The sequence below is a fragment of the Pseudomonas sp. HOU2 genome (assembly GCF_040729435.1).
GTDB lineage: Bacteria > Pseudomonadota > Gammaproteobacteria > Pseudomonadales > Pseudomonadaceae > Aquipseudomonas.
Genome location: NZ_CP160398.1, coordinates 518,354 through 749,039 on the forward strand (window position 1 = coordinate 518,354; position 230,686 = coordinate 749,039).

Annotated in this window: 173 protein-coding genes, 3 tRNA genes, 3 rRNA genes and 2 pseudogenes (2 of these 181 cut by a window edge); 72 read left to right on the forward strand and 109 right to left on the reverse strand. The window is 61.0% G+C overall.

Going from position 1 to position 230,686, the window contains the following annotated elements:
* Positions 1 to 407, forward strand: partial view of an AraC family transcriptional regulator gene (locus ABV589_RS02245; protein WP_367084686.1) — the 3' portion only. 613 nt of this gene lie to the left of the window's left edge; 407 of the gene's 1,020 nt are visible here — the last part of the coding sequence; its start codon lies beyond the left edge, outside the window; its stop codon occupies positions 405 to 407.
* A 6-nt stretch (positions 408 to 413) separates the two neighbouring features.
* Here ABV589_RS02245 and ABV589_RS02250 read toward each other — a convergent pair whose 3' ends face one another.
* Positions 414 to 827 carry a cupin domain-containing protein gene (locus ABV589_RS02250; RefSeq protein ID WP_367084687.1) on the reverse strand — a complete coding sequence of 138 codons (414 nt, stop codon included), beginning with the start codon at positions 825 to 827 and terminating at the stop codon, positions 414 to 416.
* Between the two features lie 301 nt (positions 828 to 1,128).
* Between ABV589_RS02250 and ABV589_RS02255 the strand changes: the two genes are divergently transcribed.
* The gene (locus ABV589_RS02255) at positions 1,129 to 2,163 is read left to right on the forward strand and encodes an alpha/beta hydrolase (RefSeq protein ID WP_367084688.1); all 1,035 of its coding nucleotides are present in this window, start codon (positions 1,129 to 1,131) and stop codon (positions 2,161 to 2,163) included.
* A 25-nt stretch (positions 2,164 to 2,188) separates the two neighbouring features.
* On the opposite strand, the gene ABV589_RS02260 is transcribed toward ABV589_RS02255, so the two are convergent.
* From ABV589_RS02260 to ABV589_RS02280, 5 genes are read right to left on the reverse strand one after another with little or no spacing between them, the layout of a single operon-like run.
* On the reverse strand, positions 2,189 to 3,211 hold the full coding sequence (locus ABV589_RS02260) for a GlxA family transcriptional regulator (protein WP_367084689.1): 1,023 nt from the start codon (positions 3,209 to 3,211) through the stop codon (positions 2,189 to 2,191).
* A gap of 50 nt (positions 3,212 to 3,261) precedes the next feature.
* Positions 3,262 to 4,383: an agmatine deiminase family protein gene (locus ABV589_RS02265; RefSeq protein WP_367084690.1), complete on the reverse strand. Its 1,122-nt coding sequence runs from the start codon at positions 4,381 to 4,383 to the stop codon at positions 3,262 to 3,264.
* 47 nt (positions 4,384 to 4,430) lie between these two features.
* Complete coding sequence (locus ABV589_RS02270; protein WP_367084691.1) at positions 4,431 to 5,534, reverse strand: extracellular solute-binding protein; 1,104 nt, start codon at positions 5,532 to 5,534, stop codon at positions 4,431 to 4,433.
* A 1-nt stretch (position 5,535) separates the two neighbouring features.
* The gene (gene aguB, locus ABV589_RS02275) at positions 5,536 to 6,444 is read right to left on the reverse strand and encodes an N-carbamoylputrescine amidase (RefSeq protein ID WP_329697819.1); all 909 of its coding nucleotides are present in this window, start codon (positions 6,442 to 6,444) and stop codon (positions 5,536 to 5,538) included.
* A gap of 3 nt (positions 6,445 to 6,447) precedes the next feature.
* Positions 6,448 to 7,500 (reverse strand): agmatine deiminase family protein, encoded by a 1,053-nt coding sequence (locus ABV589_RS02280; protein ID WP_367084692.1) that lies wholly within the window; start codon positions 7,498 to 7,500, stop codon positions 6,448 to 6,450.
* A 135-nt stretch (positions 7,501 to 7,635) separates the two neighbouring features.
* On the opposite strand from ABV589_RS02280, the gene ABV589_RS02285 reads away from it, so the two are divergent.
* Positions 7,636 to 8,502 (forward strand): LysR substrate-binding domain-containing protein, encoded by an 867-nt coding sequence (locus ABV589_RS02285; RefSeq protein WP_367084693.1) that lies wholly within the window; start codon positions 7,636 to 7,638, stop codon positions 8,500 to 8,502.
* Between the two features lie 2 nt (positions 8,503 to 8,504).
* Here ABV589_RS02285 and ABV589_RS02290 read toward each other — a convergent pair whose 3' ends face one another.
* Together ABV589_RS02290 and ABV589_RS02295 are read right to left on the reverse strand one after the other, a co-directional pair.
* Positions 8,505 to 9,665, reverse strand: coding sequence for a radical SAM protein (locus ABV589_RS02290; RefSeq protein WP_367084694.1), 1,161 nt, complete (start codon positions 9,663 to 9,665; stop codon positions 8,505 to 8,507).
* A gap of 75 nt (positions 9,666 to 9,740) precedes the next feature.
* Positions 9,741 to 10,685 carry a LysR substrate-binding domain-containing protein gene (locus ABV589_RS02295; protein WP_367084695.1) on the reverse strand — a complete coding sequence of 315 codons (945 nt, stop codon included), beginning with the start codon at positions 10,683 to 10,685 and terminating at the stop codon, positions 9,741 to 9,743.
* A gap of 122 nt (positions 10,686 to 10,807) precedes the next feature.
* Between ABV589_RS02295 and ABV589_RS02300 the strand changes: the two genes are divergently transcribed.
* The 5 genes from ABV589_RS02300 (at position 10,808) to phnE (ending at position 14,713) form a co-directional block, all read left to right on the forward strand.
* Positions 10,808 to 11,200, forward strand: coding sequence for a RidA family protein (locus ABV589_RS02300; protein ID WP_367084696.1), 393 nt, complete (start codon positions 10,808 to 10,810; stop codon positions 11,198 to 11,200).
* Between the two features lie 270 nt (positions 11,201 to 11,470).
* The gene (locus tag ABV589_RS02305; protein WP_041072554.1) at positions 11,471 to 12,334 is read left to right on the forward strand and encodes a putative selenate ABC transporter substrate-binding protein; all 864 of its coding nucleotides are present in this window, start codon (positions 11,471 to 11,473) and stop codon (positions 12,332 to 12,334) included.
* Entirely contained in the window at positions 12,331 to 13,128 is a 798-nt protein-coding gene (locus tag ABV589_RS02310; RefSeq protein WP_367084697.1) for an ATP-binding cassette domain-containing protein, read from the forward strand. The genes ABV589_RS02305 and ABV589_RS02310 overlap by 4 nt, the downstream gene beginning before the upstream one ends.
* Positions 13,122 to 13,949, forward strand: a complete 828-nt coding sequence (locus ABV589_RS02315; protein ID WP_367084698.1) for an ABC transporter permease subunit — start codon at positions 13,122 to 13,124, stop codon at positions 13,947 to 13,949. Before ABV589_RS02310 ends, ABV589_RS02315 begins: the two co-directional genes overlap by 7 nt.
* The gene (gene phnE, locus ABV589_RS02320) at positions 13,946 to 14,713 is read left to right on the forward strand and encodes a phosphonate ABC transporter, permease protein PhnE (RefSeq protein ID WP_123588076.1); all 768 of its coding nucleotides are present in this window, start codon (positions 13,946 to 13,948) and stop codon (positions 14,711 to 14,713) included. The genes ABV589_RS02315 and phnE overlap by 4 nt, the downstream gene beginning before the upstream one ends.
* 10 nt (positions 14,714 to 14,723) lie before the next feature.
* Here the strand turns inward: phnE and ABV589_RS02325 are convergent, their stop codons facing one another.
* The gene (locus tag ABV589_RS02325; protein WP_367084699.1) at positions 14,724 to 15,497 is read right to left on the reverse strand and encodes an AraC family transcriptional regulator; all 774 of its coding nucleotides are present in this window, start codon (positions 15,495 to 15,497) and stop codon (positions 14,724 to 14,726) included.
* 200 nt (positions 15,498 to 15,697) lie between these two features.
* On the opposite strand from ABV589_RS02325, the gene ABV589_RS02330 reads away from it, so the two are divergent.
* The 6 genes from ABV589_RS02330 (at position 15,698) to ABV589_RS02355 (ending at position 23,209) form a co-directional block, all read left to right on the forward strand.
* The gene (locus ABV589_RS02330) at positions 15,698 to 17,326 is read left to right on the forward strand and encodes an APC family permease (RefSeq protein ID WP_367084700.1); all 1,629 of its coding nucleotides are present in this window, start codon (positions 15,698 to 15,700) and stop codon (positions 17,324 to 17,326) included.
* 22 nt (positions 17,327 to 17,348) lie between these two features.
* Positions 17,349 to 18,275, forward strand: coding sequence for a 4-hydroxyproline epimerase (locus ABV589_RS02335; protein WP_367084701.1), 927 nt, complete (start codon positions 17,349 to 17,351; stop codon positions 18,273 to 18,275).
* Between the two features lie 51 nt (positions 18,276 to 18,326).
* Positions 18,327 to 19,274, forward strand: coding sequence for a dihydrodipicolinate synthase family protein (locus ABV589_RS02340; RefSeq protein WP_367084702.1), 948 nt, complete (start codon positions 18,327 to 18,329; stop codon positions 19,272 to 19,274).
* Between the two features lie 58 nt (positions 19,275 to 19,332).
* Positions 19,333 to 20,910: an aldehyde dehydrogenase (NADP(+)) gene (locus ABV589_RS02345; protein WP_367084703.1), complete on the forward strand. Its 1,578-nt coding sequence runs from the start codon at positions 19,333 to 19,335 to the stop codon at positions 20,908 to 20,910.
* Between the two features lie 2 nt (positions 20,911 to 20,912).
* On the forward strand, positions 20,913 to 22,178 hold the full coding sequence (locus ABV589_RS02350) for an FAD-dependent oxidoreductase (protein ID WP_367084704.1): 1,266 nt from the start codon (positions 20,913 to 20,915) through the stop codon (positions 22,176 to 22,178).
* 68 nt (positions 22,179 to 22,246) lie between these two features.
* On the forward strand, positions 22,247 to 23,209 hold the full coding sequence (locus ABV589_RS02355) for a Dyp-type peroxidase (RefSeq protein ID WP_367084705.1): 963 nt from the start codon (positions 22,247 to 22,249) through the stop codon (positions 23,207 to 23,209).
* A gap of 27 nt (positions 23,210 to 23,236) precedes the next feature.
* Here the strand turns inward: ABV589_RS02355 and ABV589_RS02360 are convergent, their stop codons facing one another.
* From ABV589_RS02360 to mug, 13 genes are all read right to left on the reverse strand, one after another.
* The gene (locus ABV589_RS02360; protein WP_367084706.1) at positions 23,237 to 25,225 is read right to left on the reverse strand and encodes a U32 family peptidase; all 1,989 of its coding nucleotides are present in this window, start codon (positions 25,223 to 25,225) and stop codon (positions 23,237 to 23,239) included.
* Between the two features lie 223 nt (positions 25,226 to 25,448).
* Positions 25,449 to 25,829 (reverse strand): RidA family protein, encoded by a 381-nt coding sequence (locus tag ABV589_RS02365; protein WP_003224376.1) that lies wholly within the window; start codon positions 25,827 to 25,829, stop codon positions 25,449 to 25,451.
* 172 nt (positions 25,830 to 26,001) lie between these two features.
* Positions 26,002 to 26,076: transfer RNA gene (locus tag ABV589_RS02370), tRNA-Gln, on the reverse strand.
* 137 nt (positions 26,077 to 26,213) lie between these two features.
* On the reverse strand, positions 26,214 to 26,597 hold the full coding sequence (locus ABV589_RS02375; RefSeq protein ID WP_367084707.1) for a DUF1801 domain-containing protein: 384 nt from the start codon (positions 26,595 to 26,597) through the stop codon (positions 26,214 to 26,216).
* Positions 26,598 to 26,621: 24 nt separating this feature from the next.
* On the reverse strand, positions 26,622 to 27,017 hold the full coding sequence (locus ABV589_RS02380) for a hypothetical protein (protein WP_367084708.1): 396 nt from the start codon (positions 27,015 to 27,017) through the stop codon (positions 26,622 to 26,624).
* A 49-nt stretch (positions 27,018 to 27,066) separates the two neighbouring features.
* Positions 27,067 to 27,306, reverse strand: coding sequence for a hypothetical protein (locus tag ABV589_RS02385; protein WP_238547102.1), 240 nt, complete (start codon positions 27,304 to 27,306; stop codon positions 27,067 to 27,069).
* Complete coding sequence (locus tag ABV589_RS02390) at positions 27,306 to 32,015, reverse strand: RHS repeat-associated core domain-containing protein (protein WP_367084709.1); 4,710 nt, start codon at positions 32,013 to 32,015, stop codon at positions 27,306 to 27,308. Before ABV589_RS02390 ends, ABV589_RS02385 begins: the two co-directional genes overlap by 1 nt.
* A 124-nt stretch (positions 32,016 to 32,139) precedes the next feature.
* Positions 32,140 to 32,403, reverse strand: a complete 264-nt coding sequence (locus ABV589_RS02395) for a PAAR domain-containing protein (protein WP_007969244.1) — start codon at positions 32,401 to 32,403, stop codon at positions 32,140 to 32,142.
* A gap of 59 nt (positions 32,404 to 32,462) precedes the next feature.
* Complete coding sequence (locus ABV589_RS02400) at positions 32,463 to 32,945, reverse strand: DUF4265 domain-containing protein (protein ID WP_367084710.1); 483 nt, start codon at positions 32,943 to 32,945, stop codon at positions 32,463 to 32,465.
* Positions 32,935 to 37,620 carry an RHS repeat-associated core domain-containing protein gene (locus ABV589_RS02405; RefSeq protein WP_367084711.1) on the reverse strand — a complete coding sequence of 1,562 codons (4,686 nt, stop codon included), beginning with the start codon at positions 37,618 to 37,620 and terminating at the stop codon, positions 32,935 to 32,937. Before ABV589_RS02405 ends, ABV589_RS02400 begins: the two co-directional genes overlap by 11 nt.
* The gene (gene tssI / locus ABV589_RS02410; protein ID WP_367084712.1) at positions 37,617 to 40,502 is read right to left on the reverse strand and encodes a type VI secretion system tip protein TssI/VgrG; all 2,886 of its coding nucleotides are present in this window, start codon (positions 40,500 to 40,502) and stop codon (positions 37,617 to 37,619) included. Before tssI ends, ABV589_RS02405 begins: the two co-directional genes overlap by 4 nt.
* 127 nt (positions 40,503 to 40,629) lie before the next feature.
* Complete coding sequence (locus ABV589_RS02415; RefSeq protein ID WP_027613808.1) at positions 40,630 to 41,145, reverse strand: Hcp family type VI secretion system effector; 516 nt, start codon at positions 41,143 to 41,145, stop codon at positions 40,630 to 40,632.
* A gap of 304 nt (positions 41,146 to 41,449) precedes the next feature.
* Entirely contained in the window at positions 41,450 to 41,971 is a 522-nt protein-coding gene (gene mug / locus ABV589_RS02420; protein WP_367084713.1) for a G/U mismatch-specific DNA glycosylase, read from the reverse strand.
* 87 nt (positions 41,972 to 42,058) lie between these two features.
* Between mug and ABV589_RS02425 the strand changes: the two genes are divergently transcribed.
* Positions 42,059 to 43,003, forward strand: coding sequence for a LysR family transcriptional regulator (locus ABV589_RS02425; protein WP_367084714.1), 945 nt, complete (start codon positions 42,059 to 42,061; stop codon positions 43,001 to 43,003).
* A 44-nt stretch (positions 43,004 to 43,047) separates the two neighbouring features.
* Here the strand turns inward: ABV589_RS02425 and ABV589_RS02430 are convergent, their stop codons facing one another.
* Positions 43,048 to 43,299, reverse strand: coding sequence for a DUF2790 domain-containing protein (locus tag ABV589_RS02430; protein WP_367084715.1), 252 nt, complete (start codon positions 43,297 to 43,299; stop codon positions 43,048 to 43,050).
* Between the two features lie 633 nt (positions 43,300 to 43,932).
* On the opposite strand from ABV589_RS02430, the gene ABV589_RS02435 reads away from it, so the two are divergent.
* The gene (locus tag ABV589_RS02435) at positions 43,933 to 44,661 is read left to right on the forward strand and encodes an NYN domain-containing protein (protein ID WP_115990013.1); all 729 of its coding nucleotides are present in this window, start codon (positions 43,933 to 43,935) and stop codon (positions 44,659 to 44,661) included.
* Between the two features lie 27 nt (positions 44,662 to 44,688).
* Here ABV589_RS02435 and ABV589_RS02440 read toward each other — a convergent pair whose 3' ends face one another.
* Both ABV589_RS02440 and ABV589_RS02445 read right to left on the reverse strand, forming a co-directional pair.
* A complete protein-coding gene (locus tag ABV589_RS02440) occupies positions 44,689 to 45,957 on the reverse strand; it encodes a YbiU family protein (RefSeq protein WP_115990014.1) in 1,269 nt (422 codons plus the stop codon).
* Positions 45,958 to 46,074: 117 nt separating this feature from the next.
* The gene (locus ABV589_RS02445; RefSeq protein WP_367084716.1) at positions 46,075 to 46,947 is read right to left on the reverse strand and encodes an AraC family transcriptional regulator; all 873 of its coding nucleotides are present in this window, start codon (positions 46,945 to 46,947) and stop codon (positions 46,075 to 46,077) included.
* A 460-nt stretch (positions 46,948 to 47,407) separates the two neighbouring features.
* Here ABV589_RS02445 and ABV589_RS02450 point away from each other — a divergent pair, with 460 nt between their 5' ends.
* Complete coding sequence (locus ABV589_RS02450; RefSeq protein WP_103520857.1) at positions 47,408 to 47,770, forward strand: hypothetical protein; 363 nt, start codon at positions 47,408 to 47,410, stop codon at positions 47,768 to 47,770.
* A 311-nt stretch (positions 47,771 to 48,081) separates the two neighbouring features.
* Here ABV589_RS02450 and ABV589_RS02455 read toward each other — a convergent pair whose 3' ends face one another.
* Genes ABV589_RS02455 through ABV589_RS02480 form a run of 6 tightly spaced genes read right to left on the reverse strand, consistent with a single transcriptional unit; the run spans position 48,082 to position 53,861 of the window.
* Positions 48,082 to 48,594, reverse strand: coding sequence for an N-acetyltransferase (locus ABV589_RS02455; RefSeq protein ID WP_367084717.1), 513 nt, complete (start codon positions 48,592 to 48,594; stop codon positions 48,082 to 48,084).
* A 10-nt stretch (positions 48,595 to 48,604) separates the two neighbouring features.
* Positions 48,605 to 49,867 carry a polysaccharide biosynthesis C-terminal domain-containing protein gene (locus tag ABV589_RS02460; protein WP_367084718.1) on the reverse strand — a complete coding sequence of 421 codons (1,263 nt, stop codon included), beginning with the start codon at positions 49,865 to 49,867 and terminating at the stop codon, positions 48,605 to 48,607.
* Positions 49,857 to 51,806, reverse strand: coding sequence for a nitroreductase family protein (locus ABV589_RS02465; protein ID WP_367084719.1), 1,950 nt, complete (start codon positions 51,804 to 51,806; stop codon positions 49,857 to 49,859). The genes ABV589_RS02460 and ABV589_RS02465 overlap by 11 nt, the downstream gene beginning before the upstream one ends.
* Positions 51,803 to 52,654: a hypothetical protein gene (locus ABV589_RS02470; protein ID WP_007969043.1), complete on the reverse strand. Its 852-nt coding sequence runs from the start codon at positions 52,652 to 52,654 to the stop codon at positions 51,803 to 51,805. Before ABV589_RS02470 ends, ABV589_RS02465 begins: the two co-directional genes overlap by 4 nt.
* A gap of 14 nt (positions 52,655 to 52,668) precedes the next feature.
* Positions 52,669 to 53,349, reverse strand: coding sequence for a hypothetical protein (locus ABV589_RS02475; protein ID WP_007969042.1), 681 nt, complete (start codon positions 53,347 to 53,349; stop codon positions 52,669 to 52,671).
* Between the two features lie 41 nt (positions 53,350 to 53,390).
* Positions 53,391 to 53,861, reverse strand: coding sequence for a hypothetical protein (locus tag ABV589_RS02480; protein ID WP_367084720.1), 471 nt, complete (start codon positions 53,859 to 53,861; stop codon positions 53,391 to 53,393).
* A gap of 542 nt (positions 53,862 to 54,403) precedes the next feature.
* Here ABV589_RS02480 and ABV589_RS02485 point away from each other — a divergent pair.
* Entirely contained in the window at positions 54,404 to 55,375 is a 972-nt protein-coding gene (locus ABV589_RS02485; RefSeq protein WP_367086246.1) for an AraC family transcriptional regulator, read from the forward strand.
* Positions 55,376 to 56,092: 717 nt separating this feature from the next.
* On the opposite strand, the gene ABV589_RS02490 is transcribed toward ABV589_RS02485, so the two are convergent.
* Entirely contained in the window at positions 56,093 to 58,012 is a 1,920-nt protein-coding gene (locus tag ABV589_RS02490) for a tyrosine-protein phosphatase (RefSeq protein WP_367084721.1), read from the reverse strand.
* Positions 58,013 to 58,388: 376 nt separating this feature from the next.
* Between ABV589_RS02490 and ABV589_RS02495 the strand changes: the two genes are divergently transcribed.
* Both ABV589_RS02495 and ABV589_RS02500 read left to right on the forward strand, forming a co-directional pair.
* Positions 58,389 to 58,865 (forward strand): hypothetical protein, encoded by a 477-nt coding sequence (locus ABV589_RS02495; RefSeq protein ID WP_367084722.1) that lies wholly within the window; start codon positions 58,389 to 58,391, stop codon positions 58,863 to 58,865.
* A 57-nt stretch (positions 58,866 to 58,922) separates the two neighbouring features.
* Complete coding sequence (locus tag ABV589_RS02500; RefSeq protein WP_367084723.1) at positions 58,923 to 59,444, forward strand: ATP-binding protein; 522 nt, start codon at positions 58,923 to 58,925, stop codon at positions 59,442 to 59,444.
* Positions 59,445 to 59,565: 121 nt separating this feature from the next.
* On the opposite strand, the gene ABV589_RS02505 is transcribed toward ABV589_RS02500, so the two are convergent.
* Positions 59,566 to 60,489 carry an NADP-dependent oxidoreductase gene (locus tag ABV589_RS02505; protein WP_367084724.1) on the reverse strand — a complete coding sequence of 308 codons (924 nt, stop codon included), beginning with the start codon at positions 60,487 to 60,489 and terminating at the stop codon, positions 59,566 to 59,568.
* Between the two features lie 36 nt (positions 60,490 to 60,525).
* Complete coding sequence (locus ABV589_RS02510) at positions 60,526 to 60,963, reverse strand: DoxX family protein (protein ID WP_123588109.1); 438 nt, start codon at positions 60,961 to 60,963, stop codon at positions 60,526 to 60,528.
* Positions 60,964 to 61,140: 177 nt separating this feature from the next.
* On the opposite strand from ABV589_RS02510, the gene ABV589_RS02515 reads away from it, so the two are divergent.
* A complete protein-coding gene (locus tag ABV589_RS02515) occupies positions 61,141 to 62,049 on the forward strand; it encodes a LysR family transcriptional regulator (RefSeq protein ID WP_007969033.1) in 909 nt (302 codons plus the stop codon).
* Between the two features lie 74 nt (positions 62,050 to 62,123).
* Here the strand turns inward: ABV589_RS02515 and ABV589_RS02520 are convergent, their stop codons facing one another.
* Entirely contained in the window at positions 62,124 to 62,621 is a 498-nt protein-coding gene (locus tag ABV589_RS02520) for an ATP-binding protein (protein WP_367084725.1), read from the reverse strand.
* An 88-nt stretch (positions 62,622 to 62,709) separates the two neighbouring features.
* On the opposite strand from ABV589_RS02520, the gene ABV589_RS02525 reads away from it, so the two are divergent.
* A complete protein-coding gene (locus tag ABV589_RS02525) occupies positions 62,710 to 62,991 on the forward strand; it encodes a hypothetical protein (protein ID WP_367084726.1) in 282 nt (93 codons plus the stop codon).
* A 338-nt stretch (positions 62,992 to 63,329) separates the two neighbouring features.
* Here ABV589_RS02525 and ABV589_RS02530 read toward each other — a convergent pair whose 3' ends face one another.
* Positions 63,330 to 65,534: an OsmC domain/YcaO domain-containing protein gene (locus ABV589_RS02530; protein WP_367084727.1), complete on the reverse strand. Its 2,205-nt coding sequence runs from the start codon at positions 65,532 to 65,534 to the stop codon at positions 63,330 to 63,332.
* A gap of 239 nt (positions 65,535 to 65,773) precedes the next feature.
* On the opposite strand from ABV589_RS02530, the gene proP reads away from it, so the two are divergent.
* Positions 65,774 to 67,276, forward strand: coding sequence for a glycine betaine/L-proline transporter ProP (gene proP / locus ABV589_RS02535; RefSeq protein ID WP_367084728.1), 1,503 nt, complete (start codon positions 65,774 to 65,776; stop codon positions 67,274 to 67,276).
* A 47-nt stretch (positions 67,277 to 67,323) separates the two neighbouring features.
* Here the strand turns inward: proP and ABV589_RS02540 are convergent, their stop codons facing one another.
* Positions 67,324 to 68,190 carry a LysR substrate-binding domain-containing protein gene (locus tag ABV589_RS02540; protein WP_367084729.1) on the reverse strand — a complete coding sequence of 289 codons (867 nt, stop codon included), beginning with the start codon at positions 68,188 to 68,190 and terminating at the stop codon, positions 67,324 to 67,326.
* Between the two features lie 99 nt (positions 68,191 to 68,289).
* On the opposite strand from ABV589_RS02540, the gene ABV589_RS02545 reads away from it, so the two are divergent.
* The 3 genes from ABV589_RS02545 to ABV589_RS02555 all read left to right on the forward strand — a co-directional run bounded on the left by ABV589_RS02545 (position 68,290) and on the right by ABV589_RS02555 (position 71,566).
* Positions 68,290 to 69,231: a DMT family transporter gene (locus ABV589_RS02545; protein WP_367084730.1), complete on the forward strand. Its 942-nt coding sequence runs from the start codon at positions 68,290 to 68,292 to the stop codon at positions 69,229 to 69,231.
* Positions 69,232 to 69,283: 52 nt separating this feature from the next.
* Positions 69,284 to 70,546, forward strand: coding sequence for an MFS transporter (locus ABV589_RS02550; RefSeq protein WP_367084731.1), 1,263 nt, complete (start codon positions 69,284 to 69,286; stop codon positions 70,544 to 70,546).
* Between the two features lie 90 nt (positions 70,547 to 70,636).
* On the forward strand, positions 70,637 to 71,566 hold the full coding sequence (locus ABV589_RS02555; RefSeq protein WP_367086247.1) for an alpha/beta hydrolase: 930 nt from the start codon (positions 70,637 to 70,639) through the stop codon (positions 71,564 to 71,566).
* 82 nt (positions 71,567 to 71,648) lie between these two features.
* On the opposite strand, the gene rrf is transcribed toward ABV589_RS02555, so the two are convergent.
* The 5 genes from rrf to ABV589_RS02580 form a co-directional block, all read right to left on the reverse strand.
* Positions 71,649 to 71,764, reverse strand: a 5S ribosomal RNA gene (rrf, locus tag ABV589_RS02560).
* 153 nt (positions 71,765 to 71,917) lie between these two features.
* Positions 71,918 to 74,809: ribosomal RNA gene (locus ABV589_RS02565) — 23S ribosomal RNA — on the reverse strand.
* A 247-nt stretch (positions 74,810 to 75,056) separates the two neighbouring features.
* Positions 75,057 to 75,132: transfer RNA gene (locus ABV589_RS02570), tRNA-Ala, on the reverse strand.
* 29 nt (positions 75,133 to 75,161) lie between these two features.
* Positions 75,162 to 75,238: transfer RNA gene (locus tag ABV589_RS02575), tRNA-Ile, on the reverse strand.
* A gap of 81 nt (positions 75,239 to 75,319) precedes the next feature.
* A 16S ribosomal RNA gene (locus ABV589_RS02580) occupies positions 75,320 to 76,856 on the reverse strand.
* The 16S, 23S and 5S rRNA genes sit together here with 2 tRNA genes alongside, the layout of an rRNA operon.
* A gap of 686 nt (positions 76,857 to 77,542) precedes the next feature.
* Between ABV589_RS02580 and ABV589_RS02585 the strand changes: the two genes are divergently transcribed.
* Positions 77,543 to 77,995, forward strand: a complete 453-nt coding sequence (locus tag ABV589_RS02585) for a thiol-disulfide oxidoreductase DCC family protein (protein WP_367084732.1) — start codon at positions 77,543 to 77,545, stop codon at positions 77,993 to 77,995.
* A gap of 8 nt (positions 77,996 to 78,003) precedes the next feature.
* Here the strand turns inward: ABV589_RS02585 and ABV589_RS02590 are convergent, their stop codons facing one another.
* From ABV589_RS02590 to ABV589_RS02600, 3 genes are read right to left on the reverse strand one after another with little or no spacing between them, the layout of a single operon-like run.
* Positions 78,004 to 78,495 carry a DUF2269 domain-containing protein gene (locus tag ABV589_RS02590; RefSeq protein WP_367084733.1) on the reverse strand — a complete coding sequence of 164 codons (492 nt, stop codon included), beginning with the start codon at positions 78,493 to 78,495 and terminating at the stop codon, positions 78,004 to 78,006.
* Between the two features lie 2 nt (positions 78,496 to 78,497).
* On the reverse strand, positions 78,498 to 79,613 hold the full coding sequence (locus ABV589_RS02595; protein ID WP_367084734.1) for a saccharopine dehydrogenase NADP-binding domain-containing protein: 1,116 nt from the start codon (positions 79,611 to 79,613) through the stop codon (positions 78,498 to 78,500).
* Between the two features lie 57 nt (positions 79,614 to 79,670).
* Positions 79,671 to 80,303: a LysE family translocator gene (locus ABV589_RS02600; protein ID WP_367084735.1), complete on the reverse strand. Its 633-nt coding sequence runs from the start codon at positions 80,301 to 80,303 to the stop codon at positions 79,671 to 79,673.
* A gap of 181 nt (positions 80,304 to 80,484) precedes the next feature.
* Between ABV589_RS02600 and ABV589_RS02605 the strand changes: the two genes are divergently transcribed.
* Complete coding sequence (locus ABV589_RS02605; protein WP_007966333.1) at positions 80,485 to 81,003, forward strand: DUF1993 family protein; 519 nt, start codon at positions 80,485 to 80,487, stop codon at positions 81,001 to 81,003.
* A 19-nt stretch (positions 81,004 to 81,022) separates the two neighbouring features.
* Here the strand turns inward: ABV589_RS02605 and ABV589_RS02610 are convergent, their stop codons facing one another.
* Positions 81,023 to 81,577 carry a GFA family protein gene (locus ABV589_RS02610; RefSeq protein ID WP_367084736.1) on the reverse strand — a complete coding sequence of 185 codons (555 nt, stop codon included), beginning with the start codon at positions 81,575 to 81,577 and terminating at the stop codon, positions 81,023 to 81,025.
* A gap of 60 nt (positions 81,578 to 81,637) precedes the next feature.
* Here ABV589_RS02610 and ABV589_RS02615 point away from each other — a divergent pair, with 60 nt between their 5' ends.
* Positions 81,638 to 82,198 (forward strand): fasciclin domain-containing protein, encoded by a 561-nt coding sequence (locus ABV589_RS02615; RefSeq protein ID WP_367084737.1) that lies wholly within the window; start codon positions 81,638 to 81,640, stop codon positions 82,196 to 82,198.
* A 64-nt stretch (positions 82,199 to 82,262) separates the two neighbouring features.
* On the opposite strand, the gene ABV589_RS02620 is transcribed toward ABV589_RS02615, so the two are convergent.
* Positions 82,263 to 83,495, reverse strand: a complete 1,233-nt coding sequence (locus tag ABV589_RS02620) for an NADH:flavin oxidoreductase/NADH oxidase family protein (RefSeq protein ID WP_367084738.1) — start codon at positions 83,493 to 83,495, stop codon at positions 82,263 to 82,265.
* A 74-nt stretch (positions 83,496 to 83,569) separates the two neighbouring features.
* A complete protein-coding gene (locus ABV589_RS02625) occupies positions 83,570 to 84,649 on the reverse strand; it encodes a saccharopine dehydrogenase NADP-binding domain-containing protein (RefSeq protein WP_367084739.1) in 1,080 nt (359 codons plus the stop codon).
* A 195-nt stretch (positions 84,650 to 84,844) separates the two neighbouring features.
* On the opposite strand from ABV589_RS02625, the gene ABV589_RS02630 reads away from it, so the two are divergent.
* Together ABV589_RS02630 and ABV589_RS02635 are read left to right on the forward strand one after the other, a co-directional pair.
* Complete coding sequence (locus tag ABV589_RS02630; RefSeq protein WP_367084740.1) at positions 84,845 to 85,636, forward strand: type 1 glutamine amidotransferase domain-containing protein; 792 nt, start codon at positions 84,845 to 84,847, stop codon at positions 85,634 to 85,636.
* 37 nt (positions 85,637 to 85,673) lie between these two features.
* The gene (locus tag ABV589_RS02635) at positions 85,674 to 86,678 is read left to right on the forward strand and encodes an acetoacetate decarboxylase (ADC) (protein WP_367084741.1); all 1,005 of its coding nucleotides are present in this window, start codon (positions 85,674 to 85,676) and stop codon (positions 86,676 to 86,678) included.
* A 15-nt stretch (positions 86,679 to 86,693) separates the two neighbouring features.
* On the opposite strand, the gene ABV589_RS02640 is transcribed toward ABV589_RS02635, so the two are convergent.
* Together ABV589_RS02640 and ABV589_RS02645 are read right to left on the reverse strand one after the other, a co-directional pair.
* Positions 86,694 to 87,173, reverse strand: coding sequence for a MerR family transcriptional regulator (locus ABV589_RS02640; RefSeq protein WP_367084742.1), 480 nt, complete (start codon positions 87,171 to 87,173; stop codon positions 86,694 to 86,696).
* Positions 87,174 to 87,244: 71 nt separating this feature from the next.
* Positions 87,245 to 87,940, reverse strand: a complete 696-nt coding sequence (locus tag ABV589_RS02645; protein ID WP_367084743.1) for a tRNA (adenine(22)-N(1))-methyltransferase TrmK — start codon at positions 87,938 to 87,940, stop codon at positions 87,245 to 87,247.
* A gap of 320 nt (positions 87,941 to 88,260) precedes the next feature.
* Here ABV589_RS02645 and ABV589_RS02650 point away from each other — a divergent pair.
* The 3 genes and pseudogenes from ABV589_RS02650 to ABV589_RS02660 all read left to right on the forward strand — a co-directional run.
* A pseudogene (locus ABV589_RS02650) lies at positions 88,261 to 88,401 on the forward strand (dienelactone hydrolase); the annotation flags it as partial.
* A complete protein-coding gene (locus ABV589_RS02655) occupies positions 88,398 to 89,096 on the forward strand; it encodes a phytanoyl-CoA dioxygenase family protein (RefSeq protein WP_367084744.1) in 699 nt (232 codons plus the stop codon). The pseudogene ABV589_RS02650 and the gene ABV589_RS02655, both read left to right, overlap by 4 nt.
* A gap of 46 nt (positions 89,097 to 89,142) precedes the next feature.
* Entirely contained in the window at positions 89,143 to 89,301 is a 159-nt protein-coding gene (locus tag ABV589_RS02660) for a DUF2986 domain-containing protein (RefSeq protein ID WP_367084745.1), read from the forward strand.
* 172 nt (positions 89,302 to 89,473) lie between these two features.
* Here ABV589_RS02660 and ABV589_RS02665 read toward each other — a convergent pair whose 3' ends face one another.
* Positions 89,474 to 89,926, reverse strand: a complete 453-nt coding sequence (locus tag ABV589_RS02665) for a hypothetical protein (protein WP_367084746.1) — start codon at positions 89,924 to 89,926, stop codon at positions 89,474 to 89,476.
* A 326-nt stretch (positions 89,927 to 90,252) separates the two neighbouring features.
* Here ABV589_RS02665 and ABV589_RS02670 point away from each other — a divergent pair, with 326 nt between their 5' ends.
* Positions 90,253 to 90,612, forward strand: coding sequence for a hypothetical protein (locus tag ABV589_RS02670; protein WP_367084747.1), 360 nt, complete (start codon positions 90,253 to 90,255; stop codon positions 90,610 to 90,612).
* Between the two features lie 210 nt (positions 90,613 to 90,822).
* Here ABV589_RS02670 and ABV589_RS02675 read toward each other — a convergent pair whose 3' ends face one another.
* From ABV589_RS02675 to ABV589_RS02690, 4 genes are all read right to left on the reverse strand, one after another.
* Positions 90,823 to 92,169: an ATP-binding protein gene (locus ABV589_RS02675; RefSeq protein WP_367084748.1), complete on the reverse strand. Its 1,347-nt coding sequence runs from the start codon at positions 92,167 to 92,169 to the stop codon at positions 90,823 to 90,825.
* The gene (locus tag ABV589_RS02680) at positions 92,145 to 92,810 is read right to left on the reverse strand and encodes a response regulator (protein WP_367084749.1); all 666 of its coding nucleotides are present in this window, start codon (positions 92,808 to 92,810) and stop codon (positions 92,145 to 92,147) included. Before ABV589_RS02680 ends, ABV589_RS02675 begins: the two co-directional genes overlap by 25 nt.
* Before the next feature lie 98 nt (positions 92,811 to 92,908).
* The gene (locus ABV589_RS02685; RefSeq protein WP_007966353.1) at positions 92,909 to 93,346 is read right to left on the reverse strand and encodes a hypothetical protein; all 438 of its coding nucleotides are present in this window, start codon (positions 93,344 to 93,346) and stop codon (positions 92,909 to 92,911) included.
* 28 nt (positions 93,347 to 93,374) lie between these two features.
* Positions 93,375 to 94,139 (reverse strand): hypothetical protein, encoded by a 765-nt coding sequence (locus ABV589_RS02690; protein ID WP_367084750.1) that lies wholly within the window; start codon positions 94,137 to 94,139, stop codon positions 93,375 to 93,377.
* Between the two features lie 194 nt (positions 94,140 to 94,333).
* Between ABV589_RS02690 and ABV589_RS02695 the strand changes: the two genes are divergently transcribed.
* The gene (locus ABV589_RS02695) at positions 94,334 to 96,715 is read left to right on the forward strand and encodes a DUF3772 domain-containing protein (RefSeq protein ID WP_367084751.1); all 2,382 of its coding nucleotides are present in this window, start codon (positions 94,334 to 94,336) and stop codon (positions 96,713 to 96,715) included.
* 1,375 nt (positions 96,716 to 98,090) lie between these two features.
* Here ABV589_RS02695 and ABV589_RS02700 read toward each other — a convergent pair.
* The 5 genes from ABV589_RS02700 to ABV589_RS02720 all read right to left on the reverse strand — a co-directional run bounded on the left by ABV589_RS02700 (position 98,091) and on the right by ABV589_RS02720 (position 102,539).
* A complete protein-coding gene (locus ABV589_RS02700) occupies positions 98,091 to 98,855 on the reverse strand; it encodes an ABC transporter permease (RefSeq protein WP_367084752.1) in 765 nt (254 codons plus the stop codon).
* Entirely contained in the window at positions 98,855 to 100,054 is a 1,200-nt protein-coding gene (locus tag ABV589_RS02705) for an ABC transporter substrate-binding protein (protein WP_367084753.1), read from the reverse strand. The genes ABV589_RS02700 and ABV589_RS02705 overlap by 1 nt, the downstream gene beginning before the upstream one ends.
* Positions 100,041 to 100,862 carry an ABC transporter ATP-binding protein gene (locus tag ABV589_RS02710; protein ID WP_367084754.1) on the reverse strand — a complete coding sequence of 274 codons (822 nt, stop codon included), beginning with the start codon at positions 100,860 to 100,862 and terminating at the stop codon, positions 100,041 to 100,043. The genes ABV589_RS02705 and ABV589_RS02710 overlap by 14 nt, the downstream gene beginning before the upstream one ends.
* The gene (locus ABV589_RS02715) at positions 100,859 to 101,929 is read right to left on the reverse strand and encodes an acyl-CoA dehydrogenase family protein (RefSeq protein ID WP_367086162.1); all 1,071 of its coding nucleotides are present in this window, start codon (positions 101,927 to 101,929) and stop codon (positions 100,859 to 100,861) included. The genes ABV589_RS02710 and ABV589_RS02715 overlap by 4 nt, the downstream gene beginning before the upstream one ends.
* Before the next feature lie 64 nt (positions 101,930 to 101,993).
* Positions 101,994 to 102,539, reverse strand: a complete 546-nt coding sequence (locus tag ABV589_RS02720; protein ID WP_007966370.1) for a carboxymuconolactone decarboxylase family protein — start codon at positions 102,537 to 102,539, stop codon at positions 101,994 to 101,996.
* Positions 102,540 to 102,642: 103 nt separating this feature from the next.
* Here ABV589_RS02720 and ABV589_RS02725 point away from each other — a divergent pair, with 103 nt between their 5' ends.
* The 3 genes and pseudogenes from ABV589_RS02725 to ABV589_RS02735 all read left to right on the forward strand — a co-directional run bounded on the left by ABV589_RS02725 (position 102,643) and on the right by ABV589_RS02735 (position 104,496).
* Positions 102,643 to 103,554, forward strand: a complete 912-nt coding sequence (locus ABV589_RS02725) for an AraC family transcriptional regulator (RefSeq protein WP_367084755.1) — start codon at positions 102,643 to 102,645, stop codon at positions 103,552 to 103,554.
* Positions 103,555 to 103,565: 11 nt separating this feature from the next.
* Positions 103,566 to 103,691 (forward strand): annotated as a pseudogene (locus ABV589_RS02730) (DUF4381 domain-containing protein); the annotation flags it as partial.
* Between the two features lie 343 nt (positions 103,692 to 104,034).
* The gene (locus tag ABV589_RS02735) at positions 104,035 to 104,496 is read left to right on the forward strand and encodes a DUF3574 domain-containing protein (RefSeq protein ID WP_367084756.1); all 462 of its coding nucleotides are present in this window, start codon (positions 104,035 to 104,037) and stop codon (positions 104,494 to 104,496) included.
* Here the strand turns inward: ABV589_RS02735 and ABV589_RS02740 are convergent.
* The 11 genes from ABV589_RS02740 to ABV589_RS02790 all read right to left on the reverse strand — a co-directional run bounded on the left by ABV589_RS02740 (position 104,493) and on the right by ABV589_RS02790 (position 117,620).
* Positions 104,493 to 105,857 (reverse strand): APC family permease, encoded by a 1,365-nt coding sequence (locus ABV589_RS02740; protein WP_367084757.1) that lies wholly within the window; start codon positions 105,855 to 105,857, stop codon positions 104,493 to 104,495. The genes ABV589_RS02735 and ABV589_RS02740 overlap by 4 nt on opposite strands.
* A 41-nt stretch (positions 105,858 to 105,898) precedes the next feature.
* Positions 105,899 to 108,286 (reverse strand): TonB-dependent receptor, encoded by a 2,388-nt coding sequence (locus ABV589_RS02745; RefSeq protein WP_367084758.1) that lies wholly within the window; start codon positions 108,284 to 108,286, stop codon positions 105,899 to 105,901.
* Positions 108,287 to 108,716: 430 nt separating this feature from the next.
* A complete protein-coding gene (locus ABV589_RS02750; protein WP_367084759.1) occupies positions 108,717 to 109,382 on the reverse strand; it encodes a sulfite oxidase-like oxidoreductase in 666 nt (221 codons plus the stop codon).
* Positions 109,383 to 109,450: 68 nt separating this feature from the next.
* Positions 109,451 to 110,506, reverse strand: coding sequence for a substrate-binding domain-containing protein (locus tag ABV589_RS02755; RefSeq protein ID WP_027614163.1), 1,056 nt, complete (start codon positions 110,504 to 110,506; stop codon positions 109,451 to 109,453).
* A gap of 31 nt (positions 110,507 to 110,537) precedes the next feature.
* A complete protein-coding gene (locus ABV589_RS02760) occupies positions 110,538 to 111,563 on the reverse strand; it encodes an ABC transporter permease (RefSeq protein WP_367084760.1) in 1,026 nt (341 codons plus the stop codon).
* Positions 111,556 to 113,106, reverse strand: a complete 1,551-nt coding sequence (locus ABV589_RS02765) for a sugar ABC transporter ATP-binding protein (RefSeq protein ID WP_367084761.1) — start codon at positions 113,104 to 113,106, stop codon at positions 111,556 to 111,558. Before ABV589_RS02765 ends, ABV589_RS02760 begins: the two co-directional genes overlap by 8 nt.
* 8 nt (positions 113,107 to 113,114) lie before the next feature.
* Complete coding sequence (locus ABV589_RS02770) at positions 113,115 to 113,786, reverse strand: methionine ABC transporter permease (protein WP_367084762.1); 672 nt, start codon at positions 113,784 to 113,786, stop codon at positions 113,115 to 113,117.
* Complete coding sequence (locus ABV589_RS02775; RefSeq protein ID WP_367084763.1) at positions 113,783 to 114,583, reverse strand: methionine ABC transporter ATP-binding protein; 801 nt, start codon at positions 114,581 to 114,583, stop codon at positions 113,783 to 113,785. Before ABV589_RS02775 ends, ABV589_RS02770 begins: the two co-directional genes overlap by 4 nt.
* A complete protein-coding gene (locus ABV589_RS02780; RefSeq protein WP_367084764.1) occupies positions 114,580 to 115,389 on the reverse strand; it encodes a MetQ/NlpA family ABC transporter substrate-binding protein in 810 nt (269 codons plus the stop codon). Before ABV589_RS02780 ends, ABV589_RS02775 begins: the two co-directional genes overlap by 4 nt.
* A gap of 27 nt (positions 115,390 to 115,416) precedes the next feature.
* Complete coding sequence (locus ABV589_RS02785; RefSeq protein WP_367084765.1) at positions 115,417 to 116,469, reverse strand: isopenicillin N synthase family oxygenase; 1,053 nt, start codon at positions 116,467 to 116,469, stop codon at positions 115,417 to 115,419.
* A 215-nt stretch (positions 116,470 to 116,684) separates the two neighbouring features.
* On the reverse strand, positions 116,685 to 117,620 hold the full coding sequence (locus tag ABV589_RS02790) for a Gfo/Idh/MocA family oxidoreductase (protein ID WP_367084766.1): 936 nt from the start codon (positions 117,618 to 117,620) through the stop codon (positions 116,685 to 116,687).
* A 129-nt stretch (positions 117,621 to 117,749) separates the two neighbouring features.
* Between ABV589_RS02790 and ABV589_RS02795 the strand changes: the two genes are divergently transcribed.
* Positions 117,750 to 118,007 (forward strand): hypothetical protein, encoded by a 258-nt coding sequence (locus ABV589_RS02795; RefSeq protein ID WP_367086163.1) that lies wholly within the window; start codon positions 117,750 to 117,752, stop codon positions 118,005 to 118,007.
* Between the two features lie 166 nt (positions 118,008 to 118,173).
* Here the strand turns inward: ABV589_RS02795 and ycaC are convergent, their stop codons facing one another.
* A complete protein-coding gene (ycaC, locus tag ABV589_RS02800) occupies positions 118,174 to 118,806 on the reverse strand; it encodes an isochorismate family cysteine hydrolase YcaC (protein WP_007966399.1) in 633 nt (210 codons plus the stop codon).
* A 317-nt stretch (positions 118,807 to 119,123) separates the two neighbouring features.
* On the opposite strand from ycaC, the gene ABV589_RS02805 reads away from it, so the two are divergent.
* Positions 119,124 to 119,882, forward strand: coding sequence for a helix-turn-helix transcriptional regulator (locus tag ABV589_RS02805; RefSeq protein ID WP_367084767.1), 759 nt, complete (start codon positions 119,124 to 119,126; stop codon positions 119,880 to 119,882).
* A gap of 61 nt (positions 119,883 to 119,943) precedes the next feature.
* On the opposite strand, the gene ABV589_RS02810 is transcribed toward ABV589_RS02805, so the two are convergent.
* From ABV589_RS02810 to ABV589_RS02840, 7 genes are all read right to left on the reverse strand, one after another.
* On the reverse strand, positions 119,944 to 120,072 hold the full coding sequence (locus tag ABV589_RS02810) for a hypothetical protein (RefSeq protein WP_367084768.1): 129 nt from the start codon (positions 120,070 to 120,072) through the stop codon (positions 119,944 to 119,946).
* 182 nt (positions 120,073 to 120,254) lie between these two features.
* Positions 120,255 to 120,626 carry a hypothetical protein gene (locus ABV589_RS02815; RefSeq protein ID WP_367086164.1) on the reverse strand — a complete coding sequence of 124 codons (372 nt, stop codon included), beginning with the start codon at positions 120,624 to 120,626 and terminating at the stop codon, positions 120,255 to 120,257.
* Positions 120,627 to 121,280: 654 nt separating this feature from the next.
* Positions 121,281 to 123,239 (reverse strand): MacB family efflux pump subunit, encoded by a 1,959-nt coding sequence (locus ABV589_RS02820; protein WP_367084769.1) that lies wholly within the window; start codon positions 123,237 to 123,239, stop codon positions 121,281 to 121,283.
* A gap of 2 nt (positions 123,240 to 123,241) precedes the next feature.
* On the reverse strand, positions 123,242 to 124,390 hold the full coding sequence (gene macA, locus ABV589_RS02825; protein ID WP_096797354.1) for a macrolide transporter subunit MacA: 1,149 nt from the start codon (positions 124,388 to 124,390) through the stop codon (positions 123,242 to 123,244).
* A gap of 66 nt (positions 124,391 to 124,456) precedes the next feature.
* Complete coding sequence (locus ABV589_RS02830) at positions 124,457 to 142,300, reverse strand: non-ribosomal peptide synthase/polyketide synthase (RefSeq protein WP_367084770.1); 17,844 nt, start codon at positions 142,298 to 142,300, stop codon at positions 124,457 to 124,459.
* Positions 142,297 to 155,316: an amino acid adenylation domain-containing protein gene (locus ABV589_RS02835; protein WP_367084771.1), complete on the reverse strand. Its 13,020-nt coding sequence runs from the start codon at positions 155,314 to 155,316 to the stop codon at positions 142,297 to 142,299. The genes ABV589_RS02830 and ABV589_RS02835 overlap by 4 nt, the downstream gene beginning before the upstream one ends.
* Before the next feature lie 244 nt (positions 155,317 to 155,560).
* Complete coding sequence (locus tag ABV589_RS02840; RefSeq protein ID WP_367084772.1) at positions 155,561 to 161,974, reverse strand: amino acid adenylation domain-containing protein; 6,414 nt, start codon at positions 161,972 to 161,974, stop codon at positions 155,561 to 155,563.
* Between the two features lie 487 nt (positions 161,975 to 162,461).
* Between ABV589_RS02840 and ABV589_RS02845 the strand changes: the two genes are divergently transcribed.
* The 4 genes from ABV589_RS02845 to ABV589_RS02860 all read left to right on the forward strand — a co-directional run bounded on the left by ABV589_RS02845 (position 162,462) and on the right by ABV589_RS02860 (position 165,988).
* Positions 162,462 to 163,256, forward strand: a complete 795-nt coding sequence (locus ABV589_RS02845; RefSeq protein WP_367084773.1) for a helix-turn-helix transcriptional regulator — start codon at positions 162,462 to 162,464, stop codon at positions 163,254 to 163,256.
* A gap of 84 nt (positions 163,257 to 163,340) precedes the next feature.
* On the forward strand, positions 163,341 to 164,747 hold the full coding sequence (locus ABV589_RS02850) for an efflux transporter outer membrane subunit (protein WP_367084774.1): 1,407 nt from the start codon (positions 163,341 to 163,343) through the stop codon (positions 164,745 to 164,747).
* A gap of 156 nt (positions 164,748 to 164,903) precedes the next feature.
* A complete protein-coding gene (locus ABV589_RS02855; RefSeq protein ID WP_003224200.1) occupies positions 164,904 to 165,509 on the forward strand; it encodes an SCO family protein in 606 nt (201 codons plus the stop codon).
* On the forward strand, positions 165,509 to 165,988 hold the full coding sequence (locus tag ABV589_RS02860) for a copper chaperone PCu(A)C (protein ID WP_007965820.1): 480 nt from the start codon (positions 165,509 to 165,511) through the stop codon (positions 165,986 to 165,988). Before ABV589_RS02855 ends, ABV589_RS02860 begins: the two co-directional genes overlap by 1 nt.
* A gap of 110 nt (positions 165,989 to 166,098) precedes the next feature.
* Here the strand turns inward: ABV589_RS02860 and ABV589_RS02865 are convergent, their stop codons facing one another.
* Entirely contained in the window at positions 166,099 to 166,653 is a 555-nt protein-coding gene (locus tag ABV589_RS02865) for a hypothetical protein (RefSeq protein ID WP_367084775.1), read from the reverse strand.
* Positions 166,654 to 166,933: 280 nt separating this feature from the next.
* Between ABV589_RS02865 and ABV589_RS02870 the strand changes: the two genes are divergently transcribed.
* Both ABV589_RS02870 and ABV589_RS02875 read left to right on the forward strand, forming a co-directional pair.
* A complete protein-coding gene (locus ABV589_RS02870) occupies positions 166,934 to 167,308 on the forward strand; it encodes a hypothetical protein (protein WP_007965824.1) in 375 nt (124 codons plus the stop codon).
* On the forward strand, positions 167,305 to 167,502 hold the full coding sequence (locus ABV589_RS02875) for a helix-turn-helix transcriptional regulator (RefSeq protein ID WP_007965825.1): 198 nt from the start codon (positions 167,305 to 167,307) through the stop codon (positions 167,500 to 167,502). The genes ABV589_RS02870 and ABV589_RS02875 overlap by 4 nt, the downstream gene beginning before the upstream one ends.
* Before the next feature lie 39 nt (positions 167,503 to 167,541).
* On the opposite strand, the gene ABV589_RS02880 is transcribed toward ABV589_RS02875, so the two are convergent.
* Entirely contained in the window at positions 167,542 to 168,558 is a 1,017-nt protein-coding gene (locus ABV589_RS02880; protein WP_367084776.1) for an ABC transporter substrate-binding protein, read from the reverse strand.
* 310 nt (positions 168,559 to 168,868) lie between these two features.
* Here ABV589_RS02880 and ABV589_RS02885 point away from each other — a divergent pair, with 310 nt between their 5' ends.
* Entirely contained in the window at positions 168,869 to 171,100 is a 2,232-nt protein-coding gene (locus ABV589_RS02885) for an LTA synthase family protein (protein WP_367084777.1), read from the forward strand.
* Between the two features lie 112 nt (positions 171,101 to 171,212).
* On the opposite strand, the gene ABV589_RS02890 is transcribed toward ABV589_RS02885, so the two are convergent.
* On the reverse strand, positions 171,213 to 173,249 hold the full coding sequence (locus tag ABV589_RS02890; protein ID WP_367084778.1) for a TonB-dependent receptor: 2,037 nt from the start codon (positions 173,247 to 173,249) through the stop codon (positions 171,213 to 171,215).
* Between the two features lie 334 nt (positions 173,250 to 173,583).
* On the opposite strand from ABV589_RS02890, the gene katG reads away from it, so the two are divergent.
* Positions 173,584 to 175,854 carry a catalase/peroxidase HPI gene (gene katG / locus ABV589_RS02895; RefSeq protein ID WP_367084779.1) on the forward strand — a complete coding sequence of 757 codons (2,271 nt, stop codon included), beginning with the start codon at positions 173,584 to 173,586 and terminating at the stop codon, positions 175,852 to 175,854.
* Positions 175,855 to 175,981: 127 nt separating this feature from the next.
* On the opposite strand, the gene pepN is transcribed toward katG, so the two are convergent.
* The 6 genes from pepN to ABV589_RS02925 are packed head-to-tail and all read right to left on the reverse strand — an operon-like array spanning position 175,982 to position 182,498.
* Positions 175,982 to 178,639, reverse strand: a complete 2,658-nt coding sequence (pepN, locus tag ABV589_RS02900) for an aminopeptidase N (protein WP_367084780.1) — start codon at positions 178,637 to 178,639, stop codon at positions 175,982 to 175,984.
* Between the two features lie 10 nt (positions 178,640 to 178,649).
* On the reverse strand, positions 178,650 to 179,480 hold the full coding sequence (locus ABV589_RS02905; protein WP_367084781.1) for a DUF2797 domain-containing protein: 831 nt from the start codon (positions 179,478 to 179,480) through the stop codon (positions 178,650 to 178,652).
* Positions 179,477 to 179,737: a DUF1315 family protein gene (locus ABV589_RS02910; protein WP_007919229.1), complete on the reverse strand. Its 261-nt coding sequence runs from the start codon at positions 179,735 to 179,737 to the stop codon at positions 179,477 to 179,479. The genes ABV589_RS02905 and ABV589_RS02910 overlap by 4 nt, the downstream gene beginning before the upstream one ends.
* A gap of 33 nt (positions 179,738 to 179,770) precedes the next feature.
* Entirely contained in the window at positions 179,771 to 180,640 is an 870-nt protein-coding gene (locus ABV589_RS02915) for a rhomboid family intramembrane serine protease (RefSeq protein ID WP_367084782.1), read from the reverse strand.
* A complete protein-coding gene (locus tag ABV589_RS02920; protein WP_097087910.1) occupies positions 180,637 to 181,608 on the reverse strand; it encodes a metallophosphoesterase in 972 nt (323 codons plus the stop codon). The genes ABV589_RS02915 and ABV589_RS02920 overlap by 4 nt, the downstream gene beginning before the upstream one ends.
* Positions 181,608 to 182,498, reverse strand: coding sequence for an NAD(+) kinase (locus ABV589_RS02925; protein ID WP_003224174.1), 891 nt, complete (start codon positions 182,496 to 182,498; stop codon positions 181,608 to 181,610). The genes ABV589_RS02920 and ABV589_RS02925 overlap by 1 nt, the downstream gene beginning before the upstream one ends.
* Positions 182,499 to 182,613: 115 nt before the next feature.
* Here ABV589_RS02925 and ABV589_RS02930 point away from each other — a divergent pair, with 115 nt between their 5' ends.
* Positions 182,614 to 183,564 carry a DUF1853 family protein gene (locus ABV589_RS02930; RefSeq protein ID WP_367084784.1) on the forward strand — a complete coding sequence of 317 codons (951 nt, stop codon included), beginning with the start codon at positions 182,614 to 182,616 and terminating at the stop codon, positions 183,562 to 183,564.
* 131 nt (positions 183,565 to 183,695) lie between these two features.
* Here ABV589_RS02930 and ABV589_RS02935 read toward each other — a convergent pair whose 3' ends face one another.
* Together ABV589_RS02935 and ABV589_RS02940 are read right to left on the reverse strand one after the other, a co-directional pair.
* Positions 183,696 to 184,979, reverse strand: a complete 1,284-nt coding sequence (locus tag ABV589_RS02935) for an arsenic transporter (protein ID WP_367084785.1) — start codon at positions 184,977 to 184,979, stop codon at positions 183,696 to 183,698.
* A 185-nt stretch (positions 184,980 to 185,164) separates the two neighbouring features.
* Positions 185,165 to 185,722 (reverse strand): NAD(P)H-dependent oxidoreductase, encoded by a 558-nt coding sequence (locus ABV589_RS02940; RefSeq protein WP_367084786.1) that lies wholly within the window; start codon positions 185,720 to 185,722, stop codon positions 185,165 to 185,167.
* A 183-nt stretch (positions 185,723 to 185,905) separates the two neighbouring features.
* On the opposite strand from ABV589_RS02940, the gene ABV589_RS02945 reads away from it, so the two are divergent.
* Together ABV589_RS02945 and ABV589_RS02950 are read left to right on the forward strand one after the other, a co-directional pair.
* Entirely contained in the window at positions 185,906 to 186,136 is a 231-nt protein-coding gene (locus ABV589_RS02945; RefSeq protein WP_007965845.1) for a hypothetical protein, read from the forward strand.
* Between the two features lie 85 nt (positions 186,137 to 186,221).
* Positions 186,222 to 187,115 (forward strand): LysR substrate-binding domain-containing protein, encoded by an 894-nt coding sequence (locus tag ABV589_RS02950; protein WP_367084787.1) that lies wholly within the window; start codon positions 186,222 to 186,224, stop codon positions 187,113 to 187,115.
* On the opposite strand, the gene ABV589_RS02955 is transcribed toward ABV589_RS02950, so the two are convergent.
* The 5 genes from ABV589_RS02955 to ABV589_RS02975 form a co-directional block, all read right to left on the reverse strand.
* Positions 187,081 to 187,695, reverse strand: a complete 615-nt coding sequence (locus tag ABV589_RS02955; RefSeq protein WP_367084789.1) for a GNAT family N-acetyltransferase — start codon at positions 187,693 to 187,695, stop codon at positions 187,081 to 187,083. The two genes, ABV589_RS02950 and ABV589_RS02955, sit on opposite strands and share 35 nt — an antisense overlap.
* A 14-nt stretch (positions 187,696 to 187,709) precedes the next feature.
* Positions 187,710 to 189,965, reverse strand: a complete 2,256-nt coding sequence (locus ABV589_RS02960) for an Orn/Lys/Arg decarboxylase N-terminal domain-containing protein (protein ID WP_367084790.1) — start codon at positions 189,963 to 189,965, stop codon at positions 187,710 to 187,712.
* Between the two features lie 242 nt (positions 189,966 to 190,207).
* Positions 190,208 to 190,966: a DNA polymerase III subunit epsilon gene (dnaQ, locus tag ABV589_RS02965; RefSeq protein ID WP_027613146.1), complete on the reverse strand. Its 759-nt coding sequence runs from the start codon at positions 190,964 to 190,966 to the stop codon at positions 190,208 to 190,210.
* Positions 190,967 to 191,149: 183 nt separating this feature from the next.
* Positions 191,150 to 191,611 (reverse strand): ribonuclease HI, encoded by a 462-nt coding sequence (rnhA, locus tag ABV589_RS02970; protein ID WP_003224162.1) that lies wholly within the window; start codon positions 191,609 to 191,611, stop codon positions 191,150 to 191,152.
* A 91-nt stretch (positions 191,612 to 191,702) separates the two neighbouring features.
* Positions 191,703 to 192,461: a methyltransferase domain-containing protein gene (locus tag ABV589_RS02975; RefSeq protein ID WP_003224159.1), complete on the reverse strand. Its 759-nt coding sequence runs from the start codon at positions 192,459 to 192,461 to the stop codon at positions 191,703 to 191,705.
* Between the two features lie 66 nt (positions 192,462 to 192,527).
* Between ABV589_RS02975 and gloB the strand changes: the two genes are divergently transcribed.
* From gloB to fabI, 8 genes are all read left to right on the forward strand, one after another.
* Positions 192,528 to 193,295, forward strand: a complete 768-nt coding sequence (gene gloB / locus ABV589_RS02980; RefSeq protein WP_367084791.1) for a hydroxyacylglutathione hydrolase — start codon at positions 192,528 to 192,530, stop codon at positions 193,293 to 193,295.
* Positions 193,296 to 193,394: 99 nt separating this feature from the next.
* Positions 193,395 to 194,861 carry a LysM peptidoglycan-binding domain-containing protein gene (locus ABV589_RS02985; RefSeq protein WP_367084792.1) on the forward strand — a complete coding sequence of 489 codons (1,467 nt, stop codon included), beginning with the start codon at positions 193,395 to 193,397 and terminating at the stop codon, positions 194,859 to 194,861.
* Positions 194,862 to 195,205: 344 nt separating this feature from the next.
* The gene (locus ABV589_RS02990; RefSeq protein WP_367084793.1) at positions 195,206 to 197,038 is read left to right on the forward strand and encodes an extracellular solute-binding protein; all 1,833 of its coding nucleotides are present in this window, start codon (positions 195,206 to 195,208) and stop codon (positions 197,036 to 197,038) included.
* The gene (locus ABV589_RS02995) at positions 197,035 to 198,876 is read left to right on the forward strand and encodes an extracellular solute-binding protein (protein ID WP_367084794.1); all 1,842 of its coding nucleotides are present in this window, start codon (positions 197,035 to 197,037) and stop codon (positions 198,874 to 198,876) included. The genes ABV589_RS02990 and ABV589_RS02995 overlap by 4 nt, the downstream gene beginning before the upstream one ends.
* Before the next feature lie 4 nt (positions 198,877 to 198,880).
* A complete protein-coding gene (locus ABV589_RS03000; protein WP_003224148.1) occupies positions 198,881 to 199,954 on the forward strand; it encodes a microcin C ABC transporter permease YejB in 1,074 nt (357 codons plus the stop codon).
* A 1-nt stretch (position 199,955) separates the two neighbouring features.
* Positions 199,956 to 200,975, forward strand: a complete 1,020-nt coding sequence (locus ABV589_RS03005; protein WP_367084795.1) for an ABC transporter permease — start codon at positions 199,956 to 199,958, stop codon at positions 200,973 to 200,975.
* 1 nt (position 200,976) lies between these two features.
* On the forward strand, positions 200,977 to 202,587 hold the full coding sequence (locus ABV589_RS03010) for an ABC transporter ATP-binding protein (RefSeq protein WP_367084796.1): 1,611 nt from the start codon (positions 200,977 to 200,979) through the stop codon (positions 202,585 to 202,587).
* Positions 202,588 to 202,606: 19 nt separating this feature from the next.
* A complete protein-coding gene (fabI, locus tag ABV589_RS03015; RefSeq protein ID WP_003202751.1) occupies positions 202,607 to 203,401 on the forward strand; it encodes an enoyl-ACP reductase FabI in 795 nt (264 codons plus the stop codon).
* A 141-nt stretch (positions 203,402 to 203,542) separates the two neighbouring features.
* On the opposite strand, the gene ABV589_RS03020 is transcribed toward fabI, so the two are convergent.
* A complete protein-coding gene (locus ABV589_RS03020) occupies positions 203,543 to 204,397 on the reverse strand; it encodes a LysR family transcriptional regulator (RefSeq protein WP_367084797.1) in 855 nt (284 codons plus the stop codon).
* A 110-nt stretch (positions 204,398 to 204,507) separates the two neighbouring features.
* Here ABV589_RS03020 and ABV589_RS03025 point away from each other — a divergent pair, with 110 nt between their 5' ends.
* Positions 204,508 to 204,933: a VOC family protein gene (locus ABV589_RS03025; RefSeq protein WP_367084798.1), complete on the forward strand. Its 426-nt coding sequence runs from the start codon at positions 204,508 to 204,510 to the stop codon at positions 204,931 to 204,933.
* A 255-nt stretch (positions 204,934 to 205,188) separates the two neighbouring features.
* Here the strand turns inward: ABV589_RS03025 and ABV589_RS03030 are convergent, their stop codons facing one another.
* The 4 genes from ABV589_RS03030 to ABV589_RS03045 form a co-directional block, all read right to left on the reverse strand.
* Positions 205,189 to 206,157, reverse strand: a complete 969-nt coding sequence (locus tag ABV589_RS03030) for a sensor domain-containing diguanylate cyclase (protein WP_007965311.1) — start codon at positions 206,155 to 206,157, stop codon at positions 205,189 to 205,191.
* Between the two features lie 62 nt (positions 206,158 to 206,219).
* A complete protein-coding gene (locus ABV589_RS03035) occupies positions 206,220 to 206,798 on the reverse strand; it encodes a hypothetical protein (RefSeq protein ID WP_367084799.1) in 579 nt (192 codons plus the stop codon).
* A 1-nt stretch (position 206,799) separates the two neighbouring features.
* Positions 206,800 to 208,962: a xanthine dehydrogenase family protein molybdopterin-binding subunit gene (locus ABV589_RS03040; protein WP_367084800.1), complete on the reverse strand. Its 2,163-nt coding sequence runs from the start codon at positions 208,960 to 208,962 to the stop codon at positions 206,800 to 206,802.
* A 14-nt stretch (positions 208,963 to 208,976) separates the two neighbouring features.
* Positions 208,977 to 209,432, reverse strand: coding sequence for a (2Fe-2S)-binding protein (locus ABV589_RS03045; protein WP_007965305.1), 456 nt, complete (start codon positions 209,430 to 209,432; stop codon positions 208,977 to 208,979).
* 250 nt (positions 209,433 to 209,682) lie between these two features.
* Here ABV589_RS03045 and ABV589_RS03050 point away from each other — a divergent pair, with 250 nt between their 5' ends.
* Positions 209,683 to 210,513 carry an alpha/beta hydrolase gene (locus tag ABV589_RS03050; RefSeq protein ID WP_007965303.1) on the forward strand — a complete coding sequence of 277 codons (831 nt, stop codon included), beginning with the start codon at positions 209,683 to 209,685 and terminating at the stop codon, positions 210,511 to 210,513.
* Positions 210,514 to 210,773: 260 nt separating this feature from the next.
* Here ABV589_RS03050 and ABV589_RS03055 read toward each other — a convergent pair whose 3' ends face one another.
* A complete protein-coding gene (locus ABV589_RS03055; protein WP_367084801.1) occupies positions 210,774 to 211,166 on the reverse strand; it encodes a GFA family protein in 393 nt (130 codons plus the stop codon).
* A gap of 92 nt (positions 211,167 to 211,258) precedes the next feature.
* On the opposite strand from ABV589_RS03055, the gene ABV589_RS03060 reads away from it, so the two are divergent.
* The 4 genes from ABV589_RS03060 (at position 211,259) to ABV589_RS03075 (ending at position 214,350) form a co-directional block, all read left to right on the forward strand.
* Positions 211,259 to 211,927 carry a methyltransferase domain-containing protein gene (locus ABV589_RS03060; RefSeq protein WP_367084803.1) on the forward strand — a complete coding sequence of 223 codons (669 nt, stop codon included), beginning with the start codon at positions 211,259 to 211,261 and terminating at the stop codon, positions 211,925 to 211,927.
* Between the two features lie 237 nt (positions 211,928 to 212,164).
* Entirely contained in the window at positions 212,165 to 212,668 is a 504-nt protein-coding gene (locus ABV589_RS03065) for a VOC family protein (RefSeq protein WP_007965300.1), read from the forward strand.
* Between the two features lie 35 nt (positions 212,669 to 212,703).
* Complete coding sequence (locus ABV589_RS03070) at positions 212,704 to 213,537, forward strand: AraC family transcriptional regulator (RefSeq protein WP_367084804.1); 834 nt, start codon at positions 212,704 to 212,706, stop codon at positions 213,535 to 213,537.
* A 60-nt stretch (positions 213,538 to 213,597) separates the two neighbouring features.
* The gene (locus tag ABV589_RS03075; RefSeq protein WP_367084805.1) at positions 213,598 to 214,350 is read left to right on the forward strand and encodes a type 1 glutamine amidotransferase domain-containing protein; all 753 of its coding nucleotides are present in this window, start codon (positions 213,598 to 213,600) and stop codon (positions 214,348 to 214,350) included.
* A gap of 51 nt (positions 214,351 to 214,401) precedes the next feature.
* Here the strand turns inward: ABV589_RS03075 and ABV589_RS03080 are convergent, their stop codons facing one another.
* Positions 214,402 to 214,989, reverse strand: coding sequence for a LysE family translocator (locus ABV589_RS03080; protein ID WP_007965296.1), 588 nt, complete (start codon positions 214,987 to 214,989; stop codon positions 214,402 to 214,404).
* Positions 214,990 to 215,210: 221 nt separating this feature from the next.
* Here ABV589_RS03080 and ABV589_RS03085 point away from each other — a divergent pair, with 221 nt between their 5' ends.
* Positions 215,211 to 218,906 (forward strand): hypothetical protein, encoded by a 3,696-nt coding sequence (locus tag ABV589_RS03085; protein WP_367084806.1) that lies wholly within the window; start codon positions 215,211 to 215,213, stop codon positions 218,904 to 218,906.
* Between the two features lie 65 nt (positions 218,907 to 218,971).
* On the opposite strand, the gene ABV589_RS03090 is transcribed toward ABV589_RS03085, so the two are convergent.
* Together ABV589_RS03090 and ABV589_RS03095 are read right to left on the reverse strand one after the other, a co-directional pair.
* Positions 218,972 to 221,218 (reverse strand): ATP-binding protein, encoded by a 2,247-nt coding sequence (locus ABV589_RS03090; RefSeq protein WP_367084807.1) that lies wholly within the window; start codon positions 221,216 to 221,218, stop codon positions 218,972 to 218,974.
* Entirely contained in the window at positions 221,215 to 221,829 is a 615-nt protein-coding gene (locus ABV589_RS03095; protein WP_367084808.1) for a biliverdin-producing heme oxygenase, read from the reverse strand. The genes ABV589_RS03090 and ABV589_RS03095 overlap by 4 nt, the downstream gene beginning before the upstream one ends.
* 274 nt (positions 221,830 to 222,103) lie before the next feature.
* Between ABV589_RS03095 and ABV589_RS03100 the strand changes: the two genes are divergently transcribed.
* Positions 222,104 to 222,724, forward strand: coding sequence for a LysE family translocator (locus ABV589_RS03100; RefSeq protein ID WP_367084809.1), 621 nt, complete (start codon positions 222,104 to 222,106; stop codon positions 222,722 to 222,724).
* A 3-nt stretch (positions 222,725 to 222,727) separates the two neighbouring features.
* On the opposite strand, the gene ABV589_RS03105 is transcribed toward ABV589_RS03100, so the two are convergent.
* Positions 222,728 to 223,141, reverse strand: coding sequence for a VOC family protein (locus tag ABV589_RS03105; protein WP_367084810.1), 414 nt, complete (start codon positions 223,139 to 223,141; stop codon positions 222,728 to 222,730).
* 184 nt (positions 223,142 to 223,325) lie between these two features.
* Between ABV589_RS03105 and ABV589_RS03110 the strand changes: the two genes are divergently transcribed.
* From ABV589_RS03110 to ABV589_RS03120, 3 genes are read left to right on the forward strand one after another with little or no spacing between them, the layout of a single operon-like run.
* Complete coding sequence (locus tag ABV589_RS03110; RefSeq protein ID WP_367084812.1) at positions 223,326 to 224,408, forward strand: trifunctional transcriptional activator/DNA repair protein Ada/methylated-DNA--[protein]-cysteine S-methyltransferase; 1,083 nt, start codon at positions 223,326 to 223,328, stop codon at positions 224,406 to 224,408.
* 31 nt (positions 224,409 to 224,439) lie between these two features.
* Positions 224,440 to 225,237, forward strand: a complete 798-nt coding sequence (locus ABV589_RS03115; protein ID WP_367084813.1) for an isocitrate lyase/phosphoenolpyruvate mutase family protein — start codon at positions 224,440 to 224,442, stop codon at positions 225,235 to 225,237.
* Between the two features lies 1 nt (position 225,238).
* Complete coding sequence (locus tag ABV589_RS03120) at positions 225,239 to 225,868, forward strand: DNA-3-methyladenine glycosylase (RefSeq protein WP_367084815.1); 630 nt, start codon at positions 225,239 to 225,241, stop codon at positions 225,866 to 225,868.
* A gap of 173 nt (positions 225,869 to 226,041) precedes the next feature.
* On the opposite strand, the gene ABV589_RS03125 is transcribed toward ABV589_RS03120, so the two are convergent.
* From ABV589_RS03125 to ABV589_RS03135, 3 genes are all read right to left on the reverse strand, one after another.
* A complete protein-coding gene (locus ABV589_RS03125) occupies positions 226,042 to 227,139 on the reverse strand; it encodes an extracellular solute-binding protein (RefSeq protein WP_367086165.1) in 1,098 nt (365 codons plus the stop codon).
* Between the two features lie 2 nt (positions 227,140 to 227,141).
* On the reverse strand, positions 227,142 to 228,263 hold the full coding sequence (gene aguA, locus ABV589_RS03130; RefSeq protein WP_367084817.1) for an agmatine deiminase: 1,122 nt from the start codon (positions 228,261 to 228,263) through the stop codon (positions 227,142 to 227,144).
* A gap of 99 nt (positions 228,264 to 228,362) precedes the next feature.
* A complete protein-coding gene (locus tag ABV589_RS03135; RefSeq protein ID WP_367084818.1) occupies positions 228,363 to 229,247 on the reverse strand; it encodes a LysR substrate-binding domain-containing protein in 885 nt (294 codons plus the stop codon).
* 231 nt (positions 229,248 to 229,478) lie between these two features.
* Here ABV589_RS03135 and ABV589_RS03140 point away from each other — a divergent pair, with 231 nt between their 5' ends.
* A complete protein-coding gene (locus ABV589_RS03140) occupies positions 229,479 to 229,967 on the forward strand; it encodes a GFA family protein (RefSeq protein WP_367084819.1) in 489 nt (162 codons plus the stop codon).
* Positions 229,968 to 230,091: 124 nt separating this feature from the next.
* On the opposite strand, the gene ABV589_RS03145 is transcribed toward ABV589_RS03140, so the two are convergent.
* A protein-coding gene (locus ABV589_RS03145) for an ATP-binding protein (RefSeq protein WP_367084820.1) crosses the window boundary here: on the reverse strand, positions 230,092 to 230,686 show its final stretch. 692 nt of this gene lie beyond the right edge of the window; 595 of the gene's 1,287 nt are visible here — the last part of the coding sequence; its start codon lies off the right edge, out of view; its stop codon occupies positions 230,092 to 230,094.

Genomic DNA, 230,686 nt, shown 5'->3' on the forward strand with positions numbered 1-230,686 from the left:
CGCGGATCCAGGGCGCCGACCCGCGCATGCATCGCAGCATGCTGCTGGAGGCCGACTGGCAGTTGTGTCTGACGTACCCGGCATTTTCCGTGACTGACCGCTTGCGCGCGCTGCTCACCGAACAATTGCCGACCGGCGATTTCAGCCTGAAAAGCCTGGCCCGGCAGTTGGCGATTTCGCCGCGCACCTTGCAGCGCAAACTGGCGGCTGAAGGGGAAAACTTCAATCAGGTGCTGGAAACCATGCGCATGGAACTGGCCGACCATTACCTGCGCCGGACCGAGACCAGCATCATGAACATCGCCCTGATGCTGGGTTACTCGCAGGCCAGTTCTTTCAGCCATTCCTTTCGTCAGGCCCGCGGGATTTCCCCGGTGGACTACCGCAAGTTGCTGCGCGCCAGATAAGCCCGGTCACGGCTTCAGTTCCAGCAGCGGCTGACCCTTTTTCACCACATAGGTCGCCAGTTCCACGCCTTGCTCCTGGCCAACGTTCTTCGCCACATGGGCCACGCCGGCCGGGATGAACAGTGAGTCACCGGCCTTCAGCGTGACCGCCGGCTGCCCCTCCAGTTGATACTCCAGCGTGCCGCTGAGCACGTGCGCCACCTCGACACCCGGATGCGCATGTCGCGGCGCAGCCACGCCCGGGTCGAAATCGATCCGCGCCTGCAGCACCTCGTGATCGGCGTCGCCCAGGTCCTGATGAATCAGGTCGGTACGGCTCAGACCCTGCTGCCAGCTCATGGCCTGAGCGTCCGCCGCCTGTGCCAGGCCGGTGAATGAAACCAGTGCGGCCACGGTGGCCAGAATCAGTGTGCGTTGCATGCAAATGCCCTCTCGACAGTCATGGTGTGAAGGCCTGCAGGGTGACTGCCGGGTGTAGCGGCGATGTGTCGAAAGACCCGCGTCTGGTCTCGCCGTGTATCACGCGCAACGCTGGATACACGGCCATACAAAGCACACCGGCGGTGTATCACAGTGTGTACAGGCACCCCGGCGATACATGAACTTGAATCATGGCGCTTTTTCGACATGGGCCAGATACGTCCCGGCGTTCAAATGCCTGCAAGGTTTGCCGGGCTCAGCCCGCACCTGCCCCCGACAGGATTGCCAAGGAGACTTCAGCATGAAAAACGCAGCATTCAACCGTATGAACATCCTCGCCGTGGCGCTGTTCGGCGCGCTGGCGGCGACGCAAATGCCAACGGCCGCCGCCGCACAACCGGCACCCGGCGCCCCCAACGTCAGCTATTCCGCGCCCTCGCCGTTCGGTCCGCTCAAGCATGTAAAGGCCGGACTGCTGGATGTGGCCTACGCCGAAACCGGTCCGGCGCAGGGGCCGGTAGTGATTCTGCTGCACGGCTGGCCGTACGACATTCATAGCTATGACGAGGTCGCGCCATTGCTCGCCGCCAAGGGGTATCGGGTGCTGATGCCGTATGCGCGGGGTTATGGCGACACGCATTTCCTCTCGGACCAGACACTGCGCAACGGTCAGCCTGCGGCGCTGGCCAGCGACGTGATCGACTTCATGGATGCACTGAACATCAAGCAAGCGGTGCTCGGTGGTTACGACTGGGGCGCGCGCTCGGCAGACATCGTCTCGGCGCTGTGGCCGGAGCGAGTCAAGGCATTGGTGTCAGTCAGCGGCTACCTGATCGGCAATCAGGCTGCCGGGCAGAACCCGTTGCCGCCCAAGGCCGAATTGCAGTGGTGGTATCAGTTCTACTTCGCCACCGAACGTGGCCGTGACGGCTACCGGAAAAACACCCACGACTTCGCCAGGCTGATCTGGCAACTTGCATCGCCGAAGTGGGCGTTCGATGACGCCACGTTCAACCGCAGCGCCAAGGCTCTGGAGAACCCCGATCACGTCGAGATCACCGTGTTCAACTACCGCTGGCGTCTGGGTCTGGTGCAGGGCGAACCGCGATACGCAGCGCTGGAACAGAAACTCGCCAGCGCCCCGTCGATCAGCGTGCCGACTATCACCCTTGAGGGTGACGCCAACGGCGCGCCGCACCCGGCGCCCGAGGATTACGCCAAGCGCTTCACCGGCAAGTACCAGTTCCGCCTGATCAACGGCGGCATCGGCCACAACCTGCCGCAGGAAGATCCGCAGGCGTTTGCTCAGGCGGTGATCGACGCCGATCACCTCTGAGGTCGAAGGCAGAAAACGCCTCGGTCTATTTGACCAGGCGTTTTTCCCTGGACGGTCGATAACCGAAAAACGCGCTGTAGCATTTGCTGAAATGGCTCGGCGACACGAAACCACAGGCCACCAGCACTTCCATCTGCGACAGCTCGGTGTGCTGCAGCAGGCGCCGGGCTTCGGTGATGCGCAATTCCAGGTAATAGCGCTGCGGCGTGGTGCCCAGTTGTTCCTTGAACAAACGCTCCAGCTGTCGCCGCGAGCGACCGGCATACACCGCCAGTTGTTCCAGTTCCAGCGGCTCTTCGAGGTTGGCGTCCATCAGCTTGACCACCTCGCGCAACGGTGCGCTGACGCAGAGGTTTTCATCCGGTTTGATCCGCCGATAGCGCGACTCCTCGAACGCCAGAATGTCCTCGATGCCTTCGACCAGCGCCTTGCCGTGCAGGCTCTTGATCCAGTCCAGCGCCATATGGAAAGCCCCGGACGGACTGGAAGCCGTGAGCCGGTCGCGATCGATCACATAAGGTTCGCTGCTGACCTGGGTGGCTTTGGCAATTTCCGTCAGCGCGGGGCGATGCTCCGGGTGGATCGCGCAACGATAACCATCGAGCAGTCCGGCGCGGCCGAGAAACCACGCACCGTTCCACAAACCGGCCAGACTGACCCCGCGCTCCGCCGCCGAGCGCAGCAGGTTGCTCAACTCTTCACTGGCCTTCAGCTCAGTGCGGTAGCCGCCGCACACCACCAGCAAGTCCAGATCCGGAAGACTGGCCATATCAATTCGCGCGTCCGGGCGAATCACCAGCCCCAGATCGCTGATCACCTCACCCTCGCCCAGCCCGAACGTGCGCGAGCTGAACAGACCGGCGCGCAACAGGTTGGCAGTGATGATCGTATCCAGCGCCTGGGTGAAGGCCGGCAGCGAAAAGTGTTCCAGCAACAGAAAACCCGTGCGAGTGAGGCGTGAATCTGCAGATTGCTCATTCAGATAGCGGAGATTTTTACCCTTCATGCCTCCGCTGAATTGACGTCGTTCGATCAAGGTCTGGCCCATCGGTCATGTTGTTATGCGCCGATAGTTGGCTCGATGGGCCAAAGAGTCAATCACGCTTGCGGCTGATGACTGGTCACGCAGTGAATCCCGCCACCACCGGCAGCGATCGCATCGATGTTGAGCAGCTCGACTTTGCGCTCCGGGTACAGCTTCGACAGCAGGTCATAAGCCTTTTTGTCCGCCTCCTTGTCACCGAACTCGGGGGCGATGATCGCGCCGTTGATCACGAAGTAGTTGATGTAACCGGCGGCGAAATCCGGGTTGTTCTGGTTGAACTTGCTTTTGCGCGGCTTGAGCGGTGGCGAAATCGTGTGGATCTGCAGTGGGCGACCATCCGCGTCGGTGGCTTTCCTGAGGATTTCCAGGTGCGCCAGCGTGACCTGGTGATCGTAGGATTCGGGGTCGCTGTCGAGGTTGGCAATCACCACGCCGGGCTTGATGAACCGCGCATAGAAATCAACGTGGGCGTCGGTGATGTCCTTGCCCTTGATCCCCGGCAGCCAGATGATTTTGCGCAGGCCCAGACGTTCCTTCAGTTCAGCCTCGACATCGGCCTTGCTCCAGCCTGGATTGCGGTTGCTGTTGATCCAGCTGCTCTCGGTCATGATCCCGGTGCCGTGGCCATCGACTTCGATGCCGCCGCCCTCGCCCACCAGTTCACTGCGCAGGTACGTCGCCTGTGCGTCGGCGGCCACTCGCGCAGCGATTTTCGCATCCTTGCTGTGCCGCTGCTTGTTGCCCCAACCGTTGAAATTGAAGTCCACCGCGCCAAGCCCGCCTTTGTCATCGATGACAAAATTGGCGCCGATATCGCGCATCCAGATGTCGTCGAGCGCGGCGGTCACGTAGGTGACGTTGCGGGTGCCGCAATACTCTTCGGCGAGGCTGCGTTCGCCACTGCGACACAACACCGTAACCGGCTCATAACGGGCAATGGTGCGGGCGATGCGGCCCAGTGCGGCCTGCACATCCGCAGTGAAATCTTCCCAGATTGCGTCCTGTGCGCCGAAAGCGATGAAGGCGCGTTCGTGCCTGTCACCCTCGTCGGGCATGAACCAATCCCCTGCGCTGGCCGCCAGCAGTCTGCCCGGCGCCAGGCCAAGGCCCATGACCGCGGCGCTGACACCGGTGGCAACCGATAGCTGTTTGATGAACTCACGACGTGTCGACATCTCTGGTTTTCCTGAAAAGGGCCGGCGACCGGGCGCCGGCGGTTGAATCATGGCTGAGTGGCGGTTTTGAATTTGGTCCAGGTGCGCATCCGTGCACGCATGTCGGCCTGGGGAATGTCCTTGCCCGGGATCAATCGAGCATAGGTCGCCTCGTCGAGGTAGATGTCCGGGTTGTTGCGCATTGCCGCATCGACGCTGGCCCGTGCCTTGGCGTTGGAAGTCGGGTAACCGGTGAAGTTACTGATCGCCGCCATGTTTTCCGGGCGCATCACGAAGTTGATGAACGCGTAGGCGTATTCCGGGTGTTTCGCATCGACGGGAATCGCCATGGTGTCCATCCACACCGTGGTGCCTTCACGGGGGATGCGGTACTCGAATTTTGTGGTCTTGCCAGCGCTGTCCGAGGTGCGTTGGGCTTGGGTCATATCGCCGCTGTAACCCAGCGACAGGCACAGGTTGCCGTTGACCAGATCGGTCACCGGTTGCGACTGAAATTTGCGCACGTACGGCCGCAGCTTCATCAGCACCTCACTGGCCGCTGCCAGATCCACCGGTTTCGCACTACGCGGATCGCGGCCCAGATAATTGAGCACCACTGCCAGCACTTCATCCGGCGAGTCGATCAGCGAAATCCCGCAATCGGCAAACTTCGCCGCCAGCTCCGGTTTGAACAGCATGTCCAGGCTGTTGACCGGCGCGTCGGCCATGCGTTGTTTGATCTGCGCCGCGTTGTAGGTCAGACCGATGGTGCCCCAGGTGTAGGGCACGGTGGCTTTGCTGGAATGCTCGTAGTGACCGCGCAATTTCTGCAATCCGGGTTCGATGTCGGCCATCTCCGTGAGCTTCGATGGGTCCAGCGGCATCAGGCTGCCGGCACGCATCAGGCGCTCGGCGACAGTGTCGCCGGGGAAGATCAGGTCGTAGCCGCTGCCGCCAGAGAGCATCTTCGCTTCGAGGGTTTCGCTGCCGTCCATGACGTCGTAGATCACCTTGATCCCGGTTTCGGCGGTGAAGCGGCTCAGGGTGTCTTCGGCAAAGTAATCGGCCCAGTTGTACAGCCGCAGGGTTTTGTCCTCGGCATGCAGCGCCGGGATCACGCAAGTCAGGGCCAGGCCCAGAACGCCGAGCAGTCGTTTGTGATGCGTAGCCATATCAAACCCCTTGTGCGTTCCAGCGTGCGTGAAGATTGCGACCATCCTGACTGAGCAGCGCGCCGTACATGTCCGGGCGCCGGTCACGGTAGATGCCCCAGCTCAGCCGTTCTTCGCGCATCGCATCGAGGTCGAGGCCGTGCACCAGCACGCCCGTGCTGTCGCGGTCGGCTTCGGCCAGCAACTTGCCCTTGTGATCGCTGATGAACGACGAACCGTAGAAGCTCATCTGCAGCGACGGATCGGTGCTCGCCACTTCGCGCCCGACCCGGTTGGCGGCCACCACCGGCAGCAGATTGGCGGCGGCATGGCCGCGCATGGTCATCTGCCAGTGGTCGCGGGAATCCAGTGCTGCACAGCCCGGCTCGGAACCAATGGCCGTGGGAAACAGCAGCACTTCAGCGCCCATCAACGCCAGACAACGCGCGGTCTCGGGAAACCACTGATCCCAGCAGATACCCACGCCGAGGCGACCGAACGCGGTGTCCCACACACGGAAACCGCTGTCGCCGGGGCTGAAATATTCCTTCTCCTGATAGCCAATGGCGTTGGGGATGTGGGTCTTGCGATACACCCCCGACAGACGACCATCAGCATCGGCCACGGTGAGCGAATTGAAATACGCATTGCCGGCCTGCTCGAACCAGCTCAGCGGCAGCACCACGCCCAGCTCTTTGGCCAGCGCGGCGAAGCGCTGCAGCACACGGCTGTCGCGATACTCCTCGGCCAGCGCCAGATGCTTGTGGCTCTGTTCGATGCAGAAATACGGCGTGGCGAACAGCTCCTGCAACAGGATCACCTGCGCGCCCTTCGCGGCCGCCTCACGCACCAGTTGCTCGGCTTGATCGAGGTTGCGCGGCAGATCCCAGGTGCACGGCATCTGGGTGGTGGCGATAGTCAAATGGCTCATCGCTCAACCCTCCACTGGCCAGGCGGGTTGCTGCTGGGTGATGCAATGCACCCCGCCGCCGCCATGGGCCAGATGATTGATACGCACCGGCACCACTTCGCGTCCGGGGAAGGCCTGCGCCAGCACTTTCGCCGCCGCCTCGTCGGCCTCGATGCCATAGGCCGGCATGATGATCGCGCCGTTGGCGATGTAAAAATTGGTGTACGAGGCGCAGAACACTTCGGCTTCGCTGTCCACCGCTTCACTGGCTTCGAATAGTTCGATCAGCTCGAACTTGCGCCCCTGCGCGTCGGTCGCCAGCTCCAATGCGCGGCGATTCTCCCGGGCCACTTCGGCGTACACCGAACTCTGGTCGTGGGTCGCATCCACCAGCAACACGCCGGGACGGGCGAAGGCGCAGACGCCATCGACGTGGCCGTCAGTCATGTCACCGGTGACGTAATCCGGATCGCCCGGCAGCCAGATGGTTTTCTTCACGCCAAGCAGACGGCTGAAAATCTCTTCCATTTCAGCCTTGCCAATCCCCGGGTTGCGATTGGGGTTGAGCAGCACCGATTCGGTGGTGATCAGCGTGCCTTCGCCATCGACATGGATCGCCCCGCCCTCGTTGCTCAGTGGCGTGCCGAAGCACTCCAGCCCCAGATGATTGAGCGCGCGCCGCGCCAGGCTCTCGTCCAGCTCATGCGCCGACTTGCCGCCCCAGGCGTTGAAGCGCCAGCTGACACCGGCCAGCCCTTGTTGCGGGTGGCAGACGAAGCTCGGGCCGGAGTCGCGGCACCAGCTGTCGTTGACCGCCAGCGGGATCAGTTCGATGTTCGGCCCGCACAGGGCTTTGGCGCTCGCTAGCGCCGACGGATCGACGACCATTTTCACCGGTTCGAAGCGGGCGATGGCGTTGGCGACCCGGGCGAAATCCTCTTGCACCTGCGGCAAGGTCACGCGCCAGCCCGACTCCCACAGCGCCTTGTTGTGCGGCCAGACCATCCACGTCGCCGCGTGCGTTACCCATTCGGCAGGCATCATCCAAGCGTTGTTGTTATTCTCGTTGCGCGGCATGACAAGCACCTCTCGATTAAGCCATTGTGTTCAATGGAAATTGCCGGGATTCGGCGTGAGATGAATGCTACGGCGCTGAAATCGCAGCAACAAACGATGGATTTAGCGCACAACTGATTAGAGGAACTTATCGATATGCTCAAGCACTGGCCGCCGCTCAGCTCCCTGCGCGGCTTCGAAGCGGCTGCGCGCCTCGGCAGTTTTCACAAGGCGGCCGATGAGTTGAGCCTTACTCAATCGGCGATCAGCCAGCAGATCCGCAGCCTTGAGGCGTACCTCGAACAACCGCTGTTCTTTCGTAGCGGCCGCAGCGTGTCGCTGACCGATGCCGGCCACGATCTGCTCAGCACCACCCAGGCGATGCTGCAGCAACTGGCGGTCGGCATCCGGCGTCTGGGCCAATATCAGAAACCCAATCAACTGGTGCTCAACACCACGCCAGCGTTCGCCCGGCACTGGCTGCTGCCGCGTCTGGCGGATTTTCGGCGCCAGCATCCGCAAGTCGATCTGTGGATTTTCAGCACCGACGAAGTGCCGGACATGGCCACGCAAACCATCGATCTGGCGGTGCGCGATGACATCAGCTCCCAGGCCGAATGCAGCTTCAAGGTGCTGCATGCCGACCGCCTGTTTCCGGCGTGTCATCCCGGCGTATTGGCGCAGCCCGCCACGCAACGCACGACCCTGCACGGTGAGCGGGAAATGGACTGGAGCCATTGGGCGGTGGAGGCCGGCGTCGATGTCGGGCAGCAGGATCAGGGGCTGAATTTTTCCGATCCGGGCTTGTTGCTGGACGCGGCGTGTTCAGGACTTGGGATTGCGCTGGTCAGCCAGTTGCTCAGCCGTCAGGCGCGGGACACGGGGTTGCTGCAACCGTTGGTGGAGCAAACCATTCGTGGCCCGAACTGGGCGCTGTTGACCCATCGTGACAGCGAGAATGACCCGATGGCGCGCAGCTTCACCGAGTGGCTGAGCACTCGGCTGGCAACGCCCGATCAATAATCTCAGACGACCGTGAGATAACCCGCACCGAGCCTGCCTTCCAGACGTCCGTACAGCAGGTAATGTTGATAACCACTGGTAAAGGCACCCGTGGAGATCGCGTTCTTGACGTCCTGATTCATCTGAAGATATTGCGCTTCGTCGAAATTCTCGGCACTGACTTCACCGTCGCGCCCAAGCTTGTCACTCGCGACTGGAAGGCCAATGGCGCTACGCTTGCGAAAATCGATGATGCGGTTGACTGCGTGAGCTTCCATTGCCCCCTGACTCGGGGTCATTGCGTAGTGGTGCAAGCCATTTGCTGCGCAACGATTGCACATATCGACGCAGTTTTCTTGAGTCGACTTGAGTCGAGTCAGTTGCGGCAAAGGCAGGTCCAGATACTTGCCGACCTGATATTCAGTCTGATTGAAAATACTGCAACACAGCACTGTATTTCCGTTGCAGTCCAGCACCAGCCAATCGTCCTTGAGCGAGCACGCCTTTTTAGGATAATGCCGAATCAGATTGACCAGATCGTCGTAAGGCGGCAACGCCAGCCTTTCCAGCGTTTTATGATCAACATCCGTGACAGAGACATCACGCTCGACAATCGCCAGGGTCTTCTCCAGCGGCATCATCACTGAATAACCGGTCGCGAATTTGAAACCCAGGCCTTCACTGAATTCGCGCATCAGCGCTTCTTCGTCGATGTTGTCCAGATAGCGGTGGTAGTAGACCTCGACCAGAGTATCCAGCCCCTCTCGTTGCTTGATCTCGTGCAACTTGAGCATGTTCTGTTTGACGACTTCGATGTCGCCACCCGCATGCCCTTTCTCGTAGGTTTCCTGGTAAAACCCAGAGAGAGAAATACGGAAAAACCATGGGTTGGCGAGCAACGCGACTTCCATGTTCTTGGCCAGATTCAGATTGGAACTGATACCGCAACGCAAGCCAGCGGCATTGACGATCTCGACAAACTCACCGATTCGCGGATGAATCAACGGCTCTGTCCAGTTATAAAGAAAAATCGATTTGACCCCCTCGACCCGGGCCTTCTCGACGATCTTCCTGAACATGTCGACTTGCATGGCTTTCTTGAAATTGACGTTTTCCGAGTTACCCATCGGGCACGAGGGGCAGCTCAAATTGCACGCACCCACAATATCGATGTACATATTCATGACGAATGAAACTCCTTGAGTGAATAGCGGTGCATCCAGAGCCGCCAGTGGCGGTATTCGCCGTCAAAGCGCTATTTATTTGACTGTCCTGGTTTGCGCTTCAGCAAGTTCCGGGCCATTGCCATGCAACGCCATCAACTCCATCACCCAATCGATAAAGACCCTGAGCTTTTGGCTGACATGCCGGTTCGGCGCGTATGCCACATAGAGCGGCATCGGCTCAAGTTGCCAGTCCTCGAACAGCGCCACCAACTCGCCCCGAGAATGATGTGCGTGCGCCATGTACCTGGGCAACCACAGCACACCCATGCCGGCCAGCCCTGCCGCAAGGTAGGCGTTGCCGTCATCCACGGCGAGCACGTGGCGGCCCTTGATCTGCAGGTGTTCGCTGCCGTTGTGCAAGGCGTAAGGCACCGGCTTGCCGGTGCGCGCCCAGAGAAATCCGACCACCCGATGATGCGAGTCTTCCAGCTCACGCGGGTGCTGCGGCGTACCGGCACGGGCCAGATAACTCGGCGCGGCGAAGACCCCAAGCTGAAGATCGGCAACCCGCCGCGCCATGAGTGACTGGTCGAGCAGTTCGCCGCCGCGCACCACGCAATCGACGTTCTCATCAATGATGTCGACGATCCGGTCGCTGACGCCCATATCGATCTGGATTTCCGGGTAGCGCTGGTGAAACATCGGCAGTGCCGGAATCAGAATCAGCCGTGCCAGCGGGCTCGGCACATCCACCCGCAAACGCCCCCTGGGCAGGGCCGACGCGCCGGTCAGGCTAGTTTCGGCATCGTCCATATCGGCCAACAGCCTGATCACCCGCTCGTAATAGATCGCGCCATCGGCCGTGACGTTGACCTTGCGCGTGGTGCGGTTGAGCAACTTGACCCGCAGCCGTGCTTCCAGCTGCTGGATGAGTTGGGTCACCGTAGTCTTGCTCATGTGCAAGGTCTCGGCAGCCTTGGTGAAACTGCCCGCCTCGACCACCCGGGCGAACGCCTGCATTGCATCGAAACGGTCCACTTTGCGCCCTCGGATTGTTTGGAATCTGCAAACAGTGAACGCCAAGCTTGCGCGTTTATCGCCACGGCGCAAGCCCCTACAGTCACTCCATCAACAACCACCAAACAATGATGGAGACACCCATGACCCAGCGCGACGTCGTTTTTCCGCCAGCCCGCCATGCGCTCTACGAGCGCCATCGTTATTCGCCGGCGATTCGTTCCAACGGTTTTCTGTTTGTCTCGGGGCAAGTCGGCAGCCGTGAAGATGGTTCGCCCGAGCCGGATCTGCAGAACCAGGTGCGCCTGGCGTTCAATAACCTCAATGCGATTCTCGATGCCGCCGGTTGCAGCTTTGCCGACGCGGTGGACGTCACGGTGTTCATGATCGATCCACAATCGACCTTCGAAACGATCTGGGAAGTGGTACCGGAGTTCTGGGGCAGCGCACCGTATCCGACGATTACCGCAGTCGGCGTGACCTGGCTGGCCGGGTTTCAGTTCGAGATCAAGGTGATCGCCAAAATCCCCGTGTAGGCGCTGCGGCACGCTGCAATCTTTTGATCTTCAATCGAAACGCAAAGATCGCAGCCTCGTTTCACTCGACAGCTCCTACAGGGTTTTGCGGGGTCACAGCGGCAGTGGGCTGCAGGAAATGTGGAGCAAAACATCACCGGACAAGCGCGCTGGCCTTTCACCGCACGCCTGCGTATAACCTCGCCGTTTCGTCTAACCTGATTGAGCGCCCGGTCGCGACACCTCGCGTCGTGGCGCTTAGAATGCGACGCTCATGAAACGGAGATTTCCATGCTCAAACGAACCCTGGCACTGACTGCTGGTCTGGCCCTGTCTTTTTCTGCTCTGGTGGCGCATGCCGCCGATGTGTTGCGGGTCAGCGCGATTCCTGACGAAGCCCCGACCGAATTGCTGCGCAAGTTCGAGCCGCTCGGTGCATACCTGGAGCAGCAGTTGGGCATGAAAGTGCAGTTCGTTCCCGTGGCGGACTATCCGGCGGTGGTTGAAGCGCTGGCGACCGACCGTCTCGACATGGCCTGGCTGGGCGGTTTCACTTTTGTTCAGGCACGCCTGAAGACCGACGCCACCACCCCGGTGATCCCGCTGGTGCAGCGCGAGCAGGATGCGCAGTTCACCAGCAAATTCATCACCGCCGACCCGAACGTGAAGAGCCTGGCCGACCTCAAGGGCAAGACCTTTGCCTTCGGCTCGGTGTCGTCGACGTCCGGCAGCCTGATGCCGCGTTACTTCATGCTGAAGAACGACAACATCAAGCCGGAAGCCTATTTCAGCCGCGTTGCCTACTCCGGCGCCCACGACGCCACCGTCGCCTGGGTCCAGGCCGGCAAGGTCGATGCCGGTGTCTTGAACGCCAGCGTCTGGCAGAAACTGGTGGACGCCGGCAAGGTCGATACCAGCAAGGTGCATGTGTTCGCCACCACCCCCGCTTACTTCGATTACAACTGGACCGTGCGCGGCACCCTTGACCCGGCGCTGGCGGCGAAGATCAAGAAAGCCTTCCTCGACCTCGACCCGGCCAACCCCGAGCAGAAGAAGATTCTGGATCTGCAGGCGGCCAGCCGCTTCATCGACACCAAGCCCGAAAACTACAAGGGCATCGAGGAAGCTGCTCGCGCTGCCGACCTGCTGAAATGACCCTGAGCCTTACACAAGCCCGTCTGCACCACACCAACGGGGTCGATGCGCTGCGTGGCGTCGACCTGCAGATTGGCGCCGGTGAGCAGGTGGCGATCATCGGTCCGTCCGGGGCCGGTAAATCCAGTCTGTTGAACCTGCTGGCCACCGCATTGCGCCCCAGCAGCGGTGAAATCGAGGTGCTGGGCGAACGCCCCTGGCACCTCTCCGCTCGTCAACGCCAACGCCTGCGTGCGCGCATCGGCCTGGTTCACCAAGCACCGCCGCTGCCGCCGCGCCAACGTGTAGTGACGGCGGTGCTGGCCGGTAAACTCGGGCAGTGGAGTTTGGGCAAGAGCCTGCTGAATCTGCTGCATCCCACGGACATTCCCGGCGCCCGTGCGGCCCTCGCCCGCCTGGATCTGGGCGACAAACTTTTCGCTTACTGCCAGCAATTGTCCGGTGGCCAATTGCAGCGCGTGGGCATTGCCCGGGTGCTGTATCAGGCACCGGAGATTCTGCTGGCGGACGAACCGGTGTCGGCGATGGACCCGGTGTTGGCCGGGCACACCCTGTCGATCCTCTCGCAGCATGCCCGGGCACATAACGTCACGCTGGTGGCGAGTCTGCACGCGGTGGAGCTGGCGCTGGCGCATTTTCCGCGGATCGTCGGTTTGCGCGACGGCCAGATCCTGTTCGACAGCCCTGCCGCACAGATCAGCCGCGAGATGCTTGATGCGCTGTACGCCAACGAGCAATTGCAAAGCCCGACGACGCCGAGTGCGCCGCTGATTGTGCAGATCCCGCGATGCTGAGGGCTGACTCACGCGACCCGGCCGCCGCGCCGCGATTATTGCTGACCCTGCTGGCGCTGGCCTTGCTGTGGCCGGGCATCCAGCTCAGCGAACTGGACCTGGGGGTGCTGCTGCACAGCGACAGCCAGACCGAAATGGGCCGTTTCATCTCCGGGTTCTGGCCACCGGCGCATGACCACGACTTTCTCCAGTTGCTGCTCAAGGCGACCCTGCAAACCCTGGCCATCGCCACCGCCGGCATGGCCCTGGCGCTGCTGCTGGCGGTGCCGGCCAGCCTGATTGCCAGCCGCGCGCTGTCGTTGTCTGCGGCGTCCCGCAGCGGCATTCCCAGTCGGCTCGGGCGCTTGCTGCGCTGGCCGGTGCGCGGGCTACTGATCTTCTTGCGCAGCGTGCCGGAAATCGTCTGGGCGCTGCTGTTCGTGCGTGCCGTGGGCCTCGGCCCGGCGGCCGGTGTGCTGGCGATCGCCATCACCTACAGCGGCATGCTCGGCAAGGTCTACGCGGAGATTTTCGAGTCCACCGACCAGCGTCCGGCACACGCCTTGATGCAGGCCGGTAGCGGACGGCTCGCGGCGTTCGCCTACGGGATTCTGCCGAATGTCGCGGCGGAGCTGCTGTCGTACACGGTGTATCGCTGGGAGTGCGCGATTCGGGCGTCGGTGGTGATGGGGTTTGTCGGCGCCGGTGGCCTCGGTCAGCAGATCGATCTGTCGCTGCGCATGTTCGCCAGCGGTGAAGTGGCAAGCATGTTGCTGACCTTCCTGATCCTGGTGCTCGGCGCCGACCAACTCAGCCGCCTGCTGCGTTGGAGGCTGACATGAATCGCCTGATCAATCTGTTGCTGGTGGTCGGCATTGGCGTCGCGGTCATCGCCTCGTTCGGTTACCTCGAACTCGACCTCGGTGAACTCGGCAGCGCCACCAGCCTCAAGCAGATGGGCGCCTACGCGCAGCGCTTTCTCAGCCCGGACCTGAGCGCCACGCACCTGCAGGCGATCCTCAAGGGCGCGCTGGAAACCCTCGCCATGTCGGCCCTCGGCACCCTGCTCGCGGCGGTGTTCGGCATCCTGCTCGCGCTGCCTGCCGCCGGTCGTTTCGGCTGGCCGCTGCAAAGCGCTTCGCGGCTGCTGCTCAACGGTCTGCGGGCGATTCCGGAACTGGTGTGGGCGGCGCTGATGGTGCTCGCCGCCGGCCTCGGCCCGAACGCCGGCACCCTGGCGCTGGCCCTGCACACCACCGGGGTGCTCGGCCGTTTGTTCGCCGAAGCGCTGGAAAACACCCCGCCGGAACCGGCCGAAGCGATCCGCTTGCAGGGCGGCAATCCGGTGCTCGCGTTCTGCTACGGCACCCTGCCCAACCTCGCTCCGCAATTGCTCGCGTATTGCCTGTATCGCTGGGAAAACAATATCCGCATGGCCAGTGTGCTGGGCTTCGTCGGTGCCGGTGGTTTGGGGCAGATGCTGTATGTCAGCCTCAGCCTGTTTCAGGAAGCGCAGGCGAGCACGGTGATTCTGGCGATGCTGATTCTGGTGCTGGGCGTGGATTCGCTGAGTGCGTGGAGCCGCCAGCGCTGGGTCAAGGCCTGACGGGCAAGCCTCACTGCCCCGTCGCCAACCGATACTGGCGTGGGGTGAATCCGGTCGATGCCTTGAACTGCCGGGTGAACGCGCTGTGGTCGGTATACCCGCACTGCAGCGCCACTTCGGTGATCGGCAAGTCGCCGTGCAACAGCCGATGTGCATGCTCAAGACGCACTTTCTGGATCATTTGGCGCGGCGTCAGGTGGAACACCCGCTTGCAGTAACGCTCCAGTTGCGCCACGGAAATCCCGGCGATGCGCGTCAGTTCGCTCAGGCTGACGCGCTGATTGAAATTCGCCCGGATGTACTCGTCCACCGCCGCCAGACGCTGATACGCCGGATGGGTTTCGCTGGCGGTTTGCAGGTCGACGGAAATTCCTGCCAGGCCGATGATCCGGTTGTCGCGGTCGTACAGCGGGCGCTTGTGGGTCAGGCACCAACCCGGTTCGCGGCTGCCGTACAGATGCAACTCCAGCTGGTCCTCCAGCACCAATCCCTCTTCCAGCACGCGCCGATCCTGCTCGGTGTAGCCCGGACCCAATTGCGCCGGAAACACCTCGGCGCTGGTCTTGCCCAGTAACGGTCGCAGGTCTTTCAAACCGCAGCGCTGCACCAGCGTCTGGTTGGCCATGACGTAGCGCGCCTGCAGATCCTTGATGAAGATCGCCGCGTTGGGAATCACGTCGAGCATGGGCAACAGCAGCGCCATGCTGGCGAGCAGGTCGTCGAGGCATTGCGGTCGGCTCGCTTCGTTGTGCTGGCTCAGGATCGCAAACGCGTTCTGCGGCATGACTGTCACTCCCCACTCTGCGCATTGGCTTGCGCGCAGATTGCCCGATGGCCGACAGCCTGTCGAGCCGGGCCTTTGCCGCTGGCCATTGTGCTGATTTCGTCATCGTCACCGGCAAAAAACATCAATCGCCCATCGCCTGATGAGTTCACTGTAGCGCCACTGCACGCCCCTCAAACAACCAACAAGAAGGCGACGCTATGACAGGCCAAGGCAAGTTCAAGAAACAACTTTCACTGATAGACCTCACGTTCATCGGGCTGGGCGCGATCTTCGGTTCGGGCTGGTTGTTCGCCGCCAGTCACGTGTCGGCCATCGCCGGCCCGGCGGGGATCTTTTCCTGGCTGCTCGGTGGTTTCGCCGTGTTGCTGCTGGGCATCGTCTACTGCGAATTGGGTGCCGCATTGCCGCGTGCCGGCGGTGTGGTGCGTTACCCGGTTTACTCCCACGGGCCGCTGCTCGGTTACCTGATGGGCTTCATCACGCTGATCGCGTTTTCCAGCCTGGTGGCGATCGAAGTGGTCGCCTCGCGGCAATATGCGGCAGCGTGGTTTCCCGAGTTGACCAGGGTCGGCTCCAGCGACCCGACCGTGCTTGGCTGGTTCGTGCAGTTCGGGCTGTTGTGCCTGTTTTTCCTGCTCAATTATCGCAGCGTGAAGACCTTCGCCATGGCCAACAATCTGGTCAGCGTGTTCAAGTTCATCGTGCCGCTGCTGGTGATCGGCGTGCTGTTCACCTTCTTCAAACCGGCGAATTTCGAAGTGCATGGCTTTGCACCGTTCGGCCTGTCCGGCATCGAAATGGCCGTGTCGGCCGGCGGGGTGATCTTCGCTTATCTGGGCCTGACGCCGATCATTTCCGTGGCCAGTGAAGTGAAGAACCCGCAACGCACGATTCCGATTGCGCTGATCCTGTCGGTGCTGCTGTCCACCGCGATCTACGTGCTGCTGCAAACCGCGTTCCTCGGCGGCATCCCGACCGAAATGCTCGCCAATGGCTGGGCCGGCGTCGCCAAGGAACTGGCTCTGCCGTATCGCGACATCGCGTTGGCACTGGGCGTCGGCTGGCTGGCGTATCTGGTGGTGGCCGATGCGGTGATCTCGCCCAGCGGTTGCGGCAACATCTACATGAATGCCACGCCGCGAGTGATCTACGGCTGGGCGCAAACCGGGACGTTCTTCAAGATCTTCACCCGCATCGATGAAAAATCCGGCATCCCGCGCCCGGCGCTGTGGCTGACCTTTGGCTTGTCGGTGTTCTGGACCCTGCCGTTCCCGTCGTGGGAAGCGCTGATCAACGTGGTCTCCGCCGCACTGGTATTGAGCTACGCCGTGGCCCCGGTGTCGGTGGCCGCACTGCGTCGCAATGCGCCGGACATGCCGCGTCCGTTCCGGGTCAAGGGCATGAGTGTGCTCGGGCCGCTGTCGTTCATCATCGCCGCGCTGATCGTCTACTGGTCGGGCTGGGGCACCGTGTCGTGGTTGCTTGGCCTGCAAATCCTGATGTTTGTCATCTACCTGTTGTGCGGGCGCATGGTGCCGACAGCGCACCTCAATCTGGGTCAGCAAGTGCGTTCTTCGGCGTGGCTGATCGGCTTCTACGCGGTGACCATCGTCCTCTCCAAACTCGGCAGTTTTGGCGGTGTCGGCGTGCTCAGCCATCCGTTCGATACGGTGATCGTCGCAGTCTGTGCACTGGGCATCTACTACTGGGGCGCCGCCACCGGCGTACCGGCACACCTGATTCGTCTGGAAACCGAGGACGACGAAAGCGAAGCCGCTGAATCCTCCACCCCTTCGGCCACGGGCCAGCGCCCGGCTCACGCCTGACCTTCACTCAAGGGACGAACCCATGAAACGACTGCATATCATCGATTCCCATACCGGCGGCGAACCGACGCGTCTGGTGATGAAGGGCTTCCCCGAGCTGCCCGGCAACAGCATCGCCGAAAAGCGCGATGCCCTGCGCGAAGGCCACGATCAATGGCGCCGCGCCTGTCTGCTGGAGCCGCGCGGCAACGACGTGCTGGTCGGCGCGCTGTACTGCGCGCCGGTCTCGCCGGACGCCACCTGCGGGGTGATTTTTTTCAACAACGCCGGCTACCTCGGCATGTGCGGCCACGGCACCATCGGCCTGGTCAATTCGCTGCATTACCTGGGCCGCATCGAACCGGGCGTGCACCAGATCGACACCCCGGTCGGCCCGGTCAGCGCCACCCTGCACGAGGACGGCGCGGTGACCCTGGGCAACGTTCCGGCCTGGCGCTACCGCAAACAGGTGCCGGTGGACGTGCCCGGCTACGGTCGCGTCTTCGGTGATATCGCCTGGGGCGGCAACTGGTTTTTCCTCGTCTCCGAGCACGGTCAGGACCTGCAGATGAGCAACGTCGAAGCCCTCACCGAGTACACCTGGGCGATGCTCAAGGCTCTCGAAGCCCAAGGCATCCACGGCGAGGACGGCGCGTTGATCGACCACGTCGAACTGTTTGCCGACGATGCCAATGCCGACAGCCGCAACTTCGTCATGTGCCCCGGCAAAGCCTACGACCGCTCGCCCTGCGGCACCGGCACCAGCGCCAAACTCGCCTGCCTCGCCGCCGACGGCAAACTCGCCGAAGGCCAGGTCTGGACGCAAGCGAGCATCACCGGCAGCCAGTTCGAAGGCCGCTTCGAATGGCACGGCGAGCGCGTACGCCCGTTCATTACCGGCCGCGCCTACATGACCGCCGACGCCACCCTGCTGATCGACGAGCAGGATCCTTTCGCGTGGGGCATCTGACCTGCCCCGCTTTTCTACCGATCCGAATGAATGTCCCGAGGAGCTACAACAATGAGCGATAACATCTTCACTGGCTGCATTCCCGCGCTGATGACCCCGTGCACCGCTGCACGCAAACCTGACTTCGACGCCCTGGTGGCCAAGGGCCGCGAGCTGATCGATATCGGCATGAGCGCAGTGGTTTACTGCGGCTCGATGGGTGACTGGCCGCTGCTGACCGAGGCCGAGCGTCAGGAAGGCGTGGCGCGGCTGGTGGCTGCTGGCGTACCGACCATCGTCGGCACCGGCGCGGTCAACAGCCGTGAAGCGGTGTCCCACGCCGCCCACGCCGCGAAAGTCGGCGCCCATGGCCTGATGGTGATTCCACGCGTGCTGTCCCGCGGCGCTTCGGCCACCGCACAAAAAGCCCACTTCGCCGCCATCCTCAAAGCCGCGCCCAACCTGCCGGCGGTGATCTACAACAGTCCTTACTACGGCTTCGCCACCCGCGCCGACCTGTTCTTCGAACTGCGCCGCGAGTACCCGAACCTGATCGGCTTCAAGGAGTTCGGTGGCGGCGCCGACTTGCGCTACGCCGCCGAAAACATCACCTCGCAGGACGATGCCGTGACCCTGATGGTCGGTGTCGATACGCAAGTGGTGCACGGTTTCGTCAACTGCAACGCCACCGGCGCGATCACCGGCATCGGCAACGCCCTGCCGCGCGAAGTGCTGCAATTGGTGGCGCTGAGCAAGCAAGCGGCCAAGGGCGATGCCAAGGCCCGGCGCCTGGCGCGCGAACTGGAAGCGGCGCTGGCGGTGCTGTCGTCGTTCGATGAAGGCTGTGATCTGGTGCTGTATTACAAGCACCTGATGGTGCTCAACGGCGACCGCGAATACGCCCTGCATTTCAACGAAACCGACGCCTTGAGCGATGCCCAGCGTCGTTACGCCGAGACTCAGTACGCGCTGTTCCGCCAGTGGTACAAAAACTGGTCCGCCGAACAGAACCTCGCCTGACCGCAGTCCCTGCCCCGGCGTGATGCCGGGGCTTCACCTCTTTTATCAAGGAAGCGTCATGACTCTGACAGGCCACATGTTGATCGGCGGCCAAGCCATCGCCGGCAGCCGTGAAGCGATCCGTGCGATCAATCCCGCCACCGACGCACTGCTGGAACCGGCCTATGCCGGTGGCAGCAGCGAGCATGTCGAACAGGCCTGCGCACTGGCGTGGCAAGCCTTTGATTGTTATCGCGAGACCTCCCTCGACGCTCGCGCCGAATTTCTCGAAACCATCGCCAATGAGATCGAAGCCCTTGGCGATGCGCTGATCGACCGTGCCGTGGCCGAAACCGGCCTGCCACGCGCTCGCATTCAAGGCGAACGTGGACGCACCTGCGGGCAATTGCGCACCTTTGCCCGCACCGTGCGCGCCGGCGAATGGCTGGATGTGCGGGTCGACCAATCACAACCCCAACGTCAGCCACTGCCACGTTCTGATCTGCGCCAGCGGCAGATCGCGTTGGGGCCAGTGGCCGTATTCGGCGCCAGCAACTTTCCGCTGGCGTTCTCGGTGGCGGGCGGCGACACCGCTTCGGCGCTGGCCGCCGGTTGCCCGGTGATCGTCAAGGCGCACAGCGCGCATCCCGGCACCAGTGAACTGGTGGGCCAGGCGCTGACTCGCGCGGTGGAAAAATCCGCTTTGCCTAAAGGCGTGTTTTCGCTGCTGTTCGGTTCCGGCAACGAGGTCGGCATTGCGTTGGTCAGCGATTGGCGCATCAAGGCTGTGGGCTTCACCGGATCGCGCAGTGGCGGCCTCGCCTTGAGCAAAGCCGCACAAGCGCGACCTGAACCGATTCCGGTGTATGCGGAAATGAGTTCGATCAATCCGGTGTTGTTGTTTCCCGCAGCGCTTGCCGCACGTGGTGAAGCGTTGGCGCAGGGCTTTGTCGCCTCGCTGACTCAGGGCGCCGGGCAGTTCTGCACCAATCCCGGGCTGGTCATCGCTCGCCAAGGGCCGACGCTGGACGGTTTCATTGCCGCTGCCGCCGAAGGGGTCCAGGGCACCCCGGCGCAGACCATGCTCACGCCGGGGATTTTCCGCGCCTATGCAAGCGCCGTCGCCGCGTTGGCCGAACATCCTCAGGCGCAACGCGTGGCCATCGGTCTAGCGGCTGAAGGCCCGAACCAGTGTCAGGCGCAATTGTTCGTGACCCAGGCGCAGGACTTTCTCGCTGACGCACGCCTGCAAGGTGAAATCTTTGGTGCAGCATCACTGATCGTACAGTGCGCCAACGACGATGAAATCCGTCAGGTCTGCGAGCACCTCGAAGGCCAGTTGACCGCCACCCTGCAGCTGGATGACGCCGATCTGGATCGCGCCCGGGCCTTGTTGCCGACACTGGAACGCAAGGCCGGACGTCTGCTGGTCAACGGCTGGCCGACCGGGGTCGAGGTCTGTGATGCGATGGTGCATGGCGGGCCGTTTCCGGCCACGTCGGATTCGCGCAGCACCTCGGTCGGCACGGCGGCGATCCTGCGTTTCCTGCGGCCGGTGTGTTATCAGGATTTTCCCGACAGCCTGCTGCCGCCGCCGCTGAAACAGGCGAATCCGCTGCAGTTACGGCGCTTGCTCGACGGTCAGAGGGAAGCCTGAACATGCCCGACAACCTCACAGCGGACAACGCCGATATCGCGGTGATCGGCGCCGGCATCATCGGTGTCGCCTGCGCCCTGCAACTGGCGCGTCAGGGTAAACGGGTGGTGGTCATCGACAAGCAACCGCCCGGTCATGGCGCCTCGTTCGGCAACGCCGGGCACTTGGCCACCGAGCAGGTGTTTCCGATTGCCGACGCGTCGATCCTCAAGCGTCTGCCGGCGATGCTGATGGACCCGATGGGGCCGCTGCGCCTGGACTGGAAGTACATGCCGCGCGCTGTGCCGTGGTTCAGCCGATTGCTGCTGAACCTGCGCCCGGCGCCGTTCCAGCGCACCGTGGCCGGCCTGCGTGCGCTCAACGAAAGCAGCCTCGACGCCTGGAAGCGCCTGCTGCACAGCATCGCCCGCCCCGACCTGCTCAAGGAGGACGGCTCGCTGCTGGTGTTCGAGCGCGCCGAGTCGCGACCCGCCATCGACGCCTTGCAGGCGCGCATGCGTCAGCAGCAGGTACCGGTGGACTTCTGGTCGGCCAGCGTCGTGCGAGAAAGCGCGCCGCAGCTCAGCGAACAGATTCAAGGCGGATTGTTCTACCCGCGCACCGGGCATTTTCTCGACCCGTATCAGGTGGTGTGTGAACTGGTGAGCGCCGCCAAAACGGCCGGTGTGCGGTTCTTCCAGCAGGAGGTTCAGAGCGGCCAGTTGCAGGCGCATGGCGTGTCGCTGCTCACCGATCGTGGGCGTTTCACCGCGCGGCAGGTGCTGATCGCCTGTGGCGCGCATTCGGCCAAGCTCACCGCGGCGCTGACCGGTAAACGCGTGCCGCTGGACACCGAGCGCGGCTATCACCTGATGCTGCCCCACGAACACGCGCGCCTGCCGTTCGCGGTCACGTCGCTGGAGCGCAAGTTCATCATGACGCCAATGACCGGCGGCCTGCGCCTGGCCGGTACGGTGGAGTTCGCCGGCCTGCAGCGCCCGCCGTTCATGGAGCGCGCCTGGCAACTGCATCGCTTGAGCAAGGGCTTGTTCCGCCATGATTTGAACGCTGAAAACGCGACGCCGTGGATGGGCTTTCGTCCGTCGCTGCCGGATTCGCTGCCGATCATCGACAAGGTCTGCGACGGCAAGGTGCTGCTCGCGTTCGGGCATCAGCATCTGGGGCTGACGCAGGCGGCGGTGACTGCTGAGATGATTGCTCAGTTGACATCTCCCTCGACCAGTTCCGGCGTGCCGACGATGGATGCTTATCGATTGGGTCGTTTCTGAGATATCGATGAAACGTTTTTGGTTTCATACTGAGCGCCGATCTTGGCCCCGCGCATATGGAACCGACTATGACTTCATCAATGGATACCCCCGAGCCGCAAGCGATCTGCAACCCGATCACCAGCAGCGCGATCTTCATCGTCGCCACGCTGCTGCCCGGCAGCGACGCCGCCAGTCAGGTGCGCGGCTGGTGCGGTGACATCGCCGCCCTCACCCGCTCGGTCGGCAAACGCGTGCCCAACGGCAACCTGTCGTGCGTCTGCGGTTTCAGCGCCAGCGCCTGGGACGCCCTGTTCGGCAGCCCGCGCCCGGCGTCGCTGCATCCATTCCGTGAGTTCGGCGTCGAGGGCCGCCGTGCCGTGGCCACCCCCGGCGACATCCTGCTGCACATCCGTGCCGATCAGATGGATCTGTGTTTCGAACTGGCGACCCAGTTGTGCAGCGCACTCAATGGCGCGATCACCGTGGTGGATGAGGTGCAGGGTTTCCGCTACTTCGACATGCGCAGCATCATCGGTTTCGTTGATGGCACCGAGAATCCGGTGGGCCGCAAGGCAGATCACTTCACCCTGATCGGCAACGAAGACCCGGCGTTCGAATCCGGAAGTTATGTGCTGGTGCAGAAGTACCTGCACAAGATGGAGGCGTGGAACGCCTTGAGCGTCGAAGCTCAGGAGAAGGTGATCGGCCGCACCAAGCTGGCCGACATCGAACTCGGTGAGGAGGTCAAGCCGAGCAACTCCCACAGCGCCCTGACCACCATTACCAAAGACGGCCAGGAGCAGAAGATCCTGCGCGACAACATGCCGTTCGGCCGCCCGGGGGCTGGCGAGTTCGGCACCTATTTCATCGGTTACGCGCGTTCGCCGGAACCGATCGAGCAGATGCTGGAGAACATGTTTGTCGGCAAACCCGTCGGCAACTACGACCGTTTGCTGGACTTCAGCACCGCAGTCACCGGGGGTCTGTTCTTTGTGCCGTCAGCCGACTTGCTCGAAGACCTCGCGGAGCGCGAGCCCGAGCAGGCGTGACACCGTAGCGCCACGCCCGCCCGTCACTCAGTGTGGCGCGCGCGGGATGGTTTTCAGCAGGTCTTCCGGGCTGATGTGGCCAACCACGCTGCCCGGTTGCGGCATGTTGAGGATGTGGCCTTTCATCTTGCCGATGATGTGCATCTCGCACGGCTTGCAGTCGAACTTCAGGGTCAGCACTTCGTCGCCGTGAATCAGCTGCATCGGCGCGACCTTGGTGCGCACACCGGTTACACCCTTGGCCTGTTTCGGACACAGGTTGAACGAGAAACGCAGGCAGTGTTTGGTGATCATCACCGGCACTTCACCGGCCTCTTCGTGCGCCTCGTAGGCCGCATCAATCAGCTTCACGCCATGACGGTGATAGAAGTCGCGGGCCTTCTGGTTATAGACGTTGGCCAGGAACGACAGGTGCGACTCCGGGTACACCGGCGGCGGCGTGGTTTCGGCCTTGCGGCTGCCACGCGGGTGCGCTGCGACACGGGCGGCAGTCAGCGCTTCGATGACTTCACGGCGCAACGCCTTGAGCTGCGAGTTCGGGATGAAGAACGCCTGCGGCGCATCGAGCTTGATGTCGGTGGCGTGGTACTGGGTGGTACCGAGCTGGCCGAGCAGATCCTGCAATTGCTCCAGCGCCTGTTCCGGCTTGTTGGCCACACCGAACGGGCCGTTCAGGGTCACGCTGGCGCTGATCCCCTCTTCACTGGTCGCAGTCACTTCCAGCTGTTCTTCACGCAGACGTGCGAACCAGCTCAATGCGATACGACGCTCGGCAGAAGTCTTCTGCAGCGCCTGTTGCCAGTTGTGGTCGAGGTTGCGATTGAGCGGATGATTCGGCCGCAGCTTGTACAGGCCTTCGGGCATTTCGTTCGGTTCGACGCGGTAGCGATAGCGCTTCTCGCCGTCCTCTTCGAACTCGCCTTTTGGCTCGGCGATGTTGGCGCGGAAACCCACGACTTCACGCTTGACCAGCACGTTGAGGCCATCGCCGTTGGACAGCGGCTCCTGAGTCACCACCTGGATGTCACGCTTGCCGACTTTCTCGACGGTGCCCACTGGCAGACCGGTGAAGGTCGGCGAGTCGAACGCGCCGATGTCGATCTTGCGATCGGTGACAAAGTAGTCGGTGCTGCCACGGTGGAAAGTCTTTTCCGGGTCCGGCAGGAAGAAGTGCGCGGTGCGGCCGCTGGAAGCGCGGGCCAGGTCCGGGCGGTCTTCGAGCACGTCATCGAGGCGCTGGCGGTAATAGGCGGTGATGTTCTTCACATAGCCCATGTCCTTGTAGCGACCTTCGATCTTGAACGAGCGCACACCGGCCTCGACCAGCGCGCGGATGTTGGCGCTCTGGTTGTTGTCCTTCATCGACAGCAGGTGTTTTTCGTAGGCGATCACCCCACCCTTTTCGTCTTTCAGGGTGTACGGCAAACGGCAGGCCTGCGAGCAGTCGCCACGGTTGGCACTGCGCCCGGTCTGCGCGTGAGAAATGTTGCATTGCCCGGAGAACGCTACGCACAGTGCGCCGTGGATGAAGAATTCGATGGCGGCATCGGTTTCGTCGGCGATGGCGCGGATTTCTTTGAGGTTCAGCTCACGGGCCAATACCAGTTGCGAGAAACCGGCCTGGTCGAGGAACTTCGCCCGCTCCAGCGTGCGGATGTCAGTCTGGGTACTGGCATGCAGCTCGATCGGCGGAATGTCCAGTTCCATCACGCCCAGATCCTGGACGATCAGCGCGTCGACACCGGCGTCGTACAACTGGTGGATCAGCTTGCGCGCCGGCTCCAGTTCGTTGTCGTGCAGGATGGTGTTGATGGTGGTGAAAATGCGCGCGTGATAACGGCGGGCAAACTCCACCAGCTCGGCGATTTCGCTCACCTCGTTGCAGGCGTTGTGGCGCGCGCCGAAGCTCGGGCCACCGATGTACACGGCGTCGGCGCCGTGCAGGATCGCCTCGCGGGCAATCGCCACGTCACGGGCGGGGCTGAGCAATTCCAGATGATGCTTGGGCAAGGACATAGTTTTTTTAGTCAGGCGGTCACGGTTAAGGCGCGCATTGTAGCCGCGAATCGACTGAGCGGCACGCCTGTGCTGCCAAGTGGCAACTGCGCCCGGCCCCGTGAACACCGCAAATCCTGTGGGAGCTGGCTTGCCAGCGATGACGATGGATCAGTCGACATTGATGTTGGCTGTGCTGACGCCATCGCTGGCAAGCCAGCTCCCACAGTTTTTTACCGCAGGATCAGGCCTTGGCGGCCATCGCGGTGACTTCCACGCGCATGCCTTCCACCGCCAGCGACGCCACGCCCACCGCGGCGCGCACCGGCCATGGTTTGGCGAAGAAGCGTTTGTAGACTTCGTTGAACGCCGCGCGATCGGCCATGTCGGTGAGGTAGATGGTGAGGTGCATCACGCGATCCATCGAGCTGCCCGCCCGCTCCAGCGCCACTTTCAGCGCCTGCAGCGTGCATTCGCTTTGCAGGGTGATGTCGCCCAGCTCCAGGCTGCCGTCGGCGCGGGTCGGGATCTGGGTCGAAACCAGAATGCCGTTGAAACCGACAACGTCGGAGGAAATCGAATCCGCATCCGGATCAGGGGTGAAGCTGAGGTCTTGATTAGCCATGAAAGTCTCTTGTCTGGAGAGATTGAGGGTCGCCGGCCAGCAACGCGCCGGGACTTTCGCGCGGGCAGTTTACATCAGTCCCCCGCTCCGGCTCAGGCAACTGTCAGCCCCAGCCACAAATCGCGCGCATAAAAAAACGCCAGCCCTTTCGGACTGGCGTTTTTTCTGAATATGGCAGGGGCGGCTGGATTCGAACCAACGCATGGCAGGATCAAAACCTGCTGCCTTACCGCTTGGCGACGCCCCTGTATCTCAAGCTCTGTAACAAGCTCTGCGAGAATGGGCCGCAATTTACCAAGCTTTTTTTGATCTGGGAAGCCCTGAGTGCAAAAAAATTTGTTTTAAAACAGCCAGTTATTTCTGAGCCGAGGCAAACGCCACGATTCACTTCGACAAATTCAGCGCAATCGCCTCGCGAATCAGCGCTTGCAAGGCCTGTTCATCGACCTTGTCACCCTCATGAAAATCAATCGCCCGGCGGGTGTTGCCCTCAAGGCTGGCGTTGAACAATCCCGCCGGATCGGCCAACGCTGCGCCCTGGGCGAAGGTCATTTTCACCGCCGCCTTGTAAGTCTCCCCGGTGCAAATGATCCCGCCCCGTGACCACACCGGAACACCGCGCCACTTCCACTCCTCCACCACCTTGGGATCAGCCTGGTGCATGACTTTGCGAATCTCGCCGAGGATGGCGCCGCGCCAATCGTCCAGTTCGGCGATTCGAGCGTCGATGAGTGCCGAGGCGTCGGTGGGTGGTATTTCGGATTTCATGGCAAGTGTTCTCTTCGATGTGGTTTACAAGCCGATTTGCTTGAGCCCCTCACGCATCCCTTGATCCGCTTGCTCGCACCATTGCTTGAGGCTCAGATCCGGCGGCAGGTTGCCTTGCAGACTCTTGTATTGACCGTCGGCCAACACTTCGCCTTTGCGACCGAGACTTTCGTTCTTGTCGCCATCAGCCTTGTCGAACGCGCCCGGCATATTCGCAACGAACGCCACCATCTTGTTGGCGTTTTCCGTGCTGTCCGCTTTCAGGTAGCCTTTGTCGACGCAATGCTTGATCAGGCCCGACATGTTGCGCCCCGTGTCGTACATGCCTTTCAGGGTAGCGGGATCTGGCGCGTCTGCGCGGGCCAGAGCGCAGAGGCCGAAAGTGGCGGTCAGTGCAAGGATCACAGCAGTGTTTTTCATGCTCATTTCCCAGATTTCCAGTGAAACTTCTCGATTCCAAACCCGCCGCTTACCAGACTTCCAGAGCTGGCGCACAAAACCCGGTAACGATATCCATCACCTCCAGAATCCGATCCTCCAACTCTTCATCGGCATCACCGCGCATTGACCCCAACAGTTCATTAACCGATATAGCCGAAAAACCCTTATCTCGATACTTCAGCAGGATTTCCCGTATCGAAAGAAGATCATCCCCCCTCCTCAATGCGCCGGACAGTTCATCGTCCAACGGTTTATCAAGCGTTTTCATCATTGTTTCTCCCAATGCTCAGCCGTCGACCCTAGTGCCTTCTGGTAATCAGAAAGTGGCATGGCCTTACTAGGCTGAATGGTTCCGTGAGTTTTTTTGTCTTGCACATAACGAAGACTTTCCGGAAGTGAAGCGGTATTCAATTTGCAGGCGCTGTCTTTGCCGGTTCCGCCGGGTAACGTGGAGGGGCGCCGATGATCCGGCAGGTTTTGCGGGGTATCCGGCGCTACGGACATCCCACCGGTATTGGGATGAACGTTCCCATCTTTATCAACTGGAATATCGACAGGACGTACCCCTAAGCCACGCGCGGTCGAGTCAGCAATGGGCTTTCCTTTTTCGTCGGTTTTCATGGCCCTATAGACATCGACCCCCGTCAGGCCCATCGGATCCACCCACCCTGTAGGGTTCGGACCATAGGTGTAGAGATTCAGACCGCCCGCATAACCGATCGGATCCTGGCTGACGAATCGCCCCACCGCCGGGTCATAGTAACGATGCCGGTTGTAATGCAGCCCGGTTTCATGATCATGGTACTGCCCTGGAAATCTTATAGGATTTCTCACATCACTTTGTCGGGCCGATTGCGATTGCTGGTCCGATATCGCCCCCCATGCCTTGTACTGAGCCGTCCAGACCAACTGCCCCTCAGAGTCGGTCAGTTCCTGAGGCGTACCCAGGTGATCGCACTGATACCAGAGCAAAACGTCAATTGGCTGAACCGTGACCTTGCGATTCCACAACGGATCGTCATCCAGGCTGTACTCTCCCTGATACTCAGGCTGATTCGTCAATGTAATCGGGGCATGTCGTATGGCCTGTGCTACAGGAATGAAACTACCGGGCTCGAAAATGTAGTGCACCGTGCGTCCGGCACCGCCATCCAGTTGCGCGGCACTGCTTTCCCAGGCAAGTCGGTTACCGTCCCAGCCGTAGAGCGTGAAGCCACAGCCGTACTCTCGCTGTATGCGTGCATGCTCGTTCCGGTTCCAGTGCGACCCCGCCTCGGGACGCCCCTTGGAATGGGCGACAGAGTTTTTGTGAAGACGACGTCCAAGAGCGTCATAGGCGAATTCAACCGACAAGCGTTGATCTTCAAATCGCACCAAACGGTCAAACAGATCCCATTGCAGGAAGCTCCGCTGATTGTTTTGCAGACGCTCGACCAGGTTGCCGCGCTCATCGTATGTGAACTGATTACCTTCGTACTCGTGTAGCAGGTTGTCTACCTGCCTCTCCTGGCGCGGAGACCGGTCCAGTGGTCGTCGAATTTCACTCGCCTTTTCATCAAGCAGATTACTGGCCGGGTCAAAGGTGAATGTTTCAACCACCTGTCGTGTCGCCGCTTCCAACAGTCGACCGAGAGGATCGTAACGGTATGAAATCGGGCCTCTTCGGGTATCGTTGATCGCAGTCAGTTGACCAGCGGCATCGTATTGATATGTCCGTTTGACAAGCGTCGCACCGTCCTCACTCCGCCCCAGCACCTGCTCCTGCTCCTGCAAACGACCGGCAGAATCCCACTTTTGCGTCTGCTGCAGGTGGTTGCCCTGATGCCGGACAATCTCACGATGAAGGTCGTCGCGCTCCAGGCCAATCAGCTCGTGCTCGTCCAGGCGTAGCCCCAACAAATGACCGCTGCCATAGGTGAGCCAGCTGACACGGTGCCCGTCCGGACGAACTGTCGCGACCCGATTGTTGAGCACATCGTACTCGTGCTGCCACACGCCAACTACCGGGGGCTGGTCCAGCCCAAGGTAATGCTGATGCTCGCGCAGCACATTGCCGGCCAGGTCGTGAAACCACTGTAAACGACTGTCTGCGTTGGCGGCTTCAATCAGGTTACCGTTGCCGTCATAAATGAAGCGCTCGCTTTGCGATTTCTCACCTTGACTGGCGCGTCGCTCAATCAGGCGTCCCATGGCATCGAAGCTCACGCAAATCACATGCTCGCCGTTGACGATATGACTCAAATGGCCCGTATCAGAATCATACCGATAGCGGGTGATACGACCATCAAAGCTCTTTTCTTCCAGCAGGCGACCTATCGGGTCGTAGAGGAAATGCGCCCGGCTCTCGTTTTCGTTGTCCAGCGCCTGCAAGCGCCCGAGACGATCCCAGCGGTAGACCAATGTATGCTCATCAGCATCGAGGCGCTCGGCTACAAGTCCAGCAGCCGTATATTTCCAGGTAGTGCAGCGGCCAAGACGATCCGTGTGCGCGAGCAACCGGGCTTCAGCGTCTCGTTCAAAATACTCCTCGGTCTTGTCCGGGTGCCTGATCCAGGCCAACTGGCCCAGTCGATACCCGTACTCGGTACTCTGGCCGGCCGCGTCGGTAAAACAGATCATCTGTCCGAGTTCGTTGTACTCCCAGGCACTGGTCTTTCCTGAGCAGTCGACATACTCGATCAGTTGACCGGCATCGTTGTAGTCGAGCTTCTTCTCATTGCCTTCGGCGTCTTTGATCGCTGTCGGCAACCCTGCCACGCTGTAGGCGAACTCCGTTACGTTACCAAGGGGATCGACTGCTTCCACAAGGTTGCCATGATCGTCATAAGCACGCTGCCACTGCCCCCCTTCTGCATCGCTGGTCTTGATCAGTTGATCCAGATCGTCGTAGGCAAAATGCAGCACGCTGTCGTCGGCACGCAAATGTTCGACGACGTTGCCACGCGCGTCGTAGATGAAGCGATCAGTTGTGCCGTCAGCATGTACGTGTCGAATCAGGTTTTTCGCTTCGTCACGGAACAACCATTCGGAACGTTCATCCGGATGGCGAATGCGGTACGTATAACCAAGAATGTCGTAGTAGTGCCAGGTTTCGTTACCGTATGCATCGGTGACATAGGTCAGGCGAATATTCTCGTCCCATTCAAGGCGCGTGTCGAAACTGCCGTCGTCCGCCCACTCGCGAACGGCCCGGGCATCAGCGCCTGTGCCCTGCCATTCCAGATTCATGCCCCGTCCGGTCCGATCGGTGTAACGACGGATCAGATGATGCTGGTACTCATAGCTCCAGGCCGCCCCGTTCTCGTCCTGAGCCTGAATCAAATCACCGACACTGTCGTAGTGATAGGCACACAGTTGACGCTGAGGAACACCGTCGCTGATCAGCCAAAGCCCCTTCACGCGACCGTGCTCATCAAGCAGGGTGCCGAGGTGATATCTGACGTCGGCCATATCACCCTGATAGGTAATCAGGTCGGACAGCACCGGCATTCCTTCGTGGCGATGCTCGTAGTGCAGCATGATTCCCGCACCGTTGCGCAAAACCACGCCGACCAGCACGAAACGTTGTCCACGACGCAGATAGGTTTCCTTGCGTTCAAACCCTCTGCACAACAGAAGCTGGTCATCGGTCACCCGTACCAGCGTCATGTTTTCAATGGCATCGTAGTGAGTCTGCCCTGTCTCGGGCAGCACATAGTCGTGGCTGCGACCATCAGCGTCATGGAACACCAGACTCCCGCCAACACAGTCAAAACGGGTAGTCAACGACGTAATCCAGCGGGCGCCCATCTCGCTGGCGTCATACGCATCCAGACGCGAACAGTAGGTGCGTGTCCACTCGAGAGGGAATGCACCAGGCAGGTTGAAGTCCGTATGGCTCAGCGATTCAGAGCCCAGGGCAAAACTGATGCTATGCACCGTGCCCGGCATGACGCCGTTTTTACATGTTTTGCAGTTATGCGTCGCTGGCGCTTGTTGGCTGCTGGCTTCAAGCCGCCCCTCTCCAGCCCTGTGCTGAGTCTTTGAAGTAGTATCCGGCTTGACGCTGGCCCCTTGACCATGTGCTCGACGCTTGCGCCAGGTCATAACAGAACCTGCCAGCATCTGCAGCAGCCAACCGATTGAATGCTGAACAGCCGGATCACCCAGCTTGTTCATTTGAGTGCGCAACTCCACACCCATAGTACGAAGCATGCCGGTATTGCTCAGCACCAAAGCCTTGGCACTGTCCGGCAACAGGTTCTTTGCCGCGCTGTTGGCAACACCTTTACCGGCAGCCTTGTAGGCGCTGAAGGCTGCGCCGAAAATATTACTGATGGCTGCCTTGGGGTCATGCAACAACTGTCCTCCGGCCGCACTCATCTTGGCACTCGCCGACTTCATGTCGCCTTTTGCATCGAGCTTGCCGTTGACGACCGTTTCCAGTCCCTTGGCGATTTCGTTGACCGCGTTCTGGCCAAGCTTGCCGCCGTTGTCGAGTATTTCAGCCAACTTCGGCTTGGCCTGCTCTACAAAGTCATCGATCGTACCGACAATGGTGGCATTCAAATGTCCGATCAGGACTTCGATCAGCGAATCGCCCAGCAGCATCTTGGCGCTGTTACGAAGTTCTTGACGCACCAGTGACAAGGTCGGACGCAAGGTCATACGCGCCGAGGCCATTGTGGGTGGCGCCGGTAAAACACCGATCAGATTGATACCCAGGCTGACCCAGTCCAGAATCTGGCGTTGCTTGCTTTTGGCAAGGACAACAATGTCTCCGAGCGCATCCACCAAGGCCATGATGTTGCCCACCACCGGCAACGCTCCGGCAACGTTCTTGACGCGCTCAAGCGTGACTACTCCACCACTGATCGATTGCAGCCAGGCATCGAATCTGGCTGCACCGCGTCCGACATCCTTCATGTCAATGGTGTTGAGCGGAACGATCGCCACTTGAGGTTCACGTACTTTCGCGACAGGCGTTTCAGTCGTCATGACTGCATCTCATCCGTAAGATAGTTCAAGACTTTAAAGAAATGATTGATGGCCTGGGCCTGCCAACACTCATGCAACAAACATCAGGTGATGCCCGGCATATGCCGATGCGGTACATGTTGATTCAACTGATCACAGCCCCTTTCGGGCCGCTTGCAATCAGCGCAGCACCACAAGCGGTTTTCATACCGTCCAGAGCGATGGGCGTGCCATCAACGGTGTAGGTGCTGCTGCCCTCTGCAATCGGGAAAACCCCTTTGCACAGTGGACAGCTGACCTTGTGACCGACTCCGGCAACAGGCTTGCCGTTGAGATCGGTCTGGGAGAAGGCTTCGAGCACCTTGCCACCGTGAGTGGTGGAGTCGCCCAAGCGAATGGCGTCTTTCATGTTGTCACTCCTTTGACTTGATCCTGGTCTCGTGACCTTGCCGTCTGCTGGCCTGTCAGTCAGCTCTGCAGCCACCAATTGAGCAGCGTTTCATCATCTTCATCATCAATGTTTTTATAGATATTGGCGTAATACCATTCGAGTCCCGTTTGCTCGCGGAACCGATCAAAAAACGCATTGATGCTGTCCATGCCATTGCTTGAGGGCACAGCCAGTGACAGGTTGCCTTCGAAAACGCCATCCAGCGTTCCACCCAGTTCATTGCCAACATCAGTTTCCAGTTGTGCAATGACGTCCTCGGGGATGTAGTCGGCGTAAATATGAATACAAAAATTTCCTCCGCGCTTCAGGACTTCAGCGTGAGTGTTTTTGTTTTTTATCGAGATGATGTCACCTCGAGCCAAATTCAACGCAAGACCAGGTGAGGACAGCAGCTGATAAGTATCCTGCTCCATCGCGATTGCAGGGAGCTCCTCGAATACAGGGCCATCGTCATCTGATACAAACACCTCAATCAGAACCGGCAATTCTTTATCGTCCATACGGCGCTCCACAACTTCCACGTTCGACACACGACATCCCTTCTTTCACGTAACCGCTGTTTCCAGCACTCAGGTTACACGATGCGCCCTCAAGATCTACGTTGACATCGGCCAGGTTGCCGCCATTCGAGGTCGCCACATTTTTATGCCCCAAATGCATGTCATCAGGATTGCTAGAGGTATGCCCGCACCGCCAGCACTTGTACACACCCACCGGTTTGCTTTTGGCAATAAGTTTTTTGCGACATGCCGCTTGTCCTTTCCGACTACCGCCGCCGACCTTGCTCGCAGCGATGTCTTTAGCGGAGGCTCCAGCACCGTCCTTCAGCGCGCGCTTGGATGGCGGTTTTCTGACCAGACCTAAAGGGTCCACCCACTGCGTCGGGTTAGGCGCGTATTGATGAAGGTTGATACCGCCCATCAGACCTATCGGGTCTTTCGAGATGAAGCGACCTACATGGGGGTCGTAGTACCTGTAGCGGTTGTAGTGCAAGCCTGTTTCGTGATCGTGGTACTGGCCCTGGAAACGAATGGGATTAGTCAGCCCGCGCTGCACTGCCGAGGCTGATGTCTGTTCTTTCACCTGCCCCCACGCTTTGTATTGAGCGCTCCAGGCGATCTCACCGTCTTGATCGGTAAGTTCCAATGGTGTGCCTAAATGGTCACACTGATACCAGGCCAGGGCATCGAAGGGTTGTGCTTCAGGCGCGTGACTCCACAGCGGATCATCTTCAAGATTGTCGCCGCCGACATATTCAGGCTGACTCAACAGATCAATCGAGGCGTGTGTGAGGGCTTGAGCCACCGGTACGAATGTGCCGGGTTCATAAACGTAATGGACGGTGCGACCTGTCCCCCCATCAATAGGGGCAGGACTGCTTTCCCAGGAAAGGTTGTCCCCGTCCCACCCGTACAAGGTCAAGCCACAGCCAAGCAAGCGCTGAATGCGCCCCTGCTCATTTTTATTCCAGTGCGAACCTGCTTCAGGACGGTTCACATAATGGGCTGTCGAGTGCTTATACAGCCGGCGACCCAAGGCATCGTAGGCGTATCTGACCGAAAGACGATCATCCTCAAAATGCACCAACCTATCGAACAGGTCCCATTGCAATCGACTGCGCTGACCATTGTGCCAACGCAACGTCTGATTGCCACGATCGTCGTACTCGTAATGAGTACCGACGTATTCACGTAAAAGATTGTCTACCAACCGACTACGTGTCGGGGCCTGATCAAGAGGCCGGCGCACTTCTGTCACCTTCTCGTCCAGCAGGTTGCTGGCAGGATCGAACGCGAAGTTTTCAACGCCGAGCCGACTTGCTGCGCTGATCAGTCGCCCGACCGGATCATAACGGTAGGCAAGCGGTCCGCGACGAGTATCGTTCAGCTCGGTCAACTGGCCGACCGCATCATAGTGGTACTGGCGTTTGAGCAACGTCGAATTGTCGTCGCTTCGACCGAGCAGTTGCTCCTGTAGCCGCCCTGCCGGATCCCACTTTTGCGTCTGGCGCAGGCGATTCCCTTGATAACGGGCGACTTCGCGATGTAAATCATCTCGCTCATAGCCGACCAGTTCGTGATCATCCAGTTTTAACGCGAGCAAATGCCCGCTGCCGTACGTCAACCAACTCACCCGATGGCCATCCGGACGAGTCGTGGCGACACACTGATTGAGGGCATCGTACTCATGCCTCCAGATGGCAACGAGTGGTGTATCCAGATCCTGATAATGCTGGTGCTCTCTGATCAGATTACCGGCCGAATCATAGAACCACAGCAACCGGCTCTGGTCGTTCGTGGCCAAAACCATGTTGCCATTACCGTCATACGCAAAGGATTCGCTTTGTGTCGCATTGCCCAGGCTCGCATGGCGTTCAACAAGCCGCCCCATTGGGTCAAACACCATCGAAATGATGCGCTCACCGCTGATGGCGCTCGCCAACCGCCCGCTCTCGGCGTCGTACTGATAGCGTGTGGCAAGGCCGTCGAAGCCTTTTTCCTCAAGCAATCTTCCGACAGGATCATAGTGAAACCGGGTGCGCTGCTCGTTTTCGTTTTCGAGTGCTATCAAACGGCCTAGCAGGTCCCAACGGTAACGAAGCGTTTGCTCGCAGGCGTCTACTCGCTCGGCAACCAGACCGGCCGCGTTATAGCTCCACGTCGTACAGCGATCCAGACCGTCAACATGAGCGAGCAGACGCCCTTCGGCATCACGCTCGAATCGCTCCTCGGTTTTATCCGGATGCGTTATCAAGGCGACATGCCCGACCTTGTACTGATACTCGGTGCTTTGCCCCGCTGCATCGGTAAAACAGATCATCTGACCGCGATCGTTGTATTCCCACTCGCTGGTCTTGCCGGAGCAATCGGTATATTTGAGAAGCTGACCGGCAACGTTGTACTCAAGCGTTTTCTCGTTGCCTATTGCATCCTTGATAGCGATCAACTGACCTGCTTTGTCATAGGCGTACTCCGTCTTGTTGCCAAGCGGATCGACCGACTCCAGCAGATTGCCGGCGTCATCGTAAGCTCGCTGCCACTGACCGCCTTCTGCATCACTTACCTTGATCAGTTGGTTGAGATCATCGTAGGCGTAGTGAGCGACACTGCCGTCGGGACTGATGTGCTCGAGCAAATTACCGCGCTCGTCATAGCTGTAGCGATCGGTGGTGCCATCTGTATGAACGTGACGAATCACGTTCTTCGCATCATCGCGAAAGAACCACTCTGAACGTTCATCGGCATAGCGAATCCGGTAGGTATAGCCCTTGATGTCGTAGTAATGCCAAGTCTCGTTGCCATAGGCATCAGTGACGTAAGTCAGACGGATGTTTTCGTCCCATTCAAGGCGAGTATCGAAACTGCCGTCATCCGCCCACTCGCGCACAGCCCTGGCGTGCGATGTGTGGCCATCCCACTGCAGATTCAAACCGCGGCCGGTGCGATCGGTATACCGAGTCAGGAGGTGATGCTGATACTGATAACTCCAGGCCGCACCGTTTTCATCCTGCGCCTGGATCAAGTCGCCATGGATGTCGTATTGGTAATGACACAATTGCCGCACAGGCGCGCCGTCACGAATCTCCCAGAGACCGGTCAAGCGTCCTTGATCATCTATCAGCGTTCCGACGTGCAAGTGGACTTGCGTGACGTCACCTTGATAGGTGATCAGATCGGATAATACGCGGGCATCCCCATGGCGATGCTCGTAATGCAGCATCAGCCCGGAACCACTGCGCATCTTCACATCCGTCAGCCAAAAGCAACGACCACGACGGACATAGGTTTCCTTGCGCTCGAAACCGAAGCAAACGAGCAGTTGATCCTCAGCGGAACGAACCAGCGTGAGATTTTCAACGGGGTCATAGTGAAAGAGGCCTGGCTTGGGCAGGGGGAAATCGATGCTACGACCATCGGCTCCGAAAAAAACCAGTCCATCGTCCTTGCAGTCGAATCGGGTCGTAAACTCTGTTACCCACCGTGCCCCTGATTCGCCATTGTCAAAAGCATCAAACCGGGAACTGTAGGTGCGCACCCACTCGACAGGAAATGGACCTGGCAGGCTGAAATCGGTATGGCTCAGTGACTCCGATCCCAACGCAAAGCTGATGCTGTTGCAAGTACCCGCACAAGCACCATTTTTTTGGCCATTGGCGTTGGCGTTCGCAGGAGCCTGATGGCTGCTGGCCTCGAGTCGCCCTTCACCTGCCTTGTTCTGAGCCTTACTGGTGGCGTTGGGTTTAACGCTGGCACTCTGTCCATGCCCACGACGCTTGCGCCACGTCACCACAGCACCGCTGAGCATTTGCAACAACCAACCAATCGTGTGACGCGTTCCCGGATCACCCAATTTGCTCAATTGGGTTTTGATCTCAGGCCCCATCGCTCTCAATGAACCGGTGTGCGTCATCACCAGTTTTTTGGCCTGATCCGGCAGAAGATTCTTCGCCGCGCTGTTGGCAACCCCCTTACCCACGGCTTTGTAGGCACTGAATGCAGCCCCAAAGATGTTACTGATCGCCGCTTTGGGGTCGCTGAGCAGTTGATTGCCCGCCGCCGTGATTTTTTGTCCAGCCGCGCGCGCATCGCCTTTTGAATCAAGCTTGCCATTTACAACGGCCTCAAGACCCTTGGCAATTTCGGTGACTGCGCTTTCGCCGAGTTTTCCTGCATCGGCGAGAATGCCCGAGAGTTTGCCTTGAGCCTGTTTCACGAAGTCATCGATCGTGCCGACGATGGTTGCGTTCAAATGCCCGACCAGCACTTCGATCATTGAATCGCCCAACAGCATCTTGACGCTGTTACGCAATTCCTGACGTACCAGAAACAAGGTCGGACGCAAACTCATACGAGCAGCCGCCATGGTCGGAGGCGCAGGTAAAACACCGATCAGGTTGATCCCCAGGCTGACCCAATCAAGCAATTCCCGCTGCTTGCTTCTGGTAAGCGTGACGATATCGCCCAGCGCATCGACCAGCGCCATGATGTTGCCGACAACCGGCAGCGACCCGGCAACTCCTTTGATTCGATCGAGCGTGACGACACCACCGCTGATGGATCGCAGCCAGGCATCAAACCGGGCAGCACCACGACCTACGTCCTGCACGTCCAGCGTGTTGAGCGGAACGATAGCGACCTGCGGCTCGCGCTTCTTGGCAACGGCTGTCTCAGTCATGAGAGCACCTCACCATTCAGCAGGCCAGGCGTCTTGAGCGATGGTTTGGGCAAGGACGGGGCCGGAAGGCCTGGCAGCTTGCCCGCCTTGCTTGCAGCACCCAATATCCCCGAAGCACTCGGCAGCGCCGCACTCGCCAGTTTCGGCAACCCGGCCGCCCCGCCCTGCACCGCCCCTTTCACCTGCTGCGCCGTCTGCATCGCGCCCATGCCGCTCTGCGCCAGCTCCTTGCCCTTCTCCAGCATGTCCCAGTTCTTGTTCGGCAGAACCTGCGCAACCATCGCCTGCACCTGGCTTGGCACGTCTTCAGTGGCTGGCGGTTTCAGCGGCCATTCCGCTTTGCCGATGTAGCTGCCCTCACTCCAGGTGTCCGCCGGATCCTTGCCGAACAACACACGCGCGGGGCCTGGGGCGGCGCCGGCGACGCTGGCGAAACCCTTGGCGTCGAGCTTGCCCTTGATGCTTTTGCCGAGGGCGTCGATGACCTCGTAGTCGCCTTCCTTGATGCCTTGGCGCCCGGCGTACTGGTTGAACAGTTCCAGATTGCCCTTGCCCGGTTTCGGCGGTTCCGGGAACACCCCGGCCAGACTTTTCGCCCCGGTGTAGGCGAAGTTCGCCGCGTGCGCGGTGTACGGGCCGGTGGTGGCGTGGGTGATGCCGCCGGCGTTGTAGGTGGTCGCGCTACCGCCGCCCTGGATCACCAGCTCGGTCTTGGCGGTGATGGTGATGCGGTCGGCATTGGCGGTGATGTTGAGTTTGGCCAGCAGGTTAATGCTGTCCTTCAAGGCCTTGACGTCGATGTCGCCGGACGCCGCGACCAGGCGCCAGCCCATACTTTGCACGAACAGGCGCATGCCACGGCTGGCACTGGCCAGCAGGCGTTTGCCGATGGAAAAACTGGTGTGCCCGGTGCTACTCAGGGCCAGGTGCTCACCGGTGGCGATATGGCTGGAGCGCGGTGTAGTCAGGGCGATACCCGCCGGGCTGGCGAGCACCAGATGCGGTTCAGTGAATTCCGGAAATTCATTGGCGGTCATGTTCGCCGGGCCACTGCCGAGCACGCCTTGATGCTGCGCGTGCAACGCCTTGGCCACGTCGTCCTGATCACCCGCTTCTTGCGCTTGAAGCTCTTTGGCCTGAGTGGCGAAACCGTCCTGCTGATCGCTCGCGGTGGCGAGGCGCTCGGCAGTTTCCGGCAAATCCTTGTGGTGTTTGGATTCGTTCGGGCGCGGCTCGGTGGTGATCAACAGACCGGCGCCGGCACGCACCGCGCCATGGCGGTCGGTACGCAGCTCGAAACCTTCGCCACGCGGCTGCCCGCCGCTCGGGCGTGGGTGGGTCAGGTAGCCGAGGTTGATCGCACTGGCGCCGTGATCACTGCGCAGCGCGATGCTGATCTCGCTGGTAGTGTCGTCGATGCGCAGTTCGTTGGCGCGGCTGCCCTTGTATTCCTTGCTCTTGACCGTGGCCAGGGTCTTGAAGTCCGGCAGCTTGTACGGCGGCAGGTTGGCGCCGTGGTACAGGCAGCCGGTGATCAGCGGCTGATCGGGATCGCCTTCGAGGAAGGTGATCAACACCTCCATGCCGACCCGCGGAATGTTGATCGCGCCAAAGGTTTCCGCGGCCCAGTTCGAGGCCACACGCATCCAGCAACTGGTCTTGTCGTCGTGCTCGCCTTCGCGATCCCAGAAGAACTGCACCTTCACCCGGCCGTACTGGTCGCAGTAAATTTCTTCGCCCTCGGGGCCGCAGACCACGGCGCTCTGAGTGCCGAGGACTTTCGGTTTCGGGTGATCGAGCGGCGGCCGGTACGGCACATCCCACGGGATCGCATTGAAGCGGTTGCGGTAGCCCTGGTGGAAATCGTCCTTGTTGTCGGTGGTGTCGCTGGTCACCGACTCTTCGAGCACTTGCGGCTGTTTGCCTTCGTGGAAGATCTCGGTCAGCAGCCACAGATCGTTCCAGGTCGGGTTGGCGTGTTCGGTGAGGGCGAGGAAATGCCCGCTGACCAGAATCGGCTGATCGCTGTTGCCTTCGGCCAGCCGGTAGTCAGTGCGATGGCGTTCCAGTGCGCGATTGGCCAGATGCTTGCCGCGCTCGCGGTCAACGAAACGCCCCGGGTAATCGTAATCTTCCAGATCCGGCTGAGCGCTGCTCTTGGCATCGCTTTCCAACTCGATCTTCGGTTTGACGAAGTCATAATCGCGCCGCGTGGTGCGGCTGGTGCGGGTCGCCAGACGCAGGCCGAAACGCTTGATCACCGGTTGATCGGCGACCAGTCCGGAGTCCTGCTGATAGGCCACCGGCGCCAGTTTTGGGAACACCGTCTGGTCATCGCCGAACATCAGCTTGTGGCCGCTGGCGGTGTGCTGGAAGTGATAGTGAATCCCCTCCTCCTCACACAGGCGCTGGACGAAATGCAGATCGCTTTCGTCGTACTGCACGCAGTAGATGCGCTCCGGGTAAATCGCGCTCAGCTGGAAGTGATAGTCGCTGGCGAGGATGCCGTGTTCTTCCAGGACCTTGCTGATGATCTGTTGCACGGTCATCTGCTGGAAAATGCGCTGGTTGACCCGATGCGCGAGGTACGACAGCTGCGGGCGCAGGGAGATTTTATAGCGGGTCAGGCGCTTGCCGGCCTCGCCCTGGGCGATGCTGTAGATCAGCCCGTGAATCCCCGTGCCGCTGGGCGACAGCTGCAGGAACGCGAGTTTGTGCAGCAGGCTTTCGAGGTTGATCGAGGCCTTCTCACTGACCAGTTCCAGCTCGAACTCGAAGGGGGTGTTGAGCGCCTCTTTCCCGGTGAACGACAGCACCTGGAAATCGCTGTCCGCGCCATCGATGGTCAGATTGAAATGAGGCTGATTGGCCGGTGAGAACATCCCTTGTTCCTCGCGCAATGCTGCGACGGGCGCCATTCCATGAAGCGTGACGCACGCAAAAAATTCTTCAGGTCAAAGCCGCCCCGGCCAGCCGCACTGGCCGGGGCGGTACAACCATCAGTCGCGATTAAACGACTGGAGCACGCCAGTCATCGGAACCCGAAGTACCGGATACTTCGTGGGTCCAAGTGATTTTGCGGTAGGTGAACTGCACTTCTTCCAGGTGGGTGAAGTGGGCGTTCGACGGGTCCTGGCAGTTGTGCATCTTGTTGTTGATGGCGACGATGATCGCGTCTTCCAGTTTGGTGGTGTAGTAGTGCTCCTGGGTACCTTGAGCCGAAGTGCGGTACCACTGGATAACGATTTCGCTCATGCGCTCGCCGGAGGTCAGAGCCGCTTGCAGCAGAGGCGAAGCCTTGTCGTAGACCTTGGTGATCACCACTGGCTTGTGCACGCGCTGACCGGTTGGCTGACCGGACTGCGGGTCACGCGGGATGATCACGTCGTGGGTGAAGGCCTGAACCATGACCTGGTCTTCGTGACCTTCCTGGAAGGTGTTGCCCACGGAATCGGCGGTGAAAGCGCCGGCAGTGATCAGACCTTGTTTTTCGCCAGTGACGGACATGTACGCTGGTGTTGCCATGGGGATGCTCTCCTTGCTCGAAAATACACAACCGACAGGCACCATTGCCTGTCCGGGTGCCTGCTCAGAGATCAAATTCCGTGCCAGCCATCATCTAGCTATTACGGATCAACGGGTTGGCGGCCACGCCTTTGCGTTTAGACGTTTAAAATTTCGATAAACAGAAAAAAGTGCGCAAGAAGTTGCGCAGTACTGTGCAACTTCTTGCGCACTTGGCTGAAAACCTTGATCCAGAGAGGTTTGAAGGGGGTTCACGGGTGAAATCCACGAAACCACTGCGCAACTTTTTGCGCAGTGGTGATGTTTAAATTTTCGGCGCCGACGACGCTACCTGCAATTGACGATAAGCCTCGACCAACTGCTGAAGATTGAACGCGAGGTTCCTCCCGCTCGGGTTCGGCAACACCCACACGTGCGCGCCGCCGAAGGTCTTCGCCTGCGGCCCCCACGCCACCAACTTCTGCCCCGACAACGCCGCATGCGCAGCCTTGCCAAGAAACGCCACAAAGCGCGGCGCATGGCGGCTGATCTTCTGCTCAAAGCCCAGGGCCGCAGCGGCGAACTCTTGCGCCGCCAATTGATCCGCCCGCGCCGTCGGCCGCTCGACCACCGCCGTCAAGCCGCAGCCAAAGTGCAGGATGCTTCGATCGTCCTCCGCTCGCACCTCATACGGCGTGAACCCGGCCAGATGCAAGGTGCGCCAGAAGCGATTGCCGCGCCCGGCAAAATGATGCCCCTGCGCCGCCGCCAGCAACCCCGGATTGATCCCGCAGAACACAACCGCAAGCCCCGGCGCCAGAATGTCTTCAAGCCCTTCACCCGCCATGCGCGTGCCCCTCGTTCGCAAACATTTGCACCACTCCCCACAGCAAACCCTAGAATGGCCATCCCAGCCACAGAGCCCACCACAACGATGGACGTTATTCAGACCCTGCGCTGCTTCGTTGCCGTCGCCCAGAGCGGCAGCTTCACCGCTGCGGCCGACGTGCTCGACACCACCACGACCAACGTCTCCAAAGCCGTCTCCAGCCTCGAAACCCGGCTGCACACGCGCCTGATCAACCGCACCACCCGCCGCCTCGCCCTGACCGAAGCCGGCGTGCGTTATTTGCAGCGCGCCGAAAAAATCCTCGATGACCTGCGCGAAGCCGATGAAGAAGCCGGCACCGCGCAGACTTTGCCGGTCGGGCGTCTGAAGATCCACGCCATGGCCGCCATTGGCAATCACTACGTGATCAACGCGATCGCCCGCTACCGCGAGATTCACCCTACGGTGATGTTCGACCTGACCCTGAGCAATCGCCTGCCCGACCTGCTCGAAGAAAGCTACGACATGTCGATCGTCCTCGCCCGCGACCTGCCGGATTCCGGCTTCGTCGCGCAACGCCTCGGCACCACCTACAGCATCCTCTGCGCCTCGCCGGCGTACCTGGCCAAACGCGGCCACCCCGCCACACCCGCCGACCTCGCCGCACACGACTGCCTGCGCATCGTCAACACGGTGATGCCCGCAGAAAACTGGGTGTTCGAAGGGCCACAAGGCATGGAAACCCAGAATATCCCCGACTCCCCTTTTCACATCAACACCGCCGACGGCATGGCCACGGCGATCAGAAATGGCATGGGCATCGGCATTCAGCCGCTGGCATCAGCCGTCGAAGGATTGGTCGGAGGAACACTGGTGCGGGTACTGCCGCAGTACCGCCTGGAGGAATACAACCTGTTCGCGATCTACCCGTCGCGCAAATTCGTCGACGCCAAAATCAAGACCTGGGTGGAGTTCCTGAAAACCGCCATCCCGCAACTGCTGGCGTCCGATGAAGACATGGCCGCGGCCAAAGAACTCGCCAACGCTTAGTACCGCAGACCTGGAGTGTCGACCCTCCAGCGCCTGCACCGACATCAACCGTTGGAACAACCGCTGCCCATCACCTGGTATTGCACGACATGCCGTGCACCGGTCGAGTCGTCATAAGTCATCTGCACCGGCACCGCGCCGCATTGATTGGCCGCTTCGGAGATCGACACGACGTGGGCGATGTCTGCTTGAGCGGCGGCGTTGTAGGCCTCGACTTGCGCGGTCTCGCCAGCTGCAAAGGCTTGAGCGCCGATACCGCCAAGGGCCAGAAGTACAGCGATTTTTACAAATTTCATGATGTTCACCGTCTCGTGGGGAACCGTGTTTGTTCACGGAGTGGAGACGATGTTAGGGGTTGCAGCGCTCGACAAAAATCGGCCGGCTGGACAAACACTGTGTCCAGAATGGTGATGAATAAGACCTGAGGACTGTGGATATCCCATTCGCGAGCAGGCTCGCACACAGGTTTCGTATCGGCCACAACATTGGTGTCCACCGCAGACCCCATGTGGGAGCGAGCCTGCTCGCGAATGGCGTCAGATCCGTCACCGAGTAACCCAAGTCTGCCGCAAGTTAAAGAACCGCCCCCGCCATCGTCGTTGTCAACCACCAACAGGCAAACCACTCATATCAGGCCGTTATCACCCCCACATTGGGGCTACAAGCGCCCGCGCATTTGCCTACAAATCTTGCGGAAGTGGCTGGCTTGTACGTGTTGCCCTTCAGCTTTATCGTTCTGCTCGTCCTTGCCCATCATCGAAAGCGATGGGCGTACAAGATTGAAAGCAAAGCTTGATCAAACCGAGAAGGAGCGGTTGACGCCCGCGTCGCCCGCTCCTAATCTGCCCCCATCCCGCCCAAGGCAGTACGCCGTCCTAACCATCCAGGACGTGCCAAACCCTTGGGCGTTTTGTTATCAGGAACAAAGCATGCCCACAGCGGTATTGGTCGATGGCGCATTTTTCATCAAGCGCTTTCGAAGGATTGAACCTCAAAATGCATTCAATGCTGAACGTGCTGCTGATCTTGTCCATCGATGGGCTACTGCCCACCTTCTTGGCAAAATCATTTCTCGCCATAACGGCCAGCCGCAAGAGCTCCAACAACGTCACAGAAGAGAGCTGTACCGAATTTTCTTCTACGACTGTCCCCCGCTAGACACCAAACAGCACAACCCGATCACCAAAAAAGCAGTGGATTTCTCGAAGTCCAGAGAAGCGGTATTTCGCAAGGAGCTACATGCCAGATTGCGCAATAAACGTAAGCTCGCCCTTCGGCTAGGGCATCTGTCGAAAGATGTGAAATGGACAATAAAGCCAGCAAAAATAGCGGAGCTGTTAAAGGGTAAAATCCTGATCGCCGACCTTACGGAAAATGACGTCAGCATTGAAACCCGACAAAAAGGCGTTGATATGCGGATAGGTCTCGATGTGGCGTCCTTATCATTCAAGCAACAGGTTGACCAAATTGTTCTCATTGCAGGTGACGCTGATTTTGTTCCTGCAGCAAAAATGGCCCGGCGAGAAGGTGTTGATTTCATACTAGACCCGATGTGGCAGAGCATCCCGGATGGTTTGATGGAACATATCGACGGTCTGCGCTCAACGTGTCCCAAGCCTGTGCTACGCAACCTTGCTCAGAGCGGTATTACTGCATAGTCGTTGTTTCAGTCGGTTTACGTGATCTCACTCCTGCCCAAGCCCCGCACGCCCCAGCGAGTTCAGCCCCTCCACAGCAAAACGCTCCTCCCACGAGCGCTCATAATCCTCACGCGGAAAATCATCCGGCGAAGCCCCCTGCTCAAACGCTCTGAACACATCCCGTGCATACCGCAGATTCTTCGGACACATCGGCGCCGCCGGCACGTACATCACGTTGCCCCAGCCCTGCTGGTTCTGCACCGGCGCGACGCTATGGATTACATCGCAATGCCACCACACTGAATCGCCGGCCTGCACATCCGGAATCGGACTCAGTCCTTCCACCAGCAATGGATGCCATTGCGCCGACACCGGCAGCACTTTGCCCGGCGCCACCCCACACAACTGGTCTTCGGGCACGTCATTGAGCAGCGGCCGCAGCAGCAGGTAGGCCATCGCCTTGGGGATGGGCAAGGCGTGCAGCACACCTTGATCGGCCTGCATGTCCGACAGCGCAGTCCAGCCCTGAAACGTGCGAAATGCCGAGCACTTGACCGTGTCCTCGTAGGCGTATTCGTCCACCTCGGTACGAAACGCCGCATCCCATGGGTCATAGGCCGCGAAGTCGTTGCTGTAGATTTTGTCGAAGACTTTCAGGTACGCCGGATGCAGCCAGCGCTCCAACGCCCCGGAATCGGTGTGCGGGCCAAGGCCTTTTGAGTGTGTGCCCGGCGGACGCCGGCGCACCCGATCCGGATACAGCGCATTGATGTCCGGGTTGAACCAGTCCTGACCGTGCGAATGAGTCTTCCACAATCGATTGAGAAACGCCTGCGCCGTACCCATCCGCTCATCCTGGCGCAGCTGCATCTGCGACGCCGACCAATAGATCGGAAAAATCTCCGGCCGCGACGCCTCCAGATTGCCGAAAAACTGATCGACCGGCCCGCGATACAACGCATCGAATCGGTTCGTGTCGAGGTAATCCAGCAAGCCCTGGTCCCACTGCAGCACCTGCTCGCGGGGGAAGTGGTTGCGGATCACCACGCAACCCCGACGCTTGATCAAGGCCAAACGCTCGGCAGTCACTTTACCGGCGGCGATCTCAGCGAACTCCAGCACCGGCCAACCGGAACCCGTCTGCGCCTCCTGCGCTTTGATCGACGCAATTTCGCCGGCAATAAACTCACTGACCTCGGCGAACAGCCCCTGCACATCGCCGACCTGCGCGCGCAAGGTGCGTTTCATTTTGACGATACTGTCGCGGTAATTGTCCGGAAGCGTTGCGCTCTCGAATGCCTGGTATTTGCTCATCGTGGGACCTGCAGACCTTGTTGTGGGTGCAGGTAATGGGACCATTCCGAGGGTGGCGACGGCAGCCTGATTTGCCGCGTTGAGTAATACGATTGTGGCGTTTTGGCCGCGCGCTGCTTACAGAAAGTGATGACCGTGCTGACGCCGAAACTCCGAAGGCGTCAGCCCCTTCAGCGCCTTGAACTGACGATTGAACAGCGCCAGCGACGAATAACCCACTTCCTCGGCAATCAGCGAAACCGTCGAATGCCCCTGCATCAACAGCGCACAGGCATGTCCGACTCTTAGCCGTACGATGTAGTCCAGCGCCGTGCAGCGCGTATGCCGACGAAACATGCGATGGAATGCCGACACACTGACGCACGCCATCTCGGCCAACGCTGGAATGCTGATGGCTTCGGCGTAGTGTCCATGCACGTAATCCAGAACCCGATGGATGCGCGGGTCTTCAACAATCTGAGTGCCAGCCTGCGAGTCCGAGGCAGAGAGAATTCGCCTGGCATCGACGTCCCGCGTCAGTTTGCTCAACACGGTCAACAGCGCGATCAAACGCTCGGCCGGCTCCTGCTCGACCATCGCCTCGATCAGCGGCCTAGTCTTCCGCGACGTCGCCGCACTGAAACTCAACGCCTGCCGCGCCGCCGCGAGCAATTGCCGTAGCGAACCCAACTCCGGAAACAGCGCCACCAGCGACTCCGCCCACGCCGCGGAAAACCAGATCACCAGCGCCACATGCGGTTGCCCGGCATCGACCCGCTCCGCCGACGACCAGCTGTGCGGCACGTTCGGCCCGACCAGAATCAGATCGCCGTCATCGTAAGGCGCGACGTCATTGCCGATATAGCGATGGCCACGGCTGTTCAACGTCAGCGTCAGCTCGTACTCGGGATGGTGATGCCATTCAAACGGAATCGCGTCTGGCAAACGGCGGTTCAGCAGCGTCCACGAGGCAGTGGCTTCGGTGGGGATTTTTTCGAAACTGGGTTTCATGGTGAACGATTCTGCTCTGTGGTGTGGGTGGCACGCCACGATCGTATCACCGCGATCGAAATGCTCAAGCCGCGAATCGGTCAATTGCCCGCTAGTGTTTAAGGTTTTGTCAGAGACGTTTAAAGACACCCGGTGTTACGTCATCCCGGGCTACAACGCCTTGCGCCATTGCCTACGACTACGCCAGAATCCGCCGGCTTGTGCGCCCAGGGTGCGGGTTCTATCGTGGGTCGGTCGCTGAAAAGCAGCGATCGGGTTTGGTAGCCCGGTTTCACACATGGCGCAAAACGTCACCTTACGCAGATGCCTTCTGGCGCCTGTCTTAATGGTGGCCATGCGCAGGGCGCTTTCGAGCGCGCCGGTTTTTCCATGTGTGCCGGTCTACCAACCTTCGTAATGGCCACCACCCTCGTTTGGTAGCGAATGTGATGGTTCCCTTAGCCACATATGGAGCGTCACCATGTTCAAGGTCACACCGAACCCACCCGAAACCGAAACGGTCTCCCCCTACGAATCCCCCGATTCCCGAAAACTCAGCGAAGCCGCCGAACGCGCCCTCGACCACTACCTGAACCCCGCCAGCCAGATCATGGCCACGCCCTACACACCCAACGCCATGTTCCTCGCCAACCCCAAAATCGCGACTGAGGAATTGCTGGCGAACGCCAGTGAATCACTGGGTTCAGCGACGGTGATGTTGGGCGATGTGGCCGCGCTGGTGGAAGGGCCGATTCGCAAGACGCTGCTGGGCATTGCGCAGGTGGTGATGCTGGGGGAACTGGCGGTGAATCAGGCGCTGGATAATGTTGTGCCGACGGCATAACGAACGCTCCCTCCTTGGCGCTCTATTGTGAGGATCAAGGAGGGAGCTGTAAGAAATCGGCATGCAATGATTCGTCACAAACCAGCGATCCGGTGGGCTGAGAACAATCCTGTGGACATCAAACGGCCGTTTTCCGCCTTCGCGACGGGCCCCTGGCACCGTGTGTTCCTTTTTGATTTCCACATTTTTAATGCCGTGTTGCGCAATGGTTTAACGAAACTCTTCGTCAATTCGTTTTTTGTTGCCGCGTTGGTACGTCAATTGCGCACGGCACATCCGCAACGCGCTATCCGAACAGCTCCAGCAATGCGTCAGGCAATGACTCTCTGCAGTTTCAACTCAACCAGTTCAGCCCCGCCGCGCTCGATGAGCTGGGTCTTGATGGGGTCTTTGCGAAAGCCGGACTGGCGGTAAAAAATCACGGCCGATTCATTTCTTTCCAAGACCCAGAGCACAATCCTTGATCGTCCGGCGCTCTGCTGCTGCACCGTTGTATGGCTGAGTAACTGACGGCCGATGCCTTTACCTGTGTGATGCGGTGCAATGTAGAACGCATGTATTTCGGCGATGTTCGGGTTGCTCGGATCTTCGCGATCGGGCCCGGTCGCGATCCAGCCCAAGACGTCCCCTGCGTCATCGGTCCAGACTTGTATGTCCAGTTCTGCGCTGGCGATCTGGCGTTCCCAGTGAGCCAGCCGCGACTCGACCGTGATCCGCTCAAGATAGGCCTCGGGAATGATGTCGCGGTAGGTACTCTTCCAGGACGCCCAGTGAATCCGGGCGATCTGAACGGCGTCCTCGGGGGTGGCACGGCGGATGCTCATTTCGTGTCTCCTAGACGATGTGCAACTGACGGGCCCTGAGGTACTGGGCGACGTTTGCGAGCGCGATGACAGCGGCAGTGGAAACAGCTGCCCCCAGCACGCCGAACTCAGGGACCAGCCACAGGTTACCGGCGATATTCAACACGACTGCGATCATCATGCTGCTGGCGAAGAACGCAATCTCGCCTTTCATGTAAAGCGAAGTGGCCACGGGGCCAGTCGCTGCATTCACCAGTTGAGCGACGGCGAGAATAATCAGGCATCCGGCCAGATCCGGGTCGCTCGTGTTTCCAGCCAGGGCGCCGATAATTTCGCCCGGGAACAGGGACACGATCAGGAAGAACGGCAGTGACCAGATCAATACACGTTTCTGCACGCTGCGGAAGGTAATGCGCGCGGCCCTGTAATCATTGTTCTGATAGTGCTTGACGATGACTGGCGCATAGATTGCGTTTCCAGCCGAGATTGCCATGGTCATCACTGCCACGACCACACTGATGATCCCGTAGACGGCGATCACCCCTTCTGCGACGTAGTGGCCCATGATGATGATGTCGGTGTTCAGCAGCACGACGTTCGACAGGCCTGCGGACATCAGCCACCAGTTGTGTGAGCGCTTTTCCGCTGGTGGTGCCTGATTAGCGTCGAGCCCCGGGCCGGCAGCCGTAGTGGCGATCCCCGCCAGCACGGCCAGGCCGATCAGCGCTGACAGGCTGTAAATGACGAACAGGCTGTCAACGCTGTCCAGTGTGCCGGCGAATATGAAACACAGGATGGTCAGTAGAGGCAGGACGATTCCCAGTGCATATTGCTCGACGACGACCTTGCCGAGCCCGTCAAGTACCGCCTTTGCCAAGGCTGCCAGCGATCGCAGAAAGATCAGCAAGGGCAAAAAGGCAAAGTGGTACGCCGGTTCTTTCAGAACGCCGAGCAGAATCAGCACATAAAGCACCGCCCCGGTCAGGACTGTGATGACACATGCATCGCCGACAGATTTTCGCAGTGCCCGCAACGCTGTTGCTCGATGCCCGTTGGCGAAAATTTTGGTCAGCAGGACCGGCCAGCCGAAAGTGGTAAAGATGATGCAGATGGAGATGACCGCATTGGCCGACGTGATGTGTCCAAAATAGTCGGCACCGACGCGCCTGATCATGTAGGCGCCGAAGAGCAGCGACATCGCCAGCGTAGCGAACTGCACAAGTGTCGAGTGGTTGATGTTTCTCAGCAGACGCCGCTGATCGCTGTAGGCCAAAGATCCATTTTCAGTCTTCACGTTTGACAGCTCCTGCCCCGTGCCCGATGGCTGCGAAGTAATTGATAGTATGCAGCGAGTCGAGCTGGCTGATCGTCGCGGCCTCGCCATCGTTTGATACAGGGGTCACGAATATACCCAACCCCAGCAATGCACACTGGATGCAAAGTTTCTGCGCGGCGATACCCAGTACCATCAAGGCGTTGAAATAACCTTCCGCAGTCAGATCCCGTACCGAGATGGAAAGCCAAAGCACGTTCGATGCCTGAATGATCGGGCTTTGACCGATGACCGCACTTTCCAGCGCCGCGGCGGCAACCGACGCCTGGGCAACGAAACTCGCTGACGCCTTATTCCACTTTTCCCCCTCGAAATGACCGTAGGCATGCCTTTTCAGATGAAACAGCTCCAGCGAGGCGTGGCTCTGCAGCAGTTCCAGGCAAGGCGCCAGTACTTGGCTCAAGTGCTCTGCCGAAATAGTGTCAGCGGTAAAGGATCGGGTGGTTTTTCGATGGCGCGAAAGCGCCCGCCAGAGGGTGCCAGGGTGTTCAGGTCTGGGGGGTGCGAGAAGCGTGAGGTTTTGTTGGCTTGATGCGTGAATCTTGGTCGACCGGTATTCCAGGTAGAGCAAGAGGTTTTGGTACCAGCCGTGAGCGATCCAGTGAGCGGCCTCGGCATAGAGCGCCTTGACGCGTTCCTGCTCGAGCAGCAGTCCCGACTCGACAAGGACTCTGATCAGCTCGTCTGGAACGCCAAGACTGGCGCTGATAGCGCCCGGCGTCGAGGGACGGTCACCGCGTCGGGATACCTGGGCATAGCTCAATATGCGCAGCATATCGTCACTCAGCGTGAGGCGCGTGCTTTGCGGGTAGGCAATCGTGCCGGTCAGCTCCGCCCCCGTGAACGATCCCCACAGAAAAGGATTGGTCCGGTATTCGGTATCTCGCTCTACGCGCGGCACCTTTTGAGGGGCACAAGACGTCGGTTGCTCGATCCCGACAGCCGATCCGTCGCCGGCCCCTCGACAGATGTCCAGGGCACACAGCGCGATGTCCTGAAGGTCCAGGACCTGCAGAACGGCTTGTGGGATATCCCGCCCCTTCAGCGTCCAGCCAAACGCTACGCTCAGTTGGTTGAGCGTTTCCATGCAGTGCCCGGCATCCAGAAGTACGGCGCGAAAACTTCTGCTTTCACGGTAGCGCCACATTGGTCGCTCTACGTGAGCGGTAATGATGAGCGCTAACTGCTCGCTATCGTCGGCCGACCGATAAGGGCCTTTCCAAAACAATTGATTGGAAGGTGCGTCGAAATAATAGAGCCCGTCCGCGATGTCACGCTTGCCATACACCATCACCCACGCTTCGGTCGGATGGCGTGCGCCGCCCGAGGGGCTGGCCTTGCGCAGCCAAGGCCCGAAATCTCCACCCTCGATTTGACCTACAGCGAGGAACGTACCCGACAGAATATTGCTGAGTAATTGCAGCTCGTCTTCTACCTCATCGAGGTCCATTCGGGGCGGTGCAAGCAAGAAGGTTTCAGAACGCTGGTCGCGTTGCGTATAGACCGATGGCGGCGTCTGGATCTTGCCATATTCGGCCATTTGTTCTCGATCTTTCCTGAAGCGCTCTACCGAGGCGTAGTTATGGAAGCGGTAGTCGTGGACAAACTCATGGTAATGATCGAGAAACCATCGGCCCTCAGTGCGTATCCGGCGGTGCTGGTCTTCGGTAAGCAGCCCCTTCTCCACCAGGTTTGCAACATCCGCCGGATCCACGCCGGACGGCGTACCTGCACGCTTCAGAATCTGCAGCAGTCTGGGGTAAACATCTTTGCCGACGGCCCCGTAAAGTGCAGTGGTATCCGGGTTTATGACCGTCCAGCGGCTATTGCCCTGGCTGTTCGGGGAAACCAGTTTGGTCTGCAGTATGTAAAGCGAGGGATTAGTAAAAAACGCAGTCATGCGAACATCCTGTTGACGCTGCTGAAAATGGTTTCGCGGGTCAGTGCAAAGCTTTCATAACCACCATGATGTATCTGACTCAGTTGCACGTTGGCCGCCAATGCTTTCGCGCACGACAAGGCAGCACTGGGCGAACTGCCGAATTGCAACTGATGCCTGAGCAATATCTGGGTCGCAATCTTCGGGTCGCTGATCGGCTGAACGTGGGGTATCGACAGCCCCTGAATGTGCACGAGTTCGAAAGCCAGTCGCGGGGTCGCGACACTGGCCGTGACCAGCCACGGGTTGTCGGCATAGCGCAGTACGCTTTTGCGCGCGACGCGCTGTTCATCGATTTCATAACCATGCGGTTGGCGCAACAAGGCCTGAATACTCAGGTCATGAGCGTCAATCACACAGGTTTCATCGGTGAGCAATGACCAGCCCTGCTCCTTGCACAAGGCCAGCGAGTTGGTGCTTTTACCTGCCCCCTTGTTGCCAAGCAGGATGATTGCGCCGTACCGGGGAACTTCGACAGCCGCCGCATGGAAAGCGAAGTAACGACCGTCAATCACGTCCAGGTTGAATGGAACGAGCGGCGGCGCAGTACTGGACCATGCCGAGAACGATGTCGCCCCTTCGCGGATGGAAACCTCCGTCAAAGCATGATCCGACGAGGGAGCCGTGCGCGTCAGATAGCGCCTTCTCTCCGGGCTCAGCCATGGAATACGAATGTCGTACTTAGGCTTGACCCGAGCGTCGACGACGACGTGCTTTTCCAGCACATCGAGAAGAAAGGCGTACATTTCGGCGCTGTCGGTGAGCAGTCGATAATGTTCGTTGAACAGCTTATAAATAATGCCTTGCATGAGGATCGCCCGAATCAGCCTTCGATGAGTTTGAACTGTCGTTCAACATGTGCGGCGCTGGCATAGGCCAACGTCAAATTCATTCTCATACCCTCAGGGCGAGAGTTATCGAAGTTCGGCGAATGGGTTTTATGATAGTGACTGGAATCAAACAGCACAGCCCGATTGCATCGATAGGGAATAACCACTTTTCTTCGCGTACGTGTATTAACATAGTCTTCGGACTCCTTTCCCGCCGCCAAATATATATTGGCACCCTGTCCAGGGTCGCGCCGCACGTCATATAACAAAAGCCCGCCCGTTACCGGATCAAGATTGTAATGTTCCGGCGTCAACCAATACGTCAGTGTGAGCTGGCCAAAGTCGGCGTGTACATTGCCGTCGGTATTGAGCGAATATAACAGCGCCCAATAATCTATAAGTTCGACATCTTCAAGCGCATCCTGTCTTATTTGCGCAGTTATTCCGTTAACCAAAGAGATAATCAGGTCGCTTTTAGGACGAGCGTTGTGCAGATGCTTTGATAACGGATTTTTCTGACGCCACATCTGATTTGCCAAAAGCTCTGCGTGCAGTGCCTTGCAGACTTCATCTTCGAGAAAATCATCAATGACTAAATAGCGAATATCATCTGACGGATTCAGGGCAAGTTTTTTTTTGAAAGGGAAAACCGTTCCATTGCTGCGGGCATCCATTCTGCTGAATGGCCCGGGCACAACGCGCCGGGCCCGATTGACTAGTGAGCGTACTGCTCGCTCTGTGCCGGCAGCGAGCAGATCTTGCGACTGGACGTACCCGCGTCGCAGACCTCTCCGCTCTGCAACATCGCCTGTTGAACAGGTGAAAGGTCTTCGAGGAATTCGTTGCCGGAAGGAATGACGAAGGAAATACCGTAACCACCGTAATCGTTTGGCTGCTGCACCCGGAATAACTGAAGTTGCTCATAGCTGAGCAGAAAGGACTTGTTTACAGAAAGTACCTGAACAATAACACTAGGAGTTTTACTACCGCTGGCGTTGAATGCTGGCGTCGTTTCGATGAACTCGTCATCAGGAACGACAAACGTCACAACTCCGTCATTTATGCTTTTCAGGCTGGCCGGTGTAAGTTCAAACTCTTTGAGTTCATCACTGCTGATGACATAAGCATGCCCCGCCAGCGGATCCTGAATAAGTACGCTAGGGACTTCCTGATAATTGAATGACATTTTTCCGTTGTCTCCATTTCCTGGGTTTGAAAGCAATTGAAATATCACTTAGTTCATTCATGACTGTCAACGGCGCGACTTAAATCATTTTCAGCTGCCAGCCTGTATTTTCGTTATAACCAATAGCCTCGGGCGTCATTCGCACAAAGATCGGGAATTTCTGCGCACCCGACAAGTAACTAGTCAGTACAAGCTCAGCAGTGCAGCAGGATGAACAGTGCGATAGCGGGTGGTACAACTCAGGCGTGTTCCTGACTCGTTGAACTGTAAGGTGTGGTATTAGAACGGCAATGCCTCATTTACGCACGAAGCCGTTGCACCAACAGGAATCTCATCACAGCTAACAACGACGTTCGTTATCGGAACTTACGTCTGGTGGCATTTCACGCTCTGAAGCAATAATGTCCACTGATGCCGGAAAGCGGACTGGACTCCAGCGACTCAATTTCCCGTCACAAACCTGTCACCCCCAACCTGCTAACCTCCCCTCCGTCTTCCTGATTTCCTCACCCAAGAGCCCCCAACTCAAGGTGCCCCCCAAGGTGTCCCCAACCCCACCCCACCAAAAAATCATTCTCCGCTCCGAAAACCTCCACTCCGATGACTTCGGCGCCCTCTTCTCCCGGTTCTTCGGCAATCGCTACGCTGACACCCCACCGATCCCTTCCAGCATCATCATCGGCGGCGTCTACGGCAGACACGACGGCGTCAGTTTCCGGCGCATGCATTATCACGGCGATTTCACCGTCACCTTCCCCGACCCGCAGGACGAGATAACGTTCGTGATTCCCACGGCGGGCAAGATTGTGTTCAACCACCGTACCGAGTCCGTCGGCGTGGCGCAGGTGGGGTTGGCGATTGATAAGGCGGATATCCGTTCGATGCGGTTTCTCGACAATCATGCGCAGCACGGAATTTCGGTGAATCGGGGGCAGTTGACTGAGCGGTTGGCGGCGTTGTTGGGGCGGCCGATTGTGCAGAAGATTGTGTTTGAGCCGGTGGTGGATCTGCACTCGGCGGCGTTTGGCGGGATCAAGGCGTTGATTGATCTGGCGACAGGGACGGAGTTTGATCTGTTGCTCAATAGCGGCACGCTGATGCCGTCGCGGTTGCGCGAGATGTTGATTGATGCGGTGCTGGAGGCGTGGCCGCACAATTTTACCGAGGCGTTGCGTCAGCCGGCGCCGAGGGTGGCGCCGCGGCATGTGAAGTTGGCGATGGAGTTTATTCAGGCGCATCCGGAGCAACTGGTGAGCGGCGTGGAGCTGGCGCGGTTGAGCAATGTCAGTCAGCGCGCATTGCAGGATGGGTTTCGGCGGTTTGTCGGGATGTCGATTGTCGCGTATCAGCGTCAGGTGCGGCTGGAGCGCGCTTTCGAGGCGCTGGGACAGCGGCATTCGGCGTCGGTGACGGAGGTGGCGTTGCGCTTTGGCTTCAGTAATGTCGGGCGGTTTTGTCAGTATTTTCAGCAGGCGTATGGGGTGAGTCCGGCGCAGTTGAGGGGGCGGGGTTGATTGGTTTATCGGCGGGGATGCTGGTGGGTCAGTTGATGATGATGTTGGCTGACATGGCGCCTTCGCGAGCAAGCTCGCTCCCACAGGGTTAGTTGGTGGACTCAGGATTGGCGGCTGGTCGGTGACACGGCTGATGTGCTGGACTCAGGTTTGGCGGCTGGCCGGGATCTGAATGTGGGAGCGGGCTTGCTCGCGAATGCGGTGGATCAGCCAAGGTGATGGTGACTGACATGGCCTCTTCGCGAGCAAGCCCGCTCCCACAGGGTTAGTTGGTGGACTCAAGACTGGTGCTGGTCGGTGCCATGGGGTTATGTGGCGGACTCAGGTTTGGCGGCTGGCCGGGATCTGAATGTGGGAGCGGGCTTGCTCGCGAATGCGGTGGGTCAGGCGAGTTGATGGTGGCTGACATGGCGCCTTCGCGAGCAAGCCCGCTCCCACAGGGTTAGTTGGTGGACTCAAGACTGGCGCTGGTCGGTGACACGGCTGATGTGCTGGACTCAGGTTTGGCGGCTGGCCGGGATCTGAATGTGGGAGCGGGCTTGCTCGCGAATGCGGTAGATCAGCCAAGGTGATGTTGACTGACATGGCCTCTTCGCGAGCAAGCCCGCTCCCACAGGAATATGCAGTGGACTCAGGATTGGCATCTGGCCGTTCCAACGGGTTTGGTGGGACTTTTTGCATTCTGGTCATCCTTGACCTTGCGCTGTCATCCCTGCTTTAGAACGCGTAACTGGCCTTGAGACTGCCGCTGAAACCGCGGCTGTCACCGCCGCCGCTGGCGCCGAATTCTGCGCCGATGCTGACGGCGCCGAGGCTGGCCATCAGGTTGACGCCGCCGCTGAACTGGTCGCGGTTGTCGAAGGCGGCGCGTTGTTCGATGTCGAGGCCCAGCAGGTGGCCGTTGCTGTTGACGTCGTTGTTGCCCAACGTGCGTTCGTAGCCGACTTGCACACTCGGCACCAGTTGCCAGGCGCCCATTGCTACCGGGGCGAAGGCCACGTTGAGGTTGGCGACGGCGCTGCGGCGGGTGGCGGTATTGTCGTCGACGTCGAGTGCCAGTTCGCTGCCCTTCTCTTGGAAGCCTTTGAGGTCGAGGTGGCTGACGCGCACGCCGAGACTCGGTTCGAAGATCATGCCGTTGACCGGTGCGCGGTAACCCAGCGCCAGGGTGGCGCCGGTGAGGTTGCCGTGGGTGTCGCCTTTGGCCGTGCCGAGGCCGCCGCCGAGGTCGCGTTTGCTGTCGTAATCGACGTAGCCGGCGCTGGCGTTGGCGTCGATGAACAGGCCGCGTTCCAGGCTGGTGAAGCCGTAGCGTGCGCCGAGGCTGAAGAAGGTGAAATCTGTATCGGCCTCGCCGCCCGCGCCGCCGACGGTGCCTTTGCTGTAGCCGAAGCCGCCGCGTGCGCTGAGTTGTTCGGAGAAGCGCTGGGTGATGCCGATCATCAGGCCCTGGCTGTGTTCGTTGCTGCTTTCGGCGTGGGATGAGCCGTCGGTGCCGAGGTAACCGGCGAGCGCGGTGGTCCACAAACGGTAATGGCCGACTTTCAGATCGGAGCCGCTGGCGTACGGTGCGGCGGCTTGTTCGATCAACGCGTTCTGCCGCAACAAGTAACTGGCGGCGTCGGCGTGAACCTGGCCGCCGACCTGGGATTCGACACCGCCGAGGGTGCCGGCGTCGATCGCCGATTGCAGGTAATAGTTGTAGGCGCTGTAGGTGCCGGACAGGCTGGTGTTCTGCAACTCGCGGAGCAATTCGGCACCGGCAGCAGCGTTGCCGATCAATCCGGCCTGACCCGGAAGGCTGTTGTACTCGACCAGTTTGCCGCGCAGCACGTAGATGGTTTCCTGCGACAGGCCGAGGCCTTGTTTGAGGTAGTTGTCCATGCTGCCGTATTCGGCGGTGACTTCATCGAGCCCGGCCTGCAGATAGCTTGCCTGCACGCCGAGCAACGGCGCGTAGACCGAGGCCATGCCTGCCGGCATTGCTTTAAGAGTCGCGGCGACGCGGGCGGCGGTGTAGTCGTTGGTCGCCAGGTAGTTGGCCATGATGGTCGCGTTATCGACCCCGGCGATGCTCTGCAGCACGGCGGCGGTCCAGCCGGTACGGTCCTTGCCGGCGGTGCAGTGGAACAGTTGCGCACCGTCGGTGCTGGCCAGTTCGTTGAACAGCTTGCCGAACTGGCCGCGCATCCCCGCATCGCTGACGAAGGCACGGTTGGTCTGTTCCATCATGGCGATGGCGTCGGCCGCGCTTTTGAACGACACGGTGGTGATGTTCGCGCCGGAGGTGGTGCTGCCGATGATGTCGATGTTCTGGTATGTCGCGCCGCTCAGCATCGTGTCGGGTGTGCCGGCGATTTCGCTCGGGGTGCGCAGGTCGTAGACGGCTTTGATGCCGAGGCTGTTGAGGGTCGCCAGATCCGCTGCCGACGGCGTGATCGCGTTGGAGCGGTAAAACACGCCGCCGCGCATGGTGCCGTCGTGGGCCGTGGAATACGCGGTGGTGAGGCCGGCGACATCACGGAAGTTGTCGATACTTTGCAGGCGCGGCGTGTCGAGCGCGACAGGCTCGGCGGCGTGGGCAGCGGCGATGGACAGGCTCAGAACGGACAGCGAACACACAAGACGTTGAAACACAGTGCAGCCTCATTGGAATTAGCTTTGGGCTGGCTACTATCTGCAAGCAACTGATACCAAATATGACAGAACGACTGCGCAAGGAAATGGCTGCGCGATCGGGCCGTGGACTGCGTTTTTTGTCCGTCAGGGATCAGTTTGTTTCGCAAATTCCGGGAGCAACAGATAACCCTGTGGGAGCTGGCTTGCCAGCGATGGCGGTGGATCAGTGGGAAGGATGGAGACTGACACGGCCCCATCGCTGGCAAGCCAGCTCCCACAGTTGTTTGTGTTGGCCACAGGAATGATGTCTGCCGGTGATGAATGTGGAGTTTTCGGTTGAAGGCGATTCCGTCCATAATCCCTCCCCCAAATGGACTGAAACAGGAAATCGGAAATGGACACCGCTCAATGGCTCGGTTTGTTCGAGCGCGCCTTTCAAGGCATGGAGAAGAATCTTGAGCAAGTGCTGCAACTCAACAGTTGCCGCGAGCATTGGATTCAAGCCCAGATCAGTCTGCAAGCCTGGTTCGAAGATGAGACCGAGATCTGGACGGATCTGCCGATAGGCGACCGACGCAAGGCAGACCTGTACTCATTGGACGACAACGGTGCTCCGAGGATGGTCGCCGAAATCAAATGCTTGGGCGATGTCTCGCAGGCCAAGTGCCTGGAGGGCGATTGGTCGGTGCGGGCCGATGTTGATCGGTTGCGCTCTTTCGAGTGCCCTACCCGCCTGTTCGTCCTGGTCATCGCCAAAGGCGAGCGCGAAACCAATACCGGGCGCCGTCTTCGCGAAGATGAGTGGGTGGATGGCCGGACATGCGTCCCTGTGGATCTGCAATTTGCCCTGGTTCGGATGTGGGCGTTGTAAGTCAGCTCTTCATCCACTTCTGAACGCGACATGGGCCACTGCGAACAAGGACTGCCAATGCTAATTGTCTTCAGCGGCCTGCCGGGAACCGGCAAGACCACGATCGCCAGATCACTCGCGATCCGGCTGGATGCGACCTGTCTGCGGATCGACACGATCGAACAAGCCATCCGCAACACCGGGGTTCTGGCCGATGATGTGGGTACCAGCGGTTACCGGGTCGCCAACGAACTGGCTGTGAACAACCTGCGCCCTGGCCACAGTGTCGTGGTTGATTGCGTGAACCCCGTCGAGGAAAGCCGGCAAGCGTGGGCCGACATCGCGGCTCGCTCGGGTGTGCCGTTGCTCAACATTGAAGTGATTTGCTCGGATCGACGTGAGCATCGTCGTCGGGTCGAGCAGCGAAAATCAGACATCATGGGGCTGACGCCACCGAGTTGGTTTTCTGTTGTGAATCACGAATATGAGGCCTGGACGCAGCCGATTCTGTGTCTCGACACCGCGAATGTCAGCGTGGATCAGGCGGTGGAGATCGTCGTGCGCCAACTGACTGATCAACACCCGAGCGTTTTGCCCTGATGCGGGCAAAGTGCCGATTTTGCTGATGGCGTGCTGAGGTCGGGTCGACCATTTGACCCGACTTCAGTATTTGCCCGATGAAGAGCAAGCAGGTCTCTAAGGTGCAATCGTGAGCGGCGAACTACTTCGTAGGATCGAGGACCAACCGGCCGTGACCACGGCGGCTCAGGCTTTTCTCGAGCGCACGTTGCGCCTCGCTCAGCGGGAACACTTCGACGTCGACCGTGAGGTGGCCGCGATCGAACAGTTCGGCGATCAACGACAACTGCGCACCGTCGGAGCGGGTGGCGAAGTTGATCGGGGTTACGCCGTAGTCATTGGCCAGCGTGATGCTCGGCGCGCTGACCGGCGAAATCAGTAAGCCTCCGCGTTTCAACACGCGGAACGAACGGTTCTGGGTGTCGCCGCCGACCAGATCGAGCACTACGTCGACCTCGGATACCACATCCTCGAACGCCTGGCTGGTGTAGTCGATGACGTAGTCAGCACCAAGCTGCTTGAGGTACGCGTGGTTGCTGGCCGAGGCGGTGGCAATGACCTCGGCGCCCAGGTACTTGGCAATCTGCACCGCCATGCTGCCCACGCCACCGGCGGCGGCGTGGATCAGCACTTTCTGCCGCCGCTGCACGCCAGCATGCTCGGTCAACGCTTGCCACGCGGTGAGCGCGGTGGCCGGAACGGCACCAGCCTGCAAGGCGCTGAGGGATTGCGGTTTCAGCGCCAGTTTGCTCACCGGGGCCACGGCTTTGCTCGCATAGCCACCGACGATGTTGATGAAGCCGAACACTTCATCACCGAGCTTGAATTGGGTCACACCGGGCCCAGTGGCGATTACTTTGCCGGACACTTCAACGCCCGGGGTGAACGGCAGTGGCAGCGGAATGAACGCTTTCATCGCGCCGGACAGCACCTTCCAGTCGATCGGGTTGACCCCTGCCCCGGCGACCTCGATCAACACTTCACCTTCGCCGGCCACACGGTCGGCGATGTCTTCCAGTTGCAACACTTCGGGGTTGCCGTATTCGTACACACGGATGGCTTTCATGAGAGACCTCGATCGATTGGAGTGGGTAGCGCGTGATCAGTGACGACGAGCGTCAAGGCTGAAACGACCGGCGCCGAACGCGACCACTTGCAGAAGGCCACCGGCCATGGCGATGTTCTTGAAGAAGTGGATGAACTGATTCTGATCGCCCAAGGCGTTGTGGAACGCCAGCGCAGTGACCACGCTGAACACGGCCAGCACAGCGGCGACGGTTCGGGTGCGGTAGCCGGCGATCAGTGCCAGGCCGCCACCGATTTCTACGATGATTGCCAGCGCCAGCGCCACTTGCGGCAGCGGCAGACCGACCGAGCCGATGTAGCCGATCATCATCGCCGGCGCCGCCAGTTTGGAAAAACCGGAGAGGATGAAAATCGCGCTGAGCAGAATGCGGCCGATCAACGAGGCCGAGGCCTGGGTGACGTCATTGCGGGTTTGTTCAGTAGCGGTTGGAGCAATGTTTGCGGTAGTGGTCATGACGGTATTTCCTTCAAAGGTGCGGCGATCCGAGATGAATCGTCCAAGTGAGGAAATGGTGCGCCTGGCCCGCTAATCTGAATAGCCGACTAATTTCGATCATTACGTTCTAGAAAATAGACAAGCTGACGCAGCTCAGCGACAATGCCAGTTCGCTGATGATGACGAGGTACAGCCATGATTTCTGACCCGGGCACGCCGACGCTGGATCAACTGCGGGTGTTTCTGACGGTGGTGGAATTGGGCAGTTTCGCCGCTGCTGCGAGGAAGCTGCACCGCGCAACGTCGGTGATCAGCTATTCGATGGCCAACCTGGAATTGCAGCTGGGGGTAACGCTGTTCGATCGCCAGACCACGCGCAAACCACAACTCACCGAGGCCGGCCGCACCGTACTGGCCGAGGCGCGCACCATCGCCAACGGCGTGCATGGCTTGCGCGCCAAGGTCAAAGGCCTGTTGCAGGGGCTGGAAGCCGAGGTGCATGTGGTGCTGGACGTGATGCTGCCGCCGCAGCGGGTGGTGGATGCGTTGAAGTCGTTTCGCGAGGCATTTCCCACCGTCGCTCTGCATTTGCACATGGAGGCGCTGGGGGCGGTGACTGAGCGGGTGATCAATCGTGGCGCGATCATTGGCGTCAGTGGGCCAATGAACGAAGGCATCGATGCGATCGAGCGTATCGGTGCCGGCAATGTCGAGTTGATTCCGGTGGCGGCACCGAATCATCCGTTGGCTTCGGGTGAAGCGAACACACCGGGCGCCGGACGTGAACTGACGCAACTGGTGTTGTCCGACCGCTCGCAACTGACCAAGGATCGCGACTTCGCCGTCCTCAGCAACCGCACCTGGCGCCTGGCGGATCTGGGTGCCAAACACATGCTGCTGCGCGAAGGGATTGGCTGGGGGAACATGCCGTTGCCGATGGTCGAGGAAGATTTGCAGTCCGGCCGACTGGTACAGCTGAACCTGCCGGAGTACCAAAGCGGCATCTACCCGTTCGACGTCATCTACCGCACCGACCTGCCACCGGGACCGGCGGCGCGGTGGTTGATCGAGCGGTTTGTGCAGCAGAGTGTGCGGGGTGCCTGACATGGCCCCATCGCGAGCAGGCTCACTCCTACAGGGTCATGCAGCAGGTTGGCAGACTGAGATCATTGTGGGAACTAGCCCTGTTGCCGATTGCGGTGCATGACAATCTCCAGCCCCTCGCCCACGTCCGGCGCCTGAAAGTGGCGCGTGATCAAATCAAACTCCGCATCCGACGCCGCGAACTCATGCTCCGCCAGCGCGTTGCGTGCATGCAGCCAGACGCGGCAGGTGTCGTCATCCACTTCGAGATAGTGCAGGCAGTGCGGCACTCGCGCGCTATCTGCCAGCCCTCGCAGCCACTGCCGATCCGCCACGGTATTGGCCGGAAAATCCAGCACCACACTCACCCCGGCCGCGAGCACATCAATCACCAACGGCCCCAGCACCCCGCGAATCTGCCGCGCACATCGAACGTAATCCGCCACGGATTTGATCTGTTCCGGATACAGCCGCGACAGCCACTGATCCTCACTGAGCACCAGCGCGCGGTGCTCCTCAGCCAGTGATTGGGCCAGTGTCGATTTGCCCGAGGCGATCTTGCCGCACATCAGGTGTAGTGTGGGTGCACGCATTGGGGACGCTTCCTTATGTCGATTGCTGGATAATGCCCAACGCCTGTCAGCGAGGCAATCGAGGCGCATGACCCAACGAGGAACCCAGATGACCACAATCACCGCACGCCAATGCTCGTCCTGGGTGCTACTGACCCTGCTCGCCACCGCCATGGCGCTGACGGCCGGCTGTTCAAGCAAGCGCTACGCCACCAACGGCTCGAACTGCTACGCCAAAGCCGTGCCCAGTTCCGGCGAAGGTGGCTTGGCTTGGGGGGACACCTTGAGCATGGCGCGCAAGAAGTCGATGAATAACTGCATGCGTTATGCGAGCCGCTCCGGAGGCACGCCGAACACCTGTCAGGTGGTGCAGGCGCAGTGCAAGCGCTGAGAGCGCCGAAAGTGATGTTGGCTGACACGGCCCAATCGCTGGCAAGCCAGCTCCCACAGGGTTGTTGGGTGGACCCAGGATTGGCGGCGGCCAGAGATCCAGTGTGGGAGCCAGCCTGCTGGCGAATGCGATCTGTCAGCCAGGACGATGGCGACTGACACGCGCTCTTCGCGAGCCGGCTTGCTTCCACATGAGGTTGTGTCACCAGAATACTTATTTGTGGCCAGGGGATTCATCCCCGATGGACTGCGTAGCAGGCCCGCTTCTCTATTGGTTGAAGAAGCCGGGCTCGCTTTGCACGCCATCGGGGATGAATCCCCTCACTACAGGCTTACCAATCAGCGATTCAAACCCGCCGCATTGGCGCGCGCCGCGTGCAGCTTCTTGTAGCTGTCGATCAGACGCAGGTGACGATCCAGCCCTTCGAGTTTCATGCTGGTCGGTGTCAGACCGTAGAAACGCACACTGCCGTTGACCGAGCCGATCGCCGCGTCCATGCGCTCGTCACCGAACATGCGGCGGAAGTTGGCCTCGTAATCGGCCAGCTCCAGATCCTCATCCAGCTCCATTTCCAGGCACACGTTTACCGCCTGATAGAACAAGCCGCGCTCGACGGTGTTGTCGTTGTATTGCAGGAAGGCTTCGACCAGATCCTTGGCCTGTTCGAATTTCTGCAGGGCGAGGTAGATCAGCAGGCGCAGTTCCAGAATGGTCAGTTTGCCCCACGGCGTGTTGTCGTCGAACTCGATGCCGATCAGCGTGGTGATGTCGGTGTAATCATCCAGCTCGCTGTTTTCCAGGCCTTGAGCGAGGTTGCGCAGGCCGACCTTGCTCAGGCTGTGCAGGTTGAGGATGTCGGCGCGGAATTGCAGGGCCTTGTTGGTGTTGTCCCAGATCAGGTCGTCCACCGGATAGATTTCCGAGTAGTCCGGCACCAGAATCCGGCAGGCGTTGGCGCCGAGGTCGTCGTAGACCGCCATGTAGGCTTCTTTGCCCATGTCTTCGAGGATGCCGAACAGCGTTGCGGCTTCTTCGGTGTTGGAGTTTTCGCCCTGCCCGGAGAAGTCCCATTCGACGAATTCAAAATCAGACTTGGCACTGAAGAAGCGCCACGACACCACACCGCTGGAGTCGATGAAGTGCTCGACGAAGTTGTTCGGTTCGGTCACTGCCTGGCCCGAGAAAGTCGGCTGCGGCAGATCGTTCAAGCCTTCGAAACTGCGGCCTTGCAGCAGTTCGGTCAGGCTGCGTTCCAGCGCCACTTCCAGGCTCGGGTGCGCGCCGAACGAGGCGAACACGCCGCCGGTGCGCGGGTTCATCAGGGTCACGCACATCACCGGGAATTCACCACCCAGCGACGCGTCCTTGACCAGCACCGGGAAGCCCTGCTCTTCCAGCCCTTTGATCCCGGCGAGAATGCTCGGGTACTTCTCCAGTACTTCCTGCGGCACATCGGGCAAGGCCATTTCGCCTTCGAGGATTTCGCGTTTGACCGCGCGCTCGAAGATCTCCGACAGGCACTGCACCTGGGCTTCGGCCAAGGTGTTGCCGGCGCTCATGCCGTTGCTCAGGAACAGGTTTTCGATCAGGTTCGACGGGAAGTACACCACCTCGCCATCCGACTGGCGCACGAACGGCAGCGAGCAGATGCCACGCTGGGTGTTGCCGGAGTTGGTGTCGAACAGGTGCGAACCTTTGAGCTCGCCGTCGCGGTTGTAAATGTCCAGGCAGTACTGGTCGAGAATCTCTGCGGGCAGCTCGTCTTTCGGGCCCGGTTTGAACCAGCGCTCATTCGGGTAATGCACGAACTCGGCGGTGGCGATGTCCTCGCCCCAGAACTGGTCGTTGTAGAAGAAGTTGCAATTCAAGCGCTCGATGAACTCGCCGAGTGCCGAGGCCAGCGCGCCCTCTTTGGTCGCGCCCTTGCCGTTGGTGAAGCACATTGGCGAGTGTGCATCGCGGATGTGCAACGACCAGACGTTAGGCACGATGTTGCGCCACGAAGCGATTTCGATCTTCATCCCCAGATCGGCGAGGATCCCCGACATGTTGGCGATGGTCTGCTCCAGCGGCAGATCCTTACCCGCGATGTATGTTCCCGCTTCAGAGGTCGAATGCGGCATCAGCAGCGCTTGCGCATCGGCGTCGAGGTTCTCGACTTCCTCGATCACAAACTCGGGACCGGTCTGCACGACCTTCTTCACCGTGCAGCGATCGATCGAACGCAGGATACCCAGACGATCTTTCTCGGAAATGTCCGCCGGCAGTTCGACCTGGATCTTGAAGATCTGGTTGTAACGGTTTTCCGGGTCGACGATGTTGTTCTGCGACAGGCGAATATTCTCGGTCGGGATATTGCGCGTTTCGCAGTACAGCTTCACGAAGTAAGCCGCGCACAAGGCCGACGACGCCAGGAAGTAGTCGAACGGCCCCGGTGCCGAGCCATCGCCCTTGTAGCGAATGGGCTGATCGGCGATCACCGTGAAGTCGTCGAACTTGGCTTCAAGTCGAAGGTTGTCGAGAAAGTTGACCTTGATTTCCATGCGGGTTTACCAGAGAGCAGAAACGAATTGGCGGCCATTATCCGGGTTTTCAGCCTGACGTCTTGTGCTTTTGCGTAATCGCCGCTGGGTGGGAGCCGCTGCTTGCGCGGTGCATCTGCATGGGCAAACTACAAAAATGCCCTGAGCAGTGAATTTTTTCGTGTCTTCTTGTATCTGACGGAAAGAAGCCATGCCAGCAAAACAATGGCATCGAATCCGTTCAGCTATGAGTGACCCGCATGAAATCAAGGAAAAACAAGGTCAATCCCATCGGATTGAAAGACATCACGATTGTCGACGATGCCAAGATGCGCAAGGCGATCACCGCCGCCGCACTGGGCAACGCCATGGAATGGTTCGACTTCGGGGTGTACGGCTTCGTCGCCTATGCACTGGGCAAGATCTTCTTCCCCGGCGCCGATCCTGGCGTGCAAATGATTGCTGCCCTGGCGACCTTCTCGGTGCCGTTCCTGATCCGTCCCTTGGGCGGACTGTTCTTCGGTGCACTGGGCGACAAGTACGGGCGACAGAAAGTGCTGGCCGCGACCATCGTGATCATGTCGCTGAGTACCTTCGCCATCGGCCTGATACCGTCCTACGAGTCGATCGGCATCTGGGCGCCGATCCTGTTGTTGCTGGCGAAAATGGCCCAGGGTTTCTCGGTCGGCGGTGAGTACACCGGCGCCTCGATCTTCGTCGCCGAATACGCGCCCGATCGCAAGCGCGGATTCCTCGGCAGTTGGCTGGACTTCGGCTCGATTGCCGGCTTCGTCCTCGGCGCTGGTGTGGTGGTGCTGATCTCGGCGATCATCGGCGAAGAGAAATTCCTCGAATGGGGCTGGCGCCTGCCGTTCTTCCTCGCCCTGCCGCTGGGCATGATCGGCCTTTATCTGCGCCATGCGCTGGAAGAAACCCCGGCGTTTCAACAGCATGTCGAGAAGCTCGAAGAAGGCGATCGCGAAGGTCTGGCCGGCGGCCCGAAAGTCTCGTTCAAGGAAGTCGCGACCAAACACTGGCGCAGCCTGATGACCTGTATCGGTGTGGTGGCGGTGACCAACGTCACCTATTACATGCTGTTGACCTACATGCCGAGCTATCTGTCGCACAACCTGCACTACAGCGAAAACCGTGGCGTGCTGATCATCATCGCGATCATGGTCGGCATGCTGTTTGTGCAACCGGCGATTGGTTTTATCAGCGACAAGATCGGCCGCAAGCCCTTCATTGTGGTCGGCAGCATCGGTCTGTTTCTGCTGGCGATTCCGGCGTTCATGCTGATCAACAGCGGCAAGATCGGCCTGATCTTCTCCGGCCTGCTGATCCTCGCGGTGTTGCTCAACTTCTTCATCGGCGTCATGGCTTCGACCCTGCCGGCGATGTTCCCCACGCACATCCGCTACAGTGCACTGGCCGCGGCGTTCAACGTCTCGGTGCTGATCGCCGGCCTGACCCCGACCGCCGTGGCCTGGCTGGTAGAAAGCACCAATAACCTGTACATGCCGGCCTACTACCTGATGGTGATAGCCGTGGTCGGCCTGATCACCGGCGTGACCATGAAAGAGACCGCCAACAAACCGCTGCGCGGTGCCGCACCGGCGGCGTCGGACCTGGAAGAAGCCAAGGAGCTGCTCAAAGAGCACCACGACAACATCGAGCAGAAAATCGAAGACATCGACGCCGAAATTGCCGAGCTGGAAGCCAAGCGCAAGGAGTTGGTGCAGCAGCATCCGCGCATCAACTGATGTAAGACTGACGGCGGCCCTGCCCGGGGCTGCCGTCGATCAACACGTCACAACACGAAGCCGTCACCGATCAATCGCACCAAAACCTCCCCCGCCTCACTCAATTCACCCGGTGCCCGCATCAGGCGCAACTCGTGCAGCGGCAACTCGGGTAACCCCTCCTCACTGCTCAGCACCCGCATGCCGGGTCGCACTTGCGCACGATCAACAATGCCCATCGCCAGTCCGGCCTCGATGGCTGTTTCCAGCGCGCTGGCACCGGCGCTGACAATCACCGCGCGCCACCGTCGACCCTGCTCGCTCAATGCATCCACGGCAACGCTACGATACGGGCAACCCTTGCCGTGCAAGGCCAGCGGTACCGGCCGGGTGAGATCCTGCGTGTAGTTGTGCGCGGCGACCCACACTGGCTGGGTCAGGCCCAGCATCCTTGCGCAACGCGTCGATGGCGGCGCATCGGCGACGACCACCAGCAACGCCAGATCCAGCTGCCCGCGCTCCAGACGCGTACTCAAACGGCCGCTGGCACCCGTTTCGACTTCCAGCTCGATGTGCGGAAAATCTGCCGACAGGTGCGGCAACGTACAGCCCAGTACCGCGCCGGCATACTCCTCGGAAATCCCTAGGCGAACCCGCCCACTGGCCAGCGGCGTGCTGAAACTCGCCAGCAATTGATCGTGATGGCGCAACAGTTCGGCGCTCTGCAGGGCGAAGCGTCGACCCAGCGGCGTGAGATTGACAGTCTGGTTATCGCGCTCCAGCAATCGCCCGCCCGCCAGCGCTTCCAGACGCCGCACATGCAGGCTGACTGCCGACGGGCTCTTGTTGAGGAAACTCGCGGCGGCGAGAAATTGCCCGAAGCGCACGATCGCCTGAAAGGTGCGCAACAGTTCGATATCAAGGGCTTCGGCCATGCTTGAGAATTCCTGCATCAGTGGTGCGAATCGTATCGTTTGAATGCATCATCGGTTGATTCATATCATCGAACTCAGCCCTCTGTCAGGTGCCATTCGATGAACGTCATGCCGATTCGATTTTCACTGCTGAATTTTTGCTTGCTGATGGCGATGGTGGTCAGCTGGAGTTCCGGATTCATCGGTTATCGCTACATCGCCGATCAGGGCAGCGTGTACCTGGCCTCGTTGTGGCGATTTATGCTGGCGGCGTTGTTGTTGCTGCCCTTCGCCTGGGCTGGCTTGCGTGGTTTGCGCGGCAAGGATGTGCGGCATCAGGCACTGCTGGGACTGTTTGCTATTGGTGGCTACATCGGACCGATTGCTGCCTCGATTCAACTTGGCGTCACGCCGGGCACCGCGTCACTGTTTGCCAATCTGTTGCCGCTGACCATTGTATTGTTGGCGGGCAGCGTCCCGGGCCAGCGCACGCGCGGCTGGCAATGGCTGGGTTTGGCGTTGTGTGTGATCGGCATGCTGCTGGCCAGCGCCGCGAGTGTCGAATGGGCCAATGCGACGCTGTGGGTCTACAGCTTGCCATTGCTGGCGGTGCTGTCGCTGGCGGCTGCCACCTTGTTTGAAAAAGCCCGCGCCGGCGTGGCAATGCCGGTCACTACAGCGCTGTTCATTCAGGTGTGTGCCGTGGTGCCGCTGTTTGCGTTGCTGGCCGGTGTCGAGGGTGAATTGTGCCCGCCCATCAGTACGGATTTCGCCAGTGGCGTGCTGTGGCTGGTGATTTTCTCGACCTTCGGCGGCTATGGGTTTTACTGGCTTTGCCTGCAGCGTTTCAGCATGCAACGCATCAGTTGCGCACTGTTTCTGACGCCACCCGTGACGCTGCTGTGGGCGTGGCTGCAGTTCGACGATCCGCTGAGTGTCAGCGCCCTGTTCGGTATTGGCTTGACCTTTTTCGGGTTGCCATTGCTCGGGAGAACGTCGAGCGATTCGAGCCTCGCGCCTGCACCCTGCACGAAACTAAATCCGCGGGCGACTAGTCACTGACTTAGCGGAGGTTGAGGCATTTCGCCAAACCTCGTTTATTGAAGATGCCAGCGTGGTCACTCATAACGATCGTCGCAACAACCTCTCGCTGGACAGCCTGAATTTCTTCCTCGCCGATGTGCGCGACGGACTCGGGCCGTATCTGGCGATTTATCTGTTGGCGGTTCACCACTGGGAGCCGGCCAGCATCGGGTTGGTGATGACCCTGGCCGGCATCGCCGCCCTTGTCACCCAGACACCCGCCGGCGCCCTGGTCGACAACACCCGTAGTAAGCGGGCAGCGATCGCAGTTGCCGCGCTGCTGGTAACCGGCAGTTGCGTGGTGTTGCCGTTCGTTACCTCCTTCAGCCTGGTGGCGATCACCCAAGCGCTGAGCGCCGCGGCAGCGTCGGTGTTCGCCCCGGCCATTTCGGCGATCACCCTCGGCATCACCGGCCCACGAGCCTTCACCCGACGCACCGGACGCAACGAAACCTTCAACCACGCCGGCAACGCCTGCGCGGCGTTGCTGGCCGGTGGTTTCGCCTACCTGTTCGGCCCTGTGGCGGTGTTCTATCTGATGGCGGTCATGGCGCTGTGCAGTGTAATCGCCGTGAGCTTCGTCGATGCCAACGCGATCAACCATGATCTGGCGCGGGGACTTGACCCCAGCGACGCCGCACATGCCAAGGCACCTTCGGGATTCGCGGTGCTGCTGACAAACAAGGCGCTGCTGATGTTCGCCATCTGCTGCGCCCTCTTCCACCTCGCCAACGCGGCGATGCTGCCATTGGTGAGCCAGAAACTGGCGCAGGTCAACTTGCAGATGGCGACGCCGTTGACCTCGGCCTGCATTGTCGCCGCGCAACTGGTCATGGTGCCGGTCGCCTTGCTGGTCGGGGCCAAAGCCGATGTGTGGGGACGCAAGCCGCTGCTGCTCGCAGGCTTCCTGATTTTGCCATTGCGTGGCGTGCTCTACACCTTGTCTGCTGATCCTTACTGGCTGGTTGCGGTACAAATGCTCGACGGCGTCGGCGCGGGAATCTTCGGCGCGCTGTTCCCGGTGGTAGTGAAAGACCTGACGCTGGGCACAGGCCACTTCAACATCAGCCTCGGCGCTCTTTCGACGGTGTTCGGCCTGGGCGCGGCATTGAGCAGTAGTGTCGCGGGCATTGTGTTGCAGGAGGCCGGTTACAACGCGGCTTTTCTGACCCTGGCGGTGATTGCCGGGGTGGCGTTTGTGCTGTTGTGGTTGGCGGTGCCGGAAACATTACAGCGCGTGGGGAATGATGCACATGTTCCTGACCGCGCGGCGCCCTTCACCTCTCCGCCGTAACGGTATGTATCTTTAAGGGGGGATTGCTGATGAGGGAGAAAGGATTTGGCTGATAACACGCTTGAATTCAGCGAAAGTGATCTGGCGCAGATGCAGCGCTTCAACCGCAAACTCGCCTGGCTGCCGCGGTTTCGCATCCGCAATCGGCTGACTCCGCGTTTGATCCAGGCATTGCTGCGCTTCAGTCAGATTGTCGGCACGGACAAACCGCTCAAATATGACCTGCTTGCGCAAAACACTGTGGTCTATTCGCAAGGTGCTTCAGTGCCCGTCCGAATCATCCGACCGCAAGGGAAGGCTCAAGGTGTGGTGCTTGATTACCACGGTGGCGGCTGGGTGATCGGCAATGCGCAGATGAACGACGACCTCAATATCGCCATGGTCAAGGCATGCAACGTGGCAGTGGTATCGGTTGACTATCGATTGGCAGTCAATACGCCTATTGAGGATGTCATGCAGGATTGTCTGTGCGCCGCACGCTGGCTGCTAAGCGACGATTGCACGGAGTTCGTCGGCCTGCCAGTGATCGTTGTCGGCGAATCGGCGGGCGCGCACCTGGCCGTTGCCACGCTGTTGTCGCTCAAGCAATCAGCCGATTTGCTGCAGCGGGTCAGCGGCGCCCTGCTTTATTACGGCGTCTACGATCTTGCGGGCACCCCGAGCGTGCACTCAGCCGCTGCTGAAACGCTGGTGTTAGACGGCCCGGGCATGGCCGAGGCGTTGCAGCTGCTGACTCCAGGCTTGAGCGATAACGAGCGCCGGCGGGCGCCACTGTCTCCGCTGTACGGCGACTTGAGCGGATTGCCACCGGCGTTGATGTTCACCGGTGAACTGGATCCGCTACGCGATGACACGCTGGAACTGGCTCAGCGCTGGCAACAATCAGCACCTGCTGAAGTACATCTATTGCCCTCGTCCGCCCATGGCTTTATCCATTTTCCGACCATCATGGCTAGCCGTGTTCTGGCCTACAGCCGGGCGTGGCTTTCGCGTCAGATCGAGGCAAAAACAAGCAGTTAGTGCTTGAGCTGGCATGCAAAGCACTTTCCTACGGGCAAAACAAAACCCCAACTGCTTTCGCAATTGGGGTTTCGGAATTTAATCTTGACGATGACCTACTCTCACATGGGGAAACCCCACACTACCATCGGCGATGCATCGTTTCACTTCTGAGTTCTGGATGGGATCAGGTGGTTCCAACGCTCTATGGTCGTCAAGAAATTCGGGTACTGACTCGTGACCGGCTGGCCTCGCTTCAGCAAATCGGGTATGTGATACAGGTGTTTGTGAGCAGCGCGAACTTTCGGTTCATTGCGTCTTCACACACCGCAATCTGGTCTCTTTCGAGCATGCAGATTGCTTGGGTGTTATATGGTCAAGCCTCACGGGCAATTAGTATTGGTTAGCTCAACGCCTCACAGCGCTTACACACCCAACCTATCAACGTCGTAGTCTTCGACGGCCCTTCAGGGAACTCAAGGTTCCAGTGAGATCTCATCTTGAGGCAAGTTTCCCGCTTAGATGCTTTCAGCGGTTATCTTTCCCGAACATAGCTACCCGGCAATGCCACTGGCGTGACAACCGGAACACCAGAGGTTCGTCCACTCCGGTCCTCTCGTACTAGGAGCAGCCCCTCTCAAATCTCAAACGTCCACGGCAGATAGGGACCGAACTGTCTCACGACGTTCTAAACCCAGCTCGCGTACCACTTTAAATGGCGAACAGCCATACCCTTGGGACCGGCTTCAGCCCCAGGATGTGATGAGCCGACATCGAGGTGCCAAACACCGCCGTCGATATGAACTCTTGGGCGGTATCAGCCTGTTATCCCCGGAGTACCTTTTATCCGTTGAGCGATGGCCCTTCCATACAGAACCACCGGATCACTAAGACCTACTTTCGTACCTGCTCGACGTGTCTGTCTCGCAGTCAAGCGCGCTTTTGCCTTTATACTCTACGACCGATTTCCGACCGGTCTGAGCGCACCTTCGTACTCCTCCGTTACTCTTTAGGAGGAGACCGCCCCAGTCAAACTACCCACCATACACTGTCCTCGATCCGGATAACGGACCTGAGTTAGAACCTCAAAGTTGCCAGGGTGGTATTTCAAGGATGGCTCCACGCGAACTGGCGTCCACGCTTCAAAGCCTCCCACCTATCCTACACAAGCAAATTCAAAGTCCAGTGCAAAGCTATAGTAAAGGTTCACGGGGTCTTTCCGTCTAGCCGCGGATACACTGCATCTTCACAGCGATTTCAATTTCACTGAGTCTCGGGTGGAGACAGCGCCGCCATCGTTACGCCATTCGTGCAGGTCGGAACTTACCCGACAAGGAATTTCGCTACCTTAGGACCGTTATAGTTACGGCCGCCGTTTACCGGGGCTTCGATCAAGAGCTTCGCGTTAGCTAACCCCATCAATTAACCTTCCGGCACCGGGCAGGCGTCACACCCTATACGTCCACTTTCGTGTTTGCAGAGTGCTGTGTTTTTAATAAACAGTCGCAGCGGCCTGGTATCTTCGACCGGCATGAGCTTACGGAGCAAGTCCTTCACCCTCACCGGCGCACCTTCTCCCGAAGTTACGGTGCCATTTTGCCTAGTTCCTTCACCCGAGTTCTCTCAAGCGCCTTGGTATTCTCTACCCAACCACCTGTGTCGGTTTGGGGTACGGTTCCTGGTTATCTGAAGCTTAGAAGCTTTTCTTGGAAGCATGGCATCAACCACTTCGTCACCCAAAGGGTAACTCGTCATCAGCTCTCGGCCTTAAGATCCCGGATTTACCTAAGATCTCAGCCTACCACCTTAAACTTGGACAACCAACGCCAAGCTGGCCTAGCCTTCTCCGTCCCTCCATCGCAATAACCAGAAGTACAGGAATATTAACCTGTTTTCCATCGACTACGCTTTTCAGCCTCGCCTTAGGGACCGACTAACCCTGCGTCGATTAACGTTGCGCAGGAAACCTTGGTCTTTCGGCGTGGGTGTTTTTCACACCCATTGTCGTTACTCATGTCAGCATTCGCACTTCTGATACCTCCAGCAAGCTTCTCAACTCACCTTCACAGGCTTACAGAACGCTCCTCTACCGCATCACTTGCGTGATACCCGTAGCTTCGGTGTATGGTTTGAGCCCCGTTACATCTTCCGCGCAGGCCGACTCGACTAGTGAGCTATTACGCTTTCTTTAAAGGGTGGCTGCTTCTAAGCCAACCTCCTAGCTGTCTAAGCCTTCCCACATCGTTTCCCACTTAACCATAACTTTGGGACCTTAGCTGACGGTCTGGGTTGTTTCCCTTTTCACGACGGACGTTAGCACCCGCCGTGTGTCTCCCATGCTCGGCACTTGTAGGTATTCGGAGTTTGCATCGGTTTGGTAAGTCGGGATGACCCCCTAGCCGAAACAGTGCTCTACCCCCTACAGTGATACATGAGGCGCTACCTAAATAGCTTTCGAGGAGAACCAGCTATCTCCGAGCTTGATTAGCCTTTCACTCCGATCCACAGGTCATCCGCTAACTTTTCAACGGTAGTCGGTTCGGTCCTCCAGTCAGTGTTACCTAACCTTCAACCTGCCCATGGATAGATCGCCCGGTTTCGGGTCTATTCCCAGCGACTAGACGCCCTATTAAGACTCGCTTTCGCTACGCCTCCCCTATTCGGTTAAGCTCGCCACTGAAAATAAGTCGCTGACCCATTATACAAAAGGTACGCAGTCACCCAACAAAGTGGGCTCCCACTGCTTGTACGCATACGGTTTCAGGATCTATTTCACTCCCCTCTCCGGGGTTCTTTTCGCCTTTCCCTCACGGTACTAGTTCACTATCGGTCAGTCAGTAGTATTTAGCCTTGGAGGATGGTCCCCCCATATTCAGACAAAGTTTCTCGTGCTCCGTCCTACTCGATTTCATGACTAAGAGACTTTCGCGTACAGGGCTATCACCCACTATGGCCGCACTTTCCAGAGCGTTCCGCTAATCTCAAAGCCACTTAAGGGCTAGTCCCCGTTCGCTCGCCACTACTAAGGGAATCTCGGTTGATTTCTTTTCCTCAGGGTACTTAGATGTTTCAGTTCCCCTGGTTCGCCTCTTGCACCTATGTATTCAGTACAAGATAACCATCTTATGATGGCTGGGTTCCCCCATTCAGACATCTCCGGATCAAAGTCTGTTTGCCGACTCCCCGAAGCTTTTCGCAGGCTACCACGTCTTTCATCGCCTCTGACTGCCAAGGCATCCACCGTATGCGCTTCTTCACTTGACCATATAACCCCAAGCAATCTGGTTATACTGTGAAGACGACATTCGCCGAAAATTCGCAAAACTCTTAAGAGTCACTCACAAATTTTACCTTAGCCTGATCCGTTACCAGTGAAAGTAACGTTCAGTCTATCTTTCTATCACATACCCAAATTTTTAAAGAACGATCTAATCAAAAGACTAGAAATCAGCATTCACCATCACAGCGATGGAATGCTCATTTCTAAGCTTTCAAACTTCAGAAGCAGTGGTGGTGGAGCCAAGCGGGATCGAACCGCTGACCTCCTGCGTGCAAGGCAGGCGCTCTCCCAGCTGAGCTATGGCCCCGTATTTCTACAGGTTTCCCACACAAAAATTGGTGGGTCTGGGCAGATTCGAACTGCCGACCTCACCCTTATCAGGGGTGCGCTCTAACCAACTGAGCTACAGACCCAATTTCGGGCTGCTTCTATCGTCTTCTTCAATGAATCAAGCAATTCGTGTGGGAACTTATGGAGCAGCTGATGTCGTCGATTAAGGAGGTGATCCAGCCGCAGGTTCCCCTACGGCTACCTTGTTACGACTTCACCCCAGTCATGAATCACACCGTGGTAACCGTCCTCCCGAAGGTTAGACTAGCTACTTCTGGTGCAACCCACTCCCATGGTGTGACGGGCGGTGTGTACAAGGCCCGGGAACGTATTCACCGCGACATTCTGATTCGCGATTACTAGCGATTCCGACTTCACGCAGTCGAGTTGCAGACTGCGATCCGGACTACGATCGGTTTTGTGGGATTAGCTCCACCTCGCGGCTTGGCAACCCTCTGTACCGACCATTGTAGCACGTGTGTAGCCCAGGCCGTAAGGGCCATGATGACTTGACGTCATCCCCACCTTCCTCCGGTTTGTCACCGGCAGTCTCCTTAGAGTGCCCACCATAACGTGCTGGTAACTAAGGACAAGGGTTGCGCTCGTTACGGGACTTAACCCAACATCTCACGACACGAGCTGACGACAGCCATGCAGCACCTGTCTCAATGCTCCCGAAGGCACCAATCCATCTCTGGAAAGTTCATTGGATGTCAAGGCCTGGTAAGGTTCTTCGCGTTGCTTCGAATTAAACCACATGCTCCACCGCTTGTGCGGGCCCCCGTCAATTCATTTGAGTTTTAACCTTGCGGCCGTACTCCCCAGGCGGTCAACTTAATGCGTTAGCTGCGCCACTAAGAGCTCAAGGCTCCCAACGGCTAGTTGACATCGTTTACGGCGTGGACTACCAGGGTATCTAATCCTGTTTGCTCCCCACGCTTTCGCACCTCAGTGTCAGTATCAGTCCAGGTGGTCGCCTTCGCCACTGGTGTTCCTTCCTATATCTACGCATTTCACCGCTACACAGGAAATTCCACCACCCTCTACCATACTCTAGCTTGCCAGTTTTGGATGCAGTTCCCAGGTTGAGCCCGGGGATTTCACATCCAACTTAACAAACCACCTACGCGCGCTTTACGCCCAGTAATTCCGATTAACGCTTGCACCCTCTGTATTACCGCGGCTGCTGGCACAGAGTTAGCCGGTGCTTATTCTGTCGGTAACGTCAAAATTGCAGAGTATTAATCTACAACCCTTCCTCCCAACTTAAAGTGCTTTACAATCCGAAGACCTTCTTCACACACGCGGCATGGCTGGATCAGGCTTTCGCCCATTGTCCAATATTCCCCACTGCTGCCTCCCGTAGGAGTCTGGACCGTGTCTCAGTTCCAGTGTGACTGATCATCCTCTCAGACCAGTTACGGATCGTCGCCTTGGTGAGCCATTACCTCACCAACTAGCTAATCCGACCTAGGCTCATCTGATAGCGCAAGGCCCGAAGGTCCCCTGCTTTCTCCCGTAGGACGTATGCGGTATTAGCGTTCCTTTCGAAACGTTGTCCCCCACTACCAGGCAGATTCCTAGGCATTACTCACCCGTCCGCCGCTGAATCAAGGAGCAAGCTCCTTTCATCCGCTCGACTTGCATGTGTTAGGCCTGCCGCCAGCGTTCAATCTGAGCCATGATCAAACTCTTCAGTTCAAACATCTTTGGGTTTTTAAGAAACCCTAAACTTGGCTCAGCAATCGTTGGTTACATCTTTGATTTCTCGCGGAGTAACTTGTGATGCTGATAATCTTGTTGACTATCAGTCTGACTCCACAAGCACCCACACGAATTGCTTGATTCAGTTGTTAAAGAGCGGCTGGTTAAGATCTTTCGTCTCAACCGAGGCGCGCATTCTACAGCAGCCTCATTTGCTGTCAAGTGATTATTTTCAGAAGTTTTCGAAGATTTCTTCAACAACTTCAACCACTTGCGCTTCCGATCTCTCGTTAGCGGGAGGCGAATTCTACAGCGTTACACGCTGCTGTCAACACCTCTTTTTCTCCGCTTTCGACCGAGAAGATCGAACCGTCAAAAGAGCCAAACATCTCTGCCCTTTCAACTCCTTCCAGGCTTCGATGAACTGAAGCAAGCCGCTGTCGAAAACTGCGTAACTCATTGAATATCAAGGAGTTTTCCGTTTCGACTGCGCCGGAAGTGGGGCGAATTATAGACCTCCTGAATCTGCCGTCAACCGTTAATTTCAGTTTTCTATCAATGCAGCGAAAAGGCCTGCTTATATATAGACGTAATGTCAGCGAATGCGCAGCATACTCTCCATCACCTGACAAAAATTCCGATGATGTCTCACAATGACAGTCCAACTTCCTGGATCTGCCCCCATGCCCGGCTCCCGAATACGCCCTACCCCAGCGCCCCTGCTCAATCCAGGCGAGACCGTGGTGCTGTTCGACGGCGTTTGCAAGCTGTGCAACGGCTGGGCGCGTTTTCTGATCCGCCACGACAACAAGCAACGGGTGCGCCTGGCGGCAGTGCAATCTCCAGAAGGTCAGGCATTGCTGGCATGGGCCGGTCTTCCGGTCGACGAGTTCGACACTATGGCGGTGATCCGCGACCAGCATTACTGGGTACGCTCGGATGCGTTCTTTGAAGTCATTGCACTACTGCCCGCTCGTTGGTCGCCCGTCAGGCTTCTGCGTGTTTTCCCACGAGCACTTAGAGATTGGGCCTACGACCGCGTCGCACTGAATCGCTATCGGATTTTCGGCAAGTACGACAACTGCCTGTTACCCAACCCCGATCACGAACGACGCTTTCTCAAGTCGCCGGTATGAATGCCCCGCTACAACATCAACTGCAGCCACTGCCCCGGCGTCATCTTCGTCACCATCATCAGCACGATCACGAACATCCCGAGAAACCCGCAAACGCCCATCCAGAACCACTGCCGATAAACAGCCCGGTAATCAGCATCAAGCCCAGCCCCACATTGCACCGCGTCCGCCGCCATCCCTTGCAAACGTTTCTGCAGCAACAGCACCGGCAACCAAAGCGAGCCCACTATAAAGAACAGGATCAGCGACATCAGCACCCAATCCTTGGTCAAGGGCAACCCGGAAAGCCTTGTCAGCCAATAACCCGTCGCGATCTGGATGAAGCCCGCCACCGTGGTGATCCAGGCGTCATAGCGCACGACCATTCTCGCCACATGCGCAATCACTTGCGGATTGGCCGTGCGACTGGCGGCGATCAGGTACAGATAGGAACCCATGCCGAAGCCGAAGAGGAAAATCGCAGCGATGACATGCACGTACTTCACGCTCAGATAAAGCATGCTCAACGCATCCCGCCAGAGAAAATCACGGCCAGGCCAAGATTCTGCGAATCGTTGATCGCTGCCATGTATTCGTCGACGCTGATCTCACCGACACAAGGACGGGCACCCGGTTCGGGCAAGTAACCTCGGGCGATCTTCGCGGCCAGAGCAACGGCAGCACAACTCGGGATCTCCGGCCCCCTGTCATTCAGCGCGGTCAGTTGCGCCGTCATCGACAACGGCTGGTCGTTCAAGCCGACACCTTGCACATCTATATACATCGCACTTTTGCCATCCCCGAAACGCTCAAACCATGTCCCCCAGCGATGCAACCGGGCCGCCCACACCCTGTGGTCACGCACCAGTCCTTTCCTCATCGCCAGTGCAAACAGATAATTGGCTACGCCGCCGAACTTGAGGCCCGCGCCAGCCTTGAAACTCAAAGTGTGAGCGCCAAACCGGCTGGCAAAGATGTCCATGTCCGGCACATCCACATTGGCCAGCGCGCGAGTGCCCAGGTTCTGCAGCTTGCGCAGGGTCAGGTCTTCCCAGCCCATCACTTCATGCACTTGACCATTGCGCAGTTGGCGGATCGGTTTGCCCGCATATGCCAGCACACCCTCGATCGTCGATAACCCCGGCATTTTCGCTGATGAGGAAATGCCGTGCTCGATCGAGTCGATGCGTTTGAAGTGATGGCGCTGCTCATCGATGATCGCCGAAGACAGCGTCGGCACCGAACTGCAACCACTGAGGATGGCGACACCGGCCTCTCTCGCCCGCGCATCGAGTATGCCGATGCCATTGACGAATGTCCGGCAATCCGCCAGATCGCAATAGTTGACGCCCGCCTCGATGCAACTCTCGGCCACCGCATAGGATTGCCCCTGAAACGGGCCTCCCGTGTGAACCACCATTTGAATATTCATCGCGCGCAGAGCCACGGCGAACCCGGCGCCCTTCGCATCACCACACCAGCGCTCGCAGGTCACCCCTAATTCAGCGACCTTGCGCTCCAGCTTCTGCGGATCGCGCCCCGAGATCGCCAGTTCGATGCCCGGCATATCGATCAGATGCCGACAAACGATACTGCCAAAGTTTCCATACCCGCCAACCACCAACACCCTGAGTGCCATCAACGCTTCCCTGAACGATTCATCTCAAATGGCAGATTTTGGCCGATAGCAGCCCCCCTACCGCCCCGAAAACAATGCCAACCGACAAGCCAAGCCAAAAAACACCGCCCCCAACACCTGATTCAACCGCCGTGCGATCCGTGCATTACTCGCCAGCTTGTTCCCAACCTTGCTGGCCAAAACAATCACCGCCCCATTCACCAGCAATCCGATCACATTCAGGATTGTCGCAAATACCAACATCTGCAGCACCAGCGAGCCCTTCCCTGGATCGACAAACTGCGGAAACAGCGCCAGCACAAACAGGGCCATTTTCGGATTGAGCAGATTGGTCACCAACCCTTGGCAGAAGATGCGCAACAGCGGTGTGGCTGGCAGGGTTTCGCTGGTGGCCAAAGATGATGCGGCGCTGGTGAAGGCTTTCCACGCCAGGAATGCCAGATAGGCGGCGCCGGCGAAGCGGATGATGTCGTAGGCGGCGGGCACGTTGGCGACCAGTTGCGACAATCCGAGGGCGGCTGCCAGTGCGTGGCAGTAGGTGCCGGCCTGAATGCCGGCGAGGGAGACGAAACCCGAGGCGCGGCCCTGACTCAGACTTCGGGAGGCGATCAGCAGCATGTCCGGGCCGGGGGTCAGGGCAAGCGCGAAACAGGCGCCGGCGAACAGGAGTGCTACGGAAAGGTCGATCATAAGGGCCTCGGCGTTTTTATTGTCTGGGTCGCCTTGCGGGCGAGTCGAGGCAGTTTACCGAACGGCAAAGCCCGTGACGAAGATCATGCGCAAAGTGCGATGTCGCGGCCATTTTAGATAGCGAATCGACTACCCTTCGCCACTGAGGTTTCACCTTTGAATGACTACACAGGGAATAACCATGTCGATCCATGCCGTGACCCTTCCTCGTTTCGCCCAGATGTTGCGCTCGCTGGCGGCCATCCTGTCCAAGAGCGAGGCTTTCGCCCTTGAGCGCGGCTACGACGCGCAAGTTCTGCTCGACGCACGTCTGGCGCCGGACATGCACAACCTCGCCACGCAGGTTCAATACACTTGCACTCAGGCTCAGGACGCCGTGCAGCGACTGACGCAACAACCGTTGACCAAGCTCACACCACCCGAAAACATGGCGGCGGCCAAGGCCTTGATCGACAGCACACTGGAGATGCTGGCGGCGGCGAATCCGGCGCAGATCGACGCCAGCGCGGACAAGAACATCGCCCTTGAACTGCAAAACGGCATCGCCTTCGACATGACCGGCCGCGAATACGCCGTGGACTGGGCGATGCCGCAGTTCTACTTTCACCTGATCACCGCGTACAACATCCTGCGCCACAACGGCGTGCCGCTGGGAAAGGCGGATTATGTGCAACACATGTTTGCGTATCTAAGGAAGTAAGTGCAGCGCGAGCTTCGGGTCAATCAGGATTGACCCGGAGTTCTTGCAGAAGCAACGCCAGTGACTCCACCGCACCGTGATGACTCTGCGTCGAACGCTGTGTATCCCATGACATGGCATCGTCCACACAGAAATCGCCAGCGCACTCCACGTTCAGGTCCTCATCCAGCAGGCCGAGCGGAATCCACACGTAAGGTGATCCGCGAAGCGGATTGGGCACGGTCGAGCCGCATTGTGCGCAGAAGTCATTCCTGTAGCCGCTGGGTTTGATCCAACTGTTGATAGAGTCCTGCCCTGCGTCCCAGCGAAAGTCCCGAGCGCTGACCAGCGTGGCGAGGTTGAACCCGACACCGGTTTGCTTGCGGCACAGTGAGCAGTGGCAGCGATAGAAAAAGCGCGGTTCCACTGTGAGGGAAAAGCGTACTGCAGCGCAAATACACTGCCCTGTTATCACGGATATCTCCTTTGGACGAGCGCTTGCACATCCATGCTGAAGTTTTTGCTGGCCAAAACAGCATTCTAATGCCCCGGATGAAAAACCAAAGTTTTCCGCTCTGCACTGCATCCGTTTCATCCCCTGCTCCGTATATTCAACACCCTCATTCGAAGGGTCGAAGAATCCAGGAGACGCACCATGCATACGCTCATTAAACGCCTTGCTGTCGCTTGCTTCACCCTGCTCTGCCTCGGCGCCGGATCCAGCTTTGCCACCGATACCGTGATGGTTGGCGGCGCGGCCATGTATCCGACCAAGACCATCGTCGAGAACGCAGTCAACTCCAAGGATCACACGACACTGGTCGCTGCGGTCAAGGCCGCCGGGCTGGTGGATACGCTCAACAGCAAGGGCCCGTTCACGGTCTTCGCCCCCACCAACGAAGCCTTCGCAAAACTGCCCGCTGGCACGGTCGATACATTGACCAAGCCTGAACACAAGGCGGATCTGACGAAGATCCTGACCTACCACGTCGTGGCCGGCACTCACACGGCCAAGCAGTTGATGGACGATGCCAAAATGCACGGCGGCAAAGTGATGCTGAAAACCGTCCAGGGCGAATCGCTGACCGTAATGTTGCACGACGGCAAGCTGTGGGTGCAGGACGCCAAAGGCGGCAAGGCAGCCATTACCATCGCTGACGTCATGCAATCCAATGGCGTGATTCACGTGATCGATACGGTGCTGATGCCGAATTGATTGGCTGACATTGGCGGGCTCGCGTGAGAGTTCCGCCAACGTCACGATTGAAATGACTTCCGACTCACGCCGAACGTTTTGCCACCCAACGCCGATATTGCCGAGTGCGAAACGCCATGGCGATCTGCTGCAAAATCAGCGCTCGCAACGGTGACACACTCGGATCAGGCTTTTTCGCTCGACTGAGTTTACCCAGCTGAAACTTCACCACCGCCATGTTCGCGAGGGCGGCGATAGCCTTGTTTTTCCAGGTGATCGGCGGCAATTGCGGCGCGTTGTCCTTGCCCTGCAGCCAGTCACGCGGCAGGTGGGGATCGATGGCCAATGCGGTACCGATACCGACCATGTCCACACCACTGTGCACGACGTTTTCGGCAACCGGACGACGGCGAATGCCGCCGGTGACCATCACCGGCATTTTGGCAACGGTCTGAAGGTCCCGGGCAAACTCGACGAAATAGGCCTCGCGAGCCAACGTGCGACCATCGCGCGCCTCACCCTGCATGGCCGGGACTTCGTAGCTGCCACCGGACAGTTCCACCAGATCCACGCCCAGATCGTTGAGCAGCTCAACCACTTTTTTCGCATCGTCAGCGGTGAATCCGCCGCGCTGGAAATCGGCGGAATTGAGTTTGACCGCCACCGCAAATTGCGCGGAAACCACGGCCCGGACTGCCTTGACGATCTCGACCAACAACCGCGCACGGTTCTGCAGAGAGCCGCCCCACTCGTCCGTCCTTTGGTTGGTCAGAGGCGAGAGAAACTGGCTCAACAGATAGCCGTGAGCGGCGTGGATTTCCACCCCGGTGAAGCCGGCCTGTTCACCCAGGCGTGCGGTATTGGCAAAGCGCTGGATGACGTCCTTGATCACACTGGTGGTCATGGCGTGGGGCGTGGCGAAACGCTTGGACAGTTTGCCCAGCTCCAGCGGCACCGCTGATGGCGCCCAGGTTTTCTGCCCGAGGTTGGACTGCATCTGGCGCCCCGGATGATTGATCTGCAACCAGAACTGCGCGCCGGCAGAACGGCCAATCCGCGCCCAGCGCTTGAACTTGTCGAGTTGCTGATCATCCTGCAGCACCACGCCGCCCGGCCCGGTCATGGCGCGGCCGTCGACCATCACGTTGCCGGTGATGATCAGCCCGGCACCGCCATCGGCCCACGCCTGATACAGACGCATCAGCTCTGCGGAGGGCGCCTGGTCGGCGTCCGCCATGTTTTCTTCCATGGCGGCTTTGGCGATGCGGTTCTTGATGGTCGAACCGTTGGGTAAGGTCAGGGCGTCGAACACATTCATGGGGCAGTCCTCAACTGGAGATGAGGCCACCATAAGATTGAAGTCAACTTTAAGGTCAATGACTTTTTTCAAGCTCATTCAATGTTGATTTCGCTCGACCCAGGCAAGTGCGTCACCAGATCCGCGCCCAACAACCGCGCAGGTGTGTAGGCACCGCCGGGCGGTGTTGTCTGCAACAGATAGCCGACCACCGCCAACGCAGCGTCGATCGTCAGGCTGTAAACGTTCGCGGTGTGCACGCGGGCGACTTTGCTTTCACCGCGAGCATTGCGCGCCTCGCCCCACACATAGGTGCCTTGGTCGGCACGTTTTGCCTGATCCGGGCCGGTCACGGTCTTGCCGATGCGCGCCTTGAGCAGCCGCTGCACAAACGACAGTCCCAGCAACGGACGAATCCAGTTGGCGAGCCTGGCGCCGCGAATCATCCCCGCCGAACCCGGTATGAACACCTCGATATTGGCGATGCCGGTGGTGTGCCAGGCGGTGGACACATCGCCCCAGGGGATGGTCATCGCCAGCTTCTCCCCGGCACCGAAATCGATACGCCGAACCCGATAGGCCAGCGGCACGGAAACGATCTTGCCGTCACGCCGGACCTTGCCGCCCTGCGCCAGGCCTTCGATTGAAGTCTTGGCAGTGCCGGGTGAAAAGCTCGAACGTGAATCGAAGCCCAGCGCCAGATGCGTCGCATCCGGCAGCGCGTCTTTCAGGGCGGCGGCAACGCAGTCGGTCGGAACTACATCGAAGCCGACGCCGGGGCAAATGACTGACCCCGCTGCCCGCGCCCGCTCATTCAGAGACTGCGCATGTTCGAATACGGCAATCTCGCCAGTGATGTCCAGATAGTGTGCGCTGGCTCGCAGGCAGGCTTCGATCATCGGCGCGGCGGTTGCGGAAAACGGCCCCGCGCAATGCAGAATCAAGCCGTGACCCTTGATCTGCGCCAGCAACCGCGCAGGGTCATCCAGACCGAACACCCGGGCTTCGAGACCCAGCTCCCGGGCCAACGCTTCGACCTTGTCGCGGCTACGTCCGGCCAACACCGGCCTGAGTCCACGCCTGACGGCATCGCGAGCGATCAGTTCGCCGGTATAGCCGTTGGCGCCATAAATCATCCATTTCATCGGTGTATCCGGTTGGTCTTGCTGACTCATGCGTGGCTCCTGAGTGGATTGATGATCGGCGTTATTGCCTTGCCCAATCAGCGTCAGACGCTAGCGTTAAAGTCAGGTTGAGGGTCAAGCAAAAGTCCGATGGCATCGACGCAAATTATTCGCAGCAGCGGGGGTTGACCTTAAAGTGAGGTTTAAGGTGAGCATGCGCCGACCTGCTTGCTCGATGGAGCCCGGATGATGCTCAAGACCCTTGTTTCCTCTGCCCTGCTATTGATAGGTGGTGCTTTCATGACGTTTGCAAATGCTCAGTCGGCGGCAATCAAGGATCGCCAGATTCTGGTGATCATGACCAATCACGCAAGCTATCCCTCTCGCACCGATACCACCGGGTTGTGGCTGACCGAGCTGACGCACTTCACCGATGTGGTGGAAGCCGCCGGCTACACCACCGTGTTTGCCAGCCCCAAGGGCGGCGCGGTGCCTCTGGACGAACGCAGTCTGGGCTGGTTGTACATGGACAAGGCTGCGCGGGAGCATTTGCAGTCGCCTGCGTTCCGCGCGCGACTGGCCAATACGCTGCCGATCGCCGAGGTCGATCCGTCCCGCTTCGGCGTCATCTATTTCACCGGAGGCCATGGCGTGATGTGGGACTTTCCCGACAACCCTGACCTGCGCCGTGTCGCCGAAACCATCTACAACCAGGGCGGCATCGTGTCGGCGGTGTGCCATGGCGTAGCGGGGCTGCTGGACCTGAAGGACAGCCAGGGCCAATTGATCATCAAGAACCGAAACATCACCGGTTTCTCTGACCGCGAAGAGCTGTTCTCGGGAATGAAAAGCCAAGTGCCCTTCTTCCTCGAGGACCGCTTGGTGAGCCAGGGCGCGCGCTACCGCAAGGGCTGGCTACCGTTCACTTCATTTGCCATTACCGATGGAAGGCTGGTGACCGGGCAGAACCCTCAATCGCCCAAAGCCGTAGCTGAAGCCGTGATGGCGGTGCTCAACGCCGACGAACGAACGCGCTGAATCTTTTTGTAGTGCCTACCCACCGGAGAAAGTCCGATTGAAACTCGCAAGCGCCGTTTTAACAGGATTGCTGATCACCACTTTTGCCAACGCTGCGTTGGCGGAGACACCTGAAATGCGCGACCTGACCGAGACCACCACCATCGATATTGCCGGCCATTCAGTACCCGTCGTCAAGGGTGGCCTCTATGACCGCTTTCGCTCCAATCCGCCGTTATCGGTAATTGCCGCCGAAGTCCCGGGCGTTGATTTGAGCTGGTTCAAGGGCCTCACGAAGCACAAGGTCGACATTGGCTTCGAGTCGTTTTCGCCAAACTTCTACTATCAGAACAGTCGTGTCACGGCGATCTACACGGCCGACCTCGAGCGACTCCGGGCGTTGATGCCGCGCGAAATACTGGCCACCGTGCAACCGCTGCAAGTCTGGCCAGGACGTGGCTTGATCGCGTTCACTGCGTACACCTACGAGCATTGCGATAACGACGCCTATAACGAAGTTGCCGTGTCGATCATCACCAACAAACCCGGCAGAGCCAACCTGGGACCGCTCACGTTGATTGGCCAATCGATGTCAGAAGACTTCTGGGGTTATGTGCTCAAGTTGCCGGTCAATACCGAGCTGGCGCGGGTGCGCGGAGTGGTCGGATACAACCTGCCGAAGTGGCTGACCGGGATTGATCGCAAAGAAAACGGGCAATCGGTGATCTATGAGATCAGCGACAGCCAGACCGGCAAACCGGACGTGTCCTTCACCGCGAAGAAGCTCGACAAACTGTCGCGCGATGAGGATATCGTCACCAGCAGTTTCACCAACCTCGATCACCAGGGCCAACTGGCCTATGGCTACGCGGTGTCGCGCCAGCTCAGCCACGGTTCCAGCCGGGATGCCGATGCCGCCACGCTGACGCTGGGCGACGGCAGCCTGTCGACCTACCTGCGCGACTTGAAGCTGGGGAAAATGCTCAAGTACGAATATGTCCCGGAGTTCCAGAGCGCACTTTACGCACCAAAGCCGCTCGCCACGCTGGTTGGCAATCGCTGAAAGCGGTAACGCCCGTCAGGCTCCGGCAGCCTGACGGGTGGTTCTTTTCCCGGCCGCACCGGCTGCCCGTTTGTCTGAAGCAGGCGTCCCGCCTTCTTCGCACAGCCGTTGGATCAGCCTCTGCGCATTGTCCGCACACGCCATCCCCGCAGGCTTGCCCTCGATCCCCTTGATGACCAGCAGCAGTTGCTCCTTGTTCTGCGCCAGCCGTTGCTGCAGGACTTCGATTTCTTCGACCTTTTGCTTCAAGCCACTGAGCAATTGGTCATGCTGCCAGCCACTCGCGTTCATCGGCATCAACTGACGGATCTCCTCCAGGGAGAAACCTGCCGCCTGCGCGCCGGTGATGATATGCAACACCCACTGTGTGTCGGGGGCGTAATCGCGATAGCCATTGGCTTTGCGCGCGACCGAAGTGATCAACCCGCTCGCTTCGTAGAAGCGGATACGCGAAGGCGCCAGCCCGCTGATTTTTGCCAGTTCACCAATTCTCATGTCGACTCCGCAAGCCCGTTAACCTTGAAGCTGACTTTAAACCTGAAAGCCGCCAGCGCCAACATGCCAGATCACGCCAGCAGCTCGGTAATCCACTGAACCTGCCGCGCAATGTCTTGCAGCTTCTCCTCGGGGACAGCCTGGCGCGCCTGTTTGAAGCTGTTCAGGGTCTTCTGTTTCTGCCGTAACGAGCGCTGCCATTTGGCGATGAATGCCGGGCTGCGTACTTGCATCAGCAATGGGCCAAAGTACAACTGTTCGGCGCTGTAGCTCAGCGGTGAACCGCACTCGGCGACGATGATTTCGTAGAAGAAACGGTTTTCCTGCAGCACTTCCTCGTCGAGGATGCGGTAGTCGTTGTCCATCAGCCATTGGCGCAAGGGTTGCTCGCCGCCGTTGGGTTGCAGGATCAGCCGTTCGTGCCCGCGCAGACGCGCTTTGCCGCTGTCGAGGATGTCGCGAATCGTCTCGCCGCCCATGCCGCAGAGGCTGATCGCGGTGATTTCGTCGTCCGGTTCGATCGCCGTCAGACCGCTGGCCAGACGCACGCTGATGTGCTGCTGCAGATCGTTGTCGCGCACCGTGCGCACCGCGGCATGGAACGGCGTCAGCGCCACCTCGCCGGCCACCGCCGCAACGATGGCGCCACGGCGCATCAGGGCCACCGGCAGATAGCCGTGATCCGAGCCAATATCCGCCAGCCGAGCGCCCGCCGGCACCTGCGCCGCCACCCGCTCCAGACGCATGGACAAAGTGTGTTCGTTCAACTGCCGCCCTCTTCCCCAGCCATCGCCGGCGCTGCTGGCCGGACAAGGGGCGCGACTCTAGCGGGCAACGTCGGGTAATTCAAATCCGGACGGGCGCGGTCTAGTCCGGATTCGGCCTGTCACTGCACAGGCGAGGCATCCGCTATCTTCTTTGCAACCGGCCTACTAATCTGCGCGCAGCCGTATCTCAAAACAACAAATGCACTCATGGAAGATCAACCTTGAAAACAGCTCTCGGCGCCCTGCTTCTGCTTGGCCTGTCCACCAGCGCACTCGCGGATTCGCGTCCCACCGGCTTTCACAGCACGACCCTGGCGGCGGGCGCAATCGAAGTGCTCGAGGAAGACGCACCGGGCGACGGCGTCATTTGCCGTGATGGCGACTCTGCGCGCCCACTGGAAGTGATCCAGCAGCAGGTGGTGGCGCTGATCAGCGATTTTCTGGCGACGTCGAAGCCATGATCGGGCGCGAGCAGCTTCACCGGCAAGGTTTTGCGCTGCTGCGCCGTGCGATCCCGGGGAAGTGGCTCGCCGACCTGCGCGCGGTATTCGATGCAAATGTGCAAGCATCAGAACACTGGCCGGTCCCGCGCGGTGCGGACTGGCGCCATTCGCTGCTGGATCTGGATGCAACCGTGCAAGCGGTGTGTCGCCTGCCGCAGGTACTGGCGGTGGCAGGTGAGCTGATTGGCGAACGCTTCTTCCTGTCCCAGGTCGAGGGTCGCGAACCGCTTGCCGGCGGCGGCCATCAGCAACTGCACCGCGACTTATCGATCCAGCGGCCCGGCGACATGGTCAACGCCATCGCCTTTTTCGACGACTACGGCCCCGCCAACGGCGCCACGCGCATCGTCCCGGGCAGCCACCGACCATCGCCACAACAACTCCCATTCGACCCCAACGACGAGACCGCCGTCGTGCAGCTTTCCGGTAACGCGGGGGACATTTTGCTGTTTGACGTTGATCTGCTCCACGCGGGCAGCCGCAACATGAATGGCGCACGTCGGCGCTCTATCCTGATCAACTATTGCGCGCAGGCGCTGTATACGACGCAGCTGGAAACGGCGAGCTTGCGCAGTGTGCGAATGGACACTCGTGAACTGTTTGATCCCGCAGCGCTGCAACAGACTCGCCAAAACGCTGCGAGCCGGTTTTAATGCGCGCCTGGCGGGCAGATGCCCAGCCCCTTCACCGAGAAGAAACATGAACCGTCAAAAGAAACTGCAGCAGTTGTTCAAGGAAAAGGCCAAAAAGGCCAGCGCCAAACTGGCGCCGAAAAAGCCCAAGTACATCAGCAAGGCTGACCGCGCGAAGATGGCGGCCGAAGCGGCGGCCGAGCCGGTTGAAACCAGCGAGAGCTGATCCCGCGCGCCAGGGTTCAATCACACTCGGTCGGCTGAGACAGGCAGTCGGCATGCCGAGGACCGGGGATATATTCAGGTTCTCGCATCCGGCGGCATATTCACTGGAGGTCAGCAGATGTCTGGAGCGGGTGGCGCTTTGAGTGCTGAATGGGAGCTTGCCACGGGATCGTTCATACGCGTTTTCCTCGAACGTAATAGACAGCTGCCACAACAAAGTCTCTGATGCACCCTGCCCAAACACCGATCAGCATGCACATCACCAGGTAACTGAAATATCGGTGAAAGTCCGAATAAGGTACTTTTTGCGAGGTCATCCCGACCAGTCCGAGTGTTATCAGGCTGACAAGCCAGTAACCCAGGCAGCGCAAGGCGAGATAGACAAGATCTTTCCCTCTGACTGTCGGCCCCCAGACACTGGCCGACTCACCCAACAATGCCGACCACACCAGATGAAACAGGCTTGCGTAGAAGTAGCTCACGCTCAGACGGGTTGCCACATCAACGCTGAGCCCCGGCGTAAACCAGGAATAAATACGGTTGAGGGCGTGCCCTGCCGGCTGCAATTCATTAATAAATGGATAGAGCGCAACGCCGCCTCCGAGAAAAATGATTACAAAAGCCATGCTCTTCATCCGTGTCCCTTCTGGCCATTTTCCTGGCCGGCATTTTTTTGCCGTGCCGAGCTCGTGCGCAGCAGTTTTTGCAGCGTAGACGCCCACAGCATAGTCAGCCCGGCTGCCTCTGGCGCCGTATGCGTATCTCCTACCGATCGCGCGTCCGTCATGTCCTCAAGGCGCTCGCGACAAACTGTGCCCGTAGACAGCCCGTAGCAGCGCAGAACAGTGGAAAAACGATACTGCCCTGCTAACCTCAGTTTCGGGTGGCGCGCCTGCGTACCCGGATCGCAAAGACAAATGTGCCATCCCATTCATGCAATTGCGGATCGTGAATGAAAGCTCGATGTCCCGAATGTGGCTATGTGACAAACAGCCCTCCGCCAACCCATAAGTGCCCTCAGTGCGACAATTTCTCCCATGACTGGCTTATTTACGACTGGGACAGCTTTGCTTCAATTCAGCGTCAGCATATTCGCTACAACCTGGTGATCATTGGCATAGTGCTGATCAGCCTTGTTACGACCATAAGCCTGGGACTGACCAGTGTGTTTCCGTGGATGATTGCCCTGTTCATCATCCCTGCCACGATCAGTTTGTTTTATTGTCGCAAGCGGCTTGCCAAGAAATCCGCATACAAAGGACATAAAGGCACGGCTATGTTTCCCTGGTTCTCTGGATTCGGGGGGCTCTGAACGAGCACGCAAGTCCCGCGTAGCTGCAACTCATCAGGGCGCCGACGGTCGCCATGATCGCCGTCATGACCGCAATCTTGCAGGCGAAGCGATCGCCTTGTGCATGGGCATGATGGGTGGTGTGCTCGATGTGTGCCCGTGGGGGCTGGGAACTTCGAACTCTTCAGGCATGGCTGTCGAACGTGGGTGAGCGACAAGCACTGGGCGGCCTTATGAGGACAACCACAGCGAAACACGCAAGCCACGCCGCCCCACTTCATCAACAAAACTCAAACCCACCCGAATCCCCGTGCGTTCGGCGATCGCCCTGACAATCGACAGCCCCAACCCGGACCCGGCCTCGCCGGTGCCCAGGCTGCGGTAAAACGGATCGAACACCAGCGCCTGTTCTTCGGCGCGGATGCCCGGCCCCGAGTCCTTGATTTCGATGCTCACGCCCTGCTCCGTCCGTTCGACGCTGAGGTCGACTCGTCCGCCCACCGGGGTATAGCGAATGGCGTTATCCACCAGGTTCTTGATCAGGATCAACAGGTCGAGTTCGTTGATGACGACCTGCACGTCGTCGATGCTTTCCACGCCGATATCGATGTCTTTGTTCTCTGCCAGTGGCAGCAGGTCTTCCAGCACTCGGCGAAACACGGCATGCACCGACACAGCGGACTCGGCGCGTTGCGCGATTGATTGCGCGGCGGCCAGGGCCAGCAATTGTTCGATCAGCTTGCGACTGCGCTCGATGCCCTGAGCCAGTGGCAGAAAGTTCTGCCGGGTGTCAGCCGACATGGTCGCAGCGGCCAATCGCTCAGCCTGCAACGACAGCGCGGTCATCGGCGAGCGCAGTTCATGGGCGGCATCGGCGATAAACCGTCGTTGCGCCTCCATGGCCTGCGCCACACGTTTGAGCAATCGATTGATCGCCACAACGAAGGGCCGGATCTCGCTCGGCAGGTGCTGTTCATCGATCGGATGCAGTGCCTGCTGGTCACGCTGATCGATTTCCGCCGCAAGCGTCGCGATCGGGCGAAACAGCTTGCGCACCAGATCCCCCACCACCAACAGCAGCACCGGAAACAGGATCAGAAACGGCAGCAGACTGCGCCAGGCGCTTTCCCGCGCCTCCTTGTCGCGCACGTCGGCTTCCTGCGCGACCGCGATGCGTTCGCCTGCCGAGGTGGTTCTGACCAGTACACGATAGTGTTCACCGGCAATGTTCTGCGTCGACAAACCATCGGCCAGGGTCAGGGGAAAGGGCAACGGGATGCTCGCGTCATCAGTGCCGACGGCTTTGCTGCTGTCAGCCAGGTATTGCACGGTGATCCGCGAGTCTTCGTCATCGCCAACGACCTGCGCGGCAGCGGGATAACCCAGGGTCATGTGCTGCCGATCAAACAGCAGCGCCACCTGACGCAGGCTTTCGTCCTGCATTTCGTGCGCTTCATCGAGTGCCGAGATAAACGCGAATGCACCGGCGAGCAAGGCGACGACAAGAATTGCCAGGGAAAGCGTGATGGAAAGCCGTGACTGCACCGAGTCGCTCAAACGCCCTTTGAAACCATCCATCCCATCCCCCTGACATTCCTGATGACATGGTTGCCCAGTTTGCGCCGCAGCGAATGGATCAAAAACTCCACCGCGTTGCTTTCCACTTCGTTGCCCCAACCGTAAATCCGGTCCTCAAGTTCGCTGCGCGAGAGAATCGCCCCCGGGCGAATCAACAACGCCTGCAACAGCGCAAACTCGCGGCTGGAAAGCTGCACTTCGGCGACTTGCGCGGTAGAGGCTTGCTTCGAGACCAGGTTTAACGACACCTCGCCGTTGTCCAGCAACGATTGCGCGTTACCGCCGCGCCGGCGCAATACCGCGCGCATGCGTGCCAGCAACTCGGCCATGGCGAAGGGTTTGAGCAGGAAGTCATCCGCGCCGCCATCGAGGCCGCGCAGCCGGTCATCGAGGCCATCGCGGGCGGTGATAATCAGCAATGGCACGGGGTTGTTGCGCGCACGAATGGCATCCAGCACATCGAGCCCGTCCTTGCCGGGCAGGCCGAGGTCGAGCAACACCAGGTCGTAGGTCTGGGTGTCCAGCGCCGCCAGTGCGGTGAGGCCGTTTTTCACCCAGTCGGTGGCGTAGCTCGCTTCCTTGAGCGCCGCCTCGATGGCTTCGCCAATCATCAGGTCATCTTCGACCAGCAGAATCCGCATGCAGCGCTCCGACAGAAAAAGGCGCGACGGTCATGGCCATCGCGCCTGTATTGAAGCACTTGCACCGGCGTTTGTCCGCCGCCGGTTCAGCGCTGCGATCACTGCTTGCCGTTCATCGAATCGAAAGCCTTGAGCAGGTCGTCCATGGCCGCCTTGCAGTCAGCCTGCTTCGGCGAGTTGGCGCGCAGGGCATCCAGCGCGCGGTCAATGGCCTTGTCCAGTACATGCCAGTCGGCAGCGGCACGCGGCTTGATGCCGGCTTCGGCAGAGTCCCAGGAGGTCTCCAGATCCTTGATCCGGGTCTTGGCGCCGAGCAGGTCGTTTTTCTCGACCCGCGCGCTGACGTCGGCGGCGATGTTGCGGAACTCGCTCAGGTCACCCAGCTTCGAGCCCGATTGCGGCGGCGCGCTCAAAGAGCTGGTCGGCGTGCCGGCAGCGGGCTTGTCGGCGGGTTTCGAGCAGCCGGCGAGGCTACCGAGCAGTACCAGAGACGAGATGATCGCGACGTGGCGAAAAGCCGTTTTGAAGGCGTGCATATTGATTCCTTGATGGGTATCCAAACGTTTATTGAGTGAGGGTTTTGCGATTGCCAAGGCTGATCTGCGCGACCGCCACCAACAGCACGATGACGCTGAGGAAGATCGCACTGGTCCAGGCGGCGCCCATGCCCAGGCCACCGTAGGTCTTGGCCTGAGTCAGCAAGTCACCGAGAGAGGCGCCGAACGGACGGGTGAGGATGTAGGCGAACCAGAAGGTCAGCACCACGTTGGCCCCCATCCGCCAAGCCAGCAGCGTCGCCGCAATCAGCGCACCGAATATCACCGCACCGACGGTGAAGCCCAGCCCCAGCGCTTCCGTTGCCAGGTCCCCGGCAGCAGTGCCCAGGGCGAAGGTGCACAGCACCGTGGACCAGTAGAAAAGCTCGCGTCGCGGCGTGTTGATTTCGCGGATCGACAGGTTGTCCTCCACCGTGAACCAGATCAGGAAATTCACGGCCAGCAACACCGAGAACACCGCGGTGCTGACGTACAGGCTGATGTCGAGCATGTCGGTCATGATGTCGGTGATCTGCGTGCCGACGATGCTCACCAGCACCACGGTTAACCAATAGATCCAGGGCGTATACGCGGTTTTACGCATTTGAAAGAACAGCGCGCACCCGAGTAACAGCGCCATGCCGATGCTGGTCCAGCCAGCGCCGAAACCGGCATCCACCGCAAGGAAGTCGGCGCCGGTTTCACCCACGGTCGTCGAGAGAATCTTGATCACCCAGAAGGCCAGTGTCACTTCGGGGACTTTGTTAAGCCATCCGGCTTTTGCGGGATTCATGTGTGGATCGCCTCTCCTGTCCAGCGCTGAACTTGCGCTGAGGGGAAGATACGAGCCAATACTTAGCTGAGACTGAGGGCGTACACGACGCGACCGATTCACCGTCCCGCCCTGCTCCCCGGAAATTTTCCGCCGTGCCCGGTTCGATCACCTAACCTCATAGATTGTGTGATCAACGAGAACCGGCCACTCTCATGCGCAACACATTGAAGTCTTTGTTTTTTTTCGCGCTGCTCCTGCTCGCTGCGGGCAGTTCGTTGGTGTGGGGGGCGGATTTGCCGGCGCCCTCGGCGACCACTGCTGCGCCGCTGGTGGAGGTCTCGCAAAGTGATCTGCAAGCCCTGCAACTGCGCCTCGACGGGCTGAAGCAGCAGATTTCCGCTGCCAACAACTACAACCAGCTCGAAGGTCCGCAAGATCGGGTGCAGACCTTTATTCTGGATGTCGATCGGTTGTCGGCATCGTTGTTGCCGCAGCAGGCGCAACTGGCGGTGCAACTGGGGGTGCTCGGCGCGGCGCCGGATACGCAGATTGCCGCCGAACAGGCGGAAATCGCCGCGCAAAGGGCATTGCTCAGCGAGCAGAAAAACAAGGTCGATGCCACGCTCAAAAGCCTTGCCGCGCTCAAACAAAGCGCCGCCGAGCTGATCACGCAAATCGCCGGCATCCGCCGCACACTGCTCGAAAGCGAACTGACGCTGCGCACCGACAGCATCCTGAGCCCGGCCTTCTGGTCGCCATTGGTGGCGCCGGAGCCGGACGATCGCCAGCGCCTGAAGTTTTTCATCGATCAGGTCAGCGTCACCTGGGCCACAGTCTGGGCACCGGGACAGCGCTTTTTCACCTGCGTGCTGGTGCTGCTCGCTCTGGTTTTCTGGACGCTCGGCCGCCGACTCGCCGAGCGCGGGCTGACCTGGCTGTGCATCCACCGCATGCCGGAGGGGCGCCTGCGCCGCAGCGCGCTGGCGTTCGCCTCGGCGCTGGCGACCCTTGGCACCACGGCCATCGCCCTGCATCTGCTGTTCTACGCCTGCACCCGTCACGAACCGCTGACGCCCATGCTGCAGACTTTTTCCGAGGAGTTTGAAAAAGCCGTTTACGCCTGCGTCCTGATCACCGCGCTGAGCCGCGCGTTGCTGTCGACCCAGCATCCTTCATGGCGGCTGCCGGCGATGGCCGACTCAGTGGCACTGGCGCTCCAGCCCTATCCACGGATTCTCGCCGCCACCCTGCTGGTGCTGGTGACCCTGGTGCAAGTCAGCAACGCCACCGGCATGAGCAGCCAGATCGTGATCGCCCAGCGCGGAGTGATCGCCATCGTGGTGATCGTGATTCTGGTGCCGCTGCTGTGGCGCGTCGGCAAAGTGCGCAAGGCGCTGATCAGCGCCAATGAACCGGAGACCGGCAGCACGTTTGCCGGGGCGATCTACAGCATTGCCACGGTGTGCATGTGCATATCGGCGCTAGCCTTGCTCACCGGCTACGTGTCGCTGGCCCGCTTCGTCACCTATGAATTGGTCTGGGCCTATATCGTGCTGGCCGGGTTCTATCTGCTGGTTCAAGTGGTCAAGGACGCCTGCGAATACCTGTTCTCGCCGCGCTACTCGGCCGGCAAGACCCTCAAGCAGACTCTGGGCATGGGCGACCGGCGGCTGGAGCAGATTTCGATTGTACTGTCCGGTGCCAGCCGCGCCGGGCTGTTGCTGCTGGCGGTGATCACCCTGTTCGTCGGCGGCATCGGCACCACGTTCGGGCAACTGACCAGCAACGTCATGGGCATTCTCGGTGGCGCCGGGTTGCGCAAGCTGAACATCGTCCCGGCGCATCTGATCAATGCCGTGCTGGCGTTGCTGATCGGCATCTACCTGATCCGCGCTTTGCGCCGTTGGCTCGACAATGAATTCCTGCCCAAGACCGACATGGATCCGGGCATGTGCGCGTCGTTGAGCACACTCTTTTCCAACATTGGTTATGCCACGGTCATCCTCCTGACCTTATCGTCGCTGGGCGTGCGCTGGACCAATCTGGCGTGGATCGTCAGTGCGCTCTCGGTGGGGATCGGTTTCGGTTTGCAGGAGATCGTCAAGAACTTCGTCTCCGGGCTGATCCTGCTCACCGAACGGCCGGTCAAGGTCGGCGACCTGATCAGCATCAGCGGCGTCGAAGGCGATATCCGCCGGATCAACGTGCGCGCCACGGAAATCCAGCTCAGCGACCGCTCCATCGTGATCGTGCCCAACTCGCAACTGATCTCGCAGAACCTGCGCAACGTCACCCTCGGCGGCAGCGCCCAGGGGGTGGCAAGCCTGGAGCTGATGTTCCCGCTGGACATCGACCCCGAACAGGTCAAGGAACTGCTGCTGAACACCTACCGGGAAAACGAAAACATCCTCGACAAACCGGCGTCGTACGTGCGCTTCAGCAAGCTGTCGCCCGATGGCATCACCTTGACAGTAACCGGCTACGTCGGCAGCCCACGGATCGTCGGCGGGACCAAGAGTGATCTGCTGTTCGAGATTCTCAAGCGGCTGGGGGATGCGGGGATTGCGTTGGCGAAACCCGCCGCCACGCCGTAGCAGACCAGCCCCTGTGGAAGGTGACTTGCCAGCGACGGCGGTGGGTCAGTCTGAAGTGATGGCGGCTGACACGGCCCCATCGCTGGCAAGCCAGCTCCCACAGGGGTTTGCGGTTAACGCAAATGTGCCGGCTGGCCTAAAGCATTGTAGGAGTGAGCCTGCTCGCGATGGCGGTGGTTCAGTCACAGCGGGGGGGACTGACACGCCCCCTTCGCGAGCAGGCTCACTCCTACAGGGTTCTGCGGTGGGCGCGGAGTTGGCGACTGGCCGAGATCATTGTGGGAGATTCTCAAGCGGCTGGGGGATGCGGGGATTGCGTTGGCGAAACCCGCCGCCACGCCGTAGCAGACCAGCCCCTGTGGAAGGTGACTTGCCAGCGACGGCGGTGGGTCAGTCTGAAGTGATGGCGGCTGACACGGCCCCATCGCTGGCAAGCCAGCTCCCACAGGGGTTTGCGGTTAACGCAAATGTGCCGGCTGGCCTAAAGCATTGTAGGAGTGAGCCTGCTCGCGATGGCGGTGGTTCAGTCACAGCGGGGGGGACTGACACGCCCCCTTCGCGAGCAGGCTCACTCCTACAGGGTTCTGCGGTGGGCGCGGAGTTGGCGACTGGCCGAGATCATTGTGGGAGATTCTCAAGCGGCTGGGGGATGCGGGGATTGCGTTGGCGAAACCCGCCGCCACGCCGTAGCAGACCAGCCCCTGTGGAAGGTGACTTGCCAGCGACGGCGGTGGGTCAGTCTGAAGTGATGGCGGCTGACACGGCCCCATCGCTGGCAAGCCAGCTCCCACAGGGGTTTGCGGTTAACGCAAATGTGCCGGCTGGCCTAAAGCATTGTAGGAGTGAGCCTGCTCGCGATGGCGGTGGTTCAGTCACAGCGGGGGGGACTGACACGCCCCCTTCGCGAGCAGGCTCACTCCTACAGGGTTCTGCGGTGGGCGCGGAGTTGGCGACTGGCCGAGATCATTGTGGGAGATTCTCAAGCGGCTGGGGGATGCGGGGATTGCGTTGGCGAAACCCGCCGCCACGCCGTAGCAGACCAGCCCCTGTGGAAGGTGACTTGCCAGCGACGGCGGTGGGTCAGTCTGAAGTGATGGCGGCTGACACGGCCCCATCGCTGGCAAGCCAGCTCCCACAGGGGTTTGCGGTTAACGCAAATGTGCCGGCTGGCCTAAAGCATTGTAGGAGTGAGCCTGCTCGCGATGGCGGTGGTTCAGTCACAGCGGGGGTGACTGACACGCCCCCTTCGCGAGCAGGCTCACTCCTACAGGGTTCTGCGGTGGGCGCGGAGTTGGCGACTGGCCGAGATCATTGTGGGAGCTGGCTTGCCAGCGATGGCGGTGGGTCAGTCAACGTGATGGTGGCGCGAAGAGCCTCAGGCCGGCGCCCAGCGCCGATGCAGCCAGCGCGCCAACGCATCCAGCGCAAAGCCCAGCACACCGATCAGCAGCACCATCGCCATCAGCTCCGAATACGCCAGTCGATCTCGCGTATCGAGAATGAAGTAGCCCAGCCCCGCGCTGACCCCGAGCATTTCGCACGGCACCAGCACGATCCACAGAATGCCGATCGACAGCCGCACGCCGGTCAGCACATGGCCGAGCACGCCGGGCAGAATCACTTTGCGCAGGGTTTCCCAACGGGTGGCACTGAGGCTGCGACTGAGTTGCAGCCAGCGCGGGTCGAGTTGGCGCACGCCGGCCACGGTGTTGAGCAGGATCGGCCACACCGCAGCGAAGGTCAGCAGAAAATAGATCGGCTGATCGCCAACGCCCAGCAGCATCACCACCACCGGCATCCACGACAACGGCGAGATCATCCGCAGAAACTGAAACGCCGGCGTGGTCGCCGCCTCCAGATGCCGGTAGCTGCCGATCATCAGGCCCAGCGGCACGCCGATCAGCAATGCCAGCAGCAGGCCGACCACAATCCGTTTCAGGCTGACCAGCACATGCTCGTACAGCTCCGGGCGCAACAGCAGTTCGCCGAGGCTGCCCAGGGTTGCCTCGGGTGAAAAGCGCAGCGCCAGGCTGTCATTGCCTCCGAACACGTGTACGCCCAGCCACCACAGCAGCAACAGGCACAACAGCCCTGCTACGCCCAACAAACCGTGCACGGTCGATGAAGATCGCTGACGCATCAGAGGCTGAACTCCTCGCTGCGTTCGAAGCTTTCCGGCAAGCCGAAAGTCTGCATGCCGCCCACCGCCGCGATGGCATTGCGCACGAAGCGGTCATCCACCAGATCTTTAGCGGTTTGCTGCGGATCGAGGCCGGCGAGGAAACCCTTGTCGCCCTCGATCAGCGTGTCCTTCAGACGCTTGACCAGCTCTTCGGTGTAGCTGGGAAATGGATACGGCTGAAAGTCGATGCGCTGCTCGTCCCAATGGCTGTGCTGGATCGCGCCGCTGGCCATATACTGCTCGCGGTCGCTGGTGGCCGGCGCCAACACCCGGTCGAGCACCGGTTGCGCGTGCGGCGTGTAGCGATTTTCGCCGTCCTTGGACAGCAGTTTCGCCGCCTCGGCGCGGTTGTCGCGGGTCCAGACCTGCGCCTTGACGATCGCGTTGACCACTTTCTGCGACCACTCGGGACGGTTGTTCAGATCCTGCTCATGCATGAACACCACGCAGCAGGCGTGATTGCGCCAGACGTCGCCGGTAAAGCGCTGCACGCGGCCAACCTTGAGTTCCTCAGCCAGGGCGTTGAACGGCTCGGCAACGATGTAGCCGGCGATGCGTTTGCTCGCCAGGGCGGGCGGCATGTCCGAAGGCGGCAGCACCAGCAGATTGACTTCGTTCGGCGCCAACGCGGCGCTCGCGGATTTGCTCACCGGCACCAGACCGTGATCGCGAAACAGCTGCTGCACCACCACGTTATGAATCGAATACCAGAACGGAATCGCCACCGATTGCCCGCCGAGTTGCTTGACCTCGGTGATGCCCGACGCCACGGTCAGGCCGGAGCCGCCGACGTGGTTCCACGCCACGACCTTGGCCGGTACCTTGCTGCCGTAACGCGCCCACACGGTCATCGGCGACAGCAGGTGAATCACGTTGACCTGCCCGGAAATGAACGCCTCGATCACCTGCGCCCAACTGCGCAGCAGCACCGGGCGCTCGGCCTGAATCCCTTCGGCTTCGAACAGGCCGTTGTTGTGCGCGACCAGCAACGGCGTGGCGTCGGTGATCGGCAGATAACCGATGCGCACTGGCGCGTTCGGCTCGGACGCGGCGCGGGCGTTGAGGCTGTTGAGCAACGGCAACGCGCCGCCAGCGGTCAGCAGCGCGCTGAGTTTGAGGAAGTCACGACGTGTGTGAGTGAAGTCATCCAGGCACATGGTCAATCTCCGACGTAGCGGGCACAGGTTGAATGAGGGGGTTGCGGCTCGCCCGCCGAAGGGTTTTGAGGATGTCGATGCGCAGCGCGCCCAGTTCCTCGACCAGCTCGGCACGCGGCTGAGGCAGGTCGATGCGCCACTCGCCGAGGATGTGCGCCGGGCTGTTACCCAGTAGCAGAATCCGCTCGGAGAGCAGCAGGGCTTCGTCGATGTCGTGGGTGATCAACACGGCCGCGGTGTGGTGCTCGGCGATCAATAGCAGGAGCAACTGCTGCATGTCGGCGCGGGTGATTTCATCCAGCGCGCCGAACGGTTCATCGAGCAACAGCACCTGCGGCTGACGGGCCAGACAACGGGCCAACGCGGTGCGTTGGGCCATGCCGCCGGACAATTGCGCCGGATGCTGCGAGCGCGCATGTTCGAGGCCGACCGCAGCAATCGCGTGGTCGATCCGCGCCTTGCGCTGCTCGGCCGTCAGGTGCGGCTGGCGGGCGAAGTCGAGGCCGAAGGCGACGTTCTTTTCCAGGGTCAGCCACGGCAACAGGCTCGGGTCCTGAAACGCCACCGCCACCCGTGGATGCGCGCCGGTCAGTGGCTCGCCAAGCAGGCTCACCCGGCCCTGTTGCGGCGCCTGCAAACCGGCCAGCACCCGTAGCAGGCTGGACTTGCCGACACCGCTGGGGCCAAGAATCGTCACCACTTCACCGGGCTGCAATTGCAGGTCGAAGTGTTCCAGCACGGTGTGCCAGCCCTGCTCTCGCGGGTAGCCGAGGCTGATGCCCTGCGCTTCCAGCAACGCTGCGGTCATGCCGTCGCTTCCCGTTTCTGCCGCTGCAATTCGGCGCGCAGTTGCACCAGGCTCGGGGTGACGATCGGCACGAACGCCGACTCGCGCCAGCGCCGGGCGAAACCGCTGCCGTGCTCGGTCAGGTAGGCTTTGCCACCGCTGGATTGCAGTTCCAGTTGCACGGCGTTGGCGGCGGATTCGGCCAGCGCGATGCGGATCTGGAACAACGCGCCCGGCTGGGAGAGGAAGCGCCCGTCGTGCAGGCCTTGCTTGAGCGCGTCGACGGTCTGCGCCAGTTGCTCGCGCTGCTCCTGCAACGGCTCCAGCAGGATCGAACGACCGTCCTGCAAATGCCCTTCGACCTCGGCCAGCGCCCGTCGCGCCAGACCAATCGCCATGCCGCATTGCAAGCCGAGAAACGCCGGGCGCACTGCTGGCAGAAACTTGCGCGCGTCGTCATGCAGCAGCCATTCGCGTCCGACCGCCACTTGCGTGAAATCGATCGCAGCGGTGTTGCTCGATTGCAGCCCCATCAGTTGCAGATCGGCGGAACGTTTTACGCCGGCAGCGTCATCGGCGATCGCCAGCACGAACGGTGAACCGCCCTCCTCGTGCTCGATTGCAGCCGCGACCACAAAACCGCTTTTGCGCAGATTGGTCACCCAGTGCAGGCGCCCGTTCAAGGTCCAGCCATCGGCGGAGTTGGCGGCGCGCACTTGCAGTGCCTCGATGCCGGACAGGTACTTCATCGCGTTGGACAAACCGGTGGCCCCGGCCAGTTCGCCGCTGAGCAACGCCGGCAGCAGTTTTTCCCTCAGCGCAGCGTTGGGGCTGTGCAGCAGGTATTCGATAAAGGCCCGTTGGCCCCAGAACACAAACGCCGCCGCCAATGAATGGCTGGCGACGTTCGCCAGCACTTCCACCGCATCGCTGACGTGGCCACCGCTGCCGCCCAGTACCGGGCTGATACCGACCCGCAGCACCCCGGCCTGCGCCAGTTGCGTCAAAACCTGCTGCGGATCGCCGTCGCCCGCATCCAGTGCCTGAGCGTTGTGTTCCAGCCATTGAATCAATGCCGCATTGAGCATTTGGTATTTCTCCATTTACGCAGCAGCATCAACCATAGACGACGCTGCCGGAACCGCCGACCGATTACGCGCGATACGCTGCCAGCTCAGGGTTGAGCGGCGTGTCGGCAAACACGTTGGCGAAGTTGCACAGGGTCGCCAGGCTGATGCCGAGGATCACTTCCAGGGCATTGCCTTCGGTGTAGCCGGCGGCCTTGAACTGGTTGAAGGTCTGATCGCTGACCTTGCCCCGGGTAGCAATCACCTCGCGGGCAAACGCGGCCAGGGTTTCCAGTTTTTCCACGGGCACAGTGGCTTTCTCACGCAGCGCACTGACCACTTCCGGCGGCAGTTTGGCCTTATTCAGCGCCACGGCGGTATGACCTGCGACACAGAAATCGCAACCATGGTTGGTCGCGGCAATCAGTTGCACCACTTCGCGCTCGGCCAGGCTGAGTTCGGACTTGCCATTGAGCGCCGATACCGTAACGTAGGTTTCCAGCGCGGCCGGGGCATTGGCCAGCACGGCCAACAGGTTCGGAATGAATCCGGAGTTTTTCTGCGCATTTTCCAGGAACGGTCTGGCGGCTTCGGGAGCGCTTTGCACGGTGTGTAGAGTGACGCGCGACATGGAGTGGACTCCTGCTGTTGAGTGTCCGGCCAGTCTGTTGGTTATAAAAATTTCGATCCATATTCTAAAGTAGCGATTACTTGCTCCTGAGTGTTTCCATTAGATGATTTCGTCCAGCCCCTTGGTTGATTGGTTATTAGAAAGTCTCGAACTTGATGCCAGCCTGTTTCACGTCGGCCGCTATTGCGGTGGCTGGCATGCGAGCACGCACGGACTTGCGCGCGCCAGTTTTCATCTGATCGTGCAGGGCCGCTGCTGGCTGCACATTGACGGGCAGGAGCAGTCGATAGCGTTGAACGCTGGAGATGCGGTGTTTCTGCTGCGCGATCTGAACTACCGCCTCTCCAGCGCCGAAGAGCCGGCCCTCGCCCAGACGCTGCCGCGCAGGGCCATGACCGCGCTCGACAGTCAGGCGCAGGACGGTGTCGGCCTGGTCTGCGGCTTCTTTCATTTCAAGTCGGGATTGTCATCGCTGATCATCGAAGGCTTGCCGGACTGGATCATCCTGCGCGCGGGCGATCCTTCTTCGAGCGCGGCGCGAGCCTTGTTCGAGTTGATCCTGCAAGAGTGCGAGCGCCTCCCGGCGCCTTCCTCGGCGCTGCTCGAACGCTTGAGTCATCTGCTGTTCCTGTACGTGTTGCGCCAACAGATGGCCGACAACCAGAGCCTCGGCGGCCTCGTGGCTTTGGCGCGCAATCCGCAGTTCGCGCCGTTGCTGGACCAGTTGATCGAACAGCCGCAATTGCCGTGGTCGCTGGAGAGCATGGCGGCGAGTATCGGCCTGTCGCGCTCGGCGTTTTTCAAACGCTTCAACGAACTGGCCGGGCAATCGCCGGGGCAGGTATTGCTGGCGTTGCGCATTCGGCATGCCTGCCAGTTGTTGCGGGCCAATCACACGGTGGAACAGGTTTGCGCGGCGGTGGGCTATCAGTCGATAGCTGCGTTTACCCGGGCGTTCGCCAAGTCGGTGGGGGTGCAACCGGGGGCTTATCGCAAGCAGCATGAGGGGCGCTGAGCGACGCGTTAATATGCCGTCGCTGCTGGAAAGCACCGAGAGAAACTGTGGGAGCGAGCTTGCTCGCGAAAGCGTCGGCACAGGCAAAATCTCCAGCGACTGATACACCGCTATCGCGGGCAAGCCCGCTCCCACAGTGAATGGTGTCGATCAGCGGATCTGTGTACTCCGCAAAAACCTGTGGGAGCTGGCTTGCCAGCGATGGTGTTGGTGCATCCAGCATCTTTATTGACTGAACCGGCGCTATCGCGGGCAAGCCCGGCTCCCACAGGGGAGATGTGTGGATCACGGGATTTGTGCACGCCACGAGACCTGTGGGAGCCGGGCTTGCCCGCGAAGGCGGCGGTACATTTGGCATCCTGGCTTGGTTCGTTCCTTATTCCACTAATCAACCACAAAACCATTTTTTAATCTTTTATCGCTATTAACATCGCCTTCTATAATTGCGCCCTGTACTCAACTCATAAAAAAGGATGCTCCATGCAAAGACGCCTGTTACTGGCAGCGCTATTCGTCGCTATCGCCGGTTGTGCCAGCCCGCCGCCTGCCGCCGTTCACACCCATGACCCCGCCAGTTCGACCCTGCAAGGCGATGCCACGCGTCCGGCGCAGGCGCAGTGGATTCGTACTGAGTTGTACTTTTCGGTAGGCACGGTGGATGGCAAGGAAGGCGCGGTCAGCCCGACGCGCTGGCGCGAGTTTCTCGACAAGGAAGTGACGTCGCGGTTTCCCGACGGCTTCACCGTGTTCGATGCCTATGGGCAGTGGCGTGATCATGGGGCGAAGGAGCCGGAGCGGTTGAGCACCAAGGTCATCGTGATCCTCCACGAGAACAATCCGCAGAACGCCACCAACATCGAGGCGATTCGACTGGCGTACAAACGCATTACCGGAGACCTGTCGGTACTGCGCCTTTCGCAACCGGCCGACGTTTCGTTTTAATCGCTGATCTGCCCCAGAGCTTGCCGAGGCGTCGACGCCACGCGGCTCAATCCCGCCAACAGCAGCGCGCCCACCAGCAACACGCCAATCCCCAGAAACGCGCCCCAGCCCACTACCGTCACGCTCGAATAGAGCATGTACAGGCACAGGCCAAAAAACAGCAGCGGCACCAGCGGATACAACGGCACCCGGACCGGCCTCGGCACATCGGGAAAACGCCGCCGCAGAATGATCAGCGCCAGGCTGCTGAAACTCAGAAACAACCAGTACACCGGGGTCAGGTACTCGACCATGGTGTTGAATCCGCTCTGGGTAAAACTGCCGAACAACACCAGCAACAACGCCACCGCGCCCTCGGCCAGCAACGCCTTGCGCGGCACGCCATCGTCCTCGTGCCACTCGCCGAAGCGACGCAACTGCGGCACATCGCGGGCGGCGGCGTAGGTGGTGCGGGCGCCGACCAGCAAGGTCGAGTTGATGGTGGCGATGGCCGCGATGCCGACCATCAGCAGAATCAGCAGTACACCCGGTGCGCCGAATGCACGGTTCAACAATTCCACTGCCGGTGCGTTGCTTGCCGCCAGCCCGGCGAAACCCAGACCGCGCACAAACGCCCAGTTCAGTGCCAGATAGATCGCCATCAGCAGCGTCAGCGCGCCGAGCATGGCGATAAAAATTCCGCGTCGTCCATCGCGCACTTCCGCCGACAATGTGGCCGCATCACTCCAGCCGCCGAACGCCAGAAACACAAAAATCATCGCCGCCGAAAACCCGGCCATGCCGGTGTTTTCCGGCGCAACCGAAACGCTCGCTGGTGCTGCTTCAACCCCCTGCCACACCAGCCACACCCCGGCGCTAGCGATGCTCAGAAAGCCCAGCGCCAACAAGCCGACCAACAAGGTCTGGGTGATGAAACCGATGTGCTTGCCGGTGAGATTGAGCAGCACCAGCGCGGCGATCACCCCGCCGGCAAACAGCCCCGATCCGTACCGACCGAGCGGCAGCACGGCATTGACGTAATCGGCAAACATGAACGCCGACAAGGCGATCCACCCGGTGTGCATCACCGAAAAACGCGACCAGGCGAACAGGAACCCCATGCGTTCGCCATAGGCCGTGCGCAGAAAGTGATAGTCGCCGCCCGGATGTGGAAATGCCGTGGCCATTTCGGCAAAGCACAACGCCCCGGCCATCGACGCCAGGCCGCCGAGCACCCAGACCCAATAGAAATATTCCGGCCCGACGTTCAGCGCCACGGTCGGCGCGGTCTTGAGGATGTCGGTGGTGATCACCATGCCCAGCGTGATCAGCAACGCCTGCAACACCGGCAGATGGCGCTTGGGGCCGTTCGAATGATTCATGCAGAGTCCCGCAGAAGGTCCGCCATCCATGGCGGCTCGGCTCAGAAGCCGTAGGTGGCGCTGGCGTAGTAGTACGCGCCGTTGGTGCCAATTGGCGACAGCACGTCATACGGCAGGTTGCCGCCGTAGTTGATCGCCGAGCCGGAGCGTTCCGGGTAATTGTCGGTGAGGTTGTTGCCGCCCAGGGCGACGCTGAATTTCGGGGTGAATTTGTAGGTCACCTCGGCGTCCAGTTGCCACACCGCGCCATAGGTCTGCTCCGGTTGCGAGTCACCGAAGTCGAACACTCGGGTGGTCTCGCCCTGACGAGTCAGACGCCCGAGCAGGCCCCAGTGTTCGCTGGCCCAATTGGCGCTGAACACGAAGCGATCCTTGGGCGCGGCGTCGGTCAGGGTGTTGGTTTCTTCAACGCCGACCAATGCATCGTTGCCGATGCCCAATGCCGTCAGTTGCGACGGCGTGCCTTTGGTGCTGGTGACTTTGGTGTGGTTGTAGGTGTACGCGGTGGTCAGGCCCAGTTGCCCTTCGTATAGCGGCTGATGGTAGTTGAGCACCAGTTCGGCACCGTGGGTGCTGGTGTCGGCGGCGTTGGTGAAGAAGTTGACGTCATGCACCCCGGCCACGCCGAAGTTGTCGTTGATGTATTGCTCCATGGCGTCGCTGCCGATGCGCTGCGACAGGGTGATGCGGTCCTTGACGTCGATGCGGAACACGTCAAGGGAAGCATCGAAGCGCTCGTTGAGCTGGAACGTCAGGCCGAGGCTGAAGTTTTTCGAAGTCTCCGGATCGAGCTTCTCGGCGCCCAGCGCACGGGCAATCGGGTCGTTGACCGAGAGCACGCGAATATCGGTGAGCGTGCCGCCTTCGCCGAAGTTACTGGTGGTGTTCTGGAAACCGCTTTGCGCCAGCGACGGCGCACGGAAGTTGTTCGACACCGCACCGCGCAGCGCCCACTGCTCGGTCAGTTTGTAGCGACCGCTGAGCTTGCCGGTGAGCTTGCTGCCGGCATCGTCGTAATGTTCCCAGCGAGTGGCGGCGTCGACGAAGAAGCGCTCGGTGAGATCGCCCGACAACTCGGCGTAGGTCGCAAACACGTTGCGGTCCAGGTCCGACTCTTCGCTGGGGCGCAGGCCATTGGCGCCGTCAGCGCCGGAGCCGATGTAAGAGGCCTCGTCGCCGGCGTAGGTCAGGTAGTTTTCGTAACGGTATTCACCGCCCAGCGCCAGCACGAACGAGCGTCCGCCGAGGCGCAGTTCGCGGCTGAAATCGAGGTTGGTGGTGGTCTGGCGCAGCTCGTAATCGCCAGTGTCGAACTTCGTGGGTGAGTCCGCGCCGAGGCTGACGTTGAGCGTGCGGCGGGTGGAGCCGTCGAAACGGTTGCGGCCATGGGTGACGCTGCTGTCGAAGTCCCAGTCCTCGCCAATCATGCCTTTGAAACCGGCGGTGGCAGACACATCCTTGTTATCGCCCAGCGACTGCGGCAGGTAGCCGTTGGGGTAGAACTGCGGCTGCTCGTAGGGGTAGCGATAGAACTCGGCGCCAGTGGTGTGGCGCTGGTTGTAAGTGCCGAAGCTGTAGGCTTTGCCGCCGGCCAGCGGCAGCTCGCTGTTGAACCACAGGTTGACGTCACGCGCCAGGCCGTCGCCCATCACGTAATTGCGCTGGTCGGGGGTATCGGCAAAGCCATCGAAACCGGCGCGGTTGGTCGGGTTGCGATTTTTGTACTCGGTGCCGCCACGAATGAACCCGCCCTCTTCGCCCAGGCGCGTGCCGATCTTGGCGGTGGTCACGCTGTTCTGGCCGTCGGTGGTGGTTCTGCCGATGGCGTCCTGATGGGTGTGAAACGCGCCATAGCTGGTGGACACTTCGCCGCCCTCAGGGGCGTCGTCGAGGATGATGTTGATCACCCCGGCAATCGCGTCGGAGCCGTACTGCGCCCCGGCGCCGTCGCGCAGCACTTCGATGCGTTTGATCGCGCTGATGGGGATCGAGTTGAAGTCCACCGGCGCCGTGCCGCGACCGATTTTCGACGAGTCGTTGACCACCGCTGAAGTGTGACGACGCTTGCCATTGACCAGCACCAGCACCTGGTCCGGGCTCATGCCGCGCAACTGTGCGGCGCGCACATGGTCAGCACCACCGGAGTTGGACTGCCGCGGCATGCTGAACGATGGCAACAACGTTTGCAGCGCCTGGCCCAGCTCACCGTCGGCCACGCCGGTGGACTTGAGGTCGGCGGCGGTCAACACGTCCACCGGCACTGGAGAATCGAGCACCGTGCGAGCAGTGCCACGGGTGCCGGTGACCAGCACGGTACCCAGCCGTGTGTCATCGTCAACGCGGGTGGAAGTGTCTTCGGCTTGCGCAGGAAGTTGCCAGATCGCACCGACCACCGCGATGGCCAGTAATGAACGGGAACGCTGATACATGTGACAGCTCCTTTATCGCAGCTAATACCCGGCCGTTGCCGACAATAAAGGGTCGGCAATCAATGCGCGGCAATGTCTGCTGTAGTTTTAGAAAGCAGGAAGGTGGTGAAGGCTGGTTAAACGTATTGAGTTGGTTAAGCGCAGAATCCCCAAAGTTAGTTATTTCCCCTTGAACACCGATGCTAGACGGGCCGAAGGCCTGCCGTAAAAGAACCAATAACACTTAGGTTAGATCAGGCTGATTAAATGTATTTAGTCCAACACAAGTGTTGCTGGACAAACAGTTGATGCAACTAACAAACAACGATTACAACTGCAAAAAAGATCCCTGTGGGAGCTGGCTTGCCAGCGATAGCGGTGTGTCATTCAACAGAAACAGTGACTGAATGGACGTCATCGCTGGCAAGCCAGCTCCCACAGGGTGATTGTATTAGTCGAATTCCTTTTCCAGCCAGGCATCCTCGGCAATGTCCAGGGCCTGCGCACTGAAGCGTTGCTCCGCAAACGGATCGGCGTGCAGGTGAAAGCCGTTGCGTTCCCAGAAACCGGGTTGTTCTTCGTCGACAAACTCCAGGCCGCGCAGCCATTTGGCGCTCTTCCAGAAGTAGCGCCCCGCGACCACCAGTCGCAGCGGCCAGCCGTGCTGGGCGGTCAAAGGGACGCCGGCGTAATGGGTGGCCAGCAGGCTGTCCGGGTGCAGCAGGTCGTCGAGTGACAGGTTGGTCTGGTAGTCGTGATCGGCGTGGGCCATGACGAAACGCGAAGCGGGCTGAATGTCGAAGACGCTCAGCAGATCCTGCAGATGCACCCCGCTCCACTGCGTGTCGAACTTCGACCAGCGTGTCACGCAATGAATGTCACATTGCAACTCGCGCTGCGGCAACCTTTGCAGGTCGGCAAAACTCAACTCGACGGCACGCCCGACCTTGCCGAACAGGCGCAGTGACCAGGTTGCCAACTCATACTCCGGCACCGTGCCTTCGTGGAGAATCGGGAACCGCTCGGTCAACACCTGCCCCGGCGGCAAACGTTGACCGAGCGCCGGATCAGCCTTAGGTGCGCGGCTGTTGCGCAAACGCATGGCTTTGTTGTGCATGTTCACTCCCAAGCGCGTCAGGATGCCTGCCGCGCATACAGCGCATCACCCGGTGAGAACCGCTGCATTCAATTCGCCACAGGAATCCACTCAGCCCGCGCCACATTGGCGGTATCGCCGAACGCCGGCAGCTTCTGCGCCAGGTCACGGACGTTTTTCACGTCCAGATCGAGCAACTGCTGACGGGTGATCAAGGTCGGTGGCACCAGCACCTGATGTCCCGGATTTTCGCCGGCAATCAACATCGCCAGACTGCGCACGCTGATCGCCCCCGCCACTTGCGGATTGACCGCTGCGGTCGCCGCCCAGGCGCTGTCCGGTTCTTTCATGATCTGGATGTCGGCGGTGGAAATATCGGCGCTGTAGATCTTCACCTTGCGCCCCAGCCCGGCCTCGTCGACAGCGATTTTCGCGCCTTTGGCGAACTCGTCGAACGGCGCGAAGATCACGCTGATATCCGGATTGGCCCGCAGCACCGCGCTGGCCTGATCGGCCACCGAGTTGGCAATCGGCGGGTTGAGCGTGCCGAAGCGCGCCTTTTCGATGATGCCCGGATTGGCCTGTTTCACCTGACTCCAGATCTCGTCGCGGCGCTCCATCGGCGTGAAGCCGCTGATGTACACGTAACCGGCATCGAACCGCGTGCCGTTGTCCTTCACCGCCTGATCCAGCGCCAGTCGCGCCAGTGCATGGTGATCCTGTTCGACCTGAGTCACTTGCGGACTGTTCAGATCAACGTCGAACGCCACCACCTTGATGCCTTTGGCGATCGCCCGGTCAATCGGTCCCTTGAGGGTTTCCGCCAGGCCCAGTTGCACGATGATCCCGTCGACCCCGAGGTCGATCGCCTGATCGATCATCTCGCCCTGACTCGCCGCCTGCTGCCGCGCATCGAACACCCGCAGATTGGCCCCCAGCGCCTCGGTCTGTTTCTCCACGCCGCGCAGGTACGCCTCGGGAAAGTCCCCGGAAAACAGATAACCGACCAGCGCGATCTGCACCTGACCTTTATCGAACGGCGCCGGAGCACCCGGCAATGCCTTGGCCTGAGCGCTCAAAGCCAACGCCGAGAGCACCGCGCCGGCGAGGCAATGGCGTGCGAACTGCTTGATTGAACCGTGCATACATCTTCCTTGCAGCGACAAATGAACCGGCTCAGCGCGCCCGATGCGCGAGGCCGAAGGTGAACATCAGGGCCAGCACCAGCACCAGTCCCTTGACGAAATCCTGTGCGTAATACGGCGCGTTGAGCATGGTCAGGCCATTGAGCAGCGACGCCACCAACAGTGCGCCGACCAATGTGCCGAAGGCATTGGGCTTCTTCGCCCCGAGCACGGCAAAACCGATCAGCGCCGCGCCGAGGGCATCCAGCACCAGACCATTGCCGGAGCTGACATCACCCCGGCCCAGGCGCGCCGCCAACAGCAAACCGCCGAGCGAGGCGAGCAATGCCGATAGCACATACGCGAGCAGCTTGAAACGCTGCACTGGCGCGCCTGCCAATCGCGCCGCCTGCTCGTTGCCGCCAATCGCATAAAACAATCGGCCGATGCGCGTGCGCTCGAGAAACAGCCACACCGTCAGCGCCACCAACGCAGTGATCAACACCGGAACCGGCACCACCTCCCACAAACGTCCGCGGCCGATGGCGAGAAACGCCGCGCTGAACGTGCCCTCGGTTTCCACGCCACTGGGCAAGGTCATGCCCACCGCAATCGAGCGCCCACCCGTGGGAATCAGTTGCACGCCGATCACCAGAAACATGCTGCCCAGCGTCGCGAGAATGTCCGGCACCCGCAGCTTGACGATCAGCCAGCCATTGAGCAGCCCGACCAGTGCGCCACCGGCCAGACTGATCAGCACCGCCGGCACCGCGCCCCAGCCGAGCACCACCATCACGTAACTGGCGATCATCAGGCTCATCGCTGCGACCGCGCCAATCGACAGATCAAGCCCGCCGACCGCCATGGTCAGGGTCACGCCAAGAGCCAGCAGTGCGACGATCGACACCGACTGCAAGATGCTGAACAGATTGCCGACGCGCAAAAACGCCGGTTCCGCGACACTAAAAAACACCACGATCAGCGCCAGCAGCCACAACAGGCCGTAGCGGATCAGCGCTTGCAGCAGGCGCTCGGCGGGTGCCGTAGCGGACGACAACAATGAACTCGAATCAGGCACTCGCTCTGCTCCTTGGCGTGGCGTGAAAGGGATTTTCGCTAGCGTCGCTGCCGGCCAGCGCGGCGACCAGGGTCGCGCGTTCAAGGCCGGCGCGCGGGTATTCGGCGATTACCGCGTGATCACGCACCAACAGAATGCGGTCGGCGATTTCCAGGGCTTCATCGACATCGGCGCAGATCACCAGGGTCGCGCGGCCGCCGGCACTGTCGCGCAACAACTGGCCGATCTCGCGGCGGGCGCGCACGTCGACGCCCTGAAACGGCTCGTCGAGGATCAACACCCGCCCTTCTCCGAGCAGCCAGCGGCCAAGCACGACCTTCTGTTGATTGCCGCCGGACAGCGTGCTCATCGGCACCTCGATGCCGGCGGCCTTGATTCCCAGTGCCGCGACTTGCGCCTCGACCGCTGCGGCTTCGGCGCGGTTGCGAATGAAACCGGCACGGGTGAAACGCTGTAGAAACGGTAAGGTCAGGGTGCGGCGCAGGGAGAAATCCGGCACCAACGATTGACTGGCGCGATCCTCCGCTGCGAGAAACACACCGCTGCGAATCGCTGCCCTTGGCGAACCCGGCAGCCAGTCCACGCCATCCAGTTGCAGGCTGCCGGCCACGGCTTTGCGCAAGCCGAACAGCACTTCGGCGATCTCGCTTTTGCCAGCGCCGAGCAGCCCGGTCAGCACCACTACTTCGCCTTGGTGCAGGTTGAAATCGAAGCGCCTGGAGTGCGGCAAAATCTGTAGACCTCGCGCACCCAATACTTTTTGCCCCAGGGTGCCGGGCGTGTAGACATGCCCTTCCAGCGCCTGCCCGAGCATGGCGTGCACCGCTTCCGGCAACTGCCGCGCACTGAACTCTCCGGCCAGTCGCCCATCGCGCAGGACAATGGCGCGGTCCGCCACCCGTTGCAGATCGGACAAGCGATGGGAGATGTACAGAATCGCCACGCCGCGGCTGCGCAAGATATCGATCAGATCAAACAGACGCTGCGCCTCGGCATCCGACAATGCCGCCGTCGGCTCATCGAGAATCAGCAGACGCGGCTGCAAGGCGAAGGCCCGCGCCAGCACCACCAACTGCCGTTCGGCCAGGCCCAGCTGTTCAATGGTTTGCTCCAGCGGCAACACCAGCCCCAGCCCGGCGGCGATGCTCGCGGCGCGCTCCAGCAGATGTTTGCGATTGAGCCAGAAGTCCGCGTCGGGCCTGCACAACTCATCGAGCAGCAGGTTTTCCGCCACGCTCAAACCGGGCGCAATGCCCTCGTTGATCTGCTGATGCACCGCGACAATCCCGACCCGGCGTGCTGACAGCGGCGAACTGAATTGGCGGGGCTGACCGTCGATGTAAATCTCGCCGCCATCGGCACGCTGGCTGCCGGCCAGAATCTTCACCAGCGTCGATTTACCGGCGCCGTTGGCACCGAGCAACGCCACCACTTCGGCGGGATGAATCTGCAGGCTGACGCGATCCAGCGCATGGTTCGAACCGAAGCGCTTGCTCAGTTCACGCACCTGAATCAGCGGCGCGCGGGCCACGACCACACTCATAAAATTCCTTAACGTCGATGGGCCAGCGAACGCACCAGCCGGTCGCCCAGGCTCTGCACGCCCTGCACCAGAATGACCAGCACCACCACGGTGGCGACCATCACTTCATTGTTGAAACGCTGATAGCCATATCGGATCGCCAGATCACCGAGGCCGCCACCGCCGATCACCCCGGCCATGGAAGAAAAACCGATCAGCATCACCAGCGTCAGAGTGATCCCCGCCAGCAACGCGGGCAGCGCTTCGGGCAGCAGCACTTTGAAAATCACATGACGGATATCGCCGCCCATGGCGAGGATCGCTTCGATCCGGCCCTTGTCGACTTCATCCAGGGCGTTCTCGACGATCCGCGCGAAAAACGGAAATGCGCCGATGGTGATCGGCACCACCGCAGCGGTGCTGCCCAGCGTCGTACCAACCAGCAGACGCGTCAGCGGAATCAGCGCAATCAGCATCACCACAAACGGCAGCGAACGCCCCAGATTGACCAGCGAACCCAGCGCGGCATTGAGCCGTGGCAGCGGCCACAGTCCATCGCGCCGACTGACAAACAGCGACACCCCGAGCGGCAAACCGATCAGCAGCGTGAACAGCCCCGCGAGCAAGACCATGTACAGGGTCTCGCCGGTGGCGTTGAACAGCAGTTGCAGGATTTCATCCCAATTGATCGTGCGGTTCATGACTGGGCCGCCCGCACGCCGTATTGCTTGAGGAAGCTGAGCCCGGGGATGTCGTGGCCCAGCGGCAGACCGCAGGTCGGACGCAACGAAGTGCCGAGACTCGATTGCGCATCGGCGAGCAAGCGCGGCACCGGGCCGGACTCGACCAGTCGCCCGTCGGCCATCAACGCCGCGTGATCGCAGATCGACTTGACCACGTCCAGTTCATGGGTGATCAGCACAATGGTCACACCCAGTTGCCGGTTGATATCGCGCAGCAGGTCGAGAATCGACGCGGTGGTTTCCGGGTCCAGTGCGCTAGTGGCTTCGTCCGACAGCAGATACGCAGGCTCCGCTGCCAGTGCGCGGGCAATCCCCACCCGCTGCTTTTGCCCACCGGACAACTGCGAGGGAAAGGCTTGCGCCTTGTCGCTCAGCCCCACCAGTTCCAGCAGCTCGCGCACCCGCACATGGCGCCACGGTTTGCCGACGTTGGCGATCTCCAGCGGCACGGCGATGTTGTCGAACACGGTGCGCGAATGCAGCAGATTGAAGCCCTGGAAAATCATGCCGATGCGCTGCCGCTGGCGACGCAGGTCGCTGGGCGACAGGGTCAGCAGGTCCACGCCGTCGATGAGAATTTTCCCGCTGTCCGGGCGTTCGAGCAGATTGAGACAGCGCAACAGGGTCGACTTGCCTGCGCCGCTCCGCCCGAGGATGCCGTAGATCGCGCCGTCGGGAATACTCAGCGATACCTGATCCAGTGCCGGCGCCGGCGCCGACGGGTAGGTCTTGCTCAACTGCTCGACGACGATCATGGCTTGCCATCCTCCACCGGAATCACCGACCCCTTGAAGTTATCGGTGATGTATTTCGCCACTTGCGGCGAGGTCAGGTCCTTGGCCAGTTGCGCAATGCGCGGATCGTTCTGCAGCTTCGGCGTGGTCACCAGAATGTTGGCGTACGGATTGTGTTCGGCCTTCTCCAGCCCCAGCGCATCCTGGGCCGGCACCAGTCCGGCTTCCAGCGCGTAGTTGCCGTTGATCACCGCCAGATCGACGTCGTCCAGCGCCCGAGGGATTTGCGGCGATTCGATTTCGAGGATCTTCAGCTGTTTCGGGTTCTCGGCGATGTCCTTGGGCGTGGCCTGATCGGCCGCCGGATCCTTGAAACCGGGCTTGAGTTTGATCAACCCGTTGTCCTGCAACAGGTACAGCGCACGGCTCAGGTTGGTGACGTTGTTGGGCACGGCGATGGTGCCTTTTTCCGGCACCTCGGCGAAGTTTTTGTGTCGGCGCGAATAGATGCCCAGCGGCTCGATATGCACCGTGGCGGCCACCGCGAGTTTCTGCCCCAGCGCTTGCTCCTGGGATTTCAGGTACGGCAGATGCTGGAAGTAATTGGCATCGACATCGCCATGCACCAACAGCTCGTTGGAGTTCACGCCGTTGGGAATCTCGATGACCTTGAGCTTGAGTTGCGGATCGATTGTCTGGATGTACGCGAGAATCTGCGCGTGAGGCACCGGGTCGGCCGCCACGCGCAACGGCTCCAGTGCCTGCGTGCCGAACGAAGTCACCAGCGCGCCGAGCACGGCCAGGGTCAAACCTGCTTTCTTCAACATGTGCGGAGTCCTTGAGCGAGTGATGAATCAGGCGCTGGCGGTTTTACGAGCCGGTGCGGCGGGCATCAGCGCATCGGCATAAAAGCGTCGGGCGACGTCGGGGTGCGAACGCAACCGACCTTTGAGGTAGTTCCAGCCGACATCGCGAAACAACGGATTGAGCGGATCACTCGCCGGGCCACGCGCTTCGCGCAGCAGCGCGGTGGGCAACGGATACAGCGGCACCACGGCATCGAGTTGCGCGCCGAGGAAGAAGGCGATGGACAAGCGTTCGCTGCCTGCGGGCGGCGACACCACCCGATGCACCGTGGCGCGCAGATAACCGTTGCTGGCCAGTTCCAGCAGTTCGCCAATGTTCACCACCAAGGTGTTTTCACGCGGCAGCGCATCGATCCAGCGCCCCTCCTCGACTTCCACTTGCAACCCGGCCTGCTGGTCTTGCAGGAGAAAGCTGAGGAACCCGGAATCCTTGTGCGCGCCGACGCCTTGCTGGCTCGCGCTGGCGGCCTGGCCTGGGTAGCGCATCAACTTGATGTGTTCGTTGGGCTGGTCGCCGTACAACTGATCGAACGCGTCCGCCCGCAGCGACAGCGCCTGGGCAAAGGCACGCAGCAGACGCAACGCCATACGCGTCATCGCCTGTTGCCATTCGAGCAGCAGCGGTTTTAGTTCTGGCAGCGCCGCCGGCCATTGGTTGGGTCCCTGCAACCGAGCCCACAACGGGCTGTCCGCGTCCAGCGGCAACGCTTCGCGCTCGGCGCCGAGATCGAATTGCTCACGCCAGTCGGGTTCACCACGGGTGATCTCGGAAGCAGCACGGTTGTACCCGCGAAAGTGCGGCGAATTGATCATGCCGACGGCAGTCTTTTCGTGCTCGGACAAGGCAAAGAACTGCCGGGCGTGGTCCTGCACCTGCTTGAGCAGGTGGCTGTCGATGCCATGGCCGGTGAGATAGAAAAAGCCGACGTCACGCGCGGCGTGACGCAGGTTTTCAAGAAATTCATAACGCTGTTGCGCGGTGCCTTCGAACAACGAAAGGTCCAGCGTCGGCAACGTGGTGATATCGAGGGTATGCGGCATGATTCACTCCCGTGTGAACCAAACCTGAAGAGCCTTTGATCGATTCAGCGTGTGCCGTCATGGCAATCGGGGGTCTATCGGTTTGATGCGTTTGATTCGTCGTGAGACAAAACTAAACGATCTTAAAAACCACGAACAAATACCCTTTTTGCATTAGCTTAGGCCTGACGCTCAAGTTCGCTGTCATCACGCGACAGCTCTCCCGCTTCCACTGATCAACGTGCCGGGTCATAAAACGGCTCGACTGCCACCCGGCTGCCGACAAAGAAACTGTCAGCCACCAGCCGCAGCGGCTGCAGGTCCACATCGCTGGTCCGATCGCCAATCAGTTGCTGAAAGTGTCGATACACCGCCGTGTACTCGCCCTCTTCCGATACCGCCTGACGCACGCCGTCGATGCTCAGCAGCGCCCCGCCGTTGTCCAGGCGCAGCAGCCCTTCGGCGCAGCGAATCTCGATGCTCCAGAGTTCGTCGTGACCGTGGTCGAAATCGAACTCGGCCTGCACGTCGAGCCGGTGCGCATCGGACATCTTGATGGACGCGGCAATCGGCGACTGGCAGTTGTCCGGTACGCGCAGTTCGGCGGACTCGACAAACAGTGCCTGCGCCAACAAATGGGTGACAATCGACAAGGCATTGATGCCGGGATCGAAAACGCCCAGACCACCGGGTTGCCAGATCCACGTCTGACCGGGATGCCACTTGCGCACGTCTTCCTTCCAGTCGATCTGCACGCTTTGCAGCGTGCGGCCGGCGAGCCAGTCGCGGGCGGCTTCGATACCGGGGGCGTAGCGCGAATGCCAGGCGAACAACGCACTGACACCCTGTTGCTGCGCTTGACTGATCAGGGCCAGCGCCTCGCCCAGCGTGGCGCACGGTGGTTTTTCCACCAACACATGTTTGCCGGCGGCCAGCGCCTGCTGCACCAGGGCGAATCGACCTTGCGGCGGCGTACAAAACGCAATCGCATCCACCTCGGGGCCGTTTTCCAGCAACTCGCTCAACGAGTGAAAGTTCTCCACCCCGGGGCAGGGTTTGCCCTGCGTGGCGACCGCCACCAAGCGAAATCCGGGATTGGCGTTGATCGCCGGAACATGTTGATCCTGGGCAATCTTGCCATAGCCCACCAGACCGAGACGGATCGGTTGCATCAGTGACTCCTGTTGTTGTCTTGTTGTCGTCAGCGAATGCGCAGATTAGCCGCAAATGTCTGGGAATACCCAGCTGAGTCTGATCAAAAAACCGCAGAAGCCAGCGCTCGGTTCACCGCGCCGGGTAGCGTGCGTCAATGCAGCGGCGCGACTGAAGTTCGCCTGCTCGCCAAAGCCCACAAGGTTACCGCCGACCGTGACAACCTCAGTTGCATGGCGGTGACCATCACGCGCCTGGCCGGTGATGTTGTGGAACTTGATGGTGTTGAGCAACTGCTCGTCAACCTGAAAAGAAAAGGCGTTCCGAGCAAGACAGAAATCATGGCCCTGCAAGGCCGCTACCTGCAGGAAGATGCTGCTCACTTAAGAGATTTTGCATTCAATTGAAACCCGTGGCGAGGGAGCTTGCTCCCGCTGGGCTGCGTAGCAGTCCCTCTTTTGGGGCCGCTTCGCGACCCAGCGGGAGCAAGCTCCCTCGCCACAGTCACAGTGTCGGGCTTAAGTGAACAGCATTAGCTTTTCAGGGCAGGCTTTCACTTTCACAACGCTGCAGTCACTTCTGCTGCGCGGTCAACGCCGAGTAACTGTTCATCAGGTTCCGGTAGTTCGGAATCCGCTGCGACAGCAGATTGCCCAGCCCTTCGATGTCGTTGCGCCAGTCGCGGTGCAGCTCACAGGCGACCGAGAACCAGTTCATCATTTGTGCGCCGGCCTGGGTCATGCGGCTCCACGCGGCTTGCTGGACGGTGGTGTTGAAGGTGCCGGAGGCGTCGGTGACGACGAATACATCGAAGCCTTCGGCCAGTGCCGACAGGGTCGGGAACGCGACGCAGACGTCGGTTACCACACCGGCGATGATGATCTGCTTGCGGCCGGTGGCCTTGATCGCCTTGACGAAGTCTTCGTTGTCCCAGGCGTTGATCTGGCCTGGGCGGGCGATGTACGGCGCGTCCGGGAACATTTCTTTCAGTTCCGGGACCAGCGGGCCGTTGGGGCCTTGTTCGAAACTGGTGGTGAGGATGGTCGGCAGGTTGAAGAATTTCGCCAGGTCGGCCAGCGCCAGGACGTTGTTCTTGAACTCGTTCGGCGAGAAGTCCTGAACCAGAGAAATCAGACCGGTCTGGTGGTCGACCAGCAGGACTACGGCGTCGTCTTTGTTCAGGCGGTTGTAGGTTGCAGTGCTCATGTTTGAATCCCTTTTCTTGGTTGAGGTAGTTGGCGTTGCGTTGAACATGGGCACAGATTACTGACACCACCGGAACCGATAAATCGGTTGAAAAGTGTTTCACTGTCAACTTGAAGCGGACAATCGAGCGTCCCTGAGCTCGATTGCAAGCAAAGTTCGATGGCGAAGGGTTATGAGCTAATAACACCTTCATTAAACCGTCTTTCAAACGTTGTACTAGGATAGGATCCACATCCTGACATTTGCGCCGACCAGGGAACATGCTCGACGCAGGTCAGGAATGGGACTGTTTCACCTGCAACTCATGGATGATGTTTATGAATTCACACCTGTTTCCCCATATCGGTAAAGTCATTGCGAGCACCGGCAGCCGGCACTTTCCGCGGATGCTGCATGACCTGATCCAGACTCAACTGGCGGTGGACGCCACACACATTCGCCAGATGCGCGTCGAGCCGGTGGGCCGCCCCGCCCATCGCCACCTACCGGAACCCGGCAAAGACTCGGCCCAGCAGGCTGAAACGGTATTCTGCGAACAGATTGCCGCACGCTCGAGCGAGCCGATGGACCCGCCAGCCTCGGCCAGCGCCGATGCCTCGCAGCTGCATCTGACGAGGCGCAAGGACGGCTACCGCTACGTGATTTCGGTGTATCGCAACGACCAGTCGCAACGGTTCTCGGCTCAGGAGCAGAGCTTGTTGCAGGACATTTCTCCGGTGCTGTTGCCGATGCTGGAAAAACACATTCACGCCCTGCAACCCCAGCAGGCCAACACAGAAGACCCGTCGCCCGGCGCGGACGGTGCGCAACAGGGCCTGGAAAACCTGCGACTGCGCTTCAACGAGCGTTTGCAGCAACTGGGCCTGAGCCTGTCCAATCGCGAAACCGAAGTGTGCATCGGCCTGCTCGCCGGGCGCACCGCACCGGAACTGGCCGAGCAGTTGCAGTTGAAGGTCAACACGGTGGAAAGCTACCTCAAACGCGCGGCAATCAAACTGGGGATCAGCGGCCGGCATTCGTTGATGCGCTGGATGTATTCGCCGGAGGACACCAGCCACGCCACCAGCGCAGCCTGAGTCCACAACCGAACAAAAAACCGCCGCCCTCCTCGGGCGGCGGTTTTTTTACATTGGAGGCCTAATCCTTCGGCACGACTCTATCCAGCGCTTGATTCACCGCCAACTCCCCCAGCATCACCACCTGCGCAATGCCCAGCGCCGTATTGCGGCTCGGCCCTTCCAGCGTGCCGGCGAAGTCGCTGAGCATCACCGTGGCCGAGGCCAGGGATTGGTTGGGTTTCGGGCATCAGCTGGAACTCCGATCGAGGCACTTTGAAAGGATTACTCACTGTAGGAGCTGCCGAAGGCTGCGATCTTTTGATCTTGTTTTTTTAAGGCAACGTCAAAAGATCGCAGCCTGCGGCAGCTCCTACACGGGGGACCGCGTGATTAGTTCGGGATGCGGCGGCCGTCCAGTACCCGGTTGACCATCAGTTCACTGAGCATGATCACCTGATGCAGCATCAGCACGGCCCGGCGCTGTGGGTTGTCGACGGTGTCGCCGATATCGCGGGCCATGTCGCTGGCGGCGGCCAGGGATTCACAGGCTTCGACGAGCAAGGTTTCTTCATCCACCTCGGGGTCGATGAGGAAGATTCTGTTCGCCTTGCATGACGAGGTTGAAGGGATCGGGATCTTCAGTGCGCCGGGGTTGAGGTAGAAGTTGATGGCGCGGTCGGTTGCCGCTTTTATCTTCTGCGGGTCGAGGGCCGGGTCGTACGGGATCGAGGTGTCCGGGGGGTTGGGTTTGGCTTTGAATATGGATGAAGCTCCTGCTTAGCAAAAGTAAGGAGCCGTCACTCTCGCTACCAAACGAGGGTGGCGGCCATACGCGGGTTGGTAGACCGGTCTAAGCAGGAAAACCCGGCGCTCCCGAAGGAGCCCCACGCATGGCCACCATAAAATCGAGTCCCCGAAAAGGAACTGCACACGGTGTCGCCATCACACTTAGAAACGGGCTACCAAACCCGATCACTGATTTTCAGTGACAGGGAAACGATATAGCCCGGCCCATAGCCGTGTAAGCCGGCGGATTCTGGCGTACGCGTAGGTAACGGCGCAAGGCGTTGTAGCCGTTAGGGCGTAACGGTTCGTGTACTTTAAACGTGGTTGCAGGGGTGCGTTTATGTGCGGGGTCTGCTCTGTTGCTTTGATGTTGTCTGGCAGGCCGCTTTCGCTGGCAAGCCAGCTCCCACAATTTGACCGAGAGCATTCAGTCAGGGATTGGTCGGCTTGTAGGCCGTCATCGCCAGCAGGCTGGCTCCTACAATTGGATTGGGTGCATTCAGTTGGGGACCGGTTGGCTGTCAGGCCGCCATTGCCAGCAGGGCTGGGCGAAAAACAGGGACGGGTTCGTGACCCGCCCCTTTCGATTTGTGCGCTTCAGGCACGAGCCCGGCCAGGCAGCTCTGGCAGTCAGTCCCGTGCCAACGCTTCGATCGGGTCCAGGCGCGAGGCATTACGCGCGGGGACGAAGCCGAAGACGATGCCGATCAGCGTCGAGCAGATCACTGCCGTCACCACCGAGGCCATGGAGAACACCATTTCCCATTCCTTGATGAACAGCGAAAACAGGTGACCGATGGCATACGACAACGAGATGCCGATCGCCCCGCCGAGCAGGCAGACCATCACCGCTTCCACCAGGAACTGCTGACGAATGTCCGACTGCCGTGCGCCGACCGCCATGCGAATGCCGATCTCGCGGGTACGCTCGGTGACCGACACCAGCATGATGTTCATCACGCCGATGCCACCGACCACCAGCGAAATCACCGCGATCAGCGACAGCAGCAACGCCAGCGAGCGGCTGGTTTTCTGCACGGTCTGCATCACGCTGTCGAGGTTGTTGGTGTAGAAATCCTTGATGCCGTGGCGTTGCAGCATCAATTGGGTGACGTGATTTTCCACGACTTTGCTCGACTGGCCGTCCTTGATCCGTACGCTGATGCTGTCGAGAAAGCGTTGGCCCAGGATACGCCCGGCGGCGGTTTCGTAGGGCACCCAGACGTTGAGGGTCTTGCCCGAGGCAAACAGGTTCTTGTTCTCGGCGGCCACGCCGATCACCGTGCATGGCAGGTTGCCGATCAGGATCACCTGCCCCAGCGGATCAACGCCCTCGCCGAACAACCGATGCCGGGTGTTGTAATCGATCACCACCACCTGCGCCTGGCGCCGCGCATCGCTTTCGCTGAAGGTGATGCCCGCCTCCAGTTTGATCCCGCGCACCTGAAAGTACTGGTCGCTGACGCCGTTGATCTGCGCGTCGAGGTCGATGTTGCGGTAACGCAGGAGCATGCTGCGGCCGACCACCGGGGTGGCGCTGTCGACGTAATACAGCTGATTCAGCGCGGTGACGTCAGCCGGCACCAGTGTCTCGATCGACGCGGCGCGCTTATCGCCGAAACTGCTGCCGGAATAGATGTCGATGGTGTTGCTGCCGATCGCCGAAATGTCCTTGAGCACGTAGTTTTTCGCGCCCTCGCCGATCGCCGAAATCGACACCACCGAGGTGATGCCGATGACGATCCCGAGCATGGTCAGCAAGGTGCGCATACGGTGCGAAATCAGCGCCACCCAAGCCATGTTGAAGGCTTCCTTGAACAGCCCGAGGCTGGCGACCAGACGGCGGGTCGCCGGGGGTTTCGGCGCAACGTCCTCTTCGCTCGGCAGTTGCCCGCTGTCGCGCACGTTGAGGCGGTCGCTGAGGATTTCACCGTCGCTGACTTCGATGATGCGCTCGGCGTTGGCCGCGACTTTCGGGTCGTGGGTCACCAGAATCACCGTGTGCCCGGCCGCGTGCAGCTCCAGCAGGATGCGCATCACTTCCTTGCCGCTGGCGGTGTCGAGGGCGCCGGTGGGTTCGTCGGCGAGAATCACTTCACCGCCGTTCATCAAAGCCCGGGCGATACTCACCCGTTGTTGCTGACCACCGGAGAGCTGACTCGGCCGGTGGGTCAGGTGTCCATCAAGGCCCAGTCGTGCCAGCAATTCGCGGGCGCGGGCGTGACGTTGCGGCGCGGGAATGCCGGCGTAAATCGCCGGCATCTCGACGTTGTGCATCGCGCTCAGGTGCGGCAGCAAATGATAGCGCTGGAAGATGAAACCGAAGTAATCGCGGCGCAGTTCGGCCAGCGCCTGATCGTCAAGGTCGCGGGTCTCCTGGCCGTTGATCCTGTAGCTGCCGGCAGTGGCGTAATCGAGACAGCCGAGGATGTTCATCAGGGTTGATTTGCCGGAACCGGAGGCGCCGATGATCGCCACCATTTCTCCGGCATTGATCGTCAGGTTGATGTCCTTCAACGCGAGAAATTCGCGGTCGCCAGCGGTGAAACTGCGGGTGATGCCGGTCAGTTGCAGCAATGCTTGCGTCATGCTCAAGCCCCCGCCACGGCGGGCAACGGATCACCGATCACCACCCGCTCGCCTTCGCTGAGGCCCTGATTGATCTGCACTTTGACGTTGTTGTTGATCCCGGTCTGCACGTTGCGCGACTGCGCCTGGCCCTTGGCGTCGAGCACCCGCACCGGAAAACTTCCATCAGCATTGCGCGGCCCAAGCGCGGCCACCGGCACGGTCAGCACCGATTGCGCGGTATCAAGGACGATGCGCACTTGCGCGGTCATCGAGATGCGCAAGCGATGGTCGGGATTGGGCACCTCGAACAGCGCGTTGTAGAACACCGCGGTGTTTTGTTTCGGGGTGCCGGCCGGCGGCGTTTCGAGGAAGTTTTGCGGCGCAGGCTCCGTGCCACGCAGCTTGCCGTAATAGCGTTTGTCCTCGCCGAGGATGGTGAAATACACCTGCTGCCCCGGCGCGATATGAATCACGTCGGCCTCCGACACCTGGGCCTTGATGGTCATGGTGTCCAGATCCGCCAGTTTCAGCAGGATCGGCGCCAATTGGTTAGCAATCACGGTCTGGCCTTCCTGGGTGACGATGCCGACCACGTCGCCATCGATCGGCGCAACGATCCGCGTGTACGCGAGGTTGACCTTGGCGGTGTCAATCTGGATATGCGCACTTTTGATCTGCGCATCCAGCGACAGCAGATTGGCCTGCTGCACCTCGTAATCCGATTGCGCGGTCTCGAAATCCTGACGAGATATCGACGCGTCTTCCTGCAGGTTCTGATAGCGCTGGTAAATCGCTTTGGTCTGCTTGAGCTGGGCTTGCGTGGCACGCTTCTGCGCCTGCAGGTTTTCCTCATCGACCTGCGCCTGACGCAGGGTGTTCTGCAGCACCAGCGGATCGATCTCGGCCAGCCACTGGCCCTTCTTCACCTTGTCGCCCACCTTGACCTTGAGCGACTTCAACTGTCCCGACACCTGGGCACCGACGTCCACCTGCTTGACGCCTTCCAGCAAACCGGTGGCGAGCACGGTGTTTTCGATATCCGAGCGTTCGACTGGAGCGGTCTGGTATTTCGGCGCTTCGGCCGGTGCCTGCACCGTGTACAGCACCAGACCGGCCACCGCCGCCAACGCCAACCCCATACCGACTTTGCGCAACTTCGACTTTTCCATAAATAACCACAAGTCCGTTCAGGGATGAACCCGGCCAGCGGCCGGGTCTTGATAGAACAACCACACTCAGGACAGCACTTCGCCGACCGCCAGCGCCAGACCGTCATGCCACCACGCGGCGAAACTGAAGACGTTGGGCGCCTTGAGAATCGTGAAGTGGTTGCCCGGCCCGTACCACACCGCCAGATCGCTGACCTGCCGCTGCCAGCCTGCAAGCACCGCCGCCTGTTCGCGCTGATTGCCCCACTCGTCCAGCGTCGGGTCATCGACCAGCACCAGCCGCACCGGCCCGCTGTAGGCCAGACGCGGTTGATAGACCGTGCGCAAGGCGCTGGCGAACGTGCGGGCCGGGCCGTGCATCGCATTCGGCGCCGCCCGCTCCGACAACACCCCGGCGCGCACCATGCCGTCGTGCAGCAGGCGCAATTGCGTGGTGTCGTCGGCGTTGGCGAAGGTCGCAGGATCGATGCCCAGCGACTTGCCACAGGACAATTGCAGGGTGTCGATCAGCCGTTGCAGCGCGGCAGTGGCGGTGTATGGCTTGCCCGCCGTGCCGTCACCGCCCGGCGCCTCGCTGTCGATCAACGTCAGCGAAGCCACCTCGCGCCCGGCCGCCTGCAACTGCGCCGCCATGGCATGCGCGACCCAGCCGCCGAACGAATGCCCGATCAGGTGCAGCGGCCCCTGTGGGTGAATCTGCTCAATGGCTTGCAGGTAGAACGCCGCAGCGGCTTCGACCGCGCTGTGCGGCACGCTGACGCCATCCAGCCCGCGAGGTTGCAGGCCGATGATCGGCCATTCCGGGCCGATCGCCTCGGTCAGATGAATGAACCCGGTGACACTGTCACCCGCCCCCGGCACACAGAAAATCGGCGCATGCCCCGGCTGCCCGGTCTGAATCGTCAGCAGCGGTTGATACGGTGTCGGCTTCGGCGTCACCAGGGTTTCCAGCGCCTGGGTAATCGCCTGACCGAGTGCCTGGATGTGCGGGTGCTTCATCATCGTCCGGTGATCGCCGGGGATGTCGATGCAACGCAGCAAGCCACTGTCGAAACGCTCTTCCCAGCCACGAGTCGGACTCGGCAATGACTGGCCGTCCATCAACTCCTGGGCACGGAACAGGTGGATCGGCTGGCTCGCCGGGCTGACCCGGTAATGCGCCAGCGCCAGACGATGCGCCGCTTCGCGATCAAAGTAATGCCAGGCGTCCGCCGCGCTGACCGTGGCCAGTTCCGGATCGGTCAGTTGCTGCGCCTGACAGCGCTCGAACAGCTCGGGGAAATCCAGTTGTTCGACTTGCGCTTCCAGTACTTGCACCGCTGCCAGCGCCGCCTCGCTGTCAGCACCAAGCATCAGCGAACGCCCACGGCAATGGCCGAGCAACTGACGCTTGTCGAGGCCCTCGCCGCTCCACATGGCCTTGTCCTGAGCCAACGGATTCGGTGCGTAGCTGTCGAGCATGCCGATGAATTCCACCGGCTCATCAAGGCCGAGCAATTGCTGGGCGACCTCATGCGCCAGCACCCCGCCGAACGACCAGCCTGCCAGCCGGTACGGCCCGTGCGGCTGCACCGAACGGATGATCCCGACCATGCGCTGCGCCATGCACTCCAGCGTGCGCAATTGCGCTTGCCCCAGCGGCACACCGGGCAGGCCGTAAATCGGGAACTCGCCACCGATGTGCTGGGCCAGGGTCGGGAAGTACACGTCGCGGCCGCTGAACTCATGCAGCAGGAACAGCGGCGTACCGTGCGTCCCGGCACGCACCACGACCAGCCCGTCAGGCTGACTGAGCGCCTCGCCCTGACTGAGCAGCGCGGCGGCAGACTCGATGCTCGGATGCTGGAACAGTTCGGCCAGCGACAGCGGCAGGCCGGCCCGTTGCAGCAGATTGATCAGCTTCACCGCCAGCAACGAATGCCCGCCCAGTTCGAAGAAGTTGTCGTGCCGTCCGACCTGTTCGACGCCGAGGACATCAGCCCAGATCTGCGCCAGCGCGGTTTCGACTTCACCCTGTGGCGCCACGTATGGGCGATTGATAACGGCGTCTGCCCCCGGTTCCGGCAGGGCCTTGCGGTCGATCTTGTCGTTCGGTGTCAGCGGCAAAGCGTCGAGCAGCACAAACGCACCCGGCACCATGTACTCCGGCAGACGCTCCAGCACATGCGCGCGCAAGGCCTCCAGACTCGGTTCTGCTGTACCCGAGCGCACGGTGTACCAGGCCACCAGACGCTCATCACGCACCATCACCACCGCCTCGCGAATCGCCGGATGTTCGATCAGCCGTGCCTCGATTTCCCCCGGCTCCAGACGCAGGCCACGCAGCTTGATCTGGAAGTCGTTGCGGCCGAGGAATTCCAGCTCGCCCTCGTGGTTGTAGCGCGCCAGATCGCCAGTGCGGTACAGGCGGTCCCCCGGCACAAACGGGCTGTCGATGAAGCGCTCGGCCTGCATCTCCGGCAAGCCGTGATAACCACGCGCTACGCCGACGCCGCCGATGTGCAACTCACCGCTGACACCTTGTGGCACCGGTTGACCGTACGCATCGAGCACGTACAGCCGAGTGTTGCTCAAGGCTGTACCGATTGGCACCACGTTGTCCGGCACCGGCATATGCGGTTCCAGCGTCCAGCCCGTGCTGTCCACCGTGGTTTCAGTCGGGCCATAGACGTTGTGCAACCGCACCCACGGCAGGCGATCGCGCACTTGGCGGGCCAGCGCCGCGCTGAGTTCGCCGCCACCGTTGAGCACATCGGTCAGGCTGGTGCACTGTTCGACGTCGTCCTGCTCGATGAACTGCTGCAACAGCGCCGGGACGAACTTGACCACCGTCACCTGATGCTCGCGAATGCTCTGCACCACATACGCCGAATCGCGGTTGCCGTCCGGTCGCGCCAGCACCAGTTGCATCCCGGAGCACAGTGGCCAGAAGATCTCCCACACCGAGCTGTCGAAGCTGAACGGCGCTTTTTGCAGCAGCGCGCCGTGTTCGGTCGGCGGACTGAGCTGCGACCCCCAATGCACCATGTTGCAGGCGCTGCGATGCTCGATCATCACGCCCTTCGGCAACCCGGTAGAACCCGAGGTGTAGATCATGTACGCAAGATTCGAAGCACTGAGGCCCGGCACTGGCGAATCGTGATCCGGCAGGTGCTGCCAGGTACTGCGGTCAAGGTCGATCACCGTCACGGCCGCGTCATCGAACAACCCGCGAGTCGCTGTTTGCACCAGCACCGCGGTCGGCGCGCTGTCCTTGAGCATGTACGCCAGGCGTTCCGCCGGGTAGCTCGGATCCAGCGGCACATAGGCACCACCGGCCTTGAGAATGCCGAGCAGACCAACGATCAGATCCAGCCCGCGCTCGACGCAGATCGCCACCCGCGCATCCGGCTGCACACCTTGCGCACGCAGGTGCTGAGCCAGACGATTGGCGCGCTGATTGAGCTCGCGATAGGTCAGGTTTCCCTGCTCCGATTGCAGCGCGATGGCGTCCGGTTTGCGCCGCACCTGCGCTTCAAACAGCGTGTGCAACGGCTGCTCAAGCGGACAATCAACGGCGCTGGCATTGAAGTCGACCAGCAAGCGCTGCTGCTCCTGCGGTGCCAACAAAGGCACTTGCGCCAGCACGGCCTGATCGTCGTTGACCAGCGCCGTCAGCAGTCGCTGGAAGTAGCCGACAAACCGCTGCACCGTCGACTCATCGAACAACGCCGTGGCGTAGCGCAACGAACCGCGAATGCCGTCGTGTGAATCGCCGAGGCTCAGCGACAGATCGAATTTCACAAAATGGCTGTCGCCGGCCACACCTTCCAGGGTCAGGTCGCCGAGGGTCAGGCTCGGATCGTCGTTGTTGTCCCAACTGAGCATGGTCTGGAACAACGCGCTGTGCGACAGGCTACGGACTGGTTTGCTGATGTCCACCACTTGCTCGAACGGCAGATCCTGATGCGCCTGTGCGTCCAGGGTTTGCGCCTTGACCCGTGCCAGCAGCGCCTCGCCGCTCGGCTCGCCCGACGTATCGATGCGCAGCGCCAGGGTGTTGACGAACATGCCGATCAGGCCTTCGATTTCGGCGCGGGTGCGGTTGGCCACCGGCGAGCCGATCACCACATCGTCCTGCCCGGACAAACGGCTGAGCAACATCGCCCAGGCGCTCATGATCACCATGTATGGCGTCACCGCACGACGCTGACACAAGGTTTTCAAACCGGCGCTCAACTGTTCATCGAGCAGCAGGTCGACGCGGCTGCCGGAGTAGTCCTGCTGTGGCGGTCGCGGACGGTCGGTGGGCAGGGTCAGCAAGGCCGGCGCGCCGGCCAGGGTCTGTTGCCAGTAATCGCTCTGGCGCTGCAGCACCTCGCCGCTGAGCCAGCGCCGTTGCCACACTGCGTAATCGGTGTATTGCAGCGCCAGCGGCGGCAACGGATCGTCTTCGCCACGGCTGAACGCCTGATACAGCGCCGCCAGCTCGCGGGTCAGCACGCCCATCGACCAGCCATCAGCGATGATGTGGTGCAGCGTCAGCAACAGCACATGATGGTCGTCAGCCAGACGCACCAGACGTCCGCGCAACAGCGCATCGTGCTGCAGATTGAACGAGGCGCAGGCCTGCTCCTCTATCAGGCCGCGCAAGGCATTGTCAGCCTGTGGGTGTTGACGCAGGTCTTCTACCGCCAGCAGCAAACTGCTCTCCGCCGGCAAAATCAGCACCTGCGGCTGATCGTCGATCTGGCTGAAGCGGCTGCGCAGGGTTTCGTGACGCTCAACGATGCGTGCCAGTGCCCGTTGCAGTGCATCTTCATCCAGCCGACCGCGCAGGCGCAGACCGACCGGGATGTTGTAGGCGCTGTGGTCGCCATCCATCTGCGCCAGGAACCACAGGCGTTGCTGGGCGAAGGACAACGGCAATAGCTGATCACGGGGTGCCGGCAAAATCTCCGGCAAGGTGCTGCGCCCCGCCCGGCTCAGCACCTCGGCGACCGCGGCCAGCTCAGGATTAGCGAACAGCTCGGCGAGTGTCAGCTCGACGCCCAACTGCTGGCGCACCTGCGACAGCATGCGCATCGCCAGCAACGAATGCCCGCCGAGCTCAAAGAAGTTGTCGTGACGACCGACTTGTTCGAGTTGCAGCAAACCGGCCCAGATCCGCGCCAAATGGTCTTCCAGCGCCGAAATCGGCGCGACATACACCCGACTGAGCAGCGCTGCCTGCGTCGGCGCCGGCAGCGCCTTGCGGTCGACCTTGCCGTTGTTGTTCAACGGCAGCACATCCAGTTGCACCCACGCGCTCGGCACCATGTATTCCGGCAGTCGCGCCAGCAACTGCGCGTGCAGATCGGCGCTGTCCAGGCGCCCGGCGTGCGCGGTGTAGTAGGCCACCAGACGGGTGATGTCCTGACCATCGCGGCGCGCCAGCACCACGGCCTCCTTGATCCCCTGGCAGTTGAGCAGGCGGTTTTCGATTTCGCCCAGTTCGATACGGAAACCGCGAATCTTCACCTGATCGTCGTTGCGCCCGATGCAATCGAGCTGCCCCGGGGCCAGCCAGCGTGCGAGGTCGCCGGTGCGATACAGCAGCGCGCCCGGCTGATCGCTGAACGGATCACGCAGGAACTTCTCGGCGGTCAGATCGGCGCGGTTCAGGTAACCCAGCGCCACGCCCTGCCCGCCGATGTACAACTCGCCGGTCACGCCCATCGGCATCGGTTGCTGATGCGCGTCGAGTACATACACTTGGGTGTTGGAGATCGGCGCGCCAATCGGCACGCTTTCGGCGTTTTCCGCCACTTCACGCACTTCGAAGGTGGTGGCGTAAGTGGTGGTTTCGGTCGGGCCGTAGCAATGCACGATGCGCAGCGCGGGCGCCTCGGCCAGCAGTCGACGGAACGCCGCCGGGTCGCCACGCTCACCGCCACACAACAGAATGCGCAAGCCTTTCAGCGCCTGCGGAATCAGCTGCACATACTGATTGAACAGCGCAGTGGTGACGAACAGCACCGTTGCCCCGGTTGCGCTCAACTCATGGCCGAACGCGTTTGGATCAAGCAAGGTCTGGTGATCGATCACCACCACGCGCCCGCCGTTGAGCAGCGGCCCCCAGATGTCCATGGTGCTGGCGTCGAACGCCGGATTGGAGGCGAACACCACGCGATCCTGCGGGTTGAAATCGGCATAACCGTTGTTCAGCACCAGACGGCCGATGGCGCGGTGCGGGACCATCACGCCTTTCGGCGTGCCGGTGGAGCCGGAGGTGTACATGATGTACGCCAGCGCCTGCGAGGACTGCGCCAGGTTCGGGTTGTGCGTCGGTTGGCCGCTGAGGGTCAAGCGGTCGAGGTCGATACGTGGCGCAGCGTAGTCGATGACTTCACGGCTGAGGGTCAGCAACGCCGCCGCGTGACAGTCCTCGACCATGAACGCCTGACGCTCGCTCGGGGCATTGATATCAAGCGGCACATAGGCCGCCGCGCACTTGGCAATCGCCAGTTGCGCCACCAGCAGCTCCAGCGAGCGTGGCAGCAGGATCGCCACGTGGTCGCCGGGCTGCACGCCCTGGCTGAGCAAGTGATGCGCCAGACGGTTGGCCTGAGCGTTCAGTTCAAAGTAGCTCAGCGAATGCTCGCCATGCACCGCCGCCACCGCTTTGGGATGCGCCGCTGCCTGCTGCTGGAAAATCCCGTGCACGGTCAGCGTTTGCGGGTACTCGCGCGCCGTGGCGTTGAAGTCGTAGAGCAAGCGCTGACGCTCAGACTCGGTGAGTAACGGCACCCGCTCCAGCACGGTCTGCTCATCGTTGACCATCGCCGCCAGCAGGCGCTGCAGGTAGCCGACATAACGCTCGACGGTCGCTTGATCGAACAACGCCGTGGCGTATTCCAGCGAACCGCGAATCACCCCGTTGACCTCACCCAGGGTCAGGGTCAGGTCGAATTTGGCCACCCGGCCCGGCGCGGCCACGCCTTCGAGGCGCAGATCGCCCAGCGCCAGGTTCGGCCCGACGCTGCTGTCCCAGCTCAGCGTGCTCTGGAACAACGGGCTGTGCGCCAGACTGCGCGCCGGCCGGGCGATTTCCACCACTTGCTCGAACGGCAGATCCTGATGCGCCTGCGCCTCCAGCGTGCGCGCCTTGACCCGTGCCAGCAGCGTGGCCACGCTCGGTTCACCCGAGGTGTCGATGCGCAGGGCCAGGGTGTTGACGAACATGCCGATCAGGCCTTCGATCTCGGCCCGGCTGCGGTTGGCCACCGGCGAGCCGATCACCACGTCGGACTGCCCGGACAAACGACTCAGCAACAGCGACCAGGCACTCATCAGGGTCATGAACAGGGTCACGCCGTGACGCTGACTCAAGGCTTTGAGCCCGGCACTCAGTTGCTCATCCAGGCGTACTTCGACGCTGCTGCCGGCAAAATCCTGCTGTGGCGGACGCGGACGGTCGGTGGGCAGGGTCAGCAACGCCGGCGCACCGTCGAGGGTCTGCTGCCAGTAATCGCTTTGCCGCTGCAATACTTCACCGCTGAGCCAGCGCCGTTGCCACACGGCATAGTCGCCGTATTGCAGCGCCAGTGGCGGCAACGGATCGGGCTGGCCCTGACTGAAAGCCTGATACAGCGCCATCAGTTCGCGGGTCAGTACGCCCATCGACCAGCCATCGGCGACGATGTGATGCACGGTCAGCAACAGCACATGGTGATCGTCAGCCAGGCGCACCAACCGTCCGCGAATCAGCGAATCGTTTTGCAGATCGAACGCCGTCGAGGCCTCCTGCGCGAGCAGCGCCTGCAAGGTGGCTTCAGCCTGCGGATCCTGGCGCAGGTCGGCAATCTGCAGCAGCAGATCGCTGTCGACCGGTGCAATCGTCACCTGCGCCTGATCGTCGACGCTGACGAAGCGGCTGCGCAGGGTTGCGTGGCGCGCAACGATCTGCGTCAGTGCGCGCAGCAAGGCTTCGACATCGAGCCGTCCATGCAGGCGCAGGCCAAGTGGAATGTTGTACGCCGAATTGCCGCCGTCCATTTGCGCCAGGAACCATAGACGTTGCTGGGCGAAGGACAGCGGCAGCGCTTGATCCGGCGCCGCCGCGACGATCTCTGGCAGCGTGCTGCGCCCGGCGCGGTTCAGCACCGCGGCCACCGCGCTGAGGTGCGGATCGGCAAACAACTCGCTCAGGGGCAGTTCGACGCCGAGACGCTGGCGCACTTGCGACAGCATGCGCATTGCCAGCAACGAATGCCCGCCGAGTTCGAAGAAGTGATCGTGGCGGCCGATCTGCTCGACTTGCAGGGTCTCGGCCCAGATCTGCGCCAATGCAATTTCCAGTTCACCCTGTGGCGCAACGTATTCGCGGGTGATCAACGCCGCAGCATCCGGTTCGGGCAAGGCTTTGCGATCGACCTTGCCGTTGTTGGTCAACGGCAAGGCATCGAGCTGCACCCAGGTACTCGGCACCATGTATTCCGGCAACTGCGCCTGCACATGCTCACGCAGGTCGGCGAGTTCCAGCGCGCCGTCGTGCGCGGTGTAGTAGGCCACCAGCCGCAACGGTTCCTGACCATCGCGCCGGGCGAGCACCACCGCTTCGTTGATCCCCGGATAGCCCAGCAGACGATTTTCGATCTCGCCGAGTTCGATGCGGAAACCACGGATTTTCACTTGATCGTCATTGCGCCCGATGCAATCGAGCTGCCCCGGCGCCAGCCAGCGCGCTAGGTCGCCGGTGCGATACAGCAGCGCGCCCGGTCGGTCGCTGAACGGATCACGCAGGAACTTCTCGGCGGTCAGATCGGCGCGGTTCAGATAACCCAGCGCCACGCCCTGCCCGCCAATGTACAACTCGCCGGTCACGCCCATCGGCACCGGCTGCTGATGCGCGTCGAGCACATACACCTGGGTGTTGGAGATCGGCCCGCCAATCGGCACGCTTTCGGCGTTTTCCGCCACTTCGTGCACTTCAAACGTGGTGGCGTAAGTGGTGGTTTCGGTCGGGCCGTAGCAATGCACGATGCGCAGTTGCGGCGCCTCGTCCCGCAAGCGGCGGAAGCTGGCCGGATCGCCGCGTTCACCGCCGCACAGAACCATGCGCAAGCCTTTCAGGGCCTGCGGAATCAGTTGCACGTACTGGTTGAACAGCGCGGTGGTGACAAACAGGATTGTCGCGCCGCTGGCGTTCAACTCATGGCCGAATGCGTTTGGATCCAGCAGGGTCTGGTGATCGATCACCACCACGCGCCCGCCGTTGAGCAATGGCCCCCAGATGTCCATGGTGCTGGCGTCGAACGCCGGGTTGGAGGCAAACGCCACGCGATCCTGCGGGTTGAAATCGGCGTAACCGTTGTTCAGCACCAGACGAGCGATGCCACGGTGCGGCACCATCACCCCCTTCGGCGTACCGGTGGAACCGGAGGTGTACATGATGTACGCCAGTGCTTCCGGGCTTTGCGCCAGGTTCGGATTGTGTGTCGGCTGACCGCTGAGCTCGAGCCGATCGAGGTCGATGCGCGGCGCGGCATAGTCGATGGCTTCGCTGCTGAGAGTCAGCAGCGCCACGGCGCGGCTGTCCTCGAGCATGAACGCCTGGCGCTCGCTCGGCGCGTTGATGTCCAGCGGCACATAGGCCGCCGCGCATTTGGCAATCGCCAGTTGCGCCACCAGCAGCTGCAGCGAGCGCGGCAACAGGATCGCCACATGAGCGCCCGGCTGTACGCCTTGAGCGATCAGGTAGTGGGCCAAGCGGTTGGCCCGATCATTCAAATCGGCATAACTCGACGTTTGCCCGCGATGCACGACAGCGATGGCGTGCGGATCTGCCGCCACTTGCCTTTCGAACAAGGCGTGCACGGTCAGCGCATGCGGGTATTCCCGCTCGGTGGCGTTGAACTCGACCAGCAATTGCCGACGTTCGTCTGGCGCCAGGATCGACACCTGGTCAACGCTCAGTTTCGGGGTCTGTTCCAGTGCCAGCAGCAGGTTGCTCACCGCCCGTTGCAGGTACTCGCAGATGCGTGCGGGATCAATGCCGGGGGCAGCCAGTGCGGTGAAGCCGAAACCTTCGCCGAGGTCATCGACACTCACGCTCAACTGGTAGTTGGTGTGCTCCTGGGTATTGAGCAGTTGCATGCCGTGCCACGCGTTCGCCGCCTCCGCGGAAGGCGTGCCGGCAGCGGCGCTGTGGCGATAGTTGAACAGCGTGCTGAACAACGGCGTGCCGGCGGGCATGCCACTGCAACGCTGGGCCAGTGCCAATTGCGCATGCTCATGGTGCAGCAGCGCGTTCAACTGTTGGTGGGTGGCGAGCGCGGCTTCCTGCGCCGAGCGTTGCCCGAGATCGACGCGCAGCGGCAAGGTGTTGATGAACACCCCCAGCGCGCGCTCGGCGCCCTCGCCCGCCTGAAACCGCCCCAGCAACACGGTGCCGAACACCACCGCGTCACGCCCGGAGAGTTTTCCCAGCACCTGCGCCCAGGCCAGATGCATCAGGCTCGCGGCGCTGATCCCCAGCCGTCGGGCCTTGGCCCTGACACGCCGACTCAGATCGAGGTCGAGTACCCGGCGTGCCTCTGCGGCGTGGCCCTCGGCAATGCTGTGCAGGCCGTACGGCGCGCTCGGTTCGCTGATATCACCCAGCATCTCGCGGAAGAAATCTTCGTGATGCTGATCGCTCATCGCCGACAGGGTATGCGCCACATAATTGCGATACGGCACCGGCTCGGCCAGACGCTGCGGCTGGCCGCTGAGGAACGCCTGCATTTCGTGTTGCAGCACCTCCAGCGCCACGTGGTCCATCACCAGGTGATGGAACAGCAACAACGCCACCACCCGCTGATTGGCGGCGTCCCACGCATGCACCACGCGCATCAGCGGCGCCTGATTGACGGCCATGCGGTACTGCGCGGCGTCGAAGCGGCGGCGCAATTGCTCCAGCACATCGCCGTCCGCGTCATTCAGTTCCAGCGCTTCGCAGGCCAGCGGCGCCGTGCGCCAGACCACTTGCACCGGGTCTTGCAGCCCGTCCCAGAACAGCGAAGTGCGCAGGATGTCGTGGCGCTGGATCACGTTCTGCAAGGCTTGAGTGAAGCTGGTCAGGCGTTGTTCATCGGCAAACGCAAACTGCGCCTGCAACACATACGGATCGCCCTGCGCGGCGGACAAATGGTGGAACAGGATGCCGGTCTGCAACGGCGCCAACGGATAAATATCCTGCACGTTGGCCACGCCGCCGGGGATGCTCGCGACGATGCGGTCAATGCTCGGCTGGTCGAGCGTCACCAGTGGCAGCAGCTCGGGAGTGATGCGCGTGCAGTCCGCAGTGATCAGGTTGGCCGCGACTTCGGCCTCCGGTTCACCGCCCACGGCAGCGGCCAGCGCGGCGAGTGTCGGCTGGTTGAACAGCACGCGGATGTCGGCGCTCAGGCCGGCACGACGCATTTTTGCCACCAGATTCACCGCCAGCAGCGAATGGCCACCGAGTTCGAAGAAATGATCGTGGCGCCCTACCCGCTCAACCTTGAGCAGTTCAGCCCAGAGCTGGGCGAGAGCGATTTCCACTTCACCGACCGGGGCTTCGTATTCACGGGCGGTCAACGCCGTCAGATCGGGGGCCGGCAGCGCCTTGCGGTCGAGTTTGCCGTTGGGGCTGAGCGGCAGTGCTTCGAGATGCACGAACACGGCGGGCACCATGTAGTCCGGCAGGTTTTCCAGTAGAAGGCTGCGCAGCGTTTCGATTTCCAGCGGTGCACCGGTGTAGTACGCCAGCAGACGTTTGTCCCCCGGCACGTCTTCGCGAGCCAATACGGCGGCTTCCTGCACGCCATCGATCTGGGTCAGGCGTGCCTGGATTTCACCGAGTTCGATGCGCAAACCACGGATCTTCACCTGATCGTCGTTACGGCCCAGGTATTCGATATTGCCGTCCGGCAGATAACGGGCGACGTCGCCGGTGCGGTACATCCGCCCATTGCTCTGGAACGGATCGGTGAGGAAGCGTTCGGCGTTCAACTGCGGACGATTCAGATAACCGCGCGCCACCTGCACGCCGCCGATGTACAGCTCGCCGACCACACCGTGCGGCACCGGTTGTTGCTGGGCATCGAGGATGTACATGCGGGTGTTGGCGATCGGTTTGCCGATCGGCGTGTTGTCCGGGGTACTTTCCAGCGGCCCGGCGCAGTTCCACGCGGTCACGTCCACTGCGGCTTCGGTCGGGCCGTAGAGGTTGTGCAATTCGCTGCTCGGCAGTTGCTGCTTGAAGCGTCGCACCACGCTGCCCGGCAATGCTTCGCCGCTGCACATGACTTGCCGCAGACTGCTGCAACGTCCGGTGTCGGCGTGGGCGAGAAACACGTCGAGCATCGACGGCACGAAGTGCAGCGTGGTGATCTGTTCGCGCTCGATGATTTCACTGAGGTACTGCGGATCCTTGTGCCCCTCGGGCCGGGCCATGACCAATCGGGCGCCGGTCATCAGCGGCCAGAAGAACTCCCAGACCGAGACGTCGAAGCTGAACGGGGTCTTTTGCAGCACCGTGTCAGTGGAACTCAGTTGGTAAGCGTCCTGCATCCATAGCAAGCGGTTGACGACCCCGCTGTGCTCATTGATCACGCCTTTCGGCTGGCCAGTGGAACCGGAGGTGTAAATGACGTAAGCGGTGTGCTGCGGGGTCAGTTCGGCAACTGAAAGGTTGTCGGCAGGCAGGGATTGCCATTGCGACTGATCCAGATCGATCACCGGCACGGAAGTGTCACCGAGCAACGAACGCGTGGTTCCCTGCACCAACACCGCCAACGGCGCGCTGTCCTCCAGCATGTACGCCAGACGTTCCAGCGGATACGCCGGATCCAGCGGCACATAACCGCCGCCGGCCTTGAGGATCGCCAGCAGCCCGACCACCATGTCCAGACCGCGTTCGACGCAGATCGCCACCCGCGCATCCGGGCCTACGCCCAACCCACGCAGATGCCGCGCCAGTTGATTGGCTCGGGCGTTGAGTTCGGTGTAGCTCAGTGACTTCTCACCCGCGACCACCGCGGGCGCCTGCGGCGAGCGCGCCACTTGCGCTTCAAAAAGGCCATGAATGGTTTGATCGAGGTTGTAATCGACCTCCGTGGCATTGAACTCGACCAGCAAGCGCTGCTGTTCTTCCTCCGCCAGCAGCGGCGCCTGTTCCAGCACTGCCTGATCGTTGGCGACCATCGCCTGCAACAGGCGCTGGAAGTAACCGACGAAACGCTCGACCGTGCTCTGGTCGAACAATGCTGTGGCGTATTCCAGTGATCCGCGAATGACGCCGCCGGACTCACTCAGGCTCAACGACAGGTCGAACTTGGCGAAGTGGCTCGGCTCGGCCACGCCTTCCAGCGTCAGTTCGCCGAGGGCCAGCGCAGGGCTTTCGAGGCCATCCCAACTGAGCAAGGTCTGGAACAACGGGCTGTGCGCCAGGCTGCGCACCGGCCGGGTGATTTCCACCACCTGCTCGAACGGCAGATCCTGATGCGCCTGCGCTTGCAGGGTTTGCGCCTTGACCCGCGCCAGCAGCGCTTCGACGCTCAGCTCGCCCGAGGTGTCGATGCGCAGAGCCAGGGTGTTGACGAACATGCCGATCAGGCCTTCGATCTCGGCGCGGGTGCGGTTGGCCACCGGCGAACCGATCACCACTTCCGCCTGCCCGGACAAGCGGCTGAGCAGCATTGCCCAGGCACTCATCAGCGTCATGTACAGGGTCACGCCGTGGCGCTGGCCCAAGGCTTTGAGCCCGGCGCTCAAGCGTTCGTCGAGCACGACGGCGACGCTGCTGCCGGCATAGTCCTGCTGCGCTGGGCGCGGCCGATCGGTCGGCAGCATCAGCAGCGCCGGGGCACCGGCGAGGGTCTGTTGCCAATATTCGCTCTGGCGCTGCAGCACTTCGCCGCTGAGCCAGCGCCGCTGCCACACCGCGTAGTCGGTGTATTGCAGCACCAGCGGCGGCAACGGATCCGGCTGACCGTGGCTGAACGCCTGATACAGCGCCATCAGTTCGCGGGTCAAAACACCCATCGACCAGCCGTCGGAGATGATGTGGTGCAGGGTCAGCAACAGCACATGGTGATCGTCGGCCAGGCGTACCAGTCGCCCGCGAATCAACGGATCGTCCTGCAAGTCGAACGGTCCGGAGGCTTCGCCCTGAATCAGCGCTTGCAGGGTGTCCTCGGGTTGCGGGTGCTGGCGCAGGTCTTCAATCCGCAGCAGCAGACCGGTGTCCACCGGGGCAATCAGCACTTGCGCTTCGTCGTTGAATTGCGCGAAGCGGCTGCGCAGGGTTTCGTGCCGGGCGACGATCCGCGCCAGCGCGCGTTGCAGCGCCGCGTCATCGAGACGGCCACGCAAACGCAGGGCCACGGGAATGTTGTAGGCGGTGTTGGCGCCTTCCATTTGCGCGAGGAACCACAGGCGTTGCTGGGCGAACGACAGCGGCAACGCACCGTCACGGGTGACCGGCACGATCTGCGGTTGCTCACTGCGCCCGGCCTCGTTGAGCACTGCCGCGACCGCCGCCAGTTCGGCGTTGGCAAACAGATCGCCCAGCGCCAGCTCGACGCCCAGGCGCTGGCGCACCTGCGAGACCATGCGCATCGCCAGCAACGAATGCCCGCCGAGTTCGAAAAAGTGATCCTGGCGCCCGACCCGCTCGACTTGCAGCACGTCGGCCCAGATCTGCGCCAGCGCGGTTTCCACCTCGCCTTCGGGCGCTGCGTACTCGCGAGTGAACAGCGCTGCCAGATCCGGCGCTGGCAAGGCCTTGCGGTCGACTTTGCCGTTGGCGGTCAGCGGCAGCGCGGCGAGTTTGACGAACGCCGTCGGCACCATGTATTCCGGCAACCGGCTGAGCAATTGCGCGCGCAACTCGCCCACCGGCAGCGCTTCGACCTGCGGCTGCTCGGTGAAGTACGCCACCAGTCGCGGCTGGCCGGGTTGATCTTCGCGGGCCAGCAACACCGCTTCCTGAATGCCCGGCAACTGGTTGAGGCAGGTTTCGATTTCCCCCAGTTCGATGCGCACGCCACGGATTTTCACCTGATCGTCGTTGCGCCCCAGGTACTCGATGTTGCCGTCCTCGCGCCAGCGTGCAAGGTCGCCGGTGCGATACATCCGCGCGTTCGGCGCGCGGCTGAACGGATCACGCAGAAAACGCTCGGCAGTCATGTCCGGGCGATTGAGGTAGCCACGAGCGACCCCGGCACCGCCAACATACAACTCGCCCGCCACGCCGATCGGCACCGGGCGCTGTTGTTCGTCGAGCAGGTACACCGTGGCGTTGCTCACCGGCTTGCCGATGTGCAGCGCATCGCCGCTTTGCACCAGACCTGAAGTCGCGACCACTGTGGCCTCGGTCGGGCCGTAGTTGTTGATCACGTCGAAATGCTGGTTGCGGTTGAACTGACGCAAGCGGTCGCCGCCGATCAGCAGCGTGCGCAGGGTCGGATGTTCGAGGTTCTGGCTGAAGGCGTATTCGGCCACCGGCGTCGGCAGGAAGCTCACGTCCAGCGGCTGTGCGCACCACCACGCGAGCAAGGCATCGATGTCTTCGCCGCCCTCGTGGGTCGGTGCCAGATGCAGGGTCGCGCCCGCGCACAAGGCCGGCCAGACTTCCCAGGCCATCGCGTCGAAGCCGAACCCGGCGAGACTTGAGGTGTGGCGACCGGCGCAGAGGTCGAACGCCGCGCAGTGCCAGTCCACCAGATTGCTCAGGGTGTGATGCTCGACCATCACACCCTTGGGCAGGCCGGTGGAGCCGGAGGTGTAGATCACGTAAGCCAGGTTTTCGGTACTCAGGCCGGGAACGCGCGGATTATGGGTCACGCCCTGCGCCCAGTTGCAGCGGTCGAGTTCGAGTACCGGCACGGTCAGCGTCGGCAAGCGCTCGCGCAGATTGTTTTGGGTCAGCACCGCCACCGGCGCGCTGTCGTCGAGCAGGTAATTCAAGCGCTCCGCAGGGTGTGCCGGATCAATCGGTACATAGCCGGCGCCCGTCTTGAGGATCGCCACCAGCCCGACCAGGGTGTCCAGCCCGCGGCGGGCGACGATCGCCACGCGGTCATCCGGTTTCACGCCCAGGCTGATCAGATGCTGCGCCAGGGCGTTGGCCTGACGGTTGAGTTCGGCGTAGGTCAGTTGCGCGTCGGCAAACACTGCCGCCAGCGCGTCCGGCCGTTCGGCCGCCTGCGCCTCGAAACGCTGCTGGAGGGTCTGTGCCGTCGGAAAATCCACTTGGGTGGCATTGAAGCCGAGCAGCACCTGTTCAAGCTCAGCCGCCGGCAGAATCGGCAATTGATTGACCGGTGTCTGCGGCGCCTGCTCCAGCGCGAGCACGAGGTTTTCCAGCGCGCAGTGCAGGTAGTCGCAGATGCGCTGCGGATCGGTCTGGGTGCTGGCCAGCAGGGTCAGGCTGAAGGCGTCACCGAGGTCATCGACACTCAGGGTCAGCGGATAGTTGCTGCGCTCTTCGGAGTGCAACGTGGAGATACCGTCCCACGCCGCGAGGGTTTCGGCGCTGGCAGTGGTCACGTTGTGGCTGTGACGATAATTGAGCAGTGTGCTGAACAGCGGCGTCGGCGCCACCACATTACTGCAGCGTTGAGCCAGGGCCAGCGGTGCGTGTTCGTGACGCATCAGCGTGGTCAACCGTGCGTGGGTGGCGTTGACCGCCGCGCGCACATCCTGCCCGTCGATGTTCACCCGCAAGGGCAAGGTGTTGATGAAAATCCCCAGCGCCCGATCAATCGCTTCGGCGCCTTGCATGCGGCCCATCAGCACCGTACCGAATACCACTTGCTGCTTACCGGTCAGCGCGGCCAGCACCTGCGCCCAGCCGAGATGGAACAGGCTGGCGACACTGACCCCGAGCGTCCGTGCCTGCGCCCGCAGACGCTGGCCCAATAGCGCCGCGACCGGCACGCTGAGTTCGACGATTTCGCTGCCGTCACCCTGCACGTCCTGCAGGCCGTAAGGCAGCGTCGGTTCGTCGATGTCGCTGAGCATCTCGCGGAAAAACGCCTCGTGCTCGGCTTCGCTGACACCCAGACGCGCCTGCGCCACGTAATTGCGAAACGGCACCGGGCGCCCGAGCAACTCACTTTGCCCGGTGAGGCAGGCACGCATTTCGTGGCGCACCACGTCGAGGGCCGAGTGGTCGAGCGCCATGTGATGGAACAACAGCGTGGCGATCACCCGTTGCCCGGCCTCATCCCAGGCGTGGGCCAGACGCATCAGCGGCGCCTGGGTAACGTCGAGGCGGAAATGCCGGGCGTCGAAGCGCTCGTGCAGATACGCCAGCACGTCGTCATTTGCATCAGGCAACGTCACCTCTTCCACCGGCAGTTCGGCGCGACGCCAGACCACCTGCAGCGGCGCGTCCAGACCTGCCCAATGCACAGCGGTGCGCAGAATGTCATGGCGATCGATCACGCTTTGCAGCGCTTGAGCGAACGCTTGAAAACGCTCACGGCTGGCAAAGGCGAAATGCGATTGCATGACATACGGATCACCGTCACCGCCACTGACGTGGTGATAAAGAATGCCTTCCTGCAGCGGCGCCAGCGGGTAGATGTCCTGCACGTTGGCCGCGCCGCCAGGGACTTGTGCGACGAGGTGGTCGATGGTGGTTTGGTCGAGCTCGACCAGCGTCAGCATCGCCGGGGTGATGCGCGTGGTGCCCGCAACGATGCCGTTGGCCGGCACCTCGACCTGGCCGTGCTTGCTGGCCGAGTATTGCCCGGCCTTGATCAGCTCGATCAGCGCCGGTTTGTGCTCGCGCAACAGCGCCAGCAACGCCGGGTCGTTCAACGCCTGCTTGTTGCCGTTGACCCGCAATTGGTCGTCCGCGACCGCCAGCTGAATATCTTTAGCCTTCAATGTGGCCAACAGTTCGATCACGTTCACAGGACGATCTCCATTCGTTCGGTAATTGCGGCGTAGCCGGCCAGCGTCGGATGTTCGAACAGCGACCTGACATCGGCTTCCATGCCTTCCTGACGCAGCCGGCCGATCAGACTGACCGCCAGCAGCGAGTGACCACCCAGTTCAAAGAAATGATCGTTGCGCCCTACCCGCTCAACGTTGAGCAACTCGGCCCAGAGCCGTGCGAGGGTGATTTCCACGTCGCCCACCGGGGCTTCGTATTCGCGCACCGGCAATGCCGCCTGATCCGGCACCGGCAGCGCTTTGCGGTCGAGTTTGCCGTTGGGACTCAGCGGCAGTGCATCGAGATGCACGAACACGGCGGGCACCATGTAGTCCGGCAGATTTTCCAGCAGACGGCTGCGTAGCACGTCGGTCTCCAGCCGTGCGCCGGTGTAGTACGCCACCAGACGTTTGTCCCCCGGCACGTCTTCGCGAGCCAATACGGCGGCTTCCTGCACGCCATCGATCTGGGTCAGGCGTGCCTGAATTTCGCCGAGCTCGATGCGCAGGCCACGGATCTTCACCTGATCGTCGTTGCGGCCCAGATACTCGATATTGCCGTCCGCCAGATAACGGGCGACATCGCCAGTGCGGTACATCCGCCCATTGGCCTGGAACGGATCGTCGAGGAAGCGCTCGGCGTTCAGTTCCGGGCGATTCAGATAACCCCGCGCCACTTGTACGCCTCCGATGTACAACTCGCCGACCACGCCGTGCGGCACCGGTTGTTGCTGGGCATCGAGGATGTACATGCGGGTGTTGGCGATCGGTTTGCCGATCGGCGTGTTGTCCGGAGTGCTTTCCAGCGGCCCGGCGCAGTTCCACGCGGTCACGTCCACTGCGGCTTCGGTCGGGCCGTAGAGGTTGTGCAATTGGCTGCCCGGCAGTTGCTGCTTGAAGCGCCGCACCACACTGCCCGGCAACGCTTCGCCGCTGCACATGACTTGCCGCAGACTGCTGCAACGTGCGCTGTCACCGTGGGCGAGAAACACATCGAGCATCGACGGTACAAAGTGCAGCGTGGTGATGTGCTCGCGCTCGATGATTTCGCTGAGATACAGCGGATCCTTGTGCCCCTCGGGCCGGGCCATGACCAATCGAGCGCCGGTCATCAACGGCCAGAAAAACTCCCAGACCGAGACGTCGAAGCTGAACGGGGTCTTCTGCAACACCGTGTCGGCTGCCGTCAGTTGGTAAGCGTCCTGCATCCACAGCAAACGGTTGACCACCCCGCTGTGTTCATTGATCACGCCTTTCGGTTGGCCGGTGGAGCCGGAGGTGTAAATCACGTAAGCCGTGTGCTGCGGGGTCAGTTCAACGAGCGAAAAATTGTCCGTTGGCAGCGCTTGCCAGTGCGGCTGATCCAGATCGACCACCGGCACCGAAACGTCACCGAGCAACGAACGCGTGGTTCCCTGCACCAGCACCGCCAGCGGCGCGCTGTCTTCCAGCATGTACGCCAGACGCTCCAGCGGATACGCCGGATCCAACGGCACATAACCGCCGCCGGCCTTGAGGATCGCCAGCAGCCCGACCACCATGTCCAGACCGCGCTCGACGCAGATTGCCACCCGCGCGTCCGGCCCTACGCCCAATCCGCGCAGGTGCCGCGCCAGTTGATTGGCCCGGGCGTTGAGTTCGGCGTAGCTCAGTGGCTGCTCACCCGCGACCACGGCGGGCGCCTGCGGCGAACGCTGCACCTGCGCCTCGAACAGACCGTGAATGGTCTGCTCAAGGTTGTAATCGACCTCCGTGGCATTCAGGCCAGACAGCAACTGCTGACGCTCGCTATCCGGAATCACCGGCAGGCGGTTCAAGGCCTGCTGCGGTGTCTGCTCCAGTGCCTCGACCAGTTCCGCCAACACCTGCTGCATGTAGCCACACACCCGCGCCGCACCAATGCGCGAAGGCGTCATGACGGTGAGGATAAAACCTTCGCCCAAGTCATCGACATTGAGACTCAGTGGGTAGTTGGTGCGCTCTTCGCTGGAAAGATTTTCGATGCCCTGCCAGGTAAGGCGATTGGCCTGCTGCTGTTCTGCGCTGACGCTGTGCCGGTAATTGAGCATCGCGCTGAACAGCGGTGACGGCGCCGCCACCCCGCTGCAGCGCTGGGCCAGTGCCAGTGATGCGTGCTCATGGCCGAGCAACGCGGTCAGTTGCGCATGAGTGGCACGCACCCCGGCACGCACCGAAACATCGCCCAGATCCACCCGCAACGGCAGCGTATTGATGAACATCCCCAGACCGCGATCGGCGCCGGTGCCGCCCTGCATCCGCCCCAGCAGCACGGTGCCGAACACCACGCGCTCGTGCCCCGAGGTCGCTGCCAGCACTCGGGCATAGGCCAGATGGAACAGACTGGCGACACTCACGCCCATCTGCCGCGCCTGGCTGCGCAAGCGCCGCGCCAGGGCTTCGGGCACGTTCTGCCGGACTTCTTCGATATCCTGCCCGTCGCCGCGCACCTCCAGTAGCCCGAACGGCAGCGTCGGCTCGTCGATGTCACCGAGCATCGCGCGGAAGAACGCTTCGTGTTCCTGCTCACTGACGCCCAGCCGGGTCTGCGCCACGTAGTTGCGATACGACACGGCCGGCAGCAGTGCTTCGTCGTGGCCAAAGAGGATCGCTTGCATTTCCTCCTGCACCACGGCCAGCGCCGTGTGGTCCATGGCGATGTGATGGAACAGCAGCATGGCGACCACCCGGTGGTTGGCCGGGTCCTGCGCATACACCAGGCGAATCAACGGCGCCTGACTGAGGTCGATGCGGAAATGCCGCGCGTCGAAACGCTCGTACAACTGCGCCAGAACATCACCGGCCGCCGGGTCGAGGGCCACTTCCTGCACCGGCAGCTCAGCGTCGCGCCAGACCACTTGCACCGGCGTCGCCAACCCCTCCCAGACCACTCCGGTGCGCAGAATGTCGTGACGACTCATGACCTGACGCAGCGCGGCGGCAAAGGCCTGCAAGCGTTCGAGGCTGTCGAACGCCAGGCGCGATTGCAGCAGGTACGGATCACCCTGTGCGGCGCTCAAGTGGTGATACAAAATGCCTTCCTGCAATGGCGCCAGCGGATAAATGTCCTGCACATTGGCGGCACCGCCCGGCACCGTGGCCACGATACGCTCGATGCTGGCCTGATCCAGTTGCAGCAGGGTCAGCATATCTGGCGTGATATGCGTGCAACCGAGTGGAATCAGGTTGGCCGGCACCGCGACTTCGCGACCACTGCCGACGGCGGCGGCCAGCGCGGCGAGCGTTGGCTGGCTGAACAGCACGCGCACGTCGGTGCTCAGGCCGAGCTGACGCATGCGCTCGATCAGGGTCACCGCCAGCAACGAATGCCCGCCCAGCTCAAAGAAGTTGTCGTGCCGCCCGACTTGTTCAACTTGCAGCACCTCGGCCCAGACCTGCGCCAGCGCGGTTTCCACCGGCCCTTGCGGGGCTTCGTATGCGCGACTGAGCCAGGCATCCTGATCCGGTTCGGGCAAGGCTTTGCGGTCGAGTTTGCCGTTGGCGGTCAGCGGCAGCGCGTCAAGCCGCACGTAGGCTGCCGGCAGCATTGCTTGCGGCAAACGTGCTTGCAGTTGCCCGCGCAGATCTTCGATTTCTACCGCAGTGCGCGCAGTGAACCAGGCGATCAACCGCGCCTCGCGCACCAGCACCACCGCGTCCTGCACCGCCGGATGGCTGGACAGCGCGGCTTCGATTTCACCCAGTTCCACCCGCACGCCGCGCAGTTTGACCTGATCATCGTTACGCCCCAGGTACTCGATATTGCCGTCGGCCAGCCAGCGCGCGAGGTCGCCAGTGCGGTACATGCGCGCCTGCGGTTCGTCGCTGAACGGGTCTTCGAGGAAACGTTCGGCGGTCAGCTCGGGGCGGTTCAGATAACCACGGGCCACACCCGCGCCACCGACGTACAACTCGCCCGCCACGCCAACCGGCACCGGACGCTGCTGCTCATCGAGCAGGTAGACCCTGGCGTTGCTCATCGGCCGGCCGATATGCAGCAGCTGTCCGGCATGGATCTGCCCGGAGGTCGCGACCACCGTGGCCTCGGTCGGGCCGTAGTTGTTGATGACATCAAAGGTCTGAGCGCCCGCGAACTGCCGCAACCTGTCGCCACCGATCAACAGCGTGCGCAAGGTCGGGTGCCCCAGTTCACGACTGAAGGCGTACTCGGCAATCGGCGTCGGCAGGAAGCTCACCTGCAACGGTTGTGCGCGCCACCAGTCGAGCAGGTCATCGAGGTGTTCGTTGCTGATCGACGGCGGCGGCAGGTGCAGGGTCGCGCCGACACACAGCGCCGGCCAGACCTCCCAGGCCATTGCGTCGAAACCGCAACCGGCGACGCTGGCGGTGTGGCTGCCGGCGCGCAGGTCGAACGCCTCGCAGTGCCAGTGCACAAGGTTTTCCAGGGTCGCGTGTTCGACCATCACGCCTTTCGGCTGACCGGTCGAACCGGAGGTGTAGATCACGTAGGCCAGATGCGCCGGGGTCAGCGACGGCAGTTGCGGATTGGTCTGCGGCAGGTGTTGCCAGAGGGCGTTGTCCAGATCGATCACCGGCACCCGGCCCAGCAACTCGCGGGTCGCGCCCTGCGCCAGCACCGCCACCGGATCGCTGTCCTGCAACAGGTAGGCAATGCGCTCCGCCGGGTACGCCGGGTCGATTGGCACGTAACCGGCGCCGGCCTTGAGAATCGCCAGCAGCGCCACCAGCATCTGCGGGCTGCGTTGCAGGCACACGGCAATCCGGTCGTCCGGTTGCACACCGAGGCCGAGCAAGTGATGGGCCAAGCGATTGGCCTGCTGATTGAGCTGCGTGTAGGTCAGTTGCTGCGTGCCCTGCACCACCGCCAGCGCCTGTGGCTGCTGCTCGGCCTGCACTTGCACCAGCGCCTGAATCGTTGCCCCGCGCGGGTATGCCGCCGCCGTCGGGTTGAACCCGACCAGCAAGCGCTCGTATTCCTCCACCGAAAGAATCGGCAAACGGTTGAGCGGACGTTGCGGCGCCTGTTCCAGCGCATGCACCAGATGCTCCAGCGCGGTGTGCATGTAGCCACAGATCCGTTGCGCGCCGATCTGCGCCAACGCCAGCACGGACAGGGAAAAGTCTTCGCCCAGATCGTCGACGCTGAGAGTCAGCGGATAGTTGCTGCGCTCTTCGCCACCGAGCAATTGCACGCCTTCCCAGATGCCCTGACCGTCATGCGGCTGCGCTTCGGCAGCGGTATGCCGGTAGTTGAGCAAGGCGCTGAACAGCGGCGCCCCGGACACCGCGCTGCAACGCTGGGCCAGCGCCAGTGGCGCGTGTTCATGGGCCAGCAGCGCGGTCAGCCGTGCGTGGGTAGTCTTGACCGCAGCGCGCACGCCTTCGCTGACATCCACCCGCAGCGGCAAGGTGTTGATGAACACGCCGAGGGTGCGATCCGCGCCCTCACCGCCCTGCATGCGCCCCAGCAGCACCGTGCCGAACACCACGTCGCGGCGGTTGGCAAGCACGCCCAGCACTTGCGCCCAGGCCAGGTGCATCAGGCTCGCCGGGCTGACACCCAGCTGCCGGGCCTGCTCGCGCAGACGCAGGGTCAACCCGGCCTCCACGGCTTGCTCGGCTTCCTCGATGGCGCCGCCATCGCCTTGCACGTCGTGCAGACCGAATGGCAGGGTCGGTTCGTCGATATCGCCGAGCATGTCGCGGAAGAACGCTTCGTGCTCCTGCTCGCTGGCACCCAGACGCGCCTGCGCCACGTAGTTGCGGTACGGCATCGGCGTGCCGAGGCTCTCGGCCTGATTGAACATGAACGCGCGCATTTCCTGGCCCACCACCTCCATGGCGGTGTGGTCGAGGATCAAATGCTGGAACAGGATGATCGCCACCACCCGCTGCTGCGCCGGGTCCTCGGCGTAGACGATGCGCATCAGCGGCGCCTGGCTCAGGTCAAGACGGTTGTACCGGGCGTCGAAACGCGCGTGCAACTGTTCGAGCACATCACCCTGCGCCGCATCCAGCGCCACCGCTTGCACCACCAGCCGCGCCTCGCGCCAGACCACTTGCTGCGGGCTCGCCAAGCCTTCCCAGACCACGCTGGTGCGCAGAATGTCGTGACGGGCAATGACCTTTTGCAGGTTGTCGGCAAAACCCTGCAAACGCTCAAGACTGTCGAACGCCAGCCGCGATTGCAGCAGGTACGGATCGCCCTGTTCGGCGCTCAGGTGGTGATAAAGAATGCCTTCCTGCAACGGTGCCAGCGGATAGATGTCCTGCACGTTGGCAGCCCCGCCCGGCACGGTGGCGACGATGCGCTCGATGCTGGCCTGATCGAGTTCAGTCAGGCTGAGCAGGTCCGGGGTGATGCGGGTGCAGCCCGGCGGAATGCGATTGGCCGGCACGTCGATTTCGCGCCCGCTGCCCACGGCGGCGGCCAGTGCAGCGAGGGTCGGCTGGCTGAACAGCACGCGGACATCGGCGCTGAGGCCGATCTGCCGCATGCGTTCGATCAGGCTCACCGCCAACAGCGAATGCCCGCCCAGTTCGAAGAAATTATCCTGACGCCCCACCCGCTCGACTTTCAGCACGTCGATCCAGATCTGCGCCAGCGCGGTTTCCACCGCACCTTGTGGCGCTTCATATTCGCGGCTGAGCCATGCGCCGTGCTCCGGCTCCGGCTCCGGCAAGGCCTTGCGGTCGATCTTGCCGTTGGCGGTCAACGGCAGCGCATCCAGCCGCACGTAAGCCGCCGGCAGCAGCGCATCCGGCAAGCGCGCCTGCAAATGCGTGTGCAACTGTTGAATATCGAACGCCGTGCGCTCGGTGAACCACGCAATCAGCCGCCCGTCGCGGACCAGCACCACGGCTTCCTGCAGCGCAGCGTGGCTGCCGAGCGCGGCTTCGATTTCACCCAATTCAATACGCACACCACGCAACTTGACCTGATCATCGTTGCGCCCCAGGTACTCGATGTTACCGTCGGCCAGCCAACGCGCCTGATCGCCGGTGCGGTACATGCGCGCCTGTGGCTCGTCGCTGAATGGGTCGAACAGGAAGTGCCCAGCGCTCAGCTCGGGACGATTCAGATAACCGCGCGCCACGCCGGCCCCGCCAACATACAACTCGCCCGCCACACCCACCGGCACCGGACGCTGCTCAGCGTCCAGCACATAGATTTTGGCGTTGGCAATCGGGCGGCCGATATGCAGCGGCTGATCCAGTTCGACCCGGCCCGAGGTGGCGACCACCGTGGCTTCGGTCGGGCCATAGTTGTTGATCACGTCGAAGGTTTGCGCACGATTGAACTGACGCAGGCGGTCACCGCCGATCAGCAGCGTACGCAAGGTCGGGTGCTGCAACTGCCGGCTGAACGCGTATTCGGCCACCGGCGTCGGCAGGAAGCTGACCTGCAACGGCTGCGCACACCACCAGTCGAGCAACTCGTCGAGGTGCTCGTTGCGGATCGACTGCGGCGGCAGGTGCAAGGTCGCGCCAACGCACAGCGCCGGCCAGACTTCCCAGGCCATCGCATCGAAACCGAAGCCGGCGACACTCGCGGTCTGGCTGCTGGCCTGCAAATCAAAAGCTTCAGCGTGCCAGTGCACGAGGTTTTCCAGGGTCGCATGCTCGACCATCACGCCTTTCGGTTGGCCGGTGGAGCCGGAGGTGTAGATCACGTAAGCCAGATGGTTCGGCGTCAATGCCGGCACCTGCGGATTGGTATCCGACAGGTGCTGCCAGAGGTCGTTGTCCAGATCGATGACCGGCACGCCGCCGAGCAGATCGCGAGTCGATGCCTGCGCCACGACCGCCACCGGGGCACAGTCCTGCAACAGGTAGGCGATGCGTTCCGGCGGATACGCCGGATCGACCGGCACATAACCGGCGCCGGCCTTGAGGATCGCCAGCAGCGCGACCAGCATGTCCGGGCTGCGCCGGGCACACAGGGCGACCCGGTCATCGGGCTGCACGCCAAGGCCGATCAGGTGATGCGCCAGGCGATTGGCCCGCTGATTGAGTTCGCCATAGCTCACCTGCTGCGCACCTTGCACCGCCGCCAAGGCTTCGGGATGCGCGGCCGCCCGGGCCTCGAACAAACGCTGCACGGTTTGCGCCGGCGGGTATTGGCGACCGGTGATGTTAAACCCGACCAGAACCCGCTGGCGTTCGCTCGGCGACAGCACCGAGATCTGCTGCAGCGGCGTTGCTGGCGAGTGCTCCAGAGCGGTCAGCAAATTGTGCAGCGCGGTCTGCAAGTAATCGCAGACCCGCACACCATCCACTTGCGGCACTGCCTGCACGCTCAGGCGGAAACCTGTGCCGAGGTCGTCGACGCTGACCACCAGCGGATAGTTGCTGCGCTCGCGCGAGCTGAGAATCTCGATCCCGTCCCAGGTCACGCCTGCCGGCTCCGCCGCGCTGTGACGGTAGTTGAGCAAAGTGCTGAACAGCGGCAGCGAAGCCGACACACCGCTGCAACGCTGAGCCAGCGCCAGTGAGGCCTGCTCGTGCGCCAACAGTTGCGCCAGTCGCTCATGGGTGGCGCGCACGCCTTGCTGCACCGCCGTCGCGCCAGCGCTGACCCGCAGCGGCAAGGTGTTGATGAACATGCCGAGTGCGCGGTCGGCGCCTTCGCCGCCCTGCATGCGTCCGAGCAACACGGTGCCGAACACCACCTCTTCACGCCCCGAAACCTGCGCCAGCACCTGACCCCAGGCCTGGTGCACCAGGCTGGCCGCGCTGATGCCGAGCCGCCGCGCCTGCTCGCGCAAGCGTTCGGCCACGCCGGCGTCCAGCGTCTGCTCGCTGTCGACGATGCTGCTGCCGTCGCCATGCACGTCCTGCACACCGAAGGCCACGGTCGGCTCGTCGATGTCACCGAGCATGTCGCGGAAGAACGCTTCATGCGCTTCGGCATTGGCCTGCTGTTGCGCCTGCGCCACGTAGTTACGGTACTGCACCGGCGGCGGCAGATCGGCACCGCTCGGGTACAGGCTGTCGTTCATTTCCGCCAGCAGCACTTCCAGTGCGGTGTGGTCGAGCACGATGTGGTGCAGCAACAGGATGCCGACCCAGCGCTGCTGTTCACGGTCTTCGGTGTAGGCCAGACGCATCAGCGGTGCGCGGCGCAGGTCGAGGCGGTAGTGACGCGGATCGAAACGTGCCTGCATCTGCTCCAGCACATCGCCTTCCAGCAGGTCGGCGTCGATCCGCTCCAGTGCCAGCGGCGCTTCACGCCAGACCACTTGCACTGGCTCCTCAAGCCCTTCCCAGACCACGCTGGTGCGCAGAATGTCGTGGCGTTCGATCACCGCGTTGAGGGCGCGGACAAAAGCCTTGATCTGCGCCAGACCGGCGAAGGCGAATTGCGCCTGCAACACGTATGGATCCCCGGCACTGGTCGCCAGGTGGTGGTAGAGAATCCCCGCCTGCAACGGGGCGAGGCCATAGATGTCCTGCACATTGCCGACGCCGCCGGGCACTGTGGCGACCACGCGGTCGATGGCGGCCTGATCCAGCGAGGCCAGCGGCAGCATGTCCGGGGTGATCCGCGTGCAATCGGCGGCAATCTGATTGTCCGGCACTTTGAAGACGTGACTTTGACTCAAAGTCGCCGCCAGTGCCGCCACGCTCGGCTGGCCGAACAGCACGCGCACGTCGCAGTGCAAGTCGTGCTGACGCATGCGTTCGATCAATTTCACCGCCAGCAGCGAATGGCCGCCGAGTTCGAAGAAATTGTCGTGGCGCCCGACCTGCTCGACACCGAGCAGGGTCTGCCAGATGCCGGCGATCACGGTTTCGACTTCCCCCACTGGGGCTTCGAAACCACGACGGGCGAAGGCATCGCTGTCCGGTTGTGGCAAGGCTTTGCGATCAAGCTTGCCGTTGGTGGTCAGCGGCAACGCATCAAGGCGCACAAACGCGCTCGGCACCATGTAGTCGGCCAGCGTCAGCAGCAACGCGTCGCGCAATTGCGCGGCGCTCGGCTCAGTGTCTACGGCGGCCAGCCAGTAAGCGACCAGACGCTGATCACCGGGGCTGTCTTCGCGGGCGATCACCACCGCTTCGCGCACCCCGGCGCAGGCGGCGAGGCGAGCTTCGATTTCACCGAGTTCGATGCGGAAGCCACGGATCTTCACTTGATCGTCGTTGCGCCCGAGGTATTCGAGGCTGCCATCCGTGGTCCAGCGCGCCAGGTCACCGGTCTTGTACAGACGCGCCTCGGCACGGCCGCTGAACGGGTCGGCAATAAAACGCTCGGCGGTCATGGCTTCGCGGTTGAGGTAGCCGCGGGCAACCCCGGCACCGCCAACGTACAACTCGCCGATCACGCCGGCCGGCACCGGTTCGCGCTGCGCGTCGAGCACGTACAGTTGCAGGTCGGGAATGCCCACGCCGATCGGGCTGCGCCCCACCAGCAGCGCATCAGCTGCTTCCAGTGGCCGATAGGTCACGTGCACCGTGGTTTCGGTGATGCCGTACATGTTCACCAGCCGCGTACCGGCGTTGCCGACCCGCGCGTACCACGGTTTGAGCAGGCCCGGTTCCAGCGCTTCGCCGCCGAAAATCACCTCGCGCAACGAGTGCATCAACGGGCTGCGGCTCTGCGCGGCGATCAACTGGCGGAAGGCGCTAGGGGTCTGATTGAGCACGGTCACGCCAGTGCGACAGAGCAGCGCGTAGCAGTCGTCCGGCAAGCGGCTGACAGCTTGCGGCACCAGCAACAACTGGCCGCCAAACGCCAGCGCGCCCCAGATTTCCCACACCGAGAAGTCGAAAGCGAAGGAATGGAACAACGCCCACACGTCCTGCGGGTTGAAGTTGAACCAGTCGTGGGTCGCCGAAAACAGCCGCACCACGTTGCGATGCTCGACCATCACGCCCTTGGGCAGGCCCGTGGAGCCGGAGGTGTAGATCACGTAGGCGAGATGGCTTGGAGTCAGCTCGGGAATCTGCGGATTGCTGCTGAGTTCAGCCTGCAACTGCAGGCTGTCCAGATCGATGATAGGCACGTTAAGCGCGCCAACCCGGTCCAGCGTATCGGCCTGGGTCAGCACCGCCACCGGGGCGCTGTCCTCCAGGGTGTAAGCGATGCGCTCCAGCGGATACGCCGGGTCGATCGGCACGTAACCGGCGCCGGCCTTGAGGATACCGAGCAGGCCGATGAGCATTTGCGGGCCGCGCTCGACACAGATCGCCACGCGTTGATCCGGGCGAATCCCCTGTGCCAGCAGGTGATGGGCAAGCTGATTGGCGCGGCGATTGAGTTCGCCGTAGCTCAGCGTCTGCTCTTCGAACAGCAGCGCTGTGGCCTCGGGTCGCGCCGCCGCGTGGGCCTCGAACTGCTGATGAATCAGCGGCGTTTCCGGGAACTGCGGCAACGGCGAGTTGACCCCGTGCAGCAGGTATTCGCGCTCGGCCGCCGGCAGGATATTCAGGCGTTGCAGCGGTGCATCCGGGGTCGATTGCAAGGCCTGCAGCAGGCTATGCAACGCGGTGTGCAGATAAGCGGCGATGCGTTCGGCACCCAGCGCCGCATCGGCCAGCGCAGTGATGCGCAAGTCTTCGCCGAGGTCGTCGATGTTGATCGTCAGCGGGTAGTTCGTGCGTTCGCGGGCGCCCAGCACTTGCACGCCGGGGGCCAGTTCGCTGACCTCGGCGATCTCTTCACTGCTGCTGTGGCGATAGTTGAGGATCGCGCTGAACAATGGCGTCGGCACCGCCACTGCACTGCAACGCTGGGCCAGGGCCAGCGAGGTCTGCTCATGGCCGAGCAGCGCAGTCAGGCGTCGATGGGTGGCCAGCACCCCGGCACGCACGCCGTCCTGCCCGACATCCACCCGCAGCGGCAAAGTGTTGATGAACATCCCCAGCGCCTGTTCGCCACCCTCACCCGCCTCCATCCGCCCCAGCAGCACGGTGCCGAACACCACGGCGGTGCGGCCCGACAACTGGCCGAGCACCCGCGCAAGCGCCAGGTGCATCAGACTCGCGACACTGACCCCGAGCTGGCGCGCCTGGCCGCGCAGTTGCCGGCTGAAATCGGTGTCGAGCATCAGCACGGCTTCTTCGATGTCCTGGCCGTCGCCCTGCACATCCTGCAGACCACAGGGCAAGGTCGGCTCGTCGATATCGGCGAGCATCTCGCGGAAAAACCCTTCGTGAACCTGCTCGTCCAGACGCAGGCGGGCCTTGGCCAGGTGATCGCGGTACGGCACCGGCGGCCCGACCTGCGCAGTCTGGCCAAGCAGATGCGCGCGGGTTTCGCGGCGCACCACATCGAGTGCCACGTGGTCCATGATCAGGTGATGGAACAGCAACAGCGCAACCACGCGCCCATTGGCCGGGTCCATGGCGTAGACCAGACGCAGCAGCGGCGCCTGCTGGATATCGAGGCGGAAGAACCGTGGGTCGTGGCGCTCCAGCAGTTGCGTCAGCACATCCGCGCCCGGCGCGAGGGCGATTTCCTCGCAGTGCAGACGAGCCTGCCGCTGCACCACTTGCAGGGGTTCGTCCAGGCGTTCCCAGACGAACGAAGTGCGCAGAATGTCGTGGCGTTCGATCATCCATTGCAGCGCCTCGGCGAAGGCCTCCAGCCGTTCGCGGCTGTCGAAGGCGAATCGCGCTTGCGACACGTAGGGGTCACCGGCGGGCGCCGACAGGTGCAGATAGAGCATGCCTTCCTGCAGCGGCGCCAGCGGGTAAATGTCCTGCAGGTTGGCGGCGCCGCCGGGCACATTGGCCACTAGCCGGTCGATGGTCGACTGATCCAGCGTCACCAGCGGCAGCATGTCCGGGGTGATGCGAAACGCCGGGCTCAGCCAGTCGCCACCGTTTTGCGCGACCAGTTCCAGCAGTTGCGCCTTGTGTTCGCTGAGGCTGTCCCACAACGCATCGTCCAGCGCGTCGTCGCTGCCCAGAATGACCAGGTCTTCATCTTCCTGTTGAAGGCGGATCGCATGGGTGGAAAGAACAGCCATCAGTTCGCTGAAATGCATGGGATAACCTGCTGTAAATACGAGAAAAAGGAGCGCGCAGCGGCGAGTCCGTGCCTGCTGCGCGCAGCCTGGAAAAGCTAAAACATCGGGGCTTGCGGGGCTGACATGGGAAGCGGGGACAAGCCGCCGGCTCGGGCGCCGCAATCCCCCTGTAGGAGCTGCCGCAGGCTGCGATCTTTTGATCTTGCTGTTAAAAGCCAAATCAAAAGATCGCAGCCTTCGGCAGCTCCTACAGGGTGCGGCGTCAGAGCCGGCGTTTGCGGTTGAGGCTCGGGATGGTGGTTTGCGGGATGAACACTTGCTGCGCCTCGGGCGTGGTGCTGAGCGCCAGCGCCGCCAGCGTCGGCTGGCTGAACAGCGCTCGGGCGTCGGTGTGCAGGCCGCTCTGGCGCATGCGCGCCACCAGACTCACCGCCAGCAACGAATGCCCGCCGAGTTCGAAGAAGTTGTCGTGACGACCGACCTGTTCGACGCCAAGCACCTCGCTCCAGATTTTCGCCAGCGTGGTTTCGACTTCACCCTCGGGCGCCACGTATGGGCGATTGATGACTGCATCTGCCCCCGGTTCCGGCAGGGCTTTGCGGTCGATCTTGTCGTTTGGCGTCAGCGGCAAGGCATCGAGCCACACGAACGCGCCCGGCACCATGTACTCCGGCAAACGCTCCAGCACGTGGGCGCGCAAGGTCTCAAGACTTGGTGCGTCAATGCCGGCGCGCAGGGTGTACCAGGCCACCAGACGCTCATCACGGACCATCACCACCGCTTGGCGAATCGCCGGATGCTCGATCAACCGTGCCTCGATTTCCCCCGGCTCCAGACGCAGGCCACGCAGCTTGATCTGGAAGTCGTTGCGGCCAAGGAATTCCAGCTCGCCATGGTTGTTGTAACGCGCCAGATCTCCTGTGCGGTACAGGCGATCACCCGCAACAAACAGGCTGTCGATGAAGCGTTCGGCCTGCATTTCCGGCAAACCGTGATAACCACGTGCCACGCCGACGCCGCCGATATGCAACTCACCACTGACGCCTTGCGGCACCGGTTGACCATACGCATCGAGCACGTACAAACGGGTGTTGCTCAACGCCTTGCCGATCGGCACCACGTTGTCCGGCACCGGCATGTGCGGTTCCAGCGTCCAGCCCGTGCTGTCCACCGTGGTTTCAGTCGGGCCGTAAACGTTGTGCAACCGCACCCACGGCAGGCGATCGCGCACTTGGCGGGCCAGCGCTGCACTGAGTTCGCCGCCACCGTTAAGCACATCGGTCAGGCTGGTGCATTGCTCGACACCGTCCTGCTCGATGAACTGCTGCAACAGCGCCGGGACGAACTTGACCACCGTCACCTGATGCTCGCGAATGGTCTGCACCACATACGCCGAATCGCGGTTGCCGTCCGGTCGCGCCAATACCAGGCGCATCCCGGAACACAGCGGCCAGAAGATCTCCCACACCGAGCTGTCGAAGCTGAACGGCGCTTTTTGCAGCAGCGCGCCGTGCTCGGTTGGCGGAGAAATGACCGAACCCCAGTGCACCATGTTGCAGGCGCTGCGATGCTCGATCATCACGCCTTTCGGCAGCCCCGTAGAGCCCGAGGTGTAGATCATGTAAGCGAGGTTCGAAGCACTCAGGCCCGGCACCTGCAGATTGTCTGACGGCTGCTGCTCCCAACTGTCGTGATTAAGATTGATCGTCGTCACACCCGGCTCGCCGAGCAATTGCCGCGTGGCACCATGCACCAACAGTGCGACCGGCGCGCTGTCCTGCAACATGTAGTTCAGGCGCTCCAGCGGATAGTCCGGGTCCAGCGGCACGTAGGCGCCGCCAGCCTTGAGAATGCCGAGCAAACCAACGATCAGATCCAGCCCGCGCTCGACGCAGATCGCCACCCGCGAGTCCGGTTGCACGCCAAGTTCACGCAGATGATGGGCCAGGCGATTGGCGCGCTGATTGAGCTCAAGGTAAGTCAGGGTTCCCTGCGCGGATTGCAGCGCAATGGCCTCCGGCTTGCGCCGCACCTGTGCTTCGAACAACCTGTGCAACGGCTGGTCCAGCGGACAATCGACGTCGGTGGCGTTGAAGGTGATCAGCAAGCGCTGCAACTCTTCGGGCTGCAGGATCGGCAAGCGGTTCAACGGCTGTTGCGGGGTCTGCTCCAAGGCCTGCAGCAAACCGTGCAACGCGGCTTGCATGTAGCCGCAAATCCGCTGCGCGCCGATCTGTGCGACGGTTCTGCCGGTGAGGCGCAAGCCGTTGCCAAAGTCGTCCACGCTCATGGTCAGCGGGTAATTGGTGCGCTCCTCGTTGGCCAGGGTTTCGATGCCTTGCCAAGCCTGACTGGATGGCTCCAGCAGTTCGGATTCGTCACTGTGCCGGTAGTTGAGCAGCGCGCTAAACAACGGTGACGGCGACGCCACCCCGCTGCAGCGCTGAGCCAGTGCCAGCGACGCGTGCTCATGGCCGAGCAGCGCGGTCAGTCGCGCATGGGTGGCGCGCACGGCGTCGAGCACCCCGGCATCGACATCGATGCGCAGCGGCAAGCTGTTGATGAACACGCCCAAGGCCCGGTCGGCGCCCTCGCCGCCCTGCATGCGCCCCATCAGCACGGTGCCGAATACGACGCGCTGCTGGCCGGACGTCGCCGCCAGCACCCGCGCCCACGCCAGATGAATCAGGCTCGCCACGCTGACCCCGGCCTGTCGCGCCTGGGTGCGCAAACGCTGATAGACGTCAGCCGGCAGCACCTGCTGCGCTTCGTCGATGCCGCGCCCGTCGCCCTGCACTTCCTGCAGGCCGAATGGCAGGGTCGGCTCGTCGATGTCCGCCAGTTGCGCGCGGAAAAACGCCTCGTGTTCCTGCTCGCTGACGCCCAGCCGCGTCTGCGCCACGTAATTGCGATACGGCACCGGTGGCGCCAACGCCACGTCCTGCCCCGACAAACTGGCCTGCATTTCGCTGCGCATCACTTCAAGGGCGATGTGATCCATGGCCAGGTGATGGAACAGCAGAATCCCCACCACCCGATCCAGCGCCGGATCACGGGCATACACCAGGCGCATCAGCGGCGCCTGACTGACGTCGAGGCGATAACGCCGGGCGTTGAAGCGCTGGTGCAACTGCTCGATGATCGGGCCGTTGGCCGGGTCCAGTTCGACCTCCTGCAACGGCAGAATCGCCTCGCGCCACACCACCTGCACCGGGGTGGTCAGACCTTCCCAGAGCACCGCGGTGCGCAGAATGTCGTGCCGCGCCATGACCTCGCGCAGTGCCACGGCGAAAGCCTCGACGCGCTCAAGACTGTCGAACGCCAGTTGCGATTGCAGCAGATACGGATCGCCCTGCTCTGCGGTGATGTGGTGGTAGAGAATGCCTTCCTGCAGCGGTGCCAACGGATAGACGTCCTGCACGTTGGCCGCCCCGCCCGGTACCGTGGCGACGATCCGCTCGATGTCCTTCTGCTGCAGTTGCACCAGCGGCAGCATCTCTGGCGTGAGGTGGGTGCAATCGGCGGCGATGCGGTTGGCCGGCACTTCGATCTCTCGACCGCTGCCGACCGAAGCCGCCAGCGCTGCAAGCGTTGGCTGACTGAACAGCACGCGCACGTCGCTGCTCAGATCGAGCTGACGCATGCGTTCGATCAGAATCACCGCCAGCAGCGAATGCCCGCCCAGCTCGAAGAAATGATCGTGGCGCCCGACCCGCTCGACTTGCAGGACTTCGGCCCAGATCTGTGCCAGGGCGACTTCGACCTCACCCTGCGGCGCCTCGTATTCGCGGCGGATCAGATCGTCCGGCCCGGGCGCCGGCAGTGCCTTGCGATCGACCTTGCCGTTGGCGGTCAGCGGCAGCGCCGTAAGACGCACGTAGGCGCTCGGCAGCATGGCGCTGCTCAGGCGGTTTTTCAGTTGCGCGTGCAGCTCATTGATGTCCAGCGGCGCCTGCTCGGTGAACCACGCCAGCAATTGCCCGTCGCGCACCAGCACCACCGCTTCGCGCACCGCTGGATGGCTGGCGAGTGCGCTCTCGATCTCGCCCGGTTCGATGCGGATGCCACGGATTTTCACCTGATCATCGTTGCGCCCCAGATACTCCAGATTGCCGTCGGCGCGCCACCGTGCAAGGTCGCCGGTGCGGTACATGCGCGCGCCCGGTGCAGTGCTGAACGGATCGCGCAGGAAGCGCTCGGCGTCAAGCTCTGCGCGGTTCAGGTAACCGCGCGCCACCCCGGCCCCGCCGACGTACAATTCGCCCGTCACGCCCGGCGGCACCGGTTGCTGCTGCTCGTCGAGCAGATACACCGTGGCGTTGCTCACCGGTTTGCCGATGTGCAGTGGCTGCCCGGCGTCGATGCGTCCGGAGGTTGCCACCACGGTGGCTTCGGTCGGCCCGTAGTTGTTGATCACTTCAAACGAGGGCTGACGCGGGAACTGGCGCAGGCGATCGCCACCAATCAGCAGCGTGCGCAAGGTCGGGTGATCGAGCTGGCGGCTGAACGCGTATTCGGCGATCGGCGTCGGCAAAAAGCTCACGTCCAGCGGCTGCGCACGCCACCAGTCGAGCAGCGCATCGATGTCTTCGCTGCCCTCGCTGACCGGGGCCAGGTGCAGGGTCGCGCCCACACACAGCGCCGGCCAGACTTCCCAGGCCATCGCGTCGAAACCGAAGCCGGCCAGGCTCGAGGTCTGGCTTCCGGCGTGCAGGTCGAAAACGTCAGCGTGCCAATCGACCAGATTGCACAGGGTGCGGTGCTCGACCATGACCCCCTTGGGCAGCCCGGTCGAACCGGAGGTGTAAATCACATAAGCGAGGTTGGCCGGGGTCAGCCCCGGCACCTTCGGCGTGCCGATATTGGCGGCGGACCAGGTCGGGCGATCCAGCTCGATCACCGGCACCGACAACGCCGGCAAATGCCCGCGCAGCGCACGCTGGGTCAGCACCGCGATGGGCGCGCTGTCCTCCAGCAGGTAGCTCAGGCGCTCGGCCGGATGCGCCGGATCCAGCGGTACATACGCGGCGCCAGCCTTGAGGATCGCCAACAGCCCGACCAGTGTGTCGAGCCCGCGTCGGGCGACGATCGCCACCCGGTCATCCGGGCGCACGCCGAGATCGAGCAGATGATGAGCCAGCGCGTTGGCGCGTTGATTGAGTTCGGCATAGGTCAGGTTTTGCCCCTGATCAACCGCCGCCAGCGCCTGCGGCCGCAGCGTCGCCTGCGCTTCGATACGTTGCTGAAGGGTCGTCGGCGCCGGGTAGTCCACCCGCGTGGCATTCCACTGTTGCAGCCGCGCGGTTTCTTCCGGCGTGCTCAGCTCGAAATCCGCCACCGCCAAACTCACCGCTTCCAGCCCCTGCTCCAGAATCAGCAACCAGCGTTCAGCCAGGGCCTCGACTTCGTCGGCACTGAAATACGCCTCGCTGTAGATCAGGTACAGCCGCGCGTCGTCATTGGCCAGATTGCTCAGCAAATGCACTGCCAACGGTGTGGCCTCTTCGCCGTTCGAGGCCTTGATGATCCGTCCCGAGGCCTCGCCGTAGCGATAATCGTGAGTGCCCTGCTCGTAGGATACCGTGACCTCGAACAGCTGCGAGCGCTCCTCGCGCAGCAGGCCGAGGGCGCGATTCATCTCACTCACGGGAAAACGCTGATGGCGAAAGTCCTGGCGCAGTTCATCGCGAATCGCCCGGACCAGTTCAGCGAACGTGCAGTGGCGACCGAAGCCCATGCGCACCGCACTGACCTGGGCGAACAGCCCGAGGGTGGATTTGAAGCGCGCCCCGGAGCGGTTGAGAATCGGCAGCCCCACCACCCATTCGTCACGTTGCGCGGTGCGGCTGAAGTAGACATGCAGCGCCGCCAGCAACACATGGAACGCCGAGGCGCCAAACTCCCGAGCTACCTGTTGCATGCGCTCGTGCAGCAGCGCCGGCAAGGGCTGCGCGTAGACCTGCGTCTGCGCGGACTGGCCGGCCAGGCTCTGCTGATACCGCGGCAGCAGCAGCGGCTCGGGCAATTGTCGGTACTTGTCCAGCCAGTAGGCGCGATCCTGCGCATAACGGCGCGACGCGTGATAGCGCGCATTGTCCTCGATGAAGTCGATGTACGACGGCGCCGCGACCGGTGTCGGTTGGCCGTGCGCCAGCGCGTTGTAGATCTCGTCCAGTGACTTGAACATTTCGCCGAAGCCCCAGCCATCGACGATCAAGTGATGAGCCTGCACGGACAGCCAGTGTCGCTGCTCATCGAGACGGATCAACAGAAAACGCAACAGGCAGCCGCCGTCCAGTACAAAGGGCTGATCGATGCGCGCCTGCACCAGTGCCCGCGCCGCCGATTCCGGGTCGCTCTGCGCTGACACATCGTCGATCGGCATCGGTACCGGCAATGACCGGGCGAACTGCTGCAACGGCAAGCCATCGGCGCCGGCGCCCGGCAGCAGAATCGTGCGCAGCGCGTCATGCCGGGCCACCAGCAGCTCCAGCGCAGCCTGCATTCGCGCCGGATCCAGCGGGCCATTGAGATCCAGGTATCCGCCGATGTTGTACAGCGGCGAATCCCCGCGACTCAGCTGGTCCAGCCAGATATCCAGCTGCGCAGCGGTCAGCGGATACGTCTGGAACGAAGCGGACGGCGTGGCTACCGCAGGGGCAGAAATAGGCGGCATAAGATCCTTCTCATGTGATTTTGCGCCTATTCAAGCATCGGCCCCAATGCCGACATGACACGTAAAACCCGGACAACCCCGCCCCCGGCGCTGGCCTGTCAGCACTTGTTGACCCTGATTGGCTGGGAACTGGCTAAAAGTTCGGAGAGGAAATACTGAAAATCTTGTAGGAAAAATGCCACACACCAGCGCTGCCATTGACCTGCGTAATAACTCCAAAAAAAACAACAGCCCCGGTTTTCAGGGTCTTGCCGTGACCAAACAGTCACACGATGCGCGACACCTGTAGCAAAAGGCGTCAGAAGCCCGGCGCCAAGTTTCAGAAATGATGGCACTTTGTGTCCCTGTTTTCCCTTACAGACGTAGGACAAATCCATAGGCTTAAATCCCGCCCCAGATCAGTTTCAAGGAGAAACGATTGCGTGGGCGGCTTTTGCATAAACAGCGGACGACTCGGTGATGACTCGGAACCAGGGATGACAAGGATATGAATCTGACCGGCAGCATTCGCAACATGGAAAACCCGCACTTCTACTGGCAACTGGGGGAATTGATTGCCAGCACCGGCGACGATCATTTCGCCAGCAATATGTTCCAGCTGGTCGACACCCTGGTGCCGGTCAATCGCGTCGATCTCAGTGAGTGGACGTTGGACGAGCGTCAGGCCAGCGTGGTCGAGATCAAGGCGCTGGGCAGCGCCGGACTGCCGCAGACCTTTCCGCCACCGGACCCGTTGAAGAGTCCTGACGATCATCCGTTGTTGCAGAAGATGATCGAGATGAATGATTCCCTGCTGATTCAACTCAAAGCGTCGCTCCAGCCGCAACATCCGCAGCACAGCGTGCACCAGTGCAATCTGGTGTCCCGCACCTCTAATCGCCGCTGTGTCATCTCGTTCTACCGACCGCATACGCAACGGGTGTTTTCCTTGCCGGAGCTGTCGTTTCTGAAAAGCCTGTCCGACACCCTGTTGCCGCTGATTGAACGGCACGCGCAGCTCAGTCGGCAGATCATCGCCAAACAACCGCGCCTGCCCTTGGCCGATCTGGAGCAGGCGCCGTTGCAGCAGGTGTTCGACGAACGTCTGGCGCTGGGCGGCATCGTGCTGTCGGCGCGGGAAAAGGAAGTCTGCCTGGGTCTGCTGACCGGCGGTACCGTGCCGCAACTGGCCGAGAAGCTGCGGGTCAAGAGCAGTTCGGTCGAGACCTACCTCAAACGGGCGACCGCCAAACTGGGGGTCAGCGGACGGCATGGCCTGGCGCGCTGGATGGCCGGGGCGTAATCGCGCGGTCGTGGTGCAACGGTATTCGATGATGGTGTGGGGACGCGGTCCCCGGCACGTATTTTTTCTGCATGAGAGCGTTCGATGCTGCGCATTTCCCTGCTGTCCCTCGCCGTGTTGTTGGCCGGTTGTTCATTGATTCCCGAGTACCAGCGCCCTGCTTCACCGAGCGCTGCGCAGTACCCGCAAGGCGTGGTTTACCCGGCACCGACACCCGGCGCAGCGCGCACTGAAGACTGGCGCACGCTGTTCAACGACCCGGCGCTGCAACAGTTGATCGAGAGTGCGCTGATGAACAATCGCGATCTGCGGGTGGCGGCGCTGAACGTCGAGGCGTTCCAGGCGCAGTACCGGATTCAGCGCGCCGATCTGCTGCCGGCGGTGTCGGCCAATGCCAGCGAGTCGCGCCAACGCCTGCCGCCCAGCGTGACCGGCAGCAAAGCCATGATCAATTCGACCTATGCGGTGAACCTGGGCGTCAGTGCCTATGAACTGGATTTTTTCGGCCGGGTGCGCAGCCTCAGCGAGCAGGCGCTGCAAACCTGGCTGGCGACCGAACAGGCGCGGCGCAGCGCCGAGCTGAGTCTGGTGGCCAACGTCGCCAATGCCTACCTGACCTGGCGCGCCGATCAGGAGTTGCTCGAACTGACGCGCCAGACCCTGGCCGCGGATGAGCAAAGCTTGCACCTGACCACACGCAACCGTGAGGCCGGCAAGTCTTCGGCGCTGGAACAGGCGCAGGCGCAAACCAGCGTCGACAGTTCGCGAGCCAATCTGGCGCGATACAAACGTCAGGTGGCGCAGGATCTGAACGGCCTGACGCTGCTGGTCGGGGCTCAGGTTCCCGAGAAACTGCCTGCGCAGCCGCTGTCCAGCGATCTGGTGCAACAACTGCCGGCCGGGTTGCCATCGGATCTGCTGCAACGGCGCCCGGACATACTGCAGGCCGAGTACCAACTGAAAGCGGCCAACGCCAATATCGGCGCGGCGCGCGCGGCGTTTTTCCCCAGTGTCAGCCTGACCGCCAGCGCCGGTACCTCCAGCCGCGACCTGTCCGGGCTGTTCAGCGCCGGCTCCGGGGCGTGGACGTTCCAGCCGCAAATCAACTTGCCGATTTTCAACGCCGGCAGCCTGCGCGCGAGCCTGGATTATTCGAAATTGCAGAAGGACGTCGCGGTTGCCGAATACGAGAAATCGATTCAAACCGCGTTTCAGGAAGTCGCCGACGGGCTGGCGGCGCGCAGCACTTATCAGCAGCAATTGCAGGCGCAGCGCGATCTGGTGCAGGCCACTCAGGACTACTACAACCTGGCGCAACACCGTTATCAGAATGGCGTCGACAGCAGCCTGACGTTTCTCGATGCGCAACGTTCACTGTTCAGTTCACAGCAGGGGCTGATCACTGATCGGCTGGCGCAGCTGGTTGCCGAGGTCAACCTGTACACCGCGCTGGGCGGCGGCTGGCGGGCGGATGAGGCGAATGTTCAGTAGTCCGTCGTCACTTTTTCTTACACCTTTTGTCGCCCGATCCTGCGCCGCGCGGCGATCCGTGGCCGGCGTCTGCCGTCAGTTTGGTATCATGCGCCGCTTTTACGGTTAACCCCCCGCCAGTCCTGCCGACTGACGGGCTGCAAAAGGCGGTATTAGATGACGGCTTTGTTGACTCGCCGCAAGGTGCTTGCGGGAATGGGCGTGCTGGGCCTGGGCCTGCTCGCGGGCTGCGACACCCGTGGCCAACTGTCGTACAAGTACGGCAAGGACCTGAGTGACAAGATCCTCGGACGCACCTTCAAGCTGAAGAACACCGACGGCGAAACCATGACGCTGTCGAGCTTTCGCGGGATGATGCCGATGATCTTCTTCGGCTTCACCCAATGCCCGGCGGTGTGCCCGACCACCCTCGCCCGCGCCGCGCAAATCAAGAAGCTGATGGGCAAGGACGGCGACCGTCTGCAGGTGATCTTCATCACCCTCGACCCGGAACGCGACACGCCGCAGATCCTCGACGCCTACGTCAAAGCTTTCGATCCGAGCTTTGTCGCGCTGTACGGCACGCTGGAAGAAACACAGGCCACCGCCAAGGAATTCGACGTGTTCTTCGAGAAGGTGCCGGCCGGCGACACCTATACCATCTCCCACACGTCCACCAGTTACGTCTACGACTCGCGCGGCCAGCTGCGCCTGGGTCTGTCTGTATCGCTTTCGGCACAAGAGTGCACGGAAGATTTGCTCACCGTTATGGAGGTCTGCTGATGCACCCCGTTTTGAACAACATCAAACGCGCCGTTTTCGCTGTGTCCCTGCTGGGCCTGGCTTTTCAGGCCAGCGCTCAGACCAAGGTCGACGACGCCTGGGTGCGTGCGACCGTGCCGACCCAATCGGCCAGCGGCGCGTTCATGACCGTCACCGCGGACAGCGACAGCAAACTGCTGAGCGTGGCCTCGCCGGTGGCCAAAGATGTGCAGATCCACGAAATGTCGATGAAGAACGACGTGATGAGCATGGGCCCGGTCAAGTCGGTCGACCTGCCGGCCGGCAAAGCCGTCACCTTCGACCCGAACGGCTACCACGTGATGCTGATGGGCCTGACCGGCCAACTCAAGGAAGGCGAAAGCGTACCGCTGACCCTGACCGTGGAAAACGCCAAGGGCGAGAAGCAGACTGTCGAAGTCAAAGCCGAAGTCCGTGCGCTGACGCACATGGAAGGTCACGATCACAGCAAGATGCATTGATCTGACTTTGCGGCAATAAAAAGGGGCGGCCTGATCGATGATCAGGTCGCCCCTTTTTATTGCGCGAGAGAATCACTGTCCCGCTTCTGCCAATCCAACTGCGCGGTCATTCAAGGATTTCGCGCCAGCAACCGCGTAACCCTGCCCCGTAACGCTTGACGCAAATAACGCTTGCTCAACTTCTCCAGATGCAGGTCCAAACCACTGATCAGAAGCATTTTGCGTTTGGCGCTCTCAGCCTTCAGCAGGTAGTAGACGACCAATCCCGCCGGCGCACCCCACCAATTGAAGAACGCCCCCGCCACTGCCGAGGTCGCCAGGCAGGCAATATACGCGAGGCTGACCGGGAGGCGACGAATGAATTCTTCGTGAAGCATTTTCCCCTCCGACAGCGGCGTGAGCCGACCCTCGCAGTGGTTGAACACACGGACCGCGATCTTGTGTTCGCCACCCGGCAGGCAACCGTAGAGTACCGAGATCTCTTCGCCCCGCTTGACCGGCAGATGCTGGTTGAACAGATCCAGCGGCAGATCACCCTGTGCAGTCCTGACCCAATACCGATCCTGATACTCGCCGGCAGGCATCGAAAACCGTTCATGACGAACCATCGTTCCTCTGAAATCACCGAACTCGATGACGACCTTTCCACTTGTGAACGCTTGCATGGCTATACCGAGCTGAAACTGATCCGGGTTTCGCGATGAATCTCGCCGTTGACCAAGGTCACGAGCGTTCGTTGTTCACCATTGGGGGTGTCGTGCATATCGATTCCTTGAGAATTCCACGTCGGACGACGTGCAGAGGGAAAGTCCGTCGGGCTCGAATGCTACTGACTGGCCATTACGCTGTCCAGAAACAGCCCGGCCAAGGCTATGGAAAGCTTGCTTTACATCAAGAAAAATTTTAGCCAGTATGTAAAGGGTCTTTTACACAGGAAGTTGAAGAATGAACCGGTACTACCTTGAAATGGGCGCGGCGTTGATCCTCTATATGTTGGTGTTGACGGCCTCAGTGATCGCCACGCAATACCTGACGGAAGCCAACATGATTCTGCGCTCAGCCGTCGCGCTGACACCGGTTATTCCGGCAGGATTGATGTGCTGGAGCGTCGTGCGCAATATGCGGCGCCTGGACGAAATGCATCTGCGTATCCAGTTCGAAGCGCTGGGATTTGCCTTCGCCGCTTCGGCATTGCTGACCTTCAGTTACGGTTTTCTGGAAAACGTCGGCGCCCCACACATCCCGTGGACTTGCGTGTGGCCCGTGATGGGCGCGATGTGGATTCTCGGTCTGCAAATCGCTCGACGCCGCTACCAATGAAAAATCGCCTCAAGGCACTGCGCGCCGAGCGCAACTGGTCGCAGGTCGATCTGGCGGAACGCCTCAAGGTGTCGCGGCAGACGATCAATGCCATCGAAAACGAACGTTATGACCCGAGCCTGCCGCTGGCCTTTCAAATTGCCCGGACGTTCGAATTACCGATTGAAAGCATCTTCGACGACGGTTCGAACTGATCGCCGAATTGCACGACGGTGGGCGATGCCTGAGCGTTATCAGCTCCCGGCATCGCCATGCGCCTCTTCAAAAAAGTAATCCTTCCAGCTGTCGGCCTTGTTCTTCAGCACGCCCAGTTCCTGCAATTTCTCGGCATAGATAAACGTGCGCTGCGGCACCACCGTGAAGTCGATTTCGGGATCGGTGACGATCTTCTCGACCAGCGCCAGCGGCAGTTTGGACTGTTCGACGCGGATGTACGCCTGAGCGGCGGCGGGTTTGTCGGCCTTGATGATTTTTTCCGCTTCGGCCAACGCGTCGTAGAACGCCTTGTAGGTCCTGGGATTTTCGTCGTGGAATTTTTCCGTGGTGTAGAGCACGTTGAACGTGGCCTGGCCACCGAGTACGTCGTAGGAACTCAACACCTTGTGCACGTTGGGATTTTGCAGCGCCTGATACTGAAACGGCGGACTGGAGAAATGCGCGTTGATTTCCGAACCGCCGGCAATCAGCGCTGCCGTGGCGTCCGGGTGCGGCAGGCTGACCGAGATGTCGTCAAATTTCTTGTACTGATCATTGCCGAATTCCTTGGCCGTTTCGATCTGCAAGGTCCGCGACTGGAACCCCACGCCCGCTGCTGGCACGGCGATGCGATCCTTGTCGCTGAAATCCTTGAGGGTCTTGATGTTGGGGTTGTTGGTCAGCAGGTAATTGGGCATCGAGCCAAGCGAGGCAATCGCCTTGACGTTCTGTTTGCCGCGCGTGCGATCCCACACGGTGAGCATCGGCGGCACCCCGGCGGAGACCACGTCCAGCGCGCCGGTCAGCAGCGCTTCGTTCATCGCAGTGGCGCCGGAGATGCTGTTCCAGTCGACCTTGATCTCCAGCCCCTGCGCCTTGCCGTGTTTTTCAATCAGTTGCTGATCACGCACCACATCGAGAATCAGATAACCGATACCGAATTGCTGGGCGATGCTGATCTTGCCTTCGGCCTGGACGGCGCCGCTGAACAGCAGACTGCCTGCCAGGGATGCGGCCAACAGAGTCAGCGCAGAACGTTTGAACGGTATGGCCATGACAACCTCGCAGCACGGTGGATTGGGCAGAAAGGCCGAACTCTATCGCTATAAAAAATAGAAATTAAATACCGTTATCGAATATCCATAGCACGCCCATGTTTGCCGTTGCGCGCTGATTTAAACAGCCTGAAACAATAAATCTGCCACCGGTTACAAGCTGTACGTCAGCCGCCAGCGGGCGGACACCAACGCCGGTCACGGCCTCAAGCCTTGCGTCACGTCTGCGCGAGCGGATCAGCCGGGTGTTTAAAAGGGCGATCAGACAGCCCACCCTTGGTATCATCGCGCACACTTTTATGACGGTTTGATGGCTGGAAGGTCTTTTTTTGTGAGCGTTCTTTTGCGTTGGTTGCGGCAGCCCCATGCCCGCCTGTTTTCCCTGATTCTGCTGGTGCTGATCGTACCGGTATGCCTGCGCGCGGCGTTGGGCTGGTCGTCGCCGCTGGGCTATTTGTCCGACCTGGCGATTGGCAGTGTGCTGGTACTGTTGCTGCATCGTCGCGCGTGGTGGCTGGCGTTGCCGTTGCTGCTGTTCTGGGGATTGCTGGCGGTGGCGACGGCCGAACTGGTCAGCGCTGTCGGTCGCCTGCCGAACCCATCCGACCTGCATTACCTGATTGACCCGCAGTTCGTGGAAAACTCCACCGGTGGCGGCCTTGCCCATCCGGCGCTGGGCATTGCCCTGTTGCTGGCGCTGCTGCTCTGGTTACTGACGCGCTTCGCCAATCGCGCGCAACCCGCTGCTGCCCTGCCCCGCGCTGTATGGGCAGCGCCGGCGCTGCTGTTCGCCGCGCACTGGGGCGTGCAGAACCTGTGGCCGAACGAAGAGGATCCGTGGCGCCTGTACAACCTGCCGCATCAGTTGCTCGCCGCTCAAGTGGCCGATCTGCAGTTGCAGGCCGAAGAATGGCTGGACGGTGACGTCGAAGAACCCGCGCCACAGATGGCCGGGCTGACCGACCTGGATCTCAACGGGCACAAGCTGCTGGCCGCACCGGGGCAGGCGCGCAATGTGCTGATCATCGCCCTGGAAGGCATTCCCGGCGCCTACATCCGCGCCAATCGCGAAGCCATCGGCAGCCATTATCAGGAAGACCTGATGCCCAACCTCAGCCGCTGGGCCGAGCGCGGCATGAACACCCCGGATTACGTGCTGCATACGCACCAGACCATTCGCGGCCTGTACGCCATGCTCTGCGGCGATTACGACAAGCTCAACAACGGCACGCCCAAAGGTGTGGAGATGCTCACCCAGCAGGAGCGCAATCAGGCCTGCCTGCCGGCGCAACTGCGGCAGAACGGCTTCAGCACCCATTACCTGCAAGGCGCCGGCCTGCGTTTCATGGCCAAAGACAAAATCATGCCGCACATCGGCTTCGATGCGACCCATGGTCTGGAATGGTTCACTAACGCCAATTATCTGGAGTTCCCGTGGGGCAAGGATGACAAGGCGTTCTTCGAAGGCGCGCTGGATTACGTTGGCCAACTGAAGAAGCAGAAAAAGCCGTGGATGCTCACCCTGTTGACCGTCGGCACCCACCAGCCCTACTCCGCACCGGAAGAATATCTGGCGCGCTACGAGACGCCGAAACAGGCCGCCGTCGGTTATCTCGACGATGCCTTGGAGCAGTTCCTCAGCGGTCTCGAACGCCAAGGCGTGCTCAAGGACACGCTGGTGGTGATCACCTCGGACGAATCCCACGGCATTGATGGCGTGCGTCTGGCGTCATCGTGGGGTTTCAATCTGACCCTGGCGCCGGAGCACGAGCAACTGCCGCGATTGAATGCCGGGGTCTACGGTCATGTCGATCTGAGCGCATCGATCCTCGACTATTTCGATCTGCCGGTGCCATCGGCGCTGAGCGGCCGTTCGCTGTTCCGTGACTACGAAAGCGGACGCGAAATCATGTCCTACACCAACGGCAAGCTGCGCTATCACAACGGTCAGGGGATCTTTTCCGAGTGCGATATGCCGCGCCGTTGCCGCTACTACGAAAGCGCCGGTTTCATTGCCGAGCGCGCCACCTTCAAGGGCACTGAAAGCAGCCAGCAGGCCCGACAGATTGCCGCGCGGGCCATGGCGCTGGACCTGTCGCTGCTGCGCACGCCACTCAATCAGCGTTACCAGTTCGGCAGCAACAACGTCATCCCGCTGCAGGCACAGATCAACGATGACTGGGCCGACAACCTGATCGGTGCGCAATACCTGGAAATGCCCAAGGGTTCGCACACCCGCGTGCGCCTGACCGTGCGCTCGGTGGATCCGCAGCAGGCGGCGTACATCCAGCTCAAGGCCAAGGAGTTCGAACAGGACGTGCAACTGGGCCTGCCGACCGAGATGGTCGCCACGGCCGATCAGCCGCTGGAGATGGATTTCAGCTTCGACAACCCGCAACAGCGCAAGGCCTTCTCGTTCCACTTGCTGGGTTATGGGTTGGGCGCGGTCGAGGTCACGGATTTCAGTGTGATTACTGAATTGCCGGGGCAGGAAGATCCGCTGGATGTTTTGCCGGATGATGACACCGCGCAGTCAAGCTGATGCCCCCTGTAGGAGCTGCCGCAGGCTGCGATCTTTTGATCTTGATCTTGAAAAATACAAGATCAAAAGATCGCAGCCTGTGGCAGCTCCTACACGGGGGGGCGATGGGCTATCAGAACGTCGTGCGTAATCCCACCTGGATGCTGCGCCCTTGCGCCGGTGCAACATCGCGCAGGATCGAGCTGGCGTAGCGCACGGTCTGGTTGGTCAGGTTCTCGGCGTTGACGAAGGCCAGCCATTTGCTCTGGCCGACATCGAAGTGATACCCCACATTCGCCCCCAGCGTGGTGTAGCCATCGGTGCTGCTTTCGTTGTCGGGCACACGATGTTGCGAGCTGGCGTGTTCGATATCGATCCGTGCCTGCCAGCGATCCAGTTCCCACAGCAAGCCGCTGTTCAAGCGTAACGGCGCGATGCGCGGCAGATCCTGACCGTTATCGAGGTTCTTGGCGCGGGTGTAATCGCCCGACAGCTCCAAAGCAAACTTGCCGTAGGCATTTTCGCCAAGCGTCCAGCGATCCTGTGCCTCGATGCCGCTGAAGCGGGCACGCACGCCCGAGTAGCGGTATTCGGGAATTCCGCCGGCACCCTCTTCGCCTTCGTCATTCAATGTGCGGCCGGTGCCGAGCAAGCCAATGTAATTGGAGAAGTGGCTGTAAAACACGCCGACGCTGCCCTTGTGCGTGCCGTTGTCGAAACGCAATGCGAGGTCGCTGGACACAGCTTTTTCTTTCGACAGACCGGCATCGCCGACTTCATAGGTGCCGGTCGCGACGTGGGCACCGTTGGCGTACAACTCGTAGAACGTGGGTGCGCGCTCGGTGTAGCCCAGTGTCGCGGCGACCGACCAGATCGGCGTCAATGTGTACACCGCGCCGGACGACAGGCTGCCGGCGGTGAAACTGCTCGACTTGTCGGCATTGGCAAAGCGTTCGTTGCCTTTGGCATCCGGGTCGACTGTGGTGTGCTCCAATCGGCCGCCGAGGGTGAACAGCAGACGCTCGGTGGCCTGTAATTCCTCCAGAATGAACAGCGCGCCGGCATCGGTATCGGTGTGCGGCACGAAGGCTTCTTCGCCCAGCGCCGAGAATTCGTTGCGACTGACCTGAGCGCCGATCACCCCGTTGAACGGTCCCAGGGGCTGATGCCGGGCCTCAACCCGCGCTTCGTAGCCCTTGTTCTTGAAGGTGGTGCCGACTTCACCGCCCTCGATTTCCCGATGCTCATAATCGGTATAACCGGCGTCGAATTTGACCGAGCTGAACGGTCCGTCGAGGTTGCGGATTTCCGAGGCGAACGCGTAGTGCTCCTGCTCCATGCGAATACGCACATCGTCTTCGGCGGGCGAGCCGTAGTTCGAATCGTAATTGCTGTAGGACAGACCGGCGTATCCGTCATCCCAGGTGTAGGAACCGCCGACGGCGCCGCCATCCTGACGACCGTCGCTGTTGGCCAGCCGATGCTTGCGCGAGTCGCCGTCGTCGCTGGCGCGTGCCGCGCCGGTCTTGGCGTAGCCGGGAATCTTCAGGTCATTGAACTCGCGGGCGCTGGCGTCCAGGTGCAAGGCGAACTGCCCGTTGCCAGCCTCCAGTTTCCCGGCGCTGCTGCGGGTGGTGTCGGCGCCGCCGTAACGCAACTCGCCCGCACCGTGAATGCCGTCGATGGCTTCGGTGGGGATGCGGTTATCGAAGGTGTTGACCACCCCGCCGATCGCGCTGCCGCCGTAAAGCAGCGCCGCTGGGCCACGGACGATTTCAATGCGCTCGACGTTGACCGGATCCAGCGGCACCGCGTGGTCGTAGGACAGCGACGAGGCGTCCAGCGCGCCGACGCCGTTACGCAGGATGCGAATGCGGTCACCGTCCTGACCGCGAATGATCGGCCGACTCGCACCCGGGCCGAAGTATGACGAGGACACGCCGGGCTGCCTGTTCAGCGTCTCGCCGAGGCTGCCCTTCTGCTGCAACGTGAGGTCGTCGCCGCTGAGCACGGTCGAGGGCGATGCGAGGGTCTGGCTGCCTAAAGGATTGCCGGTGATGATTTGTGGTTGCAGTTCGAGCGGTTCGGCGGCGAACACCGGTGAGGCAATCAGCAGCGCGGCGGCCAGAGGCGTCAGGCGTCGTTGAAGGGGTTGGGAACGGGCAGGCATTTCAGAACTTCCGTGAGCAGAAAAGTGAGGATCGCTGCCGGCGCTTGGCAAATAACGCTGGCAGAAACAGAATGAAATCTTTTTTATGTTATACAATAACATTTCTTTCTGTCATCACGATTCTTGCAATTCGTTTTGCAGCGAGCGCTCAAGCACGCAGTTTCTGGCTCGAATCGGAGCCTGCAGCGACCTGTCCGAGTAGGGGTAATGCTGAAAGACTGCGGCTATCAAGCTCCAATAGTCGGCCTATTAGCTGACTGCCCGAGTCGGGTCTAGCCTTACTAGTCCGAAGTCGGCACGAGCCGGCCGTACAAGACCTGATAAGGACCCGAACATGGCAAACGAATCGAAATGCCCGTTCAACCACGCCGCCGGTGGTGGTACGACGAACCGTGACTGGTGGCCGAATCAACTGAACCTGAAGATCCTCAGCCAGCACTCGCCCAAGTCCGATCCGCTGGGCAAGGACTTCGACTACGCCAAAGCCTTCCAGAGCCTGGACTTTCAGGCCCTGAAACAAGACCTGCGCGCGCTGATGACCGATTCCCAGGATTGGTGGCCCGCCGACTTCGGCCACTACGGGCCGCTGTTCATCCGCATGGCCTGGCACAGCGCCGGCACCTATCGCACTGCCGATGGCCGCGGTGGCGCCGGCTCCGGCCAGCAGCGTTTCGCCCCGCTCAACAGCTGGCCGGACAACGTCAGCCTCGACAAGGCCCGGCGCCTGTTGTGGCCAATCAAACAGAAATACGGTCGCAATATTTCCTGGGCCGATCTGATCGTGCTCACCGGCAACGTCGCGCTGGAGTCGATGGGCTTCAAGACCTTCGGCTTCTCCGGCGGACGCCCCGATGTCTGGGAACCGGATGAAGACGTCTACTGGGGTTCGGAACACGAATGGCTCGGCGGCGACAGTCGCTACGGCAAGGACAAGTCGGCCATGCAGGAGCCCGGTGACGGCACGCTGGTGGCTGAACCGGACCTGCACGGCAAAGAGGAAAGTCGCACCGATCAGGGCGAACGCAATCTGGAGAACCCGCTCGCCGCCGTGCAGATGGGCCTGATTTATGTGAACCCGGAAGGCCCCGAGGGCAACCCGGATCCGGTGGCTTCGGGTCGCGATATCCGCGAAACCTTCGGCCGCATGGCGATGAACGACGAGGAAACCGTGGCGCTGATCGCTGGCGGTCACGCCTTCGGCAAGACCCACGGCGCCGGCCCGGCCGACAATGTCGGGCCTGAGCCGGAAGCGGCCGGGCTGGAAGAACAAGGCCTTGGTTGGCGCAACGCATTCGGCACCGGCAAAGGCGCCGACACCATCACCAGTGGCCTGGAAGTGACCTGGACCACCACCCCGACCCAATGGAGCAACAACTACCTGGAAAACCTGTTCGGCTTCGAGTGGGAACTGTTCAAAAGCCCGGCCGGTGCGCACCAGTGGAAACCGAAAAACGGCGGCGGCGCAGGCACTGTTCCACATGCGCATGATCCAAGCAAAAAGCTCTCGCCGACCATGCTCACCTCCGACCTGGCGCTACGTTTCGACCCGATCTACGAGCCGATCGCCCGTCGCTTCCTGGCCAACCCGGATCAACTGGCGGACGCTTTCGCCCGCGCCTGGTACAAGCTGATCCACCGCGACATGGGCCCGCTGTCGCGCTACCTCGGGCCGGAACTGCCGAACGAAGAACTGCTGTGGCAGGACCCGATTCCCGATGCCACTCACCCACTGATCGACAGCAACGATGCCGCCGCGCTGAAAAGCAAAGTGCTGGCGTCCGGACTGTCGGTGTCGCAACTGGTTTCCACCGCCTGGGCCGCCGCATCGACCTTCCGTGGTTCGGACAAACGTGGCGGCGCCAACGGCGGGCGTCTGCGTCTGGCCCCGCAGAAGTTCTGGCAGGCCAACCAACCGGAGCAACTGGACAAGGTACTGAAGACCCTTGAAGGCATTCAGAACGAGTTCAACGCCGGTTCATCCGGCAAGAAAGTCTCGCTGGCGGATCTGATCGTGCTGGCGGGTAACGCCGGGGTTGAGCAAGCGGCGAAAAACGCCGGGCATTCGGTCTCTGTACCGTTCAATCCAGGCCGCACTGACGCGAGTCAGGAGCAAACCGACGTCGAGTCGTTTGGTTTCCTCGAACCGATTGCCGATGGTTTCCGTAACTACAGCAAGGGCAAATACACCGTTTCGGCCGAGGCGCTGCTGATCGACAAGGCGCAGTTGCTCACCCTCTCCGCTCCGGAAATGACCGTGCTGGTCGGCGGTCTGCGGGTATTGGGGGCCAACGTCGGGCAAAGCCGGCATGGTGTGTTCACCGCTCGCACTGAAACGCTGAGCAATGACTTTTTCACCAACCTGCTCGATATGGGCGTGGAGTGGAAACCGACCTCACCGGCGGCGGACGAGTTCGAAGGACGCGACCGCAAGACCGGCAGCGTGAAGTGGACGGCGACGCGGGTCGATCTGGTGTTCGGTTCCAACGCGATATTGCGCGCGCTGGCCGAGGTGTATGCGAGTTCTGATGCGAAAGATCAGTTCGTCAAAGACTTCGTGGCGGCGTGGGCCAAAGTAATGGAGCTGGACCGGTTCGACCTGAAGTAACAGAAAACGCAAAAACCTGTGGGAGCTGGCTTGCCAGCGATAGCGGTAGATTATTCAACTTCAACGTTGAATCTGATGCCGCCATCGCGGGCAAGCCCGCTCCCACAAGGTCTGATCTTATCCCTACTTAAGCCAGGCTCTTGCTCACCACTTCATACACATCGCTCGACAACTGCCCCGAAGCCAGAATCCGCTCCAGCTCAGCCTTCATCAGTGCCTGCCGTGCAGCGTCGTATTTACGCCAGCGGGTCAGCGGCGCCAGTTGCCGCGAAGCAATCTGCGGGTTGAAGCCGTTCAGCTCGATCACCAGATCCGCGAGGAAGCGGTAGCCCGAACCGTCGGCAGCGTGGAAGTTGATCAGATTCTGCCCGGCAAAAGCACCGACCAGCGCACGCACCTTGTTCGGGTTCTTGATGTTGAAAGCCGGGTGCTGCATCAACGCCTTCACCCGCGCCAGACCGCCAGGCAACGTGCTGCCGGCCTGCACGCTGAACCACTGATCCATGACCAGCGGATTGTCCTTGAAGTGCTCGGCGAAAGTCGCCAGCGCTTTGGCCTTCTGTTCTTCGAACGGCGAGTTGACCAGCACCGCCAACGCGGTGAGGCGCTCGGTCATGTTGTCGCTGTTTTCGAACTGTTCCTGCGTAGCGGCCAGCACTTCGGGCTTGCCGCTGAGCATCAGGTACGACAGCGCAATGTTCTGCAGCGCGCGACGGGCAAAGTGCTCAGCCTCGGCCACGTATGGTGTCTGCTTCGACAAATCGCGGTTGGCCTGATAACGCAGCCACAGCGCTTCGAACAGGTTGTCCGCCAGTTGCTTGCGGGCAAACTCGCGAGCGGTGTGGATCGCCTCGACATCCGCCACTTCGCTGATTTCGGTCAGATACGCTTCGCTCGGCAGCGAGAGCATTTCGGCGACCATGGCCTGATCCAGCGACTCGTCAGACAGCACGGTTTTCAGCGCCGAGATCAGACGCGGATCAAGCACCAGGCTCTCGCCCTTCTGCTGCTGCGCGATCAGCTCCTGCAGCACCTGCACCGACAATTGCTGACCGGCATCCCAGCGGTTGAAGCCGTCGCTGTCGTGCTGCATCAGGAACATCAACTGGTCGCGGTTGTACGGGAAGCTCAGTTTCACCGGTGCCGAGAAACCACGCAGCAACGATGGCAGCGGCTGTTCAGCGATGTCGACGAAGGTGAAGGTCTGTTCGGCTTCGGTGACCGAAATCACGCGGCTGGTGCCTTGCGCCGACGCTTCACCGGCCAGACGCAGGGCAATCTCGTTGCCTTTGCTGTCGAGCAGACCGAGTTCGACCGGGATCACGAACGGCAGTTTTTCCACTTTGTCCGGGGTTTCCGGGCAGCTCTGGCGGAAGGTCAGGCTGTAGGTTTTCGCCGCGGCGTCGTAGGACTCGCTGACCGCCAGACGCGGCGTGCCGGCCTGGCTGTACCAGCGTTTGAACTGGGTCAGGTCGACACCGTTGGCATCTTCCATGGCCTTGACGAAGTCGTCGCAGGTCACGGCCTGGCCGTCGTGGCGTTCGAAGTACAGGTCACTGCCCTTGCGGAAGCCTTCGGCGCCCAGCAGGGTGTGAATCATGCCGACCACTTCCGAGCCCTTCTCGTACACGGTCAGGGTGTAGAAGTTGGAGATCTCGATGAAGCTGTCCGGACGCACCGCGTGGGCCATGGGACCGGCATCTTCGGCGAACTGGTGGGTACGCAGGTACGCCACGTCCTGAATGCGCTTGACCGTGGCCGAGTTCATGTCCGAGGAGAAACCGGCGTCACGGAACACCGTGAAGCCTTCCTTGAGCGACAGCTGAAACCAGTCGCGGCAGGTCACGCGGTTGCCCGACCAGTTGTGGAAGTATTCGTGGGCGACGATCGCCTCGACCCGCTGGTGCGCGGCGTCGGTGGCGGTTTCGGCGCGGGCCAGCACGGCGCTGGAGTTGAAGATGTTGAGGCCCTTGTTCTCCATCGCGCCCATGTTGAAGTCGTTGACGGCGACGATCATGAAGATGTCCAGATCGTACTCGCGACCGTAGACCTCTTCGTCCCAGCGCATCGACTTCTTCAGGCTGTTCATCGCGTGCTGGCACTTGTCGATGTTTTCCGGCTCGACGTAGATGCGCAGCGCGACATTGCGCTGGGTCATGGTGGTGAAGGTGTCTTCGACGCACCACAAATCACCGGCCACCAGCGCGAACAGGTACGCCGGCTTCATGAACGGGTCTTCCCATGTCGCCCAGTGCCGGCCATCTTCGCCAGGGCCGGAGGCAATCGGGTTGCCGTTGGACAGCAGCACCGGATAGCTGTGCTGTTCGGCGACCACCGTGGTGGTGAACTTGCTCATCACGTCCGGGCGGTCGAGGTAATAGGTGATCTTGCGGAAGCCTTCAGCCTCGCACTGGGTGCAGAACATCGTGCCGGACTTGTACAGGCCTTCCAGCGCGGTGTTGGTTTCCGGGTGGATCCGGACGCTGGTGTCGACCGTGAAGCTGGTGCTGGCCGGTTGCAGAGTCAGGGTGTTTTCGCTCAGCTGATAATCGCCGGCGCTGAGTTCCTGGTCGGCCAGGGTTACCGACAGCAGTTCCAGCTGCTGGCCGTCAAGTACCAGCGGCGGCAGGCCCGGGCCACGCTCCGGGTTGCGGCGCATCACCAGTTGCGCGTGAACCAGGCTGTGGTCCTCGAACAGCTCGAAGGTCAGGTGCGTCTCGTCGATCAGGTACTCGGGCGCCTGATAGTCCTTCAGGTAAATCATCTTCGGTTGTTCGGTGCGCATGCTGGAATCCTTATTGATGCACGGCGAGCTGATAGGCCGTGTATTTACGAATGTTGATCACGCCGGTGTCGAACATCAGGTACTGACCTTTGATCCCCAGCAGCGTGCCTTCGGCAATCGGGTTCTTGTCCAGGTTGAAGCTGACGATTTTGGCCGGGTATTGCTCGACCGGATAGCGGACTTCGAGAGGTTCTACATCGGCAATCGTCTGAATTGCCTGTAGGCCGAATCGCTGTTGCAGGCCTTGCAAGCCCTCGGCGCAGCTTTCAAACAACTGATCGCGCACTTGCGCCAGGTCCACCGCCGCCGCATCGCCCTTGAGCAACGCGCGCCAGTTGGTCTTGTCGGCCACCTGGCTGCGGAACAGGTCTTCGACGAAGCCCGACTGCTGGCGCGTCGATACGCGCATGATCGGCAGCGCCTGACTTGCGCCCTGATCGAGCCAGCGGGTCGGCAACTGCGTGGCGCGGGTGATACCGACCTTGATCCCCGACGAGTTGGCCAGATACACCACATGATCAGTCATGCAGAACTTCTGACCCCATACCGGGTCGCGGCAGGTTCCGGCGTCGAAGTGGCAGCGTTCCGGACTCATGATGCAGAGGTCGCACTGCGCCAGTTTGGTCATGCACGGGTAGCAGTAACCCTGGCTGAAACTGGTTTTGGTCTTGCGCCCGCAATGGGTGCAATGAATCGCCCCCAGGTACTCCAGACGCACCGTGGTGCCGATCATCGGATTGATCGGCACCTCGACATCATCCAGACGAAACGCGTATTGCACATTCGGCCCGTCCAGGCGCGCCGACATTTTGCTGATTGCACCGCGGCCAATCTCGATCAATGGATGGCATCCGACTTGAACAGGATGTTCGGCACTTCGATCGACTTCGACGCACATTCCTGCGGGCCCATGTAACCAGTGCGCTGGTCTTCAGGCAGGTTCTGGATTTCCCAGGCGATCATCGCCTGCAGCGACAGCTCGCGCTGTTCGGCGGTGAGTTTGCCGCCGTCGGACCACTTGCCGATCTCCACGGCCAGTTTCAGGCTCTCGTAGATGTCCGGGGTGATGTTGTTGATCATGTCGTTAAAAGAGGACATCAGGGTCTCCGTGCTCTTTATTCACTTAAAAATTCAGGCGGCCAGTTTACGGCGGTTATACAAACCGCCCAACAAACCGGTGAAGCATCCGATGAGTAACCCGCTGACGTGCGCGGCGTTGGCGATCTGGCCGAAACCGATCATCGAGACCAGTCCGGACATGCAAATCACCAGCCACACCAGCATCATCACCAGCACGCCACGCGGCAGGCGATACGCCGGGTTCGGCGCCAGCAGCTGGAAAATCCAGCAATGACCGAGCAAGCCGTAGAGCACGCCGGACAGGCCGCCGAACAGGCTCGGGCCGCTCCAGGCAAACTGCGCGTAGTTCGACACCAGGCTGAACAACAGGGTCAGACCGAGCAGGTTGATGCTGCCCTGACGCGACTCGATGCGCCGCCCCAGCTCCCAGTACCACATGCCGTTCATGGCCAGGTGCAGGATGCCGAAGTGCAGCAGCATCGGCGTGAACAGGCGCCACCACTGCCCCGCCGCCAGGCTGTCGGACAACGGCGTGAACTGGATGTACTCGCCGACCACGCGGAAGTCGAGGAAGGTCAGCCAGCGTATGGTGTCGAGGTTGTCACCCAGATAGGTCAGGCCGCCGACCAGCAGGCTCAGCAGCAGGATCAACCCGGTGGCCTTGGCGTGTTTGAGTTGCTCGGCGAAGCTCGGACGCTTGAAGGTCGGCGCCAGCGGGATGTCCAGTTGCTGATCGGGGTCACCGGCCGGGAAGCGCTCGTACAGCGAACGTACGTCTTCGCTGATTTCCGCTGGCGCCCACAGCACTTGCTCGCCCGCCTCTTCGCTGACCCGATGGGGCACCTGCATGCGTTGCAGCAGCTTGACGAAACCGCTCAGGTCCACCGCCAACGGCAGACGCAATACCGCTACCGCACTCATTGCAGCACCTCCGGCCGCTCGACATCGACCCAGACAAATTTATGCGGATCCAGACGTGTTTCCTGATCCAGCCGGTAGGCCACCAGTTTGCCGTAGAGCACCGCGCTGTAATCGAGACATGCGAGGTTCGGGCGGATCGGCGCCGGTTTGCCGCTGCGCCAGTAATGGCCGACGAACAACAACGGCTCGTCAATGCCGTAGCGCAGCAGATTGTTTTTTTCGCTGGAGGTCAGCGGCTTCTGCGCTACCGGCTCCGGCAGCGCATCCGGCTGGAAGACGATGTCGCCGTAGGTTTTCGGGTCGTCTTCCCAGAACTTGGTGCGGAAGAACGAACGCACCAGACCGTCGCCGCTGGTCATGGTCAAGCCATCCGGCAGGCGCATGTCGGTGCCGCGCAGCAAGCGGTCGAACACGGTGCAGGCGAAACTGCCGGGCACGGCCGAGGCCTGGAGAAAATGCTCGTCGATGCGCGCATCGGGAAACAGCCCGCGCAACGGTTCGATCAGGCTGGCATCCCAACAGGCGTGCACCACACGGAAACGCCCGGCATCGACCACCAGCGGCAGCTCGTAGAACCAGTTGAGGAAGTCATGCCAGTCGCCCGGATGGTCTTCGAACTGGGTCAGGGTTTCCTGCAGCAGACGCGCGTGGCGCGGCGTGTGCTCACGCACGAACTGCTTGCCGCTGCCCGGCAGCGCCGGGGTGCTCCAGCCCAGTGCATTGAATTCGTGGTTGCCCATGATGCACAGCGCCTGCCCGGCCTCGACCATGTCGTGGACGATGTGCAGCGCCTCGCGGATTCGCGGGCCACGGTCGATGATGTCGCCGACGAACACGGCCATGCGCGATGGATGCCGCCAGACCCCGCCCTGCTTGTGATAACCGAGTCGGTCAAGCAAGTGTTCCAGGGTCAGGGCGCATCCGTGCACGTCACCAATCAAGTCATAACTGCGCGCGGGATCGAGCATCAGTCGCCTCCACCACCCAACTTGCTGCCCCAGCCGAGCTTGGTCCGACAGACTTCATAGTAGTTGTGGTCGAGCGGGTGAATCAGCCGCAGCTTCTGGGCTTTCTTACTGACGGTGATGGTGTCGCCCGGCGCGCAGGTGAAGTGGTTCTGCCCGTCGCAGGAGACCTGCGGGTAGATCTGCATGTTTTTCGACACGACGATTTTCAGCTCACTGTTGCCATCGACCACAATTGGCCGGCTGGACAACATATGGGGGTACATCGGCACGATCACAATGGCATCGAGCTTGGGATGCATGATCGGGCCACCGGCCGACAGCGCGTACGCGGTGGAACCGGTCGGCGTGGCGACGATCAGGCCGTCGGCCTTCTGGCTGCAGACGAACTGGCCGTCGATGTACAGCTCGAACTCGATCATCCGCGTCGATTTGCCCGGGTGCAGCACCACGTCGTTCAACGCATCGCCCTGGCCGATGGCCTCGGCATGCCGGCGCACTTCGGCTTGCAGCAGGAAGCGGTTTTCCACCAGATAGTGGCCGTCGAGCACCTTGGCCACTTCGACTTCCAGCTCATCGGGGCGAATGTCCGTCAGAAAGCCAAGGCTGCCACGGTTGATCCCCAATACCGGAATGTTGTGTTTGGCCAGCGCCCGCGCGGCGCCGAGCAGGCTGCCGTCACCGCCGACGACGATGACCATGTCGCAGACTTCGCCGAGCATCTTGCGCGACGAGGTTTGCAGGCCGTGGCCCGGCAGGACTTCGGCGATGGTGTCTTCGAGGATCACGTGCAGGTGACGATCGAGCAGAAAGCGTTTCAGTCGGCGGACGGTATCCAGCACCTGGGAACTGCCCAGGCGACCGATGATGCCGATATTACGAAATTGCTCCATGGGACCTCTGCGGACAATCGAAAACGCGAAAAACCCGATTATGGGCGAAAGCCTGCGATAGACAAAATCCTTTCAGCCACGAGGGTGCGCGCGTGTTTAAGGCTATGCTCGCAAGATGATCCTGTTTCCCGACTTGCTTCAGTTGCCACACCAACTACGCCATCCCGAAGTGCGTGACCTGGCGTGGGTGATTCTCGCACCGCCGATGCTGGCCGCGACGCCGTGGCCGCAGCGCCATCCGCTGGCCGGTAGCGACTGGGTCAGCGATCCGGCGCGCCTGGAGCACTGGCTGCGACAACTCGATCGTGACAGTTATGGCTTGTTGCACTGGCTGGCGCAGGCGCGCACCCGGCGGCTGGGCCTGTATTACGAGCGGCTGTGGCAGTTTGCCGTCGAGCATGCGCCGGGCATCGAGCTGATTGCGGCCAACCTGCCGATCCGCCGCGAAGGCCATACCCTCGGTGAACTGGACATGCTCCTGCGCGACCGCGATGGCGTGCATCACCTGGAACTGGCGATCAAGCTCTACCTCGGCCCGCAGGAAGGCGATGGCCACGACCCGGCGCAGTGGCTGGGGCCGGGTTGTCATGATCGACTGGACCGCAAACTCGCGCATCTGGCCGAACATCAACTGCCGATCTCGGCCCGTCTGGAAAGCCGTGAGGCGCTGGCGAAGCTGGATATCGAGGTGTTCAGTGCGCAGTTGTGGCTGGGCGGTTACCTGCTGTATCCGTGGCCGGGCACGTCTGCATCACCGAGCGGCGCGCATCCGCAACATTTGCGCGGAAGTTGGCTGCACCAGAAGGACTGGCCGGCGTTTGTCGCTCAACGCCCGGCCGGACGCTGGCAACCCCTGCCCCGCCATGCGTGGCTGGCGCCGGCGCATTACCCGGCAGATCAGGCCTGGAACGCTGAACACCTGCAGATGTGGCTGGATGACCTGGAACCGATGGCCCCGGCGCAACTGCTGGTGCGCCTGACCGAGAATGCGCAGGGCGAATGGGAAGAGGCAGAGCGGTTGTTTCTGGTGGCGGATCTTTGGCCGAATGTGCCGGGCCAGGCCTGAGATTTTGTGGTGTTTGCACCGGACCCATCGCTGGCAAGCCAGCTCCCACAGGGATCTTCGGTGTGCTCGCTACCTGAGCCACACCACAAAACCTGTGGGAGCTGGCTTGCCAGCGATAAGGCCGACTTGGTCTAAAGGGATAACCGCAAAGCCAACGCCGCCAAGGTAACCAACAACACCGGCACCGTCAGCACAATCCCGACCTTGAAGTAATACCCCCAACCAATCCGGATATCCTTGCGCGCCAGCACATGCAACCAGAGCAAGGTCGCCAGACTGCCGATCGGGGTGATTTTCGGCCCGAGGTCGCTGCCGATCACGTTGGCGTAGATCATCGCTTCCTTGACCACACCGCTGGCCTGGCTGGCATCGATCGACAACAAGCCGATCAACACTGTCGGCAAGTTGTTCATGATCGACGACAACAGCGCCGTCAGCACCCCGGTGCCCAGCGCCGCGCCCCACACGCCGTACCCGGCGAACACATCCAGCCAGCCAGCGAGATACCCGGTCAGCCCGGCATTGCGCAGGCCATACACCACCAGATACATGCCGAGGGAGAAAATCACGATCTGCCACGGTGCTTCTTTCAGTACCTTGCGCGTGGAAATCTTGTGGCCACGGGCGGCGATCCCCAGTAGCAGTGCCGCGCAGACCGCCGAGATCGCGCTGATCGGGATGCCCAGTTGTTCGAGGAAAAAGCAGCCGATCAGCAGGATCACCAACACTATCCAACCGGCATAGAACGTGGCTTTGTCGTGGATCGCCGTGTGCGGCTGTTCGAGCTGTTCGGGGTCGTAAGCCTTGGGAATGTCGCGGCGGAAGAACCACAGCAGCACGCCCAGCGTCGCGGCCACACTGACGAAGTTGACCGGCACCATCACCGCCGCATAGCGGTTGAAGCCGATGTGAAAGAAGTCCGCCGAAACGATGTTGACCAGGTTCGACACCACCAGTGGCAGGCTCGCGGTATCGGCGATGAAACCGGCACCCATGACGAACGCCAGGGTCGCCGCCGGGGAAAAACGCAGCGCCAGCAGCATCGAAATCACGATCGGCGTGAGGATCAGCGCCGCGCCGTCATTGGCGAACAACGCCGACACCAACGCGCCGAGCAGCACCATGAAGGCAAACAGCTTGCGCCCACTGCCCCGCCCCCAGCGCGCCACATGCAGCGCGGCCCAGGCGAAGAAGCCCGCCTCGTCGAGCAACAGGCTGATGATGATCAGCGCAACGAAAGTGCCGGTGGCGTTCCAGATGATTTGCCACACCAGCGGAATGTCGCTCAGGTGCACCACGCCGAAGACCAGCGCCAGCACGGCGCCGAGCGTCGCGCTCCAGCCGACCCCGAGGCCTTTGGGTTGCCAGATGACAAGGGTGATGGTCAGCAGGAAGATCAGTGACGCAGCGAGCATCCGCAACAGCCTTTTGCAATAGAGGATTTAAGGAAATGCGGCTTACCTGTGGCGAGGGGATTTATCCCCGATCGGCTGCACAGCAGCCGCAAAACCTGCGAATCCGGTATGACTGGAAATCGCGGGGGGGCGCTTCGCAACCCATCGGGGATAAATCCCCTCACCACAAAGGATTTCTGGTCAGGTTATTTTTTGTGTTGCTCTACGAATTGTCCGTAGGCATTGATGAAATTCTGCAGAAAAGGTTTCACCGACTCGCTCAACTTGCCCGCCTCGTCAAACGCCGAACCCGCACCACCCAGATACGCCTCCGGCTGCTGCATGCACGGCACGTTGAGAAACACGAAAGACTGACGCAGATGCTGGTTGGCGCCAAAACCGCCAATGGCTCCCGGTGACACGCTGATCACCGCGCCCGGTTTGCCGCTCCAGACGGCTTTGCCATACGGCCGTGAACCCACGTCAATCGCATTCTTCAGAGGCGCCGGCACCGAGCGGTTATATTCCGGGGTGACGAACAGCACCGCGTCGGAAGAACCGACTTCCTGGCGGAAAGTGCTGTAGGCTGCCGGCGGTGAATCGCCGTCGATGTCTTCGTTATAGAGTGGCAGGTCGCCAATCTCGACAATCTTCAGTTTGAGGTTCGCCGGTGCCAGCTCGGCCAGCGCCAGCGCGACTTTGCGGTTGATCGATGCTTTGCGCAGGCTGCCGACGACTACAGCGACGTTGTAGACATTGCTCATGGAAGACTCTCGACTGTCCGTGGGAAGAGCCAGTAGTTATAGATGATTCGATGACCGTTTCACCAGCGAACAAGGGAAATTCCTTCGCGCTGATTATTTTTTTCCTGTAGGAAAACTTACAGGGCTTGATGACGGTCTACCAAGCCGCAAATCAAGCGTTTTATCTCCAGAGGTTCTAAGCAGATGGCAGCAGTACTCGTCGGTCAGTTCCATGCAAGAGATGCGGAAGGCCGCGTTTATTCCGTGCATGAGTTCCAGGAATCCACCCCGTCGGCAGACGGTTCCACTGGCTCGGAGCCGATTTACAAACTGGCCATTGGCGATCGCGTCAACAAAGTCAGTGACACCGAGTTTCTTCTGGTTCAGTCAGGTATTACCCTGACCCGCGAGCCTGAGACGACCGTCGCTTCATAACTGGCCGTTATGAGCAGAAGTCATATGCGCAGACTTGGGGTAGGATTCAGGCACTGACCCCACCTGCTGAACATGGACTTCACGCATGCGTTTACGTCATATCGAAGTGATCCAGGCGCTCTTGCAGACCGGTCACCTGGGCACCGCCGCCGAATGGCTGCAGCTCCCGGTGACCGAGGTCGAAGAGCGTTTGCGCGAAGCCGAGAGCGAATTGGGGTTCATGCTGTTCGCCAGCGTACGCGGCCGGCTGCAATCGACGCCTGAAGCGCGGGCGTTGCAGGTGGAAATTGCTCACGTCTATCAGGCGCTGGAGCCCGTGCAGCGTCTGGCCAGCAGCCTCAAGCAATACCTCGCCCCGCCCCTGCGCCTCATCGGTACCCCGCCGCTGGTGCAACAGTTGTTGCCGCAAAGTATCGCCCTGCTACGCCGACGGTTACCCGACGCTCCCTGCCGTTTGCTCAGCGCTCCGACTTGCGACATCGTCCGTAGCCTGCTGCTGCGCGAAAGCGATCTGGGCCTGAGCCTGCACGCTCCGGAACATCCCGACATCCATGCGCAACCGCTGGCTCACGGCAAGCTGCAACTGCTCGCGCCCCACGGCTGGCTGCAACCGAAGCAGAAATACATTTCCCTGCAGGATCTCGCTGGCCAGGCAATGGTCGGCCTCGAAGGCCACGACCCATTGAGCCCGGCGCTGGAGAACAAACTCCAGGCCCTGCGCCCGGCGCCGAGCATCCAGACCCGCGTACAAACCCATCAAATGATGCGCAGCATGGTCGAGGCCGGTGAAGGGCTGGCCATCGTTGACCCCTTCACCGCCCTCGGCGCACGGGCGGGCGGACTGGACGTCTGCCCATTGTCACCGGCGGTGCCCATCAGCCTGTATGCCCTCACCTACCGGCACAGCGCCACGCCGGCAGCGATTCAGACGCTGCTGGCGATCGTCACGGAACAAGCCGAGGCGATGCTGGCGAGCTGAGCGGGTTTTCCAGCGGGTTATCGAACAGCCGATACCAGAACAGCGCGATTTCCGCGGTGTTCGGGTCAATCCCGCGATAGCGCAAATGGTCGATACCGCCAATCTCGTAACCACAACGCTCATACAAACGACAGGCACCGAGGTTATTGTTCTGGGTTTCGAGCATGATCCCCGGCAGTTTCTTCTTGCGACTCCAGAACTGCGCGACATCCAGCAGCGCCTTGGCCACACCATGCCGGCGCGCCGGTGCGTGCACCGCCAGTTCATCGATGTGGGCAAAGCCGTTCCAGTTGGTGCTGATCACCAGATGACCGACTGGCTCGTCGTCCAGGTACGCCATGAAAATCGCGCTGTCGGCGGCATTGCGATAGCTGCTGAACTCTTCGGGATCGATGCCGTAGCACTTGCGGTACGGCACAATCGGCGTCACCGCCCAGCGCTCGACCGGCTGGCCAATGACGGCTGCACCGTACGCGGCCACCTCGAAACTGAAATCGCTGCCCCAGATATACGCTGCGAAACCGTCGTCGGCGACACGCACCGACAACCCTGGGTATTTCGGATTCATGACCGGTTGCATACTCGGGAAAGTCCTCATTCCTTGACGCAATCGACGGTGTACTGCCGCCCATTGCCCTCGTCTTCATGTTGCAGTCCATGCACATCAGCAACAAAACCGGGAAAGCTGCTATCGAACGTGCGGGCAAACTTCAGGTAATCGATGATCGATCGGGTCGCCTCGGTGAAGCGCTCCCCCGGCATGATCAACGGAATCCCCGGTGGATACGGCACCAGCATCACCGCCGCGATCCGCCCTTCCAGCTCATCGATCGGCACCGCCTCGACTTCGCCACGCACCAGATGATCATAGGCATGGGCCGGCTTCATGGCGATTTCCGGCAGCACCGTGTACATGCGTTTCAGATGTTTGGCGGTGGCATTGCTGCGGTAACAAGCGTGCAGTTGATCGCACAAATCGCGCAGGCCCATGCCGCGATAGCGCGCGGTGTCTTGCTGCGCCACGCACGGCAGGCAGGTCGCGAGACTGACGTTGGCGTCGTAACTGCGCTTGAACTCCAGCAACTCGGTGAGCAGCGTGCTCCACTTGCCTTTGGTGATGCCCATCGAGAACAGCACCAGAAACGAATACAAGCCGGTCTTCTCCACTACCAGTCCGCGCTCCCAGAGGAACTTGCTGACCACCGCCGCCGGGATGCCCTTCTCGCTCAGCGCGCCACCGGCATTCAACCCGGGCATGACCAGGGTCACTTTGATCGGGTCGAGCAGCACATAGTCGTCACTGACTTCGCCGAAGCCGTGCCAGTCGGCGTCCGGCTGCAGCAGCCAGTCTTCGGTCTGCACCCGGTCGATGCCTTCGACGCCGGGCGGGTGCCAGATCGAGAACCACCAGTCATCCGCCGCAATGTGCTCGCGCAGATTGGCCAGCGCCCGGCGAAAACTCAGCGCCTCATCGAAGGTTTCCTGCAACAGCGAACGCCCGGCCGGGCCTTCCATCATCGCCGAAGCCACATCCAGCGAAGCGATGATGCTGTACTGCGGCGAGGTCGAAATGTGCATCATGAACGCTTCGTTGAAACGGTCACGGTCCAGTTGGCGCGCGCCGCCGTCCTGCACATGAATCATCGAGGCCTGGCTGAATGCGGCGAGCAGCTTATGGGTGGAATGGGTGGTGAACACCAGCGGGCTGTCTTCTGTGCGCGAGGTGGCCATGCCGTAGCGCCCGGCGAAGAACTCGTGAAACGCCGCGTAGGCGTACCACGCCTCGTCGAAATGCAGCACTTCGACGCTGTTGCCCAGGCTCTGTTTGATCAGCTCGGCGTTGTAGCACAAGCCGTCGTAAGTCGAATTGGTCACTACCGCCAGTTTGACTTTCGGCGCACGGCCCTTGGTCAGCGGGCTGGCGTCGATCTTCGCCTGGATCGATTCGCGACTGAATTCGCTCAGCGGAATCGGACCGATGATCCCCAGCTCATTGCGCTCCGGGCACAGGTAAAGCGGGATCGCGCCGGTCATGATGATCGCGTGCAACACCGACTTGTGGCAGTTGCGATCCACCAGCACCAGATCATCACGGCCGACCATCGAGTGCCAGACGATCTTGTTGGCAGTCGAGGTGCCATTGATCACGAAAAAGGTGTGATCGGCACCAAAATTGCGCGCGGCGCGTTCTTCGGCTTCGGCCAGCGGCCCAGTGTGATCGAGCAGCGAACCGAGTTCCGGCACCGATACCGACAAATCCGACCGCAGGGTGTTTTCCCCGAAAAACTGGTGAAATGCCTGCCCCACCGGACTCTTGTGATAAGCCACGCCCCCGCCATGCCCGGGTGTGTGCCAGGAATAGTTGGAGTCGGCGGTGTGCTGCACCAGCGCCTTGAAAAACGGCGGCAGCAAACCATCCAGATATTTGCGCGCCGCCCGGGCTACCTGTCGCGCCAGAAACGGCACGGTGTCTTCGAACAGATAGAGAATGCCGCGCAGTTGATTGAGTTCGGCCATGGCATCAGCCGGGGCGTTTTCCAGGGTGACCTGTTCGCCCAGGGCGAAGATCGGCAGATCCGGCGCGCGCACCCGCGCCAGGCCGATCAGTTCGGCCATGTTTTGCAGCAGATGCGAGTTGGTGCTGGCGTCTTCGGCAGCGATCAGCATGCACGCCAGACCATGATGGGTGGAGGCCACCAACCGCCCTTCGGTGTAGTCGATGGCCGAAACGATATTGAAACCTTCCTGCTCCAACTCCCGGGCGATGCCACGGATACGGTCACCGGCGACCGTGTCGGCCTTGATGTCGCGATGGACGATCAACACCGGAAACTTCAAATCTTTGTACATGGGGCTCAGTGTCCTGAGGCGGCGGATCAAGTCAGCCAATGCACTCAGGGTAGAGGGTTGCAGCGAAAGTGGCGAGGGTGGCCACTTGGCTTCATTCAGCCTGACTCGGCTTTTGTGGCGAGGGAGCTTGCTCCCGCTGGGGCGCGAAGCGGCCCCGGTATTCGTTCAGCATCAATGTGCATTCAGGTTTTATGACTGCTTCGCAGCCAAGCGGGAGCAAGCTCCCTCGCCACAAAATGTGTTCAGGCCTGAGCATCAGCCTCGGCAATCTGCGTCCACAACGCCGGCCCACCCGCCGACTTGGCAATGATCTCCAGCCGCGCCATATGCGCCGCCAGTTCCTCTTCCGTCGCCCGGATGATCCGCGCAGGCTGACGACTCGCCGGCAGACGACGGATTTCGGTAGCGGAGTTGTCCGCGCCCTCGCCCGTGCCATTGCCGTCGGAAGCGTTGCCGGCCAGCGACAGGCTGGTCTGGCCACCGGTCATGGTCAGGTAGACGTCGGCGAGAATCTCCGAGTCGAGCAAGGCGCCGTGCAGTTCACGGCCGGAGTTGTCGACACCGTAACGTTTGCACAACGCGTCGAGGCTGTTGCGCTGCCCCGGGTGACGTTCCCGGGCCATCATCAGGGTGTCGAGGATGGTGCAATGCTGGGTGATGTCCGCACGATCGTGCTGGCCCATCAAGGCGAATTCGTTGTTGATGAAACCAACGTCGAACGCCGCGTTATGGATGATCAGCTGCGCGCCGTTGATGAACTCGAAGAACTCGTCGGCGACTTCGGCGAAACGCGGTTTGCCGACAAGGAATTCGTTGGTGATGCCGTGAACGCCGATCGCGCCCTCGTCACTTTCGCGATCCGGTTGCAGGTAGACGTGAAAGTGCCGGCCCGTCAGGCGCCGACCGATCAGTTCGACACAGCCGATTTCAATGATCCGGTGACCATCGGTCACCGGCATGCCGGTGGTTTCGGTATCGAGTACAACGGATCTGGTGGCCATCAGTGTTCAATTCTCAACGGGGTCAATCGTGCAAAAGCGGCGATGTTAACACGCTCGGTGGGGGTGTTTCAGTCAGACCGTGTCGCCCCATTCGCGAGCAGGCTCGCTCCCACAGGGAAGCGCATTCCGATGTGGGAGCGAGCCTGCTCGCGAATGGGCCGTACCACAGTGCAGCGCCGTTAATCAGCTCTGCTTGTACCCGCGAACCTCATCCACCCCACGGTTGGCCAACTGGTCCGCCCGTTCGTTACCGTGATGACCAATGTGCCCGCGCACCCACTTCCAGGTGACCTTGTGCCGGTTGACCTGCTCGTCCAGCTCTTTCCACAGGTCAGCGTTTTTCACCGGCTCTTTCGCCGCCGTTTTCCAGCCGCGCTTTTTCCAGTTGGCCATCCACTCGTTGATGCCTTTCATCACGTATTGCGAGTCGGTCACCAGCAGCACTTCACAGGGCCGCTTCAAGGCTTCGAGGCCACGGATGGCGCCGAGCAGTTCCATGCGGTTGTTGGTGGTGTTGGCTTCGCCGCCCCACAGTTCCTTTTCGACGCCCTTGCACACCAGCAAGGCGCCCCAGCCGCCCGGGCCGGGGTTGCCCTTGCAGGCGCCGTCGGTGAACAGTTCTACGCTATCGACGCTTTCGCTCATGCCACTCTATCCAGAAAAATGCCTGGCCCCGTCAATCGCGGATCGACGATGGCCGCGGCCGGAGCAGGTCCGGCCACTATAAAAAGAAGGTTTACGGTTCGATACGGCGGCGGTTGACCTTGGCCATCGGCAGCGGAATCAGCTTGCCCATCGGCTCGCGACGCTCCTGACGCACCGGACGCAGGCCAACCACGATCTTGCGCGCGACCAATAAATAGAAGCCACCGCCCGACAGTTGCCAGTCGCCGGCCTTGCGTTCCCAGCCGGCCAGTCGGGCCTGCCACTTGGGCGACGCGAGCGGCGGACGATAGCACCCGAAGCGGCGTTTCTCCAGCGCAAAGCCCAGCAGGTTGAGCCAGTCGGCGACCCGCGACGGCGAGATGCAGCGCGCCTGACGCAAGGCGTCGTGGGCAAAGACGTGACGCAAACCCCAGGTGCTCCAGGGGTTGATGCCGATGATCAGCAGATGCCCACCGGGGCGTACGCTGCTCGCCGCTTCACGCAGCAGACCGTGGGGCGACAGGCAGAAATCCAGACCATGCTGCAACACCACCACGTCGGCGGCATGCTCGCTTAACGGCCAGGCTTGTTCCTCACAGACGATCTCTACCCCCGGCAATGGCGCGCCGAGCCGCACGTTGCGCTGCACCTGCGGCGCTGACGGCGGGGTCTGGGCCGACGGCCCGTAATGCACCAGATAGCCGCCGAAGAACCGCCCCAACTCGTCTTCGAGCATGCGCCGTTCTTCATCCAGCAGAAATTGCCCGAGCGGGCCGGCCAGCCACTCACGGGCCGCGCCGATCAACGCCAGCCAGTCGGGATCGGCCTGAGCGAACGCTTTATCGGTCATGTCATTCTCCAACGCCGCTAGAAGCTCTAAGATGCGCCAATGTTTTCCGCTTGGCGAATTCCGACGATGATACAGATCAGTGCCCTGCCCGCGTTCACCGACAACTACATCTGGTTGTTACAGGATCACCGCACCCAGCAATGCGCGGTGGTTGACCCGGGCGATGCCGCGCCGGTGCAGGCCTGGCTGGCCGCACACCCGGGCTGGGTGCTGAGCGACATTCTGATCACCCATCACCACCATGATCACGTCGGCGGCGTCGAACGCCTGAAAGCTGCGAGCGGCGCCAAAGTCTACGGCCCGGCCAGTGAAAACATTCCGGGGCGCGACGTGGCGCTCAAGGACAACGACAAGGTCAGCGTGCTCGGCTGGGACTTCGATGTCTATGCGGTGCCCGGTCACACCCTCGGCCACATTGCGTATTACCACCACGGCCTGCTGTTTTGTGGTGACACCCTGTTCGCCGCCGGTTGCGGACGCCTGTTCGAAGGCACGCCGGAACAGATGCACCACTCGCTCGGCCGCCTCGCCGCATTACCTGAGGATACGCTGGTGTATTGCACCCATGAATACACCCTGAGCAATCTGAAGTTTGCTGCTGCGGTCGAACCGACCAACCCGGACATCGCCGCCCGTCTGGAAAAAGTTACCGAGCAACGGGAAAAAGGCGTGATGACCCTGCCCTCGACCCTGGCTCTGGAAAAGCTCACAAATCCGTTTTTGCGTACCGCTGAAACATTAGTTACACAAAAAGTGGACGAACGGGCAGGCGCTCAAAACCGGGCGCCGAGTGAGGTTTTTGCGGCTCTGCGGGCATGGAAAGATAAGTTCTAAGTGACTCCCCAGCTGGTACAGAAATTCTGAATGGTTGACCGCAGGGGGTGCGCTTTCTAGAATCGCCCGACATTTTTGCCCGGAACTTACTTCCAGCCAATGTCGTCATCCATACGTAAGTCCGTCAATTCAGACACGCTGACCCGCTTGGCGCAAGCCATCGCGGTGGCTGTGTCCGCCACGTTGGCGGGCTGTTCCAGCCATGCTCCGCAGCCTGAAGCGAGCCATACGCCGAACATTGCTGCGCGAGCCAAGCAGAAACCGATCTGGCTCAGCGAAAAGCCCAGCCCGCAGGTGCCTCAGGACATCTGGGAGCGCATGCGCGGTGGTTTCCAGCTGCAGGACGGCCTGGGCGTGAACCCGCGCATCGAGCAGCAGCGGCTATGGTTTGCCAGTAACCCGTCCTTTCTGGAGAACGCCGGCGAACGCGGCAGTCTCTACATTCATTACATCGTCGAGCGTCTCGAAGAGCGCAACATGCCGCTGGAGCTGGCCCTGCTGCCGGTGATCGAGAGCGCCTACAACCCGATGGCCTACTCGCGCGCCGACGCTTCGGGCCTGTGGCAATTCATTCCGTCCACCGGTCGCTACTACAACCTGCGCCAGACCCGCTTCTATGATGGCCGTCGCGATATCACCGCCTCGACCACCGCCGCGATGGATTACCTGACCCGTCTGCACGACATGTTCAACGGTGACTGGCTGCTGGCCCTGGCGGCCTACAACGCCGGTGAAGGCACGGTCAGCCGTGCCATCGAGCGCAACGAAAAGCTCGGCCTGCCGACCGACTACTGGAACCTGTCGTCGTTGCCGGCGGAAACCCAGGCCTACGTACCGAAGCTGCTGGCCCTGTCGCAAGTGGTACTGGCCCCGGAAGCCTACGGGGTGAACCTCAACCCGATCGCCAACGAACCGTATTTCCAGGTTGTCGAAATCAACCAGCGCATGGACCTGTCCAAGGTTGCGGCGGTGGCCAACATCGACGAAGACGAGCTGTTCCAGCTCAACCCGGCCTTCAAGCAGCGCACCACCATCGACGGCCCCCAGCATCTGCTGGTGCCGACGTCCAAGGCGCAACTGCTGACCGCCAGCCTGCAGACCATGCGGCCTGAAGAGCTGATCAGTCCGCGCTCGCTGAAGCCGGTGTTCGACGGTGCTGATCCGACTGAAGTGGCGAAGCTCAAGCGCGCTTACCGGGTCAAACGCGGCGACAATCTCGGCTCCATCGCCAAGGCCAACAAGGTCGAAGTCAAGGACCTGCAGCGCTGGAACAAGCTGACCGGCAAGAACCTCAAGGTCGGCCAGACCCTGGTGATGCAGGACAACACCAAGCGCGCCCCGGTGCGCAGCGGTGGCCGGGTCAACACGGTGATTGCCGCCAACAGCAAGAGCAAAGGCAAGGCAGACAACCAGCAGCAGACTCAGTACAAGGTCAAGCGTGGCGACACCCTGTACGTGGTGGCCAAGCGTTTCAACGTCGAGATGCAGCATCTCAAGCGCTGGAACCCGGGTGCCGGCAAGGCCCTCAAGCCTGGGCAGATGCTCACGGTTTACCAGCCGCACTGACAAAGAGCCCCTGAATTTCAGGGGCTTTTTTTCGCCTGGCGCCTGGCTGGATTTTGTTGGCGCCCTCAAAATTTCTCCCCCTCACCCCAACCCTCTCCCCCAAGGGGGCGAGGGGGAAAGGGAGCAGATTGGGGGCTTTTTCAAACCTGAGTTCAACTCGATATTTCAGGTCGGCGTACTTCTCATAAACACCTCGGTCAGTCCCCTCTCCCTCCGGGAGAGGGTTAGGGTGAGGGGCTCTTGGCCTTGCCGATTAACCCCACATTAACCTCTGCCTTTTTCCTGTCCAGACAAGCTGTTACTGTACGGCCACAAAAGCCCAAGCCGCCTGGATCGGATCTGACTTGAAGCGTCCCCTCCTCCTGCTCCTGATCAGCCTGGCCTTGAGCTCACCCGCAAGCGCGACGATTACCGAAAGTCACGGTTATGCGCAGTTCGGCACGCTCAAGTACCCGGCCAGATTTACCCACTTCGACTGGGTCAACCCGCAAGCGCCCAAGGGCGGTACGTTGCGGGTGATGGCGTTCGGCACCTTCGATACGGTCAACCCGTACACCTTCAAGGGCACCAGCCCGGTCACCACAGCGAATTTCCTGCAGTACGGCATCAATGAGCTGAACGAGCCGTTGATGGTCGGCACCGGCCAGTATTCGCCGTCGGGCGACGAGCCAGCATCGAGCTATGGCCTGATCGCGCAATCGGTGGAGTACAGCGAAGATCGCAGCTGGGTAGTGTTCAATCTGCGCCCGGAAGCGCGTTTCCACGATGGCACGCCGATCACTGCCTACGACGTGGCCTTCTCCTACCGGTTGCTGCTCAAGGAAGGCCATCCGCTATACCGCACCGCCCTGCAGGAGGTCTCGCGGGTCGACATCCTCAACCCGCAGCGCATTCGTTTCGTGATGAAACGCTCGGGCAATCCGTTGCTGATTCTGCGCCTCGGCGAGTTGCCGGTGCTGCCGCAGCATTACTGGAAGGATCGCGACTTCAAGGCCACCACCTTCGAGCCACCGCTGGGCAGCGGGCCGTACCGCATCACCTCGGTGACGCCGGGGCGGCAGCTGATTTTCGAGCGGGTCAAGGATTACTGGGGCAAGGACCTGCCGGTCAATCGCGGCAAGTACAACTTCGATCGCATGGAAGTCGAGTTCTACCGCGACAGCGACGTGGCCTTCGAAGCGTTCAAGGCCGGCGAATTCGATATCTACATCGAGCATCAGGCGAAGAACTGGGCCAACGGCTACAACTTCCCGGCGGTGCGCCGTGGCGAAGTGATCAAGGCGCAGATCCCGCACCAGATCCCGACGCAGAGCCAGGGCCTGTTCATGAACACCCGGCGCGCGACCTTCAGCGACGTCAAAGTGCGCGAAGCGCTGGGCCTGATGTTCGATTTCGAGTGGACCAACCGCGCGCTGTTCAGCGACGCCTACCAGCGCACCACCAGCTACTACCCCAACAGCGAATTCAGCGCCAGCGGCCTGCCGGTCGGGCATGAATGGCTGATGCTCAAGCCATACAAGGATCAGTTACCGGCGAAGCTGTTCACCGAGCCGTTCACATTGCCGCAGACCGATGGCCGTGGCATCCCGCGAGAAACCATGCGCAAGGCGCTGGCCCTGCTCGCCGAGGCCGGCTGGAAGCTCAACGGCCAGCGCCTGCAAAACGCCAAGGGCCAGCCGTTGAGTTTCGAGTTGCTGCTGGTCAATCCGAACCTTGAACGGATCCTCCAGCCATACATCGAGAACCTCAACAGCATCGGCATCGATGCGCGCCTGCGCACGGTGGATCGCGCCCAGTACAAACAGCGCCTGGATCAGTTCGATTTCGACATGATCCTGATGACCCTCAACCAGACCCTCAGCCCGGGTCTGGAGCAATGGCAGTATTTCCATTCCAGTCAGGTCGGGGTCAAGGGCAGCAAGAATTACGCTGGCATCGCCAACCCGGTGGTCGATCACCTGCTCGAACAATTGCTCGCCGCGCAAACCCGCGACGAACAGGTCGCCGCCGGCAAGGCGCTGGACCGCGTGCTGCTCTGGCAGCACTACAGCATTCCCAACTGGTACCTCAATTATCACCGACTGGCCTACCGCAACCGGTTGGCTTTCGTCACCACGCCGCCCTACACCCTGGGCCTGAGCGCGTGGTGGCTGAGATCTTCGGAGAACAATAAATGACGCCCATCCGCGCCCTGCTCGTGCAGGCCAGCGGTCTGCTGTTCGCCGGGCTGGCGATTGCCGCCCCGCAACACGCCGTGACCCTGTACAACGAGCCGCCGAAATACCCGGCGGACTTCAAGCAGTTCGATTACGTGAACCCCGACGCGCCCAAGGGCGGGATCTTCCGTCAGGCCGGATTCGGCGGCTTCGACAGCCTCAACCCGTTCATCAGCAAAGGCGTGCCGGCCGATGATGTCGGGCAGATCTACGACACCCTGACCAAGCACAGCCTCGACGAGCCCTTCACCGAGTACGGCCTGATCGCCGCGAAGATCGAGAAAGCCCCGGACAACAGCTGGGTGCGTTTCTACCTGCGCCCGGAAGCGCGTTTTCATGACGGTCATCCGGTACGCGCCGAAGACGTGGTGTTCAGCTTCCAGACCTTGACCAAGGACGGCTCGCCGCTGTTTCGCGGTTATTACAGCGATGTCGAAGAGGCCATCGTCGAAGATCCGCTCACGGTGCTGTTCAAGTTCAAGCACACCAACAATCGCGAGCTGCCGCTGATTCTCGGCCAGCTCCCGGTGCTGCCGAAACACTGGTGGGCCAGCCGTGATTTTTCCAAGGGCAATCTGGAGATCCCGCTGGGCAGCGGCCCGTACAAGGTCGCGGAAGTGAAGGCTGGGCGCTCGGTGCGCTATGAGCGGGTCAAGGACTACTGGGGCAAGGACCTGCCGGTCAATCGCGGGTTCTACAACTTCGACGTGATGACCACCGATTACTACCGCGACAACACCGTCGCCGTCGAAGCGCTGAAGGCCGGGCAGTTCGATTACTGGCTGGAAATGACCGCGAAGAACTGGGCCAACGCCTACAACATCCCAGCAGTGACCGAAGGTCGGCTGATCAAGGAACAGATCGCCAACAGCAACCCGACCGGCATGCAGGGCTTCGTTTTCAACCTGCGCCGTCCGGTGTTTCAGGATGTGCGGGTGCGGCAGGCGCTCGGTCTGCTGTTCGATTTCGAGTGGACCAACAAACAGCTGTTCAACGGTGCCTACTTCCGCACTCGCAGCTATTTCGAGAACTCGGAAATGGCCGCCACCGGCCTGCCCGACGCCGAGCAACGGGCGATCCTCGAACCGTTTCGCAGCAAATTGCCGGCGCAGGTGTTCAGCGAAGCCTTCGAGAACCCGAAGACCGACGCCAGCGGCATGATCCGCGCCCAACAGCGCGAGGCCTATCAATTGCTGCAAGAGGCTGGCTGGAAGATCGTCGACGACAAAATGGTCGACGCCAACGGCAAACCGGTGGTCATCGAATTCCTGCTGGCGCAGACCGAATTCGAACGCGTGCTGCTGCCGTTCAAACGCAATCTGGCCGACCTTGGCATTGATCTGGTAATCCGCCGCGTCGACGTTTCGCAGTACATCAACCGCGTGCGCTCGCGGGACTTCGACATGATGGTCGGCAGCTTCCCGCAATCCAACTCGCCGGGTAACGAGCAGCGCGAATTCTGGATGAGCGCCGCCGCCGACAAACCGAGCAGCCGCAACACCATGGGCCTGAAGGATCCGATCGTCGATCAACTGGTGGAAAACCTGATCAACGCCGACTCGCGCAGCAGCCTGGTGGCGCATGCCCGGGCGCTGGATCGGGTGCTGCAATGGGGTTACTACGTGGTCCCCAACTGGCACATCAAGACCTGGCGCGTGGCGTACTGGAACCACATCGGTCACCCGAAAGTCTCGCCCAAATACGACATCGGGATTAACACCTGGTGGGTCAAGCCTGACGCGAAGCCTGCCATAGAAGTCGAAACCAAACTGCAAGCCGACCCTGTGGGCACGGAGTAATCAGATGCTGGCGTACATTTTTCGGCGACTGCTGCTGATCATCCCGACCCTGTTCGGCATCCTGCTGATCAACTTCGTGATCATCCAGGCCGCGCCCGGCGGCCCGGTGGAACAGATGATCGCCAAGCTCGAAGGCTTCGAGGGCGCCACCAGCCGCATCGCCGGCGGCGGCGCCGAGGTCTCGGTGGCCGGCTCCGCCTATCGCGGCGCGCAAGGTCTGGACCCGGCGCTGATCAAGGAAATCGAGCACATGTACGGGTTCGACAAATCGGCCCCGGAACGCCTGTGGATCATGGTCAAGAACTACGCGAAGCTGGATTTCGGCGACAGCTTTTTCCGTGACGCCAAGGTCATCGACCTGATCAAGGAAAAGATGCCGGTGTCGATCTCCCTCGGGCTGTGGAGCACGCTGATCATGTACCTCGTGTCGATCCCGCTGGGGATCGCCAAGGCCACGCGGCACGGCAGTCATTTTGACGTCTGGACCAGTTCGGCGATCATCATTGGCTACGCGATCCCGGCGTTCCTCTTTGCAATTCTGCTGATCGTGGTGTTCGCCGGCGGCAGTTATCTGGACTGGTTCCCGCTGCGCGGCCTGACTTCGAACAATTTCGATGAGCTGAGCCTGGGCGGCAAGATTCTCGACTACTTCTGGCACCTCGCGCTGCCGGTGACCGCGCTGGTGATCGGCAACTTCGCGACCATGACCCTGCTGACCAAAAACAGCTTCCTCGACGAGATCAACAAGCAGTACGTGGTCACCGCCAAGGCCAAGGGCCTGACGCGCAATCGCGTGCTTTACGGCCACGTGTTCCGCAACGCGATGTTGCTGGTGATTGCCGGTTTCCCGTCGGCGTTCATCGGCATCTTCTTCACCGGCTCGTTGCTGGTGGAGGTGATTTTCTCCCTCGACGGTCTGGGCCTGATGAGTTTCGAAGCGGCGATCAACCGCGATTACCCGGTGGTGTTCGGCACCCTGTTCATCTTCACCCTGCTCGGTCTGGTGGTGAAACTGATCGGCGACCTCACCTACACCCTGGTCGATCCGCGCATCGACTTTGCCAGCCGGGAGCATTGAGATGAACCTGTCCCCTCTCAACCGCCGCCGGTTCGAACTGTTCAAGGCCAACAAGCGTGGCTGGTGGTCGCTGTGGCTGTTTCTGATTCTGTTCGGCCTGAGCCTCGGCGCCGAGCTGATCGCCAACGACAAGCCGCTGGTGGTGCATTACGACAACCACTGGTACTTCCCGGCGATCAAGCGCTACCCGGAAACCACCTTCGGCGGCGAATTTCCGCTGGAAGCCAACTACAAGAGCCCGTACATCCGCGAACTGCTCAAGGCCAAGGATGCGTGGGTGTTGTGGGCGCCGATCCCCTACAGCTACCAGAGCATCAACTACGACCTGAACGTCCCGGCCCCGGCCCCGCCCTCGGCGGACAACCTGCTGGGCACCGATGATCAGGGCCGCGACGTGCTGGCACGGGTGATCTACGGCTTCCGCATTTCCGTGCTGTTTGCCCTGACGCTGACCGTGCTCAGCTCGATCATCGGCGTGATTGCCGGCGCGCTGCAGGGTTTCTATGGCGGCTGGGTCGATCTGGCCGGGCAGCGCTTTCTGGAGATCTGGTCGGGGCTGCCGGTGCTGTACCTGCTGATCATCCTCGCCAGTTTCGTCCAGCCGAATTTCTGGTGGCTGCTGGGGATCATGCTGCTGTTCTCGTGGATGAGCCTGGTCGATGTGGTGCGCGCGGAGTTCCTGCGTGGCCGCAACCTCGAATACGTGCGTGCGGCGCGGGCGCTGGGCATGCAGAACGGTGCGATCATGTTTCGCCACATCCTGCCCAACGCGATGGTCTCGACCATGACCTTCATGCCGTTCATCCTCACCGGCGCCATCGGCACCCTGACCGCGCTGGATTTCCTCGGCTTCGGCTTGCCGGCCGGCAGTCCGTCGCTGGGTGAACTGGTCGCTCAGGGCAAATCCAACCTGCAGGCGCCGTGGCTGGGCATGAGCGCGTTTGCCGTGCTGGCGCTGATGTTGAGTTTGCTGGTGTTTATCGGCGAGTCCGCTCGCGATGCCTTCGACCCGAGGAAGTGAAATGAATCAGGACAATCTGATCGAAGTGCGCGACCTCGCTGTCGAGTTCGGCCTAAACGAGCGGCGGCACCGGGTGGTCGAGGGCGTGAGCTTCGACATCAAACGCGGCGAAACCCTGGCGCTGGTCGGCGAGTCCGGCTCGGGCAAATCGGTGACGGCGCACTCGATCCTGCGCCTGCTGCCCTACCCGCTGGCCCGCCATCCCGCCGGCAGCATCAACTACGCCGGGCAGAATCTGCTGGGGCTGAGTGAAAAAACCATCCGCCATATCCGCGGCAACCGCATCGCGATGATCTTTCAGGAGCCGATGACCTCGCTCAACCCGTTGCACTCGATCGAGAAGCAGATCAACGAGGTGTTGGGCATCCACAAGGGCCTGAGCGGCAAAGTCGCGACCAAACGCACGCTGGAGCTGCTGGAGATGGTCGGCATCCCCGAGCCGCACAAGCGCCTCAAGGCCCTGCCCCACGAATTGTCCGGCGGCCAGCGCCAGCGGGTGATGATCGCCATGGCGCTGGCCAACGAGCCGGAACTGCTGATCGCCGACGAGCCCACCACCGCACTGGACGTGACCGTTCAGCTGAAAATCCTCGATTTGCTCAAGGAACTTCAGGCTCGATTGGGCATGTCGCTGCTACTGATCAGTCACGATTTGAACCTGGTACGAAGAATTGCGCATCGCGTATGTGTCATGCAGCGCGGTTGCATCGTCGAACAGGCATCGTGCGCAGAGCTGTTCCGTTCGCCGCAGCATCCGTACACTCGGGAATTGCTCGGCGCGGAGCCCAGCGGAGGCCCGGCGAGCAATAAAATCGGGGCGCCGCTGCTCGAAGTCGAGAACCTCAAAGTCTGGTTTCCGATCAAGAAAGGCCTGCTCAAGCGCACGGTGGATTACGTCAAGGCAGTGGACGGCATCAATTTCAGCCTGCCTCAGGGTCAGACCCTGGGGATCGTGGGGGAAAGCGGTTCCGGCAAATCCACCCTCGGTCTGGCGATTTTGCGGCTGATCGGCAGCAAAGGCGCCATTCGCTTTGAAGGCAAACAGCTAGACTGCCTGACGCAGAACGAGGTTCGCCCGTTGCGGCGGGAGATGCAGGTGGTGTTTCAGGACCCGTTCGGCAGCCTGAGCCCGCGGATGTGCGTGAGCGACATCGTTGGCGAAGGCCTGCGGATTCACAAGATGGGCACCGCCGCCGAGCAGGAAGCGGCGATTATTGCGGCATTGAAGGAGGTAGGTCTGGATCCGGAAACCCGGCACCGCTACCCTCACGAATTTTCCGGTGGGCAACGGCAACGTATCGCCATTGCCAGGGCTTTGGTGCTCAAACCGGCGCTGATCCTGCTGGACGAGCCCACTTCGGCGCTCGACCGCACGGTGCAGCGGCAAGTGGTGGAGCTGTTGCGTTCACTGCAAGCCAAGTACAACCTGACGTATTTGTTCATCAGCCATGATCTGGCTGTCGTCAAAGCGCTGAGCCACCAGCTGATGGTGGTCAAGCATGGCCAAGTGGTCGAACAGGGAGACGCGCAAGATATCTTTGCCGCCCCCAAACATCCGTATACACAGCAGTTGCTGGAAGCCGCTTTTTTGGCACCAGCCACTGCGCAATAACCTGAAAGAGGAGCAACACATGGGTTTTCTCGCCGGTAAGCGCGTACTGATCGTCGGTGTCGCCAGCAAGCTGTCCATCGCATCCGGCATCGCTGCCGCCATGCATCGCGAGGGCGCTGAGCTTGCCTTCACTTATCAGAACGACAAACTCAAGGGTCGCGTTGAAGAGTTCGCACAGGGCTGGGGTTCGAGCCCTGAGCTGTGCTTCCCGTGCGACGTGGCCAGCGATGAAGAAATCGCCAAGGTCTTCGAGGAACTGAGCAAGAAGTGGGACGGCCTGGACTGCATCGTGCACTCCGTCGGCTTCGCCCCGGGCGACCAACTGGACGGCGACTTCACCGAAGCCACCACCCGTGAAGGTTTCCGCATCGCTCACGACATCAGCGCCTACAGCTTCGTGGCCCTGGCCAAGGCTGGCCGCGAAATGATGAAAGGCCGCAACGGCAGCCTGCTGACCCTGTCGTACCTGGGCGCCGAGCGCACCATGCCGAACTACAACGTGATGGGCATGGCCAAGGCTTCGCTGGAAGCCGGCGTTCGTTACCTGGCCGGCTCCCTGGGCCCGGACGGCACCCGCGTCAACTGCGTATCGGCTGGCCCGATCCGTACCCTGGCAGCCTCGGGCATCAAGAACTTCCGCAAGATGCTGGCCGCCAACGAAGCGCAAACCCCACTGCGCCGCAACGTCACCATCGAAGAAGTCGGCAACGCCGGCGCCTTCCTGTGCTCCGACCTGGCGTCGGGCATCAGCGGTGAAATCATGTACGTGGACGGCGGCTTCAACACCACCGCGATGGGCAACATCGAAGAGTAATCTTCGCTCTGCCGATAAAAAACCCGCCTCTTCCGGCGGGTTTTTTATTGGGTTCAACATCAAAAGATCGCAGCCTTCGGCAGCTCCTACAGGGACAGCACCACCCTGTAGGAGCTGCCGAAGGCTGCGATCCTTTGATCTTCAGAGCAAACAATCGGCAAACAGTTTTTGAACCGGCTGATTACGCTGGCTATAGCGCTGCAACAAGACCATCTCGCGGTAGAACGTCAGCTCACCCAACTCAATCACCCTGACCTTGAGCGGATGCTCCAGCCACAGCCCAGCCTTGGGCAGCAGCGAAACGCCCAGCCCGGACTCGACCATCTTCACGATCGCCTCCAGCTCATCCAGTTCCAGTGCCACCTCGACCTCGATCCGCTGCTCGCGCAAAAACTGCGTCACCAAACGCCCGCCAAATGAATTGCGGTCATAACGCACCTGCGGCTGGTCGGCGAGCAACTGCAGCGGATCGTCGCCTTCGACCTGCAGCGGCACGATCAGCACGAACGGTTCGCGACGAATCACCGTCGCCGACAACTCCTTGGGCAGCTCGAACGGCGGCTTGATCATGATCGCCAGATCCACCTCGCCGGCATCGACCTGACTCAACAGATTCAACGACACCCCCGGCACCAATTTCGGCTCCAGCCCCGGAGCCTGCTGACGCAAGCGCAACAATGCCTGAGGCAGCAGCCCGGTCTGCGCAGTCGCCACCGCGCCGATTTTCAGCTCGCCGCGAAACTCGCTGACATCCTCGCTCTCACCCATGCGGCTGAAGATTGCGAGCATTTCCTGCGCCATCGGCACCGCGCGCAGCCCGGCGGGATTGAGCGTCGCCTGACGGCCAGTGCGATCAAACAGGCGAATGCCCAAGGCCTGTTCGAGATTGCGGATCTGCGCGCTGACTGCAGACTGCGTCAGGCCGATGTGCAAACCGGCAGCGGCAAACGTGCCATGGCGCGCCACCGCGAGAAAGGTCTTGAGTTCACGAAGCATGCACACCTCGACTGATCGAAATAATTTGAGCTCGGCGCAAAAACTATCGTCTTTCAATCACATTTCACAGCACTAAACTCAGTGCACTTCCTCTGATCGAGCATTGCGCCATGTCGTTAAGCCCTTTCCATCTGGCCATTCCTGTCTATGACCTGGCCGCCGCACGCCACTTTTATCGCGAAGTCTTCGGGCTGGAAGAAGGTCGCTCCAGCGAACATTGGGTCGATTTCAACTTCTTCGGCCATCAACTGGTGATACATCTGGCGCCGAAAAACCCTGCACAGGAAGCCGCGCACACCAATGCTGTTGACGGGCATGACGTGCCGGTGCCGCATTTCGGTGTGGTGCTGGGGATGGCGCAATGGCAGGCGCTGGCCGAACGCCTGAAGTCGCTGGGCACGCGGTTTGTGATTGAGCCGGGGATTCGCTTTCAGGGATTGGTGGGCGAACAGGCGACGATGTTTCTGTTCGATCCGTGTGGCAACGCGCTGGAGTTCAAGGCGTTCAAGGACATCGGGCAGTTGTTTGCCAAATAAAAGTGTGGCGTCTTACCGGACGCCATCGCTGGCAAGCCAGCTCCCACAAGGGTCCGCGCAGTACTTGGATTTTGTGAGCACCCGATAAAACTGTGGGAGTGGGCTTGCCAGCGATGAGGCCAGCACATTCAACATCAATATCGCCTGACCGGACACCATCGCTGGCAAGCCAGCTCCCACAAGGTTCTGCGCGGTATCTGGATTTTGTGAGCACCCGCGAAACCTTTGGGAGCTGGCTTGCCAGCGATGAGGCCCTCAATGACCGCGCTTCAATTGCTGCTTGTGTTCGTACATTGCGCTATCGGCATCGGCCAGTAGCCGATCCACTGTGTCATGGCGTTGCGGGTCGTATTCGATCTGGCCGACGCTGAAGCGAATCGCGTAACCCCGGTGCAACGTGGCGTTGCGCTCGTCGAGGATTTCCCTGAGTCGGGCCATGATCGCCGTGGTTTCGACGTGACTGGAGCCAGTCAGCAGCGCCACGAACTCATCGCCGCCCAGACGCCCGACCACGTCGCTCTCGCGAAAGGCGATGCGCAGCACATCGGCAAAGGTCTTCAGCGCACTGTCGCCCTCGGCATGACCGTAGAGATCGTTGATCTGCTTGAAGTCATTGAGGTCGAAAAACAGCAAGGTCGCTGGTTTTTCCAGCCGCGCGCAAGCGTCCAGTGCATGTTGCGCCAGCTGTTTGAAGCCACGGCGATTGGACAGCAGGGTCAGTTCGTCCATGCTCGCCATCTGCACCGCCGTCAACTCTTGCTCGGCCATCTGCGCCAGATCCCGCAGCAGTGCGCGTTCTTCGTCATCGAGTTCGCGGGGCTGGGTGTCGATCAGGCACAAGGTGCCCATTTTGTTGCCATTGGGCACCGTCAGCGGGTAACCGGCGTAGAAGCGGATGTTGGGCGCACCGGTCACCAGCGGGTTGTCGTAGAAACGCTCATCCTGCCGGGCATCCGGCACCAGCAGCAGTTCGTCCTTGAGGATCGCATGCCCACAGAATGAAACGTCCCTTGGCGTTTCCGTGACGTCCAGCCCCACGCAGGACTTGAACCACTGCCGGTCCTTGTCCACCAGCGTCACCAGGGCAATCGGCACGTTGAACAGGCGCTTGGCCAGGCGAGTGAGGCGGTCGAAACGCTCCTCCGGCGCCGAATCGAGGACATTCAAGCCATGCAGCGCTTGAATTCGGGTGGCTTCATTGGCGGGTTTGATCGGGGCCAGCATCACGCACTCCATCAGGGTCAATGACCGTTAGAGTAGCCTGATTCGCCAGCGACTCACACACTTCAACCGCCCGCCACCGGGCACGGGCCACCCGCGTCGGCCCAAAGCTTGAACTGGGCCACAAAAATGTCATGCGGTACCGGCACCGGCGCACGCCCTGCCCCGGGATTCCAGCCCCACAGCACCAGTTTGTCGTCGCTGACATGTTTGATCAGCGCGGCGAAATCACGGTCACCATTGCTGGAGCGGTCCTTGATCATCGCGCACAACTTGTCCGGCGGCAGGCCGATCCAGGCCATCTTGTGCGCCGCCGGCGGCAGGCTCCAGTGCGGCGCCCCCGGTGGCGCATGCGGGCCATAACTCTCCGGCGGATTGCTCTCGGCGTGGCAGGTGGCGCAGGGCAAACCGGCGGCGCCCTTGCCGTCCATGCCGCGCACCACATTCATCGCGTGCGGTTTGCCCGCATCGAACTGCAGCGGCGAGTCGCCGGGGATGTGGCAGTTCTGGCAGCGCGGGCTCTGGAACACCTTCTGCACCGTGCCGAACGCCTTGAGCGCCTCCTGATCATCGGCGAACAGGTCCGAGGCGTAGCCGCCCAAACCCAGCAACATCACCGTGCCCAACAGCAGATGTCGTTTCATCTCACACCCCCGACAGTTGCAGCGGCAGTTCACGCAGGCGTTGCCCGGTCAGCGCATACACGGCATTGGCCACCGCCGGCGCGGTGGGCGGAACACCGGCTTCGCCGATGCCGCCGGGTTTGTCGCTGCTGGGTACGATATGCACCTCGACCAGCGGCATCTCGTTGAGCCGCAGTACCTGATAGTCGTGATAATTGGATTGCACCACCGCACCGTCCTTGACCGTCAGCTTGCTGTGCAGCGCCATGCCCAGGCCAAAGGTGATGCACGATTCCATCTGCGCCGCGATGCTCTGCGGATTGACCGCGATCCCGCAATCCACCGCACACACCACGCGGTGCACGCGGATCGCCAGATTGTCCTGCGAGACCTCGGCCACCTGCGCCACATAACTGCCGAACGACTCGTGCACCGCCACGCCCAACGCGTGCCCGTCCGGCAGCGGCGCTGTCCAGTTGGCCTTCTCCACCGCCAGATTCAGCACCCCGAGATGCCGCGCATGATCCTTGAGCAAGGTGCGTCGATATTCGACCGGGTCCTTGCCCGCCGCCGTGGCCATTTCATCGATCAGCGACTCCATGACGAACGCGGTGTGGCTGTGCCCCACCGAACGCAGCCACAGCACATTGATTCCGGTTTGCGGTGAATGCAGTTCGACCTGCTGATGAGCCAGACCTTTGATATACGGGCTGTCGGCCACGCCTTCGACCGAGGTTGCGTCGATGCCGTTCTTGACCATGGTCTGCTCCAGCATGGTGCCGGCCATGATCGACTGGCCGACCAGCACATGCTGCCAGCTCAGCGGCATGCCCTGCCCGTCCAGGCCGATGCGCGCCTGATGCAGGAACATCGAGCGGTAATACCCGCCACGAATGTCATCCTCGCGCGACCACACGGTTTTCACCGGCAGCCCGGCGGCTTTCGCCACTTGCACCGCTTCGGCGACAAAGTCCGAGGTCGGATTGGCCCGACGGCCGAAGCCACCGCCAAGAAATTCAGTGTGAATCTCCACCTGCTCCGGTTTGAGACCGGTGATCTTGCCGGCGACCATCTGGTCGAGGGTCTGGAATTGCGTGCCGGTCCAGATCTCGCATTTCTCGGCGCTGATCTTCACCGTACAGTTCAGCGGTTCCATCGGTGCATGCGCCAGATACGGCACGCTGTACTCGACGTCGATCTTCTTCGCCGCCTTGTCGAAGTTGCCTTTCGGATCCCCAGCCTGGCTGGCGGAAGTGCCCGGTGTCGCTGCCAGTTTGCGGAAACTGTCGAGCAGGCCCTGGCTGCTCAGGTCAGCGTGCGGTCCGAGATCCCAATCGACCTTCAGCGCATCGCGACCGAGTTTCGCCGCCCAGTAATGCTCGGCGATCACCGCCACACCGGTCGGCACCTGTACCACTTTGTGCACGCCGGGCACCGCCAGCGCCTCGGCGCCTTCGAAGGATTTGACCGTGGCGCCGAACACCGGGGCACGGGCAACCATCGCAGTCATCAAGCCTTCAAACTGCACGTCCATGCCGAACCTGGCGCGCCCAGTGATTTTCTCCGGGGTGTCGAGGCGTTTGGTCGGTTTGCCGATGACCTTCCAGTCCTTGGCCTCCTTGAAGGTGATCGACTTCGGATCCGGCACCGGGAGTTGCCCGGCGGCGTCCGCCAGTTCGCCGTAAGTGGCGCGTTTATCGCCGGCGATCACCACACCCGACTCGGTACGGATCGTCGAAGGCGCCACGTCGAAACGCTTGGCCGCCGCTTCCACCAGCATCTGCCGCGCCGTGGCCCCGGCGAGCCGGTAACGGTCGAATTCCATCCAGGTCGAGGTCGAGCCGCCGGTAATCTGCATCCCGCCAAACGCCGGCATGCCGTAATTGGCCGCCGAGGCCGGCGAGTGTTCGACGCGGATCTTCGACCAGTCGGCATCCAGCTCTTCTGCAATCAACATGGTCAGGCCGGTCCAGATGCCCTGGCCCATTTCCGAATGCCCCAGCAGCACCGTCACGCTGTTGTCCGCAGCGATGCGCAAGAACGCATTCGGCGCGAAGACCTTGCCTTCATTCTCCGCTGCCAGAGCAAATCGATGGGCACCGGGCACGACAAACGCCACCACCAGACCACCACCCAGCACGACGCTGCCCTTGAGAAAGCCGCGACGCGATACAGGACTGTTCATCGTCTATCTCCCAATCAGCCAATCTCGGCCGCACGTTTCACCGCTGCGCGGATTCGCGGATAGGTGCCGCAGCGGCAGATATTGCCGGAGAGCGCCTGATCGATATCGCTGTCGGTGGGTTTGGGGATTTTCGCCAGCAGCGCGGCGGCCGACATGATCTGCCCCGACTGGCAGTAACCGCACTGCACCACATCGAGTTCGGCCCAGGCCTGCTGCACCGGGTGCGAGCCATCGGTCGAAAGGCCTTCGATGGTGAGAATTTTCTGGCCGTGGGCCACGGCGGTGGCGGGCGTGATACAGGCACGCAACGGTGCGCCATCGACGTGCACGGTGCACGCCCCGCACTGGGCCATGCCACAGCCGAATTTGGTTCCGGTCAGGTGCGCCACGTCACGCAGGACCCAGAGCAACGGCATGTCGGCCGGCACATCGAGCTCCTGATCCTTGCCATTGATATTCAAGGTCAGCATCGGGGATTTCCTCAGACTCACGGTGTTCTGAAGGGGGCGTCGCTACGGCCATCGAAGCCTGTGCGCGCCTCGGCTTATCCCTTTCAGCAAAGCCTAATTTGCGCGTGAAGCCAGACGTTGCGACCACCGGTCATGACTCAACGCAAAAATGTCGACTTTAATCTTCTGGCTGATAACGGCGCTCGTCCGAACCATCACCACCGGTCTGCGACGAGCGCGGTAACCCTCACCTTGGTCAGGAGTCGCGAACATGGGATTTGTCACCACCAAAGACGGCGTCGAAATTTTCTATAAGGACTGGGGCCCGAAGGACGCCCCGGTGATCCACTTCCACCACGGCTGGCCGCTCAGCTCGGATGACTGGGATGCGCAGATGCTGTTCTTCCTGGCCCAGGGTTTTCGGGTGATTGCCCACGACCGTCGCGGGCATGGACGCTCGAGCCAGGTCTGGGACGGCCATGACATGGACCATTACGCCGACGATGCGCTGGCGGTGGTCACGCATCTGGGGGTGAAGAATGTGGTGCATGTCGGCCACTCCACCGGCGGTGGCGAGGTCATCCACTACATCGCCCGGCATGGGCAGGACAACGTCGCCAAAGGTGTGTTGATCAGCGCCGTGCCGCCATTGATGGTCAAGACCGAGAGCAATCCGGGTGGTTTGCCGAAATCGGTGTTCGATGATTTTCAGGCACAACTGGCGGCCAATCGTGCGCAGTTCTACCGCGATATCCCCAGTGGCCCGTTCTACGGCTATAACCGCCCGGGCGCCAAGCCCTCGGAAGGGATCATCGGCAACTGGTGGCGCCAGGGCATGATTGGTGGGGCCAAGGCGCATTACGACGGGATCGTCGCGTTCTCCCAGACCGATTTCACCGAAGACCTGAAGAAGGTCACCGTGCCGGTACTGGTGATGCATGGCGAGGATGATCAGATCGTGCCGTACGCGAACTCGGGGCCTTTGTCGGCGAAACTGCTGCCAAATGGCACGCTGAAGTCGTATCCGGGGTTTCCGCACGGGATGCCGACGACTGAGGCGGCGACGATCAATGCGGATCTGCTGGCGTTTATTCGCGGCTGAAACTCGAGCGATCAGAGATCTGCGGGGGCCACACATCCATGTGTGGCTTGCCAGCGATAGCGGTGGATCAGGCAACATCAATTGTGGATGTGCCGGCCCCATCGCTGGCAAGCCAGCTCCCACAGGTTTTCAGGTGGTTGCTGAATACTCGGTCACACCAGGGACCGTGTGGGAGCGAGCCTGCTGGCGAAGGCGATCGGTCAAGTCAATGATGGGTTGACTGACCCACCGCATTCGCGAGCAGGCTCGCTCCTACAAGGTTATGCCTCGGAACGCCCCGTCCCTTCGCGATCACGTTCGTAGTGGTGGGCCAACGGCAGCGCCGGCAACCAGGCCTCGCGACGGATAGTCCACAGTTCATAGGTCGGCGTGAACTGGTTCGGCGCGTCCAGCGAGCCGACATTCACTTCAATTTCATCCCCCGAACGCGCCAGTACCGGCGAACCACAGCGCGGACAGAACTCTCGCCCCTGATACGTGCCAGTCTTGCCACTGACGGTCACCGCATTTTCGGGAAATATCGCCGAGGCATGAAACAGCGCGCCGTGGTGTTTGCGACAATCAAGGCAGTGGCAGAGGCCGACGCGGTAAGGTTGGCCCGCTGCTTCGAAACGCACATCGCCGCACAGGCAACCGCCAGTCAATGGTTCCATGCTGTCTATCCTCTGCCAGACTCTGTTCAGCCTTTGAACATAGCAGCCGTACAAGCGAACGCCCACCCACTGCCTTTTCCGGAGACTGCGCCATGCCCTCCCCTGAGTCCACCCTCTTACAGAGCTGGCACGCCAACGCTGATGCCTGGATCGAGGTAATCCGCAGCGGTGCCATCGAAAGCCGTCAGCAGGTCACCGATCAGGCGATCCTGCTGGCGATCATGGGCCGGCAACCGGAACGCGTGCTGGATCTGGGCTGCGGTGAAGGCTGGTTGCTGCGGGCGCTGGCCGATCGCGGTATAGTTGCGGCGGGGGTCGATGGCGATGCAACGTTGATCGATGCGGCACGCGACGCCGGTTCGGCCGAGGTGCATGCCGCCAGTTACGCGGCATTGGTCGACGCCGAAATTGATATTGGCGGTGATTACGATTTGATCTGCGCCAACTTCTCGCTGCTGCATCAGGACATCATTCCATTGCTCGCGGCGATGAATGCATTGTTGCTCCCCGGCGGCGTCATGATCATTCAGACCCTGCATCCGTGGACCGTGGCGGCCGGCAATTATCAGGACGGCTGGCGTGAGGAGTCGTTCGCCGCGCTCAAGGGCCAGTGGCAGCCGATGCCCCGGTATTTCCGCACGCTGTCGAGTTGGTGCAACGCGCTGGACATGGCCGGGTTTCAGATTGTCAGTTTGCAGGAGCCGCAGCATCCGCAGAGCCCGGTGCCGCAGTCACTGTTGATGATCGCCGAACGCCGCTGACTCCCTGCACATCCTGACTGAGTCACAGATATTGTGGGAGCTGGCTTGCCAGCGATGGCGGTGGCTCAGGCAACATCACTTCTGAATGTGCCGACCTCATCGCTGGCAAGCCAGCTCCCACAGGTTTCAGGGTGTTGGCTGAATTGCATTGCACTTGTCGATCTACGGCACCGCCATTCGACCAAGGACTGACTACGCTATAAATCCTGCGTGTCTAACCTGCCGAGGATGACTGCCATGCAACGCTTTCAAAAACTCACACCGTGCCTGTGGTTCGATGATCAGGCCGAAGCGGCGGCGAAGTTCTACTGCTCGATCTTCGATCATTCGAAAATCACCGGCCTGACCCACTACAGCAAGGTCGGCCAGGAATTTCACGGCAAGCCGGAAGGCGCGGTGATGACTGTCAGTTTCGAACTCGACGGCCAGACCTTCACCGGCCTCAACGGCGGACCCATGTTCAAGTTCAGCGAAGCCATTTCATTTCAGGTCAACTGCCAGAATCAGGAAGAAGTCGACCACTTCTGGGGCAACCTCTCGGCCGGCGGCCCGGTCGAGGCCCAGCAATGCGGCTGGCTCAAGGACCAGTTCGGCGTGTCGTGGCAGATCGTGCCGGTGGCGTTCATGCACATGATGCAAGACCCCGACACCAGCAAGTCGCAACGGGCGATGCAGGCCATGTTCAAGATGAAAAAACTCGACATCGCCGAACTGGAGCGGGCCTTTGCCGGCCAGAGCTAATACACTCCGGTTCTGGCCTGCCGGGAACCATGACGATGAAACACGCTGCCGCCAAAAACCCTGAAAAAGCCCCACGCTTCTGGCGCGACGCCGCCCTGCCCTTCATCGAAGCGCGGGCCATCGCCGATGGCCGTGAGGTCTGCTACTCGCGCCATTCCCATGCGCATTTTTCGATCGGTGCGATCACGGCCGGGCGCAGTATTTATGTGCATGAGCAATCGCGGTTCGAAGTCGCCGCCGGCACTGTGGTGCTGATGAATCCCGGCGACGTGCATGCCTGCAATCCGCTCGATGATCAGCCGTGGTCGTACTTGATGCTGTATGTCGAGACGCCGTGGCTGACGGATCTGCAGCATCAACTGGGGTTCAGTGCGGAGCTTGAGTTTCGGCGGTTTTCCACTACTCATCTGGATGACCCGCGACTGTTTCGTGACCTGCAAGGGCTTTACGCCACACTGGTCGACGAGCAGCAGGACGTACTGCGCAAACACAGCGCAGTGGTGGAGTTTTTCAGCGATCTGCAGTTGCGCCTGAACCCGGCAGAACCGGCGCTGCGCGAGCCGAATTTCAAGCTCGAACGCGCTGCGGATTTCATCCGCGAACACTGCACCGATCTGCTCAGCCTCGATGACATCTGCACGGCGGCGCAGTTGTCACCGTCGTATCTGATCCGTGCGTTCAAACAGCATTACGGCATGACCCCGCATGCCTTTGTAGTCAACCAGCGCATCCAGTTCGCCCGCGAACGCCTGCGCAGCGGCCAGTTGATTGCCGATGTCGCACTGGAAGCAGGGTTTGCCGATCAGGCGCATTTTCAGCGCGCATTCAAACAACATCTGGCGGCAACCCCCGGCCAATATCGCGGCTGACAGGCGAAAGCGGCTACGCTGAGGATCAGCGGCCAATTCCGGCCCGGGAGTCTGCTCCGGATGATTCTGATTCTTCTGCCAAATGCCGATTACGATCCGACCGAAAGCAGCGTGCCGTGGCAGGCGTTGCGCGACGCAGATATCGAAGCGCGTTTTGCCACGCCGCAAGGCCTGCCGGCTTACGCCGACCCACGTTTGGTGAGTGTTGGTTTCGGCCCGTTGAACGCCATGCTGATGACCCGTAAAGCGGACTTGAACAGTTACGCGCAGATGATCGAAAGCGCGGAATTTCAGCAGCCACTGGCGTATGCCGATGTCGATCCGTCTCAGTTCGAAGGTTTGCTGATTCCCGGTGGTCACGCCAAAGGCATGCGCAGCCTGCTCGAGTCCGGGCAGGCCCGGCAGATCGCCCTGCAGTTTTTCAAGGCACAGAAACCGGTGGCTGCGGTGTGTCATGGCGTGTTGTTGCTGGCGCGAACTCTCGACCCCGACACTGGCCGCTCGCTGCTGTTCGGGCGCAAGGTCACAGCGCTGCTGGCAGCAACCATGGAGTTGCCGGCCTGGCTGCTGACCGCACCGTGGCTGGGGCGTTACTACCGCACCTACCCGCAGACCGTCGAGGCAGAAGTGACGGCCGCGCTTTCGCGCAAATCCGACTTTGTACGCGGCCCCCTCGTTGCCAGACGTGATAGCGCAAAAGCGCCGCAAACAGGGTTCGTGGTGCGCGACGGCAATCTGCTCACGGCACGCTGGCCCGGCGATTGTCATCGCTTCGCCGCAGAATGGGTTGCCATGCTGCAGCAGCTTGAATGATCACTCCCCTTTAGCAGTTGCCGCAGGCTGCGATCTGTTGCTGTCGCAGGCTCAGGGCAACAACAGATAAACCGCGCTCGCCGCCAGCAACAAAGCCATCAACCGATTGAACAAGCGCATCCCCGCCGGATTGCCCAGATACCCACGCAGAAACGTCCCAGCGTACACCCAGCAACCGACCGACAGATAACAGATCACCAGATACACCGCCGCAAACTGCCAGACCAGCCGCGCCTCGCCATCGGCGACAAACGCACCCATCCCTGCCACACACGCCAGCCACGCTTTCGGGTTGAGCCATTGCATCACCGCGCCGTACAACATCGATGGCGCCCGCCCCGTCTCGCCGGCATGCACCTGGCCGTCATCGGCAGCCAGTTTCCAGGCCATGAACAACAGAAACGCCACCCCGGCCAGTTGCACAACTCGGGTCAGGAATGGCCACAGTTTCAGGACTTCATGCAGGCCCAACCCCATCAGCACCAGCAACAACACAAACCCCAGCGTCGCTCCCGCCACATGCCGCTGACTGGCCCGAAAGCCGAACTGCGCACCGGAACTCAGCGCGACAATATTCACCGGGCCCGGAGTTATGGACGCCACCAGAGCAAACGCCGCCATCGACACAATCAGACTCATTACACACCTGCTGCAGATCGGGGAGAAAGAGACTCAGGTTAACTAAGGCAGGGCCTCATGTATTGAAGAAAATTGCCCTGGTATTGACTGGCATGAAACATATATTGAAACCAATACTGCAAAACAAGCCCTGGCTGCGTCGATATAGTCGCCCTGCGAAAACAACTTTCGCCGCACTCGTTTATTGACCCACCTATAAACCATGGATGGACTGACACCCAATGACAACTTCAAGCAATCTTTTTACTCCCGCGCCGTTACCAAGTGAGCAACTTGAGCGTCGTGCTATTGCGCAGACAATAAGGGAAACACTCGAAAAGCGGGAAAAGGAAAAGAGCGGCAGCTACTATGCCTACCCCACCAGCCTCTTTAACAGCAAGCAACTGTGCATTTCAACTCTTGAAGGAAGTCAATTCAACCAGGCACATCTTTCGGCACACATCGTCCTGCGCCAACTGATACGTCAGCCACAATTCGTCGCGATCGTCGATACATTGGAAATCGATAATGACCACTGGACACTGGTCAATAAAGAGGGCGAGATCTTTCAGGTCCATGAAGTCGAAAAAGCCGATGGGAGGTTTATCGAACGCATCAATATCACTCAGCAGGTCCACGCGATCGATTCATTGAAATCCGACCTGCAACTGCTGGCCAGAAGTGCAGTCATGACAGGCGGGATCGTATCTTCAAGCGACCGTCTGCCCTTGCTCAACTGGCTGCAGTACCAGCAACTAAGCCAGCCCGAGACAGTGGAACAGCTTGAAAACCTGATCGCCTGGCTCGAACTGACGTTGCCGCTGCCACCCACGCATGGCAACTACTGGGGCATATCGAACGAAACAGGCGCGACAGCTCTGTGCATCGACGAAGATCAGCACCCGGATATCAACCAAGTCATTTATAAGTTGATGGACAAAGGTGAGCCGCGCCGGGAACCGCTGATCAACTATCTGGCGGTTGCCCTGCTCAAGCATGAGACGCCGACAGCCCTGCGTGAATCCCCGCGTTTCGCCTGGGCACGGCTGATCGAGACCGAAGAAGCCAAAGCCTTCGTCCAGTCCTGCATCGAAGCGCTGAATATACCGTCCATCTCCAATGCGACTGGGCTGAGCACGGAGCAGCGCAGTCGCTTGCTGGTTGCAGCGATCATGCTGGATCTGGCGTTGGGTCGCGAGGACAAGAACCAGAATTTCATTGAGCAGCACATCTATAATCCGGGTCACGTGCAGGCGAATGCCTATGAGGTAAAACTGGCACTGGAACAAACACTCGAACGCGGACGTATCAAGGAATATGCAGTTCCCCTGACGCTGGAACTGATCCTCGCCGGACTTGCACCGGAGTTCCTGGTCAGGTCGCCCACGACTCTACAGATCGGCACGCCAGGCTGGGTAATTCTGCGCAAAGCGGTACGACTGGCCGAGAGCATCGCGCCAGGCCTGTCCCGTCATATGTCCTATGAAAAGCTGCTTGAATTGGGCGCGATTTTGCCCACCAGTGCGCAACAGCAGACCCTGCATGACTGGGCGAGCCTGCCTGGCATCATGGACTGGTCGCTGCTCAATGGCCTGGAACCGGAAAATGCCCGTGACCTGCCAACCCAAGAGCTCTTCAAGCAGGCTGCCACGCATTACAACGCCCACATCGAAGCGATCGGCTCCGCGCTGACAACGGTCGCCAGCCCGCCTGTCAGCCGTCGCAAGCTGGCGAAAGACGAGCTGTACGAGATTAATTGCGACCCGATGATACAAATAGCGTTGCCGGTCGAACGCGGAGCCAAGCGCGGTTATCATTCCGTGCTTGATGTCTATATGACCCGCGACCGGTTGTTCAAAAGGCGCTATGACAGGCCCTCTGGCACAAGTATCTACAAGGCATATCCGGGCCTGTTGACACTCAAGCCAATCAATGACATTTACAAGGAAGAAGTAAAAAACTATTTCACAGAATACAAAGCGGCAATCAATACAACTGTGCGCCTGGCACTTTCACGATTACCACTGGAAGAGCGGATGGCACTTGAATTTGGCAAAACGGCCATCTACAGCGTGCGTGATTTCTCCCAACAGATCCAGATAACCAGCGCCTTCGTACCTTTTGATCCACGTGAAATAGCTCGTTTTGGCAGCATGGTGTTTTGCAAGTATGGATTGCATTTTTACTGTTTTGAAATATTCCCCCTGCAAGGCGTTTGCCGAAATAATCCGGTACTGGCTAAAGCTTACAGCCTCGGCGAAACACTCGGTGAGTACGGGTGGTTTAATGTGAAACCGAATGGCGAAAGCGACTTCAAGTCGATGACGTATCTTCACGCGCGAATCGAGAAAAGCGCCTACTTCAAAGGCGAGCCCCCCGTGGGTGAGGAGTCGCGAGACGTGGGCATCATTCTCGAACGGTTTGCCGAGCTTGATCAACCTGATGCCGCGCGACCTTTTACGCGCAGCCCTATTCAAAGTTTCAACTCGGAGCGGTTCTACGAGATTGGCCAAATGATTGTCGAACATAGTCCCCCGACCAATTTTGATCAGTTTTATGAACTCGGTTACGACAGACCCGCCCTGGAGAAGATACTCGATGACAACGACAACATCATCGAAGTCGTTCTTGACCTCGTCATCCCGTTCCGCCAGTGCATCAAAGGCCTGACCTCCAATGATCCGGATCTTCGCAGCGGCGCCATATTCAGTTGCGTCATGGACCTTACCGCGATCCTCTTCGTCTTTGCCGGAGCCATCGGTCCGTTCAGCAAGGCGCTGGGCAGCAGCACAAGACTGTTAAGCCTGACCAAGGTCGGCGCAAGCGTTGCGCTCTCAGTGTTCAATCCGCTCGATGGCGTTCCGAAGCTGGCCTATGGTGGTGCCAAACTGGTCGGCAAAGGCGCGATGAAGCTCAGCCATTTCGGCCATACCGTCATCCGGGCAGGAGCCGGACAACTTCGAGCGCTGAGCAGTACCAGCAGCGGCTCGTACGATCTGGTCAAGGCACTGAGCAAGACCGGAGCTGCAGCGGAGATTCGCATGACGTTGCCTACGGTGGCGCATGCCAGAGCGTTGTTCAAGGATGACACCATCGAGAGCGCAAGCCAGATCCTGGCCCGGCTGACTGACAAGACCGTTGCGTTCCCCAAGGATGTCAGCGCTCTTGAGCTGGATAAGCTTTTCCAGAGTTCAATTTTCGAGACCACACGTAAACTGCAATCAACTCAGGAGCTTGAGAAACTGATTGGCAAAACAGCTGTGGAAGAGCTGCTAAAAACCTTCATGTCCAAAAATCCGTTCGACTACAGTGCTACCCGTACGCTAGGCAATGGATATTCAACCTTGCTGGCAACGGTCACCGAGGTCGAAGTGCGCAAAGCCAACTACATCAAAACTTATCAGCAGAATCTGCTGAAACAGGACTTGGGCGCAGCCCCCTACAATGGGATATTGGAAGAATCGCGATTCAACATTCGAGGCCTCAGCGATAATGCCGAGCGCGCCGGTGCATGGATTGTTTATGCATCGAACTCGCAAGGTAACGACTTCGACAGCATCGTGGCGATACTGCGCGAATACGCGGCCAGCAACAAGTCGCTGACCGATCCTGCGGTCATTGCACAGTTACATCTTAGTATCGCGCCCGCCACCGCCGCCACCATTCGCGTGGGCTTGAATGAGGCGAAGTATGTTAGCAACATCAGTGGCTTTGCGCTGATGCAGGATCACCTGAAACTATTGAACCCCGCTCATGAACACTTCGGCAAGCAACTGCTCGGTGCGGTTGTGGGTTTCCATGCGTTCGGTGACGGCAATGGCCGCACAGGCCGTGCTTTGTTCGCAATCAGCGAGCTACGACGCAACCGTTTCAACCCGCTTTCGAAAGAAGCGTTCAACGCAATTCATGGTGTCGATGGACCACTGTCAGGCATCTGATCACGAGTAGCAGCGGCCCGGCCGGCGTTCACCCGCCGGGCTGTTCTTGTCTCGCTGCAGGGTTATCACTCGCTCCCGATCATCGCCGGCACGGTAAACCGAAACTCCGTACCCTCTCCCGGCTCACTGCTGGCCTCGATCCGCCCGCCATGGGCTTCAACAATCCCCTGCGTGATGTACAAGCCCAGGCCGGTGCCGGTCGGGTTGCCCTCCTTCACCGTCCAGTAGCGGTCAAACACCCGCGCCAGGTTTTCCTTGGGAATGCCTTCGCCGGTATCGCGCACGGTAAACACGATTTCCTTGCCGTCAGATTTGGCCAACACGCCCACCGAACCTTTGCGCGGGGTGAACTTGATCGCGTTGCCGATCAGGTTCGACAGCACCTGAAACAGGCGCTCCGGGTCGGCGTGGATCTTCAGATCGGGATCGGCCTGGAACGAGATGCTGATGTCCTTGTCCAGCGCCAGTGGCCCGAGCAATGACTGGGTCTCCTCGAACATCTGCCCGACATCCAGGGTCTGCGGGGCGATGGTGTAGCGCCCGGCGTCAATCTTCGAGGTGTCGAGCAAGTCTTCGAGCAGCGTGTTCATCCGCCCGGCGGCCTGCTGCATGGTGTCGATCGCGGTGGAGATGCGTCGCGAGGTGTGCGGGCCGTCGGAGCTGAAGGTCTTCTGCATCATGCCGCAGAGCATGGAAATCACGGTCATCGGGTTGCGCAGGTCGTGGGACACCACCGCTACCAGTTCATCACGGGCGCGCACTGCCTCCTGCTCACGGCGCACCTGACGGGCGAGGTCGTTTTCCAGTGCCGAACGGCGCAGGTCATTGGCCGCAAACAGATCACCGTGACTCCATTTAGTGGAGATCCCGGCCATCTCGACTTTCCAGATTTCGAACGAAGTGCGCGGACGCAGACGCAGGCCGGCGTCGGAATTTTCCAGATCCAGCGGTTTGCGCGGGTCGCCGCTCCAGTTGATGTTTTCCTTGACCTCGGGACGGAACCACATCACCCCGTTGTCCACCGGTTTGGGCAGGCTCATGGCGAGCACGCCGCTGGCCACTTGCTGAAACTGCGCGGCGGGCGGATAGACGCTCGCCAGATGATGGCTGGCGAATACCGGCTCACCGGTTTCCTGCAACCACTTGTGCAGGGCGCGAATGTCTTCCGGCTCCGGGCAGTTGCCATAACGGTGCAATTGCTTGTCTTCGATGATCGCAATGCCCCCGGCCCCGGCCAGCGCCATAAGCACTTGGGGTTGTTGCGCGAGACCGTCGAAGACGTTTTCCGGCGAGTCGATCATGGCCTGATTGAGCAACGCCAACGCCTCGACTTTCTCCTCGCGCTGGCGGCTGATTTCCAGCGCTTCCATCGCGCTGATCTGCAGCGACAGCACCTGACCGATGGTCTGGCACGCGCTACGCAGTTCATGCGGCACGTGCAGCGGCTGGCGGTTGCCGCAGCTGATCAGGCCCCAGAGCTTGTCGCCCTTGAGCAGCGAGATGCTCATCGACGACAGCACCCCCATGTTCTTCATGTACTGGCAATGAATCGGCGAGACGCTGCGCAGAGTGGCGAAACTCAGATCCAGCGGAGTCTGGGTATCGGGGCGCAGCTTGGGCACCAGCGGTACTGGCTGGTAATCGGCATTCGGAATGATCCGCAGCCAGTTGGTGCGGTACAGCTCACGCGCCTGCTCGGGGATGTCCGAGGCCGGGAAGAACAGGCCGTTGAACACTTCCATCGATGGATCGGACGCCTCGGCGATCACCTGACCGTGACCCTCCTCCTCGAAGCGATAGATCAGCACCCGGTCGTAACCGGTCATCGCCTGAATTTCCTTGACGCTGATGTCATACAGCGCCTGCAGCGAAGTGGCCGCTTGCAAGCGCTGAAGCATGCGCCCCAGATGGGTCTGGTTGCCGGCGACGTTGCGCGGCTGGAAGTTTTCGACGTGGATTTCCAGTTCCAGAATCAACACGCCCTGATGCCGGTGCAGCAGCCCTTCGAACGCGGTGCCGTTGAGGCGAAAATGCAGCGGGCCGGCATCGGCAAACACCGGTTGTTGCAACGCCTCGCGCACGGCCGACGTGTGCGTCTCACCCAGCAACTCGTGCAGCGGCTGGCCGACCAGTTCCTGCGCCGGACGTGCCAGCAGGGTCTCGACGTTGGCGCTGATCTGAATGATGTCCAGCGCCGGCTCGCTCAGGGTCAGCAACAGGCCGTGTGGCTGGATCGCCCCGGGAAAGCGGATCGGCTCGTCGGCACAGTTGGCCAGCAGTTCTTCAAAGGCTTGTTGGTCTTGCGGGTTCATGCCAGTACCTCCCGGCTTTCGAGCCAGCGCTCGAGACAACTGAATGTGGTTTGGGCTGCCGCGACCACGGCTTCACGTTCGTCCGCATCCAGCGTTCGACTGCCCAGGTAGTCAATGAAATCGCGCCAGCGGCGACCGGTGGCGGCGCCATAAATGTCGAGGAATGCCGCGCCGCTGTCGGCGTCCAGGCTCAACCGCGAAGCGATTTCGCGACGCAGGATCTGCCCGCCGAGGGTTGCCCCTTCCAGCACGTACAACACACCCAGACAGGCAGCGCTGGAGTCGATCACCGGCAACGACTGACACAGAGGAAGATGGCCGATAGTCTCGGTCGTCAGGCCCTGAGCCCTCAGATCATTGAACAGGGTCGGCGCCTTGAGACGTGGCGCAAGATCGAAATCGACCGGGATCACGCCACTGTCGATCAGGGCACTTTCCAGCGGCTGATAAAAGCCGTAGTAGGCCTGCATCAACCGTACGAAAGCGTTGGAATCGAGGGTATCGGAGAAAAAAGGAAGACGTTTTTCCAGTGCGATGTGCAGTTCGGCAGTGCCGGCTCGCAGATCTTGCAGCACCGGTGGCACATAAACTTCACGGGCCTTTGCTTGCATGTAGATCGCTCTTGGTGGGGCCGCTTCGGGGCCGGCAGGGTGTTTGCAGCTTTGGACGGATATTACACGGCAAACGCCTTTTTCTGACTTGGCGCACAGATTTTTCTGACGAAACCAGCGCCTTCAGACCTTTCAGAGTTCTGAAGAATCAGAAAAGTTCGACTCGATCAAAGAGCCTGCCAACGCTGTACCGCGACAGCACCGCGTGACTGTACGGGTCAACGCGCCCGCCGCCTGTGATAAAAAAGCGTCATCGCTTCCGGAGCCCAAGCCCATGGATCTCGCCACGCTATCGCTGTTTCTCCCGGCCTGTTTCGCCCTGAACATGGCCCCCGGCCCGAACAACCTGCTGTCGGTGAGCAATGCCACCCGCTACGGCTATCGTCGGGCGTGCGCCGCCGGTGTCGGACGGATTGTCGCGTTCGCCGCAATGATCGCCCTCGCTGGCGCTGGGCTGTCGGTAGTACTGCAGACCTCGGAATGGCTGTTCCATGCGATCAAGATCATTGGCGCGGCGTACCTGCTGTATCTGGCCTGGCAACTCTGGCGCGCCAACCCCGAAGCCGAGCAGCAAGTGGCGGCAGCGTCGGTGGGGTTCTGGCAATTGGCGCGTCAGGAGTTTCTGGTAGCCGCGGGTAATCCGAAAGCGATCCTGCTGTTCACCGCGTTTCTGCCGCAATTCGTTGACCCGGGCCGCCCGGTGCCGGCGCAATTCGCGGTACTCGGCGCATTGTTCCTGCTGCTTGAGTGGATCGCGATCGGCGCCTACGCGTGGATGGGCCTGCACATGCGCCGCTGGTTCGCCGAGCCGCGCGGCAAACGGATCTTCAACCGTTGCTGCGCAGGGCTGTTGTCGGCGGCGGCTTCGGTGTTGTTGATGGCCAAGCGCGCGTGATGCCTAAACCTCGGACGGCCCTTTGAGCTCGACCTGATTGCCGTCCGGGTCGAAGCAATACAACGAGAGACCGTAGCCCTCGGCGCCGAAGCGTCTGGCGGCTTTTTCCACGGTCAGACCGTGCGCCTGCAAGTGTTCGATCAGCGCCGGCTCATCAAAGGGCTCGATACGCAGGCAGAAGTGATCGACGTTGCGCCGCTCGGTACCGGCCGCCCCGCCACCCTTTTTGCCCAGTTCGCCTTGCAAGTCGACGAGGTCGATCATTGAGGTCCCGGCGCGCAGGTGCACCAGCCCCAATGGCTCGTTGTGCCTGACCACCTCGGCACCGAAGACCTGGCGGTAAAAGTCGATACTGCGTTGCAGATCGGCGACGCGCAGGACGATGTGATCAATATGTTGAATCGAAAACGGATGCATAAACTCGACACCTCACCCACTCTGTAGGAGCTGCCGCAGGCTGCGATCTTTTGCCTTTGATTTTAAGAAACAAGATCAAAAGATCGCAGCCTGCGGCAGCTCCTACACGGTAGTTCAGGGGAATTGGAAATTCACTGTCGATTTTTCGGTGGAGCCATCGAGAATCTGGTTTTACTCTCAGGCCATGAACATACAAACCGCACTGTTGCCACCCCACGCCGAGATGGTTCGCGCCATGCTCGAACGCGACACCGCCTACGAGGGGGTGTTCTTCACGGCCGTGAAAACCACCGGGATCTTCTGTCGCCCCAGCTGCACGGCGCGCAAGCCGAAACCGGAGAACGTCGAATTCTTCGCCCACGCCGATGAGTGCTTGAGCGCAGGCTACCGTGCCTGCCTGCGCTGCAAACCGCTGGACGCCGCAGCCATCGCCCCCGATTGGGTGCAGCGCCTGCTCACTGCGGTCGATGCCGACCCGGAAGTGCGCTGGAGCGACGCCCAGTTGCTGGCCGAGGGCATCGAACCGCTGAAGCTGCGGCGCTGGTTCAAGCAGCATTTCGGCATGACCTTCCATGCGTGGCTGCGTACGCGCCGACTCGGTATGGCGCTGGGCGGGATCAAACAAGGCACCTCGATTGACCATGCGGCATTCGATTCCGGCTACGAATCGCTCAGCGGTTTTCGCGATGCGTTCCAGAAGTCGTTCCACATCACCCCGGGCCGCGCAGCCAACAGTGAACCCCTGCTGTTCACCCGCCTGACCACGCCGCTGGGGCCGATGATCGCCATGGCCGAACGTCGCGGACTGGTGTTGCTGGAGTTTCTCGATCGCCCGGCGTTGACCCACGAAGTCGAAGAGCTGCAAACCCGCCACGGCTACGTGGTCGCACCGGGGCACAACGCGTATTTGCGGCAGATCGAAGCGCAACTCAACGAATATTTTGCCGGGACCCGCACTCTGTTCAGCGTGCCGCTGCACCTGCCCGGCAGCGCGTTCGACCGGCAAGTCTGGGAGCAACTGCTGCAAATTCCATACGGCCAGACCAGCACCTATGGCAGCCTCGCGGCACGCTTGGGCAAACCCGGCGCCAGTCGTGCGGTGGGGCTGGCCAACGGGCACAATCGGCTGGCGATCGTGGTGCCGTGCCATCGGGTGATCGGTGCGGACGGTTCGTTGACCGGCTATGGTGGTGGGCAGCCGCGCAAGGCGTTTCTGCTGAGGCTGGAAAACGCTGCGGTGCAGCTCACGCAACCACTGGCTTTCTGAAGCTTTGCTCCACTCACAAGAAGGGATTTCGATGAACGCGCTCGACACTCGGTTCCACCAGTTACACCAGGAAGGTCTGCTGATCCTGACCAACGTCGCCGACGCCACCGGTGCGCGGCTGGTCGAGCACGCGGGCGGTAAAGCCGTCGCCACCAGCAGCGCGGCAGTTGCTTGGGCGCATGGTTATCCAGACGGCAACACCCTGCCCCTCGAGCGGCTGATTTCAACCGTGGAATCCATCGCGCGGGTGATCCAGGTGCCGCTGAGCGTGGACATCGAGGCCGGCTATTCCGATGACCTCGGGCGTGTGGCCGAAGTCATCGAAGCGGTGCTCGCTGCCGGTGCGGTCGGGATCAATATCGAGGACGGCAGCGGCGCCCCGGAGTTGTTGGCGCGCAAGATCGATGTGGCACGCGAAGTCGCCCGCAAACGCGGTGTGAAGCTGTTCATCAACGCGCGCACCGATGTCTACCTCAAGGGTCTGGTTCCGGCCGAGGATCGCGTCGCCGAAACCCTGCGCCGCTCGGCGTTGTATCAGGCCGCCGGCGCCGATGGTCTGTTTGCCGCCGGCGTGACCGCCACCTATGAAATCGAGGCAATCTGCAAGGGCACGTCACTGCCGGTGAACGTGCTCGGCTTCGCCTGCCTGCCGTCGCCGACAGAGCTGCAAGCGCTGGGTGTGCGGCGCTTGAGCGCCGGGTCTGGCATCGCCGAATTCCTCTACGGCGCGATGGGCTCGTTGGTGAAAAGCTTCCTCGCCAGCGGCAAGCTCGACACCCACGACCTGAAGGCGCTGACCTACGGCGAAGTCAACGGACTGCTGAAATAGCATGCCGGATCGTTATCAGGCGGCCAGCGCGTTTCTGGCCGCGCTCGACGAGGACTGGCAGCGCCACGTCGCAGCCGTCGGCCCGTGTCTGCATCAACCACACCCGGCGCGCGATCCTTACGAATCGCTGGTGCGGGCGATTGCCTATCAGCAACTGCACGCCAAGGCTGGGGATGCAATTGTCGGGCGTCTGGTGGCGCTGTTTCCGGGGCAGACGTTTCCCCGGCCGGAACAGGTTCTCGCGACCGACTTCGATCAACTGCGCGGCTGCGGTTTTTCGGCGGGCAAGATTGCGACCATTCAGGGCATCGCCCAGGCAACACTGGACGGCGTGGTACCGGATTATCCCACCGCGCTGGCGATGGACGATGAGGCGCTGATTGAACGTTTGGTCAGCCTGCGCGGGGTTGGCCGCTGGACCGTGGAGATGCTGCTGATTTACAGCCTGGAGCGCATGGATATTCTGCCGGCGGATGATTTTGGCGTGCGCGAGGGCTATCGCCGATTGAAGGGGCTGGAGGTGCAGCCGACGCGCAGACAGATGATCGAAATCGGCTTGGCGTGGAGTCCGTTTCGGACGGTGGCGGCTTGGTACCTGTGGCGCATGCCAAAACCGCTGCCCTCACCCTAGCCCTCTCCCGGAGGGAGAGGGAACTGACTGGGAGAGATTGGAGATATCCGCCGACCTGAAATAGCGGCTGTGAATCCAATAGTCGCCCCGGATTTTCAGGTCGATGTATCACGCAAGACTCCTCGGTCGGCTCCCTCTCCCTCCGGGAGAGGGCTGGGGTGAGGGTTGGCTTTTCAGAGGCCAGACTTCAACTTGCTGAACGCCCGAATCAAAGCCCGATTGAACGCCTTGCCATTGTCATTCTTGCTGTACAGCGAAGCCCGCACCGCCTCCGACGGATACGTACCCGGATCATTACGGATCGACGCATCCACCAGACTATCCGCCGCCGTGATCGCATTGGCGTAGTGGATGGTGTCGGTGATCGGCGCGATCACCTCAGGGGTCATCAGGTAATCCATCAACGCCAGCCCGGCCTGTGGATGGGGCGCGTCCTTGGGAATGACCATGGCGTCAAACCAGATCAACGTACCTTCTTTGGGGATGCGGTAACTGAGCTGAAACGGCTTGTTTGCCGCTTGCGCCTGACCTGCTGCAATCGCCACGTTGCCGTTCCACGACATCGCCACGCAGGTGTTGCCGTTGGCCAGGTCGCTGATATTCAGGTCGTTGTCGAAGTAACGGATGTACGGACGGATCTTCGCCAGTTGCTGTTCGGCGAGTTTCAGGTCATCGAGGCTCTGGCGGTTGATGTCCAGGCCCAGGTACTTCATGACCGCCGCGAACACTTCGTTCGGATCGTTGAGCAGACTCACGCCACAGTCGGCAAATTTCGAGACCACCGCCGGGTCGAACAGCATCGCCCAGCTGTCGGTCGGCGCATTCGGCAGACGCTGCTTGATCGCCTGCTCCTGATAACCCACACCAGTAGTGCCCCAGGCATAAATCCCGGCGTAACGGTTGCCTGGATCGAATACCGCCATGTGCTGGCGAAACTCCTCACCAACCCCGGCAAAGTGCGGCACCCGGGCCTTGTCCAGCGGCTGGATCGCACCGCTCTCGATGGCCCGCGACAGGTGTTGCCCGGCGGTCAGCACCAGGTCATACCCGCTGCGCCCGGTGAGCAGTTTGGTCTCCACGGTTTCCAGCGAATCGAAGTGATCGGCGACCACCTGAATGCCGGTCTGCGTCTCGAAGTTCTTCAGCGTATCCGGGGCCAGGTACTCGCCCCAGATGTATAGATTGACCACCGGTCTGGCGGTGTCGGCGGCCTGCACACACAGGGGTGCAAGCACCAGCAATAACGCTTGAGTCAGTTTGTGCAGGCCCATCATCACACCCCCTGGCGATTAGACGTGCCGGCGTACTGCGGCATGGTGATGCACGCGACGTTGCCGCCACCGAGGAGGATTTCCCGGGAGTTTTCGATGCCGACGATCTTGTGCTGCGGGAACAGTTCGGCCAGCGTCGCCAGCGCCACCTGATCGTTGCGATCGCCGAACAGCGGCACCACGATCGAGCTGTTGCCGGCGTAGTAGTTGATGTACGACGCGCAGATTTGGGTGCCGGCCTGGCGGGTGTGGGTGCTGTCCTGCTGATCGAGGCCTTCGGCTTCTTCGGCGGTCCACTCCAGCACGTCCGGTTGCGGCAGCTTGTGCACGATCAACTCGCGGCCACGGCTGTCGCGGGTGCTGCGCAGGATGTCGTAGGCCTCCTGATAGATTTCCCACTGCGGATCATCGCGGTTGTCGGTCCACTGCAGCACCACTTCGCCAGGGCGCACGAAGCAAGCGAGGTCATCGACATGGCCATCGGTCTCGTCGAACTTGCAGCCGCGTGGCAGCCAGATCACCTGTTCGGCGCCGAGGTAATCGGTCAGGCGTCGAGTGACCTCGGCCTTGCCCAGATGCTGATTGCGATTGCGGTTGAGCAGGCACTGTTCGGTGGTGAGGATGCTGCCCTGACCATCGCTCTGGATGCCGCCAAGTTCGGCTATCAGCGGTGCGCGGTAACGGTCGAAACGTTCGATTTCGAGGATCTTGCTGGCGATCTGATCGTCCTTGTCCCACGGGTAGTAGAGGCCACCGTCGAGCCCGCCATAGGCATTGAATTCGAAGTCGACGCCACGCACTTCGCCGCTCTGGTCGTTGACCACAAAGCACGGGCCGCTGTCGCGGAACCAGGTGTCATTGCAGGTCATCTCGACCACGCGCACTTGCGGCGGCAACTGGCGGCGGGCGGTGGCGAATTGCGCGGCAGAGGCGCACACGGTGACTGGTTCGCTGTGGGAGATGGCGGTGACGATCTGCACCCAGACTTTCTGCGCCGGTTTCGCGCCGTTGCGCCACACGTCGGTGCGCTCCGGCCAGCCGAGCCAGCAGCCGGATTTGGCTTCGAATTCGCCGGGCAGACGGAAGCCGTCGCGCTTGGGGGTGGAGTCGAGCAAACGTGCCATGGTCAAACCTCGTCTTGGGGTTGGGAATGACCACAGGCTACGATCGCAGGCGGCAGGCCCGCCAACGATGATTATTGCGGAACAGTTGAATTCAACTCATCAATCGGCCAGTTGATCGTTGAACCATTCGAGCATCTGTGCCACCGCCGGACGCTCCAGGCGCAGCCGCTCGCAGACCAGCGCGTATTGGCCGAGCGCGGTCATGCTTGACGTGAATGGCCGCACCAGCCGCCCGCTCAGCAAGTCCTCCTGCGCGGTAAGGTTGTCGCCCATTGCCACACCCTGCCCCTGCGCCGCCGCTTCCAGCGCCAGGCCGGCATGGGCGAAATACAGTTGGCGCTGCGGGCGCAGGTCGCCGGCGTGGCTGGTCAGCCAGGCGGTCCAGGTTTTGCCGTCCTGATCGTCGTGCAGCAGGCAATGACGGGCCAGGTCTTTCGGGAATTTCAGACTGCCCTGGTTGAACAGCCCGGGGCTGCACACCGGGAAAAAATGCAGCGCCGGCAACGGCCGCACGAAATACGCGCTGCTGTCCACCGGTCCGGTGCCGTAGGTGATCGCCAGGTCGATGTCTTCGCCCGGCGCGCTGGCGTCGATCGGCTGTTCGTAGAGGTGCAGGGTGATGTGCGGATAGCGTGCGTAGAAATCGGTGAGGCGGTTCATCAGCCACTTTTGCGCCAGCTCGGCGGTGACCGCCAGCCGCAACACCGCCAGCGAGGATGGATCGCGCAGTTCATCACAGGCTTCACCGATCAGTTCGAAGGCCTGCTGCAGGCTCTGCATCAAGCGCCCGGCGGCAATAGTCGGACGGATCTGCCGGCCTTCGCGGATGAACAGCGAGACGCCGAGTTGCTCTTCGAGCTGGCGAATCTGGTGGCTGACCGCGCTGTCGGTGACGCACAACTCGGCCGCAGCCCGGCCGAAATGCGCGTGGCGGGCGGCGCATTCGAAGGTTCGCAGGGCCGCCAGTGAGGGGAGTCTTCGCATGGGTTTGGGTGCCTTTTTTGGGACATGCTGACCGGGCTGGCGGTGGGCGTCCAGTGCGACCGCGTCATCGTTCATCGCTGGCAAGCCAGCTCCCACAGGTTCTGTGTCGAATGGCAAAGCCGCGCACACCAAAAATCACTGTGGGAGCTGGCTTGCCAGCGATGGCGTCTGCATGATCGCCACAAACCTTCTAGGCTCAACCGCACCACTTCAGCCACTGGAGGCCCCCTCATGCACCTCGAAGGCTCCTGCCATTGCGGCGCCGTCACTTTCAGCCTGACCAGCGCCCATCCCTACCCTTATCAACGCTGCTACTGCTCGATCTGCCGCAAGACTCAGGGCGGTGGCGGTTACGCGATCAACCTCGGTGGCGATGCGGCCAGCCTCAAGGTTCAGGGCCGCAAGCACATCAGCATCTACCACGCGAAGATGAAGGAAGCAGGTGAAAAACGTGCCCATCGCAGCACGGCCGAGCGGCATTTCTGCTCACAGTGCGGCAGCGGCTTGTGGCTGTTCAGCCCGGAATGGCCAGAGCTGATTCATCCGTTCGCTTCGGCCATCGATACACCGCTGCCGGTGCCGCCGGAGCATACGCATTTGATGCTGGGATCGAAGGCGCCTTGGGTCGAGGTGGAGGCCAAGCCCAAAGACAAGCAGTTTGCGGTGTATCCCGAGGAGTCGATTGCGCAGTGGCATGAGCGACTGGGGTTGGTCAAATAAGTCCAGTCTTGTGCTGTGATTGATGGCCCTATCGCTGGCAAGCCAGCTCCCACAGGTTTTGTGTACGCCCAGTAACCTGTGGGAGCTGGCTTGCCAGCGATAGGGCCGGAACTGACAGCACAAATCAGTCCAGATGCGCCCAGGTCATCCGAAACGACGCCCCACCCCACACCGATTCCCCGACCTCGACCTGCCCGCCATGGGACTGCGACACCCGCCGCACCAGCGCCAATCCCAGGCCGAAACCGCCGGTACGACGGTCGCGACTGGCGTCCAGCCGCGAGAACGGTTCGAAGATTTTCTCTCGGCCCTCTACCGGCACACCCGGGCCGTCGTCGTTGACCCGCACCTCGTAGTAATCGCCGCTGCGCACCAGCGTCACCTCGACACGCTGCTCGGCATAACGAATGGCATTGCGCAGCAGATTGATCACCGCCCGCGCCATGAAACGCGGCTCGATGCGCACGGTGTCAAGCCGGCAGTCACCGATCAACAACTGCACCCCCGCCGCTTCGGCCTCCAGCGCCACGCTGCCGACCACGCTGTCGAGCCAGTTGGCCGCTTGAATGTTTTCCCGTTTGATCACCGTCGCGCCGCGTTCGAGGCTGGCGTAAGTCAGCAGCTCGGAGACCATTTCCTCCAGCTCGCCAAGGTCGGCGTACATGTCGGCGATCAGTTCGCGGTTCTGGCTGGCGTCCGGTTGTTGCTTGAGCTGGTCG

Bases quoted from the DNA above. Each gene is read 5' to 3' on its own strand.
- ABV589_RS02250 (WP_367084687.1), bottom strand. From the start codon at position 827: ATGCAACGCACACTGATTCTGGCCACCGTGGCCGCACTGGTTTCATTC.
- ABV589_RS02255 (WP_367084688.1), top strand. From the start codon at position 1,129: ATGAAAAACGCAGCATTCAACCGTATGAACATCCTCGCCGTGGCGCTG.
- ABV589_RS02260 (WP_367084689.1), bottom strand. From the start codon at position 3,211: ATGGGCCAGACCTTGATCGAACGACGTCAATTCAGCGGAGGCATGAAG.
- ABV589_RS02265 (WP_367084690.1), bottom strand. From the start codon at position 4,383: ATGTCGACACGTCGTGAGTTCATCAAACAGCTATCGGTTGCCACCGGT.
- ABV589_RS02270 (WP_367084691.1), bottom strand. From the start codon at position 5,534: ATGGCTACGCATCACAAACGACTGCTCGGCGTTCTGGGCCTGGCCCTG.
- aguB (WP_329697819.1), bottom strand. From the start codon at position 6,444: ATGAGCCATTTGACTATCGCCACCACCCAGATGCCGTGCACCTGGGAT.
- ABV589_RS02280 (WP_367084692.1), bottom strand. From the start codon at position 7,500: ATGCCGCGCAACGAGAATAACAACAACGCTTGGATGATGCCTGCCGAA.
- ABV589_RS02285 (WP_367084693.1), top strand. From the start codon at position 7,636: ATGCTCAAGCACTGGCCGCCGCTCAGCTCCCTGCGCGGCTTCGAAGCG.
- ABV589_RS02290 (WP_367084694.1), bottom strand. From the start codon at position 9,665: ATGAATATGTACATCGATATTGTGGGTGCGTGCAATTTGAGCTGCCCC.
- ABV589_RS02300 (WP_367084696.1), top strand. From the start codon at position 10,808: ATGACCCAGCGCGACGTCGTTTTTCCGCCAGCCCGCCATGCGCTCTAC.
- ABV589_RS02305 (WP_041072554.1), top strand. From the start codon at position 11,471: ATGCTCAAACGAACCCTGGCACTGACTGCTGGTCTGGCCCTGTCTTTT.
- ABV589_RS02310 (WP_367084697.1), top strand. From the start codon at position 12,331: ATGACCCTGAGCCTTACACAAGCCCGTCTGCACCACACCAACGGGGTC.
- ABV589_RS02315 (WP_367084698.1), top strand. From the start codon at position 13,122: ATGCTGAGGGCTGACTCACGCGACCCGGCCGCCGCGCCGCGATTATTG.
- phnE (WP_123588076.1), top strand. From the start codon at position 13,946: ATGAATCGCCTGATCAATCTGTTGCTGGTGGTCGGCATTGGCGTCGCG.
- ABV589_RS02325 (WP_367084699.1), bottom strand. From the start codon at position 15,497: ATGCCGCAGAACGCGTTTGCGATCCTGAGCCAGCACAACGAAGCGAGC.
- ABV589_RS02330 (WP_367084700.1), top strand. From the start codon at position 15,698: ATGACAGGCCAAGGCAAGTTCAAGAAACAACTTTCACTGATAGACCTC.
- ABV589_RS02335 (WP_367084701.1), top strand. From the start codon at position 17,349: ATGAAACGACTGCATATCATCGATTCCCATACCGGCGGCGAACCGACG.
- ABV589_RS02340 (WP_367084702.1), top strand. From the start codon at position 18,327: ATGAGCGATAACATCTTCACTGGCTGCATTCCCGCGCTGATGACCCCG.
- ABV589_RS02345 (WP_367084703.1), top strand. From the start codon at position 19,333: ATGACTCTGACAGGCCACATGTTGATCGGCGGCCAAGCCATCGCCGGC.
- ABV589_RS02350 (WP_367084704.1), top strand. From the start codon at position 20,913: ATGCCCGACAACCTCACAGCGGACAACGCCGATATCGCGGTGATCGGC.
- ABV589_RS02355 (WP_367084705.1), top strand. From the start codon at position 22,247: ATGACTTCATCAATGGATACCCCCGAGCCGCAAGCGATCTGCAACCCG.
- ABV589_RS02360 (WP_367084706.1), bottom strand. From the start codon at position 25,225: ATGTCCTTGCCCAAGCATCATCTGGAATTGCTCAGCCCCGCCCGTGAC.
- ABV589_RS02365 (WP_003224376.1), bottom strand. From the start codon at position 25,829: ATGGCTAATCAAGACCTCAGCTTCACCCCTGATCCGGATGCGGATTCG.
- ABV589_RS02375 (WP_367084707.1), bottom strand. From the start codon at position 26,597: ATGAAATCCGAAATACCACCCACCGACGCCTCGGCACTCATCGACGCT.
- ABV589_RS02380 (WP_367084708.1), bottom strand. From the start codon at position 27,017: ATGAAAAACACTGCTGTGATCCTTGCACTGACCGCCACTTTCGGCCTC.
- ABV589_RS02385 (WP_238547102.1), bottom strand. From the start codon at position 27,306: ATGAAAACGCTTGATAAACCGTTGGACGATGAACTGTCCGGCGCATTG.
- ABV589_RS02390 (WP_367084709.1), bottom strand. From the start codon at position 32,015: ATGACGACTGAAACGCCTGTCGCGAAAGTACGTGAACCTCAAGTGGCG.
- ABV589_RS02395 (WP_007969244.1), bottom strand. From the start codon at position 32,403: ATGAAAGACGCCATTCGCTTGGGCGACTCCACCACTCACGGTGGCAAG.
- ABV589_RS02400 (WP_367084710.1), bottom strand. From the start codon at position 32,945: ATGGACGATAAAGAATTGCCGGTTCTGATTGAGGTGTTTGTATCAGAT.
- ABV589_RS02405 (WP_367084711.1), bottom strand. From the start codon at position 37,620: ATGACTGAGACAGCCGTTGCCAAGAAGCGCGAGCCGCAGGTCGCTATC.
- tssI (WP_367084712.1), bottom strand. From the start codon at position 40,502: ATGTTCTCACCGGCCAATCAGCCTCATTTCAATCTGACCATCGATGGC.
- ABV589_RS02415 (WP_027613808.1), bottom strand. From the start codon at position 41,145: ATGGCAACACCAGCGTACATGTCCGTCACTGGCGAAAAACAAGGTCTG.
- mug (WP_367084713.1), bottom strand. From the start codon at position 41,971: ATGGCGGGTGAAGGGCTTGAAGACATTCTGGCGCCGGGGCTTGCGGTT.
- ABV589_RS02425 (WP_367084714.1), top strand. From the start codon at position 42,059: ATGGACGTTATTCAGACCCTGCGCTGCTTCGTTGCCGTCGCCCAGAGC.
- ABV589_RS02430 (WP_367084715.1), bottom strand. From the start codon at position 43,299: ATGAAATTTGTAAAAATCGCTGTACTTCTGGCCCTTGGCGGTATCGGC.
- ABV589_RS02435 (WP_115990013.1), top strand. From the start codon at position 43,933: ATGCCCACAGCGGTATTGGTCGATGGCGCATTTTTCATCAAGCGCTTT.
- ABV589_RS02440 (WP_115990014.1), bottom strand. From the start codon at position 45,957: ATGAGCAAATACCAGGCATTCGAGAGCGCAACGCTTCCGGACAATTAC.
- ABV589_RS02445 (WP_367084716.1), bottom strand. From the start codon at position 46,947: ATGAAACCCAGTTTCGAAAAAATCCCCACCGAAGCCACTGCCTCGTGG.
- ABV589_RS02450 (WP_103520857.1), top strand. From the start codon at position 47,408: ATGTTCAAGGTCACACCGAACCCACCCGAAACCGAAACGGTCTCCCCC.
- ABV589_RS02455 (WP_367084717.1), bottom strand. From the start codon at position 48,594: ATGAGCATCCGCCGTGCCACCCCCGAGGACGCCGTTCAGATCGCCCGG.
- ABV589_RS02465 (WP_367084719.1), bottom strand. From the start codon at position 51,806: ATGACTGCGTTTTTTACTAATCCCTCGCTTTACATACTGCAGACCAAA.
- ABV589_RS02470 (WP_007969043.1), bottom strand. From the start codon at position 52,654: ATGCAAGGCATTATTTATAAGCTGTTCAACGAACATTATCGACTGCTC.
- ABV589_RS02475 (WP_007969042.1), bottom strand. From the start codon at position 53,349: ATGGATGCCCGCAGCAATGGAACGGTTTTCCCTTTCAAAAAAAAACTT.
- ABV589_RS02480 (WP_367084720.1), bottom strand. From the start codon at position 53,861: ATGTCATTCAATTATCAGGAAGTCCCTAGCGTACTTATTCAGGATCCG.
- ABV589_RS02495 (WP_367084722.1), top strand. From the start codon at position 58,389: ATGGACACCGCTCAATGGCTCGGTTTGTTCGAGCGCGCCTTTCAAGGC.
- ABV589_RS02500 (WP_367084723.1), top strand. From the start codon at position 58,923: ATGCTAATTGTCTTCAGCGGCCTGCCGGGAACCGGCAAGACCACGATC.
- ABV589_RS02505 (WP_367084724.1), bottom strand. From the start codon at position 60,489: ATGAAAGCCATCCGTGTGTACGAATACGGCAACCCCGAAGTGTTGCAA.
- ABV589_RS02510 (WP_123588109.1), bottom strand. From the start codon at position 60,963: ATGACCACTACCGCAAACATTGCTCCAACCGCTACTGAACAAACCCGC.
- ABV589_RS02515 (WP_007969033.1), top strand. From the start codon at position 61,141: ATGATTTCTGACCCGGGCACGCCGACGCTGGATCAACTGCGGGTGTTT.
- ABV589_RS02520 (WP_367084725.1), bottom strand. From the start codon at position 62,621: ATGCGTGCACCCACACTACACCTGATGTGCGGCAAGATCGCCTCGGGC.
- ABV589_RS02525 (WP_367084726.1), top strand. From the start codon at position 62,710: ATGACCACAATCACCGCACGCCAATGCTCGTCCTGGGTGCTACTGACC.
- ABV589_RS02530 (WP_367084727.1), bottom strand. From the start codon at position 65,534: ATGGAAATCAAGGTCAACTTTCTCGACAACCTTCGACTTGAAGCCAAG.
- proP (WP_367084728.1), top strand. From the start codon at position 65,774: ATGAAATCAAGGAAAAACAAGGTCAATCCCATCGGATTGAAAGACATC.
- ABV589_RS02540 (WP_367084729.1), bottom strand. From the start codon at position 68,190: ATGGCCGAAGCCCTTGATATCGAACTGTTGCGCACCTTTCAGGCGATC.
- ABV589_RS02545 (WP_367084730.1), top strand. From the start codon at position 68,290: ATGAACGTCATGCCGATTCGATTTTCACTGCTGAATTTTTGCTTGCTG.
- ABV589_RS02555 (WP_367086247.1), top strand. From the start codon at position 70,637: ATGCAGCGCTTCAACCGCAAACTCGCCTGGCTGCCGCGGTTTCGCATC.
- ABV589_RS02585 (WP_367084732.1), top strand. From the start codon at position 77,543: ATGCCCGGCTCCCGAATACGCCCTACCCCAGCGCCCCTGCTCAATCCA.
- ABV589_RS02590 (WP_367084733.1), bottom strand. From the start codon at position 78,495: ATGCTTTATCTGAGCGTGAAGTACGTGCATGTCATCGCTGCGATTTTC.
- ABV589_RS02595 (WP_367084734.1), bottom strand. From the start codon at position 79,613: ATGGCACTCAGGGTGTTGGTGGTTGGCGGGTATGGAAACTTTGGCAGT.
- ABV589_RS02600 (WP_367084735.1), bottom strand. From the start codon at position 80,303: ATGATCGACCTTTCCGTAGCACTCCTGTTCGCCGGCGCCTGTTTCGCG.
- ABV589_RS02605 (WP_007966333.1), top strand. From the start codon at position 80,485: ATGTCGATCCATGCCGTGACCCTTCCTCGTTTCGCCCAGATGTTGCGC.
- ABV589_RS02610 (WP_367084736.1), bottom strand. From the start codon at position 81,577: ATGAAACGGATGCAGTGCAGAGCGGAAAACTTTGGTTTTTCATCCGGG.
- ABV589_RS02615 (WP_367084737.1), top strand. From the start codon at position 81,638: ATGCATACGCTCATTAAACGCCTTGCTGTCGCTTGCTTCACCCTGCTC.
- ABV589_RS02620 (WP_367084738.1), bottom strand. From the start codon at position 83,495: ATGAATGTGTTCGACGCCCTGACCTTACCCAACGGTTCGACCATCAAG.
- ABV589_RS02625 (WP_367084739.1), bottom strand. From the start codon at position 84,649: ATGAGTCAGCAAGACCAACCGGATACACCGATGAAATGGATGATTTAT.
- ABV589_RS02630 (WP_367084740.1), top strand. From the start codon at position 84,845: ATGATGCTCAAGACCCTTGTTTCCTCTGCCCTGCTATTGATAGGTGGT.
- ABV589_RS02640 (WP_367084742.1), bottom strand. From the start codon at position 87,173: ATGAGAATTGGTGAACTGGCAAAAATCAGCGGGCTGGCGCCTTCGCGT.
- ABV589_RS02655 (WP_367084744.1), top strand. From the start codon at position 88,398: ATGATCGGGCGCGAGCAGCTTCACCGGCAAGGTTTTGCGCTGCTGCGC.
- ABV589_RS02660 (WP_367084745.1), top strand. From the start codon at position 89,143: ATGAACCGTCAAAAGAAACTGCAGCAGTTGTTCAAGGAAAAGGCCAAA.
- ABV589_RS02665 (WP_367084746.1), bottom strand. From the start codon at position 89,926: ATGGCTTTTGTAATCATTTTTCTCGGAGGCGGCGTTGCGCTCTATCCA.
- ABV589_RS02670 (WP_367084747.1), top strand. From the start codon at position 90,253: ATGAAAGCTCGATGTCCCGAATGTGGCTATGTGACAAACAGCCCTCCG.
- ABV589_RS02675 (WP_367084748.1), bottom strand. From the start codon at position 92,169: ATGGATGGTTTCAAAGGGCGTTTGAGCGACTCGGTGCAGTCACGGCTT.
- ABV589_RS02680 (WP_367084749.1), bottom strand. From the start codon at position 92,810: ATGCGGATTCTGCTGGTCGAAGATGACCTGATGATTGGCGAAGCCATC.
- ABV589_RS02685 (WP_007966353.1), bottom strand. From the start codon at position 93,346: ATGCACGCCTTCAAAACGGCTTTTCGCCACGTCGCGATCATCTCGTCT.
- ABV589_RS02690 (WP_367084750.1), bottom strand. From the start codon at position 94,139: ATGAATCCCGCAAAAGCCGGATGGCTTAACAAAGTCCCCGAAGTGACA.
- ABV589_RS02695 (WP_367084751.1), top strand. From the start codon at position 94,334: ATGCGCAACACATTGAAGTCTTTGTTTTTTTTCGCGCTGCTCCTGCTC.
- ABV589_RS02700 (WP_367084752.1), bottom strand. From the start codon at position 98,855: ATGCGTCAGCGATCTTCATCGACCGTGCACGGTTTGTTGGGCGTAGCA.
- ABV589_RS02705 (WP_367084753.1), bottom strand. From the start codon at position 100,054: ATGTGCCTGGATGACTTCACTCACACACGTCGTGACTTCCTCAAACTC.
- ABV589_RS02710 (WP_367084754.1), bottom strand. From the start codon at position 100,862: ATGACCGCAGCGTTGCTGGAAGCGCAGGGCATCAGCCTCGGCTACCCG.
- ABV589_RS02715 (WP_367086162.1), bottom strand. From the start codon at position 101,929: ATGCTCAATGCGGCATTGATTCAATGGCTGGAACACAACGCTCAGGCA.
- ABV589_RS02720 (WP_007966370.1), bottom strand. From the start codon at position 102,539: ATGTCGCGCGTCACTCTACACACCGTGCAAAGCGCTCCCGAAGCCGCC.
- ABV589_RS02725 (WP_367084755.1), top strand. From the start codon at position 102,643: ATGATTTCGTCCAGCCCCTTGGTTGATTGGTTATTAGAAAGTCTCGAA.
- ABV589_RS02735 (WP_367084756.1), top strand. From the start codon at position 104,035: ATGCAAAGACGCCTGTTACTGGCAGCGCTATTCGTCGCTATCGCCGGT.
- ABV589_RS02740 (WP_367084757.1), bottom strand. From the start codon at position 105,857: ATGAATCATTCGAACGGCCCCAAGCGCCATCTGCCGGTGTTGCAGGCG.
- ABV589_RS02745 (WP_367084758.1), bottom strand. From the start codon at position 108,286: ATGTATCAGCGTTCCCGTTCATTACTGGCCATCGCGGTGGTCGGTGCG.
- ABV589_RS02750 (WP_367084759.1), bottom strand. From the start codon at position 109,382: ATGCACAACAAAGCCATGCGTTTGCGCAACAGCCGCGCACCTAAGGCT.
- ABV589_RS02755 (WP_027614163.1), bottom strand. From the start codon at position 110,506: ATGCACGGTTCAATCAAGCAGTTCGCACGCCATTGCCTCGCCGGCGCG.
- ABV589_RS02765 (WP_367084761.1), bottom strand. From the start codon at position 113,106: ATGAGTGTGGTCGTGGCCCGCGCGCCGCTGATTCAGGTGCGTGAACTG.
- ABV589_RS02770 (WP_367084762.1), bottom strand. From the start codon at position 113,786: ATGAACCGCACGATCAATTGGGATGAAATCCTGCAACTGCTGTTCAAC.
- ABV589_RS02775 (WP_367084763.1), bottom strand. From the start codon at position 114,583: ATGATCGTCGTCGAGCAGTTGAGCAAGACCTACCCGTCGGCGCCGGCG.
- ABV589_RS02780 (WP_367084764.1), bottom strand. From the start codon at position 115,389: ATGTTGAAGAAAGCAGGTTTGACCCTGGCCGTGCTCGGCGCGCTGGTG.
- ABV589_RS02785 (WP_367084765.1), bottom strand. From the start codon at position 116,469: ATGCCGCATACCCTCGATATCACCACGTTGCCGACGCTGGACCTTTCG.
- ABV589_RS02790 (WP_367084766.1), bottom strand. From the start codon at position 117,620: ATGCAACCGATCCGTCTCGGTCTGGTGGGCTATGGCAAGATTGCCCAG.
- ycaC (WP_007966399.1), bottom strand. From the start codon at position 118,806: ATGAGCACTGCAACCTACAACCGCCTGAACAAAGACGACGCCGTAGTC.
- ABV589_RS02805 (WP_367084767.1), top strand. From the start codon at position 119,124: ATGAATTCACACCTGTTTCCCCATATCGGTAAAGTCATTGCGAGCACC.
- ABV589_RS02810 (WP_367084768.1), bottom strand. From the start codon at position 120,072: ATGCTCAGCGACTTCGCCGGCACGCTGGAAGGGCCGAGCCGCAATACG.
- ABV589_RS02820 (WP_367084769.1), bottom strand. From the start codon at position 123,239: ATGACGCAAGCATTGCTGCAACTGACCGGCATCACCCGCAGTTTCACC.
- macA (WP_096797354.1), bottom strand. From the start codon at position 124,390: ATGGAAAAGTCGAAGTTGCGCAAAGTCGGTATGGGGTTGGCGTTGGCG.
- ABV589_RS02835 (WP_367084771.1), bottom strand. From the start codon at position 155,316: ATGCATTTCAGCGAACTGATGGCTGTTCTTTCCACCCATGCGATCCGC.
- ABV589_RS02840 (WP_367084772.1), bottom strand. From the start codon at position 161,974: ATGCCGCCTATTTCTGCCCCTGCGGTAGCCACGCCGTCCGCTTCGTTC.
- ABV589_RS02845 (WP_367084773.1), top strand. From the start codon at position 162,462: ATGAATCTGACCGGCAGCATTCGCAACATGGAAAACCCGCACTTCTAC.
- ABV589_RS02850 (WP_367084774.1), top strand. From the start codon at position 163,341: ATGCTGCGCATTTCCCTGCTGTCCCTCGCCGTGTTGTTGGCCGGTTGT.
- ABV589_RS02855 (WP_003224200.1), top strand. From the start codon at position 164,904: ATGACGGCTTTGTTGACTCGCCGCAAGGTGCTTGCGGGAATGGGCGTG.
- ABV589_RS02860 (WP_007965820.1), top strand. From the start codon at position 165,509: ATGCACCCCGTTTTGAACAACATCAAACGCGCCGTTTTCGCTGTGTCC.
- ABV589_RS02865 (WP_367084775.1), bottom strand. From the start codon at position 166,653: ATGCAAGCGTTCACAAGTGGAAAGGTCGTCATCGAGTTCGGTGATTTC.
- ABV589_RS02870 (WP_007965824.1), top strand. From the start codon at position 166,934: ATGAACCGGTACTACCTTGAAATGGGCGCGGCGTTGATCCTCTATATG.
- ABV589_RS02875 (WP_007965825.1), top strand. From the start codon at position 167,305: ATGAAAAATCGCCTCAAGGCACTGCGCGCCGAGCGCAACTGGTCGCAG.
- ABV589_RS02880 (WP_367084776.1), bottom strand. From the start codon at position 168,558: ATGGCCATACCGTTCAAACGTTCTGCGCTGACTCTGTTGGCCGCATCC.
- ABV589_RS02885 (WP_367084777.1), top strand. From the start codon at position 168,869: ATGGCTGGAAGGTCTTTTTTTGTGAGCGTTCTTTTGCGTTGGTTGCGG.
- ABV589_RS02890 (WP_367084778.1), bottom strand. From the start codon at position 173,249: ATGCCTGCCCGTTCCCAACCCCTTCAACGACGCCTGACGCCTCTGGCC.
- katG (WP_367084779.1), top strand. From the start codon at position 173,584: ATGGCAAACGAATCGAAATGCCCGTTCAACCACGCCGCCGGTGGTGGT.
- pepN (WP_367084780.1), bottom strand. From the start codon at position 178,639: ATGCGCACCGAACAACCGAAGATGATTTACCTGAAGGACTATCAGGCG.
- ABV589_RS02910 (WP_007919229.1), bottom strand. From the start codon at position 179,737: ATGTCCTCTTTTAACGACATGATCAACAACATCACCCCGGACATCTAC.
- ABV589_RS02915 (WP_367084782.1), bottom strand. From the start codon at position 180,640: ATGAGTGCGGTAGCGGTATTGCGTCTGCCGTTGGCGGTGGACCTGAGC.
- ABV589_RS02920 (WP_097087910.1), bottom strand. From the start codon at position 181,608: ATGCTCGATCCCGCGCGCAGTTATGACTTGATTGGTGACGTGCACGGA.
- ABV589_RS02925 (WP_003224174.1), bottom strand. From the start codon at position 182,498: ATGGAGCAATTTCGTAATATCGGCATCATCGGTCGCCTGGGCAGTTCC.
- ABV589_RS02930 (WP_367084784.1), top strand. From the start codon at position 182,614: ATGATCCTGTTTCCCGACTTGCTTCAGTTGCCACACCAACTACGCCAT.
- ABV589_RS02935 (WP_367084785.1), bottom strand. From the start codon at position 184,979: ATGCTCGCTGCGTCACTGATCTTCCTGCTGACCATCACCCTTGTCATC.
- ABV589_RS02940 (WP_367084786.1), bottom strand. From the start codon at position 185,722: ATGAGCAATGTCTACAACGTCGCTGTAGTCGTCGGCAGCCTGCGCAAA.
- ABV589_RS02945 (WP_007965845.1), top strand. From the start codon at position 185,906: ATGGCAGCAGTACTCGTCGGTCAGTTCCATGCAAGAGATGCGGAAGGC.
- ABV589_RS02950 (WP_367084787.1), top strand. From the start codon at position 186,222: ATGCGTTTACGTCATATCGAAGTGATCCAGGCGCTCTTGCAGACCGGT.
- ABV589_RS02955 (WP_367084789.1), bottom strand. From the start codon at position 187,695: ATGCAACCGGTCATGAATCCGAAATACCCAGGGTTGTCGGTGCGTGTC.
- ABV589_RS02960 (WP_367084790.1), bottom strand. From the start codon at position 189,965: ATGTACAAAGATTTGAAGTTTCCGGTGTTGATCGTCCATCGCGACATC.
- dnaQ (WP_027613146.1), bottom strand. From the start codon at position 190,966: ATGGCCACCAGATCCGTTGTACTCGATACCGAAACCACCGGCATGCCG.
- rnhA (WP_003224162.1), bottom strand. From the start codon at position 191,611: ATGAGCGAAAGCGTCGATAGCGTAGAACTGTTCACCGACGGCGCCTGC.
- ABV589_RS02975 (WP_003224159.1), bottom strand. From the start codon at position 192,461: ATGACCGATAAAGCGTTCGCTCAGGCCGATCCCGACTGGCTGGCGTTG.
- gloB (WP_367084791.1), top strand. From the start codon at position 192,528: ATGATACAGATCAGTGCCCTGCCCGCGTTCACCGACAACTACATCTGG.
- ABV589_RS02985 (WP_367084792.1), top strand. From the start codon at position 193,395: ATGTCGTCATCCATACGTAAGTCCGTCAATTCAGACACGCTGACCCGC.
- ABV589_RS02995 (WP_367084794.1), top strand. From the start codon at position 197,035: ATGACGCCCATCCGCGCCCTGCTCGTGCAGGCCAGCGGTCTGCTGTTC.
- ABV589_RS03000 (WP_003224148.1), top strand. From the start codon at position 198,881: ATGCTGGCGTACATTTTTCGGCGACTGCTGCTGATCATCCCGACCCTG.
- ABV589_RS03005 (WP_367084795.1), top strand. From the start codon at position 199,956: ATGAACCTGTCCCCTCTCAACCGCCGCCGGTTCGAACTGTTCAAGGCC.
- ABV589_RS03010 (WP_367084796.1), top strand. From the start codon at position 200,977: ATGAATCAGGACAATCTGATCGAAGTGCGCGACCTCGCTGTCGAGTTC.
- fabI (WP_003202751.1), top strand. From the start codon at position 202,607: ATGGGTTTTCTCGCCGGTAAGCGCGTACTGATCGTCGGTGTCGCCAGC.
- ABV589_RS03020 (WP_367084797.1), bottom strand. From the start codon at position 204,397: ATGCTTCGTGAACTCAAGACCTTTCTCGCGGTGGCGCGCCATGGCACG.
- ABV589_RS03025 (WP_367084798.1), top strand. From the start codon at position 204,508: ATGTCGTTAAGCCCTTTCCATCTGGCCATTCCTGTCTATGACCTGGCC.
- ABV589_RS03030 (WP_007965311.1), bottom strand. From the start codon at position 206,157: ATGCTGGCCCCGATCAAACCCGCCAATGAAGCCACCCGAATTCAAGCG.
- ABV589_RS03035 (WP_367084799.1), bottom strand. From the start codon at position 206,798: ATGAAACGACATCTGCTGTTGGGCACGGTGATGTTGCTGGGTTTGGGC.
- ABV589_RS03040 (WP_367084800.1), bottom strand. From the start codon at position 208,962: ATGAACAGTCCTGTATCGCGTCGCGGCTTTCTCAAGGGCAGCGTCGTG.
- ABV589_RS03045 (WP_007965305.1), bottom strand. From the start codon at position 209,432: ATGCTGACCTTGAATATCAATGGCAAGGATCAGGAGCTCGATGTGCCG.
- ABV589_RS03050 (WP_007965303.1), top strand. From the start codon at position 209,683: ATGGGATTTGTCACCACCAAAGACGGCGTCGAAATTTTCTATAAGGAC.
- ABV589_RS03055 (WP_367084801.1), bottom strand. From the start codon at position 211,166: ATGGAACCATTGACTGGCGGTTGCCTGTGCGGCGATGTGCGTTTCGAA.
- ABV589_RS03060 (WP_367084803.1), top strand. From the start codon at position 211,259: ATGCCCTCCCCTGAGTCCACCCTCTTACAGAGCTGGCACGCCAACGCT.
- ABV589_RS03065 (WP_007965300.1), top strand. From the start codon at position 212,165: ATGCAACGCTTTCAAAAACTCACACCGTGCCTGTGGTTCGATGATCAG.
- ABV589_RS03070 (WP_367084804.1), top strand. From the start codon at position 212,704: ATGAAACACGCTGCCGCCAAAAACCCTGAAAAAGCCCCACGCTTCTGG.
- ABV589_RS03075 (WP_367084805.1), top strand. From the start codon at position 213,598: ATGATTCTGATTCTTCTGCCAAATGCCGATTACGATCCGACCGAAAGC.
- ABV589_RS03080 (WP_007965296.1), bottom strand. From the start codon at position 214,989: ATGAGTCTGATTGTGTCGATGGCGGCGTTTGCTCTGGTGGCGTCCATA.
- ABV589_RS03085 (WP_367084806.1), top strand. From the start codon at position 215,211: ATGACAACTTCAAGCAATCTTTTTACTCCCGCGCCGTTACCAAGTGAG.
- ABV589_RS03090 (WP_367084807.1), bottom strand. From the start codon at position 221,218: ATGAACCCGCAAGACCAACAAGCCTTTGAAGAACTGCTGGCCAACTGT.
- ABV589_RS03095 (WP_367084808.1), bottom strand. From the start codon at position 221,829: ATGCAAGCAAAGGCCCGTGAAGTTTATGTGCCACCGGTGCTGCAAGAT.
- ABV589_RS03100 (WP_367084809.1), top strand. From the start codon at position 222,104: ATGGATCTCGCCACGCTATCGCTGTTTCTCCCGGCCTGTTTCGCCCTG.
- ABV589_RS03105 (WP_367084810.1), bottom strand. From the start codon at position 223,141: ATGCATCCGTTTTCGATTCAACATATTGATCACATCGTCCTGCGCGTC.
- ABV589_RS03110 (WP_367084812.1), top strand. From the start codon at position 223,326: ATGAACATACAAACCGCACTGTTGCCACCCCACGCCGAGATGGTTCGC.
- ABV589_RS03115 (WP_367084813.1), top strand. From the start codon at position 224,440: ATGAACGCGCTCGACACTCGGTTCCACCAGTTACACCAGGAAGGTCTG.
- ABV589_RS03120 (WP_367084815.1), top strand. From the start codon at position 225,239: ATGCCGGATCGTTATCAGGCGGCCAGCGCGTTTCTGGCCGCGCTCGAC.
- ABV589_RS03125 (WP_367086165.1), bottom strand. From the start codon at position 227,139: ATGGGCCTGCACAAACTGACTCAAGCGTTATTGCTGGTGCTTGCACCC.
- aguA (WP_367084817.1), bottom strand. From the start codon at position 228,263: ATGGCACGTTTGCTCGACTCCACCCCCAAGCGCGACGGCTTCCGTCTG.
- ABV589_RS03135 (WP_367084818.1), bottom strand. From the start codon at position 229,247: ATGCGAAGACTCCCCTCACTGGCGGCCCTGCGAACCTTCGAATGCGCC.
- ABV589_RS03140 (WP_367084819.1), top strand. From the start codon at position 229,479: ATGCACCTCGAAGGCTCCTGCCATTGCGGCGCCGTCACTTTCAGCCTG.